The 230,686-nt window shown below is 73.3% G+C and carries 194 protein-coding genes, 6 tRNA genes, 3 rRNA genes and 5 pseudogenes (2 of these 208 only partly in view); 103 read left to right on the top strand and 105 right to left on the bottom strand.

What is annotated here, in order from left to right; genetic code table 11:
• The 3 genes from Ae150APs1_RS23490 to Ae150APs1_RS23480 form a co-directional block, all read right to left on the bottom strand.
• A protein-coding gene (locus Ae150APs1_RS23490; protein ID WP_075300361.1) for an MFS transporter crosses the window boundary here: on the bottom strand, positions 1–1,449 show its 5' portion. Its footprint begins 78 nt before the window's first position; 1,449 of the gene's 1,527 nt are visible here — the first part of the coding sequence; the start codon lies at positions 1,447–1,449; its stop codon lies beyond the left edge, outside the window.
• A 17-nt stretch (positions 1,450–1,466) separates the two neighbouring features.
• On the bottom strand, positions 1,467–1,802 hold the full coding sequence (locus Ae150APs1_RS23485) for a DUF3040 domain-containing protein (RefSeq protein WP_010242466.1): 336 nt from the start codon (positions 1,800–1,802) through the stop codon (positions 1,467–1,469).
• Between the two features lie 228 nt (positions 1,803–2,030).
• Positions 2,031–3,311: an AI-2E family transporter gene (locus Ae150APs1_RS23480; RefSeq protein ID WP_075302484.1), complete on the bottom strand. Its 1,281-nt coding sequence runs from the start codon at positions 3,309–3,311 to the stop codon at positions 2,031–2,033.
• 225 nt (positions 3,312–3,536) lie between these two features.
• On the opposite strand from Ae150APs1_RS23480, the gene Ae150APs1_RS23470 reads away from it, so the two are divergent.
• The 8 genes from Ae150APs1_RS23470 to Ae150APs1_RS23435 all read left to right on the top strand — a co-directional run bounded on the left by Ae150APs1_RS23470 (position 3,537) and on the right by Ae150APs1_RS23435 (position 11,546).
• Positions 3,537–4,121, top strand: a complete 585-nt coding sequence (locus tag Ae150APs1_RS23470) for a potassium channel family protein (protein WP_082399206.1) — start codon at positions 3,537–3,539, stop codon at positions 4,119–4,121.
• Positions 4,122–4,407: 286 nt separating this feature from the next.
• Entirely contained in the window at positions 4,408–7,020 is a 2,613-nt protein-coding gene (locus tag Ae150APs1_RS23465) for a LuxR C-terminal-related transcriptional regulator (protein WP_075300358.1), read from the top strand.
• A 98-nt stretch (positions 7,021–7,118) separates the two neighbouring features.
• Positions 7,119–7,391, top strand: coding sequence for a hypothetical protein (locus tag Ae150APs1_RS23460; protein ID WP_010242472.1), 273 nt, complete (start codon positions 7,119–7,121; stop codon positions 7,389–7,391).
• A 1-nt stretch (position 7,392) separates the two neighbouring features.
• Positions 7,393–7,836 carry a hypothetical protein gene (locus Ae150APs1_RS23455; RefSeq protein WP_075300356.1) on the top strand — a complete coding sequence of 148 codons (444 nt, stop codon included), beginning with the start codon at positions 7,393–7,395 and terminating at the stop codon, positions 7,834–7,836.
• Between the two features lie 539 nt (positions 7,837–8,375).
• Positions 8,376–8,570, top strand: coding sequence for a hypothetical protein (locus Ae150APs1_RS33895; RefSeq protein ID WP_249266461.1), 195 nt, complete (start codon positions 8,376–8,378; stop codon positions 8,568–8,570).
• Between the two features lie 75 nt (positions 8,571–8,645).
• Entirely contained in the window at positions 8,646–10,001 is a 1,356-nt protein-coding gene (locus tag Ae150APs1_RS23445; protein WP_075329474.1) for an MFS transporter, read from the top strand.
• The gene (locus Ae150APs1_RS23440; protein ID WP_170918123.1) at positions 9,995–10,732 is read left to right on the top strand and encodes an SDR family NAD(P)-dependent oxidoreductase; all 738 of its coding nucleotides are present in this window, start codon (positions 9,995–9,997) and stop codon (positions 10,730–10,732) included. Before Ae150APs1_RS23445 ends, Ae150APs1_RS23440 begins: the two co-directional genes overlap by 7 nt.
• 37 nt (positions 10,733–10,769) lie before the next feature.
• The gene (locus Ae150APs1_RS23435; protein ID WP_060574314.1) at positions 10,770–11,546 is read left to right on the top strand and encodes an SDR family oxidoreductase; all 777 of its coding nucleotides are present in this window, start codon (positions 10,770–10,772) and stop codon (positions 11,544–11,546) included.
• Positions 11,547–11,560: 14 nt separating this feature from the next.
• Here Ae150APs1_RS23435 and Ae150APs1_RS23430 read toward each other — a convergent pair whose 3' ends face one another.
• The 5 genes from Ae150APs1_RS23430 to Ae150APs1_RS23410 form a co-directional block, all read right to left on the bottom strand.
• Positions 11,561–12,625 carry a LacI family DNA-binding transcriptional regulator gene (locus Ae150APs1_RS23430; protein WP_249266460.1) on the bottom strand — a complete coding sequence of 355 codons (1,065 nt, stop codon included), beginning with the start codon at positions 12,623–12,625 and terminating at the stop codon, positions 11,561–11,563.
• 38 nt (positions 12,626–12,663) lie between these two features.
• Complete coding sequence (locus Ae150APs1_RS23425) at positions 12,664–13,446, bottom strand: helix-turn-helix domain-containing protein (protein WP_075300350.1); 783 nt, start codon at positions 13,444–13,446, stop codon at positions 12,664–12,666.
• A 62-nt stretch (positions 13,447–13,508) separates the two neighbouring features.
• Positions 13,509–15,437, bottom strand: coding sequence for a CheR family methyltransferase (locus Ae150APs1_RS23420; RefSeq protein WP_075300348.1), 1,929 nt, complete (start codon positions 15,435–15,437; stop codon positions 13,509–13,511).
• Positions 15,434–16,516: a chemotaxis protein CheB gene (locus Ae150APs1_RS23415; protein WP_083680320.1), complete on the bottom strand. Its 1,083-nt coding sequence runs from the start codon at positions 16,514–16,516 to the stop codon at positions 15,434–15,436. The genes Ae150APs1_RS23420 and Ae150APs1_RS23415 overlap by 4 nt, the downstream gene beginning before the upstream one ends.
• 76 nt (positions 16,517–16,592) lie before the next feature.
• A complete protein-coding gene (locus Ae150APs1_RS23410) occupies positions 16,593–17,771 on the bottom strand; it encodes a TDT family transporter (protein WP_075300346.1) in 1,179 nt (392 codons plus the stop codon).
• 71 nt (positions 17,772–17,842) lie between these two features.
• On the opposite strand from Ae150APs1_RS23410, the gene Ae150APs1_RS23405 reads away from it, so the two are divergent.
• Positions 17,843–18,766 carry a LysR family transcriptional regulator gene (locus Ae150APs1_RS23405; RefSeq protein WP_249266459.1) on the top strand — a complete coding sequence of 308 codons (924 nt, stop codon included), beginning with the start codon at positions 17,843–17,845 and terminating at the stop codon, positions 18,764–18,766.
• A gap of 165 nt (positions 18,767–18,931) precedes the next feature.
• Here the strand turns inward: Ae150APs1_RS23405 and Ae150APs1_RS23400 are convergent, their stop codons facing one another.
• Both Ae150APs1_RS23400 and Ae150APs1_RS23395 read right to left on the bottom strand, forming a co-directional pair.
• Entirely contained in the window at positions 18,932–19,921 is a 990-nt protein-coding gene (locus tag Ae150APs1_RS23400; RefSeq protein ID WP_075300342.1) for a type II CAAX endopeptidase family protein, read from the bottom strand.
• Positions 19,922–19,959: 38 nt separating this feature from the next.
• Entirely contained in the window at positions 19,960–20,511 is a 552-nt protein-coding gene (locus Ae150APs1_RS23395; protein WP_075300340.1) for a small multidrug efflux protein, read from the bottom strand.
• A 153-nt stretch (positions 20,512–20,664) separates the two neighbouring features.
• Between Ae150APs1_RS23395 and Ae150APs1_RS23390 the strand changes: the two genes are divergently transcribed.
• The gene (locus Ae150APs1_RS23390) at positions 20,665–21,873 is read left to right on the top strand and encodes a histidine kinase (RefSeq protein WP_075300338.1); all 1,209 of its coding nucleotides are present in this window, start codon (positions 20,665–20,667) and stop codon (positions 21,871–21,873) included.
• Positions 21,870–22,472, top strand: a complete 603-nt coding sequence (locus tag Ae150APs1_RS23385; RefSeq protein WP_010229608.1) for a response regulator transcription factor — start codon at positions 21,870–21,872, stop codon at positions 22,470–22,472. Before Ae150APs1_RS23390 ends, Ae150APs1_RS23385 begins: the two co-directional genes overlap by 4 nt.
• Positions 22,473–22,989: 517 nt before the next feature.
• Here Ae150APs1_RS23385 and Ae150APs1_RS23380 read toward each other — a convergent pair.
• The 7 genes and pseudogenes from Ae150APs1_RS23380 to Ae150APs1_RS30625 all read right to left on the bottom strand — a co-directional run bounded on the left by Ae150APs1_RS23380 (position 22,990) and on the right by Ae150APs1_RS30625 (position 31,664).
• Positions 22,990–23,463 carry a GNAT family N-acetyltransferase gene (locus Ae150APs1_RS23380; RefSeq protein WP_075300336.1) on the bottom strand — a complete coding sequence of 158 codons (474 nt, stop codon included), beginning with the start codon at positions 23,461–23,463 and terminating at the stop codon, positions 22,990–22,992.
• Positions 23,464–23,465: 2 nt separating this feature from the next.
• A complete protein-coding gene (locus Ae150APs1_RS23375) occupies positions 23,466–24,692 on the bottom strand; it encodes an MFS transporter (RefSeq protein WP_075300334.1) in 1,227 nt (408 codons plus the stop codon).
• Positions 24,692–25,648, bottom strand: coding sequence for a GNAT family N-acetyltransferase (locus tag Ae150APs1_RS23370; RefSeq protein WP_075300332.1), 957 nt, complete (start codon positions 25,646–25,648; stop codon positions 24,692–24,694). Before Ae150APs1_RS23370 ends, Ae150APs1_RS23375 begins: the two co-directional genes overlap by 1 nt.
• Positions 25,649–25,874: 226 nt before the next feature.
• Positions 25,875–27,236 (bottom strand): 50S ribosomal protein L11 methyltransferase, encoded by a 1,362-nt coding sequence (locus Ae150APs1_RS23365; protein ID WP_075300330.1) that lies wholly within the window; start codon positions 27,234–27,236, stop codon positions 25,875–25,877.
• Complete coding sequence (locus tag Ae150APs1_RS32235; protein ID WP_075300329.1) at positions 27,233–28,018, bottom strand: hypothetical protein; 786 nt, start codon at positions 28,016–28,018, stop codon at positions 27,233–27,235. The genes Ae150APs1_RS23365 and Ae150APs1_RS32235 overlap by 4 nt, the downstream gene beginning before the upstream one ends.
• A 73-nt stretch (positions 28,019–28,091) precedes the next feature.
• Positions 28,092–29,393 (bottom strand): ATP-grasp domain-containing protein, encoded by a 1,302-nt coding sequence (locus Ae150APs1_RS23355; protein WP_075300327.1) that lies wholly within the window; start codon positions 29,391–29,393, stop codon positions 28,092–28,094.
• Between the two features lie 1,361 nt (positions 29,394–30,754).
• Positions 30,755–31,664, bottom strand: a pseudogene (locus tag Ae150APs1_RS30625) (IS5 family transposase).
• Between the two features lie 655 nt (positions 31,665–32,319).
• Between Ae150APs1_RS30625 and Ae150APs1_RS32230 the strand changes: the two are divergent.
• Positions 32,320–32,484, top strand: coding sequence for a hypothetical protein (locus Ae150APs1_RS32230; RefSeq protein ID WP_170918122.1), 165 nt, complete (start codon positions 32,320–32,322; stop codon positions 32,482–32,484).
• A gap of 644 nt (positions 32,485–33,128) precedes the next feature.
• Here Ae150APs1_RS32230 and Ae150APs1_RS23325 read toward each other — a convergent pair.
• The 4 genes from Ae150APs1_RS23325 to Ae150APs1_RS23310 form a co-directional block, all read right to left on the bottom strand.
• A tRNA-Arg gene (locus tag Ae150APs1_RS23325) sits at positions 33,129–33,201 on the bottom strand.
• A gap of 54 nt (positions 33,202–33,255) precedes the next feature.
• Positions 33,256–33,345 (bottom strand) — tRNA-Ser (locus tag Ae150APs1_RS23320).
• Between the two features lie 100 nt (positions 33,346–33,445).
• Entirely contained in the window at positions 33,446–35,443 is a 1,998-nt protein-coding gene (locus Ae150APs1_RS23315; RefSeq protein WP_075300323.1) for an acetoacetate--CoA ligase, read from the bottom strand.
• Positions 35,444–35,543: 100 nt separating this feature from the next.
• Positions 35,544–36,239 carry a dienelactone hydrolase family protein gene (locus Ae150APs1_RS23310; RefSeq protein ID WP_010229591.1) on the bottom strand — a complete coding sequence of 232 codons (696 nt, stop codon included), beginning with the start codon at positions 36,237–36,239 and terminating at the stop codon, positions 35,544–35,546.
• Between the two features lie 60 nt (positions 36,240–36,299).
• Between Ae150APs1_RS23310 and hisC the strand changes: the two genes are divergently transcribed.
• Positions 36,300–37,364 (top strand): histidinol-phosphate transaminase, encoded by a 1,065-nt coding sequence (hisC, locus tag Ae150APs1_RS23305; protein ID WP_075300321.1) that lies wholly within the window; start codon positions 36,300–36,302, stop codon positions 37,362–37,364.
• Here hisC and Ae150APs1_RS23300 read toward each other — a convergent pair.
• A complete protein-coding gene (locus tag Ae150APs1_RS23300) occupies positions 37,361–38,323 on the bottom strand; it encodes a response regulator transcription factor (protein WP_249266458.1) in 963 nt (320 codons plus the stop codon). The two genes, hisC and Ae150APs1_RS23300, sit on opposite strands and share 4 nt — an antisense overlap.
• Before the next feature lie 208 nt (positions 38,324–38,531).
• On the opposite strand from Ae150APs1_RS23300, the gene Ae150APs1_RS30620 reads away from it, so the two are divergent.
• Entirely contained in the window at positions 38,532–39,974 is a 1,443-nt protein-coding gene (locus Ae150APs1_RS30620; RefSeq protein ID WP_139317034.1) for a glycoside hydrolase family 16 protein, read from the top strand.
• An 88-nt stretch (positions 39,975–40,062) separates the two neighbouring features.
• On the opposite strand, the gene Ae150APs1_RS23290 is transcribed toward Ae150APs1_RS30620, so the two are convergent.
• From Ae150APs1_RS23290 to Ae150APs1_RS23275, 4 genes are read right to left on the bottom strand one after another with little or no spacing between them, the layout of a single operon-like run.
• The gene (locus Ae150APs1_RS23290) at positions 40,063–42,099 is read right to left on the bottom strand and encodes a M3 family metallopeptidase (protein ID WP_075300319.1); all 2,037 of its coding nucleotides are present in this window, start codon (positions 42,097–42,099) and stop codon (positions 40,063–40,065) included.
• An 18-nt stretch (positions 42,100–42,117) separates the two neighbouring features.
• A complete protein-coding gene (locus tag Ae150APs1_RS23285; RefSeq protein ID WP_010241118.1) occupies positions 42,118–42,615 on the bottom strand; it encodes a GNAT family N-acetyltransferase in 498 nt (165 codons plus the stop codon).
• The gene (locus Ae150APs1_RS23280) at positions 42,612–43,100 is read right to left on the bottom strand and encodes an SRPBCC family protein (RefSeq protein ID WP_010241116.1); all 489 of its coding nucleotides are present in this window, start codon (positions 43,098–43,100) and stop codon (positions 42,612–42,614) included. The genes Ae150APs1_RS23285 and Ae150APs1_RS23280 overlap by 4 nt, the downstream gene beginning before the upstream one ends.
• Before the next feature lie 21 nt (positions 43,101–43,121).
• Positions 43,122–44,618 carry a GMC family oxidoreductase N-terminal domain-containing protein gene (locus Ae150APs1_RS23275; protein WP_075300317.1) on the bottom strand — a complete coding sequence of 499 codons (1,497 nt, stop codon included), beginning with the start codon at positions 44,616–44,618 and terminating at the stop codon, positions 43,122–43,124.
• A 19-nt stretch (positions 44,619–44,637) separates the two neighbouring features.
• Between Ae150APs1_RS23275 and Ae150APs1_RS23270 the strand changes: the two genes are divergently transcribed.
• Positions 44,638–45,894 (top strand): M18 family aminopeptidase, encoded by a 1,257-nt coding sequence (locus Ae150APs1_RS23270; RefSeq protein WP_212567251.1) that lies wholly within the window; start codon positions 44,638–44,640, stop codon positions 45,892–45,894.
• Positions 45,895–45,931: 37 nt separating this feature from the next.
• On the opposite strand, the gene Ae150APs1_RS23265 is transcribed toward Ae150APs1_RS23270, so the two are convergent.
• Positions 45,932–46,309, bottom strand: a complete 378-nt coding sequence (locus Ae150APs1_RS23265) for a YccF domain-containing protein (protein WP_075302474.1) — start codon at positions 46,307–46,309, stop codon at positions 45,932–45,934.
• A gap of 238 nt (positions 46,310–46,547) precedes the next feature.
• On the opposite strand from Ae150APs1_RS23265, the gene Ae150APs1_RS23260 reads away from it, so the two are divergent.
• On the top strand, positions 46,548–49,070 hold the full coding sequence (locus Ae150APs1_RS23260; protein WP_170918121.1) for a hypothetical protein: 2,523 nt from the start codon (positions 46,548–46,550) through the stop codon (positions 49,068–49,070).
• 115 nt (positions 49,071–49,185) lie between these two features.
• Positions 49,186–50,382 carry an FAD-dependent monooxygenase gene (locus Ae150APs1_RS23255; protein WP_075300311.1) on the top strand — a complete coding sequence of 399 codons (1,197 nt, stop codon included), beginning with the start codon at positions 49,186–49,188 and terminating at the stop codon, positions 50,380–50,382.
• Here the strand turns inward: Ae150APs1_RS23255 and Ae150APs1_RS23250 are convergent, their stop codons facing one another.
• The gene (locus Ae150APs1_RS23250) at positions 50,383–50,724 is read right to left on the bottom strand and encodes a hypothetical protein (protein ID WP_075300309.1); all 342 of its coding nucleotides are present in this window, start codon (positions 50,722–50,724) and stop codon (positions 50,383–50,385) included.
• 48 nt (positions 50,725–50,772) lie between these two features.
• On the opposite strand from Ae150APs1_RS23250, the gene Ae150APs1_RS23245 reads away from it, so the two are divergent.
• The gene (locus Ae150APs1_RS23245) at positions 50,773–51,174 is read left to right on the top strand and encodes a glyoxalase (RefSeq protein WP_075300307.1); all 402 of its coding nucleotides are present in this window, start codon (positions 50,773–50,775) and stop codon (positions 51,172–51,174) included.
• A gap of 3 nt (positions 51,175–51,177) precedes the next feature.
• Here the strand turns inward: Ae150APs1_RS23245 and Ae150APs1_RS23240 are convergent, their stop codons facing one another.
• Positions 51,178–51,684, bottom strand: a complete 507-nt coding sequence (locus Ae150APs1_RS23240; RefSeq protein WP_075300305.1) for a DinB family protein — start codon at positions 51,682–51,684, stop codon at positions 51,178–51,180.
• Positions 51,685–51,774: 90 nt separating this feature from the next.
• Between Ae150APs1_RS23240 and Ae150APs1_RS23235 the strand changes: the two genes are divergently transcribed.
• The 3 genes from Ae150APs1_RS23235 to Ae150APs1_RS31440 all read left to right on the top strand — a co-directional run bounded on the left by Ae150APs1_RS23235 (position 51,775) and on the right by Ae150APs1_RS31440 (position 55,438).
• Positions 51,775–52,224: an SRPBCC family protein gene (locus Ae150APs1_RS23235; RefSeq protein ID WP_029239308.1), complete on the top strand. Its 450-nt coding sequence runs from the start codon at positions 51,775–51,777 to the stop codon at positions 52,222–52,224.
• Between the two features lie 1,311 nt (positions 52,225–53,535).
• Positions 53,536–54,318 (top strand): hypothetical protein, encoded by a 783-nt coding sequence (locus Ae150APs1_RS31445; RefSeq protein ID WP_139317031.1) that lies wholly within the window; start codon positions 53,536–53,538, stop codon positions 54,316–54,318.
• On the top strand, positions 54,311–55,438 hold the full coding sequence (locus tag Ae150APs1_RS31440) for a hypothetical protein (protein WP_139317030.1): 1,128 nt from the start codon (positions 54,311–54,313) through the stop codon (positions 55,436–55,438). Before Ae150APs1_RS31445 ends, Ae150APs1_RS31440 begins: the two co-directional genes overlap by 8 nt.
• A 37-nt stretch (positions 55,439–55,475) precedes the next feature.
• Here the strand turns inward: Ae150APs1_RS31440 and Ae150APs1_RS23220 are convergent, their stop codons facing one another.
• Complete coding sequence (locus Ae150APs1_RS23220; RefSeq protein ID WP_075300301.1) at positions 55,476–56,951, bottom strand: helix-turn-helix transcriptional regulator; 1,476 nt, start codon at positions 56,949–56,951, stop codon at positions 55,476–55,478.
• A 159-nt stretch (positions 56,952–57,110) separates the two neighbouring features.
• A complete protein-coding gene (locus tag Ae150APs1_RS23215) occupies positions 57,111–57,515 on the bottom strand; it encodes a GntR family transcriptional regulator (protein WP_075300299.1) in 405 nt (134 codons plus the stop codon).
• Positions 57,516–57,617: 102 nt separating this feature from the next.
• On the opposite strand from Ae150APs1_RS23215, the gene Ae150APs1_RS23210 reads away from it, so the two are divergent.
• The 9 genes from Ae150APs1_RS23210 (at position 57,618) to Ae150APs1_RS23170 (ending at position 65,972) form a co-directional block, all read left to right on the top strand.
• Positions 57,618–57,890: a hypothetical protein gene (locus Ae150APs1_RS23210; RefSeq protein ID WP_075329478.1), complete on the top strand. Its 273-nt coding sequence runs from the start codon at positions 57,618–57,620 to the stop codon at positions 57,888–57,890.
• On the top strand, positions 57,887–58,480 hold the full coding sequence (locus Ae150APs1_RS23205) for a hypothetical protein (RefSeq protein ID WP_075300295.1): 594 nt from the start codon (positions 57,887–57,889) through the stop codon (positions 58,478–58,480). The genes Ae150APs1_RS23210 and Ae150APs1_RS23205 overlap by 4 nt, the downstream gene beginning before the upstream one ends.
• Positions 58,477–58,800: a hypothetical protein gene (locus Ae150APs1_RS23200; RefSeq protein WP_083680315.1), complete on the top strand. Its 324-nt coding sequence runs from the start codon at positions 58,477–58,479 to the stop codon at positions 58,798–58,800. The genes Ae150APs1_RS23205 and Ae150APs1_RS23200 overlap by 4 nt, the downstream gene beginning before the upstream one ends.
• Positions 58,797–59,699 carry a hypothetical protein gene (locus Ae150APs1_RS23195; RefSeq protein WP_075300293.1) on the top strand — a complete coding sequence of 301 codons (903 nt, stop codon included), beginning with the start codon at positions 58,797–58,799 and terminating at the stop codon, positions 59,697–59,699. Before Ae150APs1_RS23200 ends, Ae150APs1_RS23195 begins: the two co-directional genes overlap by 4 nt.
• On the top strand, positions 59,699–61,930 hold the full coding sequence (locus Ae150APs1_RS23190) for an FtsK/SpoIIIE domain-containing protein (protein WP_075300291.1): 2,232 nt from the start codon (positions 59,699–59,701) through the stop codon (positions 61,928–61,930). The genes Ae150APs1_RS23195 and Ae150APs1_RS23190 overlap by 1 nt, the downstream gene beginning before the upstream one ends.
• A gap of 199 nt (positions 61,931–62,129) precedes the next feature.
• Positions 62,130–63,068, top strand: coding sequence for a bifunctional DNA primase/polymerase (locus Ae150APs1_RS23185; RefSeq protein WP_075300289.1), 939 nt, complete (start codon positions 62,130–62,132; stop codon positions 63,066–63,068).
• Positions 63,065–64,432, top strand: a complete 1,368-nt coding sequence (locus Ae150APs1_RS23180) for a DUF3631 domain-containing protein (RefSeq protein WP_075300287.1) — start codon at positions 63,065–63,067, stop codon at positions 64,430–64,432. The genes Ae150APs1_RS23185 and Ae150APs1_RS23180 overlap by 4 nt, the downstream gene beginning before the upstream one ends.
• Positions 64,429–64,716: a helix-turn-helix domain-containing protein gene (locus Ae150APs1_RS23175; RefSeq protein ID WP_083680313.1), complete on the top strand. Its 288-nt coding sequence runs from the start codon at positions 64,429–64,431 to the stop codon at positions 64,714–64,716. Before Ae150APs1_RS23180 ends, Ae150APs1_RS23175 begins: the two co-directional genes overlap by 4 nt.
• An 11-nt stretch (positions 64,717–64,727) precedes the next feature.
• On the top strand, positions 64,728–65,972 hold the full coding sequence (locus tag Ae150APs1_RS23170; protein WP_075300285.1) for a tyrosine-type recombinase/integrase: 1,245 nt from the start codon (positions 64,728–64,730) through the stop codon (positions 65,970–65,972).
• 87 nt (positions 65,973–66,059) lie between these two features.
• On the opposite strand, the gene Ae150APs1_RS23165 is transcribed toward Ae150APs1_RS23170, so the two are convergent.
• Positions 66,060–66,145: transfer RNA gene (locus Ae150APs1_RS23165), tRNA-Ser, on the bottom strand.
• Entirely contained in the window at positions 66,109–66,879 is a 771-nt protein-coding gene (locus Ae150APs1_RS23160; RefSeq protein WP_075300283.1) for a class I SAM-dependent methyltransferase, read from the bottom strand. Before Ae150APs1_RS23160 ends, Ae150APs1_RS23165 begins: the two co-directional genes overlap by 37 nt.
• A gap of 111 nt (positions 66,880–66,990) precedes the next feature.
• Here Ae150APs1_RS23160 and Ae150APs1_RS23155 point away from each other — a divergent pair, with 111 nt between their 5' ends.
• On the top strand, positions 66,991–67,839 hold the full coding sequence (locus tag Ae150APs1_RS23155; protein WP_083680312.1) for an AraC family transcriptional regulator: 849 nt from the start codon (positions 66,991–66,993) through the stop codon (positions 67,837–67,839).
• A gap of 78 nt (positions 67,840–67,917) precedes the next feature.
• Positions 67,918–68,850, top strand: a complete 933-nt coding sequence (locus Ae150APs1_RS23150) for a neutral zinc metallopeptidase (RefSeq protein WP_010226443.1) — start codon at positions 67,918–67,920, stop codon at positions 68,848–68,850.
• A gap of 53 nt (positions 68,851–68,903) precedes the next feature.
• Here the strand turns inward: Ae150APs1_RS23150 and Ae150APs1_RS23145 are convergent, their stop codons facing one another.
• Positions 68,904–69,503, bottom strand: a complete 600-nt coding sequence (locus tag Ae150APs1_RS23145) for a TetR/AcrR family transcriptional regulator (protein ID WP_139317029.1) — start codon at positions 69,501–69,503, stop codon at positions 68,904–68,906.
• A gap of 80 nt (positions 69,504–69,583) precedes the next feature.
• Here Ae150APs1_RS23145 and Ae150APs1_RS23140 point away from each other — a divergent pair, with 80 nt between their 5' ends.
• On the top strand, positions 69,584–70,441 hold the full coding sequence (locus Ae150APs1_RS23140; RefSeq protein WP_075300279.1) for an alpha/beta hydrolase: 858 nt from the start codon (positions 69,584–69,586) through the stop codon (positions 70,439–70,441).
• Entirely contained in the window at positions 70,438–71,055 is a 618-nt protein-coding gene (locus Ae150APs1_RS23135; RefSeq protein WP_075300277.1) for a VC0807 family protein, read from the top strand. Before Ae150APs1_RS23140 ends, Ae150APs1_RS23135 begins: the two co-directional genes overlap by 4 nt.
• Here the strand turns inward: Ae150APs1_RS23135 and Ae150APs1_RS23130 are convergent.
• Positions 71,048–71,737: a GNAT family protein gene (locus Ae150APs1_RS23130; protein ID WP_075300275.1), complete on the bottom strand. Its 690-nt coding sequence runs from the start codon at positions 71,735–71,737 to the stop codon at positions 71,048–71,050. The genes Ae150APs1_RS23135 and Ae150APs1_RS23130 overlap by 8 nt on opposite strands.
• A gap of 57 nt (positions 71,738–71,794) precedes the next feature.
• On the opposite strand from Ae150APs1_RS23130, the gene Ae150APs1_RS23125 reads away from it, so the two are divergent.
• The 6 genes from Ae150APs1_RS23125 to Ae150APs1_RS23100 all read left to right on the top strand — a co-directional run bounded on the left by Ae150APs1_RS23125 (position 71,795) and on the right by Ae150APs1_RS23100 (position 77,428).
• Positions 71,795–72,787: an NAD(P)H-quinone oxidoreductase gene (locus tag Ae150APs1_RS23125; protein WP_075300273.1), complete on the top strand. Its 993-nt coding sequence runs from the start codon at positions 71,795–71,797 to the stop codon at positions 72,785–72,787.
• 37 nt (positions 72,788–72,824) lie between these two features.
• A complete protein-coding gene (locus Ae150APs1_RS23120) occupies positions 72,825–73,361 on the top strand; it encodes a bacterial proteasome activator family protein (protein WP_202796476.1) in 537 nt (178 codons plus the stop codon).
• A 187-nt stretch (positions 73,362–73,548) separates the two neighbouring features.
• Positions 73,549–74,364 carry an ABC transporter permease gene (locus Ae150APs1_RS23115; protein WP_075302466.1) on the top strand — a complete coding sequence of 272 codons (816 nt, stop codon included), beginning with the start codon at positions 73,549–73,551 and terminating at the stop codon, positions 74,362–74,364.
• Between the two features lie 6 nt (positions 74,365–74,370).
• The gene (locus tag Ae150APs1_RS23110) at positions 74,371–75,135 is read left to right on the top strand and encodes an ABC transporter ATP-binding protein (RefSeq protein WP_010243833.1); all 765 of its coding nucleotides are present in this window, start codon (positions 74,371–74,373) and stop codon (positions 75,133–75,135) included.
• A complete protein-coding gene (locus Ae150APs1_RS23105; RefSeq protein WP_075300271.1) occupies positions 75,132–76,046 on the top strand; it encodes a glycosyltransferase family 2 protein in 915 nt (304 codons plus the stop codon). Before Ae150APs1_RS23110 ends, Ae150APs1_RS23105 begins: the two co-directional genes overlap by 4 nt.
• Before the next feature lie 374 nt (positions 76,047–76,420).
• Complete coding sequence (locus Ae150APs1_RS23100; RefSeq protein WP_139317028.1) at positions 76,421–77,428, top strand: type IV toxin-antitoxin system AbiEi family antitoxin domain-containing protein; 1,008 nt, start codon at positions 76,421–76,423, stop codon at positions 77,426–77,428.
• A gap of 137 nt (positions 77,429–77,565) precedes the next feature.
• Here the strand turns inward: Ae150APs1_RS23100 and Ae150APs1_RS23095 are convergent, their stop codons facing one another.
• Positions 77,566–78,021, bottom strand: coding sequence for a GtrA family protein (locus Ae150APs1_RS23095; protein WP_010243839.1), 456 nt, complete (start codon positions 78,019–78,021; stop codon positions 77,566–77,568).
• Between the two features lie 125 nt (positions 78,022–78,146).
• Between Ae150APs1_RS23095 and Ae150APs1_RS23090 the strand changes: the two genes are divergently transcribed.
• Genes Ae150APs1_RS23090 through Ae150APs1_RS23075 form a run of 4 tightly spaced genes read left to right on the top strand, consistent with a single transcriptional unit; the run spans position 78,147 to position 80,672 of the window.
• On the top strand, positions 78,147–78,755 hold the full coding sequence (locus Ae150APs1_RS23090) for a hypothetical protein (protein ID WP_075300267.1): 609 nt from the start codon (positions 78,147–78,149) through the stop codon (positions 78,753–78,755).
• The gene (locus Ae150APs1_RS23085) at positions 78,752–79,066 is read left to right on the top strand and encodes a transcriptional regulator (RefSeq protein WP_010243843.1); all 315 of its coding nucleotides are present in this window, start codon (positions 78,752–78,754) and stop codon (positions 79,064–79,066) included. The genes Ae150APs1_RS23090 and Ae150APs1_RS23085 overlap by 4 nt, the downstream gene beginning before the upstream one ends.
• Positions 79,063–79,935 (top strand): ABC transporter ATP-binding protein, encoded by an 873-nt coding sequence (locus tag Ae150APs1_RS23080; RefSeq protein ID WP_075300266.1) that lies wholly within the window; start codon positions 79,063–79,065, stop codon positions 79,933–79,935. Before Ae150APs1_RS23085 ends, Ae150APs1_RS23080 begins: the two co-directional genes overlap by 4 nt.
• A complete protein-coding gene (locus Ae150APs1_RS23075) occupies positions 79,932–80,672 on the top strand; it encodes an ABC transporter permease (RefSeq protein WP_060574344.1) in 741 nt (246 codons plus the stop codon). The genes Ae150APs1_RS23080 and Ae150APs1_RS23075 overlap by 4 nt, the downstream gene beginning before the upstream one ends.
• A gap of 19 nt (positions 80,673–80,691) precedes the next feature.
• Here the strand turns inward: Ae150APs1_RS23075 and Ae150APs1_RS23070 are convergent, their stop codons facing one another.
• The 4 genes from Ae150APs1_RS23070 to Ae150APs1_RS23055 form a co-directional block, all read right to left on the bottom strand.
• On the bottom strand, positions 80,692–81,294 hold the full coding sequence (locus Ae150APs1_RS23070) for a DUF1707 domain-containing protein (protein WP_075300265.1): 603 nt from the start codon (positions 81,292–81,294) through the stop codon (positions 80,692–80,694).
• A gap of 20 nt (positions 81,295–81,314) precedes the next feature.
• Complete coding sequence (locus Ae150APs1_RS23065) at positions 81,315–83,144, bottom strand: hypothetical protein (protein WP_075300264.1); 1,830 nt, start codon at positions 83,142–83,144, stop codon at positions 81,315–81,317.
• 87 nt (positions 83,145–83,231) lie between these two features.
• Entirely contained in the window at positions 83,232–84,470 is a 1,239-nt protein-coding gene (locus Ae150APs1_RS23060) for a DDE-type integrase/transposase/recombinase (protein WP_249266236.1), read from the bottom strand.
• A 151-nt stretch (positions 84,471–84,621) separates the two neighbouring features.
• A complete protein-coding gene (locus Ae150APs1_RS23055) occupies positions 84,622–88,002 on the bottom strand; it encodes a pyruvate carboxylase (RefSeq protein WP_075300263.1) in 3,381 nt (1,126 codons plus the stop codon).
• 180 nt (positions 88,003–88,182) lie between these two features.
• Here Ae150APs1_RS23055 and Ae150APs1_RS23050 point away from each other — a divergent pair, with 180 nt between their 5' ends.
• Entirely contained in the window at positions 88,183–89,043 is an 861-nt protein-coding gene (locus Ae150APs1_RS23050; RefSeq protein ID WP_075300262.1) for a hypothetical protein, read from the top strand.
• A gap of 6 nt (positions 89,044–89,049) precedes the next feature.
• Here the strand turns inward: Ae150APs1_RS23050 and Ae150APs1_RS23045 are convergent, their stop codons facing one another.
• Both Ae150APs1_RS23045 and Ae150APs1_RS23040 read right to left on the bottom strand, forming a co-directional pair.
• Complete coding sequence (locus Ae150APs1_RS23045; RefSeq protein ID WP_075300261.1) at positions 89,050–91,215, bottom strand: ATP-dependent DNA helicase RecG; 2,166 nt, start codon at positions 91,213–91,215, stop codon at positions 89,050–89,052.
• Positions 91,216–93,108, bottom strand: coding sequence for a DAK2 domain-containing protein (locus tag Ae150APs1_RS23040; RefSeq protein WP_075300260.1), 1,893 nt, complete (start codon positions 93,106–93,108; stop codon positions 91,216–91,218).
• A 148-nt stretch (positions 93,109–93,256) separates the two neighbouring features.
• Here Ae150APs1_RS23040 and rpmB point away from each other — a divergent pair, with 148 nt between their 5' ends.
• Positions 93,257–93,448 (top strand): 50S ribosomal protein L28, encoded by a 192-nt coding sequence (gene rpmB / locus Ae150APs1_RS23035; RefSeq protein ID WP_010239613.1) that lies wholly within the window; start codon positions 93,257–93,259, stop codon positions 93,446–93,448.
• A gap of 83 nt (positions 93,449–93,531) precedes the next feature.
• Here the strand turns inward: rpmB and Ae150APs1_RS23030 are convergent, their stop codons facing one another.
• From Ae150APs1_RS23030 to Ae150APs1_RS22970, 13 genes are all read right to left on the bottom strand, one after another.
• On the bottom strand, positions 93,532–94,134 hold the full coding sequence (locus tag Ae150APs1_RS23030) for a DUF1707 domain-containing protein (RefSeq protein ID WP_010239610.1): 603 nt from the start codon (positions 94,132–94,134) through the stop codon (positions 93,532–93,534).
• Positions 94,135–94,160: 26 nt separating this feature from the next.
• Positions 94,161–94,841: a uracil-DNA glycosylase gene (locus Ae150APs1_RS23025; RefSeq protein WP_075300259.1), complete on the bottom strand. Its 681-nt coding sequence runs from the start codon at positions 94,839–94,841 to the stop codon at positions 94,161–94,163.
• Complete coding sequence (locus Ae150APs1_RS23020) at positions 94,841–95,365, bottom strand: gamma carbonic anhydrase family protein (protein WP_010239594.1); 525 nt, start codon at positions 95,363–95,365, stop codon at positions 94,841–94,843. Before Ae150APs1_RS23020 ends, Ae150APs1_RS23025 begins: the two co-directional genes overlap by 1 nt.
• Before the next feature lie 30 nt (positions 95,366–95,395).
• A complete protein-coding gene (mnhG, locus tag Ae150APs1_RS23015; protein ID WP_075300258.1) occupies positions 95,396–95,830 on the bottom strand; it encodes a monovalent cation/H(+) antiporter subunit G in 435 nt (144 codons plus the stop codon).
• A complete protein-coding gene (locus Ae150APs1_RS23010) occupies positions 95,830–96,096 on the bottom strand; it encodes a monovalent cation/H+ antiporter complex subunit F (RefSeq protein WP_010239588.1) in 267 nt (88 codons plus the stop codon). Before Ae150APs1_RS23010 ends, mnhG begins: the two co-directional genes overlap by 1 nt.
• Positions 96,093–96,860, bottom strand: a complete 768-nt coding sequence (locus Ae150APs1_RS23005; RefSeq protein WP_083680310.1) for a Na+/H+ antiporter subunit E — start codon at positions 96,858–96,860, stop codon at positions 96,093–96,095. Before Ae150APs1_RS23005 ends, Ae150APs1_RS23010 begins: the two co-directional genes overlap by 4 nt.
• Positions 96,857–98,500 (bottom strand): Na+/H+ antiporter subunit D, encoded by a 1,644-nt coding sequence (locus Ae150APs1_RS23000; RefSeq protein ID WP_075300256.1) that lies wholly within the window; start codon positions 98,498–98,500, stop codon positions 96,857–96,859. Before Ae150APs1_RS23000 ends, Ae150APs1_RS23005 begins: the two co-directional genes overlap by 4 nt.
• Positions 98,497–98,946, bottom strand: coding sequence for a Na(+)/H(+) antiporter subunit C (locus tag Ae150APs1_RS22995; protein WP_033200348.1), 450 nt, complete (start codon positions 98,944–98,946; stop codon positions 98,497–98,499). Before Ae150APs1_RS22995 ends, Ae150APs1_RS23000 begins: the two co-directional genes overlap by 4 nt.
• A gap of 2 nt (positions 98,947–98,948) precedes the next feature.
• Positions 98,949–99,557, bottom strand: coding sequence for an MnhB domain-containing protein (locus Ae150APs1_RS22990; protein ID WP_139317027.1), 609 nt, complete (start codon positions 99,555–99,557; stop codon positions 98,949–98,951).
• Complete coding sequence (gene mbhE, locus Ae150APs1_RS22985; RefSeq protein WP_075302462.1) at positions 99,554–101,926, bottom strand: hydrogen gas-evolving membrane-bound hydrogenase subunit E; 2,373 nt, start codon at positions 101,924–101,926, stop codon at positions 99,554–99,556. Before mbhE ends, Ae150APs1_RS22990 begins: the two co-directional genes overlap by 4 nt.
• 170 nt (positions 101,927–102,096) lie before the next feature.
• Entirely contained in the window at positions 102,097–102,579 is a 483-nt protein-coding gene (locus Ae150APs1_RS22980) for a GNAT family N-acetyltransferase (protein ID WP_212567328.1), read from the bottom strand.
• A 10-nt stretch (positions 102,580–102,589) separates the two neighbouring features.
• Positions 102,590–103,786 carry a cytochrome P450 gene (locus tag Ae150APs1_RS22975; protein WP_075300254.1) on the bottom strand — a complete coding sequence of 399 codons (1,197 nt, stop codon included), beginning with the start codon at positions 103,784–103,786 and terminating at the stop codon, positions 102,590–102,592.
• Between the two features lie 114 nt (positions 103,787–103,900).
• The gene (locus Ae150APs1_RS22970; RefSeq protein ID WP_075300252.1) at positions 103,901–106,048 is read right to left on the bottom strand and encodes a malate synthase G; all 2,148 of its coding nucleotides are present in this window, start codon (positions 106,046–106,048) and stop codon (positions 103,901–103,903) included.
• A gap of 182 nt (positions 106,049–106,230) precedes the next feature.
• Between Ae150APs1_RS22970 and Ae150APs1_RS22965 the strand changes: the two genes are divergently transcribed.
• The 3 genes from Ae150APs1_RS22965 (at position 106,231) to Ae150APs1_RS22955 (ending at position 110,230) form a co-directional block, all read left to right on the top strand.
• Complete coding sequence (locus Ae150APs1_RS22965; RefSeq protein ID WP_075300250.1) at positions 106,231–107,685, top strand: FAD-linked oxidase C-terminal domain-containing protein; 1,455 nt, start codon at positions 106,231–106,233, stop codon at positions 107,683–107,685.
• 15 nt (positions 107,686–107,700) lie between these two features.
• Complete coding sequence (locus Ae150APs1_RS22960; RefSeq protein ID WP_075300248.1) at positions 107,701–108,828, top strand: FAD-binding protein; 1,128 nt, start codon at positions 107,701–107,703, stop codon at positions 108,826–108,828.
• Positions 108,829–108,889: 61 nt separating this feature from the next.
• Complete coding sequence (locus Ae150APs1_RS22955; protein WP_075302456.1) at positions 108,890–110,230, top strand: heterodisulfide reductase-related iron-sulfur binding cluster; 1,341 nt, start codon at positions 108,890–108,892, stop codon at positions 110,228–110,230.
• A gap of 259 nt (positions 110,231–110,489) precedes the next feature.
• Here Ae150APs1_RS22955 and Ae150APs1_RS22950 read toward each other — a convergent pair whose 3' ends face one another.
• A complete protein-coding gene (locus Ae150APs1_RS22950; RefSeq protein WP_075300246.1) occupies positions 110,490–110,831 on the bottom strand; it encodes a hypothetical protein in 342 nt (113 codons plus the stop codon).
• Positions 110,832–111,169: 338 nt separating this feature from the next.
• Between Ae150APs1_RS22950 and Ae150APs1_RS22940 the strand changes: the two genes are divergently transcribed.
• On the top strand, positions 111,170–111,412 hold the full coding sequence (locus Ae150APs1_RS22940) for a hypothetical protein (RefSeq protein WP_139317023.1): 243 nt from the start codon (positions 111,170–111,172) through the stop codon (positions 111,410–111,412).
• A 6-nt stretch (positions 111,413–111,418) separates the two neighbouring features.
• Here the strand turns inward: Ae150APs1_RS22940 and Ae150APs1_RS22935 are convergent.
• Together Ae150APs1_RS22935 and Ae150APs1_RS22930 are read right to left on the bottom strand one after the other, a co-directional pair.
• Positions 111,419–113,210, bottom strand: a pseudogene (locus Ae150APs1_RS22935) (L-lactate permease).
• A gap of 108 nt (positions 113,211–113,318) precedes the next feature.
• Positions 113,319–114,305: a thiamine-phosphate kinase gene (locus tag Ae150APs1_RS22930; RefSeq protein WP_075302454.1), complete on the bottom strand. Its 987-nt coding sequence runs from the start codon at positions 114,303–114,305 to the stop codon at positions 113,319–113,321.
• Between the two features lie 100 nt (positions 114,306–114,405).
• On the opposite strand from Ae150APs1_RS22930, the gene Ae150APs1_RS22925 reads away from it, so the two are divergent.
• From Ae150APs1_RS22925 to Ae150APs1_RS22915, 3 genes are all read left to right on the top strand, one after another.
• On the top strand, positions 114,406–114,642 hold the full coding sequence (locus Ae150APs1_RS22925) for an Lrp/AsnC ligand binding domain-containing protein (RefSeq protein ID WP_010232392.1): 237 nt from the start codon (positions 114,406–114,408) through the stop codon (positions 114,640–114,642).
• 8 nt (positions 114,643–114,650) lie between these two features.
• A complete protein-coding gene (locus Ae150APs1_RS22920; protein WP_212567250.1) occupies positions 114,651–115,196 on the top strand; it encodes a DUF3515 domain-containing protein in 546 nt (181 codons plus the stop codon).
• A gap of 143 nt (positions 115,197–115,339) precedes the next feature.
• Positions 115,340–116,578 (top strand): DDE-type integrase/transposase/recombinase, encoded by a 1,239-nt coding sequence (locus Ae150APs1_RS22915; RefSeq protein ID WP_249266236.1) that lies wholly within the window; start codon positions 115,340–115,342, stop codon positions 116,576–116,578.
• 75 nt (positions 116,579–116,653) lie between these two features.
• Here the strand turns inward: Ae150APs1_RS22915 and Ae150APs1_RS22910 are convergent, their stop codons facing one another.
• Both Ae150APs1_RS22910 and Ae150APs1_RS22905 read right to left on the bottom strand, forming a co-directional pair.
• Entirely contained in the window at positions 116,654–117,724 is a 1,071-nt protein-coding gene (locus tag Ae150APs1_RS22910) for a D-alanine--D-alanine ligase family protein (RefSeq protein WP_075300238.1), read from the bottom strand.
• 46 nt (positions 117,725–117,770) lie between these two features.
• Positions 117,771–119,120, bottom strand: a complete 1,350-nt coding sequence (locus Ae150APs1_RS22905) for a PLP-dependent aminotransferase family protein (RefSeq protein WP_075300236.1) — start codon at positions 119,118–119,120, stop codon at positions 117,771–117,773.
• A 66-nt stretch (positions 119,121–119,186) separates the two neighbouring features.
• Between Ae150APs1_RS22905 and Ae150APs1_RS22900 the strand changes: the two genes are divergently transcribed.
• The 5 genes from Ae150APs1_RS22900 to Ae150APs1_RS22880 all read left to right on the top strand — a co-directional run bounded on the left by Ae150APs1_RS22900 (position 119,187) and on the right by Ae150APs1_RS22880 (position 126,187).
• Positions 119,187–119,840, top strand: a complete 654-nt coding sequence (locus Ae150APs1_RS22900) for a pyridoxamine 5'-phosphate oxidase family protein (protein ID WP_075302452.1) — start codon at positions 119,187–119,189, stop codon at positions 119,838–119,840.
• Positions 119,841–119,933: 93 nt separating this feature from the next.
• Positions 119,934–120,959, top strand: coding sequence for a mechanosensitive ion channel family protein (locus Ae150APs1_RS22895; protein WP_170918120.1), 1,026 nt, complete (start codon positions 119,934–119,936; stop codon positions 120,957–120,959).
• Between the two features lie 12 nt (positions 120,960–120,971).
• Positions 120,972–121,355, top strand: coding sequence for a globin (locus Ae150APs1_RS22890; protein WP_010235960.1), 384 nt, complete (start codon positions 120,972–120,974; stop codon positions 121,353–121,355).
• A gap of 188 nt (positions 121,356–121,543) precedes the next feature.
• On the top strand, positions 121,544–122,938 hold the full coding sequence (locus tag Ae150APs1_RS22885) for a hypothetical protein (protein WP_139317022.1): 1,395 nt from the start codon (positions 121,544–121,546) through the stop codon (positions 122,936–122,938).
• 36 nt (positions 122,939–122,974) lie between these two features.
• On the top strand, positions 122,975–126,187 hold the full coding sequence (locus Ae150APs1_RS22880) for a YncE family protein (RefSeq protein WP_075300232.1): 3,213 nt from the start codon (positions 122,975–122,977) through the stop codon (positions 126,185–126,187).
• A 15-nt stretch (positions 126,188–126,202) separates the two neighbouring features.
• On the opposite strand, the gene Ae150APs1_RS22875 is transcribed toward Ae150APs1_RS22880, so the two are convergent.
• The 9 genes from Ae150APs1_RS22875 to Ae150APs1_RS22835 form a co-directional block, all read right to left on the bottom strand.
• Positions 126,203–126,883: a hypothetical protein gene (locus tag Ae150APs1_RS22875; RefSeq protein WP_075300230.1), complete on the bottom strand. Its 681-nt coding sequence runs from the start codon at positions 126,881–126,883 to the stop codon at positions 126,203–126,205.
• Positions 126,880–127,305: a thioesterase family protein gene (locus tag Ae150APs1_RS22870; protein WP_075300228.1), complete on the bottom strand. Its 426-nt coding sequence runs from the start codon at positions 127,303–127,305 to the stop codon at positions 126,880–126,882. The genes Ae150APs1_RS22875 and Ae150APs1_RS22870 overlap by 4 nt, the downstream gene beginning before the upstream one ends.
• 21 nt (positions 127,306–127,326) lie before the next feature.
• The gene (locus Ae150APs1_RS22865; protein ID WP_249266455.1) at positions 127,327–132,138 is read right to left on the bottom strand and encodes an NAD-glutamate dehydrogenase; all 4,812 of its coding nucleotides are present in this window, start codon (positions 132,136–132,138) and stop codon (positions 127,327–127,329) included.
• 109 nt (positions 132,139–132,247) lie between these two features.
• The gene (locus Ae150APs1_RS22860) at positions 132,248–135,856 is read right to left on the bottom strand and encodes a hypothetical protein (protein WP_139317021.1); all 3,609 of its coding nucleotides are present in this window, start codon (positions 135,854–135,856) and stop codon (positions 132,248–132,250) included.
• A gap of 101 nt (positions 135,857–135,957) precedes the next feature.
• Positions 135,958–137,634, bottom strand: coding sequence for an energy-dependent translational throttle protein EttA (gene ettA, locus Ae150APs1_RS22855; protein ID WP_075300222.1), 1,677 nt, complete (start codon positions 137,632–137,634; stop codon positions 135,958–135,960).
• Positions 137,635–137,659: 25 nt separating this feature from the next.
• Positions 137,660–138,196 (bottom strand): single-stranded DNA-binding protein, encoded by a 537-nt coding sequence (ssb, locus tag Ae150APs1_RS22850; RefSeq protein ID WP_075300220.1) that lies wholly within the window; start codon positions 138,194–138,196, stop codon positions 137,660–137,662.
• A gap of 1,435 nt (positions 138,197–139,631) precedes the next feature.
• Positions 139,632–139,748, bottom strand: a 5S ribosomal RNA gene (rrf, locus tag Ae150APs1_RS22845).
• A gap of 134 nt (positions 139,749–139,882) precedes the next feature.
• A 23S ribosomal RNA gene (locus tag Ae150APs1_RS22840) occupies positions 139,883–142,983 on the bottom strand.
• 320 nt (positions 142,984–143,303) lie between these two features.
• Positions 143,304–144,823 (bottom strand): 16S ribosomal RNA (locus Ae150APs1_RS22835).
• Together the 16S, 23S and 5S rRNA genes form the textbook arrangement of a ribosomal RNA operon.
• A gap of 725 nt (positions 144,824–145,548) precedes the next feature.
• Between Ae150APs1_RS22835 and Ae150APs1_RS22830 the strand changes: the two genes are divergently transcribed.
• Positions 145,549–146,178 carry a methyltransferase domain-containing protein gene (locus Ae150APs1_RS22830; RefSeq protein WP_075300218.1) on the top strand — a complete coding sequence of 210 codons (630 nt, stop codon included), beginning with the start codon at positions 145,549–145,551 and terminating at the stop codon, positions 146,176–146,178.
• A 100-nt stretch (positions 146,179–146,278) separates the two neighbouring features.
• On the opposite strand, the gene Ae150APs1_RS22825 is transcribed toward Ae150APs1_RS22830, so the two are convergent.
• Positions 146,279–147,076, bottom strand: a complete 798-nt coding sequence (locus Ae150APs1_RS22825) for a Stp1/IreP family PP2C-type Ser/Thr phosphatase (RefSeq protein ID WP_050802321.1) — start codon at positions 147,074–147,076, stop codon at positions 146,279–146,281.
• Positions 147,077–147,285: 209 nt separating this feature from the next.
• Here Ae150APs1_RS22825 and Ae150APs1_RS22820 point away from each other — a divergent pair.
• From Ae150APs1_RS22820 to Ae150APs1_RS22805, 3 genes are all read left to right on the top strand, one after another.
• Positions 147,286–147,359: transfer RNA gene (locus Ae150APs1_RS22820), tRNA-Arg, on the top strand.
• Positions 147,360–147,661: 302 nt separating this feature from the next.
• Entirely contained in the window at positions 147,662–148,666 is a 1,005-nt protein-coding gene (locus Ae150APs1_RS22810) for a 2-oxoglutarate and iron-dependent oxygenase domain-containing protein (RefSeq protein WP_075300214.1), read from the top strand.
• Positions 148,667–148,862: 196 nt separating this feature from the next.
• Positions 148,863–149,684 carry an LmeA family phospholipid-binding protein gene (locus Ae150APs1_RS22805; RefSeq protein WP_075300212.1) on the top strand — a complete coding sequence of 274 codons (822 nt, stop codon included), beginning with the start codon at positions 148,863–148,865 and terminating at the stop codon, positions 149,682–149,684.
• A 13-nt stretch (positions 149,685–149,697) separates the two neighbouring features.
• Here the strand turns inward: Ae150APs1_RS22805 and Ae150APs1_RS22800 are convergent, their stop codons facing one another.
• Positions 149,698–151,200: an FAD-dependent oxidoreductase gene (locus tag Ae150APs1_RS22800; protein WP_075300210.1), complete on the bottom strand. Its 1,503-nt coding sequence runs from the start codon at positions 151,198–151,200 to the stop codon at positions 149,698–149,700.
• 16 nt (positions 151,201–151,216) lie between these two features.
• Positions 151,217–152,131 (bottom strand): diiron oxygenase, encoded by a 915-nt coding sequence (locus Ae150APs1_RS22795; protein ID WP_010224578.1) that lies wholly within the window; start codon positions 152,129–152,131, stop codon positions 151,217–151,219.
• 176 nt (positions 152,132–152,307) lie between these two features.
• On the opposite strand from Ae150APs1_RS22795, the gene Ae150APs1_RS22790 reads away from it, so the two are divergent.
• Both Ae150APs1_RS22790 and Ae150APs1_RS22785 read left to right on the top strand, forming a co-directional pair.
• Positions 152,308–153,108, top strand: a complete 801-nt coding sequence (locus Ae150APs1_RS22790; RefSeq protein WP_075300208.1) for a carboxypeptidase-like regulatory domain-containing protein — start codon at positions 152,308–152,310, stop codon at positions 153,106–153,108.
• Positions 153,101–153,904, top strand: a complete 804-nt coding sequence (locus Ae150APs1_RS22785) for a YceI family protein (RefSeq protein ID WP_075300207.1) — start codon at positions 153,101–153,103, stop codon at positions 153,902–153,904. Before Ae150APs1_RS22790 ends, Ae150APs1_RS22785 begins: the two co-directional genes overlap by 8 nt.
• Before the next feature lie 143 nt (positions 153,905–154,047).
• Here Ae150APs1_RS22785 and Ae150APs1_RS22780 read toward each other — a convergent pair whose 3' ends face one another.
• From Ae150APs1_RS22780 to Ae150APs1_RS22750, 7 genes are all read right to left on the bottom strand, one after another.
• Entirely contained in the window at positions 154,048–154,344 is a 297-nt protein-coding gene (locus tag Ae150APs1_RS22780) for a hypothetical protein (protein ID WP_075300205.1), read from the bottom strand.
• Positions 154,345–154,382: 38 nt separating this feature from the next.
• Entirely contained in the window at positions 154,383–155,672 is a 1,290-nt protein-coding gene (locus Ae150APs1_RS22775) for a YeeE/YedE family protein (protein WP_075300203.1), read from the bottom strand.
• 32 nt (positions 155,673–155,704) lie between these two features.
• Positions 155,705–156,271 carry a hypothetical protein gene (locus tag Ae150APs1_RS22770; RefSeq protein ID WP_075300201.1) on the bottom strand — a complete coding sequence of 189 codons (567 nt, stop codon included), beginning with the start codon at positions 156,269–156,271 and terminating at the stop codon, positions 155,705–155,707.
• Positions 156,175–157,746, bottom strand: coding sequence for a hypothetical protein (locus tag Ae150APs1_RS22765; RefSeq protein WP_075300199.1), 1,572 nt, complete (start codon positions 157,744–157,746; stop codon positions 156,175–156,177). Before Ae150APs1_RS22765 ends, Ae150APs1_RS22770 begins: the two co-directional genes overlap by 97 nt.
• The gene (locus Ae150APs1_RS22760; protein ID WP_139317018.1) at positions 157,746–159,578 is read right to left on the bottom strand and encodes a hypothetical protein; all 1,833 of its coding nucleotides are present in this window, start codon (positions 159,576–159,578) and stop codon (positions 157,746–157,748) included. The genes Ae150APs1_RS22765 and Ae150APs1_RS22760 overlap by 1 nt, the downstream gene beginning before the upstream one ends.
• 55 nt (positions 159,579–159,633) lie before the next feature.
• Positions 159,634–159,927, bottom strand: coding sequence for a hypothetical protein (locus Ae150APs1_RS22755; RefSeq protein ID WP_075300197.1), 294 nt, complete (start codon positions 159,925–159,927; stop codon positions 159,634–159,636).
• A 1,037-nt stretch (positions 159,928–160,964) separates the two neighbouring features.
• Positions 160,965–162,419, bottom strand: coding sequence for an MDR family MFS transporter (locus Ae150APs1_RS22750; protein ID WP_075300195.1), 1,455 nt, complete (start codon positions 162,417–162,419; stop codon positions 160,965–160,967).
• 173 nt (positions 162,420–162,592) lie between these two features.
• Between Ae150APs1_RS22750 and Ae150APs1_RS22745 the strand changes: the two genes are divergently transcribed.
• From Ae150APs1_RS22745 to Ae150APs1_RS22730, 4 genes are all read left to right on the top strand, one after another.
• A complete protein-coding gene (locus Ae150APs1_RS22745; protein WP_083703837.1) occupies positions 162,593–163,756 on the top strand; it encodes an FAD-dependent monooxygenase in 1,164 nt (387 codons plus the stop codon).
• A 9-nt stretch (positions 163,757–163,765) separates the two neighbouring features.
• Positions 163,766–164,287: an isopentenyl-diphosphate Delta-isomerase gene (idi, locus tag Ae150APs1_RS22740; RefSeq protein ID WP_075300191.1), complete on the top strand. Its 522-nt coding sequence runs from the start codon at positions 163,766–163,768 to the stop codon at positions 164,285–164,287.
• 95 nt (positions 164,288–164,382) lie between these two features.
• Positions 164,383–165,354, top strand: coding sequence for a small ribosomal subunit Rsm22 family protein (locus Ae150APs1_RS22735; RefSeq protein ID WP_075300189.1), 972 nt, complete (start codon positions 164,383–164,385; stop codon positions 165,352–165,354).
• 177 nt (positions 165,355–165,531) lie between these two features.
• Positions 165,532–166,104, top strand: coding sequence for a hypothetical protein (locus Ae150APs1_RS22730; protein WP_075300187.1), 573 nt, complete (start codon positions 165,532–165,534; stop codon positions 166,102–166,104).
• 13 nt (positions 166,105–166,117) lie between these two features.
• On the opposite strand, the gene Ae150APs1_RS22725 is transcribed toward Ae150APs1_RS22730, so the two are convergent.
• Complete coding sequence (locus Ae150APs1_RS22725; protein WP_075300185.1) at positions 166,118–167,128, bottom strand: GTP-binding protein; 1,011 nt, start codon at positions 167,126–167,128, stop codon at positions 166,118–166,120.
• A gap of 97 nt (positions 167,129–167,225) precedes the next feature.
• Here Ae150APs1_RS22725 and Ae150APs1_RS22720 point away from each other — a divergent pair, with 97 nt between their 5' ends.
• Positions 167,226–168,224 (top strand): carbohydrate kinase, encoded by a 999-nt coding sequence (locus Ae150APs1_RS22720; protein ID WP_249266454.1) that lies wholly within the window; start codon positions 167,226–167,228, stop codon positions 168,222–168,224.
• Here Ae150APs1_RS22720 and Ae150APs1_RS22715 read toward each other — a convergent pair whose 3' ends face one another.
• Positions 168,225–169,271 carry a glycoside hydrolase family 16 protein gene (locus Ae150APs1_RS22715; RefSeq protein WP_075329479.1) on the bottom strand — a complete coding sequence of 349 codons (1,047 nt, stop codon included), beginning with the start codon at positions 169,269–169,271 and terminating at the stop codon, positions 168,225–168,227. It abuts the gene before it with no gap.
• A 368-nt stretch (positions 169,272–169,639) separates the two neighbouring features.
• On the opposite strand from Ae150APs1_RS22715, the gene Ae150APs1_RS22710 reads away from it, so the two are divergent.
• Positions 169,640–170,053: a cupin domain-containing protein gene (locus tag Ae150APs1_RS22710; protein ID WP_075300179.1), complete on the top strand. Its 414-nt coding sequence runs from the start codon at positions 169,640–169,642 to the stop codon at positions 170,051–170,053.
• Positions 170,054–170,063: 10 nt separating this feature from the next.
• On the opposite strand, the gene Ae150APs1_RS22705 is transcribed toward Ae150APs1_RS22710, so the two are convergent.
• From Ae150APs1_RS22705 to Ae150APs1_RS22675, 7 genes are read right to left on the bottom strand one after another with little or no spacing between them, the layout of a single operon-like run.
• Entirely contained in the window at positions 170,064–171,107 is a 1,044-nt protein-coding gene (locus Ae150APs1_RS22705) for a PHP domain-containing protein (protein WP_075300177.1), read from the bottom strand.
• A gap of 9 nt (positions 171,108–171,116) precedes the next feature.
• Complete coding sequence (locus Ae150APs1_RS22700; RefSeq protein WP_075300175.1) at positions 171,117–172,733, bottom strand: CHAD domain-containing protein; 1,617 nt, start codon at positions 172,731–172,733, stop codon at positions 171,117–171,119.
• A 59-nt stretch (positions 172,734–172,792) separates the two neighbouring features.
• Positions 172,793–174,298 (bottom strand): FAD-linked oxidase C-terminal domain-containing protein, encoded by a 1,506-nt coding sequence (locus Ae150APs1_RS22695; RefSeq protein WP_249266452.1) that lies wholly within the window; start codon positions 174,296–174,298, stop codon positions 172,793–172,795.
• Positions 174,265–175,377 (bottom strand): pyridoxal-phosphate dependent enzyme, encoded by a 1,113-nt coding sequence (locus Ae150APs1_RS22690; RefSeq protein WP_075300173.1) that lies wholly within the window; start codon positions 175,375–175,377, stop codon positions 174,265–174,267. Before Ae150APs1_RS22690 ends, Ae150APs1_RS22695 begins: the two co-directional genes overlap by 34 nt.
• A complete protein-coding gene (locus tag Ae150APs1_RS22685) occupies positions 175,374–176,291 on the bottom strand; it encodes a hypothetical protein (protein WP_075300171.1) in 918 nt (305 codons plus the stop codon). Before Ae150APs1_RS22685 ends, Ae150APs1_RS22690 begins: the two co-directional genes overlap by 4 nt.
• Positions 176,288–177,097, bottom strand: coding sequence for a DUF364 domain-containing protein (locus tag Ae150APs1_RS22680; RefSeq protein WP_075300169.1), 810 nt, complete (start codon positions 177,095–177,097; stop codon positions 176,288–176,290). Before Ae150APs1_RS22680 ends, Ae150APs1_RS22685 begins: the two co-directional genes overlap by 4 nt.
• Entirely contained in the window at positions 177,094–177,801 is a 708-nt protein-coding gene (locus Ae150APs1_RS22675) for a methyltransferase (RefSeq protein WP_249266450.1), read from the bottom strand. The genes Ae150APs1_RS22680 and Ae150APs1_RS22675 overlap by 4 nt, the downstream gene beginning before the upstream one ends.
• Positions 177,802–177,934: 133 nt before the next feature.
• Between Ae150APs1_RS22675 and Ae150APs1_RS22670 the strand changes: the two genes are divergently transcribed.
• Genes Ae150APs1_RS22670 through Ae150APs1_RS22655 form a run of 4 tightly spaced genes read left to right on the top strand, consistent with a single transcriptional unit; the run spans position 177,935 to position 181,962 of the window.
• Positions 177,935–178,966, top strand: coding sequence for an iron ABC transporter permease (locus Ae150APs1_RS22670; RefSeq protein WP_082399084.1), 1,032 nt, complete (start codon positions 177,935–177,937; stop codon positions 178,964–178,966).
• Positions 178,967–179,767 (top strand): ABC transporter ATP-binding protein, encoded by an 801-nt coding sequence (locus Ae150APs1_RS22665; RefSeq protein WP_010228866.1) that lies wholly within the window; start codon positions 178,967–178,969, stop codon positions 179,765–179,767.
• The gene (locus Ae150APs1_RS22660) at positions 179,768–180,748 is read left to right on the top strand and encodes an ABC transporter substrate-binding protein (RefSeq protein ID WP_075300165.1); all 981 of its coding nucleotides are present in this window, start codon (positions 179,768–179,770) and stop codon (positions 180,746–180,748) included.
• Complete coding sequence (locus Ae150APs1_RS22655; RefSeq protein WP_075300163.1) at positions 180,745–181,962, top strand: MFS transporter; 1,218 nt, start codon at positions 180,745–180,747, stop codon at positions 181,960–181,962. The genes Ae150APs1_RS22660 and Ae150APs1_RS22655 overlap by 4 nt, the downstream gene beginning before the upstream one ends.
• 891 nt (positions 181,963–182,853) lie before the next feature.
• Here Ae150APs1_RS22655 and Ae150APs1_RS33890 read toward each other — a convergent pair.
• From Ae150APs1_RS33890 to Ae150APs1_RS22645, 3 genes are read right to left on the bottom strand one after another with little or no spacing between them, the layout of a single operon-like run.
• Positions 182,854–183,276, bottom strand: a complete 423-nt coding sequence (locus Ae150APs1_RS33890) for a hypothetical protein (protein WP_249266448.1) — start codon at positions 183,274–183,276, stop codon at positions 182,854–182,856.
• Between the two features lie 12 nt (positions 183,277–183,288).
• A complete protein-coding gene (locus tag Ae150APs1_RS33885; RefSeq protein WP_249266447.1) occupies positions 183,289–183,816 on the bottom strand; it encodes an FAD-dependent oxidoreductase in 528 nt (175 codons plus the stop codon).
• Positions 183,813–184,463 carry a GntR family transcriptional regulator gene (locus Ae150APs1_RS22645; protein ID WP_060573474.1) on the bottom strand — a complete coding sequence of 217 codons (651 nt, stop codon included), beginning with the start codon at positions 184,461–184,463 and terminating at the stop codon, positions 183,813–183,815. Before Ae150APs1_RS22645 ends, Ae150APs1_RS33885 begins: the two co-directional genes overlap by 4 nt.
• Positions 184,464–184,698: 235 nt before the next feature.
• Here Ae150APs1_RS22645 and Ae150APs1_RS22640 point away from each other — a divergent pair, with 235 nt between their 5' ends.
• From Ae150APs1_RS22640 to Ae150APs1_RS22625, 4 genes are all read left to right on the top strand, one after another.
• Complete coding sequence (locus tag Ae150APs1_RS22640; RefSeq protein WP_075300161.1) at positions 184,699–185,943, top strand: CoA transferase; 1,245 nt, start codon at positions 184,699–184,701, stop codon at positions 185,941–185,943.
• 1 nt (position 185,944) lies between these two features.
• The gene (locus tag Ae150APs1_RS22635) at positions 185,945–186,865 is read left to right on the top strand and encodes a hydroxymethylglutaryl-CoA lyase (protein ID WP_075300159.1); all 921 of its coding nucleotides are present in this window, start codon (positions 185,945–185,947) and stop codon (positions 186,863–186,865) included.
• A 35-nt stretch (positions 186,866–186,900) separates the two neighbouring features.
• A complete protein-coding gene (locus Ae150APs1_RS22630; protein WP_249266446.1) occupies positions 186,901–188,421 on the top strand; it encodes an SLC13 family permease in 1,521 nt (506 codons plus the stop codon).
• Between the two features lie 63 nt (positions 188,422–188,484).
• The gene (locus Ae150APs1_RS22625; protein WP_010228850.1) at positions 188,485–189,096 is read left to right on the top strand and encodes an MSMEG_1061 family FMN-dependent PPOX-type flavoprotein; all 612 of its coding nucleotides are present in this window, start codon (positions 188,485–188,487) and stop codon (positions 189,094–189,096) included.
• Here Ae150APs1_RS22625 and Ae150APs1_RS22620 read toward each other — a convergent pair.
• Positions 189,083–190,036 (bottom strand): o-succinylbenzoate synthase, encoded by a 954-nt coding sequence (locus tag Ae150APs1_RS22620; RefSeq protein WP_060722220.1) that lies wholly within the window; start codon positions 190,034–190,036, stop codon positions 189,083–189,085. The genes Ae150APs1_RS22625 and Ae150APs1_RS22620 overlap by 14 nt on opposite strands.
• A 10-nt stretch (positions 190,037–190,046) precedes the next feature.
• Positions 190,047–191,501, bottom strand: coding sequence for an NAD(P)/FAD-dependent oxidoreductase (locus Ae150APs1_RS22615; RefSeq protein ID WP_075300157.1), 1,455 nt, complete (start codon positions 191,499–191,501; stop codon positions 190,047–190,049).
• Positions 191,502–191,587: 86 nt separating this feature from the next.
• Between Ae150APs1_RS22615 and Ae150APs1_RS22610 the strand changes: the two genes are divergently transcribed.
• Genes Ae150APs1_RS22610 through Ae150APs1_RS22595 form a run of 4 tightly spaced genes read left to right on the top strand, consistent with a single transcriptional unit; the run spans position 191,588 to position 195,315 of the window.
• On the top strand, positions 191,588–192,193 hold the full coding sequence (locus Ae150APs1_RS22610) for a TetR/AcrR family transcriptional regulator (protein WP_029239470.1): 606 nt from the start codon (positions 191,588–191,590) through the stop codon (positions 192,191–192,193).
• A 27-nt stretch (positions 192,194–192,220) separates the two neighbouring features.
• Positions 192,221–192,982, top strand: coding sequence for a siderophore-interacting protein (locus Ae150APs1_RS22605; protein WP_075300155.1), 762 nt, complete (start codon positions 192,221–192,223; stop codon positions 192,980–192,982).
• Positions 192,983–193,037: 55 nt separating this feature from the next.
• Positions 193,038–193,778, top strand: coding sequence for a response regulator transcription factor (locus Ae150APs1_RS22600; RefSeq protein WP_075300153.1), 741 nt, complete (start codon positions 193,038–193,040; stop codon positions 193,776–193,778).
• A gap of 10 nt (positions 193,779–193,788) precedes the next feature.
• Positions 193,789–195,315, top strand: a complete 1,527-nt coding sequence (locus Ae150APs1_RS22595) for a HAMP domain-containing sensor histidine kinase (RefSeq protein ID WP_075300151.1) — start codon at positions 193,789–193,791, stop codon at positions 195,313–195,315.
• A 7-nt stretch (positions 195,316–195,322) separates the two neighbouring features.
• Here Ae150APs1_RS22595 and Ae150APs1_RS22590 read toward each other — a convergent pair whose 3' ends face one another.
• The 3 genes from Ae150APs1_RS22590 to Ae150APs1_RS22580 form a co-directional block, all read right to left on the bottom strand.
• The gene (locus Ae150APs1_RS22590; protein ID WP_075300149.1) at positions 195,323–196,096 is read right to left on the bottom strand and encodes a MerR family transcriptional regulator; all 774 of its coding nucleotides are present in this window, start codon (positions 196,094–196,096) and stop codon (positions 195,323–195,325) included.
• Between the two features lie 418 nt (positions 196,097–196,514).
• Entirely contained in the window at positions 196,515–197,075 is a 561-nt protein-coding gene (speG, locus tag Ae150APs1_RS22585) for a spermidine N1-acetyltransferase (protein WP_212567249.1), read from the bottom strand.
• 69 nt (positions 197,076–197,144) lie between these two features.
• Positions 197,145–197,396 carry a hypothetical protein gene (locus Ae150APs1_RS22580; RefSeq protein WP_010228833.1) on the bottom strand — a complete coding sequence of 84 codons (252 nt, stop codon included), beginning with the start codon at positions 197,394–197,396 and terminating at the stop codon, positions 197,145–197,147.
• A 112-nt stretch (positions 197,397–197,508) separates the two neighbouring features.
• Here Ae150APs1_RS22580 and Ae150APs1_RS22575 point away from each other — a divergent pair, with 112 nt between their 5' ends.
• Together Ae150APs1_RS22575 and Ae150APs1_RS22570 are read left to right on the top strand one after the other, a co-directional pair.
• Positions 197,509–199,167 (top strand): AMP-binding protein, encoded by a 1,659-nt coding sequence (locus Ae150APs1_RS22575; RefSeq protein ID WP_075300147.1) that lies wholly within the window; start codon positions 197,509–197,511, stop codon positions 199,165–199,167.
• 74 nt (positions 199,168–199,241) lie between these two features.
• Positions 199,242–200,153: a sucrase ferredoxin gene (locus Ae150APs1_RS22570; RefSeq protein ID WP_075300145.1), complete on the top strand. Its 912-nt coding sequence runs from the start codon at positions 199,242–199,244 to the stop codon at positions 200,151–200,153.
• Positions 200,154–200,158: 5 nt separating this feature from the next.
• On the opposite strand, the gene Ae150APs1_RS22565 is transcribed toward Ae150APs1_RS22570, so the two are convergent.
• Complete coding sequence (locus Ae150APs1_RS22565) at positions 200,159–200,938, bottom strand: HAD family hydrolase (RefSeq protein WP_083680303.1); 780 nt, start codon at positions 200,936–200,938, stop codon at positions 200,159–200,161.
• 11 nt (positions 200,939–200,949) lie between these two features.
• Positions 200,950–201,447: a GNAT family N-acetyltransferase gene (locus tag Ae150APs1_RS22560; RefSeq protein WP_075302440.1), complete on the bottom strand. Its 498-nt coding sequence runs from the start codon at positions 201,445–201,447 to the stop codon at positions 200,950–200,952.
• A 118-nt stretch (positions 201,448–201,565) separates the two neighbouring features.
• Between Ae150APs1_RS22560 and Ae150APs1_RS22555 the strand changes: the two genes are divergently transcribed.
• The 6 genes and pseudogenes from Ae150APs1_RS22555 (at position 201,566) to Ae150APs1_RS22530 (ending at position 210,545) form a co-directional block, all read left to right on the top strand.
• Positions 201,566–202,705: an acyl-CoA dehydrogenase family protein gene (locus Ae150APs1_RS22555; protein ID WP_075300143.1), complete on the top strand. Its 1,140-nt coding sequence runs from the start codon at positions 201,566–201,568 to the stop codon at positions 202,703–202,705.
• A 148-nt stretch (positions 202,706–202,853) separates the two neighbouring features.
• Positions 202,854–204,725: pseudogene (locus tag Ae150APs1_RS22550) on the top strand (glycosyltransferase family 39 protein).
• Positions 204,726–204,802: 77 nt separating this feature from the next.
• Entirely contained in the window at positions 204,803–206,095 is a 1,293-nt protein-coding gene (locus Ae150APs1_RS22545) for a bifunctional glycosyltransferase family 2/GtrA family protein (protein ID WP_249266445.1), read from the top strand.
• Complete coding sequence (locus Ae150APs1_RS22540; RefSeq protein ID WP_075300141.1) at positions 206,092–208,146, top strand: glycosyltransferase family 39 protein; 2,055 nt, start codon at positions 206,092–206,094, stop codon at positions 208,144–208,146. Before Ae150APs1_RS22545 ends, Ae150APs1_RS22540 begins: the two co-directional genes overlap by 4 nt.
• A 168-nt stretch (positions 208,147–208,314) precedes the next feature.
• Positions 208,315–208,863 (top strand): PH domain-containing protein, encoded by a 549-nt coding sequence (locus tag Ae150APs1_RS22535; RefSeq protein ID WP_060573493.1) that lies wholly within the window; start codon positions 208,315–208,317, stop codon positions 208,861–208,863.
• Positions 208,860–210,545 carry a PH domain-containing protein gene (locus Ae150APs1_RS22530; protein ID WP_083680302.1) on the top strand — a complete coding sequence of 562 codons (1,686 nt, stop codon included), beginning with the start codon at positions 208,860–208,862 and terminating at the stop codon, positions 210,543–210,545. The genes Ae150APs1_RS22535 and Ae150APs1_RS22530 overlap by 4 nt, the downstream gene beginning before the upstream one ends.
• A gap of 3 nt (positions 210,546–210,548) precedes the next feature.
• On the opposite strand, the gene Ae150APs1_RS22525 is transcribed toward Ae150APs1_RS22530, so the two are convergent.
• The gene (locus Ae150APs1_RS22525) at positions 210,549–212,144 is read right to left on the bottom strand and encodes a helicase HerA-like domain-containing protein (RefSeq protein ID WP_075300139.1); all 1,596 of its coding nucleotides are present in this window, start codon (positions 212,142–212,144) and stop codon (positions 210,549–210,551) included.
• An 81-nt stretch (positions 212,145–212,225) separates the two neighbouring features.
• Between Ae150APs1_RS22525 and orn the strand changes: the two genes are divergently transcribed.
• From orn to Ae150APs1_RS22495, 6 genes are all read left to right on the top strand, one after another.
• Positions 212,226–212,867 carry an oligoribonuclease gene (orn, locus tag Ae150APs1_RS32960; protein ID WP_075300137.1) on the top strand — a complete coding sequence of 214 codons (642 nt, stop codon included), beginning with the start codon at positions 212,226–212,228 and terminating at the stop codon, positions 212,865–212,867.
• 79 nt (positions 212,868–212,946) lie between these two features.
• Positions 212,947–213,019: transfer RNA gene (locus tag Ae150APs1_RS22515), tRNA-His, on the top strand.
• 100 nt (positions 213,020–213,119) lie between these two features.
• Positions 213,120–213,192 (top strand) — tRNA-Lys (locus tag Ae150APs1_RS22510).
• Positions 213,193–213,315: 123 nt separating this feature from the next.
• Positions 213,316–213,948 (top strand): methyltransferase domain-containing protein, encoded by a 633-nt coding sequence (locus Ae150APs1_RS22505; protein WP_010229911.1) that lies wholly within the window; start codon positions 213,316–213,318, stop codon positions 213,946–213,948.
• A 10-nt stretch (positions 213,949–213,958) separates the two neighbouring features.
• Positions 213,959–215,209 (top strand): FAD-dependent oxidoreductase, encoded by a 1,251-nt coding sequence (locus Ae150APs1_RS22500; RefSeq protein ID WP_075300135.1) that lies wholly within the window; start codon positions 213,959–213,961, stop codon positions 215,207–215,209.
• Between the two features lie 14 nt (positions 215,210–215,223).
• Positions 215,224–216,207 carry an asparaginase gene (locus tag Ae150APs1_RS22495; protein WP_075300133.1) on the top strand — a complete coding sequence of 328 codons (984 nt, stop codon included), beginning with the start codon at positions 215,224–215,226 and terminating at the stop codon, positions 216,205–216,207.
• A gap of 114 nt (positions 216,208–216,321) precedes the next feature.
• Here Ae150APs1_RS22495 and Ae150APs1_RS22490 read toward each other — a convergent pair.
• Positions 216,322–217,266 (bottom strand): annotated as a pseudogene (locus Ae150APs1_RS22490) (YafY family protein); the annotation flags it as partial.
• On the opposite strand from Ae150APs1_RS22490, the pseudogene Ae150APs1_RS22480 reads away from it, so the two are divergent.
• Together Ae150APs1_RS22480 and Ae150APs1_RS22475 are read left to right on the top strand one after the other, a co-directional pair.
• A pseudogene (locus tag Ae150APs1_RS22480) lies at positions 217,160–218,815 on the top strand (carboxylesterase family protein). The pseudogenes Ae150APs1_RS22490 and Ae150APs1_RS22480 sit on opposite strands and share 107 nt — an antisense overlap.
• Positions 218,816–218,849: 34 nt before the next feature.
• The gene (locus Ae150APs1_RS22475; RefSeq protein ID WP_010234743.1) at positions 218,850–219,167 is read left to right on the top strand and encodes an antibiotic biosynthesis monooxygenase family protein; all 318 of its coding nucleotides are present in this window, start codon (positions 218,850–218,852) and stop codon (positions 219,165–219,167) included.
• Between the two features lie 9 nt (positions 219,168–219,176).
• Here Ae150APs1_RS22475 and Ae150APs1_RS22470 read toward each other — a convergent pair whose 3' ends face one another.
• The 3 genes from Ae150APs1_RS22470 to Ae150APs1_RS22460 all read right to left on the bottom strand — a co-directional run bounded on the left by Ae150APs1_RS22470 (position 219,177) and on the right by Ae150APs1_RS22460 (position 222,528).
• Positions 219,177–220,181 (bottom strand): TerC family protein, encoded by a 1,005-nt coding sequence (locus Ae150APs1_RS22470; RefSeq protein WP_010234740.1) that lies wholly within the window; start codon positions 220,179–220,181, stop codon positions 219,177–219,179.
• Between the two features lie 142 nt (positions 220,182–220,323).
• Positions 220,324–221,211, bottom strand: a complete 888-nt coding sequence (locus Ae150APs1_RS22465) for a hypothetical protein (RefSeq protein WP_075300127.1) — start codon at positions 221,209–221,211, stop codon at positions 220,324–220,326.
• A gap of 39 nt (positions 221,212–221,250) precedes the next feature.
• Positions 221,251–222,528, bottom strand: a complete 1,278-nt coding sequence (locus tag Ae150APs1_RS22460; protein ID WP_075300125.1) for an SLC13 family permease — start codon at positions 222,526–222,528, stop codon at positions 221,251–221,253.
• 232 nt (positions 222,529–222,760) lie between these two features.
• Between Ae150APs1_RS22460 and Ae150APs1_RS22455 the strand changes: the two genes are divergently transcribed.
• Both Ae150APs1_RS22455 and Ae150APs1_RS22450 read left to right on the top strand, forming a co-directional pair.
• Positions 222,761–224,044: an MFS transporter gene (locus Ae150APs1_RS22455; RefSeq protein WP_075302432.1), complete on the top strand. Its 1,284-nt coding sequence runs from the start codon at positions 222,761–222,763 to the stop codon at positions 224,042–224,044.
• Positions 224,045–224,878: 834 nt separating this feature from the next.
• A complete protein-coding gene (locus Ae150APs1_RS22450) occupies positions 224,879–225,118 on the top strand; it encodes a hypothetical protein (RefSeq protein WP_075300123.1) in 240 nt (79 codons plus the stop codon).
• A gap of 46 nt (positions 225,119–225,164) precedes the next feature.
• On the opposite strand, the gene glpK (Ae150APs1_RS22445) is transcribed toward Ae150APs1_RS22450, so the two are convergent.
• Both glpK (Ae150APs1_RS22445) and Ae150APs1_RS22440 read right to left on the bottom strand, forming a co-directional pair.
• Positions 225,165–226,670, bottom strand: a complete 1,506-nt coding sequence (gene glpK / locus Ae150APs1_RS22445) for a glycerol kinase GlpK (RefSeq protein ID WP_075300121.1) — start codon at positions 226,668–226,670, stop codon at positions 225,165–225,167.
• Complete coding sequence (locus Ae150APs1_RS22440) at positions 226,667–227,428, bottom strand: IclR family transcriptional regulator (RefSeq protein WP_060576274.1); 762 nt, start codon at positions 227,426–227,428, stop codon at positions 226,667–226,669. The genes glpK (Ae150APs1_RS22445) and Ae150APs1_RS22440 overlap by 4 nt, the downstream gene beginning before the upstream one ends.
• Positions 227,429–227,701: 273 nt before the next feature.
• On the opposite strand from Ae150APs1_RS22440, the gene Ae150APs1_RS22435 reads away from it, so the two are divergent.
• From Ae150APs1_RS22435 to Ae150APs1_RS22425, 3 genes are all read left to right on the top strand, one after another.
• A complete protein-coding gene (locus Ae150APs1_RS22435; protein ID WP_075302430.1) occupies positions 227,702–228,463 on the top strand; it encodes an MIP/aquaporin family protein in 762 nt (253 codons plus the stop codon).
• A gap of 39 nt (positions 228,464–228,502) precedes the next feature.
• Positions 228,503–230,020 carry a glycerol kinase GlpK gene (gene glpK, locus Ae150APs1_RS22430; RefSeq protein WP_010231844.1) on the top strand — a complete coding sequence of 506 codons (1,518 nt, stop codon included), beginning with the start codon at positions 228,503–228,505 and terminating at the stop codon, positions 230,018–230,020.
• A gap of 112 nt (positions 230,021–230,132) precedes the next feature.
• Positions 230,133–230,686 carry the beginning of a glycerol-3-phosphate dehydrogenase/oxidase gene (locus Ae150APs1_RS22425; RefSeq protein ID WP_010231847.1) on the top strand. The gene runs 1,159 nt beyond the window's last position, so 554 of the gene's 1,713 nt are visible here — the first part of the coding sequence; the start codon lies at positions 230,133–230,135; its stop codon lies off the right edge, out of view.

Below are 230,686 nucleotides of genomic sequence, written 5' to 3'. Positions count from 1 at the left end.
CGGCCGGCCGGGGCGCCGGGAGGCGAACACGGCGAGCACGATGCTGACCGCCGAGAAGATCGCGAGCACGACGGACCCGGCCGAGAACCCGGCGGCGAGCGCGTCGCCCTGCGCGTCGCCGTCCGCCGTACGGGTCGAGATCACGTTCCCGTAGACGCCGGCACCGACGGCCGTCATGACCGCGCCGCCGACGTAGCGGGCCATGTTGGAGATCCCCGACGCCTGCCCGACCTGGTCCGGTGTGACGCAGGAGGTCGCGACCGACGACGCGGGGCCGTTCGTCAGGGAGAGCCCGGCGGCCACGCACAGCAGCGGGACCAGGAACGTGCTGTAGCTCCAGGACGGGGTGACCAGCGCCAGCAGGGCGAACCCGGCGGTGAGGATCACGAAGCCGCCGAGCACGGCGGCACGGGTGCCGAACCGGTGCGCCAGCGGGGTGACCGCGGGCGCCAGGATGATCACGACCGCGGCCAGCGGCAGCATGGCGAGGCCCGCGAGCAGGCTCGACAGGCCGAGCGTGGCCGGGTTCTGCAGGTACAGGCTGAGCATGAAGCTGAGCGCGGCGATCGCACCGGCCCCCACGAAGATCACCCAGGTCGACGCCACGAGCTGCACGTTGCCCAGCAGCCGCAGGTCGACGAGCGGCGACGCGACCCGCCGTTCGACGGCGACGAAGCCGAACGAGGCCACGACGGTCAGGACGAGGCAGGTCACGGTGGGGACCGACAGCCACCCCCACGTCGGCCCCTCGGTCATGGCGAACACGAAGGGGACGAGCACGCAGGCGATCAGTGCCGTGCCCGCGAGGTCGATCGAGGGCGACCGCTTCGGGTCCCGGGACTCGGCGACCGTGCGGAACGTGAGCGGGACGCAGACGGCGGCGATCACGGCGGCGATCCAGAACAGCCCCTGCCAGCCGGTCAGCTCGTTGAGGACGCCGCCGACCACGGGACCGCCCGCGGCGCCCGCCGCCGCGGCGGCGCCCCACATGGTGACCGCGCGCATCTGGGCCGGCCCGGACGACGCCACCGAGAGCAGGCTGAGCCCACAGGCCAGGATCGTGGCCCCCGCGGCGCCCTGGATCAGCCGCCCGGCCACCACCATCCAGCCGCTCTGGGCGAGCGCGATCAGCGCGCAGGAGACCACGAATAGCAGCAGCCCGGCCACGAAGATCCGCCGGCGGCCGAAGACGTCACCCATCGCGCCCGAGGTGACGATCACCGCGGCACCGACGAGCAGGTAACCGGTGACCGCCCACTGCAGGACGTCCACCGAGACCTGGAGGTCGGCGCTGATCGAGGGCAGCAGGATGCTCACCGCCGAGGTGTTCGCGTTGACCACCAGCGTCGACACGCACGCGGCGGTCATCACCCCCCACCCCGGGCGGACACCGGTGCTGCCGGTGTCGTCGCCGGCGCGGGCCTCCTGCCCGGCGTCGTCCTTCGTCATCGGGGTCCTTCCTGCCGTCAGGGGTCGTCGGGCTGCATCTCGGCGAGCCACCAGGCGATCGGGGGGACGACGAACGTCGCCAGCAGCCCCGGCATCACCAGCACGGCCGCGGACAGGGAGGAACCGAGGACGATCAGGAGGAACCCGCACGCCACCGACCACCAGCAGATCCGCTTGAGCAGCCGCCGGCGGCCGACCCGCGGGTCCTCGGCGAACAAGTACGCCAGGGCCGGGTCGGCGTCGACCAGGGACGCCTCGATCGCGCGCAGGCGGCGCCGCTCGCTCCAGCTCAGGGGCCGGGGCTCGGGCGGGCGCGCGCCGCCCGGCGGGGTGTTCGGGGTACTGGTGCTCACGACCGCTCCCGCAGCATCCGTCAGGTGCTTGCGCCGAGGCCGCGACGGCCGGCCCCGGCCGGCGTACGCCCGGTGTCGGTCATGTCGGTCTCCTCTCCGAGCTGCGCCGCCGTCACGCGCCGCTCGCGGCGGCGGGGACGGCGTCGCAGGGGTGCCGGACCGTGGGGATGCTCCCGACCTGGACGGGGTCCGTGCCTCATCCGTCGGGGATGGTTCGGCGCCGCGGGCTCAGCCCGGGACCGGGGGTACCGGGCCGTTCCCGGTGTCGCCCGCCCGGAGGACGGCCGCACCGTCGGTGTCCGGGTCGGTCGCCTTCCGCCGCCGTCGCAGGCGGTGCAGCCGGCCGTGGTACTCCTCCTCGGGGGGCTCGCCGGGCGGCGTGTCCGGTTCGCCCTTCGGCTTCGACCGGAGCAGGGCGTCGGCCCAGCGGGCGCTCGGATCGATGTCCACGAGCATGGCCTTGGCCAGCAGCGTCAGCGGGACCGCGAGGATCGCCCCGAGCGGTCCGAGCAACCAGGCCCAGAACACCAGGGCCACGAACGTCACCGTCACCGACAGCCCGACGGCGTCGCCGATGAACCGCGGCTGGATGATCGACTGGACGACGAAGTTGATGGCGCAGAAGACGACGATCACGATGATCATCAGCTCGGGACCGCCGGTCAGCAGCCCGAGCAGCGCCGGCGGGATCACCCCGATGACGAAGCCGACGTTCGGGATGTAGTTCGTGACGAACGCCAGCAGGCCCCAGGTCGCCGCCAGCGGGATGCCCAGCATCAGCAGCGCGACCCAGTCGAGCACCGCGACGATGAGCCCGAAGACCGTCGTGACGATCAGGTACTGCCGGGTGCCCCACGCGAAGCGGGCCAGGGCCGCGCTGGTGGCGGGACGGCCGGCGGCGATCGCGGCGAGGCGGTCACCGGCCCCGCTCGACTCGACCCCGAGGAACAGCAGCAGTGCGAGCAGGAACACGAAGTTGGTCGCCAGACCGGCCACGCTGCTCAGCAGGGCACCGAGCAGGCCGGCCAGCTTGCCGAGGTCCAGCGAACCGGCGGCCTGTTGCAGCTGCTCGGGACCGATGCCCATCGCGGCCAGGCCCGCCGTCGCCCGGTTCACGAGGGCGGTGGCCGATCCGGCGTACTGGGGGAGCTCGGTCGCCAGCCGGGCCACCGAGTAGACGATCCCGAGGGCCAGCCCGAGGAGGATCGCGTAGACCAGCAGGACCACCACGAGGGTCGTCGCCCAGCCGGGCCAGTTGTGCCGCCGCAGGAAGCCCTGCACCGGTGCGACCGCGATGACGATGATCAGCGCCATGAAGGCGGGGCCGATCAGCCAGGCGACCGCCTGCATGCCCGCCGCGGCGATGGTCGCCGCCGCGAGGCCGAGGAGGATGACCAGCGCCCGCGGCATGCTCGGCTGAGCCACCGCGCCGCCGGTCTCCGGGGGGACCTGCGACGCGGCGCCGGCCGGCGGAGCAGCGGCCGGGGCCTCGGCTGCCGAAGTCGTCATGACGCGGAAGCTAGGCCGGGCGGCGGCGGCCGCCATCACCCGTGGAGGGCGAGAGTCCGGCCCGGCCCGACCGCACCCGGCGGATCGCCCGGTGCGGGTGAGGACCGCCCGCCGGGACCGGCGGTTCGGTGGGCCGGTGCGAAGCGGCAGGAGGTCCCGGGGTTCAGGGCCCCGCGGACGTGGCCCGGTGCGCCCGCACGCCCGGGCGGCGACGGGACCACGGCGATGACGAGTGGTGGCACGTCCAGCCCCTCGGCCCGCCGGGCGCTGGTGGTCGCGATACTGAGCTCCACGGCCTCGATCGTGCTGCTCGTCGCCGTCTACTACCTGGCCCCGCTCGACCGCCCGTTGAACCTCGCGACCGGGGCCATGTTCGCGAGCGGCCTCGCCGTCTACGGCTGGCTGGTCGTCGCCCAGGTGCGGGCGGTCGGCCGGTCGGACTTCCCCCGGCTGCGCGCCGCGAAGGCCGTCGCCACGGGCTTCCCGCTCTTCCTGGTGCTCTACGCCTCCGCCTACTGCATCGTCGCCCACGAACGTCCGGACAGCTTCAACCAGGTGCTCGACCGGACCGACGCGCTCTACTTCACGGTGACCGTCTTCGCCACCGTCGGGTTCGGCGACATCGTGCCGACGACGAGCCTCACGCGGATCCTCGTGACGACCCAGATGATCCTCGGGCTGATCGTCGTCGGGCTGGTCGCCCGGCTCCTCCTGGGGGCCGTCGAGCGGGCCGAGGACGGCCACGGACCGCGCACGTCCGACGGCGGTCCGGCGGCCGATCCGCCGCCCGGCACGCGCGGTACCGGCTGATCCCGGCGACGGGGCGAGCCCGTTGGCCGTCAACAACATTGGCGATGTGATCACGCACGGGTCGGGAGCACGGTACGAGGCCCGCCGTCGGGGCGGCCGGTCGGTGACCGCACGGCGGCCTCGCCGCGGAAGGGGGTGACCCCTCACGGAGCGCACACCACCAGCCCCGTCGCGGCGCCCCGGGCGCACGGACGCCGGGGCGGACGACCCCCGCCGGGAGATCGCCCTGACACCTCCACCCGATCGTCACGAGCCTGCGGCACCGGTCCCGGCCGTCAAGATCACGGTGCCGCACGTCCCTCCCGAGGCCGTGCTGCGCGCCGCGCTGAACCGCGAGCTCGACCGGGGCGCCGCGGCCGACCTCACCCTGGTCTCCGCCCCGGCCGGGTACGGCAAGACGTTGCTGCTCGCGGCCTGGGCACGGGACGACCCGACGGTCGACACGGCCTGGGTCACCGTCGACCGGGACGACAACAAGCCGAGCCGGCTGTGGGCGTCGGTCGTGGCGGCGATCGCGGGCTGCCCGTCGGTACCCCCGGACAGCCGTCTGCGAGCCCCGTGGGCATGGCGGCCGGGAGCCCTGCCCGAGCTCGTCGCCGATCTCGCCGCAGCGCTGGCCGCCCTCCCGGGCCCGCTCCGCCTGGTCCTCGACGACGTCCACGAGCTCGTCGACCCGGACGCCGTGCACGGCGTCCGGATCCTCACCCGGGTGAAGCCGCCGAACGTCCATCTCGTCCTCGCGAGCCGGTTCGACCCACCGCTGTCGCTGCCCCGGCTGCGTCTGGGCGGCCGGGTCCGGGAGCTGCGTGCCGACGACCTGGCCTTCACCCGCCGCGAGGCGGCGGCCCTGCTGGAGCAGTCGGGCCTGCACCTGACCCCGTCCCAGGTCGAGGTGCTCCACACCCGGACCGGCGGGTGGGTCGCGGGGCTGCGGCTCGCCGCGCTCGGCCTCGAGAAGGCCCCCGACCGGACGGCGTTCCTGGCCCAGTTCTCCGGGGACGACCGCTCGGTGGGCGACTACCTCGTCGGCGAGATCCTCTCCGGCCTGCCCGACGACGTGCGCGAGTTCCTACGGGTGATCAGCATCTGCAACCCGGTCCCGACCGGGCTCGCCGCCGAGCTGTCCGGCCTGGACGACGCCGGCAGCGTGCTCGACCGGCTCGAACACCGGACCTCGCTGCTCTCCACCGCCGGGCAACACCCCGCCGTGTACCGGATCCAGGAGCTCCTGCGCACCCATCTGGCCGCCGACCTGGAGCGCCAGGGCGAGCGCCGGGTCGCGGACCTGCATGCGGTGGCCGCGCGCTGGTGGGCCGGTCAGGACGCCCCCGGCGCCGCCCTGGAGCACGCCGTCCTGACCGGTGACCCCGCGCTCGTCGTCGAGCTGCTGCACCGGTTCGCCGTGCCGCTGCTGCTCCGCGGGGACCTCCGCCCGCTGCGCCGAGCGCTCTCGTTCGCGGGCACCGACGCGTGCGGCCCGCGGCTCTCGCTCGCCTCGGCACTCGGGCACCTCACCGACGGCGACCTGCCCGCCGCCCGCGACGACCTGGACGCGGCCCGGCGCAGCCCTCCCGACGGCGACGACCCCGTGGAGCTCGGCGTCCTCCGCGCGGTCGCCGAGCAGTTCGGCGCCGGGGAGCCCGGCACGGCCCCGGACCCGCTCCCCGCCGGCGCCCCGCAACCCGGCGACCCACAGCCCGGCCACCCGCAGCCCGACGACCCGCTGCCCGGTGACCCCGGCACGGCGGCGCTGGCCCGGCTCAGCCGTGGCCGGGCCCTGCTGGGCGACGACCGCGAGGGGGCGCACGCCGAGCTGGACGCCGCACTGTCACTCGGCCGCCGGCACGGCTTCGACCACCTGCGGGCGGTGTCGCTGGCCCTGCTCGGTGTCGTCGCGGCCGGCGACGGCGACCTGCCCACGACGCGGGCGGTGTGCCGGGAGGCCCTGATCCTCGCCGACGACCACGGGTGGGGCGGCACGGCGCTGCCCACGACGGCCCGGGCGCTGCTGTCCTACGCCGAGCTCATGGCCTGCGAGACCGCGGACGCCGAGCGCATCGCCGCCGAGGGGCTCACCGAGGGAGCGGGCTCGGCGTCGCCCGCGGTCCGGTTCGCGTTGCAGGCGGTCCACGGCGCCGCCGCCTTCGACCTCGGGGACCGCGCGCGGGGCCTGACGGAGCTGCAGCGGGCCCGTGCCGACTTCGGCACCCACGGCATCGGGGCCGAGCAGGCCGCGGCGCTCGCGATGCTGGAGTGCCGGCTGGCGCTCCTGCTCGGGCACCCGGCCGCCGCGCAGAGCGCGCTCGCGTGGGCGGCGCAACGGACCGGCGACTGCGGCGAGCTCGTGACGATGCGCGCCTGGACCGAGTCGGCCGGCCGCCACCGGGGGCGGGCGCGGGCCCTGGTCCGGCCCGTCCTCGACGGGTCGGTCCCGGTCCTGCTGCCCGCCACCGTGGTGGACGCCTGGCTCCTGGAGACCTCGATCGCGATGGCGGCCGACGAGCGGCTCGCCGCGCGGCACGCACTGCAGACCGCGCTCGCCTGGGCCGGACCGCTCGGCACGATCCGCCCGTTCGCCGTCGCCGAACCGGGTGTCCACGAGCTGCTGGTCCATCAGCTCGGCAGCTTCGGCAGCCACAACGAGATCGCGAGGCGCGCGCTCGACGCGGGTCTCGGCCGGACGCCGCAGCAGGCGTTGCTGAGCGACCGGGAGATCACGGTCCTCGAGCTGCTGCCCTCCCTGCTCTCGCTCGACGACATCGCCGCGGACCTCACCGTCTCGGTGAACACGGTCAAGAGCCACGTGCGGTCGATCTACGCGAAGCTCGGGGTGAGCAACCGCAGGCTCGCGGTGGTCGCGGCGCACGAGCGCGGCCTGATCGACAGCGGGCACCGCTGACGGTCGGTGCTCATCCGGCACGGGCGATGACTCGCGGGGCCGCGGGCGGCGAGCCTCGGCCGTCCAGACCGGGGCGCGCGCGGACGGGAGCATCGGCGATGGCGCGGTACGAGGTGTGTGTGAACGGGCGGCTGTCCGGGCCGGCGCGGAGCGCGTTCGGAGCGCTCGAGGTGCGGACCGTGCCGTCACACACGACGTTGCTCGGGGTCTTCCCCGAGCAGGCCGACCTGCACTCCCTGTTGGAGCTCTGCAGTGACCTGGGCCTGGAGGTGCTCTCGTTGCAGCGCATCTCACCCCTGCCGGGTGAGGAGGAATCGGAGCCGGACGACGACCCTCGTCGGGACGACGTGCCCGCTGTCCGGGAGGTTTGACATGTCTCTGTCCGAGAAGGCCGCGACCACCGCCGGGGAGGCGACCACGCGGCCGCACCATCGCGAGGGGTGGAGGACCGGTCTCGCGTTCTTCGCCGGGATCATCATGATCGTCGCCGGTGTGTTCGGCGCGATCCAGGGACTCGTGGGGCTGTTCCGCAACGAGGTCTACGTGATCGGCCCCGAGTACGTCTTCTCCTGCGACCTGACGACGTGGGGCTGGGTGCACCTGATCGTCGGGGTCGTCGTGGCGCTGGCCGGCTGCGCCGTGCTCGCGGGCCAGACCTGGGGCCGGGTGGTCGGGATCGTGGTCGTGATCCTGAGCATGGTCGCGAACTTCCTGTTCATCCCGCTGTACCCGCTCTGGTCGCTGCTGATCATCACGCTGGACGTCTTCGTCATCGCGGCGCTCTGCACCTACACCCGGGAGCCCGACACGACGTGAGGCAGGGGCGTCACGGACGCCCGCCCCACCAGCCGATCCGGCCCCGACCGGCACGAACGGTCCGGGCCGGATCTCCCGCGTCCGGGGCCACCCCGCCGCCGGACGGACCATTGCCGCCGTGACTACCCGCTGCTACTGTCCATTAAACGGTTAAGTTAACCGTTTAAGTTCAGACCTACTGCGGAAGGACGGCAGGGTGTCCACACCAATCGAGGACGCGGTCAAGCCCTACGACGGGCCGAGGCTCTACGGGATGGTCGACGACATGATCACCCCGGGTGCGCTCGACCTGGACTGCGACGAACGACTCTGGGTCCCGCAGGGCGAGCACTCGCCCGGGGTCGAGTTCCGGCCGCTGATGTTCCAGCCCGGGGAGGGCAAGTTCGTCAACCTGCTGCGCGGGCGCCGCCAGGGCGTCGTCTCCCGCCACCGGCACGTGGGTGCGGTGCAGGCGTTCACGCTGCGCGGGCGCTGGCACTACCTGGAGTACGACTGGTGGTCCGAGGAGGGCAGCTTCGCCTTCGACCCCCCCCGGCGACGTGCACACCCTCGAGGTGCCGTCCGACTGCCAGGAGATGATCACCCTCTTCATCACGACGGGTGCCTACATCTACGTGGACGCGGACTTCGGGATGCTCGGCATCGAGGACGTCTTCAGCAAGATCGACAAGACCCGCGAGCACTACCGCGACGTCGGTCTCGACGTCGCGCTCGTGGACGACCTGATCCGCTGACCCGCGGGGCCCGCGCCCCCTCCCCGGCGACGTCGCCGGTCCGCGTCACCCGAACTCCAGACGGGATACACAGTCGTGTCCACTGACCACTCCCCCACCGCGCCCCCGCCACGCCAGTCGAGCGTCAAGGTCATCAAGGGTGCCGTGCTCGGCACGATCGTCGAGTACTACGACTTCGGCATCTACGGCTACATGGCCGCCCTGCTGAGCGTGCAGTTCTTCGCCTCCGAGGACCCCAACACCGCGCTGCTGGAGACGTTCGCCGCCTTCGCGGTGGCGTTCTTCCTGCGCATCCCCGGCGGCCTGTTCTTCGGGCACATCGGCGACCGCTACGGCCGCCGCACCGCGCTCACCTGGACGCTGCTGCTGATGGCGGGATCGACGCTGCTCATCGGGCTGCTCCCGACCTACGCGACGCTCGGCATCTGGGCGACGATGCTGCTGATCCTCTGCCGCTGCCTGCAGGGCTTCTCCGCCGGTGGCGAGGTGGGCGGGGCGAACGTGTTCGTCTCCGAGCACGCCCCCACCCGGTGGCGCGGCTTCCAGACCGCCCTGGTCATGGGCGGCATGTACCTGGGTTCGCTGGCGGCGTCGCTGACGGGCCTCGCGATCAGCTCGCTGTTCACCGAGCAGCAGGCGATCGACTGGGCCTGGCGGCTCCCGTTCCTGCTGAGCGCCGTCATCGGGATCATCGGCTTCTACATCCGCAACAACCTGCACGACTCCCCCGAGTTCACCGCGCTCAAGGAGGAGCAGCAGGTCAGCAGCCTGCCGATCACGACGCTGCTGCGGACGTCGTGGAAGACGATCGCACACCTCGTGGCCCTCTACGGGCTGTCCGCCGGTGGCTTCTACACCGCGTCCGTCTACACCGCCACCTACCTGCGGACGACCGCCGGGTTCTCCTCGACCGTGGCCTTCGTCAGCACGAGCCTCGCGCTGGTCCTCGGCATCCTCACCCTGCCGGTCGGCGGCTACCTCGCGGACCGGTTCGGCCGCCGCCCGGTCCTTCTGGCCGGTTCGGGCGCGGGCCTGGTCCTAGCGATCCCGATGTTCCAGCTCATGCAGCTCGGCTCGGTCAGGCTCGCGATGCTCGCCCAGTCGGTCTGCTTCGTCTGCGTGTCGGTCTTCAACAGCGCGCTGTTCGTGACCTTCTCCGAGAGGATGCCGACCCGGGTGCGGTACACCGGCGTCGCCCTGGTCACCAACATCGCGAACTCGACGATGGGCGGCACCGCGCCCTTCATCGCGACCTTCCTTGTCGCGACCACCGCGAACCCGCTCTCACCGTCCTGGTTCTACGCGGCGACCGCACTGCTCTCGCTGGTGGCGGCACTGTTCCTGCGGGAGACCCGCGGCATCGACCTCGCCGGCGTCGGGACCGGCCCGGCGCGCACCGCGGCCGGGGCAGGCCGGGGTGCGTCGTGCTGAGCGCGACCGGGATCGCGGGCCGGAGCGCCCTGGTCACCGGCGCGGCCTCGGGCATCGGCCGGGCGACGGTGCTGGCACTCGCGCGCGACGGCGTGCGCGTCGTCGCCGTCGACCGGCAGCCGGTCGACGAGGTGTGCGCCGCCGTCGCCGCCCGGGGCGGGACCGCCGTCGGCGCCGTCGCCGACGTCGCCGACGACGCGTCGGTCGCGGCCGCCGTCGACCGCGCGGTCACCGGGTTCGGTGGCCTCGACATCGCCGTGCACTGCGCCGGGGTCGTGTCGGAGACCGCGATCGCGGACCTGGAACGCCCGGAGTGGGGCCGGCAGCTGGACGTCAACCTGACCGGCTCCTACGTCGTCTCCCGGACGGTCCTGCCGCACCTGGTGACGGCCGGGGCGGGCCGGCTGGTGCTGTTCTCCTCGATCGCCGCCCGGGTCGGCGGCGTCAACTCCGGGGCCGCCTACGTGGCGTCCAAGGGCGGGGTCGGGGCGCTCGGCAAGTGGCTGGCCCGCCGGTACGGGGGCGACGGCGTCACCGTGAACATGATCGCGCCGGGCCCCGTGGACTCGCCGATGACCCACGGCCGGGACTACGCGCCGGAGGGCTATCCCGTCCCGCGGATGGGCACGCCCGACGAGCTCGCCGCCGCCGTCGTCTTCCTGGTGTCCGACGCCGCCGCCTGGATCACCGGGCACACGCTCGACGTCAACGGCGGCATCTTCATGAACTGACGTGGCCGTCCGGCCCCGTCGAGAGGAGCGGATCGAAATGGGATGGGCCCTGGTGACCGGCGGTGCGACCGGTATCGGTGCGGCCACGGTGGAACTGCTGGCGACGGGCGGGACCGACGTCGTCTGCGCGGGCATCGACGAGCGGGCCGCGGCCGGGCTGGCGGCGGAACTGGAGGGGAAGGGGCTCCCCGGACGGGTGCGGCCGGCCCGCGTCGACGTCAGCGACGTGGCCTCGGTCCGGGCGTTGTTCGCCGGGCTCGACGAGGCGGGGATCCTGCCGGAACAGCTCGTCAACTGCGCCGGGCTCAACCGCCGCGAGCGGGCGCAGGACGTCCTCGAGGAGAGCTGGACGACCGTCGTCGACGTCAACCTCCACGGAACGTTCGAGGTGTGCCGTGCGTTCGCGGACCGGCTGGTCGCGGCGGGCCGTCCCGGGCGGATCGTGAACATCACCTCGATGCTGGCGCACTACGGGGCACCGGGTTTCGCCTCGTACGCCGCGTCGAAGGGCGGTGTGCTGGCGCTGACGCGGACCCTCGCCGTGGAGTGGGCCCCGCACGGGATCCGGGTCAACGCCGTGAGCCCCGGCTACGTCGCGACCCCGCTCGCCGCGTCGCTGCTCGTCTCGGGCCGGTTCGCCGAGGAGATCAGGGCGCGGACGCCGATGGGCCGGATCGGGTCGGTCGAGGACGTCGCGCCGGTGATCCGGTTCCTGCTCGGCGACGACTCGCGGTTCGTGACCGGCCAGGTCATCCCGGTCGACGGGGGGATCACCGCGGGGGACCTGCGGCTCGGCCCGACCGGCCTGCAGTGACGGCGTCGTAGCCGTCAGGTGGCCGCCCGGCCCGCCCGGGCCGGGCGGGCCGCCGGGGCGCCGCCCTCCCCGGTGGAGTCCCGCAGGACGGTCTCGTAGGGCAGCATCCGCCGGATCGGCGGGCCGTCGGCCCCCTCGATCCGGTCGATCAGCATCGTCGCCGCGCACTCCCCCATGACCCGGCGCGGCGCGTTCACCGTGCTCAGCTGCAGCGGTCCGGCGCTGGCGATGCCGGTGCCGTCGAAGCCGGTGATCGCGAGGTCGCCGGGTACGGACAGCCCCGCCTCCCGGGCGTGGTCCCAGGCACCGACGGCGATCACGTCGCTGGCGCAGAGCAGGAGGTCGGTGCCGGGGTGCCGGTCGAGCACGTCCCGGGCGCGGGTGACGCCGGCCTCGCGGGTCAGCGGCCCCCAGACGTCGTCCGGGTTGACGGGCTCGATGCCGCGCTCCGCCAGCGCCTCCCGGAACCCGGCGACGCGGTTCCGCGCCACCACGGACTCCCGGACACCGCTGAGGATCGCGACCGAACGCCGCCCGCCGGCGAGCACCTGCGCGGCGAGCTCGCGGGCGGCGGCCCGGTCGTCGATGCCGACCCAGTCGTTCGGCACCTCGGTCAGCCCCCGGTAGGCCTGGACGCAGGCGACGCCGCGCTCGCGCAGCGAGGCGAGCAGCGGGATGTCCTCGACCGTCACCGAGGTGAGGATCAGTCCGCTGATGTTGCGGTCCACGTGCGAGAGCGCGACCTCGGTCTTGCGGTCCGAGGCCGTGCCGAGGTGGGAGACGAAGACCTCGTAGCCCCGCTCGGCGGCGGCGGACACGGCGGCGCCGGCGATCTCGGTGTAGACCGGGTTCTCGATGTTGTCGAGCAGGATCCCGATGACCTTGGCCGTCCCGGCGCGGAGGTCCTGGGCGATCCGGTTGGGACGGAACCGCAGCTCGGCGGCGATGTCGAGGATCTGCTGGCGCACGGCCGGGCTGACGCCGGGCACACCGTTCAGCGCGTAGGAGACGGCGGCCTTAGACACCCCGGCCCGGGCGGCGATGTCCGCGATCGTCACCCGCCGCCTGCCGTCCGCCACGGCGTCGACGATACCCGGCTGCCCGGGGTGCGCCCTGCTCAGCGGTGCAGGGTCGTCGCCGGCGTGACCCCGTACGCCGCCCGGTACTCGACGGCGAAACGGCCGTGGTGCGGCAGCTGCCAGGCGTCGGCGATCGCCCCGACGGTGTCACCGCGGGTCGGGTCGGCGGCGAGGAGCTCACGGTGTGCGTGGGCGAGGCGGACCCGGCGCAGGTACCGGGTCGGGCTCACGCCGCAGTGCTCCCGGAACGCGTGCTGCAGCCGGCGGCGGCCGACACCGGCCGCGGTGGCGATGTGGTCGCTGGTGATGTCCTCGTGGGCGTGCCGTTCGATGAAGGCGACCGCCCGCCGGACGACCAGCGGCACGCTGTGCCTGCCGGTCACGCCGCCGTCGCGGAGCACGTTCGCCGGGTCGCCGCCGCGTTCGCACTCGGTGACCATCCGCCGGGCGAGTGCCTCCGGCGGACGGTCCTGCTGCCAGCTCAGCATGGCCAGCAGCTCCCCGGCCTGCTTCCCGGTCAGCCCGAACATCCCCATCAGCATCCCGACGGCCTGGTGGTGCGCCGCGGAACGCTGGGGGGCGTCGTGCCGGTGGACGGCGAGGAAGTCGGCGTGGCGCCGCCCGAGGTCCTCGAGGCGCTCCCCGAGCGCCTCGGCACGGCTGCGGGCCAGCCGTGCGCGGGCGCGGACGATCGCCCGGTTCTCAGCGTTGTCCGCCGCGGGGTCGGCCCCTCCGGCGTCGGGGCCCACGGGCTGCGCGAGCAGCTCGGACACCGACTGCAGGAAGGCCTCGACGTTCGCGGCGGCGTCGACCTCGGCCACCCCACCAGGATAGCCGCGCGTGCCGGTGTGACGCAGCAGTCACGGGCACCGATGACGTGGCCTCAGTCGGACGGCTCGATCTGGTCCATCACGATGATCGCTCCACTGCGCCCCCGCTCGTGGTAACGGAGCGGGGCGACCGCGACCTCGATCCGCACGGTCCGCCCGCGCCGGTTGATCGCGTCGACGACGACGGTCGACCGGTCGGGCCGGCCGTCGGAGCCGGACCGGTCGTCCTCCCGCTCGGTCACGACGACCGGCTCCGCACCGTCCTCGTCGTCCTCGGGACGGCGTTCGGCGAGCGTGTCCCACACGATCGGCCGGATCCGTTCGGTGGGCAGCCCGATGTCGAGGTTGAGCAGGTGGCGGCCCGTCGCCTCGTCCGAACGAAGGCCCCACAGGTCCGCGGCGCGGTGGTTCCAGGCCAGGACCATCAGCTCCGAGTCGACGACCACGACGGCGGAACGCAGGCTCTCCAGCACCGCCTGGAGGAAGTCGTTGGTGCCGTCGAGCTCGGCCGTGCGGTCCCGGAGCTCGTCGTTGATCGACTGGAGCTCGTCGTTGGTGGACTGGAGCTCCTCGTTCATCGTCTCGAGCTCCTCGTTCGTGGACTGGAGCTCCTCGTTGGTGGTCTCCAGCTCCTCGACCGTCGACTGGAGCTCCTCGTTGGTGGTCTCCAGCTCCTCGACCGTCGACTGCAGCTGCTCGTAGGCGGACTCGACCTGCCGGTGGGCCTGCTCCAGCTCCTTGGCGAGCTGGCGGTACCGGCTGACGTCGGTGAAGAAGATCGCCGCCGGGGTGCCGCCGTTGCCGTCGACGGGGAGGGGCACGAGCTGGACGTCGAAGTGCATCGTCTCGTTGTTGTGGGTCCACTTGACCTCGTGCAGCACCGCCGAGCCGCGTTGCTGCTGGACCTGGTCCAGGGTCGAGGAGAGCTTCGCGACGCGTGTGAAGAGCTCGAGCTCACCGACGTGCCGTCCGACCTCACGGCCGGAGAGCCCGAGCTGGGTCTCCGCACGGCGGTTGGCGAGTCCGAGCACGCCGTCGGGGGAGACCGCGAGCGTCGCGACCGGGCTGGACATCAGCGTCTCGTCCTCGACCCGCGGCACGCTCGCGGCGTCGTTCGAGAACAGCGGCTCCAGCGACGTCACCCGCAGACCGGGTGAGTCGGACTTCCGGAAGAAGCGGCGCTTGAGGTCCGTCGGCACGAACAGGCGCGTGTGGCTGAGCAGCATCTCGGCCTTGCCCAGGAACAGCGCTCCGCCCGGCTTCAACGCGAAGTGGAACCGGCCCAGCACCTGGGCCTGGGTCTGGGCGTTGAGGTACATCAGGGTGTTGCGGCACACCAGCAGGTCGAGCCGGCCGATCGGGGCGTCCTGGACGAGGTCGTTGCGACCGAAGATCACCGACCGGCGCAGGTCGGGGCGGAACACGTAGCGCTGGCCGTTGCGCTCGAAGTAACGGTCCCGCCACTCGGGGATCACGGCCTCGAGGTCCTTGGCGGTGTAGGCCGCCTGGCGGGCCGTGGCGAGCGCGTCCTCGTCGACGTCCGTCCCGTAGATCTTGACGCGCTCGCGGAAACCCTCCGCACCGAGTGCCTCGGCCAGCAGGATCGCGAGCCCGTAGGTCTCCTCACCGCTGGCGCACCCGGCCGACCACACCCGTACCGGCTCGCCCGGCCACAGGGTGGCCAGCAACGACGGCAACACGTCGTGCTGCAGGTGCATCCACGAGTCGTGGTCCCGGAAGAACCCGGTCACATTGATCAGGATCGTGTTGAACAGGCGGGCGAACTCGTCCTGGTCGACCTGCAGCCGGTCCAGGTACTCGTCGAGCCCGCTGATCGCCAGCTGCTGCATCCGCCGTTCGATCCGCCGGCGCAGGCTCGACCGCTTGTAGCCGGTGAAGTCGAAGCCGCGCATCTCCTTCAGGAAGTCCAGCAGATGCTCGAACTCCGGGTCGGGCCCCCCGTCGCGGGCCACATCGCTCATTCCGTCCTGCTCCTTCCCCGATCCTCGTCCCCCGCACCGCCCAGGAGCCGCCGGAGCACCCGCGCCGAGCGCACCGCCTCGTCGGCGGCGGCTCGGGCGCGTGCCACCACCCGGTCGGCTCCCTGCTCGGCGGCCGTGGCCGCGATGCGTCGCTGCAGGGCCGCCTTGTCCTCCAGGGCCCGCAGCGCCATGTAGAGAGCAGTCTCCACCGACTGCTCCTGCTGGGCGCCGAGGGCATGCTGCGACCAGGCGTGCCCCACCCGGCACCGGTACCGCGGGAGTCCCCCGTCGTGGATCTCGAACAGCGGACCGGAGCAGTCCGGGCAGGCCAGCCCGGCCGCCGTACCGGCCGCATCGGGAGCAGACATCTCCGAACCCTCCATCCGGGCGATCGCGACCTCCCAGCGCAGCCGGGCCGATCCGTGGCCGGTGGACCGCAGGGGACCGGCGCGGTCGACGACGCCCGGGAGGATGGCGCCGAGCCCGGCCACCGGTCGCACGAACGCACCCGGCACCTGCTCGAGCGTAGCGAGCGGCATGCTCGGGTAGAGCGCCTCGTCGGGTTCCTGGATCATGACCGTCCCGCCGTGGCGCACCACCTCCAGCGCCCCCGACGCGCCGTCGTCGAGCGCCCCGCTGAGGACCACCCCGACCGCACCCGCCCCGGCGTCCAGGGCCAGCGAACGGAACAGCGGATCGATCGCGGGCCGGTTCCCGTTCTCCTTCGGGCCGCTGCTGAGCACGACCCGGCCCTTGTCCACCATGAGGTGCCGGTCCGGCGGGGCGACGTACACGCGGCCCGGCAACAGGGTCTCCCCGTCCTGCGCGTGCCCGACCGGCAACCGCCCTCGACGGGCCAGCAGCTGCGGCAGGACGGTCGTGGCGGCCGCCGGCTGGTGCACCGTCACCAGCACCGGGGCCGCGAGCCCGGGCTCCAGCAACGGGACCAGCTCCAGCAGGGCCTCGATCCCGCCGGCCGAGGCCCCGATCGCGATCGCACGCCGCGACGGCGGCCCGGTGCCACCATCCTGCGGCCCGGTCTCCGCCTCGTCCGGCGTCTCCTCGGCCATCTCGCACATCGACAACGTCCTCCGCCCGGAAGGTACTCGGCCGCGGGGACATCGGCCACGGTCCGCCGTCACCCGGAACGCGAGGTCAGGCGGGGGCGAAGAGGTACCCACGGACCAGCGAGCCGTGCGCGGTGCGGACCGACACCACCGCCCACGCGACCACCAGCATGACGTAGAGCGCCGTCGCGGTGACCGCCAGCAGCGGGAGGTGCAGGTGCGCGGCCAGCGCGCTGGTCCCGGTCACGCACGTCCCGACGGGGAACGTGAAGCTCCACCAGGTCAGCGCGAACGGCAGCCTCTGCCGTGCCGTCCGGACGGTGACGGCGGCCGCGATGACCAGCCAGATCATCGCGAAACCCCACGTCGGAACCCCGTAGAAGATCCCGAACACGTGCGCCCCGGTCGCGTAGGGCTCGCCCAGCACGCCCGCCTGGTCGCCCAGCAGGTTCGCCGCGGTCACCGACTGCCCCAGCGGACCGAGGACGATCCACATCGTCGGTACCGTGGCCGCGGGCCCCGTCCCGTGCACGACCAGCCTGTTCCACACCTGCGGGAGGATCGCCAGCGTCGCGAACAGGCTGATCCCGAACATCGCGTAGCAGGCGACCACCATCGACGCCTGCCACCCGGCCGGGGTGTGCGGCACCAGCAGCGCCCCGTTGGCGGCCGAGACCATCGGCGGCACCACCGGCATCAGCCAGCCCCCGAACGCCGACCCCTGCTCGATCCTGTGGTGGACGATCATCATGTACGGGATCCACGCCGCGGTGACCAGCCCGAGCACGGTGCCGATCCCCCACAGCGTCCAGCCGGCACCGATCGCCCCGGTGGCGCCGAGGAACGGTCCGCCGAACTTCACCGCGCCCGCGCCGACGGTCATCACACCCATCGCGACCGCGCCCCAGAACTGGGCCATGACCGGGTTCCGCGCGTGCCCCAGCGCGGTGCCGGTGTGGCGGACCCAGTGGACCGCCCACGCGGCGGTCAGCGTCACGAGCAGGAAGGAGGCGAGCAGCCAGATCCCGACCGCGAAGGTGTGCAGGCCGGGGACCTGCACCGGGAGCGTCGCGGCGGCGACACCGACGATGCCGGTACCCATGATCGACGAGTACCAGTTCGGGCCGATGCCGGAGAAGAGGTCGCCGGGCCGGTCCAGGTCGCGCAGCAGTCCCGCACGGGACAGCCGGTGGCGACCGGTGCCGTGCCCCGTGGTGTCCACGGGGCACTCCCGCGCGGCCGCGGTGCTCAGCTCGGAGGACGTCATGGCCACCACCGTGCGCTCCCGGTGCGGTCCGCGGTAGCGGGGTGGACCTTGTGCCGCCACAATCTCCGCTTGTGCCCCTACCACCGCGGGTGGCCGATCTCGCGGCCTTCGACCTGCTGCTCAGCGTCGCCGGCCTCGGCAGCATGGGCAAGGCCGCCGCCGCACACGGGGTCAGCCAGGCCGCCGTCAGCGCTCGAATCAAGACCCTCGAGTCCGCACTCGGACTGACCCTGCTGGAGCGCACCACCCGTGGCACCACGCTCACCCGGGACGGCGCACTCGTCGCCGACTGGGCACGCACCGCCGTCGACGCGGCGCGGGCCATGGACGAGGGCGTCACCGCACTGCGCACCCGGCAGGACGCCCGGCTGCGGGTCGCGGCCAGTCTCACCGTCGCCGAGTACCTGCTGCCCCGGTGGCTGATCGCCCTGCGGGACCGCCTGCCCGGCACCGGCGTCGCACTGACCTCGCACAACTCCAGCGACGTCCAGGACGACGTGCTCGCCGGCCGGGCCGACCTGGGGTTCGTCGAGGGACCCCGGCACTCCCCCGATCTCGACGAGCAGATCGTCGCCCGCGACCACCTCACCGTCGTCGTCGCCCCCGGCCATCCCTGGGCCGGCCGCCGCGGCGTCACACCGGCCCGGCTCGCCGCCACCGCCCTGATCTCCCGGGAGCGCGGCTCCGGCACCCGCGAACACCTCGACGAGGCCCTGGACCGGGCCGGGACAGGGGCGCCCGTCGAGCCCGTGCTGGAGCTCGGGTCGACGACGGCGATCAAGAACGCCGCGGCCGACGGCGTCGCACCCGCGGTGCTCAGCTCGCTCGCCGTGGCCGGGGAGCTCGCCGGGGGGACCCTCGTCGCCGTGCCCGTCCGCGGTCTCGCGCTGGACCGCCGCCTCGCCGCGATCTGGCCCCGCGGACGTCCGCCTGCCGGGCCGGCACGGGAGCTCGTCGAGCTCGCCGCGCGGACCGGGACGGGGCGTGGGCGGTAGGTACTGGAACAGGAGTGGCTCGCCGAGGCCTACGCCCGCGCCGGGGTCCACGACGCCGGACGCGCCACGATCGACCGGGCACGCCGATCCGCACGCGGCGTCCGGTCGGCCCGCCTGGACGCACGGATCGGTGAGGTCGAGCGGCTGCTGTCCACGTAGGCCGTCCTACCGCGAGTTCCGGGTGACGGGCGCCGGCGTGCGCTCCGGCAGGCGCGACGGCGTCGTCCGCGCGGGGCCGGTCCGGCGGGTGGCCCACCAGACGACGGCGGTGAGCGCGACGACGGTGATCGTGGGGACGAGCTGGTAGGCGGTCCCCACGGTCTCCGAGCGGCCCTGCAGCGCCGCACCGAGGTCGATCCGCAGGTACGGCGCGGCGGCGAGGGACAGCGTGTTCAGGACGGCGTGGAGCATGACCGCGATCTCCAGACCCCCGGTACGCCAGGTGATGACGGCCAGCCCGCCGAACAGGACCAGGTACCAGAGCACGAGGTACGCGTCGGTCGCCCCGTGCACCAGGGTGAACAGCACGCTGGACACGACGATCCCGAGGACCAGGCCGGCGCGCCGCCCCCGGGTCCAGCCGCCGACCACCCGGAGGACCAGCCCCCGCACGCTGTACTCCTCCCCCGCCGCCTGCAACGGGGTGAGCAGCAGCGTGGCCAGCAGGATGGCGACGAGGTCGGCGTGCGACCAGGGGCTCTCCTCGACCGGCGTCGCGAAGCCCAGCAGGACGACGATCACCCAGACCGGCCCGAGCACGAGCAGCGCCCTGCCGAACAGGCCGAAGCGGAACCGTGAGGTCACCGAGTGCAGCGACGCCCCGGGCACGCCGTAGAGCAGGCGCTGGACGAGCATGCTCCAGGGGGCGAGCAGGCCGAGGGCGATCATCGACCCTGCGTGGTGGAGCGGTGTGTAGTCGGTGCCCCCGGCAGCGGGCGGGCTGTTCCCGAGCCGGACGTCGACGAGCGCGAGCCCCTGGCCGATGACCGTCGGGAACAGCACGAACCCGGCCGCCAGCAGGACGATCGCGAGGATCCCCCGCCCGACCCGCCGTCTCTCGCCGGCGAGCACCCGGTGGTACTCCACCCCGGCGGGCACCGCCGGGTCGTTCCTCGGCGCGCCGTCGTCCATCAGCCAGTTCGGTGCGGTCGTCATGTCCTGATCCCCCTCGGCGTGGTGGTCCGGGCCGCGGCTCAGCTGACGGCCTGGACGACGCCGCCGACGACGAGGGCGGTGATGGTCGTCCACAGGACGATCGCGACCGCCTGCCAGACCAGGATCCGGGCCCGGCCCACACCGGACGCGGCGAGCATGGTGGCCGTGAAGTGGGTGGGCAGCAGCAGCGGGCCGAGCAGGCTCACGCCGGGGACGCCGTAGCGCTCGTAGGCGCGCTGGAACTTCGCCCGGCGCGCGGACCCCCGGTCCCGGCCGTCGCCCGGGACCGCCGCGGGGTGCGGTGCGGCGCCGCCGACCGTGGCGCCCTGGCGGGCGCGCGCCGCCGTGCGGTGGCGGTTCACCACGGCGTCCCGGGCGCCCGCACCGAGCAGCACCAGGGCGGCGACGACGAAGTTCCCGATCATCGCGGCGACCGCGGCGACGGCGGGGTGGATGCCGCCGAGGATGCCGATCGCGGCACCGCCCTCCCCCTCGACGAACGGGATGGCGCCGGCGAACGCCGCGATCAGCGGCTGCAGCGGCTCGGGCACCTGGCCCACGAGGTTCTGGAGGGTCTCGAAGAGGTTCACGGCGGGCTCCTGTGCTGGGTGGCGGGGCGGTTCCCCGGCGCTGTGTCCAGTTCAGACGCCCGGCGCGCTCGCCAGAAGTGCCTGGCCGTCATCGGGATCCGGGAGCTTTCGCTGTCCGATCCGTGACATCTGTCATGGTCGTAGGCTGAGCGGATGGAGCGGACGGCCGAGCGCACCGCGTCGACGGCCGTCGACGCGCGTCGCGCCGTGCGGCTCAGCCGGGGCATCACCGTCACCTGGTGGTACATGGCTCTGGCGGTCGTCGTCTTCGAGCTGTTCGTCGTGGCCCTGTCGATCAGCGCGCTCGCCGGGTCCGGCACCGGGCCGGTGCCGACCGGTGTGGTCGCCGCGAGCGGGGTGGTGTGGTTCCTGACGACGCTGCTCCCGCTGCACGACTACCGGCGCCGGTCCGACGCCGTGTCGCTGGTGGTCCGGCGCCGGCACCTCGCACCGCTGGTGACCGGTGTGGTCTTCGGGCTCGCGGCGGGCGTCGCCCTCGATCTCTGGGTGCTGGGCGCGCTCCCGGTGCTGCAGGCCGCGGTGCTGTTGAACTGGCCGTCCGGGACACGGGCCCGGCTGGTGCTGGCGGCGACCGCCCTTCTCGTGGCGCTGGCGGTGATCGACTCCCGGCTCACGCTCGCGGAGAGCGGCGCTCCGAACTGGACCCAGCTGGTCTTCCTGTCCACCGTCCTCCCGGCGATCACCGTGTCGTCGCTGTGGTGGTGGGACGTCATCGAGGCACTGGACCGGGCACGGGTGTCGGAGGCGCGGCTCGCGGCGGCCCAGGAGCGGCTGCGGGTCGCGACGGACGTCCACGACCTGCAGGGACACCATCTCCAGGTCGTCGCTCTGCAGCTGGAGCTGGCCGAGCGGCTCCTGCCGGGCTACCCGGACGCCGGCATGGCGCAGCTGGCGGCGGCGCGGGTGAGCGTCGACGAGGCGCGGCAGGGCACCCGGGACCTGGCCACCCGGTTCCGCTCCGTGCCGCTGGCCGACGAGCTCGCCAACGCGGTGGACCTGCTGCGCGCGGCGGGCACGAACGCCGTGGCCGAGGTGGATCCGGACGCGGCGGCGGCGCCGGCCGGGTCCCTCGGCCCGGTGGTCCGCGAGACGACGACCAACGCGCTGCGCCACGGGGGCGGCGGCTGGGCCCGGCTGCGCCTGACCCGCACGGACGGCACCTGGCGCTACGAGATCTCCAACGACGTCACCGGCCGCCCGCCCGACGACACCGGCGGGTCCGGGCTGGACGGGATCGCGCGCCGGGCGGCGGAGGGGGGCGGTGACCTCGAGGTACGGCGGGACGACTCGGTGTTCACCGTCGTCGTCACCGTGCCCGCCGACGTACGGGAGGCCGGATGATCCGGGTACTGCTCGCCGACGACGAGGGGATGATCCGGTCCGCGCTGGCCGCGCTGCTGCGCCTGGAGCCGGACATCGACGTCGTGGCGGAGTGCGCCGACGGTGCGGAGGCCGTCACCGAGGCGCAGCGGCTGCGGCCGGACGTCTGTCTTCTCGACCTGGAGATGCCGCAGCTCGACGGCGTACAGGTCACCGAGCGGCTGACCCGCAGCACCGCCACCCGGTGCGTGATCGTCACGCGGCACGCGCGGCCGGGGGTGCTGCGCCGGGCGCTGGCCTCGGGGGCGGCCGGGTTCCTGCCCAAGTCCCGCAGCGCCGACGAGGTCGCGGCCGTCATCCGGCGCGCGGCCGCCGGCGAGCGGTACGTCGATCCGGAGATCGCGGCCGACGCCCTCAGTGACGAACGCTCCCCGCTGACCGACCGCGAGCTCGACGTCCTGCGGGCCGGACGGCGCGGGGAGTCGACCCAGCAGATCGCGCGCGCCCTGTCCCTGGCCCCGGGCACGGTGCGGAACCACATCTCGGCAGGACTGCGCAAGCTCGCCGTCGACACGCGTCAGCAGGCGGTCCTCGTCGCGGAGGAGCGGGGCTGGATCTGACCGCGGACTCCCGAACGACGACGAAGGCCCTCCCGGTCGGGAGGGCCTTCGCTGTGTGTGCGCCCGAAGGGATTCGAACCCCTAACCTTCTGATCCGTAGCTTGCGTGTCCTCGTACTCAGGGCAGGATTCCGAGGTGTGGACTCGTCCTGCTCGCGCCCGACCGGGCACGACTGGCACCAGTGCCGCGCAGTTCGTGGACCGATCCGTGGACCGGGCCCGGCGTCCCGCCGCCCCCACGACCGCGGTGCCGCTCACGGCATGGCGACTCGCGGCGCCGTTGGCGGTGAGGTCGGCGGCGATGTAGCCCATCGGGACGGCTCACCGACAGCGCAGGCCTGCGCCGACGCGACGAGCAGACGTCCGGCGCGGGGTCGAAGTGGTGCGTTCACCGCTTGAGACCGCCATCGTTTACAAGACAGACGCCCGCCTGCGGGGGTCGTGCGGCGGGTTCAAGGTTCATCGCTTCTCGCTCTCTGAACCGGGCCGCTTGCCTGCGTCAGGAATTTCAAGCGTTGTCAGAGATTGCGCTGCATGCAGACCGACGCTTGACTGTTGACGTAGGGCCCGAACTTGGGCACAACGCGGAAGCCGCGGCGGTGGTAGAAAGAGATCGCGACGTCTTGTCGGATCCCAGTTTCTAGTCGGAGCTTCCTCACTCTATGGCCACGGGCGTGCCCTTCGAGCACGTCGAGGATCGCGTCGGCGAGTCCGTGGCCCCGTAGACCGGGCGCCACGTAGAATCGTTTCAGCTCAGCGAACCTGCTGTCCTGGAGTTCGATACCACCGATGCCGACCAGCCGACCGCCAACGCTCGCCCCGACCAGGTAAACCGAACCGGCCTCCAGTTCGTGCGTTGAGTACCCGAAGCTTTCGCTCTCGGTGTACTCAGATTTGGCCAGATCGTTGTCGAGCGCCTGGATCAGTGCGACGACCTCTGGATCGCGGACGGTCACCGGGCGGACTTCGACGGCGCCTATGGGCTGTTTCATCGTCACGCTCCAGTCGCCGTCGCGACGTTCAGCCGGTGTCCGCGGCGCGGTGCCGCCGCGACGAAGGTCGTGCACCATACGAGCGCCGCGACGGATGCGATGCCGAACATCAGTCCGTACCCTCCGGTGAGATCGAACGCGATGCCGCCCAGCCAGGTCCCGGCCGCGGCGCCGAGCGCGCTGCCGACCTGAACGAGACCGGACACCCGCCCGAGGACAGGTCCCGCGAACATGTCGCCGGTCCCGGCGCTGCGAGCACCGATCACCCCGCCGATGACGAGGCCCAACCCGGCAGACAGAACTGCGACCAACCACTGCGCCGGCAGGTGCGCGGTCCCGACGAGAAGCACGATGTAGGCCAGCCCAGCGGCCACCCCGACACGCTCTCGCCCCCACCGGTCCGACGCAGCCCCCGCGGTGAGCTGCCCCGCGATGTAGCCCAGCGACGCGATGCTCAAAACGAACCCGGCGGACGCCACCGAGTAGCCGGAGGTCACCAGGAACGGCGCAAGGTGCTGGAACACAACGAAGTCGAGCACGCTCGCGGCTACGGCGGCGATGAACAGAAACCAGAACACTGGACACGCCAGGACAACACCGATCCCAACGGTTCTTGCTGGGGCTTCGTCAGGCGCGTCGGTTCGGACAGGCGTGGGTAGCCGTCGGTGCAACAGAAGGAACGCTAGCGCGACCACGACTGCGATCATCCCGGCGACCAGGTAGGCGGTCCGCCAGCCGTAAGCGGAGATGATCTGCCCCAGCAGGTTGAACAGCACGAAGTTCCCAAGCCCAACGCACGCGTAGGCCAGACCGAGCGCTCGGCCGCGGAACGCGGTCGGATACGAGTTCGACACCATGACCTGGGCAGCGACGATCAGCACGGTCGTCGCTGTCGCCAGGACGAGGGCATACAGCAGGTAGAAGTGCCACAACGCCGTCGCTCGTGACGCCATGCCGAGCCCCATCCCGACCACGACGAACCCGGCGGGCACGACCCGCCCCGGTCCATACCGGTCGACGAACCTGCCCGCCAGCGGCGCCGAGAGCGCGCTACACAACAAGTAGACCGAGTACATGCTGGATGCCTCACCACGGGTGATTCCGAGATCACGGGTGAAGGCGAGCGAGAACAGCGAGAAGCCCTCTACCAACCCGAAGATCGTGCCGAGGGCCAGACCGCCCAGCAGCGCCGTCTGCCAGAAGGACAGGCGCTCCCGCAATCCCGCCATCAGGCGCCGCTCACAGCGAACCGCGGCGGCCCGGCGAACATCTTGGGGACCTCCAGCTTGTTGTTCTCGTACGCTTCCGCGATCCGGCTGCGGGTGCGGCAGTGCTCATCCAGGCTGGCGATCCCCTCGCGGACGAGCTTGCGGCCGTCCGAGCCGACGCCAGCGAACCAGCTGACCAGCGGCTGCGGATGGAATCCCATCCGGACCTTGAAGCCGTACATGCTGCGGCCCATCTCGATCCGCTTCACGCCGAGGCGTTCGGCGAGCTGCAGGGTCTGCGCGTAGAGCGCGTAGTAGGTACCGAGCTCCTTGTGGTAGTCGTAGTTGAGTCCCGCGATCCAGGCGTAGAGCGTGTCCTCGAAGTGCATCAGGACGAAGCCGCCGAGCAGCTCGTCATTCAGCCAGATGCTCACGAAGTACACGTACTCACGCAGATTCTCGAAGATGCTGTAGAGGTTCTCCGGCGGGTTGATCGTCGCGACACCGTGTCGGGTGCACACGTCCTCGACGAGCTTCGCGAACCGCTCGACGTCGCCGGACTCGATGTTCGTTCGGACGTGCGCGCCCAACCGGAGCCCCTTCGTGGACAGCCTGCGGAACTCCCGGCGGAACGTCTGGCTCCGCAGTGTGTCCAGGTGCGCCTCTGCCGTGCCCGCGAAATCGGCGCCGCTGGTCGCTTCGGTGTAGATGGGGCTGAAGCCGCGCTGCTCCAGCTCGCCACAGAGCGGGTCGGACTCGGGGACCCCGGGGAAGCCGAAGATCGGCACGCCGAGGTGGGTCGCGACCTCACCCAGGGTGCCGACCAGGTCGTCGACGATTTCTGCGGGGTCGATGACCGAGCAGACGCCGTTGAAGTAGGAGTACCACGAGTGTCCAACCAGCATCCGCGTGTGCAGGATCGGGTGGTCGAAGTCGTAATCGGGGCCGTAACCGGCGTAGTGCGGGTCTTCCTGCACCTCGTAGAACGGTGCGACGGCGTCGAGGCGGCCGTCGGTCCGGTGGCAGAAGTGGCGGGCGTGGAACAGCGGCGCCGGCGGCGCCGTCTCGTACGCCGTCAGCCACTGATGGCTGTGGAAGGCCGCCCCCCCCCGCTCGGATAACGACGTCGTTCCACTCTTCGGCGTCCACGTCGTTGATCGAGTCGTGCACGGTCCAGCCTGATACCACTATCACTCCTTACATCTACCGGGGGCGCAGGATCCCGGTGTCGTTGAGGACCTCGGCTAGCAGCGCGACGGCCAGTTCCAGGCCCGACCGAGCGGCGGGACCGGCCGGGATACGCGCGGCCGCCACGTCAGCGGGCGACTTCCCAGTCGAGAGCTCACCACCGAGGGCGTGCATGTCGCGACCCACGGTGCGCACGTGCTCCTCGCCCTGGACCGACCAGAACTCGTCGGGCATTAGCCGCAGTCGCGAGCAGTACTCGGTCCACACGGCCGAGTCGTGGATCTTGCGGACCTGGCCGCTTCGCCATAGACGTACTAGATCGAGCCTGGTCAGCGGTGCTGCGTAGTCGATCCCGGGCCTGCCGGGGGTGAGGTTCATGGTCGAGCAGAAGTATGTTGTCCGACCGCCGGTCCGACGTGCGTCCGACAGTTGGTCAACGGTGTCATCCGGGTCGGCTCCGGTAATCGTGGCGATCCGCTCTGCGGTGATCGCGTCCCGCAGCCGCATCGGCACCGCGGAGTCGGCGGCGATGGAGATCGCGTGCTGCGGAAAGGTCTCGCGGAGTTCGGTGAGCACCTCGGGCTCGGCTCCGCCCATGCTCTGGAACCGCATAGTCACCCGTCGCGGCGGGCCGGTGGCCAGCTGCTTCCAGAACGTCCGGATCAGGTCGAGCCCGTCCGGGCCGCCGTTCCCGGCCGTCGGGTAGGGCATTCCCGCGGGCACTGGAACGCCCGGAAGATTCACGATCACGTGATCGAACTCGGAAAGGTCGACGTCGGAAAAATACCGAACTTCGGTGGTGACCTCAGCGCCGCCGGGGTTGAGCGCGCAGGTCATCCCGGTGGCGTGCACCGCGTCCGGGAGGACGTCGATCGCACGGACCGACCCCGCAGTACGCGCGGCGGCCGCCGTCGCGATCCCGGAGCCGGAGCCGATGTCGAGCACCGCATCCCGCGGTGTCGCAGCGAGGACAGCTTGGGTGAACCGCAACGAGTCCTCGCCTAAATGAACCTCGTGCTCGGTGCCGTAGTCGCGGTCAGCGGCAATCAGCAGCCCAGCGAAAGCGCTCAGTCGCCACCGGCCCGTGCGATAGACGCCGTCGTCGGACGTCACGAGACCGGCGCCGACCAGCGCTCGCCCGATGTCGTCACGGATCGCCGGGTGCCCGACGTCGACGCCAATGTGCAGCAGTCGAGCCAGCTCGTCACGCGGGGATGACGCGACCTCCGCTGGGGAGGCGCCGGTAACCGCTTCCTCGGCGAGCCACGGCTCCCACGTGTTGAGGCACCCACGACGCCGGCCGTCGAGCAGACCAGGCAGGTCTACTCGCCGGAGCACCTCGCCCGCGGTGGGAACCGAGAGGGGGCCGACGATCATCCGAAGTGCCGCTCGTGGGCCTCCGGGTACAGGTCCTCCATGCTGGAGTGGTCGACAGGTCGGGTCAGGTCCGACTCGGTGGCGAACGTGTAGCAGACGATCATGCGCTCGGCGTCTTCGGAAAGCGGCGCGACCCGGTGCAGCGCAGTGTCGGCCTTGAGCAGGTACGCGTTGCCGACCCCTGGGTGTCGGCGGACCACAGGACCCTTCGCGACGAGTTCGTCTACCTGCGGGTTTTCGCGGTCCCACGGGGCGCGCTCGATGAAGTCGACACTGCCGCCGACCGTCTCGTCCGGGATCTTGAAGATCCAGACGAGCGCCCAAGTGTAGTCGTCCCAGTGCCATCCGTGCACGTCTCCGGCCTTGTGCAGCCGGGCAGCGATGTACTCCTCGGGGGTGTAGGGAACCGGCAGGACGGTCTCGTCGACGATCTGCTCGAGGTAGCTTCGTAGCCCACGGCTGTCGAACAACTCCGGGACGACGGTGCTGCCGGCCGCGAGCGCGTCGCGGTCGAGGTTGGAGTACCTGCGCGGGGTGTAGTCGCTCTGGGCGACGACGATGTCGCGCCGCTTCGCCTGTCTATTGAAGATTTCCTCGACCTCGTCGAGGGCGGTGTCGAATACCCAGGGCGGGGTGAATCCGACAATCTCGGCGAAGTCGGTTTCCTGGTAGCTGTGACGCAGATCGAGGATCTGCGACTGCATCGCCTCAGACGCGAAGTGCTCCTCGACGCTCTTTCGGATGGTATCCAGCGACTCTCGGATCGTAGCGGTTGCAGGCATGCTTCTCCTTCATCGCCTATGCTTCGAGGGGTGCGAGCGAGCAACAATTGCTCCTCGTATGCCGAGATCGATGCTAGGGGGTTATCGGCATTGAGTCGGCCGTTTTCGCGTTCTTAGGAGATGAACAGTCGGCGTCGGTCACGGGATCGCAGGTGATAGTCAGTCCGTTCTCGACGATGTCGACGTACTGCTGGCAGCGGTCGGTAGATTCCGCTCGGACGACGGCGAATCCGACGCGATCGAGGAAAGCGTGGGGAGGCGTTCGGAGCACGGTTCCGAATTCCACCTCGCGCGTGAGAGCATGCAGCCAGGGAGCGGCCTTGATCTTCGGGTCGAGGTGTAGGCCCACCAGCCTGCTCTCCACCGCCGGGTAGAAGAAGCGGATCGCGGCGGCCGCCGGCCCGCTTCCTTCGGGACCCTCGGGCGTGGTAGGGAGGTCCACCCCGCACACTGCGGCGACGGCCTCGACCACCTGATCCCGCCCGGTAGCCAGGCGTACGAGCAGCGGAATCAGATCCCCACCAGGCCGCGCACCGATCTCGATCACGCGGGGCCCGGTGCGGGTCAGACGTAGCTCGGTGTGGGTCGCACCCCAGGCGATCCCGACGGCAGCATGTGTGGGTTGAACTACGGAGAAGATCGCGGAGTCGTCCGCGGTCACCGGCTCTGCCGGCGCGACCACATGCCCGATCTCCTCGAAGTACGGCGCTGGCCCGAGAGACTTTCGCGTAACCGCCAGGACCTCGGGCATGCCGTCCCGGACGACGCACTCCACCGAGATCTCCGGCCCGTCCAGGTACTCCTCGACCAGGAGCCGTCCGCCGGCCGAGCCGTAGACACCATGGCCTGAGTTGGCGGCGACGTCATAGGCGGCGTCGAGCTCGGAGTTGGCGTCAACTCGGATCACGCCGATGCTCCCGGCGAGCGCCTGTGGCTTCAGTACTACTGGGTAGCCGATCCCCTGGGCTGCGGCACGTGCCGCGTCACGGGAGTCGACCTGGATGCTTCGGGCTGACGGGACGTTGCCGGTCTTCAACCGCGCCCGCATCTCGGCCTTGTCCCGGCACGCACGGGCGGTCGAGATCGAGTTGACACGCAAACCAGCGTCTGCACCGACCTCGGTCGCCGTCTCGACGGCAAACTCGTCGCAAGTGAAAATTCCATCGAAAAAACCTAGATCGCGACGGACATACTCGGAGACGACTGCCGGATCACGATGATCAATGCCGACGTGTTTGTCGACGACCGCCCTCTGCCATTCGTTGGCGGAAGCGTCGACCAGCGTTACCCGAAAACTGCGCGTCAACGCCTCGAGTGAATATCCCCGGTAAACCGGATCGCCAGCGCCCAGAAGCAACAGCCCCGGCAGCAGCATCTTCCATCCTCCCAGATGTGGGGCCACTATTCTGTGACACCGCCTGGCCCCGACGAGGGAACCTACGCGACGCCCCGTCAGGAGGTAAAGGGCTGCGACCTAGAATGTCCCAGGCCGCAGGCATCCGAGTCCCCCGCGTAGAGGTTCACCAAAGGATCAGAAGGTCCGCGATGTTGGCCCTGAGTGGCGGTGGAGCCCTCCGGGCCAGAAGACCGCGGTGCGGCTGCTGCCCGACTGAACATTGCTGCCGACGGGGTGTATCGGCGGTTCCGGCCATGCAAGACCGACCAGGGCGCCCGCTGCGCGACAGTTGTCCTGTCGTACGGGACACATCCGTGGGCTGCTTGGTGAACGCGTTTCCAGCACTGCCCACCGAGGCCACCATCCGGGATGTGCGCAGGTCTGACCGAAGTCGATCGAGGTGCTGCACTCCATGCTCGCTGTGATGCATCAGCGCAGCGGCGAGACGATGCTTCGATTGCTCGTGTGTTGGAACGGTTGTCAATGATCAAGAGAACCAGGTGTCAACCCTCTCCGTTCTAGAGTTGACAGACGGGGCGGGGTGGAAGTGCACAGCCGTCGGATCGGCGACGATCTCGATCGCGTCGCCGAGTGACCATTCAGCCGCGCGGGCGGCGAGGAACGCCGGAACCCCTTCGGACGGACCCGGACCGGGCGGGACGTCGTAGGTGGCGTGAGCGGTGTGCGGGAGCACCACTCCGCAACCACGTGCAAGGGCACCGCGAGCGGTCGCAGCGACACATCTCCGACATGACCCCGCAGATCGCGAACCGCCGGACCCCGCGCTCACGGAGCTCGTGGTCGAGCCGGGTACCGGCGAACCCGTCGTCGTCAGACTTGTCGAGGACAAGTTCATCTGCCCACCGGCGACGGTACAGCCCCCAGCTCGCGCGGCCCGGTTCGTCGAGTGCCCCGGGCGGGCCGGCATTGCGCAGGTGGATCACCTCAGCACCAGCGACCCGGGCTCGGGCCAGGAGCGTGTCGACGGCCTCAACCAGGGCGACAGACTCCGGGACAGCCTCTGTCCCGGAGACGAAACCCGCCTACATATCAACCACAACGATGCCATCGACCGACTCTGCCGACATCACTTCTGCCGAGACCTCCACACGATCACCAGAGTAGGCATCCAATCGTCACCCGCGTCACGGTCGGACAGACACCCAGGTTTCGCGGGTCGCAGCGCAGGTGGCAACTTCACCATCCGGCGGGATGGTCCGGTTCGGGCTGGAGGAACTCCAGCCGGTTGCCCAGGTCGTCTACGGTGTGGGGGGTGAGCACCATGCCCGTGCAGAAGCCCTACACCCCGGTCCTGACTGCCGCGCCGAGCTCGATCGTGACTAGGGCGTGTCTCCTAAAGCGCGGAGCCAGGTGACGATCGCCTTCAGGACGGCGCCGCCGCGGAAGGTCAACGCGAGCTTGTCGTAGCGGGTGGCCAGCCCGCGCCACTGTTTGACGTGGCAGAACCCGCGTTCGACGACGTTGCGATTGCGGTAGTCGGCGCGGTCGAACGCGGGCGGGCGGCCGCCGCGTGCCCCCCCCCCCGCCCCCCCGCCGTTTGCGGTGTCCTTGCTGGTCGGCGGGCTCGGGGATGACGGCGACGATCCGCCGCTCGCGTAGATGGCGGCGGATCGCGCGCGAGTAGTAGACCTTGTCAGCGCGCAGTCGTTCCGGCCGGGTTCGGCGACGTCCCGGGCCCACTCGCGCGATGCTCAGATGCGCCATCAGGTGCGGGAACATCGGTGAGTCCCCGCCTTGGCCCGGTCCGAGTAGGACCACCAGCGGCCGGCCGTGACCATCGACGAGCTGGTGGATCTTCGTCGACAGCCCGCCGCGAGACCGACCCAAGGCGTGATCGCCGGGCTCGGCGAGCAGATTCGTGTAATTCGATCCTGCCCCCTGTGTCGCGAGCCAGGGTCGCGGCGTGTTGGTGGGCGCGGATGATCGTGGAGTCCACGCTGACCGCCCAGTCCACGATCCCGGCAGTGTCGGCGTCGGTCAGCAGAGCCGCGAGAACGTGGTCCCAGGTGCCATCGCCGGAGTAGCGGCGGTGCCGCTTCCACAACGTCTGCCACGGCCCGAACTCGGACGGGACATCCCGCCAGGCCAGGCCGCACCGGTACCGGTAGATGATCCCCTCGAGTACTCGACGGTCGTCCGAAACGGGCGCCCGCGACGACCCTCCGACGAGGGCAGGAGCGGGGCCAGCCGGGCCCACTGAACGTCGGTCAGGGCCGCAGTGCGCGACACCGTTCAAGCATCGCGCACCCCGACCCACCTATTTGGGAGACACGCCCTAGCGCCCGCCACGCCGCCCGGTGCGCGGCGAGCTCCTCCACCTGCCCTGGCTTCGGGACCGGGCCGAGCGCATCGATCGGGTCGTCGTGGCTGCGCACCTCGCGGTAGGCGGCGCCCCTGCCGACGTCGTCGCAACACTGCTGCCGGGCCAGCGGATCGGTGGGGACGTCGCCGAACGCCTCGACCGCCCACGCGGGCGACTCGACGGCCGCGGCGGCGCCGAGGTCGTCGGCGCGCTGGTCGTCGGCGGCGAGCCGGTGCAGGTAGCTGGTCCACTGGAGGTTGTCGGTCTGGGGGATCCAGTCGGCCCAGCGTTCCCCGACGGGGTCGAGGCAGTGCTGGTCGCGGATGTGGGAGTAGACGACGTTGATGACGTTGCGCGCCCCGGTCAGCGGCCCGCGCTCGGCGGCCTCGGCGAGTACGGCGTGTGGGTCGTGCCCGGCGAGTTCGGCGCGGCGCAGTACCCTCGTCCAGGCGGACGATGCCCGCGTCGAGGTCGATGTCCTCCCACTGGAGCGCGATGACCTCGCGCCGGCGGGCCCCGAGGACGGCCGAGAGCCACACGGACAGGCCCCATTCCGCCGCGGCCGTCCAGGCGGTCTCGACGATGCGGGCCATCTGGGTGCTCGTCGGGGGCCGCGGCTGCGGACGCATCGTCGACGGCGGCCGGACCAACGGCATCGGGTTGAACTCGATCCAGCCCCACCGCACCGCGGCGCTGCACGCCCCGGAGAGGATCACGTGGATCGACCGCACGCTCGACGCCGCGTAGGGCTTGCAGACGTGCCTCTTGCAGCCCACCACGGCGCAGTCGTGCGGCCCCTCGACCGCGTGCTTCTCGACGAAGGGCCGACCGTTGCACAGCGAGCGGCACTTCCGCAGGCGGCTGTAGAGCGTCTCCAACCGCTGCGACGCCTCCCGGACGAACAGCACGAGCGGGACGTCGCCCAGGTTCGGGCCGATGTACATCCGGATCTGCAACTCGTAGGTCATCCGGGTCGTCGGGTCGATCTCGTGCTGCGCCATCCAGCGTTCGAGCAACGCCCCGACCGTCGCCTTGGTCCGGGCGACCTTCAACTCGTCGGCGTCCGCGAAGAGCCGGGTCCGGACCTTCTCGGCCTCGCTGGTACGCCGCCTTCTCCGCGCGGTCTCCGGCGCCCTCGATGTCCACGCTCTCGCACAGCACGATCCGCTCACCGGCCGAGGGACCCTCACCGGCCGGCACCCGGACCTCGTAGCACCGTGCTCGGCGGCGGATGCTCCTTCGCTGGCGCTTCACGGGGGCGTCGGATCGGCTGGCCACGTGGCGGGAGCTAGCAATGTTCGTGGACCGGTTCGTGGACCGCGATCGACTTCTGGCCCGGGAACGAGAACCGGCCCTGACCGTTCGTGCTGGCCAGGGCCGGATTTCGTGTGTGCGCCCGAAGGGATTCGAACCCCTAACCTTCTGATCCGTAGTCAGATGCTCTATCCGTTGAGCTACGGGCGCGTGCTCTTCTTCAGTTGTCGGCCGCCGGTCCGATCTCGTTCCGCCGTGCCGGTGCGGAGGCTCCGGGATTTGAACCCGGGATGGGGGGTTACCCCAAACCGCATTAGCAGTGCGGCGCCATAGACCAGACTAGGCGAAGCCTCCCCGGTGCCTCACGGCCACCAGCGAGGACAACACTACACGGCACCCTGACCGGGCCGGAACCGGGGTCGGGCGATCACCCGGGACCCCGGTCCGGCGCTGATCAGCGCCCTGCCATGGCCACGAACGGGGCCAGCGAGTCCGGGTTCTGGAGCGCCCCGGAGGACACCGCCTTCGCCGGATCGGCGCCGGAGAGGATCTTCTTCACCGGGACCTCGCACTTCTTGCCGTTCAGCGTCCGCGGCACCGCGTCGACGACGACGAACCGGTCCGGCACGTGCCGCGGCGAGAGCTCCTTGCGCAGCGCCGTGCGGAGCGCCGGCTCGACGTCGTCGAGGGACACGCCGTCGTCGAGCACCAGGAAGCAGAGCAGCGCGCCCTCCTCCCGCGCGCCCAGCGCCGTGGTGTCGATGACCAGGCAGTCGGCGACGCCGTCGAAGTTCTCGACGACCGAGTAGAAGTCGGCCGTCCCCATCCGCACCCCGCCGCGGTTCAGCGTCGAGTCCGACCGGCCGTAGATCACGTAGGAGCCGCGCGGGGTCCGGCGCACCCAGTCGCCGTGCCGCCACTTCCCGGGGAAGTCCTCGTAGTAGGACTCGCGCAGCCGGGTGCCGTCCGGGTCGTTCCAGAACATCACCGGCATCGACGGCGTCGGCGTCGTGATGACCAGCTCGCCGACGTCGTCGAGCAGGTCGGCCCCGTCCTCGCCGTAGGACCGGACGTCGGCGCCCAGCGCCGCGCAGGACAGCTCACCGAGCCACACCGGGACGGTCGGGGCGCTGGTCAGGAACGCCGCGCACACGTCGGTGCCGCCCGACACCGAGCAGATCTGGATGTGCTTCCCGGCCGCGTCACCGATCCAGCGGAAACCCTCGACCGACAGCGGCGCCCCGGTGGAGCCGAGCGCCTTCATCGCGGACAGGTCGTGGTCGTCGCCGGGACGCAGACCGGCCTTCATGCAGGACTGGACGTACGGGGCGGACACCCCGAACAGCGACACCCGGTGCTTCGCGGCGAGCGCCCAGAGCGCACCCAGGTCCGGGTGCCCGGGGCTGCCGTCGAACATCACGACCGTCGCGCCCACCAGCAGGCCGCCGACGAGGAAGTTCCACATCATCCAGCCGGTGGTGGTGAACCAGAAGAACCGCTCCCCGGGCCCCAGGCCGTGCTGCAGCCGCATCGCCTTGAGGTGCTCCAGCACGATGCCGCCGTGCCCGTGCACGATGCCCTTCGGCAGCCCGGTCGTGCCGGACGAGTAGAGCACCCACAGCGGGTGGTCGAACGGGACGGCGGTGAACTCCAGCGGGCCGGCCTCGGCGGTGAACTCCGACCAGGACACGGTGCCGTCGAGGGTCGCGTCCGGGTCCAGGTACGGCACCAGGACGGTCGCGCGCAACGACGGCATCTGCTGCTGCAGCGACGCCACGTTGGACCGGATGTCGAAGCCCTTGCCGTTGTAGCGGTAGCCGTCGACCGCGACGAGCACCGTGGGCTCGATCTGGGCGAACCGGTCGTGCACCGCACGGGCGCCGAAGTCCGGCGAGCACGACGACCAGATCGCGCCCAGGCTGGCCGTGGCGAGGAACGCGACGAGGGTCTCGACCGAGTTCGACGCCAGCGCGACGACCCGGTCACCCGTCCCCACCCCGGCCCGGACCAGGCCGGCCCGGGCGCGCGCGACCTGGTCGCGCAGCTCGGCGTGGGTGACGGTGCGCTCCAGGCCGTCCTCGCGGACGAACTCGACGGCCACGTCGTCGTCCGCGCGGCCGGGGCCGGGGGTGAGGGCGTGCTCGGCGTAGTTCAGCGTCGACCCCGGGAACCACTGCGCGCCCGGCATGTCCCGCGCACCGAGGGTCGCGGTGGGCCGGTCGTGGAAGATCACGCCGGAGTACTCGGCGACCGCCGACCAGAACGCCTCGAGGTCGGACACCGACCAGGCGTGCAGCTGCGCGTAGTCCGTGACGTCGGTGATCGGCGCCCCGCGTGAGTCGCGGGCCCACGTGGCGAACGCGACGATCTCGGTGTGCGGCACCTGTTCCGGGTCGGGCCGCCACAGGAGCTCGGGGATCTCCGGGTCGGTCACGGTCTGCGCTGACGACATGGATCCAGCTTCCCCGACCGGGCCGCCCGCGCACCAGTGGTCGCCGGACACACCCCGGCCGCCGTGCTGGGGCGGGACCACACCGCGGGCGCCGGGCGGGTCAGCGGAGGTGGGCGTCGTACCAGTTGAGGACGCGCTCCCACGCCTCGGCGGCGGACTCGGGGTCGTCGTCGAACCGGTAGCCGGTGGAGGGGAACACGACGAGATCGGTCGCCACCCCCGACGACTCGGCGGCCTCGCGCAACCGGGCGACGGCGGCGCTGTCGGCGGCCTCCGAGTAGATCCCCAGCCACGGGCAGGTCAGCTCGGGCGCGGTCTCCACCAGCGCGGGGACGCTGTGCGACGGGGACCGTTCGACCCCCTCGCCCGCCACGGTGACGGCGGCGCCGAGGGTCCGGTTCGCCGCGACGTGCAACGCCACCGTTCCGCCGATGTCGAACCCGAGGACGCCCATCCGGTCGGGCTCGATGCCGTTGTCCGCCAGCCAGCCGAACGCGGTCTCGCAGTCGTCCATCACCTGCTGCGGCTCCAGGCGGCCGAGCTGCTCGGCGACCTCGGTGTCGCTGCCCGCGCCGAGGTCGTCGGCGTCGTCACGGTGGTAGAGGTGCGGGGCGACGGCCAGCCAGCCGTCGCCGGCCAGCCCGGTCACCAGCAGCCGCACGGAGTCGGTGACGCCGCGGGCCTCCTGCAGCACGACGACGCCGCCGCGGGCCGGGCCGTCCGGCTCGCCGACCGTGAGCCGTAGCTCGCTCCCGTCGGTCAGCGGAACGCCCTCGGTCCGGATCCCCGTACTCATGGGGTCACTCAACCAGAGCAGCCGCCCGTGTTTCGACCCCCGAGAGCTACCGTTGCCCACATGACGCTGATCCGTCCCGATCTGGACACCCTGCCCGCCTACGTGCCGGGCCGCACCGTCCCCGGGGCGATCAAGCTGGCCAGCAACGAGGTCGCCGAGCCACCGGCCCCGGCCGTACTGGAGGCGATCACCCGGGCCGCCGCGAACGGCAACCGCTACCCCGATCTGGGGGTCGTCGAGCTGTCCGGGCGGATCGCGGAGCTGCACGGCCTCGCGCCGGAGCGGGTCGCGGTCGGCTGCGGATCGGTGACGCTCTGCCAGCAGCTGGTGCAGGTCACCTGCCGCACCGGCGACGAGGTGCTCTTCGCCTGGCGCTCGTTCGAGGCCTACCCGATCGTGACCCGGATCGGCGGCGCCGAGGTCCGCACCGTGCCGCTCGACGACGGCCACCGCCACGACCTCGACGCGATGGCCGCCGCGATCACCGACCGGACCCGGCTGGTGTTCGTGTGCAGCCCGAACAACCCGACCGGGCCCGCCGTCCACCGCGACGAGTTCGAGCGCTTCCTCTCCGCGGTGCCGTCGGACGTGCTGGTGGCGCTGGACGAGGCGTACGCGGAGTACGTCACCGACCCCGGCGCCGTCACCGGTCGCCCGCTGCTCGACGCGCACCCGAACCTCGTGGTGCTGCGGACCTTCTCGAAGGCCTACCGGATGGCCGGGCTCCGGGTCGGCTACGCGCTGGCGTCGGAGGAGGTGGCGACGGCGCTGCGCAAGGTCGCTCCGCCGTTCGGGGTCAGCTCGGTGGCCCAGGCCGGCGCGATCGCCGCGCTGGAGCACCGGGAGGAGATCCTCGCGGGGTGCGCGGGCGTCGTCCGCGAGCGCGACCGGGTCGCCGCCGGCCTGCGCGGCCTCGGGTTCACCGTGCCGGAGACGCAGGCCAACTTCGTGTGGCTGCCGCTCGGCGAGCGGGCCGCGGACTTCGCGGCCCACTGCGCCGAACGGAAGGTGATCGTGCGTCCGTTCCAGCCGGACGGCGTCCGGGTGTCGGTGTCCACCCCGGAGGAGAACGACGTGCTGCTCGACGCCGCGTCGTCGTTCCCCGCCGGGGACGGCGCCCGCTAACCGTCCAGCTGGTAGCCGGCACCGCGGACGGTGCGGATGCGCTCCGGACCGATCTTGCGGCGCAGGTAGGAGATGTAGACCTGCACCAGGTTCGGCGAGGCGGGTTCGGACCAGGCGCGCCGGGCCAGCTCGTCGTGGGTGACGACCTCGCCCGCCCGCTCGGCGAGCGCCAGGAGCAGCGCGTACTCGGTCGGTGAGAGCGCGACCCGCCTGCCGTCGGCGAAGACCTGGCCGGCGTCGACGTCCACGGACAGCCCGCCGTGCCCGAGCACGGTCGGGGCCGGGAGCCCGGCGGCGGCGCGCAGCCGCAGCCGGATCCGCGCGGCCAGCTCGTCGGGGACGAACGGCCGGATGAGGAAGTCGTCGCGGTCACCGCGGAGCAGGCCGAGCACGGTGGCCCGCCGTTCGCGCGGAACGACCGTGATCACCGGTGTCGGCGGGGACTCGGCCTGCACCGCGCCGAGCAGCACCGCCGGATCGGGGCCGGGCAGGTCCATGTCGAGGACGAGCAGGTCGGTGCCACCGGCACGGACGGCGTCGAGCAGCTCGATGCCGTCCGCGGCGACGGTCAGGTCGACACCCTCCGCCGCCAGGTCCTGCCGCAGGCCGCGACCGAGCGAGACCGAGGTCGTGGACGGCGGTAGGGCGAGGAGGACGGAGAGGGGGCGGACCGGGGAGCGGGGCGCCGGGACGGAGATGGACGGGGCGACGGGGGGGGAGCGTTGTCGTTCACAGGTCCTGGGGCGGGGTTCGGGGGGATGGGGGGAGCATCGGGCCCACTCTGGCGCGACCGGAAGTCGGTCACAATCGGCTAACGGTGCGACAGAGAGTGTTCGCGTCCGCCTATCGGACCAACCTGAGAGTGCGACTGCTCCATTCGGAGCAGAGTCATTACCGTTTCTGCGAGATCTTGCTGATCGTCGTGTCCCGACGACCTGTCGGCGCCGGAGAGCAACCACCTCTCTCAGCGAGGGTGTTCACGCACGGTCACCCTACCTAGAGTCCCTCCTCATGCGACGGAAGAGTTCCGCTGCGGCTGATCGGATCGACCCCCGGGATCTGATCGAGCGGGTTGCCGCAGAGCACAGCTCCCCCTCTGTGCCGTCCCCACGGGCCGGGCGCTCCGCGTCCGCTGCCGTACCCGCGTCGACCCTGCTGCAGGAACCGGTGACCGCCTCCGGGCGTCACCGTGCCCGCCGCGCCGGGGACGGTGACGACACCGGTGCCGCCGAGGCGGACTCCCCCACCGGTGTCACGCGGAGTGGCCGGTCGGCCGAGGTCCGGGTGTCCCGTTCGCCGTGGGCGGACCCGGACGCGGACGACGCGAGCGGGTGGGCACCCGGTGCCCCCGCACGCTCCGCGACGACGACGCTCGATCCACCGGCCGTCCCGGACGCGCCGGTCGAGCTGTTCTCGCACCGCGAGGCCGGGGACGAGCCCGACGACGGTGCGCACGGTGCGCGGCACGCCGCCCGCGGGACGAGCGGTGTCGCGATCGCCGAGCTGCACGAGCCCGCCGGTCCCGCGGACGCGGGGACCGGAGCGGGTGACTCGTCGGTCGTCGAGATCGACCGGGCCGCACCGGCCGGCCGGTCCCGGCTCCGCCGCTACGGCCCGCTCGGCGTGGGCGTGGCCGCGATCCTCGCCGCCACGCTCGTGGTGACGCTGCTGCAGCCCGGCGCCGAGGACCCCTCGCTGAGCACCACCCTGGTGGACGCGTCGCGCCGGTCGGTCTCCGACGGCGTCGGCACCGCGACGACCGGCATCGGCGACGGCGGCGGGTCCGCGATGGGTGACGTCGCCCAGGGTGCGTCCGGCCAGATCGGACCGGCGATCGCCGCCGCCGAGGCCGCCGAGTGGCGCGCCGCGGAGCGCAAGGCCGCCGCCGAGCGCGCCGCGGAGTCCGGTTCGGACTCCGGCTCGGGCACCGGATCCGCACCCGCCGGTCCGGTCGGGGGCGCCGCCCAGGTCGTCGGTGACGGGATCCAGGCCGCGCTGAAGCTGGGCTGGCAGGCCATCGGCGGCGACGAGTTCACCGGCTCCTCGCTCGGCGAGAACTGGAGCGCCTACGACGGCGCCGGCCACGACGGGCAGGGCCGCCGCACCCCGGACGCCGTGTCGGTCGAGAACGGCAACCTCGTCATCCGTGGCGACTCCGAGGGCAACACCGGCGGCATCGCCTGGGGCACCCCGCAGAAGTACGGCAAGTGGGAGATGCGGGCGAAGTTCCCGAAGGGCGACGAGCAGTACCACCCGGTGCTGCTCCTGTGGCCGAGCGAGATCTCCTGGCCGGAGGGCGGCGAGGTCGACTTCGCCGAGACCACCAGCGCCAGCGAGGACGTGTCGTTCTTCCTGCACTACGGGTCGGACAACTCACAGAAGCACGCCAAGACCGACCTCGACATCACCCAGTGGAACAACTACGCCGTCGAGTGGACGCCGGAAGCGATCGTCGGCTACGTCAACGGCGTCGAGTTCTTCCGGTCGACCGACCCGGAGACGCTGCCCCCGGGCCCGATGCACGCCACGGTCCAGCTGGACTACTTCCCGTCGGGCGGGTCGCCCCAGCCGTCGGAGATGCAGGTGGCCTGGATGCGCCAGTACTCGTGACCCTCCCGCACGACGACACCGCCCGCCGCCCGGCGCTCCCCACCGGACGACGGGCGGTGTCGTGTGCGCCGGGCACGCCGGCGGGCGTTCAGTCCACGGTCAGCCCGCGGCGCTCCAGCAGCGGGCCGATCTCCGGGTCCCGTCCGCGGAACGCGCGGTACGCCTCCATCGCGTCCACCGCCCCGCCGCGGGAGAGCACCTCACGGCGGAACCGGTCGCCGTTGCCGCGGCGCAGACCACCGTTCTCGGCGAACCAGGCGACGGTGTCGGCGTCGAGCACCTCGGCCCAGATGTAGGAGTAGTACGCGGCCGCGTACCCGCTGCCGCCGAAGACGTGGTTGAAGTAGGTCGTGCGGTAGCGCGGCGGGATCAGCGGGTGCGCGATCCCCGCCGCCTCCAGTGCCTGCTGTTCGAACGCGGCGACGTCGGTCACCGCCCCCGCCTCCTCCGGCGAGAGCCGGTGCCACGCCTGGTCCAGCAACGACGCCGCCAGGTACTCGGTGGTGGCGAAGCCCTCGCCGTACCCGCGGGCGGACAGCGCCGCCGACAGCAGCTCCGGCGGCAGCGGCTCACCCGTCGCGTGGTGCCGCGCGAACGACGCCAGGATCTCCGGGTCGCTCAGCCACATCTCGTTGACCTGGCTGGGGAACTCGACGAAGTCCCGCGGCACCGACGTCCCGGAGAACGTCGGGTACTCCACCGCGGAGAACAGCCCGTGCAGGGCGTGCCCGAACTCGTGGAACAGGGTGCGGACCTCGTCGAGGGATAGCAGCGCGGCCTCGCCCGCGGCCGGCTTGACCAGGTTCAGCGTGTTCAGCACGACGGGCGTCGTCCCCAGCAGCGACGACTGGTCGACGAGCGCGTTCATCCACGCTCCGCCGCGCTTCGAGGGCCGCGCCCACAGGTCCGCACCGAACAGGCCGAGCACCCGGCCGTCGCCGTCGCGGACCTCCCACCAGCGGACGTCCGGGTGGTGGGCGGGCAGGTCGGTGCGCTCGGTGAAGCTCACGCCGTACAGCAGCCCGGCCGCGTGGAACACGCCGTCGTGGATCACGCGCTCGGCACTCAGGTACGGCCGCAGCACCGCGTCGTCGACGGCGTACCGCTCGCGGCGGACCCGCTCGGCGTGGAACGCCCGGTCCCACGGCTCGATCGCACCGCCGGCGAGATCGGCGAGCTCCGCCGTCTCCCGGTCGGCGTTCGCGACGGCGGCCGGGACCAGCGACTCCAGCATCTCCCCGGCCGCGGCGGCGGTGCCGGCCGTGGCGTCGTCGATGACGTAGGACGCATGGTCCGGGTACCCGAGCAGCCGGGCCCGCTCGGCGCGCAGCCGGGCGATCGCCAGGACCGTGTCCCGGGTGTCGTGCGCGCCGCCCAGGCCCCGGGTCACCGACGCCCGGTGCAGCTCCTCCCGCAGCGACCGGTCGGTGAGGACGGCGAGGGCGGGCTGCGTGGTCGGGAGCACCAGGGTGATCAGCCAGCCGCCGTCGTACCCGCGGTCCCGGGCGGCCGCCGCGGCGGCGGAGACGGCGTCGTCGGACAGGCCGTCGAGCCGCTCCCGGTCGGTCACGTACACGGCGGCCGCGTTCACCCCGGCCAGCAGGCTCGCACCGAACGACGTGGTCAGGCCGGACAGCTCGGCGTTGAGCTCGCGCAGCCGCTCCTGCTCCGCACCGCCCAGCCGGGCACCGGCGCGGACCATGTCGCGGTGGTGGCGCTCCAGCAGGCGCAGCGCCTCGGGACCGAGCCCGAGGGAGTCCCGGCGGGCGTGCAGCGCGTCGATCCGGGCGAACAGCCCGGGATCGAGGGCGACCGCGTCGGCGTGCGCGGCGAGCTGCGGGGCGACCGTCGCCTCGATCTCCTGCACCGCGGGCGAGGTGTGCGACGAGACGAGGGTGAAGAACAGCCGCGACACCCGGTCCAGGACGGCGCCGGACCGTTCCAGCGCGACGACCGTGTTCTCGAACGTCGGCTCACCACCCGCGACGATCTCCGCCACCTCGGCGCGCTGCTGCGCCATGCCCGCCTCGAACGCCGGGAGGAAGTGCTCGTCGGCGATCCGGGTGGTGTCGGGCAGGCCGTACGGCAGCTCGCTCGGAGCCAGGAACGGGTTCACCGAGGTCATGGGCCGAGCCTACGGCCCTCAGCCCAGGTCGCGGCGCATCGCCAGGCGCGGCCACACGTCCAGGCCACGGGCGGTCTCCTCGGCGCGGATCGCCCGCAGACCCGGGGTCAGCTCGACCAGCTCCCGGAAGCCGAGCCGCACCCAGTACGGCCCGTTCCACGGCACGTCCCGGTACGTGGTCAGGGTGAGCGCGGGCAGCCGCCGGTCCCGCGCCCAGCCGGCGAGGTGCTCGACCAGCCCCTCCCCGATGCGCCTGCCGCGCATCCGGGGCAGCACCGACACCTGCTCGAGGTGGGCGCAGCCGTCGACGACCTCGGTGATCAGGTAGCCGGCCGGTGCGCCGTCGCGCACGTCGACGAACGCCCGGCCCGCGGCCGCGTAGGCGACGAGGACGGCGCCGGGGAGCGGCTCGTCGTCGGCGACGACGTCGAGCCCGATCGCACGGAACGGCTCGCCGGCCGCCCGTTCGATCTCCCGCATGGCCGCCACGTCGGCGGGCACCGCCGGCCGGATCATCCGGACGCGCCCGCCCCGCCGTCGTCGGACCGGGCGCCCTCGGCGACCTCCCGGATCCGGTGCAGGGTCTCGGTCATCCCGCGCAGATTGGTCCGCCGCCGGGCCCGCCCCGCGATCGCCCAGTAGATCCGGGTGCCCACGTTGTCGGCCAGCGCGAACGACTCCGTGACGTCGGTCCCGTCGCCGGCCGGGGTGAACCGGTAGTGCCAGGTGTTGATCGTCCGGCTCCCCGCCAGCACGGCGAACCCGAACTCGCGCCCCGGCTCGCACGCCGTGACCCGGCAGACGGTCCAGTACATCGGCCCGCGGCCGTTGCGCTTGACGTGCCCGCGGAACCGGGCACCCGGTGCCGGGCCGGTCGCGCCGTCGAGCCACTCGGCCTCGAGGGTCTCCGGGGAGAACCGGCCGGTGTTGCGCACGTCGGCGACCAGCTCCCAGATCTCGTGGGCCGGTGCCCGCACGTGCACCGTGACCTCGTCGCGCATGGTTCCTCCTCGTCGGGCCGGTCAGCCGCCGACCAGGTCGGCGGCCCGCTCCCCGATCATGACGGCGGTCGCGGCCGGGCCGCGCCGCGGTGCCGACGGCAGCACCGAGGTGTCGGCCACCCGCAGCCCGTCCAGACCGTGCACGCACAGGTCCGGCCCGACGACGGCGTCCGGCCCGGTCCCCATCGCCGCGCTGCCGGACAGGTGCACCGACGTCGTCAGCCTGCCGTGGATCCACTCGTCGAGCCGGGTGTCGTTGCCGAGCTCCCAGCCGGCCGGGCCGCCGTCGTCCGGGCCGGCCCGGTCCCAGCCCGCGGCGCGGAGGATCTCCGCGGCGACCCGCACCGCGGCCCGCATCCGGTGCCGGTCCGAGGTGGTCTGCAGGTAGCGGAAGTTCAGCCGTGGCGGGTCGGCGTGCTCGGGCGAGGTGATCGCGAGCATCCCGCGGCTGTCCGGGTGCTGCACCGCGCACATCAGGTGCGCGGGCCCGCCCGGCGCGAACGGGTGCGCGAACAACAGGACCTCCAGGTCGCCCGCGGGGTCGGTGCCGGAGTCGAGGTTCAGCGCGGCCTGCCCGGCGACGGCGTCCGGGTGCGGGTCGGGCAGTCCGCTGCGCAGCGGCAGGAACACCGACGGGTGATCCGACCAGCCGCGGCCGACCCCCGGCAGCTCGTGGCGCACCGCGACGCCCGCCGAGCGCAGGGTGTCCTCCGGTCCGATCCCGGAACGCTGCAGCAGGGCCGGGCTCCCCACCGCACCCGCCGCGACGACCGTCTCCGCCGCGTGGAGCTCCGTGTCACCGAACCGGACGCCGGTGACCCGGTCGCCGTCGAACAGCAGGGTGTCGACGGCGCGTCCGCCGTAGACGGTCAGCGCGTCCTGCCACTCGGCGTTCCCCCACGGCGGCGGGAGGTACGCCGTCGCGGCGCTGATCCGCTTCCCGTCGACGGCGTTGGTCGGGACCGGGCCCACCCCGGGCCTGCCGCCGGCGTTCTTGTCCGGCTCCTCGGAGTACCCCAGCCCGGCGCACGCCCGCAGGAACGGGTCCGTGACGGGGGCCAGCAGGTGCCCGGCCGGCCGGGAGATCCGCAGCGGGCCGGCGTCGCCGTGCGCGTCGGAGGTGCAGAAGTCCAGGTCGCGCTCGAGCCTCCGGTAGTAGGGCAGGACGTCGTCGTAGGACCAGCCCGGGATCACCCAGTCGGCGAAGTCGGCGGGCACCGCCCGGACGAAGTAGCCACCGTTGATCGCGCCGGAGCCGCCGAGCACCCGGCCGCGGGGCACCGTGCACTCCCGGCCCTGGCACAGGGTCGCCCGGTAGGCCCAGTTCAGGACGTGCCCCGGGGTGGTCGCCGCGAGCGACGCGATCGGTGTGGACTCCGGCGGGACGACGATCTCGCCCGCCTCGACCAGCGCCGTCCGGACACCGCGCTCGGCCAGCCGGCCGGCCAGCGTGCAGCCGGCGGATCCCGCGCCGACCACGATCACGTCGTGGACGTCCGTCCTCGCCCCTCCAGTCATTGCTGCCAGGATGCCTTACGTGACCGACGCTGCACGTGATCTCGCCTCGTTCCTCACCACGAGCCCGTCGCCGTACCACGCGGTGGCCGAGGCCGTCCGCAGGCTGACCGCGGCCGGGTTCGTCGAGCAGCCCGAGGACGGGCCCTGGGTCGACGGCCCCGGCGGCCGCTACCTCGTGCGCGACGGCACCGTGCTCGCCTGGTGGCAGCGCGCGACACCCGGCGAGCGGCCGCTGCGGATCTTCGCGGCGCACACCGACTCCCCCGGTTTCAAGGTCAAGCCGAACCCGGACGTCGGCGCCGCGGGCTGGCGGCAGGTCGGTGTGGAGGTCTACGGCGGTGCGCTGTGCAACTCCTGGCTGGACCGTGACCTCGGGCTGGCCGGACGGCTGGCGCTCTACGACGGCCGGGTCGTCCCGGTGCGGGTGGACCGGCCGCTGCTGCGCATCCCGCAGCTCGCGATCCACCTCGACCGCGGCGTGAGCCAGGGGCTCACCCTGGACCCGCAGCGACACCTGCTCCCCGTCTGGGGGCTCGGCGACCCCAGCGGCGGTGACCTGCTGGAGTTCCTGGCCGTGCTCGCCGACGAGGACCCCGGCGACGTCGCCGCGCACGACCTGTTCACCTACGACCTCACCCCGCCCGCCACCCTCGGCCGTGACGACGAACTCCTCGCCGCGCCCCGGCTGGACAACCTCGCGTCGGTCCACGCGGGGATCACCGCGCTGATCGAGACCGCGCGGCGCGACCCGGACACGGTGCCGGTGTTCGTCGGGTTCGACCACGAGGAGATCGGTTCCGACACCGCCACCGGTGCCGCGGGCCCGCTGCTGGAGACCGTGCTGACCCGCCTCGCTGGCGGGTTCGACGCCCGCCGACCGGTGTTCGCCCGGTCCCGCTGCCTGTCGGTGGACGTCACCCACGCGGCGCACCCGAACCACCTCGACAAGCACGACCCGGACCACCTGTCGGTGCCGAACTCCGGCCCGTCGCTGAAGGTCAACGCGGTACAGCGCTACGCCACCGACGCGCCCGGCGCGGCCGCGTGGAAGCGGGCGTGCCGCACGGCGGACGTGCCGAGCCAGGTGTTCGTCTCGAAGAACACGGTGCCGTGCGGGTCGACGGTCGGGCCGATCATGGCGACGCGGCTGGGGATCCGGACGGTCGACGTCGGGATCCCGGTGCTGTCCATGCACTCGGCCCGCGAGCTGTGCGGGGTGCACGACCCGGGGCTGCTCGCCCGGGCCGGCGCCGAGTTCCTCTCCGACGCGGGCTGACCGGCCGGGCTCACGTCGCGATGCGCGACCCCGGCACCTAGTCGTCGGTGTCGACGACCTGCGAGCCCAGCGGGAACAGCGACACCGGGATCAGCTTCAGGTTCGCCCAGGCCAGCGGCAGCCCGACGATCGTGATCGCCAGTGCGATCGCCGTGCCGATGTGCCCGAGCACCAGCCACCACCCGAACAGCAGGATCCACAGCACGTTCCCGATCGTGGACGCCACCCCGGCCGTGGGTCGGCGCACCACGTCCCGGCCGAACGGCCAGAGCGCGTAGAAGCCGATGCGGAACGCGGCGATGCCGAACGGGATCGTCACGATCAGCACGCAGGCGACGATCCCGGCGGCCAGGTAGCCGAGGAACAGCCAGAAGCCCGAGAGCACCAGCCAGATCACGTTCAGGATGAGCCGCAGCATCATTCCAGGGTGCCCGCCCACCCGGGGGCGATGCTCGGGGTTCGCCCTGATCCTTTCCCCCGGATTCCGCCCGGTCGATTGAGAGCCGCATCGTCTTAGCCCATTCGGAGTAGAGCCGGATCATCCGCGCACGTCACCGCGTCACAGACGGGTCCGTTGTGCCCTGTACCGGTGATCCGTCCGGACCCCACCACGCAACGAGGCGCGGGCCGCGGTCACCGGTGGAAGGCTCCCCATGAGAAGGACGAAGCGAGTCGGCGTCGCGCTCGTCGTGGCCGGGCTCGTCGCCGGCGCGGCCGTCGGTGCCGGGTCGGCGCTCGCCGCACCGGGCGACCCCGGCGCCGGCGACACGGCGGGCCCCGACCTGCTGCGCGCCCCGGCCGTCGACGCACCCCAGCTGCAGAACACCGGACCGTGGTCGGCGGACCCGATCGGGATCTGCATGACGAGCGCCTACCGCGCCGGTGAGTACGTGCACCAGGGCTGCGTCTACGACGACGAGGGCGGCGGCAACCAGTACCGCTGGCCGAACGACACCCTGCTGCGCAACTACACCTACCCCGAGGCCGCCGGGTACCGGCGCAACGCCGCCGACATCCTCGAGGTCCGGGCGAAGCCCGAGGACGACGCGACCTTGTTCCGGGTCACGATGAACACGATGACCGATCCGGAGCTCCTCGGTCTCACCCTGGCGCTGGGGGACTCCGACACACCGCGCGAGGCACCGCACGGCGCCCACACCGTGATGCCCGCGGAGCGGTTCGTGACCGTGCACGGCACCGGCGGGGACGTCACCGACGCCGCCACCGGCGAAACCCTGTCCGACGCCCCCGATGTGCGGGTCGACGTCGAGCGACGGCAGGTCGAGATCCGGGTCCCGCACTCCGCGTGGGACCCGGCGGACGGGACGCAGCGGATCGCCGCCGCGGCCGGATTGTGGGACCGCGACGCCGACGCCTACCTGACCCCACGGGCGACGGCCGACGAGACGCACCCGGGCGGCGCGGTCGTCGGGGACCCGACGCCGTCGGCGTTCTTCGACGCCGCGTTCCGGTTCCAGGAGCCGTTCGAGGCGCCCTACCGCAACAACGACCAGCGGCTCGCGATCGCGAACGGTGACCTCAGCCCGTTCCACGCCGACGTCGACTTCGGGAAGCTGCGCAGCGGCACCGACGACGAGTCGGGCGTCCCGACCAGCGGTTACATGACACGCGTGTTCGCCTCGGAGTTCGAGACCGAGCAGGGCAGGCGGCTGCCGTCGGACCCGGGCGGACCGGCCCCGGGGACCGGCACCCAGCAGGGCGGCATCGCCACCGGGTCCGGCGAGGGCTCCGGTGACCAGCGCCCGAGCCTGTCGTTCGGCTACCCCTGCCGCGACGACTGCGTCCCCGACCTGGCGGGCCGGATGCAGCGCTACATGGTCTACGTCCCCGAGACCGGGGCCCCGTCCGCGGGCTGGTCGTCGATGGTCTGGACCAACGGGTACACCCTGCGCCCCGGCGACGACGTCGCGGGCGACAAGGACCTCTACCGGCAGCTCGCCGAGCGCCCGGACGACCCGACGATGATGATCGACGTCGACTTCCGCGGCGCCGACAACTGGGGCTACGGCCAGGGCGGCGCCGTCGTGTTCGAGGCGGTGGCCGACGCCCGCAGGCACTACGACCTCGACACCGAGCGGACCACGATGGCCGGGTTCTCCTCCGGTGCCTACACCGCGAACAAGCTGTCGCTGACCTTCCCGGACGTGTTCACCAAGGCGTTCGTCTGCGACGGGCTGAACGTCGCGCCGTCGCTCCCGGGGGTCAACGGCGTCGCCGACGAGGTCGCGGAGAACGCCGGCGTCGACACCGTGACGAAGCACGAGCCTGGGTCGAAGATCTCCGAGCTGCTGCCCAGCCGGCGCAACCAGCCGGTGATGGAGTGGGCGGGCGTGAACGACGACTTCATCCCCTACAACATCACCCGCGAGCGGGCCGACATGTACGCGGCGGGCGACTACGACTACGAGTTCGTCAGCCACGTCGGTGTGGGCGCCGAGCACCTGGTGATGTGCAAGAACGGGATGTGGGACCTCACCACCGACTGGCTCGGCGACGAGCCGCGCGCGGTCGACCCGCACCACGTGACCTACGTGCGGAACCCGCTGATGGACGACCCGGGGTCGGGCCTGGTGGGCGACCACGCCTACTGGCTGTCCGGCATCGTCTCGCGCGACCCGCAGCAGCTGGGCACGATCGACGTCGTCAGCCGCGGTCAGGGCATCACCGAGGCACCCGTGCCGGCACCGCAGCGCGAGATCGGGCAGACCGACGGCACGTTCTCCCCGGTCAACCCGTACCTGCGCGAGTACCGGCACCTCGACGAGCCGGTGGAGGCCGGTGCGGAGGACGTGCTGGAGGTCCGCTCGGCGGGCGTCGGCGCGGTCACGGTCGATCCGGAGCGGGCCGGCGTGAGCTGCGACGCCCGGCTCGACGTGCACACCGACGGCCCGCTGACCGTCATGCTCGACGGCTGCGACCGCACCGAGTCGTTCGACGGCACCGAGTCCGGTGGCCTGGAGCGGCCGGGCACGTTCGCCCCGGCCGACCCGCTGGAGCCGGTGGGCAACCCGCTCCAGGGCGCCCCCGTGCCGCCGGAGGTGGGCAACGCCCCGCAGCCGCCGCTGCAGGAGCTGCCGCCGTTGCGGTTCCCGCCGAACCAGCTCGGCCAGGACCCGGCCCCCGGTGACGGGGAGCAGGAGTCCCCGACCGGCTGACGGTCGGCACCGGCGGTCACGTGACGGCGCCGGCCCCGGGCCCGAGCGGAACCTGGTCACCGGTGAGACGTTCTGCGTCAGGAAAACCACCCGGTGTACGTGTGAGGATCCGGATATGGACGGATCAGTGGCGATCGTCGGGGCCGGGATCGGCGGGCTCACGCTGGCCCTGTCGCTGCACGCGCGCGGGGTACCGGTGACCGTGTACGAGCGGGCCGGCGAACTGCGCGAGGTCGGCGCCGCGGTGGCGCTGTCCGCGAACGGCCTGCGCCCGATGGACGAGCTCGGGCTGCTCGGGCAGCTGGAGGCGGTCGCGACCCAGCCGACCGAGCTGGTGCACCGCGGCTGGCGGACCCACGACCGCGTCACCGCGTTCCCGGTCGGCGCCGACGGCTCGTACCGCGACCGGTTCGGGGCCCCCTACCTGGGCATCCACCGGGCCGAGTTCCAGCGGATCCTGTCCGGGGCCTGCCCGCCGGGGACGATCCGGCTGAGCGGCGAGGTCACCAGCGTCACGGACCGCGGCGACCACGTCGCGCTGTCCCTCGCCTCCGGGGAGACCGCGACGGCGGCGGTCGTCGTCGGCGCGGACGGGGTCCACTCGCGGCTGCGCGCGGTCGTCGACCCACACGCCCGGCCGGTCTACACCGGGACGTCCGGGTTCCGGGGCATCGTCGGCGTCGCCGACCTGCCGTCGCTGCCGGACCCGCAGGCCATCCAGTTCTGGATGGGTCCGGACGCGCACCTCCTGCACTACGCGATCGGCCCCGACGGCGGCGAGGTCAACTTCCTCGCCGTGCTGGAGGGCCCCGAGCGGTGGGACGCGGGTTCCGGCCCGGCCGCCGCCGAGCCCGGCACCCTGGCCCGGGCGTTCGCGGGCTGGGCACCGGCCGTCCGCGAGATGGTCGGGGCCGTCCCGCAGTCCGCGCACTGGCCGCTGTACACGCTGCCGCCGCTGTCGCGCTGGTCGGCGGGGCGGGTGGTGATCCTCGGCGACGCCGCGCACACGATGCTGCCGCACCACGGCCAGGGCGCCAACCAGTCCATCGAGGACGCCGTCGTGCTCGCCGACCTGCTGGCCTCCGCCGGCGCCGACCCGGGCCCCGCGTTCGGCCGCTACGAGCGGCTGCGCCGGACCCGCACCCGCCAGGTGCAGCGCAGCTCGCTGGTCACGTCGGACCTGCTGCACCTGCCCGACGGCGAGGCCGCCGGCAGCCGGGACGCGGGGCTGGCCGGGCTGGACCCCTGGCTGGCCTGGATCCACGGCGTCGACGCCCGCGCCGACACCCGTCCGGCCGCCGTGCCGGTCTGATCAGGCGATCTCCTCGACGATGCTGGTCCCGGCCCCGGGCCGGGACTCCCAACACCAGTCCTCGTGCGAGCGCAGCCGGCCGTCGGGCAGCACCTCGAGACGGGCCTCGCAACGCCCGGAGCTGGTCGAACCGTCCTCGGCGACGTGCACGTAGCGGAACCGCAGGACATCGCCCTCCCGGGTGCCGACGAGCCGGCCGAGCCGGACCGCGCCGCCGCCGTACTCGGCCCAGACCAGGCCGTCGGCCTCGTGGTAGTCGAAGACGGTGGCCCGGCCGACCTCGCCGTCGCCGGTGTTCGCGACAGCGGTGAACCGGCGACCGTCGACGCTGGGAGCGCTCACGCACCCAGCCTGGCAGGTGACACCCTGTCCGCGCCGTAGGTTGGAGCCATGACCTCGACGGTGTGGCCGGTCCTGCACTACGACGACCCGGGCGCGGCGCTGCGGTTCCTCCTCGGCATCGGTTTCGCCGAGACCGTGGTGGTCCGCGACGACGTCGGCGACGTCGTGCACGCCGAGCTCTCCTGGCCGGGCGGTGGCACCGTCCTGTTCGGAGGGACCAAGCACGACGACGGCGTCCACGCCGGGTTGCGAGCGGGTGCGGTCTACGTGGCCGTCGCGTCCGAGGAGGGGGTCGACACCGTCCACGAGCGGGCCGTCACCGCCGGCGCGACCGTGCCGGCGGCGCCCCACCGGACGGCGTTCGCGGCGGGCGGCCCGGCCTACGCGTGCGCGGTCACCGACACCGAGGGCAACCTCTGGACGTTCGGCACCTACCGCGGTGGGGGCTGACCGTCAGACCCCGGTGCGCCCGTCGATGCGTTCCCGGATCAGGTCCGCGTGCCCGCAGTGGCGGGCGTACTCGGCGACGACGTGGGTCAGCACCCACACGACCGACACCTCGTGCCCGTCGAGCGAGCCGGTGCCGTCCGGTCCGGCCTCGGCGCAGACCGCGCGGGCGTGCGCGACCTCGTCCTCCCAGGCGGCGAGAGCCTCGGCGAACCCGGTGCCGTCGAGCTCGAACCCACCGTCGTGGCCGGTCCCCGCCTCGCGGCCGTGCAGCGGCGGGAGGTCCGCGCCGCCCAGCACCGTGCGGAACCAGTTCCGCTCGACCGCGGCCAGGTGCCGGACCAGCCCGAGCAGCGTCAGCGACGACGGCTCCACCGGCGCCCGGCGCAACTGCTCGTCGGTCAGCCCGTCGCACCTGCCGATCAGGGTGGCCCGGTAGAAGTCGAGCCATCCGGCGAGCGTGGTCAGCGGATCGGCCTGCATCGGCGGGATGCCGCGTTCGGTCGTCGTCACGACGGGATCGTGGCACCGGGGTCCGACAACGAGCGCGTGCCGTCCCGCCGCGACGGGACAACCCGTTCCCGGGCGTGCTCCACTCCGGTGGTGACCGAGCAGACCGTCGTCTCCAGCACCCGGGAGATCGCCGCACCCGCGGACCGCATCTTCGAGCTCGTCGCCGACCCGGCCCGGCAGCCGCGCTGGGACGGCAACGACAACCTCGCCCACGCCGCTCCCGGACAACGGGTGCACGGGACCGGCGAGGTCTTCACGACCACGCTGACGCTCGGCACCGTCCGGGAGAACCGGGTCGTCGAGTTCGAGGAGGGACGGGTGATCGCCTGGCTCCCCTCGGAGCCCGGCAGTCCACCGCCCGGCCACCTGTGGCGCTGGGAACTGGACGCGCTCGGCCCCGGACGGACCCGGGTGACCCACACCTACGACTGGTCGGACCTGACCGACGCGAACCGGCTGACCCGTGCCCGCGCCACGACAGCGGACCGGCTGGCGGCCTCACTGGACCGCCTCGCCGAGCTGGCCGAATCATCCGAGTGATCTGCATCACTTGATCCGCCCATCGCCCGGTGGAATCGTGCTGTCTTGGCGCAATGGACTCCGACGAGATCGCCACCCTCCTGGCCGGCTATCCCGGCACCCGGCTGATCGAGGCGAACGGTGACGTCTTCGCCATCCACGACCCGGACGACGACTACGACCAGCGCCCCCGCCAGGGCTGGGCGACCGTCGTGAACTCCGACGTCAACGACACCGCGTCCGACCTGGACCGGCCCGGCGTCTTCCGCCTCAACATCGGCCTGCCAAAGCCGCGGTTCGCCGAGCTGTTCCCGGTGGCGGGCCGAGCACGACACGATCGCCCTCGACACCCTCTTCCCGCACCCGGTCTACGGGACCTACCACTGGGTGAGCGTGATCAACCCGGACCAGACGTGGCCGCAGGTCCAGGCACTGCTGGACGAGGCACACGCCTTCGCCGTCCGGAAGCACGACAACGCCGCACGCCGGCGCCGGGCCTGACCGGCCCACCACTCGCAGCGCGCCCACCCGCCGGAACTCGTCCGTACCCGGAACACCCTCGCCGAGATGCGGCTCAGAGTCTCTATCGGTATGTGCGGACGATGCTGAGCTGCATCTCGGCGGGAGTCGTCCGGATGCGGACGGCCCGGCAGGAGCGGCCCGCCGCACCCGCAACGGGCAAAGCCCCGAGGCCGCCGCTGTCGTGCTGACCGGGTCAGCGACCGTTCCCGCACAGGCTGCGGGTGTATCGCACAGGACAGCACGCGCCCGCACGGGACCAATCCTGCGCGGGAGCCGGTCGTCCTGTGCGGGAGCCGGTCCACGTGTGCGGGAGCCGATCGACGTGTGCAGGAGCCGGTCCACGTGCGCGGGAGCCGGTCCAGGTGTGCGGGTGCGGGTGCGGGGACGGCGTGGGGCGCGGCGGCGTCGGCGGAGCCCCGTCGGCCGGTGGCGGAAGCGGGGGGATTCGAACCCCCGGTCCTTTCGGACGCCCGCTTTCAAGAACAGCACATGGTCGATCACATGGGCCCGCCCGTTGTGCCCGAGCAGCTCAACAGGCATCGCTCCTGCCTCCTGAACGCCAGATACCGCTGACGACTGCAACCAGGACTGCAACCGGTAGGGCGAGCGCCAACGACTGCTGAAGTCGTCATGTCCATGCCGTCAGGATGGTGGACACGCTGCACGACCACGGTCGCCCATCTACCCACCGGCACACTCCACCCATCACCTGCACAACCCCCGACGCCACTGACGGACAAAGGACAACCGCTCGACGCTGAATCCGCCCAGCACATTCCTAACAATGGCAAGGCCCGACATACTTGCTACGTGCGCCGAGAGCAGCGTGAAGCCGCCAAACAGCTACAAGATCGCCTAAACGAGCATCCCGGGCGCGTGGAGCACCGCAAGATTCACGCTCTGATTGGGACTCTGAAGCAAGTGTTCGAACCGAACTATCGCGAACTTGTGGACCACATTGACAGCATTCATGGCGACACCAACGCAGTGTTCGACCTCTTCGAGAATATTGGTCGACCGAAGAGTCAGAGCGCCACCACTGGACGCATCTCGCGAAACTTGCACAATTACATCGCAAGCACCTCAACGTTGGCAGACCATGCGAGAAACTTCCTTCACGACAAGGACGATCTAAGCGCGGAGTTCGCTACTCGACGCGCCGAGCTCGTCACTCACCCGGAGATCACGTTCATCAGTCGACTGCGCAACTTCGCACTGCATAGATCGCTTCCGGTAATCCAGTACACGCTAGCCTTCAAGCAGGAGCTCACAAAGCCCGAGATTGAGCTGAGCACAGCGGATTTACTTGAGGACGACAGTTGGTCCGCGACGACCAGAAAGTTTATATCTTCCCACGGACAGAGGATGCCACTCCGTCCGATTGTCGACCACCACTTTAGCCTTGTCTACAATCTGAACGCGTGGCTCATCAATACAGCTCAAGAACGAAATAGACCCGCCCTTGCCGAGGCAAATGAACTGATAATAGAGCTCAATATGGCCAAAGCTGGAGTAGACCGAGAGCGAGCGATCGAACTATCGAAGGACAGCACAAGAAGGGTGTCACCAGTAAGGCGGTCAGAAGATGCCTAATGACTCAAACTCAGATAGATCTACAATAGATGTCGAAGAACATATTGCCGAGATCGAGACCGTGCGCTTGGTCCTCACGCAACATCGCGTCCTACCCCGCGATAATAAGCACAGGCTTCCGGACCTGCCGGACGGCTTCTACGGCAGCATCGCCGCACACCTCACCGACATGCGAAGCTCGGAAACTCTACGATCACACATCGAGGAGGCGCTCACATACCACAACGTCCGAGTTCACGTTCGGCGAATTGAGGCCGCAGTTGACGCGCTGCTTCAGATCTCATCTGCATGGGAGCCGCGCGGCCGCTTCCGAACGATAGATGAAGAAATATCAGGATTGTCGAGCCACCGATCGAAACGAATCGATCTACTTGAACGCGTAACTCAGAACCAGGTGTACCGATCAAGGCCGATCGAGCATATCGTAGTTAAATACAAGGAGATTGCCGTCGGACACGCGCACCACAGCCAGTACTACGGCTGGCGACGAGCAGTCGACGTATTGATGGATCGAGTTGTGGCGACCCTCAGCCCACCCCGGGGAAGAAGCTCCGACGAGGACATCATTCATGCAGAATTCGAATCCCTAACAGTGCAGTACCTTTCATATCCTCTTCTTGCAGCTTGGCGTCTCTGCCTAGAGATTCAACTGAAGTCGACTTTCGAAGATCTACGTGAAGCAATACCCGATTCAGAGGCCGTCAAGTCCGTCTCGAACTCTGCCCTAAAGACACACAAGCTCTCGCCAATCTGGACGGGCATATCGATTGCAGTGAACGAGATCCTCGACGCACTTGTAGAACATATCCCTGAGGACGACCGTAACGCCCTCAGAGTCGAGCTGGAGCCAGCCTGGGTTGGAATCGCGATTACCGAACTAGAGTCTCTGGACTCTGACGGCCAGGAGTTGCGGTATCCCCGCGACCTAAGCGGGAAGATGAACATGCGCGAGGTACAGGAGATTGAGCTGAGCCGACTTCACGCCGACTTTCAATCAGTGGAGTCCTACCTCCATAAGATTAGCCAGTTCGCGAGCGCGGCGTACCACATACGAGATTGTGACCGTCGAATCGATGAACTAAGCCGAGGAGAGAACGTGTACCGGAATCGCTGGCTCTAGAAGCCGTCGATCCGGCTCAATGGACGGGTCTCGGCTATCAAGCAGAATTGGATGACCCGATCAGTAGGTCTCGGCACTCGTAAGACCTTTGAAGGATGCATGCTCCGGGAGAAGCTACCGGCTCGCCCATTAGCAGGCGCTGTACATTCTCAGCAGTAAACTGTAGACCGTCAGTGACGTTCACTGTCTCTGCCGAGCTAACAAGTGCCCCCTCTGCGTTGACAGCAACGGCGTCTCCAAATAGCTCATCGAAAGCCTCATCGTCGAAGACGACCACAGTCAAGATAGTTGCTGTAAGTGTCAGCGTATCGAGGCCGATGCCCAAGCAGTAGGGTCTCACCGTCCCTGCTTGTCGGGCGGACTCCAGATCCTTGTAGAGTTTCCACCCCTCGTACACGAGTGGCTCGCCTGAACTGCCGTCACGCTCTGGTTCACCCAAAATCTCCTCACTGTACTCGCGCACGATGCTTCGCCACAGACTAAAATCATTCTCTCGATCGTGCGTGGCGACGGTCGACGGTTGAAACTCTCCTGCTGGTATCAATCCGTAAATTCCTGCTGAGGTGGCAACCTTCGCCGGGTCGCGCCAGTGCAGCAGGAACGTCGCCTCGCCGGTCTCCCGGTTCCGCCGCAGCGTGAGCGTTTCGATAGCCGGGATGATGTAGCGCCGTTCCATGTCGAACGGGTCCCCCATGAGCGCCCGCAACGGCAACTCACTCCAGTCGAACTTCTTCTCGGCCCGCTCGGCTGCAATCGCCATCTCGTGCGCGATCGCCTCAGCGAGGTCGAGCTTGTCGAAGTAGGCCGCGAGCCCGAACGTCATATGCGGGTCGCCCCGTAGGTCGACGTCGAGCAGGCGGTAGCTGGTGCGGTTCTCGAACAGCTTCGGCGGGTCCAGGTAGCGGACGGCCGAGGTGTACCGCGGGAACGACTTCCCCGGCGCCCTCAGCGGCAGCGTAGCTGCTGCCTCCGGCTCGCTCCCGGTGATGCTCACCGGGGACGGGTTGTCGCTCCACTCCAGGCGGATGTCGTCGAGCGGGATCGGACGCTCCGGCGTCCACTGGGGCAGCGCCAGGAACGTGAGGTCCCCGACCCGGATGTCGGGTTGGTAGAGGTCGGCTGCCCGCTGGGCCAGCTCCCGGCGGGACCGGTTGAGCGCACGGCGCGTTCGGCGCCACTTCTCTTGGCTGACCGCGACCGGGTCGACGTCGCCGACCAGCCGCGAGTCCGACGGTTCGGCCACGGGCCGCAGCAGCTCGTCCGACAGTCCGAGGCGGGCAGGCGAGATGTTGAGCTGCTGGGCGATGCGGAGCAGCATCTCGATGTCGGTCACCCGGCGCTTGCCCGTCTCGATCTTGGAGACGTAGGACTGGTCCAGGTGCAGCAGTTGGGCCAGGTCGGCTTGGTTGATCTTGTTGGCGCGGCGGTACTCGCGCAGGACTTCGCCGAGCAGGTCGGTGTTCAGTTCCAGCTCCGATGACGCGGGGGACGACAACCACGGCTCGTCTGGCACGAGAAATCTCCGCCTTCCTCTCGGGCGCCGGCCCCGCGGATGCGGGCTCCGACCAGTGCTTATGCCTGGTAGTCCTAGCAGGTCACGGGGTAGGTCAGAGGGTCCTTGGACTCATTTGTCCGAAAGCTCGATTCTCGGTTCATGGCACCGAGACGAGCACTACGAACCCGAGTCCGAACCAGACGCCGGCGCCCGGTCGAGCATCTCGCCGATGGCCCGTTCGACGTCGTTGAGCGTGGCCTTCGCTCGGCGGACCTGGTCACGCAGCGCGGCGAGTTCAAGCCGGTCCGCCGCCGTGGTCCGGGTCGCGCCGGCCGGCTCGTCGGCGACGAACGCGCCGCTGCTGGGGCGCACGACGGCCCGACCGGACGCGACGAGGAGCCGGACCGCCGCCTGTGCGGTGTTCACGGCGATGTCGTGGTCGGTCGCGATCTGCCGGTAGGAGGGCAGCCGCTCCCCCGGCCCGTAGGTGCCGGCGTCGATGTCACGGGCGAGCAGCTCGGCGACGCGATGGCTCGCGTGGCGCGGCTCGGCGTCGTCGGGCTCGGAGTCGGGCGCAGCCATGCCGGCGAGGCTACTCGCCGTCTCAAGACGGCGGTTGACGTTGCGACGGTCGAGCCTTACCGTCGCAACCACAGCAACCGTATTAAGACGGATCGGAGCGTCATGCACACGGATCGACACGACACCGCCGGGCTGGACGACTGCACCGTGCCCCTGGCCGAGGAGCAGCGCGAGGCGCTGCACGAGTTCTGGGACAGCGTCATCGCCGAGGAGTGGGGTCCGGCCCCGATTCAGCGGCCGGCGCCGGTGGACGGGGCGTTGGTGGAGCTGGCCGAGCGTCGGCGCCGGCGCAGTACCCGCCGGGCCATGACCCGGATGACCCGCGCTGCACAGGTCACCGCGCCCGCGCCGAGCTACGGGGGTGAGGCGGCGTGATCGCGCTGCGGATCACCGTCGGCTGCGACGACTGCGCGATGGCTCTGGCCGGCACCGACCAGGTGCGGACGACGACCGACGGACTGGCGGCGGCCCGCGCTGCCGGCTGGGTGGTCCGGCTGCTGTGCCCGGCGTGTGCCGACCCAGCGCTGTGCCGGCTGCTCGGTCACGACTTCGGCCCCGCCCCGGTGTGGAGGGCGTGTGCCTGCGACGGGTCGTTGTGGGAGCACTCGACCTGCGAGCCGTGGCAGGACCCGACCTCGTGGGAGGGCTGCGGGTGGGAGTGGCGGACGTGCCGGCGCTGCGACCACGTCGACGACCGGCACGTGACCCAGGCAGACGCGGCATCGAGACGAGCCGACGAGCGCGCGGCCGACGCCTACATCGCCGCGCTCGAACGTGGCGAGCTGCGCCCGCAGCCGGCACGCCGCAACGGAGACCGCAGTGAGCACCAGCCCGGCGACGGGATCTTGGCGGATGTAGCCGCCGGGCTGGCTCTCCCCCACCAGCAGAACGCACGTGAGGAGACCGCGATGGTAGAGCCGAACGGGCCCCGGCCCGCCACCCCGGCCGGGGGTGAGCAGCGGTGAATGGGCAGACGATCGCCGTCGCGCTCGGTGTCCTGGCTGGGCTGGTCCTGATGTGGTCATGGGCGGCCGGGGCCCGCGCCGGGCGCAAGGTGCAGAAGTCGATTCACCACGCCGGCCGTACCGGCAACAACGCCGCCCGGATCGTGATGACCGCGGCTGTGGTGGTCGGGGTGCAGTGGGCGGTCGTGAAGCTCTCGGCCGACCCGGTCGCGTGGGTCATCGTGCTCGGCGTCCCGGCGCTGATCGCCGGGGTGACCGTGGCGCGGATGCTCGCCGGCCCTGACGACGTCGTCCGCGTCTCGTCGCGGGGTGTCCGATGAACGCCGCGGTGGAACGCCTCGCCGAGCAGGCCGCCGACGCTGCCCGGGTACGAGCGCTGACCACCGATCCGGACGTGATCGCGCTGCGGGTCGAGCGAGTGCGTGCGCAGGTGGACGGGCTGCTGTGGGCCGGGATCGTGCTCGGTCTGGCGTTCACGATGGTCAACGTCCAGAGCTTCGCCGCTGCCGGCGCTCCGACCTGGTCGGCCGCGTGGTGGGTGGCGTGGCTGCTGGATCCGATGGTGTCGCTGGTGCTGCTCGCGGTGCTGCGTGCCGAGCAGGTCACCGCCCGCTACCAGGTCGCGTTGCCGACCTGGGCGCGGCGGACGAAGTGGCTGACCTTCGCCGCCACCTACGTGATGAACACCTGGACCTCGTGGGGCCTGGGCGACGCGCCGTTCTCTGCGGCCGGGGTGGTGCTGCACTCGGTGCCGCCGCTGGTGGTGTTCGCGACCGCCGAGACCGGCCCGGTCCTGCGTGACCGGCTCACCGAGGCGGTGCACCGCGCGGTGGCCGCCGGGCCGGCGTCGACCGCCGAGCAGACTCCGGTGGTTCACGACCCGGTCGAGCCGGACGTTCACGAGCCGGCCGCCGAGCCCGCTGCGCGAATCGCGGAGACACCGGTCCGGGCACCGCGCGGCGGTGGCCGACGGAAGGCGGCGGCCCGGCCGCGTCGGCTGCTGGCCGACTACGTCCGGGCCGCGTCCGAAGCGCTCGACAGCGCCCGGGACGCCGGCGAGCAGGTCGACGTCACTCCGGCGTGGTGCCGGCAGGTGACGGGCTGCTCGGCCGGCACCAGCGTCAAGGTCGCTGCCGCCCTGCGCGCTGCGCCCGCCTCGATCGACTCCGCTCGTTCCCGCGACCGCCGGCCGGTGGCTGGCGAGGAGGTGGCTGCGTGATGACCGACCACCCGCACACTCCGAACCCCGACCAGCAGACCCCGGCGACCGTTCACGAGCCCGCGCCCGACACCGTTCACAACGGGACCGGCGCCCGGGTGCTGAACTTCCGCCCGCGTTCGGCCGACCCTGTCGAGCGCTCGGCCCGCCCGACGGTTGTCGACGGCGAGATCGTCGACGACACCGACGTCCAGCACGTCGCGGTGGACCCGCCCGCAGGCACGGACCTGGCGCTGCCGTGGCGCCGTGAGGTGTCCCGCCGCCCGGTCGTGGAACCGTGGCTGCGCAGCCGGGAGGACATCGCGGCCGCCGCCCGCTGGGCCGCCGGGTGGGCGTGGCACTCCACCGGGTTCCACACCGTCCGAGCGCCCCTCTACGCCGCCCGCCTCACGGCCCGCGCCCCGCGGGGCGCGGTGACCGCGGTCGCCGGCGCCGCTCGGTGGGCCGGCGACGCCGAGTCCCGCCCGCTGCGGGAGCAGGCCATCCGGTCCGGTGAGCCGGACCAGTACCTGCGCCTGACCGCAGCGCGGGCCGAGCGGATCACGGTCCGGCGCCGGCTGCTCGCCGCCGCGGTGCTCGGCGGCGCCGGTGCCCTGGTGGCGCTGTGGACCTTCGCCCCGCCGTGGCTGCTCGCCGTCCTGCTGGTCGCCGGGGTGCTGGTGCTCGGCTGGGTCGGGTCGCCGGCCGACAAGCCGGTCACCGGGCGGTCGGTGGTCACCCACCGGCCGACGCGGCTCACCTCGGAGATGGTCGTGCGAGCCCTGGGCGCGCTCGGTCTGGGCGAGATGAACAAGGCGCTCGCGAAGGGGCCGAACGGGATCACGTTCCCCGCGCCGATCACCCGTGACGGGCCGGGCTGGCGCGCGGACGTCGACCTGCCGTTCGGGGTGACGGTGACCGACATCGTCGAGCGCCGCGACCGGCTCGCGTCCGGCCTGCGCCGCCCGCTGGGCTGCGTGTGGCCCGAGCCCGCGCACGACGCCCACGCCGGCCGTCTCGTGCTGTGGGTGGGAGACCAGGACATGAGCCAGGCCCGCCCGCGGCCGTGGCCGCTCGCCGCGCACGGCGAGGTCGACCTGTTCAAGCCGGTGCCGTTCGGGGCCGACCAGCGCGGCCGGTCGGTGTCGCTGCTGCTGATGTTCTCCAACGTCCTGATCGGGGCGATGCCGCGGGTGGGGAAGACGTTTGCGCTGCGGGTGCTGCTGCTGGCCTGCGCTCTGGACCCGACCGCACAGCTTCGGATCTTCGAGTTGAAGGGTACCGGGGACCTGTCGCCGATGGAGGGGTGCGCGCACCGCTACGCCTCCGGCGCCGACGACGCCACGCTGGAACTGGCGATGGATTCGCTGCGCGAGCTGTACGCCGAGCTCAACACCCGGGCCAAGCGCATCCGAGAGCTGCCGCGGGAGCTGTGCCCGGAGAACAAGGTCACCCCGCAGATCTCCGGGCGCCGCGACCTGGGCCTGTTCCCGATCGTCCTGGCGGTCGACGAGTGCCAGGAACTGTTCTCCCACCCCGATTTCAAGGACGAGGCCGACCGGCTCGCGACCGGCATCATCAAGCGCGGACCGGCGATGGGGATCATCCTCATTCTCGCCACGCAGCGCCCGGACGCGAAGTCGCTGCCCACCGGGGTCAGCGCGAACGTCGGGACCCGGTTCTGCCTGCGGGTGATGGGCCAGACCGAGAACGACATGGTGCTCGGCACCAGCGCCTACAAGAACGGCATCCGGGCGACCACGTTCACCGCGAAGGACAAGGGCATCGGCTACCTCGTCGGCGCCGCCGACGAGCCGCAGATCGTGCGCTCGGCCTACATCGACGCACCCGCTGCGGAGACCATCGCCGCGCGCGCCCGCGCGCTGCGGGAGGCCGCCGGCACCCTGTCCGGGCACGCCGTCGGTGAGACCGCGGAGCAGACCGGCGGGCCGTCGCGGTCGGTGCTCGGTGACGTCGCGGCGGTGTTCGCACCGGGCGAGGACCGGCTGTGGTCCGACGTCATCGCCGCCCGGCTGGTCGAGCAGTGGCCGACCACCTACACCGGCACCACCCCGGCGACGCTCGCCGCCGCCCTGCGCCCGTACGGGGTCGAGCCCAAGCAGGTGTGGGGCACCGACCCGCAGACCGGCGACGGGCGCAACCGGCGCGGCTACCACCGCGACGCCATCACGACGGCGTGGGAGACCGCGGAACGGCGGCGCCGCACCGGCACCGACGGTGACACCGAGTAGCCAGACGGAACGGCGCGGCGACGGGTGCGACTAGCAGTGAGCCGCGCTAGACCTAGCACCCGCCGCTAGCGCGCCACACCACATCTGATCAGCCCGCTAGCAACCTAGCGCCACCAGGCCGAACACACCCGGAAACCCCTCCACACAGCATCCACGCGGGTGCTGCGGCGCTAGACCCATGCCGAAATCAGGAGCCCGAATGTCGACACAGAGTGACCGTTCCGGCAGTCCCGCAGCCCGTGCTCGTCTCGCCGGCTGGCTCGATCTCGCTGCCCGCGGCTGGCACCTCTTCCCGGTACTGCCCGGCCGCAAGCAGCCCGCCATCCCCGCGTGGGAGTCCCGCGCCACCACTCACCCGGAGACCATCGTGGACTACTTCACCGCCCACCCCGACCACAACGCCGGCATCGCCTGCGGCCCCTCCCGGCTCCTGGTCATCGACTGCGATACCCCCAAGCCGACCGACCCCGACCAGACCCGCGACGGCACCGCCGTGCTCGCCGGCCTCGCCGCCGGACGGGGCGGACTGCCCAACACCTGGACCGTCGCCACACCGTCCGGCGGCCGGCACCTGTACTTCCGAGCCCCCACGGTCCGGCTCGGCAACACCGCCCGCACGCTCGGACCGATGCTCGACAGTCGCGGACACGGCGGGCAGGTCCTCGCCCCCGGCAGCCGGCTGCCGAACGGCTCCTACGAACTGCTCAACGACACCGACCTGCCCCCGCTGCCAGGGTGGTTGGTCTGGCACCTGTCCGTTCGCCCCGCCACGGCCATCTCAGCGCCGTCTGAGCGGCCCGCCACCACGCCGCGCGACGCCGGGGCCTACGTGTCGGCAGTCGTTCGGGCAGAGCTGCAGCGGGTCGCTGCGGCCGGGCGCGGGGGTCACAACGCCGCGGTGTTCACCGCCGCCCGCGCCCTCGGACAGCTCGTCGGGGCCGGGGTGCTCGACCACGACCAGGCCGCCGCGGACCTGACCGCTGCGGCCGGGCACATCATGACCGGGCCGTGCGACTGCACCGCCGCCGACATCGCCGCCACGATCGCGTCTGGACTCGGCTACGGCGCCCGCCGGCCCCGCCAATTGCCCACCCTGTCGAGCACTCGCTCCCAAAGCGAGGGGCGGCGGTCGGCATGAGCACCACACCCGCCGGCCTGCGCGCCGTCCCGGACCTGCCCGCCATCGCGCCGGCCGAGCTGCTCGACCAGGTCGCCGCGTTCGTCTCCCGGTTCTCGGTGTTCCCCGACCGGCACACCGCCCCGATGCTGGCGCTCTGGTACGCCCACACCCACGCCGTCCAGCACTTCTACACAACGCCGCGCCTCATCCTCGACAGCGCCGAGCCCGGCTCCGGCAAGACCCGCGTGCTCGAAGTGGCGCAGTACCTCGTCCGCAAGCCCGAGATGACCATCTCGATCACCACCGCGGCCATCTTCCGGATGCTCTGCGACGGCCCGGTCACGCTGCTGTTCGACGAGATCGACGCCGTGTTCTCGCCCAAGGGCGGCGGGAACAACGAGGACCTGCGCGGGCTGCTCAACTCCGGCTACAAGCGCTCGGCCACCGTGTCCCGCTGCGTCGGCGACGCCTCCCGGATGAAGGTCGAGCGGTTCCCGGTCTTCGCCCCGGTCGCGCTGGCCGGGATCGCCGGCGCGATGCCCGCCACGATCACCACCCGCGCGATCACCGTGCACATGCGCCGCCGCGCCCCGCACGAGCGCGCCGAGGCGTTCCGCGAGCGTCGGGTCGAGAACGAGGCGACGCCGCTGCGCGAGCAGCTCGCCGCTTGGCTCGACAGGGTCGGGGAGGACGAGCTGGTCGGGGCCGAGCCGGTCATGCCCGAGCAGGTCACCGACCGCGCCGCCGAGGTCTGGGAGCCCCTGCTCGCCATCGCCGATCTCGCCGGTGGGCACTGGCCCGACACCGCCCGCGCCGCCGCTGTGCACTTCGTCGGGCAGGCCACCGAGACCGGCACGTCGGTCGGGACGCGGCTGCTCGCCGACCTGCGCGCTCTGTTCACCGCCCACGAGGCCGAGCGGATGGCGACCAGCGACATCATCGGCCGGCTCTGCGCCGACGAGGAAGCCGGCTGGGCCGACCTCGACGGCCGGCCCCTCGACGCCCGACGCCTCGCCCGCGAGCTGGCCCGCTACGGCGTCCGCCCCGGCGCGCTGCGCATCGGCGGGCACGTCACCAAGGGCTACCACGTCGACGGCGCACTCTCCGACGCCTTCGCCCGCTACCTCCCACCCGCCGAACCCGACCCATCAGGTGCGGTTACCGCGGTTACAGCGGTTACACCGCAGGTCAGGGGCGTAACCGATCCCGACCGCGTAACCGCAGCGTCGGTTACGCCCCCTGTCGAGCACCCACCCGCCGACCCACCAGAGCAGGCCGCCGTAACCGACGCAGCGGTTACACCCCGCTCCTCGGTTACGCCCCTGACCAGGCACGTAACCGCTGTAACCGACGTAACCGCTACTAGTGGGGGTGCCCGATGACCGACGACCGCACCGCGCAGATCGGGCAGCTCCTCGCGCAGCTCGCCACCCTCATGGCCGACCAGCCGACGCCGCGCGAGCCCGAGCCCGCGCACCGACCGGCACGGGTCCTCTTCACCGTCGAGGAAGCCGCAGAACAGCTCGGCATCGGAAAGACGACCGCATACGCGTACGTCCGCACCGGCGAGCTGGAATCCGTCCTCATCGGACGACTCCGACGCATCCACGCCGACGCCATCGCCGGTTTCGCCGACCGGCTCGTCGCCAAGCACCGAGCCGCCTGAGAGGACCGGACATGACCCGCGAGAAGCCCACCCGGAACGCCAACGGCCGGTCCAGCATCTACCTCGGCAGCGACGGATCGTGGCACGGCTACGTCACCGTCGGGACGAAGGACAACGGCCGTCCCGACCGCCGCCACGTCCGCGGGAAGACGCAGGCTGCCGTCACGAAGAAGGTCCGTGCTCTGGAGAAGAACCGCGACGCCGGCACGGTCGCGCAGCCCGGTGCGAATTGGACCGTCGAGAAGTGGTTGATCCATTGGTTGGAGACCGTTGCAGCCCCGCCTGCGATCAGTTCGAACGCCCACGATGCCTACTCGACGGCAATCCGGATCCACCTCATCCCCGGTGTCGGCGCACACAAGCTGGACAAGCTGCAGCCGGAGCACCTCGAACGGCTCTATCAGAAGATGATGCGCAACGGGGCTGCTCCCGGCACTGCTCACCAGGTGCACCGAACGATTCGCACGGCGCTGAACGAGGCCGTCCGGCGCCGACACGCCACGACGAATCCCGCCCTGCTCGCAAAGGCCCCGCGAGTACGCACCACCGAGGTCGAGCCCTACACGGTCGACGAGGTCTCCCGGATTCTCAAGGCCGCGTCGACCGAGAGGAACGGCGCCCGCTGGGCGGTCGCTCTCGCGCTGGGCCTGCGCCAGGGTGAAGCCCTCGGACTGCGCTGGCAGGACGTCGACCTCATGGGCGGATTCCTCGTGGTCCGCCGCAATCGCCTACGCCCGAAATGGGCCCACGGCTGCGACGGGACGTGCGGACGGAAGCAGGCCGGCCGCTGTCCTCGCCGACTCGCACTCCGGCCCGAGACGGCGGAGACGAAATCGGAGGCCGGCCGCCGGGGAATCGGTCTGCCCGATCCGCTCGTCAAGCTGCTCCGGGAACACGCCAACGAGCAGTACGACGAGCGTGTGCGGGCTGCCGACCTGTGGGTGGACACCGACTACGTCTTCACGACCGAATTCGGCACCGTCCTGCATCCTCGAACCGATAACAAGAGCTGGAAGCAGCTCCTCATCTCGGCGGAAGTCCCGGAACGGCGACTGCACGACGCTCGACACACCGCCGCGACGGTCCTGCTGCTGCTCGGCGTGACCGAGCGGGCGGTCATGGGTGTGATGGGCTGGTCGAACACGGCAATGGCTGCGCGGTACCAGCACCTCACGTCGGCGGTGCGGCAGGACGTCGCGTCGCGGGTCGGCGGGCTGCTCTGGCAGACGTCCGACGGGCCGCCGACGACCGTCTGAGAAGGCGGAATGCCACCACAACTGCAACCGCCGCGGGTTCCCGGAGAGCTGGGAGCGCGCGGCGGTTGCGTCCTCGCAGGTCAGAGATGGCGGAAGCGGGGGGATTCGAACCCCCGGTCCTTTCGGACGCCCGCTTTCAAGGCGGGTGCATTCGGCCGCTCTGCCACGCTTCCGCACGGCAGGGTAGCGGGTGCGTCGTGGGCGTCAGCGAACCGCGCGGTGGTAGGTCACCGCACCCATCCGTGTGCTGCCGTGCCCGACGACGACCGGCTCGGCGAATCCGGCCTCGGCCAGCACCTCCGGAACCGGCCGGCCCCCACCGTGAGCGTGACCGTGCGCCGGGTCCGCGCCCGTGACCCCCGCCGAAGCCCAGGCGCCGCGCGGCCGGGTCGAGCCGGTGCAGGAGCGACAGCACCCGGTTCACCGGCCGCATCGGACCCGCGACCCGCGGGTCGGCGTCGAGGTCGACGAGGTGCAGGCTCCCGCCGGGCGCGAGCACCCGGCGCACCTCGCGCAGCGCGGACACCTGCCGGTCGGCGGGCAGGTGGTGCAGCATCAGCGAGGACAGGACGCGGTCGACGCTGCCGTCGTCGTAGGGGAGGTCCTCGGCGACCCCCTCGTCGAGCTGGAGCGCGAGGCCCTCGTCGGCGGCCTTGCGACGGGCGATGCCGAGCGCCTCACCGTCCGGGTCCAGGCCGATCACCGTCGCCCCGGGGACGGCCCGCTTCGCCCGGAGCACGACGTTCCCGGTCCCGCACCCGATCTCCAGGACGGTCGAGCCCGGCTGGATCCCGGCCTGGGCGACCAGCCTCCAGTACATCCCGGTCGCCCCCATCAGGATGGCGAAGCCGTCGTAGCCGGGCAGCAGCCGCGGGCTGACGAGCGCGGGCAGGTAGTCGGTCGACATGACCCCTCCGTGGTACGAAACTCGTGTGCTGAACCCAGCTTCCGTCGCCGTTGACCGGCGCACAATGAAGGATGTGCGGCGCTGATGGGACGATCTTCCGATGTGCCTCTGATGGGGTTCATCCACTCTCCGGTGCCGATCGTCGTCCAGCGCGGGTCGGGTTCCGGGCTCGCGGAGGTCCCCCGGATGCGCGGCGAGCACGCCCACGACTTCCTGTGCCTGATCCACCTCGTGGAGGGCCGCTGGACCCGCCGCGTCGACGGGCGGGCGTGGGAACTCGCCGCGGGCGACGCGTTCGTCGTCGCACCGGGGGCGGTCATCGGCGCCGCCGACGACGATCCGCCGGCGTCCGGGGCGGCCTGGACCGTCCTCTTCCCGGCGGAGGCGGTCGACCCGGACGCGGCCGCGCCGCTGGTGTCCTGGCGTGGGCACCCGTTGCTCGCACCGTTCGTCGGCAACCACCGTGGCGGGGCGCAGCGGCTGGTCGTCCCGCCCGCGGACCGGCCCGGCTGGCTCGCCCGGCTCGACGCGCTGGACACCGAACTGACCGAGCGGCGCGACGGCTACGCCGAGGCCGCCCGCGCCCACCTCACCCTGCTGCTCGTCGCGCTCGGACGCCTGCAGGACGACGTCCCGGCCGAGGCCACGGACCCGCAGCTCGCCGCCGTCTTCGAGCTGATCGAGCAACGCTTCCGGGACCCGATCTCGCTGCGCGACGTCGCCTCGGCGCTCGGGCTCACGCCGGGTCACCTGACGACGGTGGTCGGCCGCGGGACCGGCCGGACCGTGCAGCAGTGGATCACCGAGCGACGGATGCGCGAGGCCCGGCGGCTGCTGGTGGGCACCGAGCTGACGGTCACGGAGATCGGCTGGCGGGTCGGCTACCGGGATGCCGGCTACTTCGTCCGACGCTTCCGCACGGCGCACCGGCGGAGCCCCGCGGCCTGGCGCCGGGGCTGACCCCCGACGGGCGGATCGCCGGTGTGCGGGCAGGCCGGGTGTGGTGGGATCTTCCCGACTCGGCTTCGGGAGGTCGGCGTGCGGTTCGACGAGAACGCCAGGCTGGACACGTCCGGTGTGGACGACCTGCGTGGCTCCGGCGGCGGTGGCCGCGGTGTCGGTGGCCGGGTCGCCGGCGCCGGCGGCGGGCTCGGGATCGTCGGCCTGGTCATCTACCTGCTGCTGTCGAACTTCGCGGGCGTCGACATGGGTGGCATGGCCGCCGGTGGCGGCTACCCGAGCCTCGACCAGGTCGGTGCGGGCCAGACCGCGGACAGCTCGTCGCTGGCGCAGAACTGCGCGACCGGGGCGTCGGCGAACAACTCGACGGACTGCCGGATGGTCGCCGTCGTGAACTCCCTGGACGACTTCTGGGCGGGCCAGTTCTCGTCCGGCTTCGAGCGGCCGCGGACGAACTTCTTCTCCGGCGGCGTCAGCACCCAGGGCTGCGGCTCCGCGACGTCGGACAGCGGTCCGTTCTACTGCCCGGCCGACTCCGAGATCTACATCGACCTGACGTTCTTCGAGGACCTGCAGACCCGGTTCGGCGCGCAGGGCGGCCCGTTCGCGCAGTCGTACGTGATGGCGCACGAGTACGGCCACCACATCCAGAACCTGCTCGGCACCAACCGCCGCGTGGGCAACGAGACCGGCCCGACCTCGGGCTCGGTCCGCCTCGAGCTCCAGGCCGACTGCTACGCCGGTGTCTGGGCCCACCACGCGACGACGGTCCCCGGCGACTCCGGCCGGCCGCTGATCACCGAGCTGGACCAGTCCGACATCGACGCGGCGCTCGACACCGCCGAGAAGATCGGCGACGACCACATCCAGTCGACCCTGGGCAGCGGCCGGGTCGACGAGTCCCAGTTCTCGCACGGCAGCTCCGCCCAGCGCGAGCGGTGGTTCACCACCGGATTGCAGACCGGCGACCCGAACGCCTGCGACACCTTCGCCGCCCGCACCCTCGGCTGACCCACACATCCCCTCGTGAGTGCTTGAGTCGGTCCTGGCCGACACACAATCACTCACGGGCGGCGGAGCCGCCCGACCTGGTGCTCGACGGTCCCGACAGCGGATGCCGGGGCGTACTCACCGAGCAGGATCCCCTCGGCCAGCCCACCGACCAGCGCGATCAGCACCGTCGCCTCCTGCTCGGCGTCCACGGCGTCGATCTCGCCCTGCGCGTGCGCAGCGTCCAGGCGGCCGGCGACGGCCTCGCGGATCAGCCGGTTGCCCGAACGGTAGGTCTCGCCCATCGCCGCGTCGCCGAGGGCTCGGATCAGGAACGCCGAGCCGACGCGCGCGTCGGTGGCGGCGGCGTCGTCGAGCGGGAGGAGCGCGACCAGCAGCGCGCGGACCTCGTCGAGCGGCGTCGCAGGTCGGGCGGCGGCCAGCCGCGCGCGGATCCGCTCGTCGATACGGAGCTGGAGCTGCTGTGCGGCGTAGCCGAGCAGCTCGTCGCGCGAGGTGAAGTAGTGCTGGACCCGGCCCTTGGAGACACCGGCCTCCTGCGCGACGCGGGCCAGGCTGACCGCCTCCAGGCCCTCGTCCGCCGCCACCCGCCAGAGCGCCTCCGCGATCTCGCCGCGACGCTGCCCGTGATCGACGACTCTCGGCACCCGCATCCCCTCGTTGCAATCCGATCGGCTTGCATACAGCCGAGCCGCTCTTTACAGTCCGATCGTATCGTCAAGGAGGGGGCGCGATGCGGACCGGACACTTCACCGGCCCGGCGGCACGGGACCGGTACCGCGCGCTGCACAACGCAGCGGTCGCGACGCTGCCGCCGTCGACCGCGCGGGACGTCGGGACGACCCACGGCACCGTCCGGGTACTGACCTGCGAGGGCGCGTCCGGGGACCCGCTCGTCCTGCTTCCCGGAGCGGGCGCGCCCGGGCTGAGCTGGGCACCGAACGTGCCGTCGCTGCGGGGACTCGGCACCGTGCACCTGGTCGACCCGCTGGGCGGGCCCGGCGCGAGCCACCAGGACGTGCCGATCCGCGACGTCGCCGACCAGGCCCGCTGGCTGCGGGCGCTGCTCGACGGGCTGGACCTGCCGTCGTTCCACCTGGTGGGGACGTCGATGGGCGGCCGGATCGCCTTCGAGTTGGCCCGGCGCGCACCACGGGGACTGCGGACGCTCACCCTGCTCGAACCGGCGAACACGTTCGCCCGCCTCCCGCTCGGGACAGTCGTGGCCTCGGTCGGCGCGCTGCCCGGGGCCCCGGCCCGCATGCGGCGCCGGTTCCTCGACCGGATCGGCGACGGCGGCGCGAGTGGAGACGATCCCGTCCTGCAGCTGATCGACGCCGGGATGTCCGGTTACGCGTCCGCGGTGCCGTTCCCACCGCTCCCCTCGCCCGCGGACGTCCGCGCGGTCGCGGTACCGACGCTCGTCCTGCTGGGCGGGCGCAGCACGATGCTCGACGCGGGCCGGGCCCGCGAGCGCGCCGGGCTGCTGCCACGCGGGACGGTCGAGCTGTGGCCGGACGCCTCGCACGCGCTGCCCGGGGAGTTCCCGGAGCGGGTGGCGGACCGGATGACGGCGCTGGTGACGTCGTGAACCGGCGCGAGCTGCTCGCAACGGTCGGGATCGACGTCGTCGCACCGCTGGCGGTCTTCTACGGCCTGCGCGCGTCCGGCGTCGGCGCCGGGACCGCGCTGCTCGCGGGAGCGGCCGCCCCCGCGGTTCGGGCGTCGTACGTGCTGGTCCGGCACCGGCGGGTCGAGTGGTTCGCGGTGCTCGTCCTGGTCCTGTGCGTCGCGAGCGCGGCGACCTCGCTGGTCAGCGGGGACGAACGAGTGCTGCTCGCCCGGGACGGGCTCGTCACGGCGGCGCTCGGTGCGACATTGCTGGTCACGGTGCCGACCGCACGTCCGGCGCTGTTCACGATCGGCCGGATCGCACTGAGCCGGGCCGGGCACGATCCCGACGGGTGGGACCGCCGGTGGGCGGACTCGTCCCGGTTCCGGACGATCTGGCGGTGGCTCACCGCGTGGTGGGCCCTGGGCCTGTTCGCCGATGCCGCGCTCCGTGTGGTGGCCGCCTACGCGCTGCCGGTCGACGTCGTCCCCGCCGTGCACGCGGTGCAGTGGTTCGCCGTGCTCGCCGTACTACTGGTGGGCGGGCAGGTGTGGCTGCGACTGCCACGCCACCGGGACCTGGTCTTCAGCTGACCCGCGGCGGATCGGCGGCCAGGAAGTCCGCGAGCTCCGTCGTATAGCCCCGCACACCGAGCTCCCACCCGGGCCGGACGAACGCCTCGCGGGCCAGCAGCTGCCGGTGCTCCACCGTCCGACGGTCACGGGTGGCCGTGAGTGCGGTGCCGTCGTGCACGTAGCCGAGCCGGGCGGAGACGGTCGCAGACGCGGCGTTGCCCTCGACGTACTCCGAGCGCGCCGCCGTCGCACCGAGGTGGTCGAACGCGAACGCCAGCACCGCCGCCCGCATCTCGGTGCCGTACCCCTGTCCCTGGTACCGCAGGCCCAGGTAGGAGCCGGTGTGCACCTCACGGAGGACACCGAAACGGTCGGCCATCAGGTCCTGCAGACCGATCACAGCGCCGCCGGCCCGCACGAGGAACTGCACCGCCCACGACTCCGGCGCCGCCCGAGCCCGGTTCGACCAGAAGTACTGCGCGACGCCGTGCCCCAGGTACCGCGGGTCGGCATCGGTCCAGGGGGCCCGGAACGGCATCTCGTCGGCGGGGTGGATGCCGGTGGAGTGGAGCATCGTCACGAACTCGCGGAGCGTCGCGTCGTCCTCCGGGCGCAGCTCCAGCCGCGGCGTGCGCAGCACGAGCCCCGACAACGGCCACGGGTCGGGGACGGGGTCGATCGGCGCCGGGAGCACGTCCATGGTCCACGGACCCTGCCGGATCGCCCGGGACGGCGCGACGGAATACCGTCGACGACCATGAAGGCGATCACCTTGGCGGAGTACGGCGGTCCCGAGCAGATGGCCTGGGAGGAGGTCCCGGACCCGGTGCCGGGCGCGGGCGAGGTCGTGCTCGACGTCGTCGCGTCCGCGGTCAACCGCGCCGACCTGCTCCAGGTCCAGGGCAACTACCCGGTGCCGCCGGGTGCCTCCCAGATCCTCGGGCTGGAGTGCTCCGGCCGGATCTCCGCTCTCGGCGAAGGTGTCACCGGCTGGAACGTCGGCGACGAGGTGTGCGCCCTGCTCGCGGGCGGCGGGTACGCGCAGAAGGTCGCCGTCCCCGCGGCGCAGCTCCTGCCGGTGCCCGAGGGCGTCTCGCTGGAGGACGCGGGCGGCCTCCCCGAGGTCGCGTGCACCGTCTGGTCGAACGTGTTCATGGAGGGGCGGCTCGCCGAGGGCGAGACCTTCCTGGGCCAGGGCGGGTCGTCCGGCATCGGCACGCACGCGATCCAGGTGGCGACGGCGTTCGGGGCGCGGGTCGCGGCGACCGCGGGCCACGCCGACCGGCTGGAGTTCTGTCGCGGGCTGGGGGCCGACATCACGATCGACTACCACGACGACATCGCCGAGGAGCTGAAGAAGGCCGCCGACGGGCACGGTGCCGACGTCATCCTCGACAACATGGGCGCCAAGGGCCTGGCGAACAACCTGTCCGCCCTCGCGAAGGACGGCCGACTGATGATCATCGGGATGCAGGGCGGGGTGAAGGCGGAGATCAACATCGGTGCGCTGCTCGCCAAGCGCGGACACGTCTCCGCCATGGGCCTGCGCGGGCGCCCTGTGGAGGGCCCGCACTCGAAGGCCGAGATCGTCGAGCAGGTGCGCGACCAGGTCTGGCCGCTGTTCCCCGCGGGCCGGGTCCGCCCCGTCGTCTTCGAGCGGTACTCGATGGCCGACGCCGCCGACGCCCACCGCCGGCTGGCCGACGGCGGCGTCACCGGCAAGCTGATCCTCCGCAACCCCGACGCCTGAGGTTGCCCCGGATCCCGCCGGGGCCAGAATGGCGCTCATGAGCGACGAGCAGGAGAACCCGGACGAGCGGGTCGTGGTGGTCGGCGCCGACGGCCGCCCGGTCGGCGACACCACGTCCGGCGAGGACGAGGAGCAGCAGAGCCCGGCCTCGATGGTCGAGCAGCCCGCGAAGGTCATGCGGATCGGCACGATGATCAAGCAGCTGCTGGAGGAGGTGAAGGCGGCCCCGCTGGACGAGGCCTCCCGCAGCCGGCTCAAGGAGATCCACGAGAACTCCGTCAAGGAGCTCGAGGACGGTCTCGCCCCGGAGCTGCGCGAGGAGCTGCAGCGGCTGAGCCTGCCCTTCACCGCCGACTCGACGCCGTCGGAGGGCGAGCTGCGGATCGCCCAGGCCCAGCTGGTGGGCTGGCTGGAAGGACTGTTCCACGGCATCCAGACGGCGCTGTTCGCCCAGCAGATGGCCGCCCGCGCGCAGCTGGAGCAGATGCGCCGCGGGCTCCCGCCGGGCATGTCGGCAGGCCCGGAGCAGGGCATGCCGGAGGGCATGGGCCGGGGCACCGGGCAGTACCTCTGACCCGGACGACGCGGCCGGTCCGCCGTCCGCGGGTCCGGACCCGGCGCACCCGGCTCCGACCTGCGGTTTCGCCCGCGCCCGGCAGGGGCCGCCCCTGCCGGGCCGCGCGAAGGGCCGTGAGTACCCTCGTCGGGTGGCCGTGACCGTGACCGACAACGAGCCGGGCGACCTCGTCGATCCGTCCGAGATGTCGAGCCCGCGCAGCTGGCGCCGGGCGTTCGCGGATCTCGCCGCCGGCTGGCGGCAGCGACCGCTCTGGGGCTACCTCGGCTGGCAGGACATCAAGCAGCGCTACCGGCGCTCCGTCCTCGGCCCGCTGTGGATCTCGATCAGCATGGGCGTCATCGCGCTCGGGCTGGGCATCCTCTACTCGGCGCTGTTCGAGACCCCGATCGCGACGTTCCTGCCGCACGTGGCCGTCGGCCTGCTGATCTGGAACTTCGTCTCGGGGTGCATCCTCGAGGGCAGCGAGGTCTTCATCTCGAACGAGGGACTGATCAAGTTCCTCCCGGCGCCACTGACCCTGCACATCTACCGGCTGGTGTGGCGGCAGACGCTGTTCTTCCTGCACAACATGGTCGTCTGGGCCGTGCTGATGGTCGTGTTCCCGCGGCCGCTGGGCTGGGAGGTGCTGCTCGCCGTCCCGGCGTTCGCGCTGCTCGCGATCAACGGCGCCTGGATCGCGATCCTCTCCGGGATCCTCGCGACCCGCTTCCGGGACATCCCGCCGATCATCGCCAGCGTGACCCAGCTGGTCTTCTACCTGACGCCGATCGTCTGGTCGATCGACATCCTCAAGGACAACGAGGCCGCGCGGGAGCGTGCCGCACTCGTCGAACTGAACCCGGTCTTCCACTTCCTGGAGATCCTGCGCGAGCCGCTGCTCGGCCAGGAGATCGTCGGCCGGTACTGGCTGGTGGCCGGGTTGATCACGATCGTCGGCTGGGTCGCAGCGCTGGTCTGCCTGCGCAACTACCGCTCCCGCGTCGCCTACTGGGTGTGAGCCGCTGTGAATGAACCCCAGATCCGCATCGACCGCGCCGGAGTCGACTTCCCGATCTTCGACGCCAAGACCCGGTCGCTGAAGAAGTCCGTCCTTGGACGCGCCGGTGGCCGGATCGGCACCGACGCCAAGGTGCCGATCATCGAGGCGCTGCGCGACATCACGCTGAAGCTGGGTCGCGGGGACCGGGTGGCGCTGGTCGGCCACAACGGCGCCGGCAAGTCCACCCTGCTCCGCCTCATGGCCGGCATCTACGAACCGACCCGGGGCCGGTCCGCCGTCCGCGGCAAGGTCGCGCCGATCTTCGACCTCGCGGTCGGGATGGACCCGGAGATCTCCGGCTTCGACAACATCGTCATCCGTGGGCTCTTCCTGGGCATGACCCGGAAGCAGATGGAAGCACGGATGGACGACATCGCCGAGTTCACCGAGCTCGGCGACTACCTGGAGATGCCGCTGCGGGCGTACTCGACGGGTATGCGGGTCCGGCTGGCACTGGGCGTCGTCACGTCGATCGACCCGGAGATCCTGCTGCTCGACGAGGGAATCGGCGCCGTCGACGCGGAGTTCCTGAACAAGGCCCGCGGCCGCCTCCACGAGCTGGTCGACCGCTCCGGGATCCTGGTGTTCGCCTCCCACTCCGACGAGTTCCTCGCGGACCTGTGCGACACCGCGCTGTGGATGGAGCACGGGACGATCAAGGAGTACGGTCCGCTGCAGGAGGTCCTCGACCACTACAAGGGCAGGACGCCGTTCGAGGGGACCGCGTGAACGCTCCCCTGCCGCCGGGCTCGGTCGTCGGCGTCATCGTCACCCGGCACCGCGCCGACCTCCTGGTCGACTCGCTCACCGCGATGGCGAAGCAGACCCACCCGGTCTCGCACCTGATCGTCGTCGACAACGGACCGGACCAGCCTGCCCGCGCGGCCGTGGACGCCTGCCCGCTGCCGACGACCTGGCGGCCGTCCTGGCGGAACCTCGGCGGCGCAGGCGGGTTCGCCCTGGGCATGCTGCACGCACTCGCGCTGGGCGCGGACTGGGTGTTCCTCGCCGACGACGACGGCCACGCCGCCGACGAGTCCACCCTGGCCACCCTGCTGGACCTGGCGAACCGCCGCGGTCTCGCCGCGGTGTCCCCCGTGGTCGCCGACAAGGCCGACCCCGAACGTCTCGCGTTCCCGCTGCGCCGGGGCGTGACCTGGCACCGCACCCGGTCGGCGCTGACGGCCGGTGACGGGGACCCCGAGCTCCTGCCCGGGATCGCGTCGTTCTTCAACGGTGCGCTGTTCCGGGCCTCGACGCTCGAGGTCATCGGCGTCCCGGACCTGCGGCTGTTCGTCCGCGGCGACGAGGTGGAGATGCACCGCCGGATGGTGCGCTCGGGACTGCCGTTCGGCACCGCGCTGCACGCCGGCTACCTGCACCCCTACGGATCCGACGAGTTCAAGCCGATGCTCGGCGGGCGCCTGCACGCGCAGGATCCGGGCGACCCGGTGAAGCGCTACTACACCTACCGCAACCGCGGTTACCTCATGAGCCAGCCGGGGATGCGCCGGATCGGGCTCCTGGAGCTGCCGAGGTTCGCCTGGTACTTCCTGGTGACGAAGCGGGACCCGCGCGGCTTCCGCGACTGGCTGCGCCTGCTGAAGGAGGGCCGCGACGAGCGGTTCGACCGCGCCTGACGCCCCTGTCCTCCCGGACTCGCCTCCACACCCCCGCGCCCGTCACGGCCGGATCAGCTGATCGTGGGTCGACGCACTCGGCCCCGCGCACCCCGTCACGGCCCGCGCACCCCGTGACTGGCCGACGCACCCCGTGACTGGCCGACGCACCCCGTGACCAACCGACGCACCCCGTGACCGGCCGGCGCACCCCCCGCGTGGGGTGCCATGACCTGTCATGGGGTGCGTGGAGCGCTGACGGGGTGCGCGGGGACGGGCTCGCACGCGTTCATCGTCGGCGGAGTTGTCCACAATGCAGCCTCTTTCCACAGGTTGTCCACAGGCTGGAGGACGGCCCCTCCCGGTCCATGGCGTTGCGGCGCATCGTCATGCGCATGGACCCGCTCGACACCCTCCGCCCGGACCGCGCCGGGTTGCTCCGCCGAGACACCCTGCTGGCCACCGGGCACGGCCCCGACGAGATCGACCGCCTCGTGCGGACCGGCGCCCTCCTCGCCGTCCGCCGTGGGGTGTACCGGCTCCCTGACGGGACCACGCCGTCCCCGGCGGGCATGCACGTCCTGCGCGCCCGCGGTGCCGAGCCGGGGTTGGCCGCCGGGGCGGCGTTCAGCCACGTGACCGCCGGTCTGCTGTTCCGGCTCCCGTTCTGGAGCGTGCCGCTCACCCGGCTGCACCTGACCAGGGACCGGCGCGGCGGCGGCCGGGTCCGGGCGGGCACCCACGTCCACTGTGCACCGCTGCCGGAGACCGACGTCGTCGAGATCGACGGGCTCCGCGTCACCTCACCGGCGCGGACCATCGCCGATCTCGCCCGGACGGTGTCTGCGGAGCGGGCACTGGTGACCCTCGACGCCGCGCTCCACCGGCACCGGATACGGGACCCCGGCGAACCTCCACCACCCGGAGCCACGACCGCCGAGGAGATCAGGGCGGCGATCGACCGGTTCGCGGGTCGTCGTGGCGCCCCACCCGCGCGACGGGTGCTCTCCCTCGCCGACGACCTCTCCGAGAGCCCCGGCGAGTCGCGCAGCCGCTACCGCATGCACGTGGCCGGGCTGCCGGTCCCAGTCACGCAGTGGCAGGTGCCGGGGCTCCCCTACCGGACGGACTTCGCCTGGCCGGATGCGGGAGTCGTCGGGGAGTTCGACGGCCGCACCAAGTACGGCCGTGGGCTGCGGCCGGGCGACGACGTCGAGGAGATCCTGTGGGAGGAGAAGCGCCGGGAGGACCGGATCCGGGAGTGCGGGCTCGTCGTCGTGCGCTGGATCTGGTCGGAGATCGCGGACACCGGGCCCGAAGGCATGGTCGCGCGGCTGTGCGAGCGCTTGGCGCACCCCGTCACCGGTCCGCGCACCGGCCGCGGCGGGTGCGTCGTCCGGTGAGAGGGTGCGGCGCCCGGTCAGGGGGTGCGCCAGCCGGCGAGAGGGTGCGGCGCCCAGTCAGGGGGTGCGGTGGCCGGGACGTGGTGCGGCGACCGAGGACACCGTGCGGCGGCGACCCGGGAAATGGAGGCCGCCGGTCAGTCCTTGAAGATCACGTAGCGCAGCATCACGAAGTTGATCGCGGTGGCGGTGCCCTGGGCGATGAGCCAGGCCAGGGAGGTGCCGTACTCCAGCGGCGGGAGCAGGTGCAGCACCAGGGAGTTCACGCCGACGTTCACCGCGAACGTCGTCCCGTAGAGGGCGACGAAGCCCGCGAACCGGCCCTTGCCGCCGGTGTTCGCGCCGGTGAAGGTGAAGCGCTTGTTGAGCAGGTACGCCGTCGTCGTACCGAGGACGAAACTGATCCCCTTCGACACCGGCACCCACAGGCCCAGGTTCAGCAGCAGGTGGTAGAAGCCGAAGTCGACGACTGCCGAGAGCGCGCCGATGACGACGAAGCTGCCGAGCTGCCGGACGAGTCCGTGGCGCGATGCGGGGGCGGCGGCACCGTCGGGAGCCGGGCTCTCGGCCCGCGAGGGCTCGGTGGCGGTCACGCCTCCGAGGGTAGCGGCGTGCAACGACGCCACCGCGCGGACCCGTCCCCTGGACACCACCAACCACTTTGTGCTACAAACTAGATGTAGCCACAAACCAGTTGGCACATCCAGAGGGGGAACCCGTGGACGACCGACCGCACACCGACGTCGACGAGCAGCCACCCGCCTCACCGGCCGAGGCGCTGGCGATCATCAAGCGTGAGCAGGCCCGCCAGGAACCGGACATCGCGCCGTTCTTCGTGGTGTGGGGCGTCGTCTGGATGGTGATCGGCCTCGCGTGGTCCGGGGCCGGGTTCGGGGTCTGGCCGGACACCGCGGCCGGCATCGCGACGGCGGCGGTGATCGTGCTGTCGATGATCGCGTCCGGAGTGCTCGGCGCCCGGCTCGGCCGCGGCGTCGCGGGTCCCACGCAGCACTTCGGGGCCATGTACGGGTGGGCCTGGACGCTGTCGATGATCGGCACCGGCGTGTTGGTCGGCGCGCTGGCCCGGCTCGGCGGACCCGGGGTCGGGGTACTCGCGCCCGCGCTGTTCGTGTTCGTCGTCGGGGCGATGTACACCCTCGGCGGGGCGTTCTGGCGGAGCCGGCTCGACTACGGGCTCGGCCTCGCGCTGCAGGTGATCGCCGTGGTGTCGGCGTTCACGCCGCTTCCCTGGAACTCGCTGCTGATGGGTCTCGGCGGGGGCGGCGCCATGATCGCGACCGGCGTCCTGCGGCGGGTCCGCCGATGAGCGAGCTCGATCCCGTCATCCACGCCCAGGCCCGGCTCCGCGTGACCGCCACCCTCGCGACGCTCGCCGACGGCGACCGGATGACCTTCCCCCGTCTCCAGGAGGTGCTGGAGATGACCGCCGGTAACCTCTCGACGCACCTGCGCAAGCTGGAGGACGCCGGCTACGTCGCGATCACCAAGACCCACCAGCGCCGCACCCCGGTCACCTATGTCGAGCTGACGAGAACCGGGCGTCGTGCCTTCGAGGACTACACGACCGCACTGCGCACCCTGCTGTCCCCGCAGGTCGACGAGGAGGTCGGGTCGTGAGCGCACCCGTCGTGCTGGACGGCGTCACCCGCCGCTACGGCGGCACCGTCGCCCTCGACGGCGTCGACCTCGTCCTGGAGGCCGGCAGCCTCACCGGGCTGCTCGGCCCGAACGGGGCGGGCAAGTCGACGCTGGTCAACCTCGTCTCCGGGCTGCGCCGGGCGGACTCCGGCACGGTGCGGCTGTTCGGCGGTGACCCGCGGGTGGCGGCGAACCGCGTCGCGCTCGGGACGACCCCGCAGCAGACCGGCCTGCCGGAGACACTGCGGGTCGGCGAGATCGTCCGGTTCGTCTCCGAGCACTTCCCGGACCCGGTCCCGGCCGGGGAGCTCCTCGCCCGTTTCGGTCTCGACGGGCTGGAGCGCCGTCAGTCGGGCGGACTGTCCGGCGGGCAGCGACGACGGCTGGCGCTCGCCCTCGCCTTCGCCGGGCGTCCCCGGCTGATGCTGCTCGACGAGCCGACCACCGGACTCGACGTGGAGGGCCGCCGGGCCCTGTGGGACCCCGTCCGCGAGTTCCACGCGGGCGGCGGCACCGTCCTGCTCACCACCCACTACCTGGACGAGATCGAGACCCTGGCCGAACGCGTCGTCGTCCTCGCGCAGGGCCGGATCCGGGCGGACGGCGACGTCACGGCCGTCCGCGGAATGGTCCGGCGCAGCCGGGTCACCGTGCGGGCCATCGCGCTGCCGGACCTGCCCGGCGTCGACCTCGCCGAGCGGGACGGCGACCGCTGGACCCTGCACACCGCCGACGCCGACGAGCTGGTCCGTGACCTGGTGCGGTCCGGCGCGGCGTTCGCCGATCTCGGCGTGGCACAGGCGTCGCTCGAGGACCCGTTCCTCAGCCTGACGGGAGAGACCTCGTGACACTGGTCGTCGCGCACGCCCGCTACCTGGTCCTGGAGCAGCTCCGGATCCCGGTCGCGGTGCTGTCCACGGCGCTGTTCCCGGCGCTGGTGCTGGCGTTCTTCGTGCTGCCCTTCGACTGGGTCGACGACCCGGCACAGGCGACGGTGTCGGTGGCCCAGCTGGCGTTGTTCGGCGTGCTCAGCGGGTTCCTGTTCACCTTCGGCGTGGGCGTCGCGAACGACCGGGAGCAGCCGTGGGACCCCTACCTGCGGACGTTGCCGGCCCCGCCGACGGCCCGGATCGTCGGACGCCTGGCGGTCGGCGCGTTCTTCGCGCTGCTCGGGCTGCTGCCGGTCGTGGTGCTCGGTGCGCTGTTCACCCCGGCGTACGTCCCGCCGGGACGGCTGCTCGCCGCGGTCGGGATGCTGCTCGTCGCGGGACTGCCGTTCCTGTTCGGCGGGCTCGCGATCGGCTACTCGCTGCCGACGAAGGTCGCGCTGCCGGTCACCCAGCTCGTCTTCTTCCCGATGGCCTTCGGCGGCGGGCTGCTCATGCCCCCCGAGATCTTCCCCGCCTGGCTGCAGACGGCGTCCGCCCTGCTGCCCACGCGGGGCGCTCGCGACCTGCTGATCTGGGCGGTCGGTGGGGCCGCGCCGCTGCCACTGGCCGTCGTCGCGTTCGTCGTGTGGACCGTGGCGCTGGCGCTGCTGGCCGGCTGGGCCTACCGCCGGGACGAGGGCCGCCGGTTCCGGTGACCCACGGCGCCGCCCCGGCTCAGAAGTGCCGGCCGGCGAACGTGTAGCGGGTGCGGACGGTGACCGATCCGGCGGACGTCCGGCCGTAGATCCGGAAGTGCGGCCTGCCGTGCACCGCGCGGGCCGGGACCTTGGACCGGACCGAGCCGTAGGCCGCGACCAGGCCGTCGACGTCGGCCGTCGCGTTCTCCGGGACGAGCAGGCGGGCCGACCCGGCCCCCAGCGCCAGCTCGATCTCGACGACCGGCTCCGGCAGCTCCGTGTCGCAGAAGTCGAGCAGGACCGAGCCGATCGAGCTCTGCACACGCAGCCGGGACGACACCCGCCAGTCCCCGCGCCGCTTGAGCCCGCTGACGCCGACGCGCAGCACGGTCGGCGGGCCGACCGGCGTGGCGAGGACGTCGGCGCTCAGGTCCAGCGGATCACCGGGGAGGTCGGACAGCACCGGTGTCAGGTCGGAGCCGAACCGGGCGGCGTAGACCGTGGTGAGACGCTCCTGCAGCTCGTCGACGGAGATGCGGCCCTCCGCCATCGCCCGGTTCAGGCGCTCCGCGGCACGCTCGCGGTCGGCGTCCGAGATCCTGATCTCGCGCCGCTCACCGGGAAGCCGCGGGCTGGTCACGTGTCCAGGGTAAACGGCACCTAGCCGACCGGTGCGCTCACCGGCAACCGGAACAGCCACACCCCACCGTCGAAGCGGCCGGGGTCGCCGGAGACGCGCCGCGTCCACTCCACGACCCGGGCGGCGTCGCCGCCCTCGGCGGACCGGCCCGGCACGACGGCCACCGCGGTGATGCCGAGCGTGCGGAGCTCCCGGTGGGCCTGCGCGGTGTAGTCGTCGCTCGGGTCGTTCTTCCCGTCGGCGACCCACTGCGCGCCGACCTGGTAGCGGTTCCACCGGGACTGGATGACGACGACGTCGTCCGGGTCGGAGGCGATGAAGTAGCCGCCGCGGATCCGGAAGTCCGGCCCCGACGCGGCCTGCCAGCGCAGGCCCTGCGCGCCGTCGTCCCAGGTGGCGGTGATCCGCGGGTAGATCTCGACGACGTCGGCGGGCCCCAGCCCTCCGGCGCCCGTGGTGAAGAACTCCGGGACCGGCGCCGGGCGCACCTCCTGCGCGTCCGCCGGCAGCCAGCTGACCAGCGCGAACCCGGTCAACGCGAGCGCGCCGACGGCGGTCGCGGGTGGTGCGGTCGGCATCCGGTCGATCCACATCGCGACGACGACGGCGACGCACAGCACCGTCACGACCTGGATCCGGACCAGCTCGATCTCCGACAGCAGGGGGACGTCGGCGAACGCGAGCCACGGCAACGGCACCCCGGTCTCGGACCCCAGCAGCACGACGCCGGTACCCAGCGACGCGAGCCAGGCGAGCGCGCCGAGCCCGGCGGCCACCCGCAACGCCGTCGAGCGGATCACCAGGACGGCGACGACGACGAGCGCCAGCATCGCGACGCCGACGTAGCCGCCCTGCTCACCGATGTGCCCGGCGAGCGACTCCCCCGCGCTGTCCGGGAGCGGCCGGAACGCCGTCATCCGGGTCGGGACCAGCACGTTCGCCAGGTCCGCACCGGTCGCGTGCACGTTGCGGATCGCGGAGCGCGGCCGGTTCGGCCCGGCCAGCACGAGGTGGATCGGGTAGGCGCCGAGCGCGCCGAACACGACCACGCAGGCGACGCCCGCCCGCAGCAGCCCCGGCAGGTGTGCGGGCACCCGGCGGGGGAACCGCAGCGCCAGCACGATCGCGGTGAGCACCAGGAAGATGACGCCGACGGCGAGGGTCTGGGTGTAGAGGAGGAGCTGGCCGAGCAGGGCGAGCCCGGTCAGCCCGCCGACCAGCCACGGCCGCCGCAGGGGCCCCCGCCCGAAGAGATGGTGCGCGATCAGCAGGAGCAGCGGCGGCAGCACCGACCACGTGAGGTTGAGGTGCCCGGCGATGGCGTGGGCGAGATGGAACGGCGAGAACGCGTAGAGCGCACCGGCGGTCCCCCGGGCGACCCAGCCCCGGATCCCGGACGAGGTGACGAACGGTCCGAGCGCCGCGACCAGCAGCAGGCCCGACACGACAGGGCCGAGCACGATGCCCACGTTGAACGCGGTGACCGACCCCGCGATGACGGTGACGGGCGCCAGCAGCGCGGCGAGCAGCGGCACCGCGGTGTTCCACAGCGCGTTCAGCCCGTGCGGCCAGTGCATCCAGTCGGTGACCAGCGGGTTCGCGCCGTTCCCGACCGCGAACGGGAACCAGTTGAGCCACCAGGCGAACATGTCGGCGTCGGCGGTGACGTGGCCGGCGAGCAGGCCGGACGGGTCGGCGAGCACCCGGCGCTGCAGCCACAGCGAGACCAGCAGGTACGCGATCCCGAGCAGGACGTACGTGCCCGCGACAGCGGTGCGCGGCCGCGGCGACGGCAGCGGGATGCGGGCGTGCCGGGGCCCGGGCCGGGGGGCCTCCCGCTCGTCCAGCACGCGATCAGTGTGGCGCTTCGCGCTCGTGAGTGGTTATCGCGGTCCGGACCACGTGTCGTGTCTCAGCACATCTAAGACAGATCTGTCTCAGCACATCGTGGACGGTTTGCTGGTGGTCCGCTGGTAGCGGACGCTGCGATCGAGGGTAAGGCTGGCGGCGACCGCGTCGTCGATGAGGATGGTGACGCGGTCGCCTTGCCAGAACACCTCCGCGGTGGTGCCGGCGTGGCGGCGGCCCAGACCGATCGAGGTTCCGGAGAAGCTGATGACTCCGGTCTCGGAGACGGTGCGGGTGAGGTGTCCGGCGATGCGGGGTGCGGGTCCGGCCGGTCGGGCGGGTTCGCGGGTGTGGAAACGCTGGTGCGGGGTGTCGCCGTCGAGGCTTTGGTGGCGGCGGTGGTTGTAGCCCTGCCGGTAGGTCTCGAGCAGGTTCTGGAGTTCGGTCAGGGTGGCCGGGGTGGGTCGGGCGGCGAGCCAGCGTTGCAGGGTCTGGTGGGCGCGTTCGTTCTTCCCGCAGGTCTGTGGGTGTCCGATCGAGGACACGATGGTGGTGATGCCCAGCGCGGCCAGGCGGCGTTCGAGGTCGACCAGGGGCCACTGGCGGCGCCGGCCGGAGAAGGCGGTGCCGTTGTCGGAGAGCACGCAGGCCGGGTGGCCGTAGCGGGCGAAGCCGGCGCTGAGCGCGGCCCAGGCGGCCTCGCCGTTCTCGCTGCTCGCGGCGTGGCAGGCGATGTCGAGCCGGGAGTGGTCGTCGATGACCTGCACCACCGTGGCGCGCCGGCCATCGGCCAGTACGGTCCGGGCGCCGTCGATCTGCCAGACCGCGTTCGGGGCCGGGTGGACGAACCGGTGCGTGCTGCGGCGGGGTCGTTTACGTGGTTGCGGGGTGATCTGGCCGCGGTCGGCCAGCAGCCGGTGGATCGTGGCCCGCGACGGGACCTCGGCCTGCTCGAGTGCCGGGCCGCTGCCGCCGCTACTGCCAGGGCCGCTGCCGGGGCTGCTGCCGGGGCGGGCCGCGTCGAGCAGCCGCCAGCGGATGGTCTGGGCTCCGTGGTCCCAGCCCTGGTCGGCGAGTTCTTTGCGGGCCCGCACCACCGCCTCGGCCACGTGTTCGGCCACCGCGCTGGGACGGGTGTGCGGAGCACGTGAACGCGGTGCCAGACCGGTGCTGCCCTGGTCTCGGAAACGGGACAGCTTGCGATAGAACACCGACCGGGACACGCCGAGTTCTCGGCACACCCGAGCGATGTTGATCTCTTGCCCGGCGGCGGCCCGGGCGACCGCCGCGACGCGGTCGGGATCCATCTCGAACCCTGTTCCACCCACCTGGACCAGGCTGGCCGATCACCAGGATCGACCAACCCGGCCAGCGGGCTACTCAGTGTCCTCGATGTGCCGAGACATCAACTGTGTCGGATGTCCTGAGAACAGGCACGCGGTCCGGACCGCGACAACCACTCACGAGCGCCGGAGGCGCCTACCGCAGCTCGACGAGCAGGTCGCCGCCCTCGACCTGCTGGACGTCGCCGATCGCGAGGCGGGACACGGTGCCGGCGCGGTGGGTGGTGATCGAGGCCTCCATCTTCATCGCCTCGATCGTGGCCACGGTCTGGCCGGCGTCGACGGTGTCGCCCTCGGCGACCTGGAGCGTGACGACGCCGGCGAACGGGGCGGCGACGTGGCCGTCGTTCGACTTGTCGGCCTTCTCCGCGGCCTTGACCTCGGTCGCGACGGACTCGTCGCGCACCGAGACCGGGCGGATCTGCCCGTTCAGGGTGGTGAGCAGGGTGCGGTAGCCGCGCTCGTCGGGCTCGGAGACCGCTTCCAGCTCGATCAGCAGCGTCACGCCGGGCTCGAGCTCCACGGTGTGCTCGAGGTCCTCCTCCAGGCCGTAGAAGAAGTCCTTCGTCGAGAGCCCCGAGGTGTTGCCGTAGTGCTCGCGGTGCGCGTCGAAGTCCTTCGTCGGGCCGGGGAACAGCAGCCGGTTCAGCGTGCGGCGGCGCTCGTCACGGAGCCCGCGACGGTCCTCGATGGACAGTTCCGCCCTCTCCGCCTCGGGGCTGCGGCCCTCCAGGGCACGGGTCCGGAACGGCTCGGGCCAGCCCGCCGGGGGCTCACCCAGCTCGCCACGCAGGAACCCGATCACCGAGTCCGGCACGTCGAACGACGCCGGGTCCTTCTCGAAGTCCGCCGCGTCGACCCCGGCGCCGACCAGGTGCAGGGCGAGGTCGCCCACGACCTTCGACGACGGCGTCACCTTCACCAGCCGCCCCAGCATCCGGTCCGCCGCCGCATAACAGTCCTCGATCAGCTCGAACCGGTCGCCCAGGCCGAGCGCGATGGCCTGCTGACGCAGGTTGGACAGCTGCCCACCCGGGATTTCGTGGTGATAGACCCGGCCGGTGGGGCTGGCGAGCCCGGACTCGAAGGGGGCGTAGACCTTCCGCACCGCCTCCCAGTACGGCTCCATGTCCCCCACCGCCTGCAACGACAACCCCGTCGCCCGCTCGGTGTGATCGGTCGCCGCCACCAACGCCGACAACGACGGCTGCGACGTCGTCCCCGCCATCGACGCCACCGCACCGTCCACCGCATCGACCCCCGCATCGATCGCCGCGGTCAACGTCGCCAACTGCCCACCCGCCGTGTCATGGGTGTGCAGATGCACCGGCAGATCGAACCGCTCCCGCAACGCCGACACCAACGTCCGCGCCGCCGGGGGCCGCAACAACCCCGCCATGTCCTTGATCGCCAGCACGTGTGCACCGGCGTCGACGATCTGCTCGGCGAGGCGCAGGTAGTAGTCGAGGGTGTAGAGCTTCTCACCGGGATCCGACAGATCCGCGGTGTAGCACAGCGCCACCTCGGCCAGCGCGGTCCCGGTGGTGCGGACGGCGTCGATGGCCGGACGCATCTGCGAGACGTCGTTGAGCGCATCGAAGATCCGGAAGATGTCCATCCCGGTCGCCGCGGCCTCGGCGACGAAGGCGTCGGTCACCTCGGTCGGGTACGGGGTGTAGCCCACCGTGTTGCGGCCGCGCAGCAGCATCTGCGTGCAGATGTTCGGGGCAGCGGCCTTGATCGCGGCGAGCCGCTCCCACGGGTCCTCGGCCAGGAACCGCAGTGCCACGTCGTAGGTCGCTCCGCCCCAGCACTCGAGGGAGAGCAGCTCGGGCATCGTGCGGGCGACGTACGGAGCGACCGCGACGAGGTCGCGGGTACGCACCCGGGTGGCCAGCAGCGACTGGTGTGCGTCCCGGAACGTGGTGTCGGTGACCGCCACCGCGGACTGCCCCCGCAGCCGGGCCGCGAACCCCTCCGGACCCAGCTCCCGCAACAGCTGCGCCGACCCGTCCGGCACCGGCGCGTCGAGGTCCACCTCCAGCGGCAGCTTGTCGACCGGCTCGACGACGACGGGGCGGTCACCGTTCGGCTTGTTCACCGTCGTCTCGCCGAGGAACTGCAGGATCCGCGAGCCCCGGTCGGCGGACGGGCGGGCCTTGAGCAGGTGCGGGCGTTCCTCGATGAAGCTGGTGGTGACCCGGCCGGCCTTGAAGTCGTCGTCCTCGAGGACGGCGGCGAGGAACGGCAGGTTCGTCGCGACGCCACGGATCCGGAACTCGGCGATGGCGCGGCGGGCCCGGCGGGCGGCGTTGGTGAAGTCGTGGCCGTGGCAGGTGAGCTTGACCAGCATGGAGTCGAAGTGCGCCGACACCTCGGCGGCGACGTGCACGGTGCCGCCGTCGAGCCGCACGCCGGGGCCGCCCGGGGAGCGGTACACCGAGATCGTCCCGACGTCCGGGCGGAACTCGTTGGCCGGGTCCTCGGTGGTGATGCGGGTCTGCATCGCCGTGCCGGTCAGCGTGATCGCGTCCTGGGTCAGCGCGAGCTCGGGCAGCGTCATCCCGGACGCGATCCGCAGCTGGGCGATGACCAGGTCCCGGTCGGTGACCTGCTCGGTCACCGTGTGCTCGACCTGGATCCGCGGGTTCATCTCGATGAAGTGGTGCTTGCCGCGCTCGTCGAGCAGGAACTCCACGGTGCCCGCGTTGACGTAGCCGATCTGGCGCGCGAAGTTGACCGCGTCGGCGCAGATGGCGTCGCGGACCTCGGGATCGAGGTTCGGCGCCGGGGCGATCTCGACGACCTTCTGGTGGCGGCGCTGCACCGAGCAGTCCCGCTCATAGAGGTGCACGACGTTGCCGTCGGCGTCGGCGAGGATCTGGACCTCGATGTGGCGCGGGTTCACCACGGCCTGCTCGAGGAACACGGTCGGATCGCCGAACGCGGACTCGGCCTCGCGCATCGCCGCCTCGATCGCCTCACGCAGCGCGCCCGGCTCCTGGACCCGGCGCATACCGCGCCCGCCACCCCCGGCGACGGCCTTGACGAAGATCGGGAAGTCGATGTTCTCCGAGGCCGCGAGCAGCTCGTCGACGTCCGACGACGGGTCCGACGACTCCAGCACCGGGACGCCGGCCTCGCGGGCCGCGGCGACGGCTCGGAACTTGTTGCCGGTCAGGTGGAGCACCTCGGTCGGCGGACCGACGAAGGTGATCCCCTCCTCGCGGCAGGCGCGGGCCAGGTCCGGGTTCTCGGACATGAAGCCGTAGCCCGGGTAGACGGCGTCCGCGCCGGCCTTCTTCGCGGCGCGGACGACCTCGTCGACCGACAGGTACGCGCGGACCGGATGGCCCTGCTCACCGATCCGGTACGACTCGTCCGCCTTGGCACGGTGCAAGGAGTTGCGATCCTCGTACGGGAAGACGGCCACCGTCGACACGCCCAGCTCGAAGGCCGCCCGGAACGCCCGGATCGCGATCTCACCCCGGTTGGCCACCAGAACCTTGCGGAACATCTGTCTCCTCATCCTGTTCGGCGTCGAGACCCGGGACCGCGGGGTTTCCGCAGACCGGACGCGTGATCCTGGCACGTGGGACGTGGGCCCACCACCGCACGACCACGTGGCGGGACACCCCCGGCACCGCCACCCGTACGGCCCGCACCGCGACCCGGCGGGTTCCGGTAGCAAGGAGGTATGACGCGGAGCACCCACCACCGGCACGGCGGCCGGTACGGCCGTGGCGGGCACCGGCACGGCCCCGGCGGGGTCGCGCACCGGGGCGCGCGGGTGCACCACGGGGCCGCCCGGTACGACCACCGGCGGGAACGGCGGTTGCGCCGCCGCGGCGGCCCCGTCCATCCGGTGGCGGCGGTCGCGCTCGTGTCGGGTGCGGTGCTCCTCACGGGAACGGCGGTGGCGGTGGTGGTCACGGTGGTCGCGCAGATCCTGGCGATCCTGCTCGTCGGCCTGGTCGTGGCCGGGACGTGGACCTGGCTGAAAGGTGCGGTACGACGCCCGGAGGCCGGCCCCGTGACAGCGGTCCCGGCCGCCGCGGTGACGGCCGAGGAGGCGTGGCGCCGGGCGCGTGCCGACTTCCAGCGGGTGCGGGCCGAGTTCGCCGAGCACGAGACCGACCCGATGGCGGTGCTGCACCGGCCCGCGCTGTCCGACGTCGCCGTCGGGAGCACGGCGCGGTTCGTCGACGCGTTCGCCGCCGCGCAGGCACTCGACACCGACGGCTACCCCGGCGAACCGTTCGGCGGCACCTACGTCCGGGCGGTCGAGCAGGCCCGCCGGGCCTGGCGGGCCGCGGTCGAGGCGGCGGACCGGATCCGGCTGTCCGGCCTCTCCGCGGAGGAGCGGCGCACCGTCGAACGGGTCGTCAAGCTCCTGACGACGGCGCGGGACTCGGACTCCGAGCCGGAACGGCTGGCCGCCTACTCCCGCGCGCGCAGCGAGCTGGACCGGCTCGACCGCGCCGGGGTGATCCACCTGCCGCGACCGGCCCGCGCCCATCTGGACGCGCGGGCCCGGGGCGAGCTGCCCGGGACCTGAGCCCGGTCAGGCCTTGTCCAGGTAGGCGGCCCGCTCCTCGTCGCCGAGGGTCTCGCCGACGAGATCGCGCAGGCGCGGGTGCCCGCCGAGGTCCGGGTCGCGGTCGACCAGGTCCCGGGCGTAGAGCTGCGCCTTCGCGATGACGTCGCCGTGCCGCAGGAGCGACAGCAGTTTCAGCCCCGAGCGGGACCCGGACTGGCTGGCACCGAGCACGTCGCCCTCGCGGCGCAGCTCCAGGTCGAGCCGGGCGAGCTCGAAGCCGTCGGTGGTGCCGGCCACCGCGTCGAGCCGCTCCCGCGCGGTGGTGGCGGCCGGCATCTCGGTGACCAGCAGGCACAGGCCGGCGGCGCTGCCCCGGCCGACGCGGCCGCGCAGCTGGTGCAGCTGGGACAGGCCGAACCGGTCGGCGTCGAGGAGCACGATCCCGGTCGCGTTCGGCACGTCGACGCCGACCTCGATGACCGTCGTCGCCACCAGGACGTCGAGCTCGGCGCGCTCGAAGGCCCGCATCACCGCGTCCTTCTCGTCCGCCGGGAGCTTGCCGTGCAGGATCCCGATCCGCAGCCCCCCGAGCTTCTCGGTGATCATCGGGGCGATGTCGAGGACCGCCAGCGGGGGGCGCCGCTCGGACTCCTCCTCCTCCGGCGGCGGCTCCTCCAGCTCCGGACCCTCCTTCTCGGTGTCGCCGACCCGCGGGCACACGACGTAGCACTGGTGGCCGCGCTCGACCTCCTCCCGGATCCGCTGCCACACGCGCTCGATCCAGCCGGGGTGCTCGGACAGCGGGACGACCGTCGTCGTCACCGGGGACCGGCCGCGGGGCAGGCCCTTGAGCTCGGAGACGGCGAGATCGCCGTACACCGTCATCGCGACCGTGCGCGGGATCGGCGTCGCGGTCATGACCAGCATGTGCGGGGCGCGCTCGCCGCGGGCCCGCAGCGCGTCGCGCTGCTCGACCCCGAACCGGTGCTGCTCGTCGACGACGACCAGCCCGAGATCGGCGAACCCGACCGTGTCCTGGATCAGCGCGTGGGTCCCGACGACGATCCCGGCCGCGCCGGACTGCGCGTCCAGCAGCGCCTGACGCCGGGCCTTCACCCCCATCGAACCGGTGAGCAGGGTGATCGAGGTGGCGCCGTCGGCGGCGTCGAGCTCACCGGCGCGCCCGAGGGCGCCGAGCATCCCGCGCAGCGAGCGGGCGTGCTGGGCGGCGAGCACCTCGGTGGGCGCGAGCATCGCGGCCTGCTTCCCGGCGTCGACGATCTGCAGCATCGCCCGTAGCGCGACGATCGTCTTGCCGGCGCCCACGTCGCCCTGGACCAGCCGGTTCATCGGGTGCTCGGCACCGAGGTCCGCGGCGATCTCCTCGCCCACGGCCTCCTGGCCGTCGGTGAGCGGGAACGGCAGGTCGGCGTCGAACGCGGCGAGCAGGCCCCCCTCGGTGCGCGGGCACACCGGCGCGGGCCGGGCGACCGCGGCCTGCCGGCGCAGTGCGAGCGCGAGCTGCACGCCGAGCGCCTCGTCCCACACCAGGCGGTGCCGGGCCGCGTGGATGTCGGCCTCGGCCTCCGGCACGTGGATCCGGCGCAGCGCCCGCCCCAGCTCGGTGAGCTGCTCGCGCTCGCGCAGCGCGTCGGGAAGCGGGTCGGTGGGGTCGTCGATCTGGTCGAGGACCTGGCGGACCGACCGCGCGATGGCCTGCGAGGTGACCTTGGCGTTCGCCGGGTAGACCGACAGGAACGGGCGCAGCGAGTCGGTCTCGTCGATCTCCTCGAACTGCGGGTGGGTGAGCTGCAGCCGCCGGTTGAACACACCGACCTTGCCGGAGAACACACCGACCGCCCCGGCCTTCACGAAGCCCTGCAGCCTCCAGCCGTTGAAGAAGGTGCAGTCCAGCTCGCCGCCCTTCTCGTCGCGGATGACGGCCTTCAACATCTTCCCGCGCCGGTTGCGCATGTCCCGCAGCTCCGCCTTCGCGACCTGTGCGACGACGGTCGCGTGCTCGCCGGCGACCAGCCCGGCGATGTCGGTGAGCCGGCCGCGGTCGACGTAGCGGCGCGGGTAGTGCCGCAGCAGATCCCCGACCGTCTCCAGACCCAGCGGGGCCAGCGCCTCGGCGGCCTTGCGTCCCAGCGGCCCGTCCAGCCGGCTGTCCAGGTCGTACGCGTCCATCTACTCCACCCCCAGCACCAGCGGGAAGTCGCTCTGCCCGCCCCGGTGCACCACCACGTCCACCTCCGGATGGGTACGCCGCAGGTCGTCGGCGAACCGCTCGCCCAGCCCGTCGCCGGCGGCCGAGCCGAGCAGCACGGTCACCAGCTCGCCACCCGGCGTGAGCATGCGATGAGCCAACCACAGCGCACCGACAGCGAGATCCGGGGCGATCAGCACCACCTCGCCGTCGGACAGGCCCAGCACCTCGCCCGGCCGGCACGGCCCGGCCCACGTGAGCGCCTCGGCCTCGGCGATCTGCAGCCCGCCGGTGCGGGTCCCCGCGGCGGCCTCCGCCATCGCGACGACGTCGTCGGACGCCCGCCGCGCCGGATCGTGCACCGCGAGCGCGGCCAGCCCCTGCAGCACCGACGACGACGGGACGACCACGACGTCGATCCCCTCCTCGCGGACCCGCGCGGCGGCGGTCTCGGCGAGGGTCCGGCGGTGCGCCGCGCACGGCAGCACGGCGACGTGCTCGGCGCCGGTGGCCCGGATCGCAGCGAGGACCTCGTCGACGGCCGGGTCCGGCTCGGCGACCAGGACGTCGCCGCCCGCCTGCCGCGCCAGTGCACCCGCCCCGGCGCTCTCGATCATCAGGAGGACGGCGCGGGCCCGGGTGGGCGCCTCGGCTGGGAGAGCCTCGATCCGGATCGACGACGGCCGCCCCGCCACCGTTCCCGCCTCGACCGCGGGACCCGCCTCGGTGGTGTGCACGTGGACGGTGCAGCCGCCCGTGCCGTCGCCCGCGACGGTCACCGAGTCCCCGAGACCGCTCAGCCGCGCGCGCAGGGTCGCGAGCGCGTCCGCACCCGGGTCGGCGAGCCAGTAGGTGACCTCGTACACCGGCTGCGGCACCGGGCGCGCGGGCTGCATCCCGTCCGCGCGGTCCGGCGGCACGGCCCGCCGGTGCGGCGCGTCGGCCGGTGCCGGCGCTGCTCCGTCCGGTGCCCCGGCATTCCCGTTCGGTGGCGTGTCGGCTCGGCTCGGTGGCGAGCCCGCCCCGGCCACGGGCCCACCCGGCGCCGTACCCGGCGGTGGCGGTGCCGGCTCGCCCCCGGTCGCGAGCACCAGCGCGTCGAGCACGGCGACGAGACCGAGGCCGCCCGCGTCGACCACTCCCGCGCGGACGAGTTCGGCGGGGCGGCCCACGGGCGTCGTCAGTGCCACCCGCGCGGCCTCCGCCGCGAGCCGAGCGCCTCCGGCGAGCCCCCCGGCGACCACACGCCCGCCGATGGCCCCGACCCCCTCGTTCCCGTGGTTCGCACGGGTTCGCTCGCCTCGCACGGGATCGGACCCCGTGCGAACGACGGGAACCCGTGCGGCGAGGGCGGACGCAGCGGCGTCGAGCACGGTCAGCGCCGTGCCGGGGCGGGGGACGGACACCGCGGCCGCGGCCAGGTCCGCCGCACACCGGAGCGCCCCGGCGAGGACGGTCACCGCGTCCGGCACCCCCGCGGCCGACGCCGACCGCGGCCGGGGCGCCGCCCCGGGCACCGAGCCAGCGGCCACCACGGCGCCGTCGCCCCGGGTGTCACCGTTCGCCCCGCCACGCCCCTCCCCCGCGTCCAGCTCCTCGGCCACCCCGCGGAACAGTTGCGAGAGGATCAGTCCCGAGTTGCCCCGGGCCCCCCGCACCGCCGCGGCGGCCAGCGCCGCCGCGGCCCGGGCGGGGCCGCCCTCCAGCGGCGCCGACGCCGCAGCACGTACCGTGAGCAGCAGGTTCGACCCGGTGTCGTGGTCCGCGACCGGGAAGACGTTGATCCGGTCGATCTCGGCCCGGCACTCGGCGAGCCGCGCGGCGGCGGCGTCGATCCAGCGGCGCAGCAGCGCGGGGTCGAACGGCGGGGCCACCCTGCCACCCTAGGTGCGCCGCACCGGTCCGGCGCTCCTGGCGGGCCCCCGCGGAGATCGCGGTACCCCCCTCGCTAGACTTGCAGACCGAGCTCCGGCACGCCCGGGCTTCGTGAACTGTTCGCCAACCCCTCGAGGAGTGTCCGACGTGGCTGCCGTCTGCGACGTCTGCGGCAAGGGTCCGGGCTTCGGCATGTCCGTCTCGCACTCGCACCGCCGTACCAACCGCCGCTGGAACCCGAACATCCAGACCGTTCGGGCCGCGATCAACGGTGGCAACCGCCGCCGCATCAACGCCTGCACCTCCTGCCTGAAGGCCGGGAAGGTCACCCGCGTCTGACGCGGTGCGTCCAGCGAGATCAGAACACCGACCGGCCCGGTTCCCGCGAGGGACCGGGCCGTCGTCGTGTCCGGGGTCGATTCCTAGCCGAGGACGGCCCGCCACCAGCCCTTGCGCGACCCGCGGACGGTGAGGGAGCCCATCCCGACCTTGCCGTGCACCACGAGGTGCGGGCCGGATCCGGCGGGCGTCCCGGGGACCTTCGTCTTCACCTCGCCCCAGGACCCGCTGACGCCGTCGACGTCGGCGGTGCCACCCTCGGGGAGGATCAGCACGATCTCCCCCATCCCGGTCGAGACCTCGACGTCGACGCGCGGCGGCATCCGCCGCACCTCGGACAGGTCGAGGTGGATGGTGCCCATGCTCGTCGTGAGCCGTAGCGCGGCAGGCACCTCCCAGTCACCGGTCCGCTTCACGGTGCCGGCCCCGGTGCGCAGGTGCACCCGGTCTTCGGAGCCCGCGGAACGGGCCGGTGCCGCGCCGGACGCCACCGACGGCGGCAGGCCGCCGGGCAGGTCCGCCAGCGGGGGACGCAGCTCGCTCGCGGTGCGGGCCGCGTAGACCGCGTCGAGGCGTTCCTCGAGCTCGGTCAGGGTGATGCGGCCCTCGCCCAGCGCGTCGTGCAGCCGCTTCGCGGCGGCTTCACGATCGGCGTCCGATATGCGCATCTCGCCCGAGTCGTCCACCCCGACGAGCCTAATGGTTCCGACCGTCAGGGAAGCTTCCAGTCGACCGGGTCGCCGCCGATCTCCTCCAGCAGGTCGTTCGCACGGCTGAACGGCCGGGACCCGAAGAACCCGCGGTCGGCCGACATCGGCGACGGGTGCGCCGACTCGACCAGCGGCACGTCCTCCAGCAGCGGGACGAGGTTGCGGGCGTCGCGGCCCCAGAGGATCGCCACCATCGGCTCGGCGTCGCGGGCGACCAGCGCCCGGATGGCCTGCTCGGTGACCTCCTCCCAGCCCTTGTTCCGGTGCGAGCCGGGCTCGCCGGGAGCGACGGTGAGGCACCGGTTGAGCAGCAGCACGCCCTGGTCGGTCCACGGCGTCAGGTCGCCCGACGACGGCGCCGGGTGCCCGAGATCCTCCGTGTACTCCCGGAAGATGTTCTGCAGCGAGCGCGGCAGCGGGCGGGTCTCCTCGGCGACCGAGAACGACAGGCCGACGGCGTGCCCGGGCGTCGGGTACGGGTCCTGCCCGACGATCAGTACCCGGACGTCCTCGAAGGGCTGCTGGAACGCCCGCAGGACGTTCGCCCCCGCCGGCAGGTACCGGCGCCCCGCGGCGATCTCCGCCCGCAGGAACTCCCCCATCGAGGAGACGGTCTCGGCCACCGGCGCGAGCGCCTCCGCCCAGCCTGCCTCGACGACCTCGTGCATCGGCTTCGCGGCCATCAGTCCTCCAGCCTGCGCAGCTGCTCGCGGAACCGGCGGCCCCGGTCGACATAGGACTCCACCGAGTGCTTCCAGCGGTCCTCCGGCACCTCGTACCCGTCGCGGACCCGGGCCGGGACGCCGAGCGCCATCGCCCGGTCCGGGACCTCCGCACCGGGCGAGACGACCGCGCCGGCGGCGACGATCGCGCCCGCACCGACCGTCGAGCCGTTCAGCACGACCGATCCCGACGAGATCAGCGCCCGGTTCCCGATGGTCGCCGCCTCGATGTGCACGTTGTGACCGACGGTCACCTCGTCGCCGATGACGGTCGCCTGGCGCAGCGTGGTGTGGATGATCGAGCCGTCCTGGATGCTGGTGCGGGCGCCGACCTCGATCCGGCCGTCGTCGCCGCGCAGCACCGCGGTGGGCCACACGGTCGACTCCGGCCCGAGTGTCACGTTCCCGATCACGACGGCGTCCGGGTGGACGTAGGCGGTCGGGTGGATGTCCGGTTCGGCGTCACCGAGCGCGTACAGAGGCACACCCGCAGGGTACGAGTCCCGGAGGACCCGTCACGCCGGGCCCCCGGCCCCGCCGGTCGTGTCCGATCCGGACCCGCGCGGCGACGGCGGTCCGTCCGGCGTCACGGTGCGGACGGCCCGGGCGTCGGCGTCCATCCGCTCCCCCAGGTCGTCGACGACCAGCGACTCCCGGTCGATCGCGCCGGTGCGGTACGCCGACCGGCCGACCACCTGGGAGATCACCGGGGCGGTCAGCACCTGGAACAGCACGACCAGCACCAGCGTCGAGGAGTTCTCGAACTCCAGCTGCACCGCCATACCGAGGAGGATCAGCAGCAGGCCGAGCGTCTGCGGCTTGGTCGTCGCCTGCAGCCGCGCCGGCAGGTCCGGCAGCCGCACAAGGCCGAGGGCCCCCATGAGGCAGGACACTCCACCGGCCAGCATCAGCACGGCGGAGATCACCGAGGTCACGTCCGAGGCCGACATCAGCGGTGCCGCTCCCATCGTTCGACGAGCCGGGCCGCCGTCGCCGAGCCGACCAGCGCGATCAGCGCGACGGCCGCCAGCAGCGGGATGTTCGACCCGTCCGAGTAGATCGCCGCGTACACCCCGGCGGCGGCCACGATCAGCACCACGATGACGTCGAGGGCCGCGATCCGGTCCAGGGTCGTGGGGCCGCGGAGCAGCCGCCACAGCGTGAGCCCGCCGGCGGCGGTCAGCATGGTCAGCACGATCGCGTAGACGACGGTCATCGCGCCGCCCTCCCCGTGTCCCGGCCCTCGGCGACGGCGGCGACGGCCGCGCGGCACATCTCCACGTCGGCGTCGGTACCGACCGCGTCGATGACGCGCATCTGCAGGTTCATCATCTCCTTGCGCAACCGGTCGACCGCGCCCGCGCGGTGCAGCCCGAGCGCGAACACGTACCAGCGGCCACGCCGGCGGTCGATCTGCAACGTGAAGCTGCCCGGGGACAGCGCGCACGCCGCGACGATCATGGTCACCGTCCGGTCGGAGGTGGCGCACAGCGGCAGCCCCACGATCCCGGAGCGGGCCCGCCGACCCTGGGCGACGGTCACCACGCTCACGCGGATACCGGAGACGACGAGGTCCACCACGAGGTACCCGGCGAGCCGCAGCAGCTTCAGCGGCCGCACCGGCATCCGGTCCGGCAGCAGCGGGAGCGGGAACAGCACCGTCACCAGCAACCCGATCACCAGACCGCCGACGATCGCCGTCGGCGCGAGGCTGCCCCACAACAGCACCCACAACAGCACCCACACCAGCGCCAGCGCCAGCACCTGCGGGATCCGCCGCGGCCAGCTCCCGATCCGGGAGTTGTCGCCCGGCTGGTCGTCGACCGTGGCGGGGCGCTGCTCGGGCACGAGTGCGGCCTCGCGGGACTCCTCGGCCGGCAGCCCGGTCCCGGTCTCCGCGGCACCCATGTCCGCCTCGCGCTGCCCCTCCGGGGACGTCTCCGGAGCCGCGCCGTCGCGGATCGTCCGGTCCTCGCTCACGGGGTGCCCCCTTCCGCGTCGTCGGTCGCCATCGCCGTCCCGGCGCCGGTCCCGTCGGGAACGTCCGGCACCGTCGCGACCGGCTGCGCACCGGGCCCGCCGGGGGCCTCGTCCGGCCCGAGCACGGCGCCGCGGTAGGTGTCGCGGGTCTGCAGGTCGATCCCGGCGCGCGCGGTGACCGCCGACAGCGGCCCGGCGAACACCGCGATGACGATGCTGACCACGATCAGCAACGCGGCGCCGACGTACATCCCGCGGGCGCTGCGGGCGGTGCCGACGACCAGCTCGTCGTTCGGGTCGTTGTCGACCAGCGGCTCCTTCGGCGTGCCCCAGAACACCCGGACCCAGACGCGGGCGGCGGCGTAGAGCGTGAGCAGGCTGGCGAGCACGACGAAGGCGGCGACGATCCGGCCCGCCGTACCGGCCTCGGCGCCGGCCTGCAGCAGTGCGAGCTTCGCGACGAATCCCGACGTCGGCGGCAGCCCGGCCAGGGTGATCGCGGGGATCGCGAACAGCACCGCCAGGTGCGGGGCCGTCTTCGCGAGCCCGCCCATCTGCGAGATCGACACCGTCCCGGTCCGCCGGGTGATCAACCCACTGACGAGGAACAGCGTCGCCTGCACGGTGATGTGGTGGACGACGTAGAGCGCCGTCCCGGCGATCCCCGACGGGGTGTACACCGCCAGCCCGAAGAGCATGAACCCGATGTGGCTGACCAGCAGGAACGACAGGAGCCGGTTGAGGTCGTCCTGCGCGACGGCGCCGAGCGCGCCGACCACCATCGTCACCGCGGCCATCACGAGCAGCAGCAACGAGGGGTGGTCCTGCGGGAACACCAGGGTCTGGGTGCGCAGCAGCGCGTAGATGCCGACCTTGGTCAGCAGTCCGGCGAACAGCGCGGTGACCGGTGCTGGGGCGTTCGGGTAGCTGTCGGGCAACCAGAAGTGCAGCGGCACGATCGCCGCCTTGATCCCGAACACGACGACCAGCACGAGCGCCAGCACCGTCTTCAGCCCGTCGGGCAGCAGCGCGACCCGCCCGGCGAGGTCGGCCAGGTTGACCGTGCCGGTCGCCGCGTAGACCAGCGCGACCGCGGTCAGGAACAGCAGCGACGACATCAGCGAGACGATCACGTACGTCATCCCGGACCGGATCCGCGACGCCGACGTCCGCCGGGTGATCAGCACGTAGCTGGCCGCCAGCATGATCTCGAAGGCGACGAACAGCGTGAACAGGTCACCGGTCAGGTAGGCCAGCGAGACGCCCGTCGACAGCAGCAGGAAGATCGGGTGGAACGTGGTGCTGGCCGTCTCCCGGCCGTAGTCGGAGATCCGCTGGTCGATCGCGTAGACGAGCACCGCGAGGGTGACCAGCGTCGAGATCAGCAGCAGCAGGGCCGACATCCGGTCGGCGACGAGCACGATGCCCATCGGTGCCGGCCAGCCGCCCAGCTCGGCGACGACCGGCCCGTAGCGGTCGGCGGACACCAGCAGGACGCCGGCCACGACGCAGACGATCGCCAGCGTCACCACGCCGATGACCCGCTGCAGCGAGGCCCGCCTGCTGACGATCACGCTGGCGGCGGCGCCGAGCATCGGCAGCAGCACCGGCAGCGTCACGAAGGCCTGGAGCAGGGTCACTTGCGGCCCTCCTCGAGCTCGTGGGAGTCGGCGGTGTCCTCGGGACCGGCCTCGGTCTCCTCGGCGGTGCCCTCCTCCATCGCACCGTCCGGCTTCTGGGCGGCGATCCGGCGGTCCTCGACGTCGTCCTGGACCTCGTCGTGGCCGACCAGTACCCAGGACCGGTATCCGAGCGCCAGCAGGTAGGTGGTCAGCGCGAAGGTGATCACGATGGCGGTGAGCGCCAGCGCCTGCGGCAGCGGGTCGGTGAACTCCTCGGGCAGTACCGGGCCGAGGATCGGCGCGCGCCCGGGCGGCCCGCCCGCGAGCTGCAGCAGCAGGTTCGCCCCGTGCCCCAGGACGACGATGCCGATCAGGACCCGCATCAGCGAACGCTGCATGAGCAGGTAGAATCCGACCGAGTACAGGACGGCGAGCACGATCGCCATGCTCAGGTTGATCGTCATGTTCACCGGTCACCACCGCCGGAACCGCGCGGCGCGGCCTCGCCGGCCTCGCCGGCCTCGCGGGCGTCCCGGGCGATGCCCGAGCCCAGCGAGCGCAGCAGGTCCAGCACGACGCCGATGATCAGCAGGTAGACGCCGACGTCGAGCAGCAGGCTGGTGACGACGTCGATGTAGCCGGCGTCGCCGAAGCTGATCCGCCACTTGGCGGAGGACAGCACCGCGCCGCCCCAGAGCAACGGTGCGAGACCTGTCAGCACCGCGATCGTCAGCCCGGTACCGACGACGACCGGCGGCCGGATGCGCAGTGTGGAGCCGGGGTCGTCGTCGCCGCCCGCGATGTACCGCAGCACGAACGCGAGCCCGGCGACCAGGCCGCCGGAGAACCCGCCGCCCGGGCCGTAGTGGCCCTCGAACAGCAGGAACACCGAGAACACCAGCACCGTCGGGAACAGGAGCCGGGCGGCGGCCTCGAGGACGAGGGTCCGTTCCCGGGTGTCGGGGCAGTTGCCGGGCAGCATCCAGCGGCCGCTGGGCTGGTCCCAGCGCTCCCCGGCCGTGTCCTCCTCGGGGGGCGGTGCCGTGCCACCGGGCCGGTCGGTGGAGGTCGTCATCCGAGCACCTCCTGCTCGTGCTTCGGCGAGCCCGAACCGCTGCTCACGACCGCGCCGCCCTTCTTCTTGTCGTAGCGGGTGGCGAGGACCAGGCTCGCCGTCCCGGCGGCACAGATCAGCAGGATGGTGATCTCCCCGATGGTGTCCAGTGCCCGGAAGTCGACGAGGATCGCGCTGATGAGGTTGGTGGCGCCGGCCTCGGGGGCGTTCGCGACGAAGGCGTCGGTGGTCGACGGCGGCTGCAGCCGGGCCCCGGAGAGCACGACCGCGGTCCCGGCCACGAACACCCCGCCGACGGCGGCGAGCGCGGCCTTGGGGGCGCGGACCCGGCGTTCGGTGTCCGGTTCGTCGAAGTGCGCGGGCAGCCGCCGCAGCACGAACACGAACGCCACCAGGGTCAGCGTCTCCACCAGGAACTGGGCGAGGGCCAGGTCCGGGCCACCGTCGATGACGAACAGGCCGCCGATCCCGTAGCCGACGGCGCCGACCAGCAGCACCGCGGTGAACCGCCTGCGTGCCCGGGTGAGCGCGACCGCGGCGATCACGACCATCAGCCCGACCGGGACCTGCATGATCGAGTCGTAGGGGGCCTGGTGCTCGGGCATGGCACCCGTCATCAGCAGCACCGGGCCCGGGAGCACGATCAGGGTGGCCAGGATGCAGCCCAGGTAGACCGGCAGCGACCCGATCTGCAGGCGGCCGGTGAGGCCGATCGCGAACCGCTCCAGGCCGGTCACGACCGCCTCGTAGCCGCGCTGCGCGGACACCCCCGGGATCCGCGCCCCGGAGGTCAGCGGCGCCCCGTAGCGGTGCAGGAGCAGGCCGCCGACGAGGGCGAGCGCGGAGAAGCCCAGCGGGAGACCGAGGCCGTGCCACAGGGCGAGCTCGTACTGTGCGGCGTAGGCGTCGCCGAGCGGGGGCAGCGACCGGGCGTAGGACCCGGCGACGTCCTGCACCAGCGGCGCGGCGAAGCCGGCAGCCAGGCCGGTCAGCGCGCACAGCCAGGCCGGGCCGGACAGCCCGAGCGGCACCGGGTCGCCGCCGGTGGGCTGGCTGCCCTTGGTCGAGAACGCGCCCCACAGGAAGCGCGCGGTGTAGGCGACGGTCAGCAGCGAGCCCGCGAGCAGCCCCACCGCGACGACCCAGCCGCGGGTCCCGCCCTCCAGGACGAACGCCTCGTACGCGGCCTCCTTGCCGACGAACCCGAGCAGCGGCGGCAGCCCCGCCATCGACAGCCCCGCCAGCGTCGCGAGCACGGCCAGGCCGCGCCGCCGCCGGCCGAGACCGCACAGCTCCCCCAGGTCACGCGTGCCGCACGCCTTGTCGATGGCGCCGACGACCATGAACAGCGGGGCCTTGAAGAGGCCGTGCGCCAGCAGCATCGCGATGCCGGCCAGCGCGGCGACCCGGGACCCGGCACCGAAGAGCACCATCAGGAAGCCGAGCTGGGACACGGTGCCGAAGGCCAGCAGCCGCTTGAGGTCGGTCTGGCGCAGCGCCCGCCAGCCGCCGAGGAGCATCGTCGCCAGGCCGAGCACGACGACCGGGACCCACCACACCGTGTACACCGAGAACGCCGGCCCGAGCCGCGCCACCAGCACGACGCCGGCCTTCACCATCGAGGCGGCGTGCAGATAGGCCGAGATCGGCGTCGGCGCCGCCATCGCGTAGGGCAGCCACGGGTGGAAGGGCAGCTGCGCGGACTTCGTCAGCGCCCCCATGAGGATCAGCACCAGCGAGATCGCCAGCGCGACCGGCTGGTCCGGCGCGAGGGTGCCCGCGGAGGCCGCTGCGGTGAGCTCGGGGATCGAGTAGGTGCCGGCGATCCCGCCGAGCAGCACGATGCCCAGCAGCATCGCCAGGCCGCCGAACACCGTCACGAGCAACGCCTGCACGGCGGCCCGCCGGTTCTCCCGGTACTGACCGCCCTGCCCCACGAGCAGGAACGACGTCAGCGACGTCAGCTCCCAGAACACGTAGAGGGTGAGCAGGTCGTCGGCCAGGACCAGGCCGAGCATCATCCCGGCGAAGGTGACCAGCAGGGCGGCCGAGCGGGCGGCGTCCTTCGAGCGGGGGCCGAAGTACCAGGCCGCGTAGACCATGATCAGCGCCCCGACGCCGGAGACCAGGACGATCATGGCGAGGGCCAGCGCGTCCATCCGGAGGCTCAGCCGGAGCCCGAGCTCCGGGGCCCACTCGACGACGTCGGTGACGCCGGCGCCGAGCGCGGCCGGGGCCTGCGCCATCGCCCACACCAGTGTGGCCGCCAGCAGTGCGGCGCCAGCCCCGAAGGCCAGTCGCCGGTTGTACCGGGCGAGGGCCGGGAGGCACAGCGCCAGGACGAGATGGGCGGCCACGACGGCGAGCACCGACACCTCCTGGTTCGCGGGGTCGTACGGACGGGCGGGTCACTCGCTGCACGATCGACCGGGGAGCGGTGCGGACGTGTCACGAGCCGGTCCCCGGACGGGACACGGCGACGACGCCTCCGTCATCCTATCGGCGCAACCGGACGATTCGCCCGCCACCGTACCGGGGCTCACGTCCGCAGGGGCTTGCCGAAACACCGTGAGCGATGATCGTCCCGATACACGCCGAACCTCCCGATCGGGCGGTATCCGCACGCGCGGTACAAGCTGATGGCCTCCGGCTGCGCGGTCCCGGTCTCCAGGATCATGCGCCGGCGCCCGGCCGCGTCCGCGGTGCGTTCCAGCTCCGCCAGCAGGGTCCGGGCGTGACCCTTCCCACGGGCGTCCGGGACGACGTACATCCGCTTGACCTCCGCGTCGCCGTCGCGGCGGACCGGGTCGTCCGCCGCCGCGTCGACCGCCCGCCAGGCACCGGTGACCACGGCGCGGTCGCCGTCGTAGCCGACCAGGAACAGCCCGCGCGGGGCGGCGAAGTCCGCCGGTGCGACGGGGGTGGCGTCGCCGTCGCCGTAGACCCGGCGGTAGTACTCCTGCACCTGCCCGTCGAGCGTCACCGCGTCCGGGTGGTCGAGGGCGGAGACCCGCAGTTCCAGCACCGGGCCATCATCGTTCCCAGGTCACCGGGAGCGCGCGGAGGCCTCCGGTGAGGACGTCCGAGCGCAGCTGCAGCTCCGCGCGGGGCACCGCCGTGCGCAACGACGGCAGCCGCGCCGGCAGGGCGCGGAACACCTCGGTGAGCTCCACCCGGGCGAGGCTCGCGCCGATGCAGAAGTACGGGCCGTGGCCGAAGGCGAGGTGCGCGGGCCGGCGCCCGGCGTCGAAGGCGCCGGGGTCGTCGAACGTGCGCGGGTCCCGGTTCGCGGCGGCGAGGGCGAGCAGGACGGCGTCGCCCGCCGGGATGCGGACCCCGGCGATCTCGATGTCGGCGTGCGCGTAGCGGGGGATCCCGCTCGACCCGGGGGCGGCCAGCCGCAGGATCTCCTCGACGACGGCGTCGGCGCGGCCGGGATCCGCGGCCAGCGCCGCCCACTCCCCCGGCTGGTCGAGCAGCAGCACGGTGCCGACGTCGATCCGGCCGACCGTCGTCTCGTGCCCGGCGAACAGCAGCGCCGCACCGAGCCCCGCGAGCCGGTCGCGTTGATCGTCGTCACCGCCGAGTGCGGCGAGGTCGGAGAGCACGTCCTCCCCCGGCTCGGCCGCCTTCCGGTCGAGCAGTTCACGCATGTACGCGAACAGCCGCGCCGCGCTCGCCTGCGCGTGCTCGCGGTCGTCGAGCCGGCTCAGGCCCTCGGACCACGCGCTGAACTCGGCGCGGTCGGCGAAGGGGACGCCGAGCAGCTCGCAGATCACCAGCACCGGCAGCGGGAACGAGAGGAGCTCGTGCAGGTCGGCGCCGGGTCCGGCCGCCTCCATGGCGTCGAGCCGCTCCGCGACGAGATCGGCGACGTGCTCGCGCAGCCGGCCCATCCGCCGTGCCGAGAACGCCGGCGCGAGGAGCGTGCGCATCTGCGTGTGGTTCACCCGCTCGGTCTCCGGCGAGTCCCCGGAGGGGCCGCCGAAGACCATCGAGCCGGAGATCCGCGCCGCCCGCTCCGGCTCCGGATGACTGCGGCCGAGCCGGTCGTCGGCGAACAGCGCGCGGGCCTCCTCGTAGCCGGTGACCAGCCAGGCGACGTCGCCGGCCGGGGTGCGGACGGGGGTGATCGGCGCCCGTTCCCGGAGCTCGTCGTAGAGCGGAGGGAGTCGCAGGACGTCGTCGCGCGGGAACGGGAGGCGGGGCAGGTCCGTGGTGGCGGTCACGCACCCGACGTTACGTCCGGCAACGGCCCCGCACCTGCCCACGGGAACGGATTCCCGCGCGGACGCCCCCGGGACCTCGGTCCCGGGGGCGTCGTCGGTCACGCTGCGAACGGATCAGGCGTTCGCCTTGGCGCGCTGCCGCCACGAGGTCAGCGTGCGCTCGGTGTAGCCGTTCGGCTCCGTCGCGCCGGTGAACACGAGCTCCAGCGCGGCCTGGAAGGACTCGCTGCCGTCGAGGTCCTTCGCCATCGGCGGGTAGCCGGGCTCGCCGGCGTTCTGGTCGTCGACGACCGACGCCATCCGGGCGAAGGTGTCCCGGACGGTCACCTCGTCGACGACGCCGTGCGCGAGCCAGTTCGCGACGAGCTGGGCGGAGATCCGCAGCGTCGCGCGGTCCTCCATCAGCCCGGCCCCGGACAGGTCCGGCACGGTGGAGCAGCCGATGCCCATCCCGACCCAGCGGACGACGTAGCCCAGGATCGACTGCGCGTTGGTCTCCAGCTCGTGGGTGACGGTCCCGGCCGGCAGCGACGACGCGCCGGCGAGCGGCAGCTCCAGCAGCCGGCTCCGGTCGGCCGTGGCGCGCGCCGCGATCTGCGACTGGACCTCGTGGACGTCGACCCGCAGGTAGTGCAGGGCGTGCAGGGTGGCAGCGGTCGGCGAGGGCACCCAGGCGCAGTTCGCCCCGGCCTTCGGGTGACCGATCTTCTGCTCGATCATCTCCGCCATCGCGGCCGGCTTGGCCCACATGCCCTTGCCGATCTGGGCGGAGTGGCTGAACCCGGCGGCGAGCGCGACGTCGACGTTGCGGTCCTCGTAGGTCGTCAGCCAGGTCGTCGACTTCATGTCGCCCTTGGGCAGCACCGCGCCGGCCCGGAAGCAGGTGTGGATCTCGTCGCCGGTCCGGTCGAGGAAGCCGGTGTTGACGAAGATGACCCGGTTCGCGGCCTCGGCGATGCAGGCACCGAGGTTGGCCGAGGTGCGCTTCTCCTCGTCCATGATGCCGATCTTGAGCGTGTTCGCCTGCAGGCCGAGCGCCTCCTCGACGGCGCCGAACAGCTCGACGGTGAGCGCGACCTCCTCGGGGCCGTGCTGCTTCGGCTTCACGATGTAGACGCTGCCGGCCCGCGAGTTGGTGTGCGGGCCCTTGTGCTGCAGGTCGTAGAGCCCCGCGACGGCGGAGACCAGCGCGTCCAGGACGCCCTCCGCCACCTCGGTGCCGTCGGCGGTGCGGACGGCGTTCGTGGTCATGTGGTGGCCGCAGTTGCGGACCAGCATCAGCGAACGGCCCGGCAGGGTGAGGGCGGACCCGTCCGGCGCGGTGTACTCGCGGTCCGGGTTCACCCGGCGGACGACGGTCCTCCCGCCCTTGCTGAACTCGCTGGTCAGGTCACCGGTCAGCAGGCCCAGCCAGGTGCGGTAGGCCAGCGCCTTGTCCTCGCCGTCGACGGTCGAGACCGAGTCCTCCAGGTCGACGATCGTCGAGACCGCCGACTCCAGCACGACGTCGGCGACGTCGGCGTGGTGCTGGCGCCCGACCTGCGTGGTCGGGTCGAGGGTGATCTCCAGGTGCAGCCCGTTGCGGGTGAGCAGGACGGCGCCGCGGCCGTCGCCGTCGACCGCGCGGAAGCCGGCGAACTGCGCCGGGTCGGCGAGCCCGACCGTGCCTCCGGCGGTGTCGGCGACCAGGCCGTCGGTTCCGGCCCGGTAGGCGGTGACGCCGGCGTGGCTCCCCTTCGCCAGTCCGAACAGCTCGTCGAGCAGCTCGTCGGCGGCCGTGATGACCTGGGCGCCGCGGCGCTCGTCGTAGCCGCGGGCGAGCTCGCCGTCCTGCGGGAGGGCGTCGGTGCCGTAGAGCGCGTCGAACAGCGAGCCCCAGCGGGCGTTGGCGGCGTTGAGCGCGTAGCGCGGCACCGTCGAGGGGACGACCAGCTGCGGGCCCGCGATCTCGGCGATCTCCGGGTCGACCCGGTCGACGGAGATCGTCGGCGACGCGTCGGGGAGCAGGTAGCCGAGGTCGGTCAGGAACTTCTCGTAGTCGGCGGTCGAGCCGGCGCCGTGCTCGGCGTGCCAGGCGTCGATGCGCTCCTGGAGCTCGTCACGGCGGCGCAGCGCGTCGGCGATCCTGGGCGCGAACCGCTCCTGCAGACCCGCCAGGGTCGCCCAGAAGTCCGCCGCCGTGAGGTCCACGTCGGACAGGAGCTCGTCCTCGACGAACGACTTCAGGTGCTCCTCGACCTGCAGCCCGGCGGTGTCGGCCATCTGTGACCACCCTCTCTGCGTACTCGCTTGGACTGGCTACACTTCTACCAGTGGATTATCTTTTCCGCATCATGAAAGTACTGGGTGCCCGTACGTGATCGCCGGACGGGCGTCGTGCCCCGGCACCGACGTACCCTCACGTGAGCCCCGCCACGCCTGTCCTGCAGCAAGGGAGTGCACCGATGCCCCTGGACGCACCGGTCCGTGAGGAGTTCGCCGCCCTCCTCGGACCCGCCGACGTGATCGACGACCCGGTCCGCACCCGCGCCTACGAGTGCGACGGGCTGACCGGCAACCGGGTCGTCCCCGAGCTCGTGCTGCTCCCCCGGACCGCCGAGGACGTGGCCGGGTGCGTCCGGATCTGCGCACGGCACCGGATCCCGTTCGTCGCCCGCGGCGCCGGGACCGGCCTGTCCGGCGGCGCGCTGCCGGTGGCCGACGGCGTCGTCATCGGGCTGAACCGGCTCGACCGGGTGCTCGAGATCGACGTGGAGAACCGCCGCGCGGTCCTGGAACCGGGCGTCACGAACCTGGAGATCACCGCCGCGGCCTCGCCGCACGGGCTGTACTACGCGCCGGACCCGTCGTCGCAGCAGGTCTGCACGATCGGCGGGAACGTCGCGGAGAACTCCGGCGGGGCGCACTGCCTGAAGTACGGCTTCACCACCAACCACGTGCTGTCGATCGAGGTCGTCCTACCCGACGGCTCGGTCGTCACCCTCGGCTCGGACTCGATGGAGCAGCAGGGACCGGACCTGCGCGGGGTGTTCCTCGGCTCGGAGGGGACCCTCGGCGTCGTCACGAAGATCACCGTGCGGCTGCTGCGGACGCCGGAGGTCATGCGCACGCTGCTCGCCGACTTCCCGTCGGTCGCCGCCGGTGGGCAGGTCGTCTCGGACATCGTGGCGGCCGGGATCGTGCCCGCCGCCGTCGAGATGATGGACGCGCTCGCGATCGAGGCCGCGGAGGGCGCCACCGGCGCCGGCTACTCGCTGGACACCCCGGCGGCGCTGGTCGTCGAGCTCGACGGGACCGTCGAGGAGTGCGACGAGCAGTTCGCCCTGGTCAAGGACATCTGCGACCGGCACGGCTGCACCCGGCTGCACGTATCGGGCTCGCCGGAGGAGCGCGCGAACATCTGGCGGGGGCGCAAGGCCGCCTTCGCCGCCGTCGGCCGGATCTCGCCCGACTACATCGTCCAGGACGGCGTCGTCCCCCGGACCCGGCTCGCCGAGGTCCTGGAGCGGATCTCCGGCATGGGCGACGAGGCCGGGCTGCGGGTCGCGAACGTCTTCCACGCCGGTGACGGCAACCTGCACCCGCTGGTCCTGTTCTCCGCCGCCGACGGCGAGACCGAGCGAGCCGAGCACCTCTCCGCCGGGATCGCCGAGCTCTGCGTGGAGATGGGCGGGTCGCTGTCCGGCGAGCACGGCATCGGCACCGACAAGGCCTGCTCGATGCCGAAGATGTTCGGCGAGGACGACCTGGCGGTCATGAACCGCATCCGGGCCGGGTTCGACCCGGACCACATCTGCAACCCGGGCAAGCTGCTGCCGACCCCGCGGCTGTGCGGCGAGAAGCCCGGGAGGTACCGGCCGCATCCCCTGGAAGAAGCCGGGCTGATCGATCGACTCTGAGAGGGTTCGAAGGGCATGACTCGCGCTGCTCCCACCACGCTGCGCCCGACGACGCCGAAGGAGGTCCGCGACGCCGTCCTGGACACCCCCGGCCGGCTCGCGATCTCCGGCGCAGGCACCGCCCGGCACTGGGCCGGGCGCCCCGCCGAGGTCGACGCCACGCTCGACCTGTCCGCACTGACGGGTGTGATCACCCACAACCCGGGCGACATGACAGTGTCGGTGCACGCCGGCACCCCCGTCCGTGACCTGCAGGCCGAGCTGGCCGGCCACGGGCAGCGGCTCGCGCTCGACGCCGGCCGGATCGGCCGCGGCGCGACCGTCGGCGGCCTGCTCGCCACGGCCGACGCCGGCCCGTCCTCCCTGGTCTACGGCGCCATGCGGGACCTGGTGATCGGTACGACGTCGGTACTGGCCGACGGCACGATGGTCCGCAGCGGCGGTCACGTGATCAAGAACGTGGCCGGCTACGACATGGCCAAGCTGCTGCACGGCTCCTACGGCACGTTCGGCCCGCTGGTGGAGGTCGTGCTGCGGCTGCACCCGGTGCCGAAGGCGACCGCCTGCGTCGCCGTCGACGGACCGGTGGCCGACGCCGCGCGGCACACCGCCGCCGTCGTCTCCAGCCCGCTGGAGCCCATCGCCGTCGAGTGGGTCTCCGGTGATCCCGGACGGCTGCTGATCCGGCTCGAGGGCGGGGTCGACACCCTCCCCGGCCGGGTCGGGCGGCTGGTGGACCTGCTCGGCGACGACGCCCGCGAGATCGGCGACGACGCCTGGTCCGGGCACGCCGCACTCACCGCCGGGCAGCCGTCGGCGGACGCACCGGAGGGCGCGGTCGTGCGGATCGGGTGCGCCCCGGCCCGGCTCGCGTCCCTGGTGGCGGAGCTGCCCGCGACCGGCGTAACGGCGGGGCTCGCCACCGGCGTCGCGACCGTCACGGTGCCCGGCGCCGCGGTCGCCGAGGTGCACGACGCCGTCGCCGCGGTCGGCGGCACGAGCGTGCTGCGCGACCGGCCCGACGCGCTCGACGCCCCCGCGTGGGGCCCCGCCCCGTCCGCGCTCGCGCTCCTGAAGGCGATCAAGACCCAGCTCGACCCCGGAGCCCGGTTCGCACCCGGCCGCTTCGACCCCTGGATGTGAGGACCCCGTGACCAGCACCCACGACACCGAGGGCACACCCGCCGGCGCCGCGGAGACGAAGATCCCGCAGCAGGGCCCGAGCGCCTTCGACGACGTCCACCCGCCGCAGCGCGAGCTGCTCGACGACTGCGTGCACTGCGGGTTCTGCCTGCCCACCTGTCCCACCTACGTCCTGTGGGGCGAGGAGATGGACTCGCCACGCGGCCGGATCCTGCTCATGGACCTGGCGGAGAAGGGCGACATCGCCCTCGACGGCCCCTTCACCGAGCACATCGACAACTGCCTGGGCTGCATGGCCTGCGTGACGGCGTGCCCCTCCGGCGTGCAGTACGACAAGCTGCTCGAGTCGGTCCGGCCGCAGATCGAGCGCAACGTGCCCCGCACCCGCGCCGACAAGCTCTTCCGGGACGCGATCTTCGCGCTGTTCCCGTACAAGCGACGGCTGCGGGTCGCCGCCCTGCCCGGAGCGCTCTACCAGAAGCTGCGCACGGTGCCCGCGATCCGGCGGCTCGCCGAGAAGCTGCCCGGGCGGCTCGCCGCGATGGAGTCGCTGCTGCCGCCGGTGACGGTGCGCGAGGCGTTCGCGACGCTGCCGGTGCACACCCCCGCCGTCGGACGGCGCCGGGCGCGGGTCGCGCTGCTCACGGGCTGCGTGCAGGACGTGTTCTTCCACCGCGTCAACGAGGCCACCGTGCGGGTGCTGTCCGCCGAGGGCTGCGACGTGCTCGTGCCCCGCGACCAGCAGTGCTGCGGCGCGCTGGAGGTCCACGCCGGCCGCGAGGAGTCCGCGCTCGACCGGGCCCGGCGCACGATCGCCCGCTTCGAGATCCTCGACGTCGACGCGGTGGTCACCAACGTCGCCGGCTGCGGGTCGTCCATGAAGGACTACGGCCACCTGCTCGCCGACGACCCGGACTGGGCCGAGCGGGCGAAGGCGTTCTCCGCGTCCTGCCGCGATGTGCACGAGGTGCTCGCCGATCTCTACGCCCGCCCGGAGTCCGACGACGGCGGCCCGCGCGCCCCGCGGACCCCCGTCACCGGCCGGGTCGCCTACCACGACGCCTGCCACCTCGGGCACGCCCAGGGTGTGCGGAACCAGCCGCGCGAGATGCTGCGCAGCATCCCGGACCTGCAGCTCGTCGACATCGCCGAGGCGTCGCTGTGCTGCGGCTCGGCCGGCATCTACAACATGATCATGCCGGACGCCGCGGGCGAGCTGGGCGAGCGGAAGGCCGGGAAGATCCGGGACGCGAAGCCCGACGTCGTCGTCACGGCGAACCCGGGCTGCCTGCTGCAGATCGGGAAGTACCTGCCCGACGACGGCTTCGCCGACATCCCGCTCCTGCACCCCGTGCAGCTGCTCGACGCGAGCATCCGCGGGGCGGACGTCCCGCACCGGTAGCGCCCTCCGCTCCCCGTCCGGCTCGTCCTCCTGCCCATACCGACCCTCCTGCCCGCCCCGCCCCTTCCGACCCGCCCCTTTCCGGCCCGCCCCGCCCCTTCCAGTCCCGCCCCAACCGGTCCGCTCGGCACCCGCCGAGATGCAGCCCAGCGTCATCCGGAGATCCACGATTCGCGCTGAGCCGCATCTCGGCGAGGGTGGTCCGGACACGTACGAGTTCCGGGACGAGACGGGCGGCCCGGGTCAGGGGCCGCCCGGGTCAGGGGCGGCCCGGGCGGTCCTTGCGCGGGCGGTGGGCACGGCGCCACGCCGTCGGCCCGGCGAGGTGCCGGGCGCCTGCCGGGGCGTCGGCGGTCCGGGACACCGGGCCCTCGGGGGTCGTGTCGACGGACCCGTGGGCAGGGTCGTCGTCGGGGGCCGGGAGCCCCATCCGCCGCCGTAGCGCCCCCAGCTCCGCCCGCAGCGCGACGATGTCCCACTTCCGGGCGGTGTGCGCCCGTTCCAGGCCCTCGATCCTCCGGTGCGCGACGACGAGGAGCACCCCAGCGGCGATCCAGCCGGCCAGGGCGGCCCAGGCCACGAACGTCACCAGCCCCGACACGTCTGCTCCGTTCACCCGTTCCGCCTGGCCGGGACGTACGGTAGCCGGATTCGCGGTCCCGACCGGCCGACCGGGTGAGGGACCGCACACGCGCTGCACGTCACGTGACCCACTACCCTCGATCGTCGACGGCACCGTCGCCCGCGCGCCCCTCCCCGGGCCCGACCGCGCCCCGCCGGCCACCGGCGATCCGGCGCTCCCTCCGTGCGGCGCGTGACCACGGTGACCACGAGCCGCGGCCCTCCCGCGCCACGGCCGACCAGAGGACGGAGCGCAGCCCGATGACCGGTAACGGACCGACCACGCAGAGCGATGGACCTGGCGTGGAGGAGCAGTCCGTGATCCCGAACCCGACCCCGTCCCCGGAGGCCCCCGGGCCGCCCGAGGCCCCGGCCGCCTCCGCGCGCCATTTCCCGCAGACGCTGGTCGCGATGGACCCGCCGCCCCTCCCGGCGGCGCGCCCGACCGCACCGCCGCCGGAGTTCCGGCAGTTCCCGACCCCGCAGCGGTCGGTTCCCGGTCACCCGACCATGCGTCGCCGGCTGCGCCGGATCCTGATGTTCTGGCGTCGCGGCGCCTGACCGGCGTCAGGCGCGGGTGACGGGCGGCCGGGACGCGGCCCGTCGCAACCCGACCACGATCGCGGCGAGCGTCACCAGCAGCACGGTCAGCAGCACCGTCCCCGCGTTGGCGCCGACCCCGTAGATCGCCACGAACGCGAGGCCGCCGGTCAGCAGGCAGTAGTAGGTCGTCGGGATGATCGTCATCCGGATGACGTCACCCTCCCGCCCGAGCAGGCCCACCGTCGCCGACGCCGCGACGACGTTGTGCACGGTGATCATGTTCCCGGCTGCGCCGCCCACCGCCTGCGCCGCGACGACGGTCTCGGGGTCGACGGCGAGGTTCTCCGCGGTGGCGAACTGGAACAGCGAGAACGTCAGGTTGGACACGGTGTTGCTGCCCGCCACGAAGGCTCCGAGCGCGCCGATCCACGGGGCGAGGATCGGCCATGCCGGGCCGACCGCCAGCGCGGCGCCTTCGGCGAGTGTCAGCGGCATGCTCGCCAGGCCGGTCGCGTTGTGGTCGGCGCCGGAGTTGATCAGGATCCGGACCAGCGGCAGCGCGAACAGCAGTGCGACGGCGGCACCCGCCAGCTGTGCACCAGACACCCTCCACGCCGTCGCCACCTGTCGCCCGCTCATGCGGTGCATGCCGTAGGTGACCAGGCAGACCAGCAGGAAGACGGCTCCGGGCGAGTAGAGGATCTCGAGCTTCTCGCCGATCCCGGTACCCAGGATGTCGGACGGCCCGATGGTGATCGACTGCAGCGCGTCCTTCACCGGCTCGACGGTCCGCGACAGCACCAGCACTGCGGCGACCAGGACGTACGGGGACCAGGCGAGCCAGGTGCGCATGCGGGGACCACCGGTCTCCGCGTCGCCGGCGTCGCCCGACTCGATCGTGCCCGTCCAGCGGTCCAGCCAGCGCTCGCGCGGCGGGAAGTCCCACACCTGCTTCGGCATGAGGAACCCGCGGCTCGAGGTGAACATGACCAGGGCCAGCCCGACGAGGCCGCCGAGGAGCGCCGGGAACTCCGGCCCCAGAAGCGCGGCGACGAGCAGGTACGGAACGGTCATCGCCAGCGCGGCGTAGAGCGCGAACGGGGCGATCGCGAGTCCCTCGGAGAACCGCCTGTTCTCGCCGAAGAAGCGCGTGAGGAGGCACACCATGAACAGCGGGATCAGGGTGCCTGCCACCGCGTGCAGCGTGGCGACCTGGAGCCCGATCGCGGTGAGGTAGCCGTCGGCGTCGAGCCCGAGCAGCGCGGTCCGCGCCTCCACCTCGCCGGACCCGGACAGCCCTTGCCCGATGCCCGTCAGCACCGGGGTGCCCGCGGCGCCGAAGCTCACCGGCGTGGACTGGATGACCATGCCGACGAGCACCGCACCCAGCGCCGGGAACCCCAGCGCCAGCAGCAGCGGTGCGACGACCGCCGCCGGCGTCCCGAAACCGGACGCTCCCTCGATGAAGGACCCGAACAGCCAGCCGATGATGATCGCCTGCACCCGCCGGTCCGGGCTGATGCCGGTGAATCCGGCCCGGATCGTCGCGAGTGCCCCGCTCTGGGTCAGCGTCTGGAGCAGCAGGAGCGCACCGAAGATGATGTAGAGCAGACCGATCGCGATGATCAGTCCCTCGATCGACGACGCCAGGATCGTCGTGGTGTCCATCCCCCCACACCAGCGATCCGATGAGCGCGGCGGCGACGAATCCCAGCGGCATCGCGTACTTCGCGGGCCAGCGCAGGCCCACCAGAAGGATCGCGACGACGACGATCGGGGTGAGTGCGAGCAGGCTGAGTACACCCACATTGTCCACAGTGACAATCCCCTCGAGACACCGGTCATCCAGACATAACGCCTGGAAAGGCACGGAACCTCTCGGACGATGTCACCCGGACGGGCCGGCCACAAGAGCTGAGTGGAATCAATATTTCGCGAAGTGGAGCCAGCCCGTCTCGCCGTCGTCGGGCCTGCCGTCCACCGTGACGGCCGGGCCCTCCTCGTCGGGGGCCTCGACTGTCCCGATCTCGGTCCAGTCCGCGGGGAGCGCAGCGCCGGACGGGAAGGTCGCGGCCAGCGCGTGGTCCTCACCCCCGGTGAGCATCCAGCGCAGTGGGTCCAGGCCGAGTGCGGAGCCGATCTCGGACAGCCGCGCCGGCACCGTGAAGGCCCGCGACCGCAGCCGGAGCGCGACCGCCGACGCCCGCGCCACGTGCCCGAGGTCGGCGAGTAGCCCGTCCGAGACATCGATCATCGCGGTGGCGCCCGCGTCGGCGGCGACCGGGCCCGCGGCGTACGGCGGCTCCGGGACCCGGTGCGCGTTCACCAGCGCCGCGGGCGAGCGGAACCCGCGCCCGAGCACCGCGAGCCCGGCCGCGGACCAGCCCAGGCGCCCGCAGACCGCCACCCGGTCCCCCGGCTGCGCACCCGACCGCAGCACCGGTGCGCGCCCCTGCAGGGAGCCGAGCGCCGTCACCGAGACGACGATCACCGGGCCGGAGGTCAGGTCGCCGCCGACCAGCCCGGCCCCGACAGACGACGCCTCCGCCCACAGCCCGTCGGCGAGCTGTTCGAGCCGGTCCGCCGGCGTCGTCGAGGGGCAGGCGAGCCCGACCAGCAACGACGTCGGCACCGCTCCCATCGCGGCGATGTCGGCCAGGTTCGCGGCGGCGGCCTTGCGGCCGATCTGCTCGGGCGACGACCAGTCGAGGCGGAAGTGCACCCCTTCGACGAGGACGTCGGTGCAGGCGACGACCCTGCCGTCGTCCGCCGCGACGACGGCCGAGTCGTCGCCGGAGCCGAGCAGTGTGGTGACCGGCTGGACACGGCCCGTGGTGACGCGGTCGATCAGTCGGAACTCGCCCACCTCCCGGAGTGAGACGCTCGCCTCGGAACCGCCTTCTGGCGTGATCGCGGATGGGGACACGGGGGCTGCCTCCGGTAAGTTCTGCGTCCGACATTCCTGCCGCCAACCATCCGGCAGGGCGGCACGTACCGGAAAGGGGCACGCCGTGGTGCAGGCATACATCCTCGTCCAGACGGAGGTCGGCAAGGCCGCCGCCGTCGCCTCCGAGATCGGGGGCCTGCCGGGGGTCATCTCGGCGGAGGACGTCACCGGCCCGTACGACGTGATCGTGCGCGCGGAGGCGGACGACGTCGACGAGCTCGGCCGGCTGGTCGTGGCACGGGTGCAGAACGTCAACGGGATCACCCGGACGCTCACCTGCCCCGTGGTGAAGCTGAACTGAGACACACCGTGGCAGGAGCAGGGTCGTCGCGCATCTCCCCGCCGGTGGCGGTGGCGATCGCACTCCCCCTGCTCCTGGCACTCGTGGTGGCCGGGCTGGGGCTGTACAGCCGGGTCTCCGCCGGGCCGGACACCGGCCCGCTCGCGCTCCCCCCGCAGGCGGCGCCGCAGGCGTCCACCCCGCAGTGCGACGCCGTGCTGGGCGCGCTCCCCGCGCAGCTCCCGGCCGATCCGGCGGCGCTCGGACCCCGCGAGCTCGATCCCGCGGTCCCCGGCGCGCGGGCCTGGATCGCCGAGCCCGGCCCGGTGGTGCTGCGCTGCGGCACCGAACGCCCCGCCGAGCTGGGGCCGACCTCGCCGCTGATCGTCGTGAACGGCGTGGACTGGCTGCCCCTCGCGACGCCGGACGGCGCGCTCACGACGACCTACGCCGCCGTCGACCGGGGCGTGTACCTGGAACTCTCGGCCGCCGCCGAGGCCGGCCCCGGGCCGCTGCAGGCCGTGGCGGACGCGATCACCGGAACACTCCCGGCCGAGCCCGTACGGGTGCGCTGACGCGCCCGTGAGTGGTTGTGTGGGCCAGGGCCGAATGCCTGTTCTCAGGACATCCGACACAGTTGATGTCTCGGCACATCGAGGACACTGAGTAGCCCGCTGGCCGGGTTGGTCGATCCTGGTGATCGGCCAGCCTGGTCCAGGTGGGTGGAACAGGGTTCGAGATGGATCCCGACCGCGTCGCGGCGGTCGCCCGGGCCGCCGCCGGGCAAGAGATCAACATCGCTCGGGTGTGCCGAGAACTCGGCGTGTCCCGGTCGGTGTTCTATCGCAAGCTGTCCCGTTTCCGAGACCAGGGCAGCACCGGTCTGGCACCGCGTTCACGTGCTCCGCACACCCGTCCCAGCGCGGTGGCCGAACACGTGGCCGAGGCGGTGGTGCGGGCCCGCAAAGAACTCGCCGACCAGGGCTGGGACCACGGAGCCCAGACCATCCGCTGGCGGCTGCTCGACGCGGCCCGCCCCGGCAGCAGCCCCGGCAGCGGCCCTGGCAGTAGCGGCGGCAGCGGCCCGGCACTCGAGCAGGCCGAGGTCCCGTCGCGGGCCACGATCCACCGGCTGCTGGCCGACCGCGGCCAGATCACCCCGCAACCACGTAAACGACCCCGCCGCAGCACGCACCGGTTCGTCCACCCGGCCCCGAACGCGGTCTGGCAGATCGACGGCGCCCGGACCGTACTGGCCGATGGCCGGCGCGCCACGGTGGTGCAGGTCATCGACGACCACTCCCGGCTCGACATCGCCTGCCACGCCGCGAGCAGCGAGAACGGCGAGGCCGCCTGGGCCGCGCTCAGCGCCGGCTTCGCCCGCTACGGCCACCCGGCCTGCGTGCTCTCCGACAACGGCACCGCCTTCTCCGGCCGGCGCCGCCAGTGGCCCCTGGTCGACCTCGAACGCCGCCTGGCCGCGCTGGGCATCACCACCATCGTGTCCTCGATCGGACACCCACAGACCTGCGGGAAGAACGAACGCGCCCACCAGACCCTGCAACGCTGGCTCGCCGCCCGACCCACCCCGGCCACCCTGACCGAACTCCAGAACCTGCTCGAGACCTACCGGCAGGGCTACAACCACCGCCGCCACCAAAGCCTCGACGGCGACACCCCGCACCAGCGTTTCCACACCCGCGAACCCGCCCGACCGGCCGGACCCGCACCCCGCATCGCCGGACACCTCACCCGCACCGTCTCCGAGACCGGAGTCATCAGCTTCTCCGGAACCTCGATCGGTCTGGGCCGCCGCCACGCCGGCACCACCGCGGAGGTGTTCTGGCAAGGCGACCGCGTCACCATCCTCATCGACGACGCGGTCGCCGCCAGCCTTACCCTCGATCGCAGCGTCCGCTACCAGCGGACCACCAGCAAACCGTCCACGATGTGCTGAGACAGATCTGTCTTAGATGTGCTGAGACACGACAGTGGGCCAGGGCCGAATTTTCCACTCACGAGCGCGGAGCGCCTAGCGCAGGCCGGTCCCCCGGGCGAGCGCCGTCTCGACCATGGTCGTGAGCAGCTCGCCGTAGTCGAGCCCGGTCACGGCCCACATCTTCGGGAACGCCGAGCTCGGGGTGAACCCCGGCATGGTGTTGACCTCGTTGACGGTGATGTGGCCGTCGTCGGTGACGAAGAAGTCCACCCGGGCCAGTCCCTGGACGTCGAGTGCGCGGAACGCGGTGACGGCCTTCCAGCGGACCGAGTCGGTGATCTCGTCGTCGAGCTTCGCCGGGATCTCCAGCTCGGACACGTCGAGGTACTTGGACTCGAAGTCGTAGAACTCGCCGTTGTAGCGCAGCTCGGCGGGCAGGCTGGCGCGGACGCTGCCGTCCGGGAACTCCAGGACGGCGCACTCCACCTCCCGCCCGGGGACTGCGGACTCGACCAGCACCTTCGGGTCGTGCTCGCGGGCCTCGGCGATCGCCGCGTCGAGCCCGACCGGGTCGGTCACCCGGGTCACGCCCATCGACGACCCCGCGCGGGCCGGCTTGACGAACAGCGGCAGGCCGAGCCGGTCGCGGTCGGCGAACCCGATGTCCGTCCCGGGCCGCAGCACGATGCCGTCGGCCACGTTCAGGCCCTCGGCACGCAGCAGCTTCTTGGCGAACTCCTTGTCCATCCCGACCGCCGACGCCAGCACCCCGGCGCCGACGTAGGGCAGGCCCGCCATCTCGAGCAGTCCCTGGATCGTCCCGTCCTCGCCGAACGCGCCGTGCAGGATCGGGAAGACGACGTCGACCTGCGAGAGCGCCTCGCCGGCGTCCAGCCTGATCAGTCCGCGCCCGGGCTCACCGGGCAGCACGAGGGCGTCGGACGTGCCGTCGACCTCGGGCAGCTCGCGGCCGCTGATCCCCAGCTCCCGCGGGTCGGACGGGCCGGTCACCCACGCGCCGTCCCGGGAGATCCCGACCGGGACCACCTCGAACCGCTCCGGGTCGAGGTGGGTCAGCACGCTGCCCGCGGAGACGCACGAGATCGCGTGCTCGGAACTGCGGCCGCCGAAGACGACGGCCACCCTGACCCGGTCGGAACTCATGGGGCCCGAGGGTAGGCCGGGGGTCCCGGCGGTCGCGCAGCCAGGATCACCGGGCGAGCCGGTCCAGCGCCTCCTCCAGGTCCGCGCGGGTACCGGCGGCGTAGCCCACGACCAGGCCGGACGTCCGGGGCTCGCCGTCGTGGTAGTCCGCGAGCCCGCGCACGTCGACGCCGCGCCCGGCGGCCGCGGCCACCGCCTCCCGCTCGCCGGGACCGCGCAGGACGAGGTGCGCGCCGGCCGGGTCGCCGCTCGCGGCCCACCCCACGCGGTCCGCCGCCGCGAGCACCAGCTCGCGGCGTTCCCGGAGCTCTCGGCGCAGGCGTCGCAGGTGCCGGGCGAGGTCACCGTGCGCGGCGAGCGCGGTGAACACCCGCTGCCCGGCCGGTGCCGGGCGCGTCCCGGTCCGGGAGCGCAGGTCCCGCCACGCCGCGAGCACCGCGGGCGGGGCGACCGCCCAGCCCGCCCCGAGCGTCGGGCTGACGATCTTGCTGGCGGTGCCGAGGTGCACGACGTGGCCGGGAGCGAGCGCGGCGAGCAGCGGCAGCGGCGCGACGTCGTAGCGGAGCTCGCCGTCGTAGTCGTCCTCGATCACCAGGAAGTCCTCGTCCCGGGCCTGTTCGAGCAGCGCGACGCGGCGGGCCGCGGCCATCCGCACCGCGGTCGGGAACTGGTGCGCCGGGGTGGTGTAGACGGCCGCGCAACCGGCCGGGACGGCGTCGACGACCAGCCCGTCGTCGTCGACGGGGACGCCGACGACCCGCACACCGGCGGCCCGCAGCGCGGTGACGGCGCGCCGGTAGCCGGGTTCCTCGACGGCGACGGTCGCTCCGGACGGGAGCAGCCGGGCGAGCTCGGCGACGGCGGCCGACGTGCCCGCCGTGGTGATCATGTCGTCCGGGGTGAGACCGCGGTGCCGCAGCAGGTGCAGCGCGACGGCGGTGTGGAACCCGGGCAGGCCGTCGGGCCGGGGCGCGTCGTCGGCCGGGGGCTCGGCGGCGGCCCGCCACGCCCGCCGCCACATCGTCCGGTCCAGCGCGGCGACGCAGGGCCGCCCGGGATCGAGGACGTACGGCGGGCGGTGCTCGTCCGGGCCGGACGGGGGTGCGGCGCGGTCCGGCCCGGCTCCGCCGGCCGTGGGCCGCGCCCCGGCGGGGACCGCCGTCACGTAGGTCCCCGCCCCGACCCTGCCCTGCACCCAGCCCTCGGCGAGCAGCTGGTCGTAGGCCGCGGCGGTCACGGTGCGGCTGACCCCGAGCGTCGCGGCGAGGGTCCGGGTGGAGGGCAGCCGGTCACCGGGGCGCACCGGGCCGCCGGCCGCGGCGGCCCGCAGCGCGTCGGCGAGCTGCACGGCGAGCGGGACGCCGGACGCGCGGTCCAGCGGCAGCGGCAGGTCCATCGGCCTTCTCGATTCGCTCCGGATTGGCCGTTCCAGGATGCCACTGTGCGCGGCACGCTCGACAGCGTGACGCTCTCCCCCACCACCCGGAGCACCCTCGGCCGCAAGCAGGACCGGGCCGCCACCGACCGCGCCGCACTGCACGCCGTCCTCGACGAGGGCCTCGTCTGCCACCTCGGCTTCGTCCGCGACGGCGCACCGGTCGTCCTCCCGACCGCGTACGGCCGCGACGGCGAGACCCTCTACCTGCACGGCTCGACCGGTGCCCGCTGGCTCGCCGGCGACGAGCTCCCGTGCTGCGTGACGGTCACCCACCTCGACGGCATCGTGCACGCCCGGGCCGTCATGCACTTCTCGATGAACTACCGCAGCGCGGTCGTGCACGGGAGCGCGCGCAGGCTCACCGGCGCCGACGAGCGGTGGCACGCCCTGCGGACGATCGTCGAGCACCTGACTCCCGGCGCCTGGGACCACGCCCGGCGGCCGGACCGCCGTGAGCTCGCCGCGACCGCGGTGTTCGCCCTGGACCTCACCGAGGCGAGCGTGAAGACCCGGTCCGGCCCCCCGTCCGACGACGAGGCCGACGTCACCGCCGATCTCGCCTGGTCCGGTGTGGTCCCGGTCCGCACCGTCACGGGAGTGCCCGAACGTGCGCCCGACCTGCCGGAACACCACACGCTCCCGGCGCACCTGGCGGGCCGGGTTCACCGGGACGGGTGACGTAGGGTCGGGGGCGACACCGGCCGGATCCCGGCCGCTCCCCACGCGGTCCCGGACCGCGGACACCGCCCTCACCGCCCCCGAGGAGGACGCGTGACGATCATTCCCCCGGTGCCCGACCGGGTCGTCCCCGCACTGATGCCCGACTGCGTGCAGAACGCGGGCTCGTGGTGCTCGACGTTCTACCGCTGGACCAGCAACGACTTCCTGGCCCAGCACGCCGACACGATCGTCTCGAAGACGTTCTCGATCGGCACGATCGTCGTGTTCGCGGTGCTGTTCCGGTGGGTGGCCCACCGGGCGATCGCGCGGATGGTGGACGGCGCCACCAACGGCCGGTTCTCCGCACTCGTCGGCCGGGCCCGGCGGCTGCGCCGCACCGACGGTGCACGACGGGCCGGCGACTCCCCGGGCTCGCAGCGGCGCATGCAGCGGGCGCGCACGATCGGGTCGGTGCTGCGCTCGATCGTCTCCGCGGTGGTCCTGCTCGTCGCGGTGATGATGGTGATGAACGAGCTGGGCTACCCGCTCGGGCCGTTGCTGGCCGGCGCCGGGGTGCTCGGCCTCGCCATCGGGTTCGGCGCGCAGAACCTCGTGCGCGACTTCCTGTCGGGCATGTTCATGCTGCTCGAGGACCAGTACGGCGTCGGCGACATCGTCGACCTCGGTGAGGCCGTGGGCACCGTCGAGGCCGTCGGCCTGCGCATCACCACGATCCGGGAGCTGCAGGGCACCGTCTGGTACGTCCGCAACGGCGAGATCCTGCGGGTCGGCAACATGAGCCAGGGCTACGCGGTGGCGGTCGTCGACCTGCCGGTCGCGCACAGCGCGGACGTCGAGGAGGCCACCGAGATCGCCGGCACCACGGCGACCGAGCGGGTCGCGCAGGACGACGTCGCCGGCGACGTCCTGGAGCCGCCGGAGGTGCTCGGCGTCGACCGGATCGGCCCCGAGGGCGTGACGCTGCGGATCACCGTCCGGGTCAGCCCGGGCCGCCAGTGGGCGGTGCAGCGGGCGCTGAACGGGGCGATCACCGACGCCTTCGACGACCACGGGATCCCGCGGCCGCTGCTGTTCGGCGGCGCGGGCCTGGACAAGCGCGCCCAGAACCAGAACTGAGACGATGGCTCCGTGAGTGCACCGCAGAACTTCTACGCCGAGGTGGGCGGCGCGCCGGTCTTCCACCGGATCGTCCACCGGTTCTACGAGGAGGTCGCGCGCGACGAGGTGCTGCGGCCGCTGTACCCGGAGGAGGACCTCGGCCCCGCCGAGGACCGGCTGCGGATGTTCCTGGAGCAGTACTGGGGCGGCCCACGCACCTACTCCGAGCAGCGGGGTCACCCGCGGCTGCGGATGCGGCACGTCCCGTTCACGATCGGCCCCATCGAGCGGGACGCGTGGCTGCGCTGCATGCAGATCGCGGTCGACGAGGAGAACCTCTCCCCCGAGCACCGCGAGCAACTGTGGAACTACATGCAGTACGCGGCGCTGAGCATGCAGAACTCCGAGTTCTGATCTCTCCGGTGTCCTGTCGGCGACCCTGCGTGACCGTCTGATCTGCCGCTTGGCGGCCGAACGAGTGGCGTTCGGCGTCAATCCGGGCTCTAGTCCTGTGTGGTCGTGACCGAACGCGTCCGGGCTCGTTGGACCGGACGCCGCCCCGGGACATCGGGCGGCCAGGAGTCGCCCGTATGGGGGTAATCGTGAGCGCAATGCCGTCGTCGTCCGGCCCGGAGCGGCCCGACCCGGGGCACGGATCGTCGCGGCACTCGCACCGCGCCGCCGAGCCGGAGGCGGTCGGGAGCGACGAGTCGGGTGACGGATCGTGGTTCACCGTGGTGCTCCGCGGCTACGACCGCAGCCAGGTCGACACCCGGCTCGCCGATCTCGACCACCGCATCCACGAGGAGATCCGGCGGGCCGAGTCCGCCGATCGCGCGCTGGCCGCCGCCAGGGCCCAGATGCGCCGCCTGCAGGAGCAGGTCGAGGCCGGAGCCGCGGACGCGTCCGACCGCCGTGCCGAGGAGGCCGGGTTCGGCCGCCGCGTGGAGCGGGTGCTGCAGGCCGCCGAGCAGGAGGCCACCGAGCTGCGCGAACGGGCGGCCGCGGAGGCCGACGAGATCGTCGCCCGCGCACGCGCCGAGGCCGACGACCGCCGGACCCGCACCGAGGAGGCGCTGCTCGGCCGCGCCGCCACCCTGGACCGCGAGTTCACCTCCCGCAGCACCGCGCTCGACGAGCGCGAGGAGGCCGCCGCGTCCCGTGAGCGAGGCCTCGCCGAGCGGGAGCGCACGGTCGACGAGCGGTTCGGATCCGCCCGGTCCGAGGCCGAGAAGATCCTCGCGACGGCCCGCTCGGAGGCCGACGACGTCCTGTCCGGCGCCCGCGACCAGGCCGCGTCCGCGCTGCGCGACGCCGAGCGCGACGCCGGTGCCGCGCGGGACGGGGTCACCCGGGACGTCGAGCGGCTGGCGTCGCTGCGTGACCAGGTCCGCGGCGAGCTGACCCGGGTGCGCGAGGCGCTCTCGGCCGAACTGGACCGTGAGCCGGTCGCCGCGGCGCTCGACGACGCCCTGTTCGGCCCGTCCGCCACGCCCGGGATCGGCGACGATGCCACCGGCGCGCCGGCCGGCGCCGTCGCGTCGGTCTCCGAGCTCGGCTCGGCGCGTGGTGCGGCGTTCGTCTGGTCGTCCGGCACGGGCGCCGACCGGACCCCGCCGACCGTGACCGACGAGGAGCCGGCCGCCGGGGACCCCGCCGACGACGCCCCCGGGGACGGGGCCGCCGACGACGCGGACTCCCCCTCCGCGTCGGCCACCGGGGAGCCGGCGGACACCACCGGCGACACCGCCACCGGCACCCTGCTCCTCGGCCCGGGACGCCGGCCGGGCGGCGCCCGCCGGGACGACGACGACCCGGACAGCACGACGGTCGGGCAGATCCCGCCGATCTCCCTCACCTCGATCGGGGTACTCCCGTTCGGGGAACTCGGCGCGGGCCGTGACAACGCCCGGACCAGGACGGACGGGGCCAACGGCGCCTCCCGCCCCCAGCGGGGACCCACCCGGGGTCCGGGCCCGGGACGCCGCTCGCGATAATCGGATCGTTATGTGCACCCGACCGTCACAGAACGCATGACGTCGGCGCCCGGTCAGCCGGGACGCGACGACGCAGCGGAACCGGCCCCGGACGGGCTCGGCGAAGCGATCCGGACCGGCCGCGTCCCCGTGGTCCCCGGATCGCTGGTCGACCTGGTGATGAGGTCGGGTTCCGACACCGACCCGGACCGTCCCGGCGACGCCTCCGGACCTCCGGGACCTCCCAGGTCCCCCGGCGGCACCGCGGACGGCGCGAGCGACGCCGGACCGGAGCCGGCGGGGCCCCCGGGGTCCGCGGACCCGCCGCCCGGCTCCGCGGCCGGCTCGGCCGCCCCGGTCGCCACCGGGCCCGGCCCGGACTCGGCCGGGACCGGGACCGGGTTCGCCGATCTCGTCACCCGCGGGCCTGACGGGTCCGGGACCGACGGGCGTGCGGCACCGGCAGCGCCCGACCGTGCGTCGGGCAACGGCGTGAACGGGACTCCTGGCGTCGGCGGGACCGCCGGCACCGGAGCGCCCTCGCCCGGCGCCCGGCCCCGTCCGGCACCGCGCCCCGCGGCGGACGACGCGTCCGCTCCGGCCGGCCACGACCCGGACGAGGCGTCCCCCGACGACTCGTACGCCGATCTCGGCGACCTCGGCGACGACCCGCTGGGTGTCGGGCCGCTGCCGGCCGACGACCCCGCTTCCGGTGGGTCCGGCGACGACGGATCCGGCGACCGCACCCCGGAGGGCCCCGGATCCGCCGACGGCTCCGGCGACCCGTTGCACACCCCGCCCGACCGTTTCGCGCCGCCGCCGTCGTTCGCCCCGCCTGCGACGGCCGCGGACCCGGCCACGGCCACCCCGGCCGCCGGCCGTCCGCGGATGGGCGGCGGACGCCCGTCGACCGACGGCATCCCGGTGACCGCGCCCGCCCCGACCGTCGTCCCGCCGATCGCGCCGAACCCGCGTCCGATCGACGAGGAGGGCACCGGCACGACGCCCGCGGTCCCCGCGGCGGGACCGGCCGCGCGGCCGGACGCCGGCACGTCCGACGACGACGGCGGCGAGACGACGTCGAAGCGGTGGCCGCCACGCCCGTCGCGGCCGTCGTCCGACGGCCCGGAGACGGACATCCTCCCGCCGGGCGCCCTCATCGGGCACTACCCGAGCGCACAGAACGACGCCCGGCCCCGGGACGACGCGGCGCAGGCCGAGCCCGCCGCCCGGCCGGCGCCCCCGCCCGGCGGCCGTCCGACCATGCCGGGAAGGCGCCCGCCGGCGGACCGGCCGCCGGAGCAGCGGCCCGCGACGGGTCGCACACCGTCGGGCCCGGCGATGGCCGGCCTGTCCGGCGACGACCTGTTCGCGACGCAGGCCGGCGCGGACACCGGTGGCGGTTTCGGCAGGCTGCCCGGCCGCGGCGCCGATGCCTGGGCACCGGCCGACCGCGACGAGACCGGGCCCGCCGATCCGGCCGGTCCGGGTACCGGGCCGCAGACCGGCGCGTTCCCCGCCGAGGACCCCCGGTCCGGCACCGGCCCGCAGCCGGGTGCCCTCCGCGACGGTCGCCCCGGACCCGGCCCCGGTCCCGGTCCGAGGACCGGCGCGTTCCCGGCCCCGGAAGCACGGCCCGGACCTGACCCCCGGTCGGGGTCGTTCCCCGCCGGCGAGGCCGGCACCGGGGCGTTCCGCGCCCCGGCGCCGCCGCCCGGCGCACCGGCACCGGGCTCGCCCTGGGCGCCACCGGAGGCCGCGCCCGGCCGTCCGCCGCAGGGGCCGCGTCCGTCGCAGGGCCGGCCGGTCCCGCCGAGGCCCGCACCGGGCCGTCCCGGCGACGGGACCGACGTCACCGAGACGATCCCCGCTCTGGACGTCGACGGGCGCCCCCGCGCCGTCGCACCGGGCCGCACGGACGCCGAGGACCCCGCCCCCGCCGAGCACGCCGTCGAGGGCACCGCCCCGGTCACGCCGCCGGTCACGGACGACGCCCCCGACCCCACCACCCGCAACGCGGCCGCGGCGGCGTCGGTGGGTGCGGTGTCGGTGGCGGCCGCCCGCGCCGAGTCCGGCAAGGACGGCACCGTCTCCGACACCGGTCCGCAGGGCCCGCAGTCCCCGGCGGACAAGCCGATCGCCCCGCGCCGCGAGGCGATCATGTCGGCGAAGCCGCGCAACGGCCGCCGTGGCGTGTCCCCGGCCGGTCTGGCGATCGCGCTGGCGATCGCCCTGCTCGGCGCGCTGACGCTCTGGGCGATGCTCTCGCCGACGCCGGAGGACGCCGGCGGCGACACGCTCGGCGCGGCGGTCAGCGGTGACGCGGACGCGGGCCGGGGCCCGCGGCCCGCGGTCGCCGCCGCGGCGGCCAGCCTGTCGCAGCCGACGGTGCGCGCGACCGTCCCGGCCGGTGCCGCGCCGGTCGCGGTCGCCGCCGCGCCCGGCGGGCCCGCGCTCGTCGCGGTGCGCGACGCGAACCGACTCCTCGTGGTCGATCCCGCCGGCGACGCCGTCACCGGGGAGATCCCGCTGCCCGGCGTCCCGGAGGACGTCACCACCTCGCCCGACGGCACGCGGGCGTTCGTGACGATGTCCGGCGACGGCGGCGGACAGCTCGCCGTCGTCGACGTCCCGGGCGCCACGGTCGTGAACACGGTGCCGGTCGCGGCCGATCCGGCCGGTGCGGTCACCTCTGCCGACGGCCGCTTCCTCTACCTGCCCTCGCGCGCGAACGGCGTCGTCGACGAGCTCGACCCCTACGCGGGGGTCGTCACGCGCTCCGTCCCGGTCCCGCAGACCCCGTCCGCGGCCGCCCCGAACGCCGAGGCGAACCGCGTCTATCTCGCCACCCGCGGCGCGGACGAGCTGACGGTGCTGGACCCGGACAGCCTCACCGTGCTCGGGAGCTTCCCCGTCGCCGGGGGCGCCGAGGCGGTCGCCGCGGCCCCGGCGTCCACGTCGTCCCCCGGGCCCCGGGTCGCCGTGGCCGGACCGGACTCCGACACCGTCACCGTGCTCAACCCCGACGACGGCCGCGAGATCGCCCGCGTCGAGGCGGCCGGCGGTCCGACCGGCCTGGCGTTCGCCGCCGACGGTCGCCACCTGTACGTCACCACCGGGCAGGGCCTCCAGGTGGTCGACACGCGGTCCTGGGAGGTCGCCGGTTCCACCGACGTCGCGCTGAACCCGACCGCCGTCGCCGTCTCCGCCGACGGTCGCACCGGCTGGGTCACCGGCGACGGCGAGGTCAGCGTCCTCAACCTGTCCTGACCCGGTGGGTCTCCGCTACCCGGTCACGGTGAGCGGCAACGACACCACGCGACGCTTCACGACGGCGCCGTAGCGGGCGTCGAGCCGCACCCAGGAGCCGGACGCCGACACCCGCACCCGCGGCTCACCCGCTCCGGTTCCCCCGGGCCCCGGCACGGCACCGCCCGCGTCCGCCGGCCCGGATCCCAGGAACCCCATCCCGGACATCGCGAACAGCACCCGCATCGGCACCGTCACCGGCCGCCCCGGCTCCGGCGGCGACACGGTCAGCACCGTCTGGTCCAGCAGCGACGCCGGTGGCCCCATCGGTCCCGCGTGCTCCCGGGCCAGTGCGAGGCCGCGCTCGGCGAGACCGTCGAGCTCGCCGGCCGGGATGTCGTCGACCAGGGCCCAGCCCTCCGCAGGCGGCAGCTCCTCCATCCACGCGGCCGGCGTCCCGGGGTCGATCTCCTCGGCCCGCTCCACGGCCAGCGCGGTGAGCAGCGACGACGCGTGCGCCGTGACCGGGACGCCGCCGTCCAGGGTGCCTGCGACCGATCGGGTGACCAGGACGTCGAACGGGGTCCGCGCCCACGCCGTGACCCGGTCCCCCGCCGTCGTCAGCCGGATCGCCGCCGCCTGGTCGAGCCGCACGACCCGCGCCGTGAAGGCGCCGAGGTCGTCCCGCTCGGTCGCGTCGGCCAGCCGGAGGGTCACGACACCGCTCCCAGGTGCCGCTTCAGGAAGTCCCGCTCGCCCTCGGTGATCCGCCGCGGGCGGTTCGCCCGGAGGTCGTAGAGGGCCATCGACGTCCACGCGGTGACGGCGACGGCGTCGTCCCCGCCGGGGCCGTCGCGCAGGACGTAGTCCAGCGTGAACGACGCCGCCCGCAGGTCCCGGACGGTGATCTCGACGCGCAGCGGGTCCGCCCGCCACGGCAACTGGCGCCGGTAGTCGACGTGCAGCCCGGCGACGAGCAGGCCGGACGCGAACCCGGTCAGCCCTTCCTCGCCGGCGCCGGTGAAGGCGAGCGCGACGCGCGCCTCCTCGATCAGCGTGACGATCCGGGCGTGGTTCACGTGCCGGTAGGCGTCCTGGTCGGTCCAGCGCAGCGGGACCGTCGTGACGAAGGCGGACATGGGCGTGAGTGTCCCCGACTCCTAGCGGGCCAGGCCGCGCAGCTGTCGTGAGATCACCGACAGCGTCGCCAGGTCCAGCGACGCCGATCCGCCGATCTCCTCCAGCGCGGTCCGGGCCCGCGACAACTTCGACGCGTTGGACTGCTCCCAGGCCGCGATCGCCTCGTCGACGTCGGTGCCGGGCGCGGACTCCCGCAGCGCGTCGAGGGTGATCGAGCGCAGCGACCCGTAGAGGTCGTCGCGCAGCGCGAGCCGGGCCAGCGCGTGCCACCGGTCCCCGCGGTCGAGCCGGGACACCGCGGTCAGCGCCTGGTCGACGCCGAGGTGCTCGGAGACCGCGTAGTACAGCTGCGCCACCTCGGCCGCCGGCCGCGGCTCCTTCTCCCGATCGGACAGCTCGACCAGCTCGACGACGTCGAGCAGGCCGTAGGCGTAGAGCGACAGTGCGGCCGGTTCCACGAGCTGCTCGGGCACCCCGGCCGCCCGCAGCTCCGCCGCGCGTTCCTTCACGGCATCGAGCTCGCGGCCCTGCAGCAACTCCGGCAGCCGCTCGCGCAGCTCGGCGATCGGTGCGGCGAACCGGTTGATCTCCGCACCGACGGCGAGGGGCTGCGGCCGGTTGGTGAGGAACCAGCGCGACACCCGGTCGAGCAGTCGCCGGGACTCGAGGACGACGGCGTCGGCGACGGCCACCGGGACGTCCGCGGTCCGCACGGCCTCCCACAGCGCGGGCAGCGCGAACACGCGGGTGGTGACGGCGTAGGCGCGGACGACGTCGTCCGGGCCTGCGGCGATCTCCTCGCCGAGCCGGAACGCGTAGCTGATCCCGGCGCCGTCGACCATCTCGTTGACCAGCCGCGTCCCGATGATCTCGCGGCGCAGCGGATGGTTGCGGACGGCGTGGTCGTACCGTTCCCGCACCGGGGCCGGGAAGTAGGCGGGCAGCGTCGGCTCGAACGCGGGCCGGTCGGGCAGGTCGGTCTGCAGCAGCCGGTGGGTCAGGTCGAGCTTGGTGTGGGCGAGCAGGGTCGCGAGCTCCGGGCCGGTGAGTCCGAGATCGGCGGCGGCGAGCGCGTCGAACCCGGCGGTGGACGGCAGCACCTCCAGCTCGCGGTCCAGCCCGGCCCGTTCGACGAGGTCGCTGACCATCCGACCGTGCACCGCGACCATCGCGGTGGCGTGCGCGCGGGCGACGCCGAGGACGTCGTTCTGCGCGACGTTGTGGGCCAGGACCAGGTCGGCGACGTCGTCGGTCATCGACGCGAGCAGCTCGTTGCGGGCGGGCCGGTCGAGCGTGCCGTCGGCCACCGGCCGGTCGAGCAGGATCTTGATGTTGACCTCGTGGTCGGAGCAGTCCACACCGGCCGAGTTGTCGATCGCGTCGGTGTTGATCCGGCCGTACTCGCCGTCGCGGCCGCCGGAGCGGGCGAACTCGATCCGGCCGCGCTGGGTGAGACCGAGGTTGCCGCCCTCGCCGACGACGCGGACGCGCAGGTCCCGGCCGTCGACCCGGATCGCGTCGTTGGCCTTGTCCCCGACCTCGGCGTGGGTCTCGACCGACGCCTTGACGTAGGTGCCGATGCCGCCGTTCCACAGCAGGTCCGCGGGGGCGAGCAGGATCGCGTGGATCAGCTCCGGCGGCGACATCCGCGTGACGTCGGCGGGCAGGCCGAGCGCCGTCCGGATCTCCGGCCCGATCGGCACCGACTTCGCCGTCCGCGGCCAGACCCCTCCCCCGGCGCTGATCAGGGAGGCGTCGTAGCTCTCCCAGGTGGAGCGGGGCAGCTCGAACAGCCGGCGCCGCTCGGCGTAGGACGTGGCGGCGTCCGGGGTGGGGTCGACGAACACGTGACGGTGGTCGAACGCGGCGACCAGCCGGATGTGCTCGGACAGCAGCATCCCGTTGCCGAACACGTCACCGGACATGTCCCCGACGCCGACGACGGTGAACTCCTGGCCCTGGGTGTCCAGGTCCAGCTCGCGGAAGTGGTGCTTCACCGACTCCCAGGCGCCGCGGGCGGTGATGCCCATGGCCTTGTGGTCGTAGCCGACGGAGCCGCCGGAGGCGAACGCGTCGCCGAGCCAGAAGCCGTACTCCTCGGAGACCGAGTTGGCCAGGTCGGAGAACGTCGCGGTGCCCTTGTCCGCCGCGACGACCAGGTAGGAGTCGTCCCCGTCGTGCCGGACGACGCCGGGCGGCGGCAGGGTCTCGGTGCTGCCGTCGGCGTGGGTCAGCAGGTTGTCGGTGACGTCGAGCAGGCCGGAGACGAAGGTCCGGTAGCACTCCCGCACGTGGTCGGGGGCGGGCGCGGGCCTGCGGACGACGAACCCGCCCTTCGCCCCGACCGGCACGATGACGGCGTTCTTCACCGCCTGCGCCTTCACGAGCCCGAGGACCTCGGTGCGGTAGTCCTGCTGGCGGTCGGAGAACCGCAGGCCACCGCGGGCGACCGGGCCGAACCGCAGGTGCACGCCCTCGATCCGCGGCGAGTACACGAAGATCTCGAACCGGGGCCGCGGCAGCGGCATGTCCGGGACGGCGGCCGGGTCGAGCTTGAACGAGAAGAACGGCCGGTCGCGGAACCAGTTGGTGCGCAGCGTCGCCTCGATCAGGGCGAGCAGCCCGCGCAGGATGCGGTCCGCGTCCAGGCCGCTGACCTGGTCGATCAGCGTCGTGACGTTCTCCAGCGCCCGCTGGTGGGCAGCCTCCTGCTCGGCGGCGTCGGGCTTCGCCGGGTCGAACCGGGCCCGGAACAGCGTGATCAGTCCCTCGGCGACCTGCGGGTGGGCGACGAGGACGTTCGCCGTGTACTGCAGCGTGAACAGCCCGCCGAGCTGGCGGGTGTAGCGGCTGTAGGCCCGCAGGACGGCCGCCTCCCGCCAGTGCAGGCCGGCACGCAGGACGAGTGCGGAGAACCGGTCCGACTCGGCGTCGCCGCGCCAGGCGGCGGCGAAGGCGTCCTCGAAGCGGGTGCCCGCGTCCTCGACGGTGACGGTGGGCACCGCGGGCGCCCCGGACGGCTGCGGGGCGCGCACCCCGAAGTCGTAGAGCCAGCAGCGGCGGCCGTCGGGCCGGACGAACTCGTACGGCCGCTCGTCGACGACGTCGACGTCGAGCTGCTGGAGCAGCGGCAGCACCGCGGTCAGCGTGGCCGGGGCGTCACCGAGGTAGAGGGCGAACCGTATGTCGTCGTCGGCGCTGCGGTAGAGGCGCAGGTCGAACGGCCGGTCCTCGTCCAGCGCCAGCAGCCGCCGCAGGTCCTCCACGGCCCGGTGCGGCGCGACGCCCGCCTTGTACGACTCGGGGACGCCGTCGAGCAGCGGCCGGGCGGCCGGCCCGGCGTCCCCGAGGGCGGCGACGAGCAGGTCGTCCCAGGTCCGGGTGGCCTCGGCGACGTGGTCCTGCAGTGCGGGCAGGTCGTAGGCGACCGGCTCGGCGGACGGGTCGGTGGCGACGGTCAGGTGCAGCATCGCCAGCTCGGCGTCGCCGACCTGGGCGGTGTAGGCGACGTCGGTTCCGCCGAGCCGGGTCCGCAGGATCTCGGTGATCCGCAGCCGGGTATCGGTCGTGTAGCGGTCGCGGGGCAGGTAGACCAGGCAGGACAGGAAGCGGCGGTACGGGTCCGGGTGAACGAACAGCCGGACCGCGCGCCGCCCGCTCGCCTCCAGCACGCCGACGCCGGTCTCCTGCAGCCGCCGCTCCGAGGACGCGAACAGCTCCGCGCGCGGCAGCACCGAGAACACCTCGAGCATCTGCTGGCCGGAGTAGGAGTCGGCAGGGAACCCGGCGCGGCGGATCGCGCCGCGGATCCGGCGGGCGACGACCGGGATGTCGAGGACCGACTCGTGCCGGGCGGGGACGGTCAGCATCCCGAGGAACCGGTGCTCCCCGGTGACGGTGCCGTCGTCGTCGCGGGCACGGACGCCGACGTAGTACGGGTGCACCGCCCGCAGCACCCGGCTGCGCTCGCTGGCCCGGGTGATCAGGAGGGGGCCGCCGAACTCCTCGGCGCCTTCCTCTCCCTCTCCGGAGAGGAAGACCGCGGCGCCGGCGTCGTCGGGGCGGAGCACGCCGAGCCCGGTGTCGGTGTCGGGCTGCAGGCGACCCTCGCGCCGGGAGTAGTGCCGGTAGCCGACGAAGACGAAGTGGTCGTCGACGAGCCAGCGGAGCAGCTCGGCGACCTCGGTGGGGTGCACGTCGTCGCCCTCGTGGGGGGCGGTGGCGCTCCCGGCGCCGGTCAGGTCGTCGGCGAGCGCGCGGGCCCGCAACGTCATGGCGGCGGTGTCGTCGATGACCTGGCGGACGTCGGACAGCGTCCGCTCCAGCTCCGCGCGCAGGCGCTCCGGGTCGAGGCCACCGGCGGAGACGACGTCGAGGTGCATCCAGGACTCGGCCCGGGCGTCCCCCGGCTCGCTGGGATCGGCGTCGGTGTCGACGCGGACGAGCGACCCGTCCGGACCGCGGTGGACGACGAGGATGGGGTGCACGACCCGGCGCACCGTCCCGCCCGCACGGCCGACCCCGGCCATGACGGACTCGACCAGGTACGGCATGTCGTCGGTGACGATGTCGACGGTCGTCGCGTCACCGGGGCCCGCGGTGACGTCGACGACGGCGCGTCCCGGCTCGCGGCGCGCGGCCAGTGCGAGGTGCGCGTCGACGACGGGTGCCGGACCGGCCAGCTCGGGGCCGCCGGTGCTCTCCGCCTCGGGTGTGTTCCGCGTGTAGAGGCGGACCAGCTCCGCCGCGGCGCCGCTCCCCGGACGCGGCTCTCCCCCCGCCCGCACCTCGACCCCGGTCGTGCTCCCCGTGCCATCCGTACCGCTGCTCACGTACCACTCCGGCCCCGCGCGTGTGCTGACTCACGCACCCTATCGCCCGGGTGCGGCCGCCCGGAGGAACATCAGCGGACGGCGACTGGACCGTTCGCGCAGGTCAGGATCAGATCTCGCGGTATGCGGCCATGGCTCCGGCGAGGAGATCGGCCAGCCCCATGTGCTCCGGAATGTCCTGCGGATCGCCGGACGTCGTGGCGTCGTCGTCGGACGGCACGGCGGTAGGGGGCGCGTCGGTCCCGGACGGGGCGTCCGTCGCGGTCGGGGCGTCCGTCGCGGTCGAGGTGCCCGTCGCGGTCGAGGTGCCCGCCGCGGTCGAGGTGCCCGCCGCGGTCGAGGTGCCCGCCGCGGTCGAGGTGCCCGCCGCGGTCGAGGTGCCGGCGGAGCCGGTGCCGTCCGATGCCGGGGATCCAGGCGGTGTGCGGGGACCCGGCTCGCGGGGGCCCGGGTCGCGGAGGCTCGGGGCGTCGCCCGTCCCACCCCGGTCCGCAGGCCCGCTCGACGCGGCCTCCGTGCGCCGGTGCCCGCTCTCGTCGTCCGCACGACGGGAGTCGGGCTCCACCTCCGGGGCGACGTCGCCCGGCACCACGGCCGGGACGTCCTCCGACGCGGCGGCCGACCGGACGGTCCACACCTCGTCGCGCGGTTCCTCGGCCGCGGCGGACCCGTTCCGCACAGCGGCACGGGACGGGCCGACGCGCTTCGGCAACGCCGAGGGTCCCGCCCCCTCCGTCACCGAGGACCAGGCGACCGGCCGACCCGCACGCCCGGTCTCCCCGGGCTCCTCCCCACCGGTGTCGGGGAGCTCGAGGTGCGCGCGGACGGCGGCCGCCAGCCGCCGATCGTCGCCGTTGCGCCCGGTCCGGGAGATCCGTCCCGGACCGTCCGGGACACGGTCGCCCTGCGCACGGTCGCCGGGCACACCGTCACCCGGCGCCGGCTCGGCACGGACGTCCTGCTCCTGACCGCCGTGCCGTCCGGCCGTCCGGGCCTCGGACACCGGCTCCGGACGCCGCGGCGCGTCGGACCGGCGCCGGCCACCGCTGCCCGGCCGGACCGTGATCCCGGCCGGGAGCGCGGACGGCTCGGCACCCTCGACCGCCCTGCGGCGGCCGCGGCGCGGCTCCTCCTGCTCCGTCGTCGGGTCCCAGACCGCCGTCATGGCGGGCCCGGCGTCCCCGACGGACGGCGCCGTCCCCGATCCACCGCCCGGCACCGGCGCCCCGTCGGGTGCGACCGGGTCCGGCTCACCGGGCGCGCTCGTCGTGACAGGCGCCTCGTCGTCCACGAGCGGTGTGGCCCGGCGCCTCCCGTTCCGGGCTCCGCCGACCGCGGCTGCGGGCCGGGCGAGCGTCGGTTCCGGGACGGGAGCGGGCTCGTCGGGGCCGGTCAGCTCGCGGACGATCTCTTCGCCCTCCGCGCCCCGCGGACCGGTGGCGCGCAGCCGCAGACCGGTTCCCGCCGGGAGGCCACCCCGCCGGACGCGCACCGCGAGATGCGCGGCGAGCGACCGGGCCCAGAGGAGCACGGTCACCCGGTCGGCGTCGGGAAGGATGATGAGGACGGCGTCGTCCTCGGTGACCGTCGTCCCGGACGGCGGGACCAGCCGCGCCGACCGGACCGCGATCTCGTGCAGGACACCCGCAGGGAGAGGGGCCGGCGCGGGAGCACCGTCCCGGCCGATCAGATCCACCCGGATCGACCGCTCCGCGAGACCGGGCTCGGGTTCGACGGGCGATCCGGCGGGCTCCGGTCCGGAGGTCTTCGGCTCCGCGGCCCTCGGCTCGGACGTCTCCGGCTCGGACGCCGTCGGTGTCTCCCGCTCGGACGCCTCCGGCTCGGACCTCGTCGGCTCGCCTGCCCCCGGCCCCGCGGGCTCCGGTCCGGCGCCGTCCAGGACACCGCCCCCACCGGCGGCTGTGCCGTCGTGCGGGCCGGAATCGACCGGCGCGGCCTCGGCGCGGAGCGCCCCGAGGACGGACGAGCCGTTCGTCGACGCCGACGCCGGTCGCGGGTCGCGGAGCTCGGCGAGCAACGCGTCTCCGAGGGGCGCACCACTGTCCGCACCCGAGACGCCCGGGACCCCGTACCGGGCCCCCTCCGCCCGGTCGAGCACGCCGCTTGCGTCCGGACCGACCGGCGGCAGGCCCCCGAGCGGCGCATCCTGTTCCGCGTCCTCGGCCCGTCCGGTCATCAGGCCCGAGACACCGAGCGGGTCGTCGGGATCGATCGAGCTCGTGCCGCCGGAGGCGGCGAGCGCGGTGTCCCCCGCCCCGGCAGGTCCCTCGTCCGGGAGGACAGCAGGACCCGCTGTCCCGGACACGACCGGATCGGCGGTCCCGTCGCCGCGGATGACGATCTCCGACCGACTCTCCTCCGCCGAGGTCTCGACCGGTGCGCCGGACGGTTCTCTCGTCGGTCCGTCCTCGCGCGGGCGCCCGAGCCCGAACCGCAGTCGTGCCGCCGGTCCGCCGCGTGCCGGGCCCGCAGCGTCGTCGATGTCCGTGCCGGAGCCGGTGCCGGTCGCGGTGCCCGTGCTGGTCGCGGTGCCGGCCACAGCCCGCCGGAACGGCGTGGGCATCGGCGCGTCTCCGCGGGATCCGGACCACCGGGCACGGCGGCCGGCCGACCCGTCCAGCGGGAGGGCTGCGGCGACGGCGTGCCGGAAGCGGCGACCGCGGGCCCGGTCGAGCTGGTCGGCCGCCGTGGCCGCCCACATCGCCTCCAGCGCCTCGCGGAACCGTCCCGCGCTCTCGTGCAGCTCGGACTGGGCGGTGCGGCACGCGGCGACGAGCGCCGGGACCCCGGCCGCCCCGGCACCGTCCGCCGCCTCGGCCAGGGCACGGGACGCGTGGTCCGCCCGCCCGGCACCGGCGCGAGCCAGGGTCAGCCGCAGCAACACACCCTGCCGCCCGGCGTCGGCCACGTCCCGCTGGGCCGACGCGGCCCGCACGGCGTCGGCCGGTACCCGGCCGCCGTCGAGGAGCGCGGTGATCCACTGGCTGAGCAGGGCCGCGGCCAGGTGCGCCGACAGGGGGCGGGCGTCGGCGCGGTCCGGCGTCCAGCCGAGCTGCGCGAGCCCGCGGAGCGCGCTGTCGACGGCGAGGTCGTGCTCGCCGCGGGCGCGGTGCACCGAGCCGACGACGAGGTCGGCGAAGGCCGACGCCTCACCGCTGAAGGCCGCCCCGCAGGAGGCGACCTCCTCGCGCAGGCGCTGGAGGTCGTCCACGGCAGGCCCGGCGAGCGCGCACCGGACCTGGACGGCGAGCCGGTCGAGCAGGAGCAGCCCCGGCTCCTCCCCGGCACCGTCGTCCGGCAGCCCGGCGACGAGGGCGTGCGCGGTCGCCAGCTCACCGTCGACCTGCGCGACGGTGGCGAGCTCGACCCGCAGCCGAGCGGCCTCGGGCCGGCTCAGCAGTGCGGCACCGGGCGCCCGGACGGGCACGGACGGGACCGCGTCGTCCGGGCGTCCGGTGCCGGTGAGACCGGCGAGGACGGCCGTCGCGACGTCGCGGGCGTCACCGCCTGCAGCATGCCCGTCCAACAGCCAGCCGGCCGCCTGCACCCAGCCGAGATCGTCACTGTCCGCGACCGCGCGGGAACACGCGTAACCGGCGAGCTCCGAGGTCAGCAGCGGACGCTGCCAGCGCAGCGCCGCTGCCGTCCTCAGTTCAGCCGTCGTCGCGTTTCCGCGATCTCCCAGGTGGGACGTCACTTCGCCTCCCGTGACATCACCGGCCCGGTGCACCCGCGCCGCCTCGTCGCGTCCGCTCTGTTCAGACAGGACCGACTCGGAGCGGTCCGGCGGAGTGGTGATCAGTCGCGGGTGAGCTTACGGTGCGTGACCCGGTGCGGTCGCGCCGCCTCTGCTCCGAGCCGCTCGATCTTGTTCTTCTCGTACGCCTCGAAGTTGCCCTCGAACCAGAACCACGCCGCCGGGTTCTCGTCCGTGCCCTCCCACGCGAGGATGTGCGTGCAGACCCGGTCCAGGAACCACCGGTCGTGGGAGATGACCACGGCACAGCCGGGGAACTGCTCGAGCGCGTTCTCCAGCGAGCCGAGGGTCTCGACGTCCAGGTCGTTCGTCGGCTCGTCGAGCAGGATCAGGTTGCCGCCCAGCTTCAGCGTGAGCGCCAGGTTCAGCCGGTTCCGCTCACCACCGGAGAGGACCCCCGCCGGCTTCTGCTGGTCGGGTCCCTTGAAACCGAACGCCGCGACGTAGGCCCGGGACGGCATCTCGACGTTGCCGACCTGGATGAAGTCGAGCCCGTCGGAGACGACCTCGAACACCGTCTTCTTCGGGTCGATCCCGCCACGGTTCTGGTCGACGTAGGAGAGCTTCACGGTGTCGCCGACCTTGACCTCGCCGGAGTCCGGCTCCTCCAGCCCGACGATCGTCTTGAACAGGGTCGTCTTACCGACACCGTTCGGGCCGATGACACCGACGATGCCGTTCCGCGGCAGTGTGAAGGACAGGTCCTTGATCAGCTGCCGGCCGTCGAAGCCCTTGTCCAGGTTCGAGACCTCGACGACCTGGTTGCCCATGCGCGGGCCCGGCGGGATCTGGATCTCCTCGAAGTCCAGCTTCCGGTGGCGCTCGGCCTCGGCCGCCATCTCGTCGTACCGGTCCAGCCGGGAACGGCTCTTGGCCTGACGGGCCTTCGGGTTGGAGCGGACCCAGGCCAGCTCCTCCTTCAGGCGCTTCTGCAGCTTCGCGTCCTTCTTGCCCTGGACAGCGAGCCGCTCCGCCTTCTTCTCCAGGTAGGTGGAGTAGTTGCCCTCGTAGGGGAACGTGCGACCGCGGTCGAGCTCGAGGATCCAGCCGGCGACGTTGTCGAGGAAGTACCGGTCGTGCGTGACCGCGAGGACGGCGCCCGGGTAGTTCGCGAGGAACTGCTCGAGCCACAGCACGCTCTCCGCGTCCAGGTGGTTCGTGGGCTCGTCGAGCAGGAGCAGGTCCGGGCTGGAGAGGAGCAGCTTGCACAGCGCGACCCGGCGGCGCTCACCACCGGAGAGGTGCCCGACCTCGGCATCCCCCGGCGGGCAGCGCAGGGCGTCCATCGCCTGCTCCAGCTGGGAGTCGAGCTCCCAGGCGTCGGCGTGGTCGAGCTCCTCCTGGAGCTTGCCCATCTCCTCCATCAGCTCGTCGGTGTAGTTCGTCGCCATCTCCTCGGCGATGGCGTTGTATCGATCGAGCTTGACCTTGACGTCGCCCAGCCCCTCCTCGACGTTGCCGAGGACGGTCTTCTCCTCGTTGAGGGGCGGCTCCTGCTGGAGGATGCCGACCGTCGCTCCGGGCTTCAGGAACACGTCACCGTTGTTCGCGTTCTCCAGCCCTGCCATGATCTTGAGGACGGTCGACTTCCCGGCCCCGTTCGGGCCCACGACGCCGATCTTCGCCCCCGGCAGGAAGCTGATCGACGCGTTCTCCAGGATGACCTTGTCGCCGTGCGCCTTGCGCACGTTCCGCATCGTGTAAATCAGGTCCGCCACGCCCCCGATGGTAGTTCGACGGCCGTCAGCGTCCGGAAGCCGGTACGGCGGCGACCTCACGCGGAGTCTCCTCGTCGCCGTCGGGCGCTGCGCCGAACGGGGCATCGCCGTCCTCCGCCATGCCGTCGAGGGCCTCCGACGGCACCTCCCAGTCGTCGACCGGTCGCTGGTCGCGGCCGGGCTCACGGTCGGGGCCGCTCACCGGCCGCGGCGGGACCAGCACCGGCGAGTACCGCAGATCGAGGCCCACGCTGATCGGGTCGATCTTCGGGGTCTTGCGCAGGACGTTGTCGCGATCGAGCCACTCCTCGACGAAGAGCCGGCCGACGACGATGACCGCGTGCCCCTTGTCCAGGGTCTGCGCGGCGTGCTCGGCCAGCCTCCGCCAGCACGTCACCGTGTAGTAGGTCTTGGCGACGTCACGCCACTCGCCGCTGCTGTCGTCGCGTCGGCGATAGTTCTCGGCGACCGTCAGGTCCAGCACCGGCCGCCCACTGTGGGTGTAGCGGAGCTGGGGCTTGCGGGTCAGGTTGCCGACGACGGTGATCTGGTTGCTGCTCACGGGACCCTCCGGGGGTGGACGTCGAGTCGATGTCCCGTCGAGCATCCCGCCGCCGGACGCTTCCGGATCGGTCTTCCGGCAGGCTGTGGATGGTTCGGCCACTTGTGGATGCGAGACCGGCTCCGGCCGGCCCGATGGCGTTCATCGTCGGCCTCGTGTGCAGCTCTCCACGTGACCGTGTCCGACGTGCCGTCGCTGCCGCGGGCCCTCCGTCGACGAGCTCCGAACCGGTCCGGGAGAACCGCGCCGGAGCACAAGATTCGCGAAGCCCCGCAAGCTCGACATCGCAACTCGCTACCTCGACGGCCCACCGGACCAGAGCTCCTGTCCGGTGCCGACGGCAGCCGCGTTCCGCGGAACGCCGGTCCCGCTCGTGGCGACCACTGCTCTCCGGGACCTGGTCCGCGTCGAGGTGAGGTCCTCGCACGAGCAGGCAGGTGACCCGGATCTGCGTTCCGCGGAACGCTCCCCGGACCCCACCGGGCTGCGCCCGAATCCGGTCACGAGCTCCACGCCGATATCAGGCAGGCGGTCCGCAGGCGGTGCAGCCACGCTGTACGGATGTCCGGCGTCCACCCTGCTGTACCGCTCGCGGCGCTCATTGTCATCGCAGGCCCCGGGTCCGGGTCCCTGCCCACCCCCGGACGATGTCCCGCTCGCCGCCGCCTGCCCATATCCGTCTGCCGCTGGGACAACGGGATCCGGAACGGCTTGCTGTCTGCGCGGCCGACCGGATAGCGCTGAGCCTCCTGAGCAGGAGCGTTCCGCGGAACGCATCTGCCGCTCACGGGCAGAAACAGCGAGTCCGACGGCCGCTGCCCGGCCGAGGTGGTCCGCCGCTCCGTCGCGTTCCGCGGAACGCACACGGCTCCAGCGGGAACAGGGACATGCCCACCGGTCCCGGGTCCCCCGGGGCGGCACCCGTTCTCCGCTCGGGTGCCGACGACGGTGCACTCTCCTCACACCCGCCCGGCCCGACCAGCCTCCGCCGGCGCCGCCGGCGTGAACGACCTGGGGGACGCCCGTGCGGGCGCGTTCCGCGGAACGCGCAGGACGGTCTGCGGGCCCCGGGAGTGCTGTGGGAGCCGCTCGCCAGCGGGTCGGCCCAAGGTCGGCGCCCGGTCGGCGCCCGCCGGTCGGGCAGATCGCGCTCCGAGAACCCGTCCGCGTCCCGACCGCGTTCCGCGGAACGCGGACCTGGCAGCGTTCCGCGGTCCTGGCAGCGTTGCGCGGTCCTGGCGGTGTTGCGCGGACCTGGCGGTGTTCAGCGGAACGCGCGACGACCGCAGACGACACACCCATCCGGCGTCGACGACACCCCAGGACCCGCGCCCCGGACCCACCGGACCGCCGGCCCGCCACCAGGAAAACCGGGCCCGTAACGCAGAAAATCCCCCGGACCGAAACGGTCCGAGGGATCCCCTGAAATGTTGAATGTCGGCGGCGACCTACTCTCCCACACCCTGTCGAGTGCAGTACCATCGGCGCAGGAAGGCTTAGCTACCGGGTTCGGAATGGGACCGGGCGTTCCCCTACCGCCATAACCACCGACAACACTATCCAATTACACCCCACACCCCCTCACACCCCACACCACGGTGGGACACAAGAAGACCCAGGAAACAGAGACCACACAACCAACGGGGTTGTAGACTCAGGGTCACACAGTGGATGCGAACAACATGTTGTGGCAAGCCCTCGGCCTATTAGTACCGGTCAACTCCACCCCTCACAAGGCTTCCATCTCCGGCCTATCAACCCAGTCATCTACTGGGAGCCTTACCCACTCAAGGTGGTGGGAGACCTCATCTTGGAACAGGCTTCCCGCTTAGATGCCTTCAGCGGTTATCCCTCCCGAACATAGCCAACCAGCCGTGCCCCTGGCGGGACAACTGGCACACCAGAGGTTCGTCCGTCCCGGTCCTCTCGTACTAGGGACAGCCTTCCTCAAGTCTCCAACGCGCGCGGCGGATAGGGACCGAACTGTCTCACGACGTTCTAAACCCAGCTCGCGTACCGCTTTAATGGGCGAACAGCCCAACCCTTGGGACCTACTCCAGCCCCAGGATGCGACGAGCCGACATCGAGGTGCCAAACCATGCCGTCGATATGGACTCTTGGGCAAGATCAGCCTGTTATCCCCGGGGTACCTTTTATCCGTTGAGCGACACCCCTTCCACCAGGAGGTGCCGGATCACTAGTCCCGACTTTCGTCCCTGCTCGACCCGTCAGTCTCACAGTCAAGCTCCCTTGTGCACTTACACTCAACACCTGATTGCCAACCAGGCTGAGGGAACCTTTGGGCGCCTCCGTTACTCTTTAGGAGGCAACCGCCCCAGTTAAACTACCCACCAGGCACTGTCCCTGAACCAGATCATGGCCCGAGGTTCAGACACCCAATTCGACCAGAGTGGTATTTCAACAACGACTCCACCGCCACTAGCGTGACGACTTCACAGTCTCCCACCTATCCTACACAAGCCGAACCGAGCATCAATACCAAGCTATAGTAAAGGTCCCGGGGTCTTTCCGTCCTGCCGCGCGTAACGAGCATCTTTACTCGTAATGCAATTTCGCCGAGTCTGTGGTCGAGACAGCGCCCAAGTCGTTACGCCATTCGTGCAGGTCGGAACTTACCCGACAAGGAATTTCGCTACCTTAGGATGGTTATAGTTACCACCGCCGTTTACTGGCGCTTAAATTCTCCGCTTCGCCCCCAAAGGGGCTAACAGGTCCTCTTAACGTTCCAGCACCGGGCAGGCGTCAGTCCGTATACATCGTCTTGCGACTTCGCACGGACCTGTGTTTTTAGTAAACAGTCGCTTGGGCCTGGTCTCTGCGACCACCCACCCCTAGCCCGCGAAGGGGCTTCAAGGCAGATGGCCCTCCTTCTCCCGAAGTTACGGAGGTATTTTGCCGAATTCCTTAACCACAGTTCGCTCGATCGCCTCGGTATTCTCTACCTGACCACCTGTGTCGGTTTGGGGTACGGGCCGCAACAGCACTCGCTAGAGGCTTTTCTCGACAGCATGGGATCACCCTCTTCGCCTCAATCGGCTACGCATCACCTCTCACCCTTGATGAGCCCCGGATTTACCTAGGACTCGGGCTACAGGCTTACACCACGACAACCACCGCGTGGCGGAGCTACCCTCCTGCGTCACCCCATCACTTGCCTACTACCGGATCGGATCCCACGCTCCCCCACAAACAACACTCCCGAAGGAGCGAAGGTGGGTTCGGATGGTTAGCATCACCGGCCCCGGCATGGACGCACTATCACGAGCACGGGAATATCAACCCGTTGTCCATCGACTACGCCTGACGGCCTCGCCTTAGGTCCCGGCTCACCCTGGGCGGAACAACCTGGCCCAGGAACCCTTGGTCATCCGGCGGCAGAGATTCTCACTCTGCATTCGCTACTCATGCCTGCATTCTCACTCCCACACCCTCCACCCGTAAATCACTCCCGGGCTTCACCAGATGCAGGACGCTCCCCTACCCAACAACACAACAGTGTCATTGCCACGGCTTCGGCGGTGCGCTTGAGCCCCGCTACATTGTCGGCGCAGGACCACTTGACCAGTGAGCTATTACGCACTCTTTCAAGGGTGGCTGCTTCTAAGCCAACCTCCTGGTTGTCCGGGCGATCCCACATCCTTTCCCACTTAGCGCACGCTTAGGGGCCTTAGCCGGTGATCTGGGCTGTTTCCCTCTCGACCACGAAGCTTATCCCCCGCAGTCTCACTGCCGCGCTCTCACTCACCGGCATTCGGAGTTTGGCTGACTTCGGTAAGCTTGTCGGCCCCCTAGGCCATCCAGTGCTCTACCTCCGATGAGAAACACACGACGCTGCACCTAAATGCATTTCGGGGAGAACCAGCTATCACGAAGTTTGATTGGCCTTTCACCCCTACCCACAGCTCATCCCCCAGGTTTTCAACCCTGGTGGGTTCGGGCCTCCACGGCGTCTTACCGACGCTTCACCCTGGCCATGGGTAGATCACTCCGCTTCGGGTCTACACCCCGCGACTCCACCGCCCTATTCGGACTCGCTTTCGCTACGGCTACCCCACAACGGGTTAACCTCGCCACGAAGCATAACTCGCAGGCTCATTCTTCAAAAGGCACGCCATCACCCTGCAGCACAAGACTGCTCCAGGCTCTGACGGCTTGTAAGCACACGGTTTCAGGTACTATTTCACTCCCCTCTCGGGGTACTTTTCACCTTTCCCTCACGGTACTAGTCCGCTATCGGTCACCAGGTAGTATTTAGGCTTAACGGGTGGTCCCGCCAGATTCACAGCAAATTCCACGAGCTCGCTGCTACTCGAGAACAATGCCCACGACCAGACTCATGCTTTCGCGTACGGGGCTCTCACCCACTACGGCCGACCATCCCAGAGTCGTTCCGCTAACACAAACACTGGACCGCCCCATCCTCGGCAGAAGATGAACAGCACGTCTCACAACCCCGCATCCGCAACACCTGCCGGCTTGACACGGACACGGTTTAGCCTCTTCCGCTTTCGCTCGCCACTACTCACGGAATCACTGTTGTTTTCTCTTCCTGTGGGTACTGAGATGTTTCACTTCCCCACGTTCCCTCCACGCACCCTATGAATTCAGGTACGGGTAACACCCCATGACGGGTGCTGGGTTTCCCCATTCGGACACCCTCGGATCACAGTTCGGTTGACAACTCCCCGAGGACTATCGCGGCCTCCCACGTCCTTCATCGGCTCCTGATGCCCAGGCATCCACCATGTGCTCTTAACAACTTGACCACAACAAGATGCTCGCATCCACTATGCAACACTCAACCCACAACCACAGAAGACCCCAGGCAACCACCACCCCCAACCAGAAGGCGTTAGGACAACCCAGAACCCACGCGGCCAAAGACAACACCCACCAAACCGGTGTCCCCTCAGGACCCAACAGTGTGCCGAACCACAGCTTGACGTCCATTGCGTTCCACCCAGTCACACCCGACCCACACTCGGGGCCGACAGCGCGATCTCAGTTAAGGAACCAACACATTCCCACATTTCAGAAGAAACGAAAGAAACGAGCCGGTGCCCCACCACATGGTGAGACTCCTTAGAAAGGAGGTGATCCAGCCGCACCTTCCGGTACGGCTACCTTGTTACGACTTCGTCCCAATCGCCAGTCCCACCTTCGACGACTCCCTCCACAAGGGTTGGGCCGCCGGCTTCGGGTGTTACCAACTTTCGTGACGTGACGGGCGGTGTGTACAAGGCCCGGGAACGTATTCACCGCAGCGTTGCTGATCTGCGATTACTAGCGACTCCAACTTCACGGGGTCGAGTTGCAGACCCCGATCCGAACTGAGACTCACTTTAAGGGATTCGCTCCACCTCACGGTCTCGCAGCCCTCTGTATGAGCCATTGTAGCATGTGTGAAGCCCTGGACATAAGGGGCATGATGACTTGACGTCATCCCCACCTTCCTCCGAGTTGACCCCGGCAGTCTCCCATGAGTCCCCACCACTACGTGCTGGCAACATGGAATAAGGGTTGCGCTCGTTGCGGGACTTAACCCAACATCTCACGACACGAGCTGACGACAGCCATGCACCACCTGCACACAGGCCACAAGGGAAACGACATCTCTGCCGCGATCCTGTGCATGTCAAACCCAGGTAAGGTTCTTCGCGTTGCATCGAATTAATCCACATGCTCCGCCGCTTGTGCGGGCCCCCGTCAATTCCTTTGAGTTTTAGCCTTGCGGCCGTACTCCCCAGGCGGGGCGCTTAATGCGTTAGCTGCGGCGCAGAAACCGTGGAATGGTCCCCACACCTAGCGCCCAACGTTTACGGCGTGGACTACCAGGGTATCTAATCCTGTTCGCTCCCCACGCTTTCGCTCCTCAGCGTCAGTATCGGCCCAGAGACCCGCCTTCGCCACCGGTGTTCCTCCTGATATCTGCGCATTTCACCGCTACACCAGGAATTCCAGTCTCCCCTGCCGAACTCAAGTGATGCCCGTATCGACCGCACGCTCAGAGTTAAGCCCCAAGTTTTCACGGCCGACGCGACACACCGCCTACGAGCTCTTTACGCCCAATAATTCCGGACAACGCTCGCACCCTACGTGTTACCGCGGCTGCTGGCACGTAGTTGGCCGGTGCTTCTTCTCCAGGTACCGTCACAAAAGCTTCGTCCCTGGCGAAAGAGGTTTACAACCCGAAGGCCGTCATCCCCCACGCGGCGTCGCTGCGTCAGGCTTCCGCCCATTGCGCAATATTCCCCACTGCTGCCTCCCGTAGGAGTCTGGGCCGTGTCTCAGTCCCAGTGTGGCCGGTCGCCCTCTCAGGCCGGCTACCCGTCACCGCCTTGGTAGGCCATCACCCCACCAACAAGCTGATAGGCCGCGGGCCCATCCCCCACCGAAAAAACTTTCCACCACCCAACATGCGTTGAGAGGTCCTATCCGGTATTAGACCCAGTTTCCCGGGCTTATCCCAGAGTGGAGGGCAGGTCACCCACGTGTTACTCACCCGTTCGCCGCTCGTGTACCCCCGAAAGGGCCTTACCGCTCGACTTGCATGTGTTAAGCACGCCGCCAGCGTTCGTCCTGAGCCAGGATCAAACTCTCCAACAAAAACCCTGACTTACAAACAACTGGCCCACCAGCACGACGGGGTCGCACCGGCAGCCAAACAAACAATCTGGCACAAAAACGCCAAACCAAAAAATAGCTCGACACACTGTTGAGTTCTCAAAAGACACCCGCACCACCATCACCGATCTCCCGACCGGATCCAGAAGGCGGATCGCCTTGACCCCACCACCGTAAACCCACAACAAACTCGAAGGCCGACCGGGGTGTCGTAGTGGCCAGCGGGCCTGTTGACCGGGCCTCCAGGGCCCGTTCTGTCCGGCTCACTCGCTGACAGGAAGAAAGTTACGGCACGCCCTGCGGGCGCGTCAAACCGGGGTCGAAAACGCCCGCTGACCTGCGCGAACACGGCCCCAGGCCGCACAGCAGCGCGGACGAACCCGACCCTGTCGCACGACGAACGGTCGTGCTGACGGGCTCCCTCCGGATACTGGTTGACCAGCGCCGATCGCGCAAGAGGAAGCCCGGATCGGGGCCCGCGCGGGCCGTCCGCGCTGTCGTTCGTCTCGTGGACGCCCGATCTCCAACTTCTTTCAAGATTTTTTTCGACCGTCCGTCGCGGGTCCGGGGTACGACGAGCGGCAGGTGGGCGGCACGCGTCCGGTCCGCGCGGCTCGCGACCCCACTCGAAGACGATCATCGGCTGTGGGCGGCCGTTCGTCGCGGTCCGGCCGTCCCATCGGCCACCTGTACGCGAGACTCCCCCGGTGCCCTTCGACGGAGACGTCCTCCCGCCGGTCCTTCACCGGCTGCGTGCCGACGACGGCCCGACCGCCGCACAGTGGTGCCGCGCGCCCGGGGCGAGCGCACGCGTGCGGGCGACCGTCACCGGCATCGGGGCCGCCCTGGAGGCCGGGGACGGTGCGTTCGCCCTCGTGGCGGCGTCGCCCCTCGCCCTTCCGGTGCGCACGCGGTCCGTCGAGCGCGTCGCCGTCCCGCTCGTCCTCCCGCTCCTGCAGGACATGGACGGGCTGCTCGCCGAGATCCGGCGGGTGCTCGCCCCGCACGGGTTGTTGTCCCTGCTCCTCCCGGCCCCGGCGTCGTGGGGCTGGCGCGGACGGCACCTCCGGCACGCGGTCCGCGAGGCGTGGCGGCACCGGTCGGCCGTCGAGCATCCGGAGTGGCTGGCGTCGTCGGCGGACTTCGCGGTCCTCGCCGACGACCGGCTGAGCTTCCGGCTCACCGACGGGGGTGCGGAGCCGGCGGGCGACGTGGCGGAGCTGTGCGCGGCGGGCGTCTACCCGCCCGATCTCCCCGCGGAGACCCGGGCGGAACTCGCTGCGCACCGCTCGGCGGCGCGGACGGTGCGTCTGCGCCGGATCGTGGCCCGCCGCTGACACGAGCGTGCGGACGGGGGCGGTGTCGGTGCCCGTCCCGCCGTCGGGCTTCCCGGCCCGCCCGGACGTCACCCGTGGACGGGGCCGCCCGGCGTCGTCCTCAGTTGGAGGTCGCGATCTCCTTGGCCGCGCCGGCCGTCTCGAGGGGCTGCGTCGCCACCTCGGGGACGTCGACGACGTCCGCCACGATCGCGGTGATGTTGTCCGGGCCGCCGCCCTCGTTCGAGAGCTCGACGAGACGCTCGACCACGGCGTCCGGCTCCGTCCCCGACGCCAGCTCGCGCAGGAGCGCGGCGTCGTCGAGGACGGCGGTGACGCCGTCCGAGCACAGCAGGAAACGGTCACCCTCGACGATCTCGACGCGGTCGAGGTCCGGCTCCGGCGCGTGATCGGTGCTCAGCGCCCGCATCAGCACCGAGCGCCGAGGATGGTGCGCGGCCTCCTCGGCGGTGATCTGCCCCTGGTCGACCAGCTGCTGCACCATCGTGTGGTCGTGCGTGAGCTGCGCGAGCTCACCCTCACGGAGCCGGTAGATGCGCGAGTCACCGATGTGCGCGAGCGCCAGGTGCTCGCCCGTCAGCACCAGCGACACGACGGTCGTGCCCATGCCCCGGGTCTCCGGGTCCTCCCCCGCACGGCGGGCGAGGCGGTCGGTGGCGTCCTCCAGGGCGGAGTTCAGCTCGGCATCGAGGTCGATGTCGCTGAGGTCCTCGGGGAGCCGGGCCTCCATCTCGGTGAAGGCCGAGACCGTCATCGCGCTCGCGATCTCGCCGTGGGCGTGCCCGCCCATCCCGTCGGCCACGATCAGCAGCCGGCCCGTCGTCGCGCCGGAGTCCTGGTTCGACGTCCGGCGACGACCCACATCCGACCTGATCGCGGATCGCAGTCCCAGAACCATGGGCACAGTATGGACGTCACGGTCCGTCAGCGTCGCAGGCGAGGCCCCTTCGGCGTGCTCTTCAACCGGACGGATGGTGGTCGGGGGCGTCTCGCGGCCCGTCGGACCGCCGTCGGACGGCCGTCGGACCGCCCCTGAGGCCGATGTCGGATGGCTGATCACTTGCGCGTGTCGCTACCGTGGGCGGCGTCCGGGGAGACCCGGGACATGCCCTCGTAGCTCAGCTGGACAGAGCAAGAGCCTTCTAATCTCTAGGTCGCAGGTTCGAGTCCTGCCGGGGGCACACACGGCACACCGGCTCCGTCCTACGACGGATCGTCGGTCGCCCGGACGGAGCCGCTGCGGTGCTACTTTCCGTCGGTCCCGGCCCACGTCGAGAGGATGTCGCGTGTCCTCCCCGTCGCAGTTCGACGTTTCGGTCAAGGGGGTCGTCCTCGACCTGCAGCGCCGCGTGCTCGTCCCCCGGTCCGAGGTGGCGGGACTCCGCATGCCGGACGGGTACCGGCGGTCGATCGACACGTGGTTCGACCGGATCGGCGCGGCCACGGTCCCCCGAGGCACTGCGGGTCGGGGCGGCGACAGCTCATGACCAGGACTACCCTCCCGGTCCTCGACCTGTCGGACCTCGACCGCGACGCGGAGACCGCGGACACGTTCCGCTCCGCGCTGCGGTACGCGGGTCACGGCGTCGGGTTCTTCCACCTCCGAGGCCACGGCATCCCCGACGACGTCACGGCACGCGCGTTCGCCGAGGCCGGACGGTTCTTCGCGCTCCCCGACGAGGACAAGCGGGCCGTCGAGATGCTGTGGAGCCCGCAGTTCCGCGGCTGGACCCGCACCGGCGGCGAGCTCACCCGGAGCCGCGTCGACTGGCGCGAGCAGATCGACATCGGCGCCGAGCGTGCGACGCACGACGATCCTGCCGCTCCCGCCTACATGCGGATGGAGGGGCCGAACCTCTGGCCAGCCGCGCAGCCCGCGCTGCGCGAGGCGTTCCTCGACTGGGAGAAGCGCTGCTCGACCGTCGCGCGGCGGTTGCTCCGGGCCTGGGCGGTCGCGCTGGGGAGTCCCGCCGACGTCTTCGACGGCATGTTCGGCGACCGCCCCTCGACCCTGATCAAGCTGGTCCGCTACCCCGGGCGGGAGGACCGTGGCCAGGGAGTGGGCGCGCACAAGGACCCGGGATTCCTCACCCTGCTGATGATCGAGCCGGGCAAGGGCGGCCTCCAGGTCGAGCACGACGGCGGGGGGATCGACGTGCCCGCCGTCCCCGGGGCGTTCGTCGTCAACATCGGTGAGCTGATGGAGGTCGCCACCGACGGCTACCTCAAGGCGACCGTGCACCGCGTCGCCTCGCCGCCGCCGGGCGAGGTCCGGACGTCGATCCCGTTCTTCTTCAACCCCGCACTCGACTCCACGGTGCCGCGGATCGCGCTTCCCGCCGCGCTCGCGGCGCAGGCCCACGGGGTCAGCCGGGACCCGGACAACGTCATCTCGGGGACGTTCGGCGACAACCTGCTCAAGGCGCGGCTGCGCGCCCATCCGGACGTCGCGGCCCGGCACCACCCCGATCTCACCGGGCCTGGCTAGTCCGGTCGCGGGCCGCCGGTCGACGGCGCCCGGCGCGTCGGCGCAGGGGGCCGCCTCCGGCCTGTCCGGACGCCCGCCGGGCTGCGACGCTCGGACGGGTCCGGCGGACGGCGCCGGGCCGGTGTGCCGGCTCCCTGGCCGGCGCGACCACCGCCGACGCCGCCTCCCCCGGGCGACCGAAGGAGCACCCCGCCGTATGGCCGTACGGGAACCGGTCTCCGCCCCGCAGGGCGGCCCCGGCGTGCTGGAGAGCGCGGCCCTGCTCGCGTCCGGCACCGGGCCCGGCGGGGCGCTGCTGCTGCGGGCCCTGATCGAGGCCGTCCGCTTCCGCTACCTGGGTCGCGAGACGACCCTCGGCGGCACGCTCCGGCTCGTCCCGACCGCGATCGGGACCGCGGGCATCGGGACGCGGGCGCTCACCACCGGCCGGCTCGACGTCCGGCTCGCGGCGCGCGACGTCGTCCGGCCCGGGCTCCGGGTCCGCGAGCTCACGGTGTCCGCGTCCGACGTCCGGCTGCGGCCCGCGCTCACCCCGGAGCTGGTCACCGGCCCGGTGGAGATCGCGGCGGTGCTGGACCCGGACTGGGTGACCGCCCGGCTCCGCGAGCACGCACCCGACCTGGACGTGACGGTCGACGCCGACGGGGTCCCGCGGGCCCGGCTGCGTCGTCACCCCGGGCTCGGCGCCGCGGAGCTGGCCGTCGCCGTCGAGGGGCACACGCTGTCGTGGAAGGTCGCGGCGCTGACCGTCGCAGGCCGCCGCGTCGGACCGCCCCGCTCCGACGACACGCGCCGCTCGGTGCGCGCGCTGCTCGACCGCAGCCCGCTGCGGGCGGCCCGCTCCGGCCGCGTCGTGCTGGCGGGCCTCCCCCCGGAGCTGCACCTGCACGGTGTCGGGATCGCACCGGACGGGATCACCGTCCGTGGGCGGCTCGCGTCGTGGCGGCGGCCGGTCCCGCCGACCGGCATCGACGACGTCCTGCGCGGGGCCCTCTCCCTGTTCGCCCCGGGGCGTTGAGAGAGCGGGCGGCTCAGCCCCGGCGGAGCAGGCGGCCCACGGCGCGGAGCCGGGACCCGCGCGGCGGGCGCGACGGCAGCCGGCCGGCGACGGCGTCGTCAAGCAGGGACCCGACGGTCTCGGCCGCGCAGGTCCGGTTGGTGCCGATGCCGCCCGAGGGGCCGCGCTTGATCCAGCCGACGACGTAGTGGCCGGGACGGTCGGCGACCCGGCCGGCGTCGTTCGGCACGACGCCGCGGTCGCCGTCGAAGGGCAGTCCCGACACCGGGCGACCGCGGTGCCCGGCGGCGCGGACGACCAGCCCGGCCGGGATCTCGGTGCCGTCGCACGTGTGCACGCCCCGGGCGCGGACGTCACCCGCGATCCGGTCCGGCGCGGAGTGGAAGCGGAACACGACCCGCGGCGCGGGGGCGGGCAGCGACCAGTCGATCTTCTCCCGCCGCGCGCCCTGCAGCAGCCGGTGCGCCTCGGAGGCGGCGGGGCCGTCCATCGACTCGGTGACGCGCGCGTCGTGCTCGTCGACGACGACGTCCACACCGGACCGTCCGAGCAGCTCGCGCAGCTCCGGCGCGGTCGCGGCGACCGTCTCCGGGCCGCGCCGGCCCAGCACGACGACCTCGCGGACCGCCCCGGCCCGCAGCGCGGCCAGCGCGGCGGCGTCGATCGGGGTGTCGTCCAGGTCCTCCGGCGGGGCGGTGAGGATCCGGGCGACGTCGATGGAGACGTTGCCGGTCCCGACCACCACGACCCGCTCACAGGTGGTGTCGACGGCGTCGCGGGGCACGTCGGGGTGGCCGTTGTACCAGCCGACGACGGTGTCCGCGGCGATGCTGCCGGGCAGTCCCTCGCCCTCGATCCCGAGGTCCTTCGCCACGGGTGCGCCGACCGCCCAGACCACAGCGTCGTGCTGCGCGGCGAGCTCGTCGGCCGTCATGTCCCGGCCGATCTCGGTGCCGAGCCGCATCCGCACGCGCGGATGGGTGTGGAACCGGGCGAACGACTCCCCGATCCGCTTGGTCGACGGGTGGTCGGGGGCGACGCCGTAGCGGACGAGACCGCCGGGGGTGTCCAGCCGGTCGACCAGCGTCACCCGGGACGCGGTGTGCAGCAGGAGGTCCTGCGCGGCGTACATGCCGGCGGGCCCCGTCCCGACGACGGCGACGTCCAGCGGCGCCATGTCCGCCGGCAGCGACCGGGTGAACTGCAGCGGGTACCAGTCGTGGAACAGCGGGGAGTCGCCCTCGAGCTTCCCCGCGACCGGCTTGCCGTCGTAGTACGCCGCGTTGACGTCGGCGTACCCGGCGAGCGACGCGCTGAGACGCTCGACCGGGAACACCGCGTCGACCGGGCACGCGTCCGCGCACGCCCCGCAGTCGATGCACGCCCGCGGGTCGATGTAGAGCATGTCGGTCGTCGTGTAGTCCGGCTCGTCCGGCGTCGGGTGGATGCAGTTGACCGGGCACGCCGCGACGCAGGACGCGTCGGTGCAGCAGGTCTGGGTGATCGCGAAGGCCACGGCTGGTGTCCCCGGCTCAGACGAGGTTGGCGCGGCGGTAGAACCAGAGCGCCGGCTTCGTGAGCAGCCCGCACGAGGACAGGAACTCCATCAGCCCGGCGCACGACGAGCGCAGCTGCGACTTGTGGTGCTCGTTGGCCTTCGCCTCGCGCAGCGCTCGCTTCGTGTCGAGCCCCGCGTTCGCGTAGATCTGGTCGTTCCACATGCTGGTGACGATGAAGTAGGCGGCGGCCGCGACGGTGAGCGCCTGGTACCGGCGGCGCAGCGGGCCCGCGCCCTTGAGCCGCTCGCGGGTCTCCTCGCGGGCGAACTTCATGTGCCGCGACTCCTCGACCACGTGGATGTTGTTGATCGTCCGGACGAACGGGACGACGCGCTCGTCGCGCATCCAGTCCCGCTGCATCACGTCGAGGACCTCCTCGGCGACCAGGATCGACGCGTACGCCGCCTCGCCGGTGTAGGTCATCGCGCACAGCCGGCCGAGGTTCACGACGCTGCGCTTCGGGATGTAGGCCGGGGCGCCGAGCTTCTCCGAGCCGCGCGCGAACATGATCGAGTGCCGGCACTCGTCGGCGATCTCGGTCAGGGCCCACTGGAACGACGGGTCGGTCGGGTCCTTCGCGTAGAAGTCCCGCAGCACGAGCTGCTGGAGGATCATCTCGAACCAGATGCCGGTGGAGGCGACCGACGCCGACTCCTGCCGGGTCAGCTCCCTGCGCTGGTCCTCGGTCATCTCGTCCCAGTACGCGGTGCCGTAGAGGCTGCTCCACTCCGGGCTCATGCCGTGGTAGCTGCGGTCCAGCGGGGTCTCCCAGTCGACCTGCGTCGCGGGGTCGAACGACAGTTCCTCGGACGAGCGCAGCAACCGGGCGGCGGTGTCCTTCCGCTCCTCGGTGGTGTCGATACCGGGCTCGGGAACGGTGGCAGTCATGTCGACTCCCTCGTAGACGACGACGTCATGTGCTGTAACCACCGGTAACGTTACCACCGGTTACACGTGACGCAAGTCCCGGCGGGCCGCCACCGCGACGGCGCACCGGACGGGTGATCGCCGGACCCATCGCAGGGGATATCGTTGCGATAGACAATGAACGGAGGAGAGCCGACGTGACTACCGGGCCCTCGATCACCGGGACCGTCCGGCGCCGCGGCGGGAACCCCGTCCCCGCCGCGACCGTGACCGTCACCGACCTGGACGGCCGCCAGCACGGCCGGGCCACCACCGGCGAGGACGGCAGCTGGTCCGTCCCGCTCGGCACCGGCGGGACCTACCTCGTCGTCGTCCGCGCCGAGGGGTCCGGGCCGGACGCCGGCCTCGTCGCGGTCCGCGACTCCCCCGCCCGCCACGACGTCGTGACCACCGGCGGCGGGACCGTCCACGGTGTCCTCACCGACGGCGCCGGGGTGCCCGTCCCCGCGGCGGCGGTCACCCTCATCGACCAGTCGGGCGAGGTCGTCGGGCACGGCCCCACCGGCCCGGACGGGCGGTTCCGGCTCGAGACCCCGGGCACCGGCCCGCACACCCTCACCGTGACCGCGCCCGGCCACCAGCCGGTGGCGCGCACCGTGACCGCCGGTCCCCCGGGGCCGCCGGTCGAGATCCGGCTGCCCGCCCGCGCCGGGCTCGCCGGCACCGCCCGCACCTCCGACGGCCGTCCCGTCGCGGGCGCCCGGATGGCACTCACCGATCTCGACGGCCGCACCGTCGCGACCACGACGACCGGCCCGGACGGGCGCTACGAGCTGCGGGACCTCCCGCCCGGCCGGCACTCGCTCACCGCGAGCGGGCACCCACCGGTCGTCGCAGCGGTCCAGATCGACCGGGGTGCGACGACCCCGGTGCAGGTCCACTTCCCCGACCCGCGCGGCGCGGCTGCCGGGACACGGACGGAGAACGCCGATGAGTGAGCTGTACGGCCGGCTGAGCAGCCCCGACGGGTGGCCCGTCGCCGGCGGGACCGTCACCGTCATGGACGCCGGCGGTGTCCAGCAGGGACGGGCGGCGAGCCGCGCGGACGGCGGCTTCTCGATCGACGGCCTGGTGGCGGGGCCGCACACGGTGGTCGTCGCGGCACCGGGGCACGAGCCGTCGGCGCGGGCGGTGGTGGTGAACGGCGCGGGCGTCGACCTGGGCCGGTTCGAGCTGACCCGGGCGGGCGGCGCCGTGCTCCCCGCCCCGGGGACCTGGCGGATCGACGCGCAGCACTCGAGCATCCGCGCGACCGCGCTGCACCTGGGCATGAGCCGGATCCACGGCCGGCTGCGCCGGTTCTCCGGGCAGGTCGTCGTCGCCGACTCGTTCGAGACGAGCCGGGTGGAGGTGGCGATCGACGCGTCCTCGGTGGACTCGGACGAGCCGGACCGCGACGCGCACCTGCGCAACGCCGACTTCCTCGACGTCGAGCGGCACCCGTCGATCGGCTACGCCGGTACCGGGCTCACGAGGCACGACCCGACGCACTGGACGGTGCACGGCACGCTGTCGCTCAAGGGCGTCTCGGCGCCGGTGGACCTCGCCGTCGTCTACGGGGGCAGCGGGCCGGACCCGTGGGGCGGGACGCGCGCGGCGTTCACGGCCACCACGGAGATCTCCCGGGACGAGTTCGCGATCGACTGGAACCAGTCGGTGCTGGCCGGGGTGCTGGCGGTCGGCCGGACGCTGCGGATCGACATCGACGTCCAAGCCGTACTGGACGGGGGCTGACGGTCCCGGGCGGTACAGCAGGGACGGTCACCCGCCCGGCGCCGAGGCCGGCGCGGCTCCGGGCGGGTGACCGTGTGTCCGGCTCGCGGCCCCCAGCGAGCCGACGCCCGGTGCGCGCCGTGGCGGCGCGCACCGGAGCAGGATCAGGACAGGCCGTCGAGGGTGCCGAAGACCGGCGCGGTCAGGTCGACGGGCTTCAGCAGGTCCTCGGGAACCGGGGCGCCCGGCAGGCCGTCCAGCAGGAACACCGGGGTGCCCGAGGACTCGCCGGCCCCCTCCGGACCGGACTCCGAACCGGAACCGCCCGACGGGGACGACGACGCGCCGTCGTAGCCACCCGCCCCGGGGGTGTCGGCGTGCGCGAGCCCACCGGTGAGCGCGGCCAGCGCCCCGGCCCCGGCGACGGCGGCCGCCGCGCGGCCGGCAGTGCGTACGTTCATGATCGAACCTCTTTCTTCTCGGGGAGCGACCGGGCGGCTCAGCAGAGCGAGTCGGCCGGCTTGGGGTTGGTCAGGCCGAAGAGCGGCCGCAGCCGCAGCCCGACCCAGGTACCGCCGAGTGCGACGACGGCCCAGATCCATCCGTGCAGGCTGAACGAGGCGATGCCGGAGAAGTAGGCACCGATGTTGCAGCCACCGGCCAGCCGCGCGCCGTAGCCCATCGCGATGCCGCCGAGGACGGCGCCCATCGCGAGCTTCCACGGGATCCGCTTGTGCAGCACGAACGCGCCGCCCACCGCGGAGGCCACCAGCGCGCCGATCATGATGCCGACGTCGAGGTTGGAGATCCGGTCGGCGAGCACCGGTCCGGCCAGCGACCTCGCGTTCGCCGGGACCTGCCAGTAGGCCAGGCTCGCCATGTCGAACCCGAGGAGCTGCAGGAACTTCGATCCCCACAGCGCGAACGCCGACGTGACGCCCCACGGCGCGGCGGAGACGAACAGGACCGCGGCGTTGAGCACGGCCAGCACGATCGCGCCCGCCCACATCGGCCAGGAGCCGCGCAGCACCCGGGCGATCCCGCGGGCCGACGGCGGCCGCTCGACCGGCAGCGGGGTGCGGCGCCGGGCCACCACCCAGGTGACGACCGTGATCGCGGCCAGGACGACCAGGGTCAGCGCGAGCGCGCCCGGGTACCCGAGCGACTGCGCCAGGTCGACGGTCGGGCCCTGCGGCACCGTCTGTGTCCAGAAGCTGTGCGTGAACACCGCGAACATCGAGCCGACGATGCAGCCGAACAGCGTCAGCACGATCGCGCTCTGCCCGCTGCCGACCGCGAACAGCGTGCCGGACGCGCACGAGCCGCCGACCTGCATGCCGACACCGAACAGGAACGAGCCCACGACCAGCCCGATCCCGACCGGTGCGCTGAGCCCGCGGGGCTCGCCGGCCAGCGCGAAGCCGGACGACAGGATCACCGCGAACAGCACCGCCGCGGTGCCGAGCATCAGCATGTGCGCCCGGATCGCGGCACCCTGGCCGACCGCGACGAGCTGCCGCCAGCCGGAGGTGAACCCGAACCGGGAGTGGAACAGGGTGAAGCCGAGTGCGAGACCCAGCGCAGCGGTACCGACCATCGTGGCCGGCGCGACCGTGCTCACCCCGATCAGGAACAACACCGCGAGCACCAGGCCGACGGTGACGACCTTCCACTGTGGCGGCTTCGCCGCGCGGTCCTGCGGGCCGTACGCGGCACGTTCGGTCTCCCGGACGGCGCCGAGCAGCCCGTTCGGCGGCCGCCCGGCGGCCTCGTCGCTGACCACGGACATGGGTGTCTCTCCTCGGATGAGTGGGGGCGTGCTCAGGGGGTGGGCGCCGGGGGCGCCGTGTCCAGCGGACCACCGATCCGGACGACGGCACCACCCGGGAACCAGGCGGCCGTGTTCGGCTGGTGGTGGTCGTCGTCGCCGCTGGTCATCGGGACACTGACCGGTGCGGCACCGTACAGCGCGGGCGGTTCGTCGAACCGCACGCCGCTCTCGGCGGCCCAGGCCCGCAGCCCGGCCACCGACGGCGACGAGCCGGGGGCGACGACGGACAGCGAGCGGACGTAGCGCTGCGGGATCTCCTCCTGCGGTCCGAAGTCGAGCGGCAGGAGGACGCCCGGGGTGTGTGCCAGCACGCCGCCGGTCAACAGCCAGGGTGCGAGGTAGATTCCGCCGAGTGCCGTGGGTCGCTCCACGGCGGCGACCGTGGTGTCGCGCAGCGTCGTCGCGCCGCCCTGCCAGCCGGACAGGACCAGCAGTGCGTCGTCCGCACCGGCACGCTCGCTCAGCCGGAGGCCGGCGGCGGTCGCCTCGGCGCGGACGGCGCCGGCCGCCGCCCGCGAGCGCGGTGACGCGTCCGCGACGAGCGCGACGCCCGGCACCCGCTGCCCGCGAGCGAGCGGACCGTGGCACGCAGGGCCTGCTCGTCGGCGGGATCGAGCGTCTCCGACGGGCAGGTCCCGACGGTGGGGTCGCCACCGGCGGTGATCCGTCCCAGGACGGCGGACAGGCACTCCGGCCCGTCGGCCCCGGCGCTGCCCTCCGGCGCGGTCCGCTCGTCACCGACGTCGACCGACACCGAGCGGCTGACCGCACCGTCGGACACGGTGATCGCGTCCGTCCCCGCGGGGACGTCGACGAGCGCCCAGCCCCCGGGGGCTCCGGCACGCTGCACGAACGGCACCTCCCGGTCCCCGGCGCGGACGACGTAGCCGGCCGGGGCGGCGTCGCCGTCGTGCCCGGGCATCGCAGCCGCACCCTCCCCACCGGTGATCTCGACGTCCTCGCCGGTGAGCTGCACCAGGTTCGGCCCGGGCCGCATCGGTGCGACCGCGAGGGGCAGCGGACCGGAGCCGAGGTCCAGCCCCCGCAGCAGCGCCTGGCCGGGCACCGCAGCGGGGGCCGGCGCGGGCAGCGCCGCCAGGAGGGTCGCGGCGCCGATCCCCGCGACCGCCGCGACGGCGGCAAGGCCGCGGCCCCGCTCGCGGACGGCGGCCGCGCGGACCCGTTCGCGGGCGGACGGCCCGGCCCGCCGGGACACGAGCGTCTCGGCGACCACCAGTGCCACGACGGCGGCCGGGGCGACCAGGGTGACCGCCGCGGCCCGGCCGTAGCCGGTGCCGGGGAGGTCGACGAGTGCGAACGGCCCGGACACGGCGACCCGGACCGCGGCCAGCACCGTGGCGGCCACACCGGCGACGAGCGCGAGCACCCGCACCCGGCCCAGCCGCCCGGTCCCGTCCTCGCCGACCACCACGTCCACGGCGCCGGAGGCGCCCGCGGTGCGGGTGGCGAACAGGTGCACCACCGCACCGGCGAGCAACGCCCCGGCGACGGCGTACCCGGCGTCGAGCAGGTACGGCACCGACCCCGGGCTGCCGGCGGCCAGCTGCATCACCAGCAGGACCGTCACGGCGACGGCCGGGACGACCGCCAGCACCGGCCGGGACGTCCACAGCAGGGCCGGGACGGCGACGGTCACCGCCAGCAGGCCGAGTGTCCACGAGGAGGTGCCGGCACCGGACCAGGTCACCGCGGCAACCGCGGCGGAGACGGCGGCGAGCGCCGCGGCTCCCGCGACGACCCGCTCCGCGCGTCCGGCCGGTCCGGAGAGGACCCGCACGAGCCCGGTCCCCGCGACGACGGCGAGTGCGGTGAGCAGTACCAGGCGCAGGACGGTCTCCGCGGGCGGAGCACCGTCGACGATCCCGGCGGCGAGCGCCGGGCCTGCCGGGGCGGCACCCGCCACCGTGGTGATCACGGTGGCGGGGCCGGCCCCGGCCGGGCCGGCGGGCAGGAGCCCGCCGGCCGGCACGAGCGCTGCCCCGTGGGGCAGCAGGGTTGCGAACACCGACATCAGTCCTTGATGTCCTCGTCCGCGGCGACGAACAGCATCGAGTGCGGCTTGGCGTTGCCGAACGCACCGTGCCGCCAGTTCTCGCGGTTGAAGTTGATGCAGGTGTCGCCCGTGTCCTCGTCCTTGAAGGTCTCGTCCACGGCGAGCTCTCCGTCCTCCGCGATGTCCACCATGCACACCCGGTGATCGCCGTCGAGCCCGGTGCGGGCCACGAAGTAGTTCGCGGTCGCGAGACGCTTCGGCTGGTCGGTGTGGTGGTAGAAGCCGTCGTCACCCAGCTCCAGGTTGTCCAGGGCGCCCCAGTGCGGGCCCGCCCCGGTCTGGTCCGGGTTGATGCCGACCGTGCTCCTGATGGTCGGGCAGTCGCCCTCGGCACCACCGGCGGTGGTCTCCTCGATCGTGTCGATCGAGCACTCGGGCGCGTCGCCCGAGCCGACCAGCTTCTCGATGTCGAGCGCGATCACGCCGCCCGCCGTGCCCTTGTCGTCCGGGCCCAGCGTGCCGGCCTTGCGGCCGATCGTGGCGTGGTAGAGCGTCTTGTCGTCGGGGCTGGTCTGGATCCAGCCGCCGTTCGCGCTCGGGCCACCGTTCTCGCCACCCACGCCGAGCTCCGGCGCGGCGGTGCCGAGGTCGAAGACCTCCTTCCACTCCGGGTTCTCAGCGGTGATGTCCGGGGTGTAGAAGATCGCGCCACCCTGCATGGTCTGGGCGAACGCGCCCTTGTTGCCGGGCTGGTTGGTGACCGTGGTCTCCATCGCGGCGCGGTTCTCGTTGCGCAGCGGGTCCTCGCCGTTGGACCGCGGACCGGTGGGCAGGTACTGCACCGACTTGACCTTCGGGTGGTTCAGGTCGGAGATGTCCCAGGTCCGGACCGTCGGTCGTCGCAGGTACGGCGACGGGTTCTTCACCGGGTCGAGGATGATCGACCTCGGCTCGGCGTAGTCGCTCGTGACCATGGTGTCCAGGTCCTCGCGCAGCTGGATGCCGTGCGGGTTGGCGCAGGTCGGGTTGCCCAGTGCCGGCATGTTGAGGCACTGGGTCGGGTCCTCCGGCGTCTCGGTCGCGGCCGGGGCCTCGACCAGGTTCTCGCCGTCCTCACCGAACCGCACCACGGAGCCCGGGGCCCCCGCGAAGCCGTTGCCGGTGCGGACCTCGCCGTGGGTGTAGCGGCACGGGCCCGGGGCGACGGGGCCGCCCATGTAGGTCCCGTAGGCGGTGCCGTCGTTGAGCACCCAGTAGGCGTCCGGCACCGAGCCGCAGAGGGTCTGCGACGGCAGCGAGATGCCGGAGAGCTTGAGCTCCGGCAGCGCGGTGACGTCGAAGACGTAGGTGGCCGCCGAGTAGAGGCCACCCGCGTAGATCTTGTCGCCCTTGCGCCACGTGTACTGCATGTGGTGCGGCTCGTTCTCGACCAGCGGCCCGACGGTCGCGGTGTTCACGACCTTGCCGTAGTCCGGGGTGCCCTTGGTCGCGTCGACCACGGCGACGAAGTCCGGCCCCGGCAGGGAGTCGCGGACCTTGTCGATCGGGTCGGTGAGGGAGCCGGGCAGCTCCCGCATGTCGGAGACCGCGGTGTCGGCGACGTTCTCGTCACCGGCCCAGACGATCGCGTACTCCTTCTTGGGCCCGTCGGCGGACTGCTGACGGGCCTCCGGCGTGAGGTTGTTCTCGACCCAGTAGTCCTTGCCGTCGGAGCCGGTGACCTCGGACTTGACCTTGTCGATGCTGTTCTGTGCCGTCGCCGGGACCGCGACGACCCCGGCGACGACGGCCGCGCCCAGCAGGGCGAACGCAGTCCGTCGACCCCAGCGGGACTTCGGGAGCAGACTCATTCGCCGACCGTTCCGCTCTGGAGGACGGTCGGGGTGATCTGCTTCGGCGCCTGGCTCACCACGTCGACGAGCCCGGCGGCGGGCACGCCCGCGGGGCGAAGTCACGCAGCTGCTTGATCGGCTCGTCGGAGTCGAACGCGGTGTAGGACGGTTCGACGGGGGGCGCGGTGGGCGCCGGGTCCGGCTGGGCGTCGTTCGGCGCGCTGAGCAGCGGGCCGAGGTCCGGGACGACGTCCGGCGTGGCCGCCTGGGCCGCGCCGGACAGGCCGATCAGGGCGGTGCCGGCGAGTGCGGCACCCCCCGCGATCAGCCGGGCCCGGGACGTCGATCGTGCGCGGTGCTGGGGCACGACGTGTCTCCTTTCTGTGGTCGGGGAGCGGATCGGGATCCGATGTGGACACCCGGTCCGAGGCGGGCCGGTACCGCCGTCCGTGCAGGACGGCGGCCGGGGCGCCGGCGGATCGGGCGTGAACTCCGGTGGGCGTCGGATCCCGTCCTCCCGGGCCGCCGGGTGGCGGGGCAGGAGGGTCGCGCGGGGCGCAGTACCGGACGTTTCCTCAGGGGTCGGGGCGGTCCCGTGCCGTACGGGTGCGGAGCGGCCGGAGCCGGGTCCGCACGGGACGGGGCGGGCGCGCCCCGGGGCCGGGCGCGGTCAGGCGCCGGAACAGAGCGCGCTCGCCTGGCGGCGCAGGTCGACGTGGCGCCGACTCGCGAACCGGGAGACGAGGTGCATGGGAGAGAGTCTGCGCTACTCGTTCGGGCCAACCCGCGCCCGGACATGTCCAGATGGTGGGATCCGACCGCTCCGGGCCTCGCCTCGGCCGCTCCGGGTGACCTGCACTACTCCGTACGGGCCGGACATGCCGGGACGGGGCACGGAAATCGCCCGCGAGGATTCACCCGATCGTGGCTTCCGGGTCGGGAACCGATCACGCTCACGCCGCTGACCTGGGACGACTCCGCCGGTTCCGCGGCGTACGGGAACCGGTCCGGACAACGTCCAGCGGCGGGCGGGCGTGTCGTGGCGTGACGGAACGGTCTTGACATCGGGCGTCCCGCGCATCCGGCTTGTCGGATTGCGGAGTATCGCCGCAGGTCGGAGGCGTGCCGGGCCTCCGGCGCCCCGCCGATCCCGCCCGGCGGCACCGGACCGGCCGCGGCGCACCGGCGGTACGCGGAGACGGGGCACCGCACACCGCACACCGGGCCGGGCAGCCGGACCGCCGGACCGGCGCCTCGTCGCGCCCTGGCAGCCGCGGCACCCCGTGACGGGCCGGCGCACCCGTCGCGTGGGGTGCGGCAGGGGGTCACGGGGTGCGGCAGGGGGTCACCGGGTGCGGCGCGGGGGCGCGGGGCCCGGCCCGTCGGGGGCCGGGCCGCCCGGGCTCAGTGCGTCGTCGTCCCGGAGGCGACCGGGTCGGCGGCCGCGCGGCCCCCGGTCAGGAACGCCAGCGCCACCACGGCGAGCGACACGAACGCCGCGACGAGGAAGGCCGCGTGCACCCCGGCCTCGTCGATGCCGCCGTCGCCGGAGGCCAGGGTCATGACGGTGATGAACAGCGCCGTCCCCGCGGCACCGGCGACCTGCTGCATCGTCGTGACGATGACGCTGCCGTGCGAGTACAGGTCGCCGGGGAGGGAACCGAGCGCGTCGGTCATCAGCGGCGTGAACATCAGCGCCAGCGCGGCGGACAGCCCGACGTGCAGCACCGTCACCAGCCAGATCGGAGAGCCGGCGCCGAGCGTCGTGAAGCCCCACATCACGACGGCCAGCACCACCGCGCCGGGGATGACGAGCGGGCGCACGCCGAGCCGGTCGTAGGCACGTCCGACGATCGGGCCGAGCAGGCCCATCACCAGGCCGCCGGGCAGCACGACCAGGCCGGCGACGAAGGCGCTGTCGCCGAGCACGTCCTGGATGTAGAGGGGCAGCAGGATGATCGCGCCGAACAGCGACATGAAACCGGTCGCGACCAGGACGAGCGCGAGCGTGTAGCGGCGGATCGCGAACGGGCGCAGGTCGAGCAGCGGCGCCCCGGTCCGCTGCAACCGGATCTGCCGGTGCACGAACACGGCCAGTGCGAGCGCCCCGACCACCAGCGGCACCCAGGGTGGGACGCCCCCGTGCGTGCCCGCGGCGGCGGACTCGCCGGCCGCGGACAGCCCGTAGACGATGCCGGAGAACGCGACCACCGAGATCAGGACCGACAGCACGTCCAGCGGGGCCGTCGACGTCTCGGCGGTCACCTTCAGCCAGGTGGCGCCCGCGGCGAGGGCGAGCAGCGCGATCGGCAGGACGATCCAGAACATCCATCGCCAGCCGAGCGCGGAGAGGATGACCCCGGAGATCGTCGGCCCGACGGCGGGCGCGACCGCGATGACGATGGAGATCGTGCCCATCGTCTGCCCGCGCCGTGACGCGGGGACCAGGCGCAGGATCGTCGTCATCAGCAGCGGGACCATCACCGCGGTGCCGCAGGCCTGCACGACCCGGCCGCCCAGCAGCACGGGGAACGTCGGCGCCAGCGCGGACAGCAGGGTGCCCGCGCTGAACAGGCTCATCGACGCCAGGTAGACCGCGCGCGGCCGGAACCGCTGCAGCAGGTACCCGGTGATCGGGATGACGACGGCCATCGTCAGCATGAAACCGCTGGTCAACCACTGTCCGGTCGCGGCGGTGATCCCGAGGTCGGTGATCAGCGCGGGCAGCGCGACGCTCATGATCGTCTCGTTGAGGATCATGACGAAGGCGGACCCGACCAGCAGCGAGATGATGAGCGGAGCACCCACCGGGAGCCGCTCCGCCTCCGGGACGGGACCGGTCGTCGGCTCGGTCGTCACAGCGGGACTCCTTCGCGGTTCGGGCACGGTCCGGCCCCCGGTCGAGGGCATGCGGGACCGCGGACGGACGGTCGTGCGGTACATCGAGTGAACACGACGCCGCGTTCCACGGCGAACGGATTCCGTGCCCGGCGAACGCCGTCCGCCCGGGGCGGACGCGCAGAATGGGACGCATGCACACGTACGACGTCGTCGTGGTCGGGGCCGGTCCGGCCGGTGCCGCGGCGGCCCTGAACGCGTTGCGGCTGCGGCCGGACGCGACGGTGCTGATGCTCGACGCGCAGGCGTTCCCGCGGGACAAGGTGTGCGGTGACGGCGTCGCGGCCGAGGTGTTCGACCTGCTCGACGCCCTGGGCGTCGGTGGCGTCCGCGAGCTCGGCCCCGAGGCACCGTGGCTGCGGCTGCGGACCCCGGGCGGGCGGGCCGTGCACCGCGCGGCGCCGCGGCCGAACCGGGTGATCACGCGGACGGTGCTCGACGCGGCGCTGGCCGGCGCAGCCGTCGCCGCCGGGGCGGAGCTGCGCACCCACCGGGTCCGGGCGCTCGTGCCGGAGCCGGGCGTCGTCGTCGTCGACGGGGTGGTCGCCGGACGGACGGTCGTCGCCGCCGACGGCGCGAACTCGGTGGTCCGCCGCGCGCTCGGCGCGCCGGCCGCCCCGCCCGGGGACACCGCCGTCGCGATCCGCGGGTACACGCCGGTCGCGGCCGAGCCGGGCACGCTGACGATCGAGTACGCCGGCGGCGACCACCCCGCGTACGCGTGGTCGTTCCCGGTCGCCGGGGGCGGCGCGAACGTCGGCTACGGGGTGTTCGACAAGCGCGGCGCCGGGTCCCGCGCCGACCTGCTGGAACGGCTGGCCGTGCTGCTGCCCGGCCAGCAGCCCGACCCCGCGACCCTGCGGGCGCACCACCTGCCGCTGTCGACGACGCCCCGGTTCCAGCCCGACGGCCGGGTGGTGCTCGCCGGCGACGCCGCCGCGAAGGTCAACCCGCTGACCGGCGAGGGGATCTTCGACGCCGTCGCCTCGGGGATCCTCGCCGGCCGCAGCGCGCTGCGCGGCGCGTCCGCGGGGGCCGTGCACCGGGACGCGATGGACCGGACCTTCGGCCGGCACCACCGGCACGTCGGGACGCTGGCCCGGCTCGCCGCACGGCCCGCGTTCCTGGACGCCGCGATCGGTGCCGCCGCGGCGCACCGGACCGTGTTCGACTGCGCCGTCCGGCTGGGCCTGGCCCGCGGGACCGTCTCCCCCACGGCGCTCGCACTCGTCGCCGCGCAGCGGCCGGGCAGCGTGATCCGCGCCCGCCGCCGGGCCACCGCGGCGTCGCTGGGGTAGACAGGTCGCATGGAACAGGTCGTGCTCCTCGACGACGACGGCGCCCCGGTCGGGGTGGCCGACAAGGCGACCGTGCACGGCGCGACGACCCCGCGGCACCTGGCGTTCTCCTGTTACGGCGTGGACGACGCCGGCCGCCTGCTCGTCACCCGGCGTTCCCGCAGCAAGACGGCGTTCCCGCTGGTCTGGACGAACACCTGCTGCGGGCACCCCGCTCCGGGCGAGGACATGGCCGACGCGGTGCACCGCAGGCTCTCCGACGAGCTCGGCATCCGGGCCACCGAGCTGCGGCTGGTGCTGCCCGATTTCAGCTACCGCGCCTCGCAGGACGGCATCGAGGAGAACGAACTCTGCCCGGTCTTCGTCGCGCGGATCACCGGCGAGCCCGACCCGCGGCCCGACGAGGTCGAGGAGACCCGGTGGTGGAGCTGGGAACGCTTCCGCGCCGCCGCCGACGACCCGGACTCCGGCCTCTCCCCCTGGGCCTGCCTCCAGGCCCCCTCCTGGACGCCCTCGCCGACCCGCTCCTGACCCGGTAGATCACCGATCGGGAGGGGAGGCGGCCACATGTGGCCGCACCGCTTCCCGATCCGTGACCTCCCTGGGCGGGGTGGTGGGATGGCCGGGTGGACGATCTGGCCGACGACCTCGGTGCCGCGCTCGACGGGGTACTGGACCCGATCCCGGGCGGGCGGCTCGCACCGCTCGTCGAGCGGCTGATCGGCGAGTACCGCAGCGGGTCGGTGCCCTCGTCGCCGATCCTGCGCACCGACGACGACGCGGCCGCCTACGCGGCGTACCGGATGCCGGCGACGCACGCCGCGGTCGTCGACGTCCTCGGGCGGGCGGCCGGGCGGGTGCCCGATCCGGTCTCGCACGTCGACCTCGGTGGCGGGACGGGTGCCGCGGTGTGGGCGGCGGCGCAGGTGTGGCCGTCGGTGCGCCGGGCCACGGTGCTCGAGGCGGCCGCCCCGGCACGGGCGCTCGGGCGCCGGCTGACCGAGGGGGCGTCGGCGCCGTCGGTGCGGGGCGCCCGCTGGGAGTCCGCCGTGCTCGGCACCGGCACGGAGCTGCCGGACACCGATCTGCTCACCGCCTGTTACCTGCTCGGTGAGCTGCCCGAGCCGGTACGGGCGGCGCTGGTGGATGCGGCGGCCCGCACGGCACGGGTGGTGGTCGTCGTCGAACCGGGGACGCCCGCCGGGTACGCGCGGGTTCTGGCCACCCGGTCCCGGCTGCTCGCCGCCGGGCTGCGGACCGCGGCACCCTGCCCGCACGACGACGTCTGCCCGGTGACCGGCGACGACTGGTGCCACTTCGCGGCCCGGGTCAGCCGCAGCTCGCGGCACCGCGCGCTCAAGGCCGGCTCACTGGGTCACGAGGACGAGAAGTTCTCCTACGTCGTCGCCGTCCGGGACACGGCCGCGCCGGCGCCGGGACGGGTGGTGCGGCACCCGCAGACGCGGAAGGGGCTCGTGACGCTGCGTGTGTGCGCGGCGGACGGCTCCCTGCGCGACACCCCCGTTCCGCGCAGCCGCAAGGAGCTGTACCGGGCCGCCCGCGACGCCGCGTGGGGCGACCCGTGGCCACCCGGGTGACACGCCAGGGGGTCTGCGTCGACCCCTCGCAACCGGGGGTGATCAACGACACACAGGTGATGCACAGTCCAGTCGTTGTGAATCCGTAACACGGACGGGCATCGTGTGCGACTGACCGGGCGAGACGGCCATCCGGTGGGCCGCGAGCAGCAGCTTTCTCACAGATCGAGCACGACCATGAACGACTTCACCACCGGTGCTCCCACCGATCGGCTCCCGACACTCGTCCGCACGCGCCGCGGCTACCGCGTGCACGATCCTGCGCTGCTCCAGGGCACCTCCTACGTCATCGACGACGCCGGCGACCTCGTCTACACGAAGGTCCCCGCCGGCGTCATGACCGCGAGCGCGTTCCTCGCCGCGACCGTCACCGCGGTGACCGTGGGTGCGCACAGCTGGACCCTGGCGATGCTGGTGTTCGTGATCGGGCTGCCGGTCGCGTTCGCCGCCGCCGCGGCGCTGCTGTCGCTGGTCCACGCGGCGACCGACCCGGTGCGCCGCTACCGCGCGCGGTTCGGGAACTCCCGTTTCGCGCTCGACGTGACCGACCGGTCGTCGGCGGACTGGCAGCTGTGCGCGCGGGCCGAGCGGCTCGCCGCGAGCCGGTCCTGGCAGGCCGGGCGGATCGACCCGACGCGGACCCTCGGCGGGCTGCTGTGGACGGCCGTCGGCGGTGGGGAGACCTGGGCGGCCGACGCCCTGACCACGCTGGCCGAGCCGGCGACCGGCCCCGACCTCACCTCCGTCTGAGCGGGCGCCGCGGTCACACCGCGTAGCGGGCGACGGGGAGCAGAGCATCGGTGTCGCGGCGGTCCCCGTCGCCCGCGACGCACGCCTCCAGCGAGCGCCGCAGGGCGGCCTCGTCGAGTCCGGTGCCGATCAGCACCAGCGTGGTGCGGCGGGGTTCGTCGGCGTCCCACCGGGTGCGGTGGAACCGGACGTAGCGGCCGACGGTGTGCAGGTCCCAGCGTTCCCGGCCGGGCGCGGCGGCGAACCGCACCGAGCCCTTGATCCGGTAGAGCCCGGACGGGCGGGCGTCGAGGAGGTCCTGCAGACGCCCGGCGTCGAGCGGGTCGTCGCACTCGAACGTGAGGCTCTGGTAGCCGGCGTGCAGGTGGGCCTCGTGGTCGTGGCCGGCCTCGCGCACCTGCTCGCCGAGCATCAGCTGCCGCCCGGGGACGACCTCGATGTCGAACAGCAGCGCCGGGTCGACCGCACCGTCGCGCACCGGGACGATCAGGGCCCGCGGGTTGGCCTCGCGGCACAGCCGTCGCACCCGCCACAGCGTCCCCGGCCCGACCCGGTCGATCTTGTTGAGGACGACGAGGTCGGCCATCCCGACGTGCTTGTCCAGCTGCGCGTGCCGGCGGCGGGTGTCCTCGAACTCGGCGGCGTCGACCACTTCGACGAGCCCGCCGAAGCTGAGGTGCCTGCCGAGCGCGTCGAGCACCAGCTGGACCAGCGTGCCGGGCTCGGCGATCCCGCTGGCCTCGATGACGATCACGTCGATCTCGTCACGGCGGCGGGTCAGGTCCTCCAGGACCCCGGCGACGCCGTCCTCCCCGACCTCGCAGCACAGGCAGCCGTTGCCGAGGCCGACGACCTCGCCCGCCTGCCCCGCCAGGCGCATCGCGTCGATGCCGACCGAGCCGAAGTCGTTGACGACGACACCGATGCGCGCGTCCCCGCCGGTGGCGAGGAGATGGTTCAGCAGGGTCGTCTTGCCGGCTCCGAGGAAACCGGCCAGCACCACGACCGGGATCTTCCGGGGCACCCGACATGCCTACCACGTGCCACGGACCGTGCACGCCGGGTGGGGGCGCGTGCACGGAGTGGGTCCGGGTCGTCCACCGGTCGATACAGTGCCCCCCATGCCCGACACAGCTGCCGGACGTCCGCCACACGGAGTGATCGCCGTCGCCGGAGAGGCCCTCGTCGACATCGTCCCCGCCCCGGCCGAGGGGTACTGGGAGTTCGCGCCCGGTGGCAGCCCGGCGAACGTCGCGGTCGGCCTGTCGCGGCTGGACGTCCCGGCCCGGATGCTCGCCCGGCTGGCCGACGACCTGCTGGGCCGGAAGCTGCGCGACCATCTGGCGGGCAACGGCGTCGACCTGTCGCACGCCGTCGAGGCCGGCGAGCCGTCGTCGCTGGCGATCGTCGAGCTGGCCGACGACGGGCAGGCGTCCTACGACTTCCGCATCTCGGGCACCGCGGACTGGCAGTGGACCACCGACGAGCTCGAGGGCGCCCTGGACGAGGGCCCCGGAGGACCCGTCCTGGCCGTCCACTCCGGATCGCTGGCGCTGACGACCGCACCCGGGCACGAGGCGCTGCGCGAGCTCCTGGCCTCGGCGGTCGACACCGCGACGGTGAGCTACGACCCCAACTTCCGGCCGTTGCTGATGGGCACCCCGGAGGAGGTCCTGCCCGGCGTGCACGAGCTCCTCGGGCTGGCCGACGTGGTGAAGGTCAGCGAGGAGGACCTCGCCTGGCTGCACCCGGGACGCGAGCCCGGTGACATCGTCGGCGAGTGGCTGGACCTCGGGCCTGCCGTCGTCGTCGTGACGCTGGGGGCGGAAGGCGTGCTGGCCGGCACCGCGTCGGGGCTGCACAGCGTGCTGCCGGGCCGGCGGATCGACGTCGTCGACACCGTCGGGGCCGGGGACAGCTTCTCCGCCGCGCTGCTGGCCGGGCTGCACCGGCGCGGGCTGCTCGGCGCGATCGCCCGCGACGACCTCCACCGGATCGGGCGCGAGGCCCTCGACGGCGTGCTCGCCGAGGCCGTCGCCGCGGCCGCGATCACCTGCTCCCGGCACGGTGCGAACCCGCCGACCCGGGCCGAGCTCGACGCCGCGGACCTCGCCGGCTGATCAGCCGAGCCTGCGCGGCGCCCGCTCGGGGAAGTCCTTCGGCTGGCCGGTCGCGTTCGAGCCGGGCGCCAGGGTCAGCTCCGCCGGCTCGCTCTCGGGCAGCGCCCACTGCTTCGCCCAGTCCATGTGCATGGCGGTCGAGCCGCCCGCGTCGCCGAAGTAGTCCAGCTGCATGGTCATGTTCATCGGCCGCGGCGGGAACTGCTCGGTGTTCGTGGTCGAGTACCACTCCTTCCCGTTCACGAAGGCCGTGATCTTCTCCGGCGTCCACTCGAGCGCGTAGGCCGACCACTGCGTCGCGTCGTGCTCGACGGAGCCGTAGTCCTGATCGTTGTTCTCCCCGTAGTGCAGGAAGAACTCCGTCTCCTGCCGCGTGTCGTCGGTGATCTCCATCCAGTCGACCTCGCCACCGACCGGGAAGTCCTCGGCGACGGGCCAGAGCAGCAGCAGCGCGTTGAGCCCGCCGGACGCCTTCTCCGACTGCACGCACGCCTCCCACCGGCCGTACTTCTGACCGGGATGCCAGCTGACGGCGCCGGTGGTGCCGTCCTCGTCGCCCCTGATCGTCATGGCGCCGTCGGCGACGGAGACCTGGTCCGGGGTGCGGATGCCCTGCTTGTCGTGGCCGGGTTCGGGGCCGTAGGGGTGCCAGTCCGGCGGGAGGGCGGTGCCGTCGAAGTCGGACCGGCGGGTCGGCTCGCCCCAGCCGAGCGTGTCGGCGGCGGTCGTCGTGCAGTGCGACGCCGGGGCGGGGGCCTGCTGCTGCGGTTGCTGCGGTGCAGGTCCGGTTGCCGGAGGTGCCGGCTCCGCGTCGGGCTGCGGCTGCGCGGCGACAGCGCCTGCGCGTGCCGGGTCCGCGGGCTGCGTCGTGGCGTTGCTCGTGCGCGCCGGGTCCGTGGACTGCGTCGTGGCGTTGCTCGTGGGCGCCGGGTCCGTGGAATGCGCCGTGGCGGTGCCCGCGGCCGTCGTCGCCGTGACCGCCAGCGTCACCGCCAGCGCGGACGCCACGGCCAGCGCCCGCGACCGGGTCCTCGTGTTCGCACGCACCGTGAGTCACTCCCGTCACTCGGTTACCGACCGCCCCATCAGACGAGCAGTCGGTGAGGGGCGCCAGCCGAAACACTCGTCCGAGTCACCCCCGATCGGTGCTCGCGCCGGGAGAGATCGACCCACGGTGACGTCGGTGGCGCGGAACTCACCGCCCGTGACCGGCACGCACCCCGTCCCGCGCCCGTCGCCGCTCGGCGCACCCCTTCGCTGCTCCACGCACCCGTCGCGTGGGGTGCGGCGCGCGACCGGAAGGTGCGCGGCGCGGTCGGAGGGTGCGGCAGCGCCGGGGGTGAAGCGGCGGGGCGGGCGGGGCGGGCGGGGCGCGACGGTGGGTGCGGGGAGCGGTGCTCTGCGACAGTGGGGCCGTGTCGCGCCCCGATCTCGCTGCCGCGCTGGACCTCGCACCGCACCCGGAGGGTGGCTGGTACCGGCGGACCTGGACCTCCCCCGCGTCCGTCCCGACGCCGCACGGGGACCGGCCCACGGCGACCGCCATCCTCTACCTGATGGACGGTCCGGACCGGTGGCACCGGGTCCGGTCGACCGAGCTGTGGCTGTGGCACTCGGGCTCCGCCGCGGAGCTCGTCCTGGGCGGCGACGGGGACGCGCCCCGCACCGAGCAGGTGCTCCGCCTCGGCGCGGCGGATCCGGAGACGCTCCCCCAGCGTGAGGTCCCGGCCGGGGTGTGGCAGCGGGCGTACCCGCTCGGCGACGAGCCCGTCCTGGTGAGCTGCGTCGTCTCCCCCGGGTTCGACTTCGCCGACTTCGAGCTGCGCTGAGAGCGGCCGGTCAGGCGGGCGCGGTGCCGAGCAGCCCCGCCGCGTCGCGGGTGTTGCGGATCCGCTCCGGCGCGACCCCGCAGGCGATGGCGCGGGCGCAGCCGTGGTCGAGCCAGTCGAGCTGACCGGGGGCGTGCGCGTCGGTGTCGATCGTGAACTCGCACCCGGCCTCGACGGCGAGGCGGAGCAGCCGTTTCGGCGGGTCGAGCCGCTCCGGCCGCGAGTTGATCTCGACGGCGACGCCGTGCTCCGCGCAGGCGTCGAACACGGCGGTGGCGTCGAACTCCGACTCCGGGCGCTTCCGCCGGCCGGTGACCATCCGCCCGGTGCAGTGCCCGAGCACGTCGACGTGGGGGTTCGCGACGGCGGTGAGCATCCGCTCCGTCATCTCGTCACGCGGCATCCGCAGCTTCGAGTGCACGCTGGCGACGACGAGGTCGAGCTCGGCGAGCAGGTCGGCGTCCTGGTCGAGGGCGCCGTCGTCGAGGATGTCGACCTCGATCCCGGTCAGTACCCGGAAGTCCGACCCGGTGCCGGCGATCCGCTCGTTCAGCTCCGCGACCTGCTCCAGCTGGCGGCGCAGCCGGTCCGCGGAGAGCCCGTTGGCGACGGTGAGGCGCGGCGAGTGGTCGGTGACGACGAGGTAGTCGTGGCCGAGCCCGATCGCCGTCTCCGCCATCTCGGTGAGCGGCGACCCGCCGTCGGACGCGTCGGTGTGGCTGTGGCAGTCCCCACGCAGCGACTGCCGCAGCGCCACGGCGGCCTCGGCGAGCGGGACGCCGTCGGCGTCGGCCCGCGCGACGGCGTCCTCCAGGCGCCGCAGGTAGACCGGTTCCTCGCCGGCGACCGACTCCCCCACGCAACGGGCGGTGACCTCGCCGACCCCGCGCAGATCGGTGAGCGAACCGGCCGCGTGCAGCCGGGCGAGCTCGTCGGGGCCGGTGCCCCGCAGCGCCGCGGCGGCGGTGCGGAACGCCCGGACGCGGTAGGTCGACTCGTGTGCCCGCTCCAGCAGGAACGCGATCCGGCGCAGGTCGGCGACGGCGTCTCTCACGCCCGCAGGTTAGCGGCGCCGCATCCAGCGGCGGGATCTCGTGGTCCACACGTGCTCCCAGACCCCGGGCAGCCGCTCCTCCAGCCCGATCATGGCCGCCGTGTCCCGCCCGTGCAGCACACCGAAGGTGAACCCGTTGCGGCTCTCCGCGCCGGCGCGGGCGCCGAGGGTCCGCAGGAGCTCCCGGGACACCACGGCGTCCTGGTGGTCGCCGAGCACGGTCTGCACCTTCTTGAGCTGCTTCGAGAAGGCCCGCGCGTCCTTCCCGACGGCGGGACGGGCGACGTCGGTGGCGTAGCGGAGCTGCTTGCCGGTCTTGCGGGCGTCGTGCAGGGAGGTCGGCGCGACGTGCCCGGCGTCGAGGTCGGCGAGTGCGGCCTCCATCCGCCGCTCCAGCTTGCGGGCGGTCCGGCCGACCATCCGCGGCAGCGTCTCCCGTGCCGGCCGGTCGGCGCGCGACGACAGCGGCGGGTCGGCCAGCAGCCGCAGCAGCGCCCCGCGCAGGGCGGCGTAGCGCTCGCCGTCGACGACCTCGGTCACCGCCGCGCCGGTCTCGGCGCGGGTGCGGGCGAAATGCCGGGTGACGGCGGCCTGCACCGGACCGAGCAGAAGCTCCGGGTCCAGGTCGTCGAGGCGGCCGTTCAGCCGGGCCTCCTGGACCTCGGCGTCACGCTCGCCGGCGAGGGCCCGCCCCAGCCAGCGCAGCTCCGCGACCAGGTGCGGCACCCGCGGCCCCTCGAAGACCCGCGAGAAGGTCCGCAGCGCGCTGCGGATCCGGCGGGCGGACACCCGCATCTGGTGCACGGCGTCGGGCCGGTCGGCACGCAGGTCGGCCTCGCGCGCGGCGAGGGTGTCCACCTGCCGTGCGACGTGGTCGAGCAGCGCGCGCCCCGCGGTGCCCTTGCGGCCCCGGCGGCGCGGCGGCTCGGCGGGCCCGGCGGCGGCGAACAGCGCGGCGAGCGTCCGGCGGGCCTGGCCCGGCCCGCGGACGAGTCCGGTGTCGCGCAGCGCGCCGTCGATCTCCTGCAGCACGCCGGTGCCCGCCGTCCCCGGCCGGACGACGGCCTCGCTCCAGGCCTCCCCCGACGTCGATCCGCCGAGCGTCCCGGCCTGCACCTGGTCGCGCTGGAGCGACGCGAGCTCGCGCCCGGCGGCGTCGTGCAGGAGGCCCACCGACCGCACGACCCGCACCCGCCCGACCGGGCGGAGCTCGGCGTCGCCGCGGACCCGGCGGAGCAGCGCGTCGATCTCCGGCGGGACGCCCTCCGGGTCGACGCCCTCGATCCCGCCGCCGGCCTGCGGCACCCGCAGCTCCTCGACCGGGTCGCCGTCGGGCAGCCGGAGCACCCAGGTGACGCTGGGCGCGACCGGCGCGCCGCGGTCGGGGACGATCCGCTCGACGGCGAGCTCGACGCCGACCGCGAACAGGCGCAGGTCGGCGGTGTCGAACCGCTCGTGCTCACGCACCTCCGCCTCGGTGACGGGCCGGACACCGTGGATGCCGGCGGACCCGCCGAGCCGGGGCGCGCCGGTGTGCGCGGGCCCGGTGTAGGTGAGGGCGTCGGGCGGGAGCTGCTCCTCCACCGCCGGGCCTGCCGTCCGTGTCGCGTCGCCGGGTTCGCTCATCCCGGAGGGTTCCCGCGGGCCCGCGGTCCATACGGGGCCGTCCGGGCGAACCGGGCGTGTCAGACGGCCTTGCCGGGGTTGAGGATGCCGTCCGGGTCGAGCGCCGCCTTCACCGCCCGCTGCAGGGCCAGGGCGCCCGGGCCGAGCTCGCGCTCCATCCCGTCGCGCTTGAGCAGGCCGACCCCGTGCTCACCGGTCACCGTCCCCCCGGCCTCGACGGCGGCGGCGATGATCTCGTCGAACGCGGCCTTCGTCCGGGCCTTCGCGCCGGGATCGTCGTGCGGGGTGAGCATCAGCGGGTGCAGGTTGCCGTCGCCGGCGTGCGCGACGGTGGCGATGCGGACCCGGTGCCGGGCACCGATCTCCTCGATCCGGGCGAGCATCTCCGCCATCCGGGGGCGGGGGACGCACACGTCCTCGGTGAGCATGCCCATCCCGAGCTGCTCCAGCGCCGGGTAGGCCATCCGGCGGGCCGCGAAGAGCGCCTCGGCCTCGGTCTCGTCGGTGGAGGCCATGGCCTCGGTCGCGCCGTGCTGCTCGAACGCGGCCAGGATCGCGTCCGCCTCGGCCTCGGCGGCCGGTTCGGGCAGGTCGGTCTGGGCGAGCAGCAGTGCGGCGGCGTCCTCGGGCAGTCCGGCGTTGCGCCAGTTGTTGACCGCGGTCAGGCACTCGCGGTCGACGAGCTCGAACACGGCGGGCTGCAATCCCTGCTCGGTGACGGCAGCGACCGCGGCCCCGCAGTCGGCGAGCGAGTCGAAGAACCCGACGACGGTGCGCGGCGCGGACGGGCGCGCCGGGCGCAGCTTCACGGTGATCTCGGTGATCACACCGAGGGTGCCCTCGGACCCGACGAGCAGCCCCGCCAGGTCGTAGCCGACGACACCCTTCGCGGTCCGCCGCCCGACCCGCACGATCTCACCGGTCGCGGTGACGACCTCGAGCGCGAGCACGTAGTCGCGGGTCACGCCGTACTTCACGCAGCACAGCCCGCCCGCGTTGGTGGCGACGTTGCCGCCGATCGTCGACCAGGGCGCCGACGCCGGGTCCGGCGGGTACCAGAGGCCCTGGTCCGCGCAGGCGGCGCGCAGGTCGTCGTTCACCACCCCCGGTTCGACGACGGTGAGCCGCTCCCCGGCGGAGATCTCCCGGATCGCGGTCATCCGCTCCAGCGACAGCAGCACGCAGCCCTCGACCGCGTTCGCGCCGCCGGACAGCCCGGTCCCGGCCCCGCGCGGGACGACCGGCACCCGGGCCCGCGCGCAGGCGGCGACGGTGGCGGCGACGTCGGCCGTGGTCCGGGCCCGCACGACGCACAGCGGGGTGCCGTACTCGGCCCACTCCGCCTCGTCGTGCACGTAGGGGCGGACGGTGTCGGGATCGGTGAGGACCCGGTCGGCGTCGAGCACGGCGGCCAGCTCGGCGAGCAGGGCACGGCCGGTGGCGTCGGGCACCGACCGGTCCAGCTCGGCCGGTGCCGTGGACCCGCCGAACGGCCGCCCCTCCGGCTCGACGACGACCGGGGTGCCCTCGGTCAGCCCCCCGTCGGTGGATGCGCGCTCGACCATGACCGCGACGGTAGGCGGCCGCCGGGGCGCCGGGCCAGTGGAACCGGTGTGTGCACCGCGTCCGCAGGTGGTTCCGCCCCCGCCCACGCCATCCGGGACCACGGCAGCGCCAGCTCGTCGGTGCCCGTCACCGGGTGCGGGGCCAGCGTGTCCAGCGGCACCGCCTCGGTGTGCCGGGCGAAGACGCCGTCGACGTAGCGGTGGCCGGTGTCGGCGGCGATCAGCACGACGGTGCGGCCGGGGTCCCGCGCGCGCTCCCACCGCGCGGCGAGGTACGACGCGCCCGCCGACAGGCCCGCGAACACCGCGTGCCCGCGGAGCAACGCCACCGCTCCGGACAGGGCGGCGGTGAACCCGGTCCAGTGGACGACGTCGTAGGCGGGGTGGTCGACGTTGCCGAACGGGATCGAGCTGCCGATCCCGGCGATGATGATGTCCGGGTCGGCGACGTGCTCGCTGCCGAAGGTCACGCTGCCGAACGGCTGCACCCCGACGAGCCGGGTCGGGTCCCCCGGCGGGTCACCGGCGCGCAGGTACCGGGCGAGGCCACCGGTGGAGGCCCCGGACCCGACCCCGCCGACGACGGTCAGCGGCACCGGTCCGAGCGCCTCCCGCAGCCGTTGCGCGACCGGCCGGTAGCCGAGGTAGTGGACGTCGTCGTGGTACTGGCGCATCCAGTGCAGCCGGGGGTCGGCCGCGAGCAGCTCCCGGATCCGCGCGACCCGGCGGCTCTGGTCGAGCTTCAGGTCGTCGCTGGGCGGCATCCGCTCGAGGGTGGCGCCGAGCAGCTCCAGCTGGATCCGGGCGGCGTCGTCGACGGTGGTGGAGCCGACGATGTGGCAGTGCAGGCCGTGCCGGTGGCAGGCCAGTGCGAGGGCGTAGGCGTAGATCCCGCTGGAGCTGTCGACGACGCTGTCGCCGGGCGCGATCCGGCCGGTGTCGAGCAGCCGCCGCACCGCGGCGTCGGCACTGAGCACCTTCATGGTCTCGAACCGCAGGCAGACGAGCCCGTCGTCGAGCCGGACGAGGTCGGGGCGTCCGACGGCGTCGGCGACGTGGGTGTCGACCGCGCCGGTCACCGGGTGCCCCCGGCCGCCGCGACCGGCCGGAGGTGCGCGGCCCCGCCGGCGGTGAACCGCCCGGTCGGCACCAGCCCGGCCGCGCGCAGCGCCGCCGTCACCCGGTCCGCGGCGACGCCGTCTCCCGGGGCGAGCAGCACCCCGGCCACGTTGCCGCTGTGCGCGATCTGCACCCCGAGCACGCCGGGGCCCTCGACCGCGGCCCGCAGCCGGTCCACCTCGCCGTCGGTGCGGTGCAGCTGCGCGCTGCGGGTCGCGACCCGTGCGATCCCGGCCGGGTCGCCGGCGGCCAGCGCCGCGCGCAGCTCGTCGCGCAGCTCCTCGTAGGTGCCGACGACCGGGGCCGGGGGCTCGGGCGGGCGCACGGCGGGGGTGTCCACCGGGCGTCCGCCGTCGAGCAGGCAGCCGACCACGAGCAGCCGCGGCAGCTCGCCGGGCAGGACCTCGAGGACGTCGCCGTCGCGCTGGGCGAACAGGCGGGGCCGGGCGTCGTCGAACATCAGCGGGTCACTGGCCGCCTCGGCCGCGACGGCGAGGCGCGCCAGGGTGTGCGGCGCGATCCGGGTGCCGGCGGCGTCGGCGACCGCACGCACCGAGGCGACGACGTCCGCCGTCGACGAGCCCAGCCCCAGTCCCGGTGGGACGGCGCCGTGCAGGGTCAGCTGCCCGCCCCCGGTCCTCGGGCCGGCCACGGCGTCGAGCGCGAGGCGGGCCGCGCGGGCGGCCTTCACCCGGCCCGGGGGCCGCACCGTCACCTCGGTGCCGGTGCCCGACGGCCGGAACTCCGCACGCACCCCCGCGACCGGCGACGGCAGCGTGACCAGGCCCGGCCGGGCCGCGCCGGAGGAGTCCCGGAAGAACCCCTGCAGCAGCTCGCCGTGGTGGCACGGTGCGCTCCCCCGGCCGGGTCTCACGAGGCCGCCCGGTACCGGTAGAGCGCGGTCGTGTCGGCGCTGAACTGGGAGAACGGGAACGGCTCCGCGGACAGCGCGGACACCCCGTCGCCGAGGAAGGCCCTGGCCACCGCGGCTCCGGTCTGCGCGTAGACGGTCAGCGGGATCCCGCGGTCGCGACATCGGGCGGCGATGGGGTCGAAGGTGCCGTTCGCCAGGGTCATCCCGGTGGCGACGACGGCGTCCGCCGAGTCGATCACCTCGTCGGCGGAGCCGGAGACCGTGTCGCCCCACTGCGTGGTGCGCAGGTCGAGGTCGCAGGGCAGGCACTCGGCGCCCCGCTCGCGGATGGCCGCGACGAGCGGGTTCACCACCCCGATCAGCGCGACCCGGGCACCGGCGGGCACGTCGAGCAGCCCGGCGACGGCGGCGTCGCGGGCCACCGCACGCTCCTCCGGCGTCCCGGCGGGCAGCTCCACCCGCTCCGCACCCGGGTCGTCGCGGAACGGCCGCACCCCGGCGAGGTAGGCGTCGAGGGCGGCGGTCCGGACCGGGGCGGGCACGTCGTCGCCGAGCAGCGCGGCCAGCGGGCTGCCGGAGAGGTCCTGGCAGGCGACCGGATCGAGCTCACCGTCCCGCGCCGACGCCGCACCGAACGCGGCACCGCACCGGACCAGGACGTAGCGGTTGCGGTAGGTCACCGGTCCCCCGGCCAGCCGGGTGCCGTGCCCCGCCCAGAACACGCTGGTCGCGGTCCGCTCCGCCGGGTCGGGGCCGTGCCCGCCCGCGAGCACCTCGGCGACCAGGTCGTCCACCGTGCGGGTCATCGGGCGCCTCCGGCACGGGTGAAGCGGAACAGGTGGGTGATCACACCGTCGCCCCAGTCGTGGCGCAGCGCCAGACCGGCGTCGAAACCGTGCCGCAGCGCACTGTCCACCAGGGCAGGCAGGTCGGCGGTGTTGGAGGCGATCACGAACACCTCCCCGTCCGGGGCGAGCACGTCGCGCTCCGCCAGCTGGGCGAAGAACCGTTCCAGCAACGGGGCGCCCTCGCAGACGTTGCGGACGACGTCGGGGTCGTCGTCGACCCGGACGCTCACCGCGGGCGGGTTGAACGTCACCACGTCGACGACCGTGGAGTCCGGGACGCCGTCGAGCAGGTCGGCGACGATCCCGGTGCGCGCCGTGCCGCCGGCGAGCCGGTCGAGGTGGCCGACGGCGGTCTCCACACTCGCCGGGTGGACGTCGACGGCGTAGGTGTGCGCGGCCCCGCGCACCCCCGCGGCGATCACCTCCAGACCCAGGCCGCAGCCCATGGCGAGGTAGCGGCGACCGCGGGTCTCGATCTCCCCGGAGAGCACCCGATCGGCGATCATCTCGCTGGTCAGGCCGGGCCGGAACACGCCGGGCGGGACCTCGAGGTCCCAGCCGTTCCAGTGCCGGGTGCGGGTGGTGTGGAGGGTGCCGTCGGGTCGGTTGAGGGCCGACACGGTCTCGGCCGGCAGCGGTGCCGGCAGCTCCTGCGGCGTCACGGGAACACTCTGCGTCATAATGAAAACGGATACCATTTCGAGACCTGACCGGACAACGGTGACGCGGCGTGCATCACGACTCGGTCCGGACGCTGGCGGATCGCTCGCCCGAGTGTTACTACATACGACAATCATGTTTATCAGATGCACAGTCGGTCTCGCCGTGGCCCTGGTCGTGTCGGTCGTCCTCGCGATCGGGCTCGGCCCCGCCCCCGTCTCCCCCGCCGACACGCTGCGCTACCTCGGCGCCGCCTTCACCGGCGGCACGATCCGGCTCGACGAGGTCGCGACCTACGAGATCGTCTGGCAGCTGCGCACGCCCCGGGTGCTGCTCGCCGCCGTCGTCGGGGCGGGGCTATCCGCGGTCGGGGCCGGGGTGCAGGCGCTCGTCCGCAACCCCCTGGCCGACCCGTTCGTCCTCGGGATCTCCTCCGGTGCCGCCGTCGGCGCGGTCTCGGTGCTGGTCACCGGGGCACTGGCCGTCGCGGGCATCTACGCGCTGTCGGTCGGCGCGTTCGCCGGTGCGCTGGTCGCCGCGCTGCTGGTGCACCTGGCCGCCCGGCGCCGGGGCCCCGGCGGGACGAGCCCGCTGCGCCTGGTCCTGACCGGCGTGGCGATGGCGTACGCGTTCCAGGCCACGATGGCGTTGCTGATCTACCTGGTCCCGCAGGGCGAGGCGACCGCGACCGTCCTCTACTGGACCCTCGGCGGGTTCGGCGCCGCCACCTGGGGCTCACTGCCGCTGGTCGTCGTCGTGGTGCTCGCCGGGATCGTGCTGCTGCGGCTGCGGGCGCGGGACATGGACGTGCTCGCCCTCGGCGACGAGACCGCCGCGAGCTCCGGTGTGGACACCGGCCGGCTGCGCCGCGAGCTGTTCGTGCTGACGTCGGTGATGACCGGGGCGATGGTCGCGGTCAGCGGGGCCATCGGGTTCGTCGGGCTGATCGTGCCGCACCTGGTGCGGATGGTCACCGGCGCCGTGCACGCCCGGGTCCTGGTGCTGGCACCGCTGGTCGGCGCGGTGCTGGCGGTCTGGGTCGACCTGCTCTCGCGCACCGTCGTCGCCCCCCGGGAGCTGCCGCTCGGCGTGGTGACCGCGCTCGTCGGCGTCCCGGTGTTCGTGGTGCTGCTGCGCCGCCGCGGCTACGTGTTCGGGGGCGTGTAGATGTCCGGCCTGTCGCTGTCCGGGATCACCGTCGCCGCCGGTGGCCGCGAGATCGTCCGGGAGCTGTCCCTCGACGTGGCGTCCGGCTCCGTGGTCGGGCTGGTCGGCCCGAACGGCAGCGGCAAGTCCACCGCGCTGCGCTGCGTCTACCGGACGCTGCGGCCGCTGCGCGGGACCGTCCTGCTCGACGGCGAGGACCTCACCACCGGCTCGCTGCGCGAGAGCGCACGACGGGTCGCCGCGATGACCCAGGACCACGCGTCCGACCTGGACTTCACCGTCGCCGAGCTCGTCGCGCTCGGCCGGACACCGCACCTGGCCGGGCACCGTGGGCCCGGACCCGGCGACCTCCGGATCTGCCGCGAGGCGATGGACCGCGTCGGCGTCACCCACCTGGCCGACCGCGGCGTCCTGACGCTGTCCGGCGGCGAGCGCCAGCGGGTGCTCGCCGCCCGCGCGCTGGCCCAGACGCCCGAGGTGCTGGTGCTCGACGAGCCGACCAACCACCTCGACATCTCCTACCAGCTCGGACTGCTCGCCCTGCTGCGCGAGATCGGCACGACGGTGCTGGTCGTGCTGCACGACCTGAACCTCGCGGCCGCGGTGTGCGACCGGATCGGCGTGCTGTCCGAGGGGCGTCTCGTCGCCTCCGGCGCCCCCGCCGACGTGCTCACCCCCGCGCTCGTGGCCGACGTGTTCGGCGTGCGCGCCGACGTCGTCACCCATCCCGTCACCGGTGGGACCCGGCTGCTCTACGCCCTGCCGGGCGACCCGGTCCGTCCCGACACCGAGGAGATCTGAGTGCGCACGATCCGCGCCGTACCCCTGCTGCTCGCCACCCTGCTCGCCGCCACCGCCTGCGGCGCGCAGGTCGAGCGGTCGACGGCGGAGACCGCCACGGTCCCCCGCTGCGGGCAGCCGGTGGAGTACCGCGCCCCCGAGCGCGCCGTCGCCTACGAGGCAGGGAGCGCCGACAAGCTGTTCGCGCTCGGGCTGGGCGAGAAGGTGCGCGGCTACGTCATGCCGCCGGCGAACCCGCCCGTCTCCGAGTCCCCCTGGGCCGCCGACTACGCCGCCACCGAGGAGCTCTCCACCGACCTGCTCAACCGCGAGCTCGTCGTCGACGCGGGCGCCGATCTCGTCGTCGCGGGCTGGCGGTCCGGGTTCTCCGACGAGCGCGGCATCACCCCGGAGCTGCTCGACCGGCTCGGCATCCAGAGCTTCATGCACACCGAGACCTGCTGGAACTACCCCGGCTTCCCCGAGCGGGTCACGCCGCTGGAGGGCCTCTACGAGGACATGCGCCGGCTCGGCGCGATCTTCCGGGTGCCCGAGCGGGCCGACGACGTCGTCGCCGGGATGCAGGCCAGGGTCGACGCCGTCACCGCGGCCGCGCCGCGGCAGGACCCGCCGCCGTCGGTGTTCCTCTACGACTCGGGCACCGATCGCCCGAACACCGCGGGCAACCAGGTGCCGCCGAACGACATCATCTCCCTCGCCGGGGGGCGCAACGTCCTCGCCGACGTCGACGCCCGCTGGACCGACGTCGGCTGGGAGACCGTCGTCGAGCGGCAGCCGGAGATCATCATGATCCTCGACTACGGCGACCAGAGCGCCGAGCAGAAGATCGACTACCTGACCTCGCTGCCGCAGCTGCGCAGCGTCCCTGCGATCGCGGAGCGGAACTTCTTCGTGCTCGACTACAATGAGGGCATCAGCGGCCCCCGCAACATCGACGGCCTGGAGCGCTTCGGCGCCTACCTGCGGGAGTTCCGCCGGTGACGGGCGCGCGGACCGTCCTGCGCGACGTCGCGTTCCTCCGGCTGTGGACCGGGACGACGGCGTCCGGCCTCGCCACCTGGGCGCTGCCGTTCGTGCTCGGCCTCGGCGTCGTCCAGGGGGCGCTGACCGCCGTCGAGCTCGGGCTGGCCCTCGGGGTGCGGACGGCCGGCTTCCTCGCCGCGATGCCGGCCGGCGGTGTGCTCGCCGACCGCTACTCCCGCCGGACGACGGTCGCCTGGTCCGGCGCGCTCGCCGCCGCCGGGTCCGCGGCCACCGCGCTCGCCCTGACCGGCGCAGGCGGGCTCGCGCTGCTGCTCGCCGGGTGCGCGCTGGCCGGCGTCGGGCAGGGGGCCTGCCGGCCGGCGTTCCAGGCGCTGGTCGCCGAGATCGTCGACGGCGACCGGCGGCAGGAGGCGAACGCCGCGATGACGTTCGCCGTGCGCGGCACCACCCTGGTCGCACCGGCCCTGACCGCCCTGGTCGCGACCGTCCTCCCGGTCGCCGGGGTCACCCTGGGCATCACCGCGCTGTGGGTCGTCGCGGCCGCCGTCCCCGGGCCGGGGACGCACCGGCCGGTGCCCGCCGGACCCCGCGCCGGGTTCGTCGCCGAGTTCGCCGAGGGACTCACCGAGGCACGCCGGCACCCCTGGTTCCTCGCCGGGCTCGGCGCGCTGACCGCCGTGATCGCGACCGGCTACTCCGCGACCGGGGTGGCGTTGCCGCTGGTCAGCACCGAGAGCTACGGCGGCTCGGCGGTCCTGGCCGCGGCGCTCACCGGCTACACGGCCGGTGCGCTGGTCGGCGCGGTGATCGTCGCGCGGTGGCGGCCGGTGGCTCGCGGCCGGGTCGCGCTCGCCGGGCTCGCGGTCTACGCCGTCGCGCCGCTGTCGCTGCTGACCCCGCTGCCCGTGTGGGTCGTGGTCGGCGCCTACGTGGTGTGCGGGATCGGGATCGAGCTGTTCAACGTCCCGTGGTTCACCGCCGTGCAGCGCGAGGTCGAGCCGTCGAAGCTGGCGCGGGTGTCGTCGCTGGACTTCCTGCTGTCCTACGGCCTGGCCCCGCTCGGGCTCGCCCTGATCGCGCCGGCGATCCAGGCGTTCGGGCTGCGGCCGGTGCTGGTGGTGTGCGCGATCATGTGCCTGCTCGGACCGGCCCTGGCGATGCTGGCCCCGGGGTCGCGCCGGTTCTCCCGGGAACCCGCCCCCGCACCCTGACCCGCTCCCCCGTCGCACCGCCGCACCCCGCGGGACGCGGGGCGCGAGGCACGGGGCACGGGGCACGGGGCACGGGGCACGGGGCGCCGAGATGCAGCTCAGCGTCGTGGCGGGGTGTCGCGGACAGCGCTGAGCTGCATCTCGGCGGGGGGGTGCCGCACAGTCAGCGGCACCCGCGCAGCTCCTCCGGCAACCGCGCACGCTCTGTCGCTCACGCACAGCTCGTTCCCCTCCCGCACATGCTCCCCGTAACCGCACCGGCTGGTGCCGCGCCCGCATGGGCTCTCCGCACATCCGCGCGCCGCTCCCTCCACCGCCGCACAGGTTCCGCAACGGCCGCGCGCCGCTCCCGCACGCCTCCCGCCGCAACCGCACAGGTCTCACCGCTCCCGCACGAGACACGAACCGTGCGAGAGCACCGCAATGTGCGCGGCTGTTGCGCAACCTGCGCGGTTGCAGGGCTCGGGTGCGGAGAAGGGGGCCCGCGCGAGGAGCAGGACCTTCGCGGCCGACACCAGATCCGTGCAGCCGACCACGAGCCTGTGCGGCTGAGACAGAACCTGTGCGGCGGCCGAGCTCCCTCCACGACCGCACAGGTTCCGTGGATCCCGCACGAGACATGGACCGTGCGGGAGCATAAGTAGGTGTGCGGCTCCGGCCGAGCCTGTGCAACTGGGACAGAACCTGTGCGGCGGGGTCACCACACCTAGCGGCAGGACCTGTACGGGACGAAGGGGCTGGGCGGCAGCACGACCTTGGCGGCACGGACGAGTCCTCCGACCGCGGAGTGGCCGGGGGCCGGCAGGTCGAGACTGCGCGATCCGGTACACGGCCGCCGCCGGGTCTGTGCGGTTGCGGCAGAACCGCTGCGGCGGCGGACCAGCCGGGCGGTCAGAGGGCGAGGCGGGTGGCCAGGGCGTGGCCGAGGGACCGGCCGGAGAGCCAGGCCGTCTCGACCCGGGATCGTCCCCAGCCGTCGCCGGCGAGGGCGATGTTCTCGTCGTCGAGGTGGAAGGCCGTGGAGCGCTGGTCCGCTGGGGCCGCGTACCGCCAGCGGTGCACGTGGGTCCACTCCGGATCCGGGCCGATCCCGAGCGGCTCCTGCACCGCGGCCGTCATGGCGGGGACCGCGGCGGCGGGATCGGCGTCGTGGCGGCGGGCGGCGTCGCCGGTGGAGTGCGCGACCAGGACGGGGGCGTCGCCGCGGCGGTCGCCGTCGTCGGCGACGAGCGACAGCACGGGGTGCTCGTTCACGAACGCGGCGGGCAGCGCGGGCCAGTCGCGGTGGGCGAAGCCGAGGGTCAGCGCGAGCACCGGGTTCCACTTTCATCCCGCGACGGCGGCGCCGGCCGGGGTTCCCGGATCGAGCAGCCGGGCGGCCTGCGGGTCCGGCATCGCGAGCACGACGGCGTCGCAGGGCTCGCCGTCGACCAGCGGTCTCCCGTCCGGTCCCGGCCGCACGGCCGTGACGAGACGTCCGGTGTGGACGGTCAGGTCGCGCGCGGCGTCGGCGACGAGCGACCGTAGCCCACCGGGTGCCGCCCACCGCATCGGGCCGGGGGCGTCGGCGGCGCGGGTGCCGCCGTCGAACACGGCGAGGGTGTCGGTCCACTCGCGGAGCAGGCCGTCACGGCGCCAGCGGTCCACCCGGTCGGCGAACGCGTCGTCGGACACCGTGAGGTAAGCGGCCCCGATGTCGGCGGGCCGGCCGTCGTGCCGGTGCACCGCGAGCCGCCCGCCGGCTCCGCGGGCCCGTTCGAGCACGGTCACGTCGGCACCGCGCGCCGCGAGCTCCCCGGCGCAGGTCACCCCGGCGATCCCGGCCCCGACGACGACCACCCGCGGCGGGCTCATCCGTCGTCCTCCGGCAGGTCGGCCAGCACCTCGGAGGAGCTGAGCAGGTGCGTGGTCATCGCGGCCCGCGCCAGCTCGGCGTTGCGCCGCCGGATGGCCGAGACGATGTCGTGGTGCTGGCGCTGGCTGCGTTCCAGCTCGGCCGGCGAGTACTGGCCGAAGTTCCGGGCGATCGCGTTGACGCTCACGAGCTGCTGCAGGAGCTGCGGGAGCCGGGGACTGCGGGCAGCCTCGACGATCCCGTCGTGCAGCTCAGCGTTGTGCACGCTGCGCCGCTCGATCGCCTCCGGGTCGGTCCGGTCCCCGAGAGCGTCCATCGCGGTGAGGGCGCGTTCGATCCGAGCGAGCTGCTCGTCGGTCCGGAGCTCGGCGGCCCGGCCCGCGGCGTGGCTCTCCAGGACCGCACGCAGCGCGAAGACCTCGCCGAGGTCGTCGGCGTCCCACCGGATGACCCGCGCGCCGCGGTTGGCCTCGATCTCGACCAGGCCGTCCAGGCTCAGCCTGCGCAGCGCCTCCCGGACCGGGGTCCGGCTGAGGTCGAGCCGTTGCGCCAGCGAGGACTCGGCGAGCTTGTCGCCCGGCCGGAACTCCCCCTCCAGGATCGCCGCACGGACGGCCTCGTAGGCACGTTCCGCTCCCGTCGCCATGGGCTCGCCCTCACCTCCGCAGGAGTCGCGGCACGGCCGGCGTCCCGGCCCACGACCGCAGCCTAGGCGGTCGCACACGGGCACGTCGCGGCGGCCAAATGTACACAATCAATGCCGTTCCGGGAAGTAATCCCCAGGAAAAAACGAACTCTTGACGAATCATGTGTACAACTTGCAGGCTGACGTGGCGTACACCACGCGATCTGCCTCGACGCGGAGGAGACCGGCGAGCCCCATGACGACGACGACGTCGACGACCCCCGGCAGCACCGCTGCCGGCACCACGACCGACGGGCCGCTCGCCGGCCTCCGGGTGGTGGAGACCGGCTCGCTCATCGCGGGCCCGTTCTGTGCCCAGCTGCTCGGCGACTTCGGCGCCGAGATCATCAAGATCGAGGACCCGGGCGCGGGCGACCCCATGCGCCAGTGGGGCAGCTGCCGGCCGTCCGGCCACTCGCTGTCCTGGCCGATCATCGCCCGCAACAAGAAGTCCGTGACCTGCAACCTGCGGAGCCCCGAGGGACAGGAGATCCTCCGCGGCCTCGCGGAGCGCGCCGACGTGGTGGTGGAGAACTTCCGCCCCGGCACGATGGAGCGCTGGGGCTGCGGCTACGAGGACCTGAGCCGGACCAACCCGGGGATCATCATGACCCGGGTGACCGGCTACGGGCAGACCGGGCCGTACGCGCAGCGCGCCGGGTTCGGCGTGATCGGCGAGGCGATGGGCGGCATCCGCCACCTCACCGGCGAGCCCGGACGCCCGACGGGCCGGATCGGCGTCTCCCTCGGCGACTCGCTCGCGGGGACGTTCGCCGCGCTGGGCACCGTGATGGCCGTGGTCGGCCGGCAGCGCACCGGCATCGGCCAGGTCGTCGACTCGGCGATCTACGAGGCCGTGCTCGCGCTGATGGAGGCGTCGCTGCCGGAGTGGGAGCTGGCCGGTTTCCAGCGGGAACGCAGCGGGAGCACCCTTCCGGGCGTCGCACCCAGCAACGTCTACCCCACCCGGGACGGCGCCGAGGTGCTCATCGCGGGGAACCGCGACACCGTCTTCCGCAGGCTGGCCTCGGTGCTCGGCCGCGAGGACTGGCTCGACGACGACCGGTTCGCCACCCACGGCGCGCGCGGCGAGCACGGCGCGAAGCTCGACGCCCTGATCGGGGCGATCACGGCGACCCGGGACAGCGCGGCGCTGCTCGACGCGCTGCACGACGCGGGCGTCCCGGCCGGGCTCGCCTACCGCTCGGAGGACATGCTCCGCGACCCGCACTTCGCCGCCCGGCAGGCGATCGTCCGGCTCACCCATCCCGCGCTCGGCCCGTTCCCGATGCAGAACGTCGTTCCGCAGCTCTCCGGCACCCCCGGCCGGGTCGGGAGCCTCGGCCCCGAGCTGGGCGAGCACACCGACGCCGTCCTGTCGTCGGTCCTCGGTCTGGAGCACGCCCGGATCGCGGAGCTCCGCGCGCGGGGGGTCGTCTGAGATGGGCGCGGATACCGGGATCACGCTCGTCGAGGTCGCGCCCCGCGACGGCCTGCAGAACGAGGCCGTCCACCTGACGGTGCCGCAGAAGCTCGAGCTCGTCGCCCGGTGCGTCGACGCCGGCGCGCGGCGGATCGAGGCGGTCAGCTTCGCGAACCCGGCGCGGGTCCCGGCGATGGCCGGCGCCGAGGAGCTGATGGCGCAGGTCCCCCGCCGCCCGGGCGTGCGGTACGCGGGGCTGGTCATGAACGACCGCGGGCTCGACCGCGCGCTCGCCTGCGGGGTCGACGAGATCGACGTCGTCGCCGTCGTGACCGACACGTTCAGCCGCCGGAACCAGAACACGGACACCGCCGGCGCCCTGGCACTGGTCGCCCGGCTGCTGCCGCGGGCGCGCGCCGCGGGCGTCCCGGTGACGGTGCCCCTCGGCGCGTCGTTCGGATGCCCCTTCGAGGGCGAGGTCCCGCCCGACCGGCTGGGCGCGTGCCTCGCCGCGGTCGCGGACGCGGGACCGGCGGAGATCGCGCTGGCCGACACCATCGGCGTCGCCGTCCCGCGGGACGTGCACGAGCGCGTCGCGCTGGCCCGCGAGGCCTCCCCCGGCACCCCGCTGCGGATCCACCTGCACGACACCCGCAACACCGCCGTCGCCAACGCGCTCGCCGCCGTCGAGGCCGGGGTGACCGTGCTCGACAGCAGCATCGGCGGCGCGGGCGGGTGCCCGTTCGCGCCCGCCGCGACCGGGAACGTCGCGACCGAGGACCTCGTCTACGCCCTGCGGTGCAGCGGGATCGACGTGGGCCACGACCTGGAGCGGCTCCGGGACTGCGCCCGCTGGCTGGAGACCGTGCTCGAACGACCGCTGCCCTCGGCGCTGCTCGCCGCGGGCGACTTCCCCGACCGGAGCCGGCAGGCCGGCTGAACCGCAGAGAAAGCGAGAACGGTGTGATCGGATCAATGGCGATCCTGCACATAGCGATCGCGGTCGTCGGCATCGTCGGCATCGTCGGCATCGTCGGCATCGTCGGCATCGTCGGCATCGTCGGCATCGTCGGCATCGTCGGCATCGTCGGCACGATCGTCCTCCTCCGGGTCGAGCCGGTGATCGCGCTCGTGCTCGGCGCGGCGTACCTCGGACTCGCGACCGGTCAGGGGGTCGAGGGGACCAGCACGGCCGTCGCCGAGGGCTTCGGCTCGGTGATGGGCGAGATCGGGCTCCTGATCGCGTTCGGTGTCCTGCTGGGCTCGCTCGTCCAGGCACTCGGTGTGCCGCAACGCATCGCCGAGGCGATGCTGCGGACGTTCGGGCGGGGCGGCGTGCCCTACGCCTACGGATTGTCCCTCGGCGTCGTGCTGGCCTCGGTGTTCACGGACGTCCTCATCGTGCTGGCCGGTCCGCTGACCCGGCACGCGTCGCCGCGGCTCGGCCGCGACGGGCACGGCCTGCTCTCCGGGACGGCGATCATCGGCATCACCGCCGGGCTCACGTTCGTCGTCCCCGGGACCGCACTGATGGCGGTGATCGGCGTGCTCGGCATCCCGGTCGGGCAGGCGCTGCTCTACGCGTTGCCGGTCGGCGTGCTCACGATCGTCGTCACCGTCGCCGTCTACAGCGCACTGATCCGCTACGGGCTCTGGAACGCCGCGCGCGACCAGCTCTTCCCCGACGGGGACCCCGGCGACGGCGCCTCCGCGCCGCGGCCGGACACCGGCTCCGGTCCCGTCGACGACGGTGGGTCGCGCGCGCCCGACGGCGACGGCGTCGCCCCGGAGCCGGCGGGCCGGGCGGCGGTCGGCACGACCGGTGCGGACGCCCCGGCACGGCTCCCCGACGGTCCACTGTGGCTGTTCGCCGCCCCGCTGCTGGTCACCGTCGTGATGATCCTGGCCGGGGCGGGTCTCACCACGGCGGGCGTGCAGGGCACGGTCGTCGACGTCCTCGGCGACGTCAGCACCGCCCTGTTCACCGGCGTCTGCGTGGCCTACGTCGTCGCCCGCCGGGTGCTGGCCACCGAGGAGCTGGACGAGGCGGTCCGCCGCGGCATGCGGACCAGCGGGTCGATCCTGGTCCTGACCGGCGTCGGCGGCAGCTTCGCGGCGCTGGTCGGCGGGACGGACGCGGGCGACTACCTGTCGGGCCTGTTCAGCTCGGGGTTCGGCTCCCCGATCGTCCTCACCTGGATCATCGCCGCGGTCCTGCACGCGGCGGTCGGGTCCATCACGCTCGGCGCGCTGACCGCGGTCGGGATCGTCGCCCCCGTCGCCCAGGCGGCGGGCCCCGGCGAGGCCGTCCTCATCGGACTCGCCGCGCTGTCCGGGGCGCTGTTCGGCGGCCTGCCGAACGCGAACGGCTTCTGGCTGTTCAAGTCGGTGTTCGACCTGTCCGTCCGGGGTGCGCTGAAGACGTACACGCTCGGCCCGTCGATCTCCTCGGTCGTCTCCTTCCTGCTCCTGCTCGCACTGTCCGCCGTGGTGTGAGCCGGGCGCCGTTTCCGTGAAGCCCCTTCACGGTTAGGGTGTCCTAAGACCTTGGGGGAGCACATGGACGAGATCACCGACGAGGCGCGGCTGCGCGAGGTCATCGGCGAGACGAGCGCCGCGATCCGGGACAAGGCCCGCGACCGGGTCGACCCGGTGACGGCGGACTTCCTGGCGGCGTCGCCGTTCTTCCTGCTCGCGACGACCGGACCGGACGGCGTCGACGTCTCGCCGCGGGGCGACCCCGCCGGCTGCATCCTGGTGCTCGACGAGCGCACGGTGGCCTTCGCCGACCGCAAGGGGAACCGGAAGCTGGACTCGCTGCGCAACATCCTGCACGACCCGCGGGTCGGGATGATCGTCGTCGTGCCGGGGTCCAACGACACGGTGCGGATCAACGGCCGCGCCCGGATCGTGCACGAGCCCGACTTCGCCGACCGGCTCGAGGTCAAGGGGTCCACGCCCGACGTGGCGATCGTCGTCGAGATCGACGAGCTGTTCCTGCACTGCGCGAAGGCGTTCCTGCGGTCGTCGCTGTGGGACTCCTCGACGTGGCCCGCGAAGGGCGAGGTGCCCACCGCCGGGAAGCTGGTGAAGGGGCAGTACCGCATCCCAGGCCCGGCGAAGGCGATCGACGTCGCGCTGCGCCGGGACGCGAAGGTCAACCAGTACTGAGCGCCGCGACGCGGTCGTACCGGGCCCGCCACCAGGCGTCGCGGTCCGGCGGCGCCGCGGCCCCGTCCCGGTGCACCGGCTCCGGGGCCCGGCGCGGCACCGGGAGGAACCCGCCGTCCGGGAGGTAGGGCTCGGCGACGACGTCGGCGGCCAGCAGCGACGCCGTCCCGAGCCCGCAGGCGTGGTGCAGCTCGGGCAGCGCCCCGGCCAGCGCGAGCCCGGCGGCCAGCCCGACCCCGGACTCGACGGCCGACGACACGACGACCGGGAGCCCGCACTCCTGCGCGATCCGCAGCGCCCGCCGCACCCCGCCGAGCGGCGACACCTTGAGGACGACGACGTCGGCCGCCTCGGCACGCACCACCCGCATCGGGTCCTCCGCACGGCGGATCGACTCGTCGGCGGCCACCGGCACGTCCACGGCGCGCCGCACCGCGGCGAGCTCCTCCACCGAGGCGCAGGGCTGCTCGACGTACTCCAGCCCGCCCGCGGCCCTCTCCAGCCGGGCGATCGCGGCGACCGCCTCGTCGACCGTCCACGCCGTGTTCGCGTCGACCCGGACCAGGCCGGACGGGCCGAGCGCGTCCCGCACGGCGGCGACCCGCTCCTCGTCCTCCGCCGCCGGCCGGCCCTTCTCGGCGACCTTGACCTTCGCCGTGGTGGCGCCGGAGGCCCGCACGATCCGCTGCGCGTGCTCGGGGCCGACGGCGGGCACGGTCGCGTTGACCGGGATCCGGTCGCGCACCGGCTCCGGCCAGCCCTCGTGGGCCGCCTCCCGGGCCGCGGCCAGCCAGGCGACGGCCTCGCGGTCGTCGTACTCGGCGAAGGGGCAGAACTCGCCCCAGCCCGCAGGCCCCCGCAGCAGCAGCCCCTCCCGGACCGTGATCCCGCGGAACCGGGTGGTCATGGGCAGCGCGTAGGTCCAGACGGGGTCGTCCACCCCGCCCAAGCTAGGCGACGAGCTCGTGCGCGGCCGGGTCGGCCCGGCGGGTCCGGTTCCGGAAGGTGAAGGTGTAGCCGGGCCACAGCGTGCGGTTGCGGCCGTGCTCGTCGAGGTACCAGGACGCGCACCCGCCGGAGCCCCAGACGGCCGCGCCCAGACGGTCCTGCAGGTCGGCGTTGTGCGCGTCCTGCACCTCGGCGCGGGTGTCGATCGCGACGGCGCGGTTGCGGTCGACCAGCTCCATCGCGTCGAGGACGTAGTTCAGCTGCGACTCGATCATCAGCACCATCGAGCTGTGCCCCAGCCCGGTGTTCGGCCCGACGACGGCGAACAGGTTGGGGAACCCGGAGACCGTCGTGCCGTGCAGCGCCTGCGGGCCGTCCCGCCAGGCGTCGGCGAGCTTGACGCCGTCGCGGCCGGTGATCGCCATCCGGCTCATGCCGTCGCCGACCCGGAACCCGGTGCCGAACACGATGACGTCGCACGGGTGCTCGACGCCGTCGGTGGTGACGACGCCGCGCGCGGTGATCCGGTCGATGCCGGTGGTCTCGACGGAGACGTCGTCGCGGCGCAGTGCCGGGTAGTAGTCGTTGCTCATCAGGACGCGCTTGCAGCCCATCGTGAAGTCCGGGGTGACCTTCCGGCGCAGCTCCGGGTCGCCCGCGAAGGTCCGCCGCAGGTACAGCCGCGCCGCGCGCTCGGCGAGCTTCATGATCCGCGGGTGCATGAAGCCGACGACCATCGCCTCGTGCCGCCAGTACAGCGCCGTCCGGTAGGCCCGCCGCAGCCCGGGCACCCGGCGGAACGCGCGCCGGGTGCGCTCCCGGATCGGCTTGTCGGGCTTGGGCAGCACCCACGGTGCGGTCCGCTGGAACAGCGTGAGGTGCTCGGTCTCCGGGGCGATCGCCGGGACGAACTGGATCGCCGAGGCGCCGGTGCCGATCACGGCGACGCGCTTGTCGCGCAGGTCGGTGCCGTGGTCCCACTGGGCCGAGTGGAACGCGGTGCCGGCGAACTCCTCCAGGCCCTCGATCTCGGGGACCGACGGCTCGTGCAGGGCGCCGGTGCCGAACACGACGTAGCGCGCCCGCAGCAGCGTGCCGTCGGCGAGCGTGACGTCCCAGGCGGCGCCGTCCCACTCGGCACCGGTGACGTGCGCGCCGAACCGGATCCGGTCGCGCAGCCGGTAGTGGTCGGCCACGTCCTCCAGGTAGGCGCGGATCTCGGCCTGCCGGGCGAAGGTGCGGCTCCAGTCGTCGTTCGGGAAGAACGAGAACGAGTAGAGGTGCGACTCCACGTCGCAGGCGCAGCCCGGGTAGACGTTGTCCCGCCAGGTGCCGCCGAGGGTCTCCGCCTTCTCCAGCATCAGCCAGTCGCGGCGCCCGGCCCCGTCCAGCCGGATGGCGGCACCCAGCCCGGCGAATCCGCTCCCGACGATCAGCGTGTCGACCTGCTCGGACATGCGTCCCCTCCGGATCACGTCGGCTCACATCACTGTTACCGACGGTAACCTACCACGGGTAACTTACTGCGGGTAGGGTCCCCGCCGTGACCACGCAGACCGTTCCGGGACCCCGGCGCCGCGTGCCCCGGGCCGAACGGGAGCGCCAGATCGTCGACGCCGCCGTCGCCGTGTTCGGCGAGCGCGGCTACGCGAACACGTCGATGGAGGCCGTCGCCGAGCGCGTCGGTGTCACCAAGCCGGTGCTCTACGCGCACTTCGGCTCCAAGGAGGGCCTGCTGCTCGCCGCGATCGCGCGGGCACGGGCCGAGCTGCTCGAGGTCGTCGCGGAGGCCGCGGGCGCCGCGCACGACCCGGAGTCGATGCTGCGCGGCGGCACGCTGGCGTTCTTCACCTACCTGGACCGCAGGGCACCGGCCTGGCAGCTGTTCTGCTCCGAGGCCGGGGTGGCCGACGACGCGCTGGAGGAGATCCGCGCCCAGCAGACCGACTTCATCGCCGGGCTGCTCGCCGCCCAGGTGCCGGGCACCGAGCCGGAACGGCTCACCGGCTGGGCGCAGGTGATCGTCGGGGCCGGGGAGCGGCTCGCCGTCTGGCGCGGGCAGGACGAGCGCGTCACCGCCGAGCAGGCCACCGACTACCTCATGGAGGTCGCCTGGACCGGGCTGGCGGGACTCCGCCGGAACCGCTGAGGCGTCCGTCCGGGAGACTGGTCGGCCATGAGCACGACCGCGCCCCGCCTGCTGCAGGTGACCCGCACCGAGCGGGTCACGCCCGGGATGATCCGGGTGACCCTCACCGGCGAGGAGCTGGCCGGTTTCCCCGGCCACGGCCCGGACCGCCGGATCAAGATGTTCTTCCCGGTCGAGGGGCAGGAGCGCCCCGCGGTGCCGCGCGCGTCGACCGGCGGTCCGGTGTGGCCCGCCGGTGAGGCCCGCCCGGCGATCCGGACCTACACGGTGCGCCGCTTCTCCCCCGGCGCCGGGGCGCACGGCGAACTCGACGTCGACTTCGTCGTGCACGCCGGGTACGGCCCGGCGGCGGCCTGGGCGGTGGCGACGGAACCCGGGAACTGGGTCGGGGTGTCCGAGCCCGGCGGCCGCTGGGCCCCGGACCCGGCGGCCGAGCACCAGGTCGTCATCGGCGACGAGTCGGCGCTGCCCGCCCTCGCCACCGTGCTGGAGACGCTCACGGAGGAGCATCCGGCGGTGCCCGTCCGGGCGATAGTCGAGGTCTCCGGGCCCGACGAGGAGCAGCCGCTGCCCGGCGACGCCGAGGTCCACTGGGTGCACCGCGGGTCCGACCCGGCCGGCGAGCCGCTGGTCGCGGCCGTGCACGCCGCCGAGCTGCCCGCCGGGCGCGGGCAGGCGTGGCTGTCCGGCGAGTCCGCGGCGGTGAAGGACCTGCGCGCGCACCTGCTCGGCGACCGCGGTTTCGACCGGCGCGCCGTCTACGCCACCGGGTACTGGCGGGCCCGCTGACCCGGTCGCAGCATGCCGACAGCCGTCGCACAGGTCGGGGCTGTGTGCTGGCACCATGACCGAGGTGATCGACCGGGGAGCCGACCAGCTGCGCCGCGCCGACGGCAGCCCGATCCGGGTGCTGGTCGTCGACGACGAGTCGACCCTGTCGGACCTGCTCTCGATGGCGCTGCGCTACGAGGGCTGGGAGGTCCGGACCGCCGGTGACGGTGCGACCGCGGTGCGGCACGCCCGGGAGTTCCGGCCGGACGCGATCGTCCTCGACGTCATGCTGCCCGACGTCGACGGCTTCGAGGTCCTGCGCCGCGTCCGGGCAGGCACCCCCGAGGTGCCGGTGCTGTTCCTGACCGCGCGCGACGCGGTCGAGGACCGGGTCGCCGGCCTCACCGCGGGCGGCGACGACTACGTGATCAAGCCGTTCTCGCTGGAGGAGCTCGTCGCCCGGCTGCGGGGGCTGCTGCGCCGGGCCGGGATGGCGGCCGCGCAGCGCTCGTCCGAGCTCGTCGTCGGGGACCTGGTGCTCGACGAGGACGCGCACGAGGTGCGCCGCGCCGACCGCCCGATCGAGCTCACCGCGACCGAGTTCGAGCTGCTGCGCTACCTGATGCGCAACCCGCGCCGGGTGCTGTCGAAGGCCCAGATCCTCGACCGCGTCTGGAACTACGACTTCGGCGGCCAGTCCAACGTGGTCGAGCTCTACGTCTCCTACCTGCGCAAGAAGATCGACGCCGGGTACGCCCCGATGATCCACACGGTGCGCGGCGCCGGTTACGTACTGCGGCCCGCGGCGGAGTAGGACGGGTCGCATGGTCGTCACGCGGGTCTCCGGGCGGGTGCGCTCCCTGCGCGCCCGGCTGGTGATCACCGTCCTGCTGGTGTTCACCGTCGCCTGCGTGGCGATCGGCGTGACGACGACGCTCTCCCTCGACCGCTACCTGTCGTCCCGGCAGGACCGGGAGCTCGTCCTCGCCCTCGACGGCTTCGTCTCCCGGCAGACCGGGCAGCCGCCCGGGTCGGTGGCCGACCCGTCCGGGGACCGCACCGCGCCGGACGCCGGCTCGGGCGCACCCGGGCCGGGGCGCTCGCCGCTGCCGGCCGTCCCGGGCGACGGGTTCCTCATCGGTCCCGGTCAGGGGCCCGGCTCGATGGCCGCCGTGTTCGACGCCGGCCGGGTCGAGCGCGCCGAACGCGCCGAGCGGGGCGGGACCGGCACCTCGGTCGCGGACACCGACGTCGCGGCCCTGCAGACCGTCCCTGCCGACGGCGCCCCGCACGACACGGCGCTCTCGCCGGGGAACTACCGGGCGGTCGCGCACGTCGCCGGCACGAGGACCTACGTCGTCGCGCAGCCCGACAGTGCGGGCGAGACCGTCGACCGGCTCCTGGTCACCGAGGTGATCGTGCTCGGCGCCGCCGTCGTGCTCGCGGGGCTGGGCGCCGCCGTCCTCGTCCGCCGCGAACTGCGACCCCTCGAACGGGTCGCCGGTGTCGCCGCCGGGGTCGGCGCGCTGCCGCTGGACCGCGGCGAGGTACATCTGGCCGCGCGCGTCCCCGATCCCGATCCCCGCACCGAGGTCGGCCAGGTCGGCACCGCCCTGAACCACATGCTCGACAACGTCGAGGGCGCGCTCGCCGCACGCCAGGAGTCCGAGACCCGGCTGCGCCGCTTCGTCGCCGACGCCAGCCACGAGCTGCGCACCCCGCTCGCCGCCATCCGCGGCTACGCCGAGCTGTCCCGCCGCGAACCCGACCCCGGCCCGGCCGGCACCACCCACGCCCTGACCCGGATCACCTCCCAGGCCGAGCGCATGAGCACCCTCGTCGAGGACCTGCTCCTGCTGGCCCGTCTCGACTTCGGCCGCCCCCTCGAACGCACCGAGGTCGGCCTGACCCGCCTGGTGCTCGACGGCGTCGGTGACGCCCACGTCGCCGGCCCGGAGCACCGCTGGTACCCCCGGCTGCCCGACGACCCCGTCACCGTCACCGGCGACACCCACCGGCTCGCGCAGGTCGTCACCAATCTGCTGGCGAACGCGCGCACCCACACCCCGCCGGGCACGTCGGTGACCGTCGGCCTGGACCGGCCGGCCCCCGGCCGCGTCCGCCTCCGGGTCGGCGACGACGGCCCGGGCATCCCGCCCGAGGTCCTGCCCCGGGTGTTCGAGCGGTTCGCCCGCGGGGCGGAGGGCCGCAGCCGGGCCGGCAACGACACCCCGAGCACCGGGCTCGGCCTGGCGATCGTGTCCGCGGTGGTCGCGGCGCACGACGGCACCGTGTCGGTGGACAACGAGCCCGGGCGGACGGTCTTCACCGTCGAGCTGCCGGGCGCGTGAGTGCCGGTCAGTCCCGGTCGCCGGTGGCCGGGGTGGCCGGCGCGAGGTCCCCGGAGAGCTGGCGGATGAAGTCGTCCATCGCCTCCTGCATCGTCTGCCGGAACGCGCCGAGCAGCGACTGGGTCGCGACCGGCTGCAACGCCTCGACGGCCGTCCGCAGGTCGGCGACGCCGTCGCGGGGCAGGCCGGCGTCGACGTGCGCCTGCCACACCTGGTCGCGGAACAGGGCGACGAACATGTCCGCGATCTCCCGGGTGCGCCCGCGCAGCGCCACCCCGACCTCGACGACCGACTCCGGCGACAGGCCGAGCGCGATGGCGTGCACCCCGGCCCGCACCATCGACGGGTTGAGGATCCGCAGGCGCCCCTCCGACGGCCACTCCAGCAGCCCGGACCCGGCGAGGAGGGCGAGCGACTCCGCCGGGAGCTCGGCACCCGCCCACTCGACGAACTCGCTCTCGTCGATCTCGACGGGCTCCTCGGGCTGCCAGGGCGCGAGCATGCCGCGGTAGAGCCGCAGCGCCTCCTCGGCGCTGCCCGACGGCGTCTGGTTGATCAGCACGCCGATCGCCGCGAGGGAGAAGCCGCGGCGCTGCAGCCCGGCGATGAGGTCGAGCCGGGCGAGGTGCTCGGGGCCGTACCAGGCGATGCGGCCACGCATCTCCCCTGCCTGCAGCAGGCCACGGGACAGGTGTGCGCGCACGTTGCGCACGGTCATCCCGGCCCGCGCGGCGAGCTGGTCGATGGGGTACTCGTCCCCGGCGGGCGGCGATCCGGACATCGGTGCGGACCCTACCCGGGGAAGGCGGTGGGGGCGGCGTCCCACGGCGGGACCGCAGCCGGATCGGGCGGTGCCGCGCCGTCCGCCGCCGCGACTCACGAGAGACGGACGATCAACGGTGACACGAGTCGGTGTTCCATGACGGCGACATCGGCGCCACGCCGATCCAGACCCTGTTTCTGCTGCTCATCGCCGTGCCTCCCGAAGACTTTGACATGACCTCTTCTTCGGATAGTACTGTTCGGCCGTGTCGACGTCACGACCGAGGACGCGGATCGGCCCCCGCCGGGGGAACGGTCCACGCGCCCGGGTGACGGCGAAGGCCCCGGCCGCATGCCCGCGGCCGGCACCCACCGGACCGGCCGACGGGTCCCCCTCCCTGCCGGCCGGTCCGGTCCCGGCACACCGGCGTCCGGGGTCAGGACCGCCCGAGGTGCTGGTCCTGGAGGATCGCCATCCGGTAGGCGTCGCGGTAGCGGCCGCTCGCGAAGAACTCCTCGCGCAGCTCGCCCTCGACGACGAACCCGGTGCGCTCGTAGGCGCGCACCGCGCGGGTGTTGTCGACGTCCACGACGAGGAAGACCTTGTGCAGGTTGAGCACGCCGAAGGCGTAGTCCAGCGCGGCGGACGTCGCACGCGCGGCGAGACCCCGGCCCTGGAACGCCGGGTGCACGATGATCTGGAACTCGGCCTTGCGGTGGATGTAGTCGATCTCCACCAGCTCGACGAGGCCGGCCCGGCCATCGCGCACGGCAGGATCGTCGCCGGAGCCGCCGGCGGCGGCGAGCTGAATGACGAACCGGCGCTCGCGGACGTCGTGGACGTGCCGGTCGTAGATGTCCTGCAGCTCGACGAGCGCCTCGTAGGGCTCCTCGAACCAGTAGGACATGATCCCGGAGTCGTTGGAGAGCTCGTGCACGAACGCGAGGTCGTCGCGCTCCAGGGCACGCAGCCGCATGTCCGGGGTGGGGGGCGTCACGCAGGCCTCCGGGCCGATCGATCGGACGTCGTCGACCCGGAACCTACGAGATCGCGGCCCGGCCGCCGCTCAGCGCGTGGCGTGCGCCCGCTGCGGGACGCAGGCCGGGCAGTCGCGCCACGGCAGCGCGTGCGAGTCGGCGGGGCGGGCGGCGCCGCACCGGCAGACGCCGGCGAGACCGCCGAAGCCGGGCATGGTCTTCGTGGGACGACCGGCCCGGACCAGGGTGCGGCCGGAGGCGGGCGTGCGGGCAGGCAGGTACAGGCGCATCAGGATCCCCGACGGTGTGCTGACGTGAGCGGTGACCTGTGGGTCACCCACGGAGACATCGTCGTCACACCCCGGAACATGACAGGTGCTCGCCGTGACCTCTGACACATCACCCGCCACCGGACCCGGCGACGCCGGGGAGAGCACTGCGAGACTGCGGCGCATGGCCGCCTCCCCGCTGCTCCAGAACCTGTCCGGCACCGCACGCTCGGCCTACGAGCTGGGCAGCGGCACCGCCCGCGCGGCCGTCGCCCTGACCCGGTCCGGCGTGGTGCGTCCGCTCGGGCCCGGCCGGCTCTACGGGATGGGCCGCGCGTTCGTGCGGTACGGCCACAGCATCACCGCGGCGTTCGCCGTCGGCGCGGCCCGGCACCCGTACCGGCTCGCGGTCGTCGACGACGACGGCGTCACCACCTACGCCGAGCTCGACCAGCGCACCGACCGGCTCGCGCTCGCGCTGCTCGACTCCGGAGCCGGGCCGGGCGCACCGGTCGGGGTGCTCTGCCGCAACGCCCGGGCGCCGATCGAGGCCATGATCGCCGCCGGGAAGGCGGGCGCCGACGTCGTGCTCGTCAACACCGGGCTGTCCGCGGAGCAGATGCGCGGCGTGCAGGACCAGCAGCAGCTGCACACGATCGTCACCGACCCGGACTTCCTCGGCATCGTCCCGGACGGCCCGCGCGCGGTGCTGACGTCGACCCCCGACCGGCCGCGAGCCGCCGGCGACCGGGTGCTCGACGACCTCGAGGTGATGGTGGCGCGGGGCGGGCCGGGCGAGCTCCCCTTCCGGCCCGAGCCGTCGAAGCAGATCGTCCTGACCTCCGGTACGACCGGCACGCCGAAGGGCGCCCGGCGGCCGCACCCGTCGAGCCTGGCCCCGGCCGCGTCGATCCTCTCGGCGATCCCGCTGCGCGCCGCGGAGCCGGTGCACATCGCCGCGCCGCTGTTCCACACCTGGGGCAACGCCGGGCTGCTGCTGGCCTCGCTGCACGGCGCGACGGTCGTACTGCGCCGGAGGTTCACCCCGGAGGGCCTGCTCGGCGCGGTCGCCGAGCGCCGGTGCACCACGGTGTTCGCGGTCCCGGTGATGCTGCAGCGGGTGCTGGAGTCCGGCGCAGCGGGCTGGACGTCCGGCCACGCCCCGCGGATCGTCGCCGTCTCCGGGTCCGCGCTGCCCGGCGGGCAGGCGCAGGACTTCATGGACCGTTTCGGCGACTGCCTCTACAACCTCTACGGCTCGACCGAGGTGTCCTGGGTGTCGATCGCCGGTCCGCAGGACCTGCGCGACGCCCCCGGCACCGCGGGCCGCGCCCCGGCCGGCACCACCCTGCTCGTCCTCGACGACGACGACCGGGCCGCCGCGCCGGGCGTCGAGGGCCGGGTGTTCGTCGGCAACGACCTCCCGTTCGAGGGCTACACCGGCGGCGAGGAGGGCCTCGAGGAGCGCGACGGCCTGCTCGGCACCGGCGACGTCGGGCACCTCGACGGGGCGGGACGGCTGTTCCTGACCGGCCGGGCCGACGACATGATCGTCTCCGGTGGCGAGAACGTGCACCCGGGCCCGGTCGAGGACCTCGTCTCCGGGATGGACGGGGTCCGTGAGGCCTGCGTTCTCGGTGTGGACGACGACGACTACGGCCAGCGTCTCGCCGCCTGGGTCGTCCTCGAGCCGGGCGCCGACGTCTCCGCCGACGCCGTCCGCGACCGGGTCAAGGCCGACCTCGCGAAGTTCGCCGTCCCGCGGGACGTGCACTTCCTCGACGAGCTGCCGCGCAACCAGACCGGCAAGGTCCTGCGTGCCGAGCTCCCGGGTCGTTCCTGATCACGACCGGGGGTACGGACCGCCCGACCGGGGGTCCGGCTTGAAGTTAGGTCAGCCTTCCCTACACTGACCCGATGACGGTCACCTCCCCGCTCGAAGGCCCGCGGGCCGCGGGGGCTCCCCTGCGCGCCGGCTGCGCCGCGCTCAGCGAGGACGCCGGTGAACCGCTGACCGGGACCGCACCCGCCGCCCGCCGGCTGGTCGCCGTCGAGCACGTCGGTGCCTGGCCGCGCACGGTCGCCGACCACCCGGATCCCGACGTCGCCGGGCTGTACACGCGGCTGCGCCACGAGGACGTCCTGCTGCTGCTCCTCCGCCGGACCGGGCGGGCCGGACGGGACTGCGACGGCGCGCGCACGGTCTACGTCGCCGACCTGGCCCCGGGCGCGTCCCGGGTCACCCGGCAGTCCGTCCGCAGCACCGACGACCTCGCCCGGATCACGTTCGACCCGGACGCCGGCGAGCCCGTCACCGACCCGGTGATGCTGGTGTGCGCGCACGGCAGGCGCGACGTCTGCTGCGCCGTCCGCGGCCGCGCGCTCGCCGCCGACCTCGGCGCCGAGGGCGCCGACGTCTGGGAGTGCACCCACCTCGGCGGGCACCGCTTCGCGCCGACCGCGCTGGTCCTGCCCACCGGGTACGCCTACGGCCGGCTCGACACCGGCAGCGGGCTGGCGGCGCTCAAGGCGGCGGCCGGCGGCGGCGTCGACCCGTGGTCGTGCCGCGGGCACGCCGGGCTGGAGCCGGTGCAGCAGGTCGCGGAGCTCGCCGTCCGTGAGCACACCGGCATCGGTCACGCCGGCGCCCTGCACGTGGACGCCGCGCACGAGCCGGGCCCGGTCACGGTGCGGTGCACCGACGGTCGTGCCTGGTCGGTGGAGGTCCTCCCCGACGGGGGGCTGCCGCCGCGGCCGCCGTCCTGCGGGGCGGTGCTGGAACCGGCGGAGCCGCTGGTCGCGGGCGTGCCGGTCGAGCTCGGCCGGTAGGTCCCTCAGAACCAGCGCCGCAGCGCCGCCGCGAGCCCGTCCTCGGCGACGGTCGCGGTGCTGGAGTCGGCGTCGGCGTGCACCTCCGGCGGGGCCTGGCCCATCGCGACGCCGTGCCCGGCCCAGCGCAGCATCTCGCGGTCGTTGTCGCCGTCGCCGACGGCGAGGACGTCGGCCCGGTCGATCCCGAGCCGGGCCGCGACGCGAGCCAGCCCGGACGCCTTGGACACCCCGGCGGGGACCAGCGTCACCCAGGGCAGCTCGTGGTCGAGGGTCATCGTGGCGTCGTCGAACTCCAGTCCGGCGGCGCGTTCGGCCGTCTCGGCGGGGGTCCGGCCCGGCCAGTACATGATCAGCTTCGGGGTGGGCTCGCGGAGCAGCCCCTCGACGCCGACCTCCGTCACGTTCCCGGCGAGGATCCCGTCCGGGAACGGGCCGCTCACCCGCTGCCCGACGCCGACGTGCTCCCCCGCGAACACCGCCCCCGGGAAGTGCTCGCGCAGCCGGGCGAGGCCCGCGCCGACGTCGAACCGCGACACCGACAGCACCCGGCGGGTGGCGGTGTCCATCTCGACGGCGCCGTTCGAGGTCAGCGTGACCCCGGTGTCCAGGCCGATCCGGTCCAGCGCGGGCGCGACGCCGACGACGGTCCGGCCGGTGCAGAGCATCACCACGGCGTGCCGGCCGGCGGCGGTGATCGCGTCGAGAACGGCGGCGGACGGGGGTCGCTTCCCGTGCACGATCGTGCCGTCGATGTCCAGGGCGACCAGTCGGGGTCGGGTCACAGCAGAAGAGCCTATGTCGCCGCCAGCCGGTACCGGTCGGCCCCGTCGGCGGAGCCGGTGCGGTGCATCCCGATGCGCTCCAGCACCCGGACCGACGCCGGGTTGCCGGGCTCCACACCGGCGACGACCCGGGGCACGCCGTCGGCCAGCGCGAGCGCGGCCAGCGCGCGGGCGGCCTCCGTGGCGTAGCCGCGCCCGCGCCGCGACACGACGACGCCGTACCCGAGCTCCAGGCCGCCGTCGCCGTCCGGGAACAGGCCGGCCCCGCCGACGACGAGGCCGGTCGCCCGCTCCACCAGCAGCCGGTGGCCGTGCCGCCCCCAGCCGGGCCCGCCCGGGTCGCGGGCGAGGAGCCGGGCGATCTCCCGGTCGCCGCAGGCGGGGAAGTCGGCGGCCCAGCCGTCCCGCCGGGCCCCGGCGACGACGGCGGCCGCGACCTGGGGACTCCACCGGCGCAGCAGCAGCCGCGGGGTCGTCAGGTCGGGCACCGGGGTCCGCGGTTCGGGCACCGGCGGATCCTCCCCGCGCGCCGCGCCGTCCGCCACCGGGTTCGCGGCGGGTGTGACGTCGGGTGTGGATCCGCCCGATACCGGCCCGCCGCGACGGCGCCCGTGCGACGGTGCCCGGGTGAGTGCGTCCACCGGCACCGATCCGTTCGCTCCCCCGGCCGAGCTCGCCGCGCACCCGGCCGTCGTCGCGGCGTCCGGGATCGCGGGGACCGTCCTCGCCCCGCGGGCCGCCGCGGCCGACGACCCGGCGCGCGGGGTGTCCCGGGAGTCGTGCGAGGCGGTGGCGCGGGCGGGGCTGCTCTCGGTCGCCGTCCCGGTCGACGAGGGCGGCCTCGGCGGCGACGCCCGGGTCGACGCCGAGACGGTCGAACTGCTGGCCGGGGCGTGCGGGGCGACCTGGTTCGTCGGCACCCAGCACCGCACCCCGCAGCAGCTCGCCCGGGGCGGGCCCGCGGAGCTGCCGGAGCGGACCGTGCGCACCGGACCTGCCGCCGCACTGCACCGGGCGGACCTGGGCTCCGGCGCCCGCCGGTCCGGGATCGCGATCGCGCACCTGCGCCGGCCGGGCCCGCCTGCGGTGACGGCCGAGCCGGACGGCACCGGGTGGCGGCTGCGCGGCCGCTCCGACTGGTGCACCGGGTGGGGACTGACCGACCTGCTGATGATCGGCGCCGTGGCGCCCGGCGACCGGTACCTGTTCGTCCTCGTCCCCGCCCGGGAGACACCCGGACTGCGGGCCGGTGCGCCGCTGCCGCTGAGCGTGATGGGCGGGACCCGCACCGTCGCCGTCGAGTTCGACGACCTGGCCGTCGGGGGCGACGCGGTGCTCACCGAGATCGACGGCGCCCCCTACCGCGAGCTCGACGCCGCCCGCACCGCGAACGCGACCCCCGCCTCGATCGGGCTGCTGCGCCGGGTGCTGGCCGAGCTCGACCGGCTGGGCCGGGAGCGGGACCGCCCGGAGGCCGTGGACCTCGCCGCCGCGCTGGCACCGGAGGCCGCACGGCGCCGCGCGGAGGTGTACGCCCTGCTCACCGGGGTGCCGCTGCGGGAGCGGACCGCCGAGCGGACGGCGCTGCGCGGCGAGCTCGCGGCGCTCACCGTGCGGGCGGCGCAGGGGCTGGTCGCGGCCCGCGCCGGGTCGGCGCTGCTGGCGTCGAGCCCGGAGCAGCGCTGGGCCCGGGAGGCGATGTTCTACCTGGTGCAGGCGCAGACCGCACCAGTGCGCGCGGCGCAGCTGGGCGCGCTGGCGGGGTAGCCCGGGCGGTACACAGCCCCCGCACAGGTCGATCACCGGGACGGCACAGCGGGCCCCGGCAGCGTCGGCGGGCGTGACGAGCACCCTGCAGCGTTCCCGGCCGGTCCCCGCGCGGGAGCCGGCGCCCCCGCGCCGGTGGCGGCGGCACGTGCCGCTCGCCGCCCTGCTCACCGGGACGGCGGTGCTCTACCTCTGGGGGCTGTCGGAGTCCGGCTGGGCGAACGCGTTCTACGCGGCCGCCGCCCAGGCCGGTGCGCAGAGCTGGTCGGCATGGTTCTTCGGCGCGTCCGACGCCGCGGGCGGCATCACCGTCGACAAGGCGCCCGGTGCGCTGTGGCCGATCGGACTGTCGGTCCGGCTGTTCGGGCTGTCCTCCTGGAGCGTCCTGGTACCGCAGGCGCTGATGGGCGTCGGCTCGGTGGCGCTGCTGCACGCGGCGGTCCGCCGGGTCGCCGGTGACGCCGCCGGTCTGCTCGCCGGGGCGGTGCTGGCACTGACCCCGGTCGCCGTGCTGATGTTCCGCTTCGACAATCCGGACGCGATGCTCGTGCTGGTCCTGACCGGCGCGGCGTACGCGGTCACCCGGGCCGTCGAGCAGGGCCGGACCCGCTGGCTCGTCCTCGCCGGTGCGCTCATCGGGTACGGGTTCCTCGCGAAGATGCTGCAGGCGTTCCTGGTGCTGCCCGCGTTCACGCTGGTCTGGCTGCTGGCCGCGCCGGTCGCCTGGTGGCCGCGGGTCCGAGGGCTGCTCGCCGCCGGCGTCGCGCTGCTGGTGTCGGCGGGCTGGTGGGTGCTGGTCGTCGAGCTGTGGCCGGCGGCCGACCGGCCCTGGATCGGCGGGTCGCAGGGGAACAGCGTCCTGGAGCTGGTGTTCGGCTACAACGGCGTCGGACGGCTGACCGGCGACGAGGTCGGCTCGGTCGGGGGCGGTGCCGGTGGCGGCTGGGGCGAGACCGGGCTGCTGCGGCTGTTCGGCTCGGAGATGGGCCGGGAGGCGTCGTGGCTGCTGCCGGTCGCGATGCTGCTGCTCGGCGTCCTGCTGTGGCGGTCCCGGCGCGCACCCCGCACCGACCGGGCGCGGGCCGCCGCCCTGCTGTGGGGCGGCTGGCTCGTGGTCACCGGACTGACGTTCAGCCTGATGGCCGGGATCATCCACAGCTACTACACGGTCGCGCCGGCCCCCGCGGTCGCGGCGCTGACCGGCATCGGCGTCGTGACGCTGTGGCGGGACCGGGCCGCGCTCGCGTCCCGGCTGCTGCTGGCGGCGACGGTGCTGCTCGCCGCCGGGTGGTCGTCCGCGCTGCTCGCGGGGGCGGCCGGCTGACTGCCGTGGCTGCGCTGGACGGTGCCGGTCCTGGGCCTGGTCGCGGCCGCCGCACTGACCGGGGTGCACCGGATGCCGCGGGCGCTCGCCGCGGGCGTCGTGGTGGCGGCGGTGCTGGCCGGGCTGGGCGGCACCGCCGCGTGGTCGGTGGCCACGGCGGCGACGCCGCACACGGGCGCGATCCCGGCCTCCGGGCCGGAGGGCCACGGGTCCGGGCCGGGCGGGCGCGGCGGCCCCGGCGGGATGCGCGACGGTCGCGGTGCGGGCGGGCCCGCGAACGGCCTCCCCGACGGTGGCGCACCGGGTGGCGGGCCCGGCGACATCCTCGGCTCCCCCACCCCGTCCGCACAGGTCACGGCCCTGCTGCAGGAGGACGCGGCGGACTACACCTGGGTCGCGGCGGCCGTCGGTTCGAACCAGGCGGCCGGGTACCAGCTGGCGTCCGGTGGCCCCGTCCTCGCCCTCGGCGGGTTCAACGGCACCGACCCGTACCCGACACTCGACGCGTTCCGGCAGATGGTGGCGGACGGGCGGGTGCACTGGTTCGTCGGCGGCTCCGGCGGCGGCATGATCGCGAGCTCGGACACCGGCGGCAGCGACGCGGCGACCCGGATCGCGGAGTGGGTGCAGGCGTCGTTCCCGGCCCGGACCGTCGACGGCGTCACCCTCTACGACCTGTCCGGGGCGGCGTCGTGACCGGCGGGCACGTGCTCACAGCCGGCGCACAGGTCGATCACACGGCCGCGACAGAGCCGGGGACGACCGTCGGTGCCATGACCCCAGTCGTCACCGGCCCCGAGACCGTGACCCGACCCGACGTGCCGCCGCCACCGCAGCGGCCCGGACGAACCGTGCTGGACATCGTCGTCCCGGTGTTCAACGAGGAGTCCGATGTGGAGTCCTCGGTGCGGCGGCTGCACGCCTTCCTCACCGGCGGGTTCCCCTACACCTTCCGGATCACGATCGCCGACAACGCCAGCACCGACGCCACCCCCCCCCCCGTCATCGCGGCCGGGCTGGCCGCCGAGATCGCCGAGGTCCGCACGGTCCGGCTGGAGCAGAAGGGCCGCGGCCGCGCACTGCGGCAGGTGTGGTCCGCCTCCGACGCCGACGTGCTCGCCTACTGCGACGTCGACCTCTCCACCGACCTCGGCGCCGTCCTCCCCCTGGTCGCGCCGCTGGTCTCCGGGCACTCCGACCTGGCGATCGGGACCCGGCTCGGTCGCGGCTCCCGCGTCGTGCGCGGGGCCAAGCGGGAGTTCGTCTCCCGCAGCTACAACCTGATCCTGCGCGGCGCGCTGTCCGCCCGGTTCTCCGACGCCCAGTGCGGCTTCAAGGCGATCCGCTCCGACGTCGCCCACCGCCTGCTGCCCCTCGTCGAGGACACCGGCTGGTTCTTCGACACCGAGCTGCTCGTCCTCGCCGAACGCGCCGGCCTGCGCATCCACGAGGTCCCCGTCGACTGGGTCGACGACCCCGACTCCAGCGTCGACATCGTCGCGACCGCCGTCGCCGACCTGAAGGGCGTCTGGCGGGTCGGCCGGGCACTGGCCGGTGGCGCGCTCCCACTGGCCGACATCCGCGCCCAGCTCGGCCGGGCACCACTGGAACCGGCCCCGGTGCCGGGCGTCCCGCGGGCGATGCCCTTCCAACTCGCCCGGTTCGCCGCGATCGGCGTCGCCTCGACCGTGGCGAACCTGCTGCTGTTCCTCGCCTTCCGCGGGATCCTCGGCCCGATCACCGCCAACGTCGCGGCGATGGTGATCTGCGCGGTGGTCAACACGGCCGCGAACCGGCGGTTCACCTTCGGCGTCCGCGGGCGCGAACGAGCCGTCACCCACCAGTTCCAGGGACTGGTCGTGTTCGGGCTCGGCCTGGCACTGACCACCGGCGCGCTCGGCCTGCTCACCCTCGCCGCCCCCGGCGCCCACCTGGCCGTCGAGGTCGCGGTGATCGTCGCCGCCAACCTCGTCGCGACGGTGCTGCGCTTCGTCCTGTTCCGGTCCTGGATCTTCCGCCGCGAGACCACCCCCGTCCCCACGCTCGAGAAGGCAGCCGCCCGGTGACCACCACGCTCGACCGCGGGCCGTCCGCACGGCCCCGCACCGACGACGACACACCCCCGCCCCACCGGCCCTGGCACCGGCCGGTCTCGGTCGCCGCCCTGCTGGTCGCGACCGGCGTCCTGTACCTGTGGAACCTGGGCGCGTCCGGCTGGGCCAACTCCTTCTACGCCGCCGCGGTCCAGGCCGGGGCGAACGACTGGACGGCGTTCTTCTTCGGCTCCCTCGACCCGTCGAACGCGATCACCGTCGACAAGCCGCCCGCCGCGCTGTGGCCGATGGAGATCGCCGCCCGGGTCGCCGGGTTCAGCTCCTGGAGCCTGCTCGTCCCCCAGGCGCTCATGGGGGTCGCCGCGGTCGGGCTGCTGTACGCGGCCGTGCGCCGGGTCTCCGGGCACGGCGCCGGGCTGCTCGCCGGTGCCGCACTCGCGCTGACCCCGGTCGCGACCCTGATGTTCCGGTTCGACAACCCCGACGCGCTGCTCACCCTGCTCCTGGTCGCCGCCGCCTACCTGGTGGTCCGCGGTGTCGAGGACGGCCGCACCCGGTGGATCGTCGCGGCCGGGCTCGTCGTCGGGTTCGCCTTCCTGACCAAGTCGCTGCAGGCGTTCGTCGTCCTGCCGGCGCTGGCCCTGACCTGGGTGTGGGCCGCTCCCGGACGGCCGCTGCGGCGGGTGTGGCAGCTCCTCGCCGGTGGCGCCGGGATCGTCGTCGGCGCCGGCTGGTGGCTGCTGGCGGTCGCGCTCTGGCCGGTCGGGGCCCGGCCCTGGATCGGCGGGTCGGGTGACAACACCCCGCTGGGCCTGGCCTTCGGCTACAACGGCCTCGGCCGGATCCTCGGCGGCGACGGCAACGGCGGTGGCGGGACGCCGGGTGGCGGTGGCGGGATGCCGGGTGGCGGTGCCGCGGGAGCCCCCGGTGCGACGGCCGGTGCCGACGCGGCCGGCGCGGCGGGCACGGCCGGTGCGACGCCGCCCGGCGGCGGGATGATGCCGCCCGGCGGCACGGGCGGTGGTCCCGGCGACACGGGCGGGAACACCGCGTTCGGTGGCGGGACGGGCGTCCTGCGGATGTTCGAGGCCGCGTTCGGCACCCAGGTGTCGTGGCTGCTGCCGGCGGCGCTGCTGCTGGTCGTCGCCGCACTGGTGCTGCGCGGGCGGGTGTCCCGGGCCGACCCGGTGCGCGCGTCGCTGCTGCTGTGGGGCGGCTGGACGCTGGTCACCGCGCTGGTCTTCTCCTTCATGGAGGGCACGATCCACCCGTACTACGCGGTGGCACTCGCCCCCGGGATCGCGGCGCTGGTCGCGGGCGGCGGCCGCGAGGTCCTCGCCCACCGGGACCGCTGGTGGGCGCGGGCGGTGCTCGCGGTCGCGACGGGCGGGACCGCGGTGTGGGCGTTCGTCCTGCTGGGCCGGTCGCCCGACTTCCTGCCGTGGCTGCGGTGGGTGGTGCTGGTGCTCGGCGTCGTCGCCGGGGTGGCGTTGCTGGTCCGGTACGGCGGGAGGCGGGTGCTCGCCGTGGTGCTCGGGGTGGCGGTCCTGTCCGGGATCGCGGCACCGGCGGCCTACGCGGTGCAGACGGCCGCGACCGTGCACGAGGGCTCGATCCCCACGGCCGGACCGCAGGTCTCCGGCTCGCCGGACGGCGTCGGTGGCCGCGGCGTCCGCGACGGCGGGCGAGGTCCAGGTGGGCCCGGCGGCGCCGAGACGAACGCCGAGGTCGCCGCGCTCCTCGCCGACGCCGGCGACGCCCGCTGGGCCGCGGCCACGATCGGCTCGCAGAGCGCCGCGTCGATGATGCTCGCCGCCGGCGGCGACACGGCCGTCATGGCGATCGGCGGCTGGTCCGGCAGCGACGAGTTCCCGACCCTGGAGCAGTTCCGGCAGTACGTCGCGCAGGGCGACATCCGGTACTTCGTCGGCGGCGGCGACGGTGGTGGGCCCGGTAGCGACCGCGGCGTCGGCGCCGCGATCACCGAGTGGGTGGCGGCGCACTACACCGCCACCACGGTCGGCGGGACGACCGTCTACGACCTCGCGGCCCCGTCCCGCTGAGGCACCCGCCGAGACATCAGCCGAGTGGCACACGGTGCACGCCGTCCCGGGTTCCCGAGGTGCACGGTGTGCCACTCGGTGGCTCCGGGACCCCTCTTTCGGCCACAGCCGCACACCGGGCGGCGCGGCCGCATGCCGAGCGGCGTCCTCGTTCGGCAGAGTGTGCCCATGACCGCCTCCGGCCCCCTCACGACCGGCGACCCGACCGACGGCACCGAGCAGCTCCCGCTCCCCCTGCGCCCACCGGCGCACCGGGTGGACGGGCGCGCGATCTGGTGGTGGCGGCTGCGCGGGCTGCCGACGCCGGTCGTGCTGCTCGTCGCCCAGGGGGTCGGCTGGGCCCTGCTCCCGCGCGAGCCGTGGCACGGCCTGCTCATCGCGACGATCACGCTGACCGTCCTGTGGCTGCTCGTCGCCACGCTGCTGGTCCCGACCCTGCGCTACCGGCTGCACCGCTGGGAGGTCACCGACGAGGCCGTCTACACCCGCTCCGGCTGGCTGGTCCGGGAGTGGCGGATCGCGCCGATCCCGCGGGTGCAGACCGTCGACACCGAGCACGGCCCGCTGCAGCAGGCACTGCGGCTGGGGACCGTCACGGTGACGACGGCGTCGGCCCGCGGCCCGGTCCGCATCGCCGGTCTCGACGCCGACGAGGCCCGCGAGCTGGCCCGGCGGCTCACCGAGACGACCGGCCGGCACTCCGGGGACGCGACGTGAGCGGCGACGGAACCGGGACCCCCGACCCGGGCTCCCGGTGGGTCGTCCCGGCCCCGGACCGTCCGACGCTCCGGGAGTCCGGCGGCGTCCCGCCTCCCTGGAGCCGCACCGAGACACCCGGCACCGCGCTCGACGGCCACGACTCCCCCGCCCCCGGACCCGCAGGAACCGCGACGGCCCCCGGGGACGGCTGGCGGCGCCTCCCGGCGCTGATGCTCGTCGTCGCCCCCGCCACCGCACTCCTGAAGCTGGCCCCCGCCCTGGTCGTCCTGCTGCTGTTCGGCGCCGGACGCGGGAACGCGGTGCAGCTGTGGATCGCGGCCGGGATCGCCGTGCTCGCCGTCGGTGCCGGGGTGGTCCGCTGGCGGACCACCCGCTACCGCATCACCGAGGAGCGCGTCGAGCTGCACAGCGGGCTGCTCAACCGGCAGCGCCGCTCGGTCCCGCGGGACCGGATCCGCACCGTCGACCTGACCGCGCCGCTGCTGCACCGGCTCGTCGGGGTCAGCGTGGTGAAGGTCGGGTCCGGGCAGAGCGCGGGCAAGGAGTCCGGCCTCGATCTCGACGCCGTCACCACGGCCGAGGCCGAGCGTCTCCGCCGCGAGCTGCTCTCCCGCCCCGCCGCGGGCACCCACCCGCCCACGGCCGGTGCTCCCGGGCCGGCAGCGGAGCCGGAGGCCGGCGAGGAGCTGGACCGCATCGACTGGACGTCGCTGCGCTACGCCCCGCTGACCGTCAGCTCGCTCGCCGCGATCGGTGCCGCCGCGGCCGCGCTCTGGAACCTGCTCCGCGAGGCGGACGTCGATCCCCGCACCCTCCCCGGCGCGGACGCCGTCGCCGGGGAGCTGACCTCCGCACCGGTCTGGGCGTCGGTGCTGGTCGGCGTCGTCCTGCTGCTGTTCCTGATGGTCGCCGGGTCGATCGTGCTGTTCGTCGAGCGCTGGTGGGGGTTCCGGCTGACCCGCGAGCCCGACGGCACGCTGCGGGTCCGGCGCGGGCTGCTCACCCGGCGTTCGCTGTCGGTGTCCGAGCAGCGGCTGCGCGGGGTCACCGTCACCGAGCCGCTGCTGGTGCGCGCGATCGGGAAGGGCGCGCAGGCCGGGGCGCTGACCGTCGGGCTGGCCGGCGCCGACGGCGAGGCGAGCCACGCGGGTGCGCTCGGCCCGCCGGTCCCGCGGGCGCACGCGCACCGCATCGCGACGACCGCCGCCCGGACCGGGTCCGCGGTCACCGACGGCCCGCTGACGGCGCACCCGCGGCGGGCCCGCACCCGGCGACTGGTCCGGGCGGTCGGCCCGGCGCTGGTGCTGCCGGTGGCGGCCGCCGTCCTCGCCCACCTGGGCGGCCCGTCCTGGCCGCTGGTGGTCGCGGCCCTGCTGGTCGTCGTGGCCGTCCCGCTCGGGCTGGACCGCTACCGCGCGCTCGGCCACCGGCTCGACGAGCGCTACCTGGTGGCCCGCAGCGGCTCGCTGCTCCGGACGACGGCGGCGCTGCGCCGCGACGGCGTCATCGGCTGGCGGGTCCGGCAGAGCCTGTTCCAGCGCCGGGCCGGCGTCGTCACCCTGGAGGCGACGACGGCGGCGGGCAACGGCGCCGTGCAGGTGCTCGACCTGGCCCCGTCCGACGCCGTCGCACTGATGGCGGAGATCTCGCCGGACGCCGTGCGCGGCTTCCGGGCCTGATCCTCAGCGCCGGCGGCGGGTCCCGAACAGGCTCCGGGTGATCTCCCGGGTGACCGTGTTCGTGATCTGCCGCCCGGTCGGGGACTGCAGGAAGTCACCGACTTTGGAGAACCAGCCCTGCTCGCTGGAGTCCTGCGGCTGCGGCGGGGGCGGCGGCGGGGCGGCCTCGCCGGGCGGCGGGGCCTGCGGGGCCGGGGCCTCGACGGGGGTGGCGTCCCCGCCGGGACCGGACGCGATCCGGCCGGTCAGCCGCTCGTAGGCGGAGTCGCGGTCGACCATCTCGCCGTACTTGGCCTGCAACGACGACGCGGCCGCCTCCTGCCGGACGTCGTCCTCGCCGAGCGCGGCCATCATCGAGCGCGGCGCCCGCAGCCGGGTCCACGCCACCGGGGTGGGGGCGCCCCGCTCGGACAGCACGGTCACGATCGCCTCGCCGGTGCCCAGCGACGTCAGCGCCGACTCCAGGTCGTAGACGTCGGACCGGGGGTAGGTCTTGACGGTCCGGTTGAGGGCCTTCTGGTCCTCGGGGGTGAAGGCCCGCAGCGCGTGCTGGACGCGCGCGCCGAGCTGCGACAGCACCTCGTTCGGGACGTCGGTGGGCAGCTGGGTGCAGAAGAACACCCCGACACCCTTGGACCGGATGAGCTTCACGGTCTGCTCGATGCGGTCGAGGAACGCCTTCGACGCGTCGGCGAACAGCAGGTGCGCCTCGTCGAAGAAGAAGACCAGCTTCGGCTTGTCCAGGTCCCCGGCCTCGGGCAGGTCCTCGTAGAGCTCGGCCAGCAGCCACATGAGGAACGTCGAGAACAGCATCGGGTTCGCGGCCCGCTCGGCGAGCTCGAGCAGGGTGACGACACCCTTCCCCTCGATCTCGCGCATCAGGTCCGCCGGCTCGAACTCGGGCTCGCCGAAGAACGTGTCCCCGCCCTGGGCCTCCAGGTTCACCAGCGCCCGCAGGATCACCCCTGCCGTCGACGACGACACCCCGCCGATCCCCTTGAGGTCGGCCCTGCCCTCGTCGGAGGTCAGGTGCTGGATGACGGCGCGCAGGTCCTTCGTGTCGAGCAGCGGCAGCCCGCGCTGGTCGGCCCAGTGGAAGATCAGCCCGAGGGTCGACTCCTGGGTGGGGTTGAGCCCCAGGACCTTCGCCAGCAGGATCGGGCCGAACTGGGTGATCGTCGCCCGCACCGGGACGGCCACGCCGCCGTCGCCCAGCGACAGGAACTGCACCGGGTAGGCCGTCGGCGTCCAGTCGTCGCCGGTGTCGCGCACCCGCTCGTCGATCTTCGCGCCCGGCTCGCCGGCCCGCGCCATGCCCGACAGGTCGCCCTTGACGTCGGCCAGGAGCACCGGGACGCCGGCGTCGGAGAGCTGCCCGGCGAGCGCCTGCAGCGTCTTCGTCTTGCCGGTACCGGTGGCGCCGGCGACGAGGCCGTGCCGGTTCAGCGTCGCCAGCGGGATCCGGACCCGCGCCTCCGGGTCGCAGACACCGTCGACGAGCACCGTGCCGAGTTCCAGCGCGGCGCCGTCGGTGGCGTACCCCTCGGCGATGGTGCGGGCGGCGGTGTGATCTGCAGCGGAATCTGCGTTGTCGGCCACGGACCGGGAGCGTAGGGCACTCACACCGCCGTGACCCGCGGGGCGCGCGCCGTGTGCACGGATGTCACATAGTCTGCACCGATGACCGACCGGCTGGTGTGGATCGACTGCGAGATGACCGGGCTCGACCTCGGTTCCGACGCGCTCATCGAGATCGCGGCGCTGGTCACCGACGGGGACCTCAACGTCCTGGGCGAGGGCGTGGACGTCGTCATCGCCTGCGACGACGCGCAGCTCGACGCGATGCCCGACGTGGTGCGGGACATGCACGCGCGCTCCGGGCTGACCGAGGAGGTCCGGGCCGCGACGGTGACCATCGCCGAGGCGGAGGAACGGGTGCTCGCCTACATCCGCGCCCACGTCCCCGACGCCCGCACCGCGCCGCTCGCCGGCAACTCCATCGCGACCGACCGCGGATTCCTCGCCCGCGACATGCAGGAGCTCGACGCCTACCTGCACTACCGGATGATCGACGTCAGCTCGGTGAAGGAACTGGCCCGCCGCTGGTTCCCGCGGGTGTTCTACGCGAAGCCGGAGAAGGGGCTGGCGCACCGCGCGCTGGCCGACATCCAGGAGTCGATCCGGGAGCTCGCGTACTACCGGAAGGCGTTGTTCGTGGCCCCGCCCGGGCCGAGCACCGAGCAGGCCCAGGCCGCCGCGGCCGCGGTCGCCGACGTGGCCACGACGGCGAACCCGCAGGCAGGGGGCGGCGCGACGGGGTGAGCCAACCCCCGCGCAACCGGCCGCACACCGGGGGCTATGCTGTATCAGCGCTTCCGGCCACGGCCGGGGAGTTCGCATGGTGGGTGTAGCTCAGTTGGTAGAGCACCTGGTTGTGGTCCAGGGGGCCGCGGGTTCAAGTCCCGTCACTCACCCGGTCGCCACCCTGGCGGTCGATCCCGGAAAGCATCGTGCTAATTTTCCGGGGTCGTTCTCGCCCGGGGCGCGCGACAGCACGACGACAGAAATGAATACGCGCCGTTAGCTCAATTGGCAGAGCAGCTGGCTCTTAACCAGCGGGTTCGGGGTTCGAGTCCCTGACGGCGCACCGTGACGAGAAGGCCCGCGACCATCCGGTCGCGGGCCTTCTCGCGTCCCCGGGGCCGCGCGGCCGTCGTGACGCCGGTCGCCTCCACATGACCGGAGGCCGCGGACCCGCCACGATGTCCGTATGGCCCGTCCCGACCACACCGTCTTCCTCAAGCGGTCCTTCTCCAAGATGGACCAGCTCGCGACACCGTTCCTCACCGGGCGGCGACTGTGCCGGCAGCTGGCACAGGTCGTCCCGCACGGCACGAACGGCGTGGTCGTCGAGCTCGGGGCCGGGCCCGGAGTCCTGGCCGAGCCGATCCGCGCCCGGCTCGGCCCGAACGCCCGCTACCTCGCCATCGAGATCGACCCGGAGCTCGTCGCGCACCTGCGGGAGCACAAGCCGTGGCTGGAGGTCGTCGAGGGTGACGTCGCCGACCTGGAGCGGATCCTCGACGAGGCCGGGATCGACCGGGTGGACGCGTTCGTCTCCACGCTGCCCTGGGCGGTGTTCCCGCAGACGCTGCGCCTGTCGGTGATGGGCGTGATCGCACGGCGGCTCGTGCCCGACGGCGTCATGAGCATGATCATCACGTGGATGGCGCTGCCGAACCGGGTGCGCGACCTGCGGGACCTGCTCGACACCCACTTCGACGAGGTCGTCGAGACCGCCACCGAGTGGCGCAACCCGCCGCCCGCGCGGACCTTCCTCTGCCGCCGCCCGCTCCCGCAGTTCAACTCTCTCGACGAGCGAGACACTCGATCGGCGAGCTAGTATTGCGGGCGTGACCACCCCCGCGAGGACCGTCGTCGCCGGCGGTGGGCCGGGCGGGATGCTGCTGGCCTACCTGCTGGCCCGGGCCGGGCTGCCGGTGACGCTGCTCGAGCGTCACCAGGACTTCGACCGCGACTTCCGCGGCGACTCCCTGCACCCGTGGACCCTCGAGCTCCTCGACCGGCTCGGTCTCGCCGGGCGGCTGCTGGAACTCCCGCACGTCAAGGCCCGGCAGTTCCGGTTCCGGACGCCGAAGGGGCTGGTCACCACCTCCGACTACGGCCTGCTCGACACCCCCTACGACTACGTCGCGCTGATGCCGCAGGCCCGGTTCCTCGACTTCCTCGCCGGGGAGGCCGCCGCGCTGCCGTCGTTCGCGCTGCGCACCGGTGCCGCGGTGAACGGCCTGCTCGGGACCGGGACGGCCGGTGACCCGGTGCGCGGCGTGACGCTGCGCTCCGGCGAGCAGGTCGAGGCCGGTCTCGTCGTCGCCGCCGACGGCCGGTTCTCCCGCATCCGCGCCCTCGCCGGGGCGACGGCCGTCTCCCAGGGCGCCACCACCGACCTGCTGTGGTTCGCGCTCCCCCAGCGCGACGACGACCCACCGGACGCGGACGTCGACCTCTTCTTCGGCGAGCGGCACTACGTCGGCCTGCTCGGCGGTCCCGGCCGCTGGCAGGTCGGGCTCTCCCTGCCGAAGGGCGGCTACCCGGCGATCCGGGAGGCGGGCGTCGGGTACGTCCGCCGGGAGGTCGCCGAGCGCGTGCCGTGGCTGGCCGACCGGGTCGGGCTGCTCACCGACCTGAACGACGCGACGCTGCTGTCGGTGGACATCTCCCGGGTGCCGGTCTGGCACCGCCCCGGCCTGCTCCTGCTCGGCGACGCCGCGCACGTCATCTCCCCGGTCGGGGGCAACGGGATCCTGATGGCCGCGCAGGACGCGCTGGCCGCGGCGAACCACCTCGTCCCGGCGCTGCGGGCGGGCGTACCGGGCGACGACGTGCTCGCCGCGGTGCAGGCCGAGCGGGAACCGGCGATCGTCACCGTCCAGGACCAGCAGGTGCGGGTGGAGCGGACCGTCGCCCGGGCCCGCGAGCGCGGTCGCGCCGTCACACCGCCCGGGTTCCTGCGGCTGCTGACCCGGCTGCCCGCGGTCCGGCGCCGCTCGGCCCGGCGGAACGCGTACGGCCCGGTGCCGGTGCACCCCACGCCCGAGCTGGAACGGGCGCTCGGCCTGCGCCCGGCGCCCGGCCCCGCCTGACGTAGCGTCGACGGGTGACCTCCCCCGCCGCCACGACCGCCCCGCCCGTCCTCGCCGCCGCCGTCCCGCTGGCGTACGTCGAGCGCGAGGGCACGGTCGAGTCGGTGCACCTGGGCACGGTCGCCGAGCTCGACGCCGGCGGCGGCCTGACCGGCCGGGGCGACCCGGACGTCGCGTTCCTCCCGCGGTCCGCGCTGAAGCCCGTGCAGGCGGTCGCGCTGCTGCGCGCGGGCCTCGATCTCGACGGCGAGCTGCTCGCACTGGCCTGCGCGTCGCACTCCGGCGAGCCCACGCACGTCGACGGCGTCCGCCGGATCCTCGCCGGCGCCGGGCTCACCGAGGACGACCTGGACAACACCCCGGACCTGCCGCTCGACCCGGACGCCGCCGCGGGCGTGCGCGCATCCGGTGGCGGCCCCGCGCCGGTGCTGCAGAACTGCGCCGGCAAGCACGCCGCGATGCTGGCCGCCTGCGTCGCCGCCGGGTGGCCGACGACCGGTTACCGCGACCCGGGGCACCCGCTGCAGCGGCTCGTCCGCGACACGGTCGCCGATCTGACCGGGGTCGAGCCCGCCGTCACCACCGTGGACGGGTGCGGCGCCCCGCTCCTCGGATCCACCCCGGCCGGGCTGGCCCGGGCGTTCGCCCGGATCGCGACCGCCGCGCCGGGGACCCCGGAGGGCCGGGTGGCCGCGGCGATGCGCGAGCACCCGTGGTGGGTCGGCGGCACCGGACGCGACGTGACCCGGCTGGCGCAGGCCGTCCCGGGCCTCGTCGCGAAGGACGGCGCCGAGGGCGTCCTCGCGGCCGCGCTGCCGGACGGGCGCGCGTTCGCCGTCACCGTGCTGGACGGGGCGGCCCGCCCGCTGCCGGTCGTCGCGGCCGGTCTCCTCGGCGGCTGGGGCGTGCACTCCCCCGCGCTGGACACCGCCGGGCGGGTCGAGGTGCTCGGCCACGGCGAGCCGGTCGGGTCCGTCCGGCTCGTGCCGCAGCCCTGACCACCGCTCCGCGGATCAGCCCGGCGGTCCCGTACCAGCGCTCCCGGGCCCCTCGTCCGGGGGCACCGCCGGACGACCCTCGTCCGGGGGCGCCGCCGCCCGGGACGCCGCGGCGGCCCGCCGGTACCGGGCGGCGACCGCGTCCAGGTGCTCGACGAGCTCCGGCGGCTCGAACACCTGGAAGTCGACGCCGAAGAACCCGATCCAGACGGCGAGCGTGTCCAGACCGGACGCACCGGCGACGAGCTCGCAGCGGCCGTCGCCGAGGTCGGTGACGGTGCCCGACGCCGGCGTCACCCACTCCGCGACCTGCTCCGCGGGCGCCTCGAACACCACCCGCGCCCGGTACGGGTACGCGCCGGTCGAGATCCCCTGCTGGGCGAACGCCGCGACGCCGCCCTCCGGTGGGTCGCGGGGCGCGAACCGCGGCCCGGCGGGGAGCCTGAGCCGCATCCGGTCGACCCGGAAGGTGCGCCAGTCGTCGCGGCCGGTGTCCCACGCGACCAGGTACCAGCGCCGGCCGGTGTGCACGAGCCCCTCCGGCTCGACGATCCGTCGGGTCTCGCTGCCGTCGCCCCCGGTGTAGTCGAAGCGGACCCGCTCCCGGTCCCGGCAGGCCGCGGCCAGCGCGGAGAGGTCGTCGGCGTCGACCGTGGGCCCGCGCCCGACCAGAGTCGCGGTGGCCGCGCCCAGCGCCGCGACCCGGCGGCGCAGCCGGTTCGGCAGGACCTGCTCCAGCTTGGCCAGCGCCCGCACCGACGTCTCCTCGATCCCGGAGACGGTGCCGCCGGCCGCGGTCCGCAACCCGACGGCGACGGCCACCGCCTCGTCGTCGTCGAGGAGCAGCGGGGGCAGCGCCGCACCGGCGCCGAGCCGGTAGCCGCCGGTCGTGCCCGGCGTCGAGTGCACCGGGTAGCCGAGGGTGCGGAGCTTGTCGACGTCACGCCGCACGGTGCGGACGTCGACGTCGAGGCGCTCGGCCAGCGCCGGACCGGTCCAGTCCCGCGGTACCTGCAGCAGCCCGAGCAGGCGCAGCAGCCGTGCCGACGTCTCCATCACGCCGCCCAGTCTGCACCGCACCGAGGACAGGTCCGGTCCTCGACGGCGGGGCAGCCGCCGGAGTAGACCGGAGATCGTGACCTCTCCCGACTCCGCGCCCGTCGTGCGGACGACCTCCGGCCGGGTGCGCGGCACCCGCGCCGGCGGCGTCGTCCGGTTCCGGTCCGTCCCCTACGCCGCGCCACCCACCGGCCCGCTGCGCTTCGCGGCCCCGGCGCCCGTCCCCGGGTGGGACGGCGTCCGCGACGCCGGCGGCGGGCCCGGCCCGAACGCCCCGCAGCCGGTCCGCGCGATCGCCGGCGGGCTCGACATGAGCCCGGTGATCGGGACCGGCTGGCGGCCCGGCGCCGACTTCCTCACCGCCGACGTGTAGACGCCCGACCCGGCCGCCGGCGGTCTGCCGGTGCTGGTGTTCGTGCACGGCGGCGCGTTCGTCGCCGGGGAGGCCTCGGCCCCCGCCTACGACGGCACGGCCCTCGCGGCGGACGGCGTCGTGCTGGTGTCGGTGAACTACCGGCTGGGGGCCGAGGGCTTCCTGCCGCTCGACGGGGGCGCCACCAACGTCGGGTTGCGCGACCAGCTCGCCGCACTCGCCTGGGTCCGGGACAACGCCGCCGCGTTCGGCGGCGACCCCGGCCGAGTCACCGTGTTCGGCGAGTCCGCCGGGGCGATGAGCATCGGTCTGCTGCTCGCCTCGCCGCTGTCGGCGGGACTGTTCCGGCGGGCCGTCGTCCAGTCCGGCGGTGCCGAGATGGCCCGGTCGGGGCCGGAGCGGGCGGCGCCGTTCGCGGCCGCGCTGGCCGCCGGGCTGGGCGCGCCGGCGTCGGCGGAGGCCTTCCGCGGGTTCCCCGTCGAGGACGTCGCTGCCGCGCAGGGCCGCGTCGACGTCCCGGGGGGCCGCGGTGACCTGCGGGAGGCCGACGGCCGCGACCCCGGCTTCGGGATCACCGGCTTCCTGCCCGTCCTCGGCGACGACGTGCTGCCCGAGGACCCGCTGACGGCACTGCGCGCCGGCGCCGGGGCGGACGTCGATCTCGTCGCCGGGTCGAACGCCGACGAGATGAACCTCTATCTCGTCCCCACCGGCGCACTCGACGCGCTGACCGAGGACCAGGCCCGGACGGTGGTGGCGGCCGTCGCGCCGGGCGCCACGCTGTCCGGCGACGGCAGCCCCGGCGAGCGCTACAGCCGTCTGATGACCGAGCTGGTGTTCGCCGGCCCCACCCGGCGGCTGCTCGACGCCCACACCGGACGGCGGTTCGGCTACCTGTTCGGGTACCGCTCGACCGCCTGCGGCGGCCGGCTCGGGGCGGCGCACGCCACCGAGCTGCCGTTCGTGTTCGGGACGCTCGACCGGGCGTCCGGCCCGTCCGGCCTGGCCGGCGACGCCCCGCCCGCCGCGCTGTCGGACCGCATGCGCGCCTCGTGGGTCCGGTTCGCCGCCGACGGCGACCCCGGCTGGCCTGCCTGGGACCCCGCGGCACCGGTGCGCCGCCGGTTCGACGTCGAGGACACCGACGAGGAGGCCACCGACGACCCGGCCCGCTGAGCCCGCCCGCCGGCGGCCGTCTACGGTCGCCGCCGTGGAGACGAACGAGCGGGTCGGCAGGTACGTGCGGATGGTGGCCGTGGAGGGCCAGGGCCCCGAGCTGGCCAAGGCCCTGCTCCGGGTGGCGGACGGGATGGCGCAGCAGCCCGGCTGCCTGGCGTACGTCGTGAACGCGACGCCGGACGAGGCGGACGCCGTCTGGGTGACGGAGATGTGGTCCGACGCGGCCTCGTCCGAGGCCGCGCTGGGCCGGGACCTCGGCGAGGCCGGGCTCGGCGACGTGCTCGAGCTGCTCGCCGCGCCGCCGGACTACATCGAGGTCACCCCGCTGGGCGGCCCCGGCCTCGCCTGAGGGCCCGGGTCAGTTCTGCTGCTCGGACCGCTCCTTGCGGGCCTTCAGCGAGCCGGGCTTGGCCTTCGCCGTCGGGTCGCCCTTGGTCTTGATCAGGCTGGCCACGGTGACGATCGCCAGGATGCCGAGGATGACGACCAGGCTGAGCACGGTCGGGATCTCCGGCACCGCCGGGTTGATGTCGACGTGGAGCCAGTGCAGGACCAGCTTCACGCCGATGAAGCCCAGGATGATCGCGAGCCCGGTCGACAGGTAGACCAGCCGGTCCAGCAGGCCCTTCACCAGGAAGAACAGCGCCCGCAGGCCCAGGAGGGCGAACGCGTTCGCCGCGAAGACGATGTACGCCTCCTGGGTCACGCCGAACACCGCGGGGATCGAGTCCAGCGCGAACAGCAGGTCGATGCCGCCGATCGCGACGAGCACCAGGAACAGCGGGGTGGCGACGCGCTTGCCGTTGTCCCGGGTGAAGAGCTTGCCGCCGTCGTACTCGGTGCTGACCGGGAAGAGCCGCTTGGCGCCCTTCACGACCATGTTGTCCTCGATGTCCGGCTCCTCGTCCTTGTGCCGGTACAGCTGGACCGCGGTCCAGAGCAGCAGCACGCCGAAGACCAGGAACATGAACGAGAACAGGTTCAGCAGCGCCGCACCGACCACGATGAAGATGGCGCGCATGATCAGGGCCAGGACGATGCCGAAGGTCAGCGCCTTCTGCTGGTGCTCCTCCGGGACCGCGAACGTCGTCATGATGACGACGAAGACGAAGAGGTTGTCGACCGAGAGGCTCTTCTCGACGATGTAGCCGGTGAAGTACTGGGTGCCGAAGTCCCAGCCGTGCACCATCGCGAAGATCACGCCGAACGCGATCGCGATCCCGATGTAGAAGACCGACCAGGCGGTCGCCTCCTTGAAGCCGACCTTGTGCGGCCGCAACCAGCCCTGTACGAGGTCGACCGCGAGCAGGGCGATGATCGCACCGATCGTGATGGCCCATTCCAGGCCGCTGATCTCGAGCACCGGGTCTCCTCCGTACGGGATCATCGTTCCGGCCGGGACGAGCCGGTTGCGCTACGCACCATATCGGTCACGGCGGACGTTCCGCCGCACGTGACGCACCGGCCCGTCGCCGGCCGGGACGATCGGTCCCGCCGGACCCGGTCTACCGGGCGAACACGCTGTCGGACGGGAACGCCCCGTTCGCGAGCGCGGTCCGCACGAACGCGCCGCCGATCTCGCCGAGCCGGCCGGCGCCGTCGGCGCCCAGCGCCGCCCAGGGCTCCGAGCCGAGCCGGTGGGTGTCGTCCTCGAGGCGCTTGCGCAGCAGCGACCCCTCCTCGGTGAGCACCGGTGTCACGACCTCGTCCGACGGGTCCGCCTGCTCGAGCAGGCCGCGGCCGGCGAGCCGCGCGACGCCGTCGTTCCACTCGCCGGCCGACCAGCCGCGGCTGGCCCGGGCGAAGCCGACGGTGAACCCGGTGCCGGTGGCGGTCGCGGTGAGCAGGGCCTCCAGCCCGGAGAGCCCGGCCTCGACGAGCAGCGCGATGTGCCCGTCGCCGCGGTGCTCGCGCAGGATCGACAGCGCGTGCCAGAACACGAGGTGCGGCGCGGTGGGCCACTCGACGTCGAGATGCCCGGCGGCGAGCGGGCGGCCGACCGCGGGGACCGCCTCGGCGGCGGTGCGGGCGAGCGCCGCGGCCTCGGCCATCTCCGGGGAGCCGACGCCGTCGTCGCCCAGCAGCCTGCGCAGCGACGCGTCCGCCACCTCGAACCGGGCCGCGACCAGGTCCGACGGGGAGACCAGCTCCCAGGCCCGCGGGATCGACGCCGCGACCAGGCGGGGCGAGAAGTTGTAGAAGGTCGCCGTCACGACCGAGGGGCCGACCGCCCCCATCGGGGCGGCGCGCGGCGCGAAGTAGCTCATCCGCCCCTCCTCGAGCCCGGCGCTCCGGTAGCGGGGCTCGGCCTCGGGGGCGAAGTAGATCTGGGCGTGCAGGGGCTCGAGGCCGCGGGCCAGGCGGCCCGCGGCGACGACGCTGTCGGTGCTCATGCTCCGGACGCTAACCCGGCTGCGCCGTCCGGGCGCACCTCAGAGCACCCCGGGGAGCACGAGCAGGGCCCATGCCAGCAACGGTCCGACGACCACGACGACCCCGGCGTAGACCATCATCTGCCGGTAGAAGGCGTCCCGGTCGACGCCGGCGGGGGCGTTGGCGAGCACCAGCGCACCGTTGGTGGAGAACGGGCTGACGTCGACGACGGTGGCGGCGACGGCGAGCGCGGCGACCATCCCGATCGCCGAGACCTGCCCCTGCTGCAGGAACGGGACGGCCAGCGGGATCGCGACGCCGAGGATCGCCACCGACGACGCGAACGCCGACAGCACCCCGCCGAGGTAGCAGAGCAGCAGGGCCGCGAGCAGCGGCGCACCGATCGCCGTGATGCCGGACGAGACGAAGTCGACCGTCCCCGCGGCGATGAGGACGCCGACGTAGGTGATCACACCGCAGATCAGCAGGACGGTGGACCAGGAGACCTGCCCGACGACGTCGGGACGCTTCGGGTTCATCAGCCGCAGCACGATCGCGACGGCGAGGGCGACGACGCCGACGTCCCACCCGAACGCGGCCGCGCCGACGGCCATCAGCACGATCCCGGCGAGGGTCACGCCGCGCTCCGGGCCGATCCGGAGGTCGGGGAGGTCACCGCTCTCCGTGACCTCCTGGTCGACCGACCGGCCGAGCAGCGAGCGACCCCCGAGCAGCAGGTAGATCCCGACCGCGATGACGACGTTGACGACCAGCGGGGTCAGGAACAGCACGACCGGATCGCCGGGCAGCCCGACGCGGGCCATCGTCGAGTTCACGAACGCGCCGTAGACGGTGATCGGCGAGAACGCCCCGCCGAGCGCGCCGTGAACGACCATCATGCCCATGAGCAGCAGGTTCACCCCGTAGCGACGGGCGAACGGCAGGGCCAGCGGCGCCACGATCGCCACCGCGAACAGCGCGCCGAGCGCGGACAGGCCGCAGGAGATCGCGAAGAACACGAACGGGGCGAGCGCGAGACGGCCGCGGACCAGCCGCATCGCCCCGTGCACGATGAGATCGACGGTGCCGTTCGCCGTCGCCAGCGCGAACAGGTACGTCAACCCGACGAGGAGCAGGAACAGGTCACCGGGGAACCCGCCGGCGATCTCGTCGCCGTCCGGGACGCCGAGGATCACCTCGTCGAGGCTCAGACCGAGTATGCCGACGCCGACCCCGACGGCCGCGACCAGCGCCAGCGCGCCGAGGTTCACCGGCATCGTCGTGGCGATCACGAACATGACCACCAGCACGACGATCGAGACGATCTCGGGCCCCATCCGCGCGGCTCCTCGGGTCGACCGGCCCGGACGGCGGTGACCGGGCGACGGGCCGCATCGTGGCAAACGACCCACATCGTGGGCAAGCCTCGCTCGGTCACGACGGGCGACTACCCGGACCCGTCCAGCCATTGACAGTGCGCCGAACGGGGGCGGAGAGTACTCCGGCCGGGCTACCGGGACAGGGGGAAGAGTGAGCGACACGACCGGGAGTGACACCGGGGCACCGGCGATGTCGGCACGCCGCATCGCGCTGGCCAGCTTCATCGGCACCGCGATCGAGTTCTACGACTTCTACATCTACGGCACCGCGGCCGCGCTGGTCTTCGGGTCGCTGTTCTTCCCCGACCTCGACCCGCTCACCGGCACCCTCGCGGCGTTCGCGACGTTCGGCGTCGGGTTCGTCGCCCGGCCGGTCGGCGCGGTGGCGTTCGGGCACTTCGGCGACCGGATCGGGCGCAAGGCGACGCTGGTCGTCTCGCTGCTGACGATGGGTGTCGGCACCGTCGCGATCGGGTTGCTGCCCACGTACTCGTCGGTCGGGATCCTGGCGCCGCTGTTGCTGGTGCTGTGCCGGTTCCTGCAGGGCTTCGGCCTCGGCGGGGAGTGGGGCGGCGCCGTGCTGATGGCGACCGAGCACGCCCCGGCGGGCAAGCGCGGCTTGTACTCCAGCTTCCCGCAGCTCGGGCCCGCTGTCGGGTTCGTCGTGGCGAGCGGCGCGTTCCTCGCGCTGTCCGCCGGCCTGAGCGACGAGCAGTTCGCCGCCTGGGGCTGGCGGGTACCGTTCCTGGCCAGCGCGGTGCTCGTCCTCGTCGGTCTCTACATCCGGCTCCGGATCGCCGAGACGCCCGTGTTCGAGAAGGCGATGCGTGAGCAGGAGAAGGCCAGGGCGCCGATCGCGGACGTCGTGCGGCGCCAGCCGCGCTCCCTGCTGCTCGCGACCGGCGGCATGATCATCACGCACACGATCTTCTACACGGTGACGACGTTCAGCCTGTCCTACGGCACCCAGGTGCTGGACCTGTCCCGGACGATGCTGCTGGTCGCCGCCATGGTCGCGGCCGCCGTGATGGGCGTCGCGACCCCGATCCTCGCCGTGCTGTCCGACCGGACCGGGCGCCGCCGCGTCTGCCTGTGGGCGTGCGCCCTGGCGGTGCTGTGGGCGTTCCCCCTGTTCTGGCTGCTCGGCACCGGCAACGGCATCCTGATCACGATCGGCTTCTCCGTCGCCATGATCGCCTTCGCCGGGGTGTTCGCCCCGATGGGCGCGTTCCTGCCGGAGCTCTTCGCGACCCGCTACCGCTACACCGGCGCCTCGATCGGCTACAACGCCTCCAGCATCGTCGGCGGCGGGATCACCCCGCTGCTGGCGACCAGCCTGACCGCCGCCGCCGGCGCGTCCTGGCCGGTGTCGCTGCTGGTCGCCGGGCTCGCGGCGGCGTCAGGGCTGAGCATCTGGGCCCTGCACGAGACCCGCACCGCCGACCTGAGCGACGACGGCGCCTTCACCCGGTGACCCGCACCCACCGAGCCCGCCCCACCCCGGCGGCCGGCCGCGCGTGATGGGCAGCCGGTGATCGGCAGCCCGCGATCGGCGGCCCGCGATCGGCGGCCGTGGGCGCCGGATTCGCCGATCCACCGCGGTCGAGGCCCCCGTCGTGTTACCTCACCTGGATGCAGCTCCACACCGAGGGCGCACCCCACCCCTCACTTCTCTGGATTCGCTTCCCCAGGCAGCGATCTCCGAGAACCCACTCCTGCGGGAGGGGCCCGGTCGTCCCGGGCGGCACGCCCGGTGTGCTCGTCGCACCCGCACCCCGGCGCCACCGGCCTCCTGTTCTGCGGAATCGCTTCCTGGGGAAGCGGTTCTCCAGGAGGATCACCCCGGCCGCTCGCGACGCAGGGGGCGTCGGGACGTGGCGGGACGGTCCGTGTGGCCGAGCCCGGGCGACCGGGCCCCGCCGTCGGCTCCCGGCCGCGCCGGCGACGGGGGCGGTGCCGGCGACTCGGGTGGTGCCGGCGGCGCCGGGTCCGGAGGAGCTCCCGTGAACCCCGGCGCCGACGGCGCTCCCACGAACGGCGCTCCCGTGGACGACGCCACCGTGCGCGCCGCCGCCCTGCACGAGGCCGCCGAGGAGCTGCGGGGGATCCTGCCGCGCTGGGAGCTCGTCGCGCACCACCGGCTGCGCGACCTGGCGGAGCGGCACGAGCTGTCGCTGAACGAGCTCGTCGTCCTGGCCGAGCTGCTGCTCCGCTCCCGGCCGCTCGACGGCGCCGCCACCGCGGAGCTGACCGGACTCCGCAGTGGCGGGGCCCCCGGCTGCTCGCGCGGCTGGAGGAGCGGGACCTGGTGGTGCGCGACCCCGGTCCCGGCGACGGGCGCCGGCTGCTGGTGTCCGCGTCGGACGAGGCGCGTGAGCTGCTGTGGCACGGCCTCACCGACGTGGACGCCACGCGGATGTTCGCCGTCGTCCCGACGGACCGGATCGGCTGGGCGACCGGGTTCCTCGGCCGCCTCACCGACCTGGGCGTCCGCCGGATCCAGGCGTTGCAGGACCGCCGCGCCCGCGAGCGGCGCCGCGGCCGGTAGGACCGCGGGACGGCAGCAGCACGGAGCACGGCAGCACGGCGCGCGCTCACCGCGCCCAGCCGGCGCTCCGTTCCACCGCGCGCTGCCAGTTGACGTGCTCGCGGTCCCGCACCGCGGGGTCCATCGCGGGGTCCCAGGCCGCGGCCCGGTGCCAGTTGCGGCGCAGCACCTCCTGGTCCGGCCAGTACCCGACGGCGAGGCCTGCCGCGTAGGCGGCGCCGAGCGAGACCGCCTCGGAGCCGAGCGGGCGTTCGACCGTCAGGTCGAGCACGTCGGCGACGCACTGCATGAGCAGGTGGTTCGCCGTCATGCCGCCGTCCACCTTCAACCGCGTGACCGGCAGGCCGGAGTCCGCGTTCATCGCATCCAGCACCTCGCGGGTCTGCCACGCCGTCGCCTCCAGCACGGCCCGGGCCAGGTGCCCGCGGTGGATGTAGGACGTCAGCCCGACGATCACACCGCGCGCGTCCGGGTACCACCGTGGCGCGTAGAGACCGGAGAACGCGGGCACGACGTAGCAGCCGCCGTTGTCGGGCACGGTGAGTGCCAGCGTCTCGATGCGGGCCGCGGTGGAGATCATCCCGAGGTTGTCGCGGAACCACTGCACCAGCGACCCGGTCATCGCGATCGATCCCTCGAGGGCGTAGACCGGTTCGTCGCCGAGCAGGTACCCGACCGTCGGGATCAGGCCCGTCTCCGACCCGGCGATGCGCGACCCGGTGTTCTTCAGGAGGAACGCGCCCGTCCCGTAGGTGCACTTCGCCTCGCCCGGCGCGAAACAGGTCTGCCCGACCAGCGCGGCCTGCTGGTCACCGAGCGCCCCCGCGACGGGGACGCCGGGCAGCAGGTCCACGCAGCGGCCGTACACCTGCGAGTTCGGCACGATCCGCGGCAGCATCCGCGGCGGGACCCGCAGCGCGGCACACAGGTCCGGCGACCACTCGAGGGTCCGCAGGTCCATGAGCATCGTCCGGCTGGTGTTGGTGACGTCGGTGACGTGCACCCCGCCGTCCGGGCCGCCGGTGAGCTGCCAGATCAGCCAGCTCTCGATCGTCCCGAACAGCACGTCCCCCCGCTCCGCGCCCTCCCGGGCGCCCGGGACGTGGTCCAGCAGCCACTGCAGCCGCGGCCCGGCGAAGTAGGTGGCCGGGCCGAGCCCGGACACCTGGGCGTACATCCCGGCGTCGGCGGCCAGCCCGGCGACGATGCCACCGGTGCGGGTGTCCTGCCAGGTGATCGCCCGCGACAGCGGGACGCCGGTGTGCCGGTTCCAGATGACGGTCGTCTCGCGCTGGTTCGCGATGCCGAGCGCCGCGACGTTCTGCGGACCGAGCCCGGCCCGGCGCAACGCCGCCGGCACCACCCGGTTGACCGCGCGCCAGATCTCGGCCGCGTCGTGCTCGGCACGCCCCGGGCTCGGGAAGTGCTGGCGGTGCTCGTGCTGCGCGACCGCGACCATCCGCCCGGAGCGGGTGAAGAGCAGGCAGCGGGTGGACGTCGTGCCCTGGTCGATCGCCGCGACCACCCGCTCCGACGACGGCACCGTGCTCATCGCAGTCCCTCCAGCCCGTCGGCGATCTCGGCGGCCGCCCCGGTCAGCTGGACCAGCGGATCCGGGCGGGGCCTGCCGTCGGAGCTGAACAGCTGCTCGGCCGGGGCGCCGATGCCGAGCGCGGCCACGGTCAGCCCGCCGCCGCTGCGCACCGCGACCGCGAGCCCGCCGGTCCCCGGCTCCCAGCCGCCGGGATCCGCCGCCCAGCCGCGCCGGCGCGACGCCGTCAGCTCCCGGGTCAGCGCCGCCGGATCGGTGAGGGTCCGCCGGGTGTAGCGGTCCAGCGGCTCCGGCACCCGCACCGACGCCGGTGCGAACGCCAGCAGGCACAGCCCCCACGCCGTCGCGTGCAGCGGCTGCACGGTGTTGGTGCGCAACGTCTGCGGGCTCCCGTCCGGCCGGAAGACGTGGTGCACGACGTCCACCCCGCGGCCGTCGACGGACGGGACGCCGAGGTACACCGCGCACCCGGTTCCCGCGGCGAGCGCGTCCGCCCAGTTCATCGCCCGCGACCGCAGGTCGTGCCGGTCCCACGGGGTGCCGAGCCGGTCCAGCCCCTCCCCCAGGAGGTAGCGCCCACTGGCCTGGTCCTGCGCGACGAGCCCCTCGTCGCGCAGCGTCCGCAGGATGCCGTGGACGGTCGGCCGGGGCAGGTCCACCGCGGCGGCGAGCTCCGCGAGCGCGAGCGGGCGCCCGGCGCCACCGAGCAGCCGCAGCAGCGCGGCCGCCCGCTCGACGGACTGGATCTGCCGGGCCACGACGCCCGATCCTAGGGGCCGGGGACCGCGACGGCGACGCCCGCTGCGGCCGACCGCCACCCGATCATGCGCTGATCGACCCGCAACGTTCGACATCGTCGAACGGTTTGCGTTGCCGCCTCACCGCTCCGCTCCTAGCGTCTCCGCCCACGGCGGGGCCGTCCGGTCCCGCGAGGGGGAACTCGAGGAGGAGGGGGTTCGATGACGAGCTCCGAGAAGACCGAGAAAACCGAGGCGGCTCCCGCGCCGAAGGGCCTGTCACTGATCGCCGAGATGAGCGCCGAGTTCGCCGGCACGATGATCCTGATCCTCTTCGGGGTCGGCGTCGTCGCTCAGGTGACCACGACGCCCGACGGGTCCAACGGGCAGTACGACTCGATCGCCTGGGCATGGGGCATCGGCGTCATGCTCGGTGTCTACGTGGCCGGCCGTACCTCCGGCGCGCACCTCAACCCGGCCGTCACCCTCGCCTTCGCGCTCTACGAGGGCTTCCCGTGGCGCAAGGTCGCATCGTTCGTGCTGGCCCAGGTGCTGGGCGCGTTCGTCGCCGCACTGATCGTCCGTGTCGTCTACGCCGACTTCATCCGGTCCGTCGACCCGAACCTGACCGAGACCCAGGGGATCTTCTCCACCTCGCCCGGTGACCCGGTGTCGATCCCGACGGCGTTCCTCGACCAGGTCGTCGGCACCGCGATCCTGATCTTCGTGATCTTCTCGCTGGTCCACCCGCGGAACAAGGGTCCGCTGGCCAACATGGCGCCGTTCATGATCGGCGTGCTGGTCGTGGGCATCGGCATGGCATGGGGTGCGAACGCCGGCTACGCCATCAACCCGGCCCGTGACTTCGGCCCGCGGCTGGCCTCCTTCATCACCGGTTACGACACCGCCTGGGTCACCAGTGACGGCACGCCGTACTGGTGGCTGCCGATCGTCGCGCCGCTGCTCGGCGCCGTCGTCGGCGGTGGCCTGTTCAAGCTGCTGATCGACCGCTACATCCCGGCCGAGGACGCCCCGCAGGAGATCGGACGGGTCTGACGCCCGGCCCCACCGACCGCACAGCAGAAGGAGAGCTCAATGGCCGAGTTCGTCGGCGCCATCGACCAGGGCACCACCTCCAGCCGCTTCATGATCTTCGATCACTCCGGCAACGAGGTGGGCCGGCACCAGCTGGAGCACGAGCAGATCCTGCCGCAGCCCGGCTGGGTCGAGCACAATCCCGTCGAGATCATCGAACGCACCAACGCCTGCCTGCAGTCCGCGCTCAACGCGACCAACCTGACCGCGGACGACCTGGTCGCGCTCGGCGTCACCAACCAGCGCGAGACCACCGTCGTGTGGAACCGGCGCAACGGGCGCCCGTACTACAACGCGATCGTCTGGCAGGACACCCGCACCGACCGGATCGCCACCGCCCTCGAGCGTGAGGGCAAGGGCGACGTCATCCGGCGCAAGGCGGGCCTGCCGCCCGCGACGTACTTCTCCGGCGGCAAGATCCAGTGGATCCTTGAGAACGTCGACGGCGTCCGGGAGGCCGCCGAGGCGGGCGACGCGATCTTCGGCAACACCGACACCTGGGTCATCTGGAACCTGACGGGCGGCCCGAACGGCGGGCGGCACGTCACCGACGTGACCAACGCGAGCCGCACGATGCTGATGAACCTCGAGACGCTCGACTGGGACGACGAGCTGCTCGGCTTCTTCGGCATCCCCCGGCAGATGCTGCCGGAGATCAAGCCGTCGTCGTCGGCCGACGGCTTCGGCACGACGCTGGCGAACGGCGCGCTGGGCGGCGAGGTCCGGATCACCGGCGACCTCGGCGACCAGCAGGCCGCGACCGTCGGGCAGGTGTGCTTCGCCCCGGGCGAGGCGAAGAACACCTACGGCACCGGCAACTTCATGCTGCTCAACACCGGCAACGAGCTCGTCCGCTCGGAGTCGGGGCTGCTGTCGACGGTCTGCTACAAGTTCGGCGACGAGCCGGTCGTCTACGCGCTGGAGGGGTCGATCGCCGTCACCGGGTCGGCCGTGCAGTGGCTGCGCGACCAGCTCGGGATCATCTCCGGCGCATCGCAGTCCGAGTCGCTGGCCCGCCAGGTCGAGGACAACGGGGGCGTGTACTTCGTGCCCGCGTTCTCCGGGCTGTTCGCGCCGTACTGGCGGTCCGACGCCCGCGGCGCGATCGTCGGGCTGTCCCGGTTCAACACGAACGCGCACCTGGCCCGGGCCACCCTGGAGGCGATCTGCTACCAGTCCCGCGACGTCGCCGAGGCGATGACGAAGGACTCCGGAGTCTCGCTCGACGTCCTGAAGGTCGACGGCGGCGTCACGCTGAACGAGCTCTGCATGCAGATCCAGGCGGACGTCCTGGGTGTCTCGGTGTCGCGGCCGGTCGTCGCGGAGACGACGGCGCTCGGTGCGGCCTACGCGGCCGGGCTGGCGGTCGGGTTCTGGAAGAACACCGACGAGCTGCGGGAGAACTGGAACGAGGCCCGCCGCTGGGAGCCGCACTGGGACGCCGCCCAGCGTGACGAGGGCTACGCGAAGTGGAAGAAGGCCGTCGAGCGCACGCTCGACTGGGTCGACGTCGAGTGACCCCTGTGCCCGGTGCCGCCCCCACGACAGGGCGACACCGGGCACAACGGCGCACGTCCCGGGCGTTGAACGGGTAGTCCCCTGCAGGACGACACGAGTGGAAGGTCTGATCATGAAATCGGTGGAGCTCTCCCCGGAGGCCCGTACCGCGGCACTGCAGGCGATGGGCGACCGCGAGCTCGACGTGCTCGTCGTGGGGGGTGGCGTCGTCGGCGCCGGCTCCGCGCTCGACGCCGCGACCCGCGGCCTGTCGGTCGGCCTGGTGGAGGCGCGCGACTTCGCGTCCGGCACGTCCAGCCGCTCGTCCAAGCTCGTCCACGGCGGTCTCCGCTACCTGGAGATGCTGGACTTCCGGCTGGTCGCCGAGGCGCTCGCGGAGCGCGGCCTGCTCATCCAGCACCTCGCCCCGCACCTGGTCCGCCCGGTGCCGTTCCTCTACCCGCTGCAGCACCGCGGCTGGGAGCGGCTCTACGCCGGCGCCGGTGTCGCGCTCTACGACACGCTCGGCTTCCTCTCGGGCCGGTCCCGCGGCGTCCCGCACCACCGGCACCTCACCCGTCGCGGTGCGCGCCGGGTCGTCCCGTCGCTGCGCAAGGACGCCCTCGTGGGCGCCCTGCAGTACTACGACGCCCAGGTCGACGACGCCCGGCACACCATGATGATCGC

Origin of the sequence: Pseudonocardia sp. Ae150A_Ps1, from assembly GCF_001932315.1 — a bacterium.
Lineage (GTDB): Bacteria > Actinomycetota > Actinomycetes > Mycobacteriales > Pseudonocardiaceae > Pseudonocardia.
This window is presented reverse-complemented; position numbering and strand designations above follow the sequence as displayed.

Coding starts and splice junctions, on each gene's coding strand:
- Ae150APs1_RS23140 (WP_075300279.1), top strand. CDS start 69,584: ATGCGGACCGGACACTTCACCGGCCCGGCGGCACGGGACCGGTACCGC.
- Ae150APs1_RS22810 (WP_075300214.1), top strand. CDS start 147,662: ATGACCAGGACTACCCTCCCGGTCCTCGACCTGTCGGACCTCGACCGC.
- Ae150APs1_RS23125 (WP_075300273.1), top strand. CDS start 71,795: ATGAAGGCGATCACCTTGGCGGAGTACGGCGGTCCCGAGCAGATGGCC.
- Ae150APs1_RS23390 (WP_075300338.1), top strand. CDS start 20,665: ATGGAGCGGACGGCCGAGCGCACCGCGTCGACGGCCGTCGACGCGCGT.
- Ae150APs1_RS23085 (WP_010243843.1), top strand. CDS start 78,752: ATGAGCGAGCTCGATCCCGTCATCCACGCCCAGGCCCGGCTCCGCGTG.
- Ae150APs1_RS23180 (WP_075300287.1), top strand. CDS start 63,065: ATGAGCACCACACCCGCCGGCCTGCGCGCCGTCCCGGACCTGCCCGCC.
- Ae150APs1_RS22615 (WP_075300157.1), bottom strand. CDS start 191,501: ATGTCCGAGCAGGTCGACACGCTGATCGTCGGGAGCGGATTCGCCGGG.
- Ae150APs1_RS23185 (WP_075300289.1), top strand. CDS start 62,130: ATGTCGACACAGAGTGACCGTTCCGGCAGTCCCGCAGCCCGTGCTCGT.
- Ae150APs1_RS22465 (WP_075300127.1), bottom strand. CDS start 221,211: ATGAGCACCGACAGCGTCGTCGCCGCGGGCCGCCTGGCCCGCGGCCTC.
- Ae150APs1_RS22910 (WP_075300238.1), bottom strand. CDS start 117,724: ATGAGTTCCGACCGGGTCAGGGTGGCCGTCGTCTTCGGCGGCCGCAGT.
- Ae150APs1_RS22970 (WP_075300252.1), bottom strand. CDS start 106,048: ATGGCCGACACCGCCGGGCTGCAGGTCGAGGAGCACCTGAAGTCGTTC.
- Ae150APs1_RS22720 (WP_249266454.1), top strand. CDS start 167,226: ATGCCCGACACAGCTGCCGGACGTCCGCCACACGGAGTGATCGCCGTC.
- Ae150APs1_RS22880 (WP_075300232.1), top strand. CDS start 122,975: ATGACGTCGGCGCCCGGTCAGCCGGGACGCGACGACGCAGCGGAACCG.
- Ae150APs1_RS23260 (WP_170918121.1), top strand. CDS start 46,548: ATGAGAAGGACGAAGCGAGTCGGCGTCGCGCTCGTCGTGGCCGGGCTC.
- Ae150APs1_RS23460 (WP_010242472.1), top strand. CDS start 7,119: ATGGCGCGGTACGAGGTGTGTGTGAACGGGCGGCTGTCCGGGCCGGCG.
- Ae150APs1_RS23245 (WP_075300307.1), top strand. CDS start 50,773: ATGACCTCGACGGTGTGGCCGGTCCTGCACTACGACGACCCGGGCGCG.
- Ae150APs1_RS23385 (WP_010229608.1), top strand. CDS start 21,870: ATGATCCGGGTACTGCTCGCCGACGACGAGGGGATGATCCGGTCCGCG.
- Ae150APs1_RS22785 (WP_075300207.1), top strand. CDS start 153,101: ATGAGTGAGCTGTACGGCCGGCTGAGCAGCCCCGACGGGTGGCCCGTC.
- Ae150APs1_RS23175 (WP_083680313.1), top strand. CDS start 64,429: ATGACCGACGACCGCACCGCGCAGATCGGGCAGCTCCTCGCGCAGCTC.
- Ae150APs1_RS22760 (WP_139317018.1), bottom strand. CDS start 159,578: ATGAGTCTGCTCCCGAAGTCCCGCTGGGGTCGACGGACTGCGTTCGCC.
- Ae150APs1_RS22505 (WP_010229911.1), top strand. CDS start 213,316: ATGGCCCGTCCCGACCACACCGTCTTCCTCAAGCGGTCCTTCTCCAAG.
- Ae150APs1_RS23420 (WP_075300348.1), bottom strand. CDS start 15,437: ATGAGCGATGTGGCCCGCGACGGGGGGCCCGACCCGGAGTTCGAGCAT.
- Ae150APs1_RS22730 (WP_075300187.1), top strand. CDS start 165,532: ATGAACGACTTCACCACCGGTGCTCCCACCGATCGGCTCCCGACACTC.
- Ae150APs1_RS31440 (WP_139317030.1), top strand. CDS start 54,311: ATGCCTAATGACTCAAACTCAGATAGATCTACAATAGATGTCGAAGAA.
- Ae150APs1_RS22960 (WP_075300248.1), top strand. CDS start 107,701: ATGACTCGCGCTGCTCCCACCACGCTGCGCCCGACGACGCCGAAGGAG.
- Ae150APs1_RS22795 (WP_010224578.1), bottom strand. CDS start 152,131: ATGACTGCCACCGTTCCCGAGCCCGGTATCGACACCACCGAGGAGCGG.
- Ae150APs1_RS22775 (WP_075300203.1), bottom strand. CDS start 155,672: ATGTCCGTGGTCAGCGACGAGGCCGCCGGGCGGCCGCCGAACGGGCTG.
- Ae150APs1_RS22780 (WP_075300205.1), bottom strand. CDS start 154,344: ATGAACGTACGCACTGCCGGCCGCGCGGCGGCCGCCGTCGCCGGGGCC.
- Ae150APs1_RS23355 (WP_075300327.1), bottom strand. CDS start 29,393: ATGCTGCTGCCGGGGCTGTTGCTTCTGGGCGCTGGCGATCCGGTTTAC.
- Ae150APs1_RS22600 (WP_075300153.1), top strand. CDS start 193,038: ATGACCGAGGTGATCGACCGGGGAGCCGACCAGCTGCGCCGCGCCGAC.
- Ae150APs1_RS23455 (WP_075300356.1), top strand. CDS start 7,393: ATGTCTCTGTCCGAGAAGGCCGCGACCACCGCCGGGGAGGCGACCACG.
- Ae150APs1_RS23285 (WP_010241118.1), bottom strand. CDS start 42,615: ATGATCCGGCCGGCGGTGCCCGCCGACGTGGCGGCCATGCGGGAGATC.
- Ae150APs1_RS22965 (WP_075300250.1), top strand. CDS start 106,231: ATGCCCCTGGACGCACCGGTCCGTGAGGAGTTCGCCGCCCTCCTCGGA.
- Ae150APs1_RS23215 (WP_075300299.1), bottom strand. CDS start 57,515: ATGGCTGCGCCCGACTCCGAGCCCGACGACGCCGAGCCGCGCCACGCG.
- Ae150APs1_RS23160 (WP_075300283.1), bottom strand. CDS start 66,879: ATGTCGACCGACTACCTGCCCGCGCTCGTCAGCCCGCGGCTGCTGCCC.
- Ae150APs1_RS22575 (WP_075300147.1), top strand. CDS start 197,509: ATGGCCGCCTCCCCGCTGCTCCAGAACCTGTCCGGCACCGCACGCTCG.
- glpK (WP_075300121.1), bottom strand. CDS start 226,670: ATGAGCACGGTGCCGTCGTCGGAGCGGGTGGTCGCGGCGATCGACCAG.
- Ae150APs1_RS22625 (WP_010228850.1), top strand. CDS start 188,485: ATGGACGAGATCACCGACGAGGCGCGGCTGCGCGAGGTCATCGGCGAG.
- Ae150APs1_RS23290 (WP_075300319.1), bottom strand. CDS start 42,099: ATGACCTCGGTGAACCCGTTCCTGGCTCCGAGCGAGCTGCCGTACGGC.
- Ae150APs1_RS23190 (WP_075300291.1), top strand. CDS start 59,699: ATGACCGACCACCCGCACACTCCGAACCCCGACCAGCAGACCCCGGCG.
- Ae150APs1_RS22805 (WP_075300212.1), top strand. CDS start 148,863: ATGGCCGTACGGGAACCGGTCTCCGCCCCGCAGGGCGGCCCCGGCGTG.
- Ae150APs1_RS22545 (WP_249266445.1), top strand. CDS start 204,803: ATGACCCCAGTCGTCACCGGCCCCGAGACCGTGACCCGACCCGACGTG.
- Ae150APs1_RS22765 (WP_075300199.1), bottom strand. CDS start 157,746: ATGTCGGTGTTCGCAACCCTGCTGCCCCACGGGGCAGCGCTCGTGCCG.
- Ae150APs1_RS23170 (WP_075300285.1), top strand. CDS start 64,728: ATGACCCGCGAGAAGCCCACCCGGAACGCCAACGGCCGGTCCAGCATC.
- Ae150APs1_RS22665 (WP_010228866.1), top strand. CDS start 178,967: ATGTCCGGCCTGTCGCTGTCCGGGATCACCGTCGCCGCCGGTGGCCGC.
- mnhG (WP_075300258.1), bottom strand. CDS start 95,830: ATGTCGGCCTCGGACGTGACCTCGGTGATCTCCGCCGTGCTGATGCTG.
- Ae150APs1_RS23380 (WP_075300336.1), bottom strand. CDS start 23,463: ATGAAACAGCCCATAGGCGCCGTCGAAGTCCGCCCGGTGACCGTCCGC.
- Ae150APs1_RS22435 (WP_075302430.1), top strand. CDS start 227,702: ATGAGCGCCGAGTTCGCCGGCACGATGATCCTGATCCTCTTCGGGGTC.
- Ae150APs1_RS23410 (WP_075300346.1), bottom strand. CDS start 17,771: ATGACGTCCTCCGAGCTGAGCACCGCGGCCGCGCGGGAGTGCCCCGTG.
- Ae150APs1_RS23155 (WP_083680312.1), top strand. CDS start 66,991: ATGGGGTTCATCCACTCTCCGGTGCCGATCGTCGTCCAGCGCGGGTCG.
- Ae150APs1_RS23480 (WP_075302484.1), bottom strand. CDS start 3,311: ATGACGACTTCGGCAGCCGAGGCCCCGGCCGCTGCTCCGCCGGCCGGC.
- Ae150APs1_RS22605 (WP_075300155.1), top strand. CDS start 192,221: ATGAGCACGACCGCGCCCCGCCTGCTGCAGGTGACCCGCACCGAGCGG.
- Ae150APs1_RS23195 (WP_075300293.1), top strand. CDS start 58,797: ATGAACGCCGCGGTGGAACGCCTCGCCGAGCAGGCCGCCGACGCTGCC.
- Ae150APs1_RS23435 (WP_060574314.1), top strand. CDS start 10,770: ATGGGATGGGCCCTGGTGACCGGCGGTGCGACCGGTATCGGTGCGGCC.
- Ae150APs1_RS23375 (WP_075300334.1), bottom strand. CDS start 24,692: ATGGCGGGATTGCGGGAGCGCCTGTCCTTCTGGCAGACGGCGCTGCTG.
- Ae150APs1_RS22870 (WP_075300228.1), bottom strand. CDS start 127,305: ATGTCCGCCTTCGTCACGACGGTCCCGCTGCGCTGGACCGACCAGGAC.
- Ae150APs1_RS22630 (WP_249266446.1), top strand. CDS start 186,901: ATGGCGATCCTGCACATAGCGATCGCGGTCGTCGGCATCGTCGGCATC.
- Ae150APs1_RS22745 (WP_083703837.1), top strand. CDS start 162,593: ATGCACACGTACGACGTCGTCGTGGTCGGGGCCGGTCCGGCCGGTGCC.
- Ae150APs1_RS32230 (WP_170918122.1), top strand. CDS start 32,320: ATGCGGGCCATCTGGGTGCTCGTCGGGGGCCGCGGCTGCGGACGCATC.
- Ae150APs1_RS32235 (WP_075300329.1), bottom strand. CDS start 28,018: ATGCCTGCAACCGCTACGATCCGAGAGTCGCTGGATACCATCCGAAAG.
- Ae150APs1_RS23050 (WP_075300262.1), top strand. CDS start 88,183: ATGACGCGGAGCACCCACCACCGGCACGGCGGCCGGTACGGCCGTGGC.
- Ae150APs1_RS23055 (WP_075300263.1), bottom strand. CDS start 88,002: ATGTTCCGCAAGGTTCTGGTGGCCAACCGGGGTGAGATCGCGATCCGG.
- Ae150APs1_RS23045 (WP_075300261.1), bottom strand. CDS start 91,215: ATGGACGCGTACGACCTGGACAGCCGGCTGGACGGGCCGCTGGGACGC.
- hisC (WP_075300321.1), top strand. CDS start 36,300: ATGACGCTGATCCGTCCCGATCTGGACACCCTGCCCGCCTACGTGCCG.
- Ae150APs1_RS22460 (WP_075300125.1), bottom strand. CDS start 222,528: ATGGGGCCCGAGATCGTCTCGATCGTCGTGCTGGTGGTCATGTTCGTG.
- Ae150APs1_RS23315 (WP_075300323.1), bottom strand. CDS start 35,443: ATGTCGTCAGCGCAGACCGTGACCGACCCGGAGATCCCCGAGCTCCTG.
- Ae150APs1_RS22670 (WP_082399084.1), top strand. CDS start 177,935: ATGTTTATCAGATGCACAGTCGGTCTCGCCGTGGCCCTGGTCGTGTCG.
- Ae150APs1_RS22535 (WP_060573493.1), top strand. CDS start 208,315: ATGACCGCCTCCGGCCCCCTCACGACCGGCGACCCGACCGACGGCACC.
- Ae150APs1_RS23280 (WP_010241116.1), bottom strand. CDS start 43,100: ATGCGCGACGAGGTCACGGTGCACGTGCGGGCACCGGCCCACGAGATC.
- Ae150APs1_RS22695 (WP_249266452.1), bottom strand. CDS start 174,298: ATGGTCGAGCGCGCATCCACCGACGGGGGGCTGACCGAGGGCACCCCG.
- Ae150APs1_RS23255 (WP_075300311.1), top strand. CDS start 49,186: ATGGACGGATCAGTGGCGATCGTCGGGGCCGGGATCGGCGGGCTCACG.
- Ae150APs1_RS22645 (WP_060573474.1), bottom strand. CDS start 184,463: ATGGCGACGGGAGCGGAACGTGCCTACGAGGCCGTCCGTGCGGCGATC.
- Ae150APs1_RS22995 (WP_033200348.1), bottom strand. CDS start 98,946: ATGACGATCAACCTGAGCATGGCGATCGTGCTCGCCGTCCTGTACTCG.
- Ae150APs1_RS23145 (WP_139317029.1), bottom strand. CDS start 69,503: ATGCGGGTGCCGAGAGTCGTCGATCACGGGCAGCGTCGCGGCGAGATC.
- Ae150APs1_RS22635 (WP_075300159.1), top strand. CDS start 185,945: ATGGGCGCGGATACCGGGATCACGCTCGTCGAGGTCGCGCCCCGCGAC.
- Ae150APs1_RS23010 (WP_010239588.1), bottom strand. CDS start 96,096: ATGACCGTCGTCTACGCGATCGTGCTGACCATGCTGACCGCCGCCGGC.
- Ae150APs1_RS22570 (WP_075300145.1), top strand. CDS start 199,242: ATGACGGTCACCTCCCCGCTCGAAGGCCCGCGGGCCGCGGGGGCTCCC.
- Ae150APs1_RS22700 (WP_075300175.1), bottom strand. CDS start 172,733: ATGAGCGAACCCGGCGACGCGACACGGACGGCAGGCCCGGCGGTGGAG.
- Ae150APs1_RS22590 (WP_075300149.1), bottom strand. CDS start 196,096: ATGTCCGGATCGCCGCCCGCCGGGGACGAGTACCCCATCGACCAGCTC.
- Ae150APs1_RS23115 (WP_075302466.1), top strand. CDS start 73,549: ATGTCGAGCCCGCGCAGCTGGCGCCGGGCGTTCGCGGATCTCGCCGCC.
- Ae150APs1_RS23415 (WP_083680320.1), bottom strand. CDS start 16,516: ATGTGCGAGATGGCCGAGGAGACGCCGGACGAGGCGGAGACCGGGCCG.
- Ae150APs1_RS23400 (WP_075300342.1), bottom strand. CDS start 19,921: ATGACGACCGCACCGAACTGGCTGATGGACGACGGCGCGCCGAGGAAC.
- glpK (WP_010231844.1), top strand. CDS start 228,503: ATGGCCGAGTTCGTCGGCGCCATCGACCAGGGCACCACCTCCAGCCGC.
- Ae150APs1_RS23025 (WP_075300259.1), bottom strand. CDS start 94,841: ATGGCCGCGAAGCCGATGCACGAGGTCGTCGAGGCAGGCTGGGCGGAG.
- Ae150APs1_RS22905 (WP_075300236.1), bottom strand. CDS start 119,120: ATGGACCTGCCGCTGCCGCTGGACCGCGCGTCCGGCGTCCCGCTCGCC.
- idi (WP_075300191.1), top strand. CDS start 163,766: ATGGAACAGGTCGTGCTCCTCGACGACGACGGCGCCCCGGTCGGGGTG.
- Ae150APs1_RS22680 (WP_075300169.1), bottom strand. CDS start 177,097: ATGACCCGCACGGTGGACGACCTGGTCGCCGAGGTGCTCGCGGGCGGG.
- Ae150APs1_RS23470 (WP_082399206.1), top strand. CDS start 3,537: ATGACGAGTGGTGGCACGTCCAGCCCCTCGGCCCGCCGGGCGCTGGTG.
- Ae150APs1_RS33885 (WP_249266447.1), bottom strand. CDS start 183,816: ATGAGCCCGCCGCGGGTGGTCGTCGTCGGGGCCGGGATCGCCGGGGTG.
- Ae150APs1_RS23100 (WP_139317028.1), top strand. CDS start 76,421: ATGGACCCGCTCGACACCCTCCGCCCGGACCGCGCCGGGTTGCTCCGC.
- Ae150APs1_RS22640 (WP_075300161.1), top strand. CDS start 184,699: ATGACGACGACGACGTCGACGACCCCCGGCAGCACCGCTGCCGGCACC.
- Ae150APs1_RS22595 (WP_075300151.1), top strand. CDS start 193,789: ATGGTCGTCACGCGGGTCTCCGGGCGGGTGCGCTCCCTGCGCGCCCGG.
- Ae150APs1_RS22825 (WP_050802321.1), bottom strand. CDS start 147,076: ATGGTTCTGGGACTGCGATCCGCGATCAGGTCGGATGTGGGTCGTCGC.
- Ae150APs1_RS23210 (WP_075329478.1), top strand. CDS start 57,618: ATGCACACGGATCGACACGACACCGCCGGGCTGGACGACTGCACCGTG.
- Ae150APs1_RS23130 (WP_075300275.1), bottom strand. CDS start 71,737: ATGGACGTGCTCCCGGCGCCGATCGACCCCGTCCCCGACCCGTGGCCG.
- Ae150APs1_RS23365 (WP_075300330.1), bottom strand. CDS start 27,236: ATGATCGTCGGCCCCCTCTCGGTTCCCACCGCGGGCGAGGTGCTCCGG.
- orn (WP_075300137.1), top strand. CDS start 212,226: ATGACCGACCGGCTGGTGTGGATCGACTGCGAGATGACCGGGCTCGAC.
- Ae150APs1_RS23120 (WP_202796476.1), top strand. CDS start 72,825: ATGAGCGACGAGCAGGAGAACCCGGACGAGCGGGTCGTGGTGGTCGGC.
- Ae150APs1_RS23275 (WP_075300317.1), bottom strand. CDS start 44,618: ATGACTGGAGGGGCGAGGACGGACGTCCACGACGTGATCGTGGTCGGC.
- Ae150APs1_RS22990 (WP_139317027.1), bottom strand. CDS start 99,557: ATGACGACCTCCACCGACCGGCCCGGTGGCACGGCACCGCCCCCCGAG.
- Ae150APs1_RS22455 (WP_075302432.1), top strand. CDS start 222,761: ATGTCGGCACGCCGCATCGCGCTGGCCAGCTTCATCGGCACCGCGATC.
- Ae150APs1_RS23310 (WP_010229591.1), bottom strand. CDS start 36,239: ATGAGTACGGGGATCCGGACCGAGGGCGTTCCGCTGACCGACGGGAGC.